Source organism: Echinicola pacifica DSM 19836 (genome assembly GCF_000373245.1).
GTDB classification, from domain to species: domain Bacteria; phylum Bacteroidota; class Bacteroidia; order Cytophagales; family Cyclobacteriaceae; genus Echinicola; species Echinicola pacifica.
Genome location: NZ_KB890750.1, coordinates 115,344 through 346,029, shown reverse-complemented (window position 1 = coordinate 346,029; position 230,686 = coordinate 115,344). Strand labels below are relative to the sequence as shown.

At 42.8% G+C, this 230,686-nt stretch carries 143 protein-coding genes, 2 pseudogenes and 1 riboswitch; of the genes and pseudogenes, 95 read left to right on the top strand and 50 right to left on the bottom strand.

Features of this window, described 5'->3' with window-relative positions; translation table 11 throughout:
- Positions 1 to 106 precede the first annotated feature (106 nt).
- From B050_RS0112050 to B050_RS0112020, 6 genes are all read left to right on the top strand, one after another.
- A complete protein-coding gene (locus B050_RS0112050) occupies positions 107 to 319 on the top strand; it encodes a hypothetical protein (protein WP_018474176.1) in 213 nt (70 codons plus the stop codon).
- A 425-nt stretch (positions 320 to 744) separates the two neighbouring features.
- Entirely contained in the window at positions 745 to 1,539 is a 795-nt protein-coding gene (locus B050_RS0112040) for a DUF5675 family protein (RefSeq protein ID WP_157492769.1), read from the top strand.
- Positions 1,536 to 3,266 (top strand): N-acetylmuramidase family protein, encoded by a 1,731-nt coding sequence (locus B050_RS0112035; protein ID WP_018474173.1) that lies wholly within the window; start codon positions 1,536 to 1,538, stop codon positions 3,264 to 3,266. The genes B050_RS0112040 and B050_RS0112035 overlap by 4 nt, the downstream gene beginning before the upstream one ends.
- A gap of 53 nt (positions 3,267 to 3,319) precedes the next feature.
- Positions 3,320 to 3,895: a DUF4230 domain-containing protein gene (locus tag B050_RS0112030; protein ID WP_018474172.1), complete on the top strand. Its 576-nt coding sequence runs from the start codon at positions 3,320 to 3,322 to the stop codon at positions 3,893 to 3,895.
- Positions 3,892 to 6,021, top strand: a complete 2,130-nt coding sequence (locus B050_RS0112025; RefSeq protein ID WP_018474171.1) for a DUF4230 domain-containing protein — start codon at positions 3,892 to 3,894, stop codon at positions 6,019 to 6,021. Before B050_RS0112030 ends, B050_RS0112025 begins: the two co-directional genes overlap by 4 nt.
- A gap of 83 nt (positions 6,022 to 6,104) precedes the next feature.
- Entirely contained in the window at positions 6,105 to 6,527 is a 423-nt protein-coding gene (locus B050_RS0112020; RefSeq protein ID WP_018474170.1) for an NUDIX hydrolase, read from the top strand.
- Positions 6,528 to 6,908: 381 nt separating this feature from the next.
- On the opposite strand, the gene B050_RS0112015 is transcribed toward B050_RS0112020, so the two are convergent.
- From B050_RS0112015 to aceK, 11 genes are all read right to left on the bottom strand, one after another.
- Positions 6,909 to 7,949: an LA_2272 family surface repeat-containing protein gene (locus B050_RS0112015; RefSeq protein WP_018474169.1), complete on the bottom strand. Its 1,041-nt coding sequence runs from the start codon at positions 7,947 to 7,949 to the stop codon at positions 6,909 to 6,911.
- A 238-nt stretch (positions 7,950 to 8,187) separates the two neighbouring features.
- Positions 8,188 to 9,864: a peptidase associated/transthyretin-like domain-containing protein gene (locus tag B050_RS0112010; RefSeq protein WP_018474168.1), complete on the bottom strand. Its 1,677-nt coding sequence runs from the start codon at positions 9,862 to 9,864 to the stop codon at positions 8,188 to 8,190.
- A gap of 15 nt (positions 9,865 to 9,879) precedes the next feature.
- On the bottom strand, positions 9,880 to 10,845 hold the full coding sequence (locus B050_RS0112005) for a FecR family protein (protein ID WP_157492767.1): 966 nt from the start codon (positions 10,843 to 10,845) through the stop codon (positions 9,880 to 9,882).
- Positions 10,827 to 11,411: an RNA polymerase sigma-70 factor gene (locus B050_RS0112000; RefSeq protein ID WP_018474166.1), complete on the bottom strand. Its 585-nt coding sequence runs from the start codon at positions 11,409 to 11,411 to the stop codon at positions 10,827 to 10,829. Before B050_RS0112000 ends, B050_RS0112005 begins: the two co-directional genes overlap by 19 nt.
- Before the next feature lie 381 nt (positions 11,412 to 11,792).
- Positions 11,793 to 12,845, bottom strand: a complete 1,053-nt coding sequence (locus tag B050_RS0111995; RefSeq protein ID WP_018474165.1) for an MBL fold metallo-hydrolase — start codon at positions 12,843 to 12,845, stop codon at positions 11,793 to 11,795.
- A 525-nt stretch (positions 12,846 to 13,370) separates the two neighbouring features.
- Positions 13,371 to 14,198: an ATP-binding cassette domain-containing protein gene (locus B050_RS22415; protein WP_018474164.1), complete on the bottom strand. Its 828-nt coding sequence runs from the start codon at positions 14,196 to 14,198 to the stop codon at positions 13,371 to 13,373.
- Positions 14,195 to 14,866 (bottom strand): molybdate ABC transporter permease subunit, encoded by a 672-nt coding sequence (gene modB, locus B050_RS0111985; RefSeq protein WP_018474163.1) that lies wholly within the window; start codon positions 14,864 to 14,866, stop codon positions 14,195 to 14,197. The genes B050_RS22415 and modB overlap by 4 nt, the downstream gene beginning before the upstream one ends.
- Before the next feature lie 27 nt (positions 14,867 to 14,893).
- A complete protein-coding gene (gene modA, locus B050_RS0111980) occupies positions 14,894 to 15,622 on the bottom strand; it encodes a molybdate ABC transporter substrate-binding protein (protein WP_044202464.1) in 729 nt (242 codons plus the stop codon).
- 294 nt (positions 15,623 to 15,916) lie between these two features.
- Entirely contained in the window at positions 15,917 to 19,864 is a 3,948-nt protein-coding gene (locus B050_RS0111975; protein ID WP_229802406.1) for a PAS domain S-box protein, read from the bottom strand.
- 559 nt (positions 19,865 to 20,423) lie between these two features.
- Complete coding sequence (locus B050_RS0111970; RefSeq protein ID WP_018474160.1) at positions 20,424 to 21,041, bottom strand: DUF4136 domain-containing protein; 618 nt, start codon at positions 21,039 to 21,041, stop codon at positions 20,424 to 20,426.
- Positions 21,042 to 21,347: 306 nt separating this feature from the next.
- Entirely contained in the window at positions 21,348 to 23,075 is a 1,728-nt protein-coding gene (gene aceK / locus B050_RS0111965) for a bifunctional isocitrate dehydrogenase kinase/phosphatase (RefSeq protein WP_018474159.1), read from the bottom strand.
- Positions 23,076 to 23,763: 688 nt separating this feature from the next.
- On the opposite strand from aceK, the gene B050_RS0111960 reads away from it, so the two are divergent.
- From B050_RS0111960 to B050_RS0111950, 3 genes are all read left to right on the top strand, one after another.
- Complete coding sequence (locus B050_RS0111960) at positions 23,764 to 24,396, top strand: NUDIX hydrolase (protein ID WP_018474158.1); 633 nt, start codon at positions 23,764 to 23,766, stop codon at positions 24,394 to 24,396.
- Positions 24,397 to 24,642: 246 nt separating this feature from the next.
- Positions 24,643 to 25,899: a DUF819 family protein gene (locus tag B050_RS0111955; RefSeq protein WP_018474157.1), complete on the top strand. Its 1,257-nt coding sequence runs from the start codon at positions 24,643 to 24,645 to the stop codon at positions 25,897 to 25,899.
- Between the two features lie 3 nt (positions 25,900 to 25,902).
- Entirely contained in the window at positions 25,903 to 26,154 is a 252-nt protein-coding gene (locus B050_RS0111950; protein ID WP_018474156.1) for a (2Fe-2S) ferredoxin domain-containing protein, read from the top strand.
- Positions 26,155 to 26,202: 48 nt separating this feature from the next.
- Here B050_RS0111950 and B050_RS0111945 read toward each other — a convergent pair whose 3' ends face one another.
- A complete protein-coding gene (locus tag B050_RS0111945; protein WP_018474155.1) occupies positions 26,203 to 26,523 on the bottom strand; it encodes a YbjQ family protein in 321 nt (106 codons plus the stop codon).
- Between the two features lie 310 nt (positions 26,524 to 26,833).
- Between B050_RS0111945 and B050_RS0111940 the strand changes: the two genes are divergently transcribed.
- The 11 genes from B050_RS0111940 to B050_RS0111890 all read left to right on the top strand — a co-directional run bounded on the left by B050_RS0111940 (position 26,834) and on the right by B050_RS0111890 (position 46,032).
- Entirely contained in the window at positions 26,834 to 28,144 is a 1,311-nt protein-coding gene (locus B050_RS0111940) for a hypothetical protein (protein ID WP_044202336.1), read from the top strand.
- Between the two features lie 92 nt (positions 28,145 to 28,236).
- Positions 28,237 to 28,339, top strand: a riboswitch (SAM riboswitch).
- 62 nt (positions 28,340 to 28,401) lie between these two features.
- On the top strand, positions 28,402 to 29,445 hold the full coding sequence (locus B050_RS0111935; RefSeq protein WP_018474153.1) for a homocysteine S-methyltransferase family protein: 1,044 nt from the start codon (positions 28,402 to 28,404) through the stop codon (positions 29,443 to 29,445).
- Between the two features lie 5 nt (positions 29,446 to 29,450).
- Entirely contained in the window at positions 29,451 to 32,156 is a 2,706-nt protein-coding gene (gene metH / locus B050_RS0111930) for a methionine synthase (protein ID WP_018474152.1), read from the top strand.
- A gap of 75 nt (positions 32,157 to 32,231) precedes the next feature.
- Positions 32,232 to 33,185, top strand: a complete 954-nt coding sequence (metF, locus tag B050_RS0111925) for a methylenetetrahydrofolate reductase [NAD(P)H] (protein ID WP_018474151.1) — start codon at positions 32,232 to 32,234, stop codon at positions 33,183 to 33,185.
- 374 nt (positions 33,186 to 33,559) lie between these two features.
- Positions 33,560 to 34,180 (top strand): RNA polymerase sigma factor, encoded by a 621-nt coding sequence (locus tag B050_RS0111920; protein ID WP_018474150.1) that lies wholly within the window; start codon positions 33,560 to 33,562, stop codon positions 34,178 to 34,180.
- Between the two features lie 223 nt (positions 34,181 to 34,403).
- Positions 34,404 to 35,471, top strand: coding sequence for a FecR family protein (locus B050_RS22925; protein WP_018474149.1), 1,068 nt, complete (start codon positions 34,404 to 34,406; stop codon positions 35,469 to 35,471).
- Between the two features lie 15 nt (positions 35,472 to 35,486).
- Positions 35,487 to 38,819 carry a TonB-dependent receptor gene (locus tag B050_RS22405; protein WP_018474148.1) on the top strand — a complete coding sequence of 1,111 codons (3,333 nt, stop codon included), beginning with the start codon at positions 35,487 to 35,489 and terminating at the stop codon, positions 38,817 to 38,819.
- Between the two features lie 10 nt (positions 38,820 to 38,829).
- A complete protein-coding gene (locus B050_RS0111905) occupies positions 38,830 to 40,485 on the top strand; it encodes a RagB/SusD family nutrient uptake outer membrane protein (RefSeq protein ID WP_018474147.1) in 1,656 nt (551 codons plus the stop codon).
- A gap of 95 nt (positions 40,486 to 40,580) precedes the next feature.
- The gene (locus B050_RS0111900; protein ID WP_018474146.1) at positions 40,581 to 43,211 is read left to right on the top strand and encodes a glycoside hydrolase family 95 protein; all 2,631 of its coding nucleotides are present in this window, start codon (positions 40,581 to 40,583) and stop codon (positions 43,209 to 43,211) included.
- A gap of 492 nt (positions 43,212 to 43,703) precedes the next feature.
- Entirely contained in the window at positions 43,704 to 44,693 is a 990-nt protein-coding gene (locus B050_RS0111895) for a formylglycine-generating enzyme family protein (protein WP_018474145.1), read from the top strand.
- Between the two features lie 19 nt (positions 44,694 to 44,712).
- Positions 44,713 to 46,032, top strand: a complete 1,320-nt coding sequence (locus B050_RS0111890) for a Gfo/Idh/MocA family protein (RefSeq protein WP_018474144.1) — start codon at positions 44,713 to 44,715, stop codon at positions 46,030 to 46,032.
- A gap of 168 nt (positions 46,033 to 46,200) precedes the next feature.
- Here the strand turns inward: B050_RS0111890 and B050_RS0111885 are convergent, their stop codons facing one another.
- From B050_RS0111885 to B050_RS0111875, 3 genes are all read right to left on the bottom strand, one after another.
- The gene (locus tag B050_RS0111885) at positions 46,201 to 47,550 is read right to left on the bottom strand and encodes a Gfo/Idh/MocA family protein (RefSeq protein ID WP_018474143.1); all 1,350 of its coding nucleotides are present in this window, start codon (positions 47,548 to 47,550) and stop codon (positions 46,201 to 46,203) included.
- A gap of 202 nt (positions 47,551 to 47,752) precedes the next feature.
- Entirely contained in the window at positions 47,753 to 49,138 is a 1,386-nt protein-coding gene (locus B050_RS0111880; protein WP_018474142.1) for a 3-keto-disaccharide hydrolase, read from the bottom strand.
- 509 nt (positions 49,139 to 49,647) lie between these two features.
- A complete protein-coding gene (locus tag B050_RS0111875; RefSeq protein ID WP_018474141.1) occupies positions 49,648 to 51,294 on the bottom strand; it encodes a UxaA family hydrolase in 1,647 nt (548 codons plus the stop codon).
- Between the two features lie 138 nt (positions 51,295 to 51,432).
- Here B050_RS0111875 and B050_RS0111870 point away from each other — a divergent pair, with 138 nt between their 5' ends.
- From B050_RS0111870 to B050_RS0111840, 7 genes are all read left to right on the top strand, one after another.
- Positions 51,433 to 52,428, top strand: a complete 996-nt coding sequence (locus tag B050_RS0111870) for a sugar kinase (protein ID WP_026235835.1) — start codon at positions 51,433 to 51,435, stop codon at positions 52,426 to 52,428.
- A 10-nt stretch (positions 52,429 to 52,438) separates the two neighbouring features.
- Positions 52,439 to 53,098: a bifunctional 4-hydroxy-2-oxoglutarate aldolase/2-dehydro-3-deoxy-phosphogluconate aldolase gene (locus B050_RS0111865; RefSeq protein WP_018474139.1), complete on the top strand. Its 660-nt coding sequence runs from the start codon at positions 52,439 to 52,441 to the stop codon at positions 53,096 to 53,098.
- A 5-nt stretch (positions 53,099 to 53,103) separates the two neighbouring features.
- Entirely contained in the window at positions 53,104 to 54,105 is a 1,002-nt protein-coding gene (locus B050_RS0111860; RefSeq protein ID WP_018474138.1) for a TRAP transporter substrate-binding protein, read from the top strand.
- Positions 54,098 to 54,592, top strand: coding sequence for a TRAP transporter small permease (locus tag B050_RS0111855; protein ID WP_018474137.1), 495 nt, complete (start codon positions 54,098 to 54,100; stop codon positions 54,590 to 54,592). Before B050_RS0111860 ends, B050_RS0111855 begins: the two co-directional genes overlap by 8 nt.
- Positions 54,593 to 54,594: 2 nt before the next feature.
- Positions 54,595 to 55,890 carry a TRAP transporter large permease gene (locus tag B050_RS0111850; RefSeq protein WP_018474136.1) on the top strand — a complete coding sequence of 432 codons (1,296 nt, stop codon included), beginning with the start codon at positions 54,595 to 54,597 and terminating at the stop codon, positions 55,888 to 55,890.
- A gap of 580 nt (positions 55,891 to 56,470) precedes the next feature.
- Positions 56,471 to 58,186: an acyl-CoA dehydrogenase family protein gene (locus tag B050_RS0111845; protein WP_018474135.1), complete on the top strand. Its 1,716-nt coding sequence runs from the start codon at positions 56,471 to 56,473 to the stop codon at positions 58,184 to 58,186.
- Between the two features lie 247 nt (positions 58,187 to 58,433).
- Positions 58,434 to 59,573 carry a BamA/TamA family outer membrane protein gene (locus B050_RS0111840; protein WP_026235834.1) on the top strand — a complete coding sequence of 380 codons (1,140 nt, stop codon included), beginning with the start codon at positions 58,434 to 58,436 and terminating at the stop codon, positions 59,571 to 59,573.
- Between the two features lie 138 nt (positions 59,574 to 59,711).
- On the opposite strand, the gene B050_RS0111835 is transcribed toward B050_RS0111840, so the two are convergent.
- A complete protein-coding gene (locus B050_RS0111835; protein WP_018474133.1) occupies positions 59,712 to 60,443 on the bottom strand; it encodes a glycerophosphodiester phosphodiesterase in 732 nt (243 codons plus the stop codon).
- Positions 60,444 to 60,747: 304 nt separating this feature from the next.
- On the opposite strand from B050_RS0111835, the gene B050_RS23455 reads away from it, so the two are divergent.
- The 4 genes from B050_RS23455 to B050_RS0111815 all read left to right on the top strand — a co-directional run bounded on the left by B050_RS23455 (position 60,748) and on the right by B050_RS0111815 (position 67,213).
- Positions 60,748 to 60,888, top strand: a complete 141-nt coding sequence (locus B050_RS23455; RefSeq protein WP_157492765.1) for a hypothetical protein — start codon at positions 60,748 to 60,750, stop codon at positions 60,886 to 60,888.
- Positions 60,889 to 61,026: 138 nt separating this feature from the next.
- Positions 61,027 to 61,332 (top strand): DUF6660 family protein, encoded by a 306-nt coding sequence (locus B050_RS22920; RefSeq protein WP_157492763.1) that lies wholly within the window; start codon positions 61,027 to 61,029, stop codon positions 61,330 to 61,332.
- A 359-nt stretch (positions 61,333 to 61,691) separates the two neighbouring features.
- Positions 61,692 to 66,041 (top strand): CusA/CzcA family heavy metal efflux RND transporter, encoded by a 4,350-nt coding sequence (locus B050_RS0111820; RefSeq protein ID WP_018474130.1) that lies wholly within the window; start codon positions 61,692 to 61,694, stop codon positions 66,039 to 66,041.
- A gap of 2 nt (positions 66,042 to 66,043) precedes the next feature.
- The gene (locus B050_RS0111815) at positions 66,044 to 67,213 is read left to right on the top strand and encodes an efflux RND transporter periplasmic adaptor subunit (protein WP_018474129.1); all 1,170 of its coding nucleotides are present in this window, start codon (positions 66,044 to 66,046) and stop codon (positions 67,211 to 67,213) included.
- Between the two features lie 322 nt (positions 67,214 to 67,535).
- On the opposite strand, the gene B050_RS0111805 is transcribed toward B050_RS0111815, so the two are convergent.
- The 3 genes from B050_RS0111805 to B050_RS0111790 all read right to left on the bottom strand — a co-directional run bounded on the left by B050_RS0111805 (position 67,536) and on the right by B050_RS0111790 (position 73,719).
- Positions 67,536 to 68,708, bottom strand: coding sequence for an HYR domain-containing protein (locus B050_RS0111805; RefSeq protein WP_018474127.1), 1,173 nt, complete (start codon positions 68,706 to 68,708; stop codon positions 67,536 to 67,538).
- 333 nt (positions 68,709 to 69,041) lie between these two features.
- Complete coding sequence (locus tag B050_RS0111795) at positions 69,042 to 71,891, bottom strand: glycosyl hydrolase (protein ID WP_157492761.1); 2,850 nt, start codon at positions 71,889 to 71,891, stop codon at positions 69,042 to 69,044.
- Between the two features lie 97 nt (positions 71,892 to 71,988).
- On the bottom strand, positions 71,989 to 73,719 hold the full coding sequence (locus tag B050_RS0111790) for a glycoside hydrolase family 43 protein (RefSeq protein WP_018474124.1): 1,731 nt from the start codon (positions 73,717 to 73,719) through the stop codon (positions 71,989 to 71,991).
- Between the two features lie 592 nt (positions 73,720 to 74,311).
- Between B050_RS0111790 and B050_RS0111785 the strand changes: the two genes are divergently transcribed.
- The 11 genes from B050_RS0111785 to B050_RS22395 all read left to right on the top strand — a co-directional run bounded on the left by B050_RS0111785 (position 74,312) and on the right by B050_RS22395 (position 94,582).
- Complete coding sequence (locus B050_RS0111785) at positions 74,312 to 75,223, top strand: DUF4861 family protein (RefSeq protein WP_018474123.1); 912 nt, start codon at positions 74,312 to 74,314, stop codon at positions 75,221 to 75,223.
- Positions 75,224 to 75,229: 6 nt separating this feature from the next.
- A complete protein-coding gene (locus tag B050_RS0111780) occupies positions 75,230 to 76,330 on the top strand; it encodes a glycoside hydrolase family 88/105 protein (RefSeq protein WP_026235832.1) in 1,101 nt (366 codons plus the stop codon).
- A 541-nt stretch (positions 76,331 to 76,871) separates the two neighbouring features.
- On the top strand, positions 76,872 to 77,915 hold the full coding sequence (locus B050_RS0111775; protein ID WP_018474121.1) for a GntR family transcriptional regulator: 1,044 nt from the start codon (positions 76,872 to 76,874) through the stop codon (positions 77,913 to 77,915).
- A 191-nt stretch (positions 77,916 to 78,106) separates the two neighbouring features.
- Positions 78,107 to 79,732: an arylsulfatase gene (locus B050_RS0111770; protein WP_018474120.1), complete on the top strand. Its 1,626-nt coding sequence runs from the start codon at positions 78,107 to 78,109 to the stop codon at positions 79,730 to 79,732.
- Positions 79,733 to 79,822: 90 nt separating this feature from the next.
- The gene (locus tag B050_RS0111765) at positions 79,823 to 80,947 is read left to right on the top strand and encodes a PKD domain-containing protein (protein ID WP_229802407.1); all 1,125 of its coding nucleotides are present in this window, start codon (positions 79,823 to 79,825) and stop codon (positions 80,945 to 80,947) included.
- Positions 80,948 to 81,060: 113 nt separating this feature from the next.
- On the top strand, positions 81,061 to 82,545 hold the full coding sequence (locus B050_RS0111760) for a sulfatase family protein (RefSeq protein WP_018474118.1): 1,485 nt from the start codon (positions 81,061 to 81,063) through the stop codon (positions 82,543 to 82,545).
- A gap of 399 nt (positions 82,546 to 82,944) precedes the next feature.
- Complete coding sequence (locus B050_RS0111755; RefSeq protein WP_083923279.1) at positions 82,945 to 86,061, top strand: SusC/RagA family TonB-linked outer membrane protein; 3,117 nt, start codon at positions 82,945 to 82,947, stop codon at positions 86,059 to 86,061.
- A 35-nt stretch (positions 86,062 to 86,096) separates the two neighbouring features.
- Positions 86,097 to 87,962 (top strand): RagB/SusD family nutrient uptake outer membrane protein, encoded by a 1,866-nt coding sequence (locus B050_RS0111750; RefSeq protein WP_169336257.1) that lies wholly within the window; start codon positions 86,097 to 86,099, stop codon positions 87,960 to 87,962.
- A gap of 29 nt (positions 87,963 to 87,991) precedes the next feature.
- Positions 87,992 to 90,910 (top strand): SusC/RagA family TonB-linked outer membrane protein, encoded by a 2,919-nt coding sequence (locus B050_RS0111745; RefSeq protein ID WP_018474115.1) that lies wholly within the window; start codon positions 87,992 to 87,994, stop codon positions 90,908 to 90,910.
- Positions 90,911 to 90,937: 27 nt separating this feature from the next.
- On the top strand, positions 90,938 to 92,728 hold the full coding sequence (locus tag B050_RS0111740) for a RagB/SusD family nutrient uptake outer membrane protein (protein ID WP_018474114.1): 1,791 nt from the start codon (positions 90,938 to 90,940) through the stop codon (positions 92,726 to 92,728).
- 84 nt (positions 92,729 to 92,812) lie between these two features.
- Positions 92,813 to 94,582, top strand: coding sequence for a hypothetical protein (locus B050_RS22395; RefSeq protein WP_157492759.1), 1,770 nt, complete (start codon positions 92,813 to 92,815; stop codon positions 94,580 to 94,582).
- A gap of 412 nt (positions 94,583 to 94,994) precedes the next feature.
- On the opposite strand, the gene B050_RS0111730 is transcribed toward B050_RS22395, so the two are convergent.
- The 8 genes from B050_RS0111730 to B050_RS22915 all read right to left on the bottom strand — a co-directional run bounded on the left by B050_RS0111730 (position 94,995) and on the right by B050_RS22915 (position 114,004).
- Complete coding sequence (locus tag B050_RS0111730) at positions 94,995 to 96,473, bottom strand: sulfatase family protein (RefSeq protein ID WP_018474112.1); 1,479 nt, start codon at positions 96,471 to 96,473, stop codon at positions 94,995 to 94,997.
- Between the two features lie 482 nt (positions 96,474 to 96,955).
- On the bottom strand, positions 96,956 to 98,692 hold the full coding sequence (locus tag B050_RS0111725) for an alpha-L-rhamnosidase-related protein (protein WP_205744993.1): 1,737 nt from the start codon (positions 98,690 to 98,692) through the stop codon (positions 96,956 to 96,958).
- Positions 98,693 to 98,701: 9 nt separating this feature from the next.
- Positions 98,702 to 101,404 (bottom strand): alpha-L-rhamnosidase, encoded by a 2,703-nt coding sequence (locus B050_RS0111720; protein ID WP_018474110.1) that lies wholly within the window; start codon positions 101,402 to 101,404, stop codon positions 98,702 to 98,704.
- 15 nt (positions 101,405 to 101,419) lie between these two features.
- A complete protein-coding gene (locus tag B050_RS0111715; RefSeq protein WP_157492757.1) occupies positions 101,420 to 104,698 on the bottom strand; it encodes a glycosyl hydrolase in 3,279 nt (1,092 codons plus the stop codon).
- Between the two features lie 611 nt (positions 104,699 to 105,309).
- Positions 105,310 to 106,866, bottom strand: coding sequence for a sulfatase (locus tag B050_RS0111710; protein ID WP_157492755.1), 1,557 nt, complete (start codon positions 106,864 to 106,866; stop codon positions 105,310 to 105,312).
- Between the two features lie 4 nt (positions 106,867 to 106,870).
- Entirely contained in the window at positions 106,871 to 108,589 is a 1,719-nt protein-coding gene (locus tag B050_RS0111705) for a sulfatase (protein ID WP_018474107.1), read from the bottom strand.
- A 2-nt stretch (positions 108,590 to 108,591) separates the two neighbouring features.
- The gene (locus B050_RS0111700; RefSeq protein ID WP_018474106.1) at positions 108,592 to 110,124 is read right to left on the bottom strand and encodes a sulfatase; all 1,533 of its coding nucleotides are present in this window, start codon (positions 110,122 to 110,124) and stop codon (positions 108,592 to 108,594) included.
- A 13-nt stretch (positions 110,125 to 110,137) separates the two neighbouring features.
- A complete protein-coding gene (locus B050_RS22915; RefSeq protein ID WP_018474105.1) occupies positions 110,138 to 114,004 on the bottom strand; it encodes a DUF5722 domain-containing protein in 3,867 nt (1,288 codons plus the stop codon).
- Positions 114,005 to 114,178: 174 nt separating this feature from the next.
- On the opposite strand from B050_RS22915, the gene B050_RS0111690 reads away from it, so the two are divergent.
- The 13 genes from B050_RS0111690 (at position 114,179) to B050_RS0111630 (ending at position 136,919) form a co-directional block, all read left to right on the top strand.
- A complete protein-coding gene (locus tag B050_RS0111690) occupies positions 114,179 to 115,654 on the top strand; it encodes a sulfatase family protein (protein WP_018474104.1) in 1,476 nt (491 codons plus the stop codon).
- A 13-nt stretch (positions 115,655 to 115,667) separates the two neighbouring features.
- Positions 115,668 to 117,344: a TIM barrel protein gene (locus tag B050_RS0111685; RefSeq protein WP_018474103.1), complete on the top strand. Its 1,677-nt coding sequence runs from the start codon at positions 115,668 to 115,670 to the stop codon at positions 117,342 to 117,344.
- A gap of 130 nt (positions 117,345 to 117,474) precedes the next feature.
- Positions 117,475 to 118,572, top strand: a complete 1,098-nt coding sequence (locus B050_RS0111680) for a hypothetical protein (RefSeq protein WP_018474102.1) — start codon at positions 117,475 to 117,477, stop codon at positions 118,570 to 118,572.
- Positions 118,573 to 118,812: 240 nt separating this feature from the next.
- The gene (locus B050_RS0111675; protein WP_018474101.1) at positions 118,813 to 121,638 is read left to right on the top strand and encodes a family 78 glycoside hydrolase catalytic domain; all 2,826 of its coding nucleotides are present in this window, start codon (positions 118,813 to 118,815) and stop codon (positions 121,636 to 121,638) included.
- A gap of 238 nt (positions 121,639 to 121,876) precedes the next feature.
- Complete coding sequence (locus B050_RS0111670) at positions 121,877 to 123,247, top strand: sulfatase family protein (protein ID WP_018474100.1); 1,371 nt, start codon at positions 121,877 to 121,879, stop codon at positions 123,245 to 123,247.
- Positions 123,248 to 123,415: 168 nt separating this feature from the next.
- Positions 123,416 to 126,316, top strand: coding sequence for a hypothetical protein (locus B050_RS0111665; protein WP_018474099.1), 2,901 nt, complete (start codon positions 123,416 to 123,418; stop codon positions 126,314 to 126,316).
- Between the two features lie 806 nt (positions 126,317 to 127,122).
- Entirely contained in the window at positions 127,123 to 127,716 is a 594-nt protein-coding gene (locus tag B050_RS0111660; protein ID WP_018474098.1) for an RNA polymerase sigma factor, read from the top strand.
- Between the two features lie 134 nt (positions 127,717 to 127,850).
- The gene (locus tag B050_RS0111655) at positions 127,851 to 128,048 is read left to right on the top strand and encodes a hypothetical protein (protein WP_018474097.1); all 198 of its coding nucleotides are present in this window, start codon (positions 127,851 to 127,853) and stop codon (positions 128,046 to 128,048) included.
- 24 nt (positions 128,049 to 128,072) lie between these two features.
- Positions 128,073 to 128,774 (top strand): FecR family protein, encoded by a 702-nt coding sequence (locus tag B050_RS0111650; RefSeq protein ID WP_018474096.1) that lies wholly within the window; start codon positions 128,073 to 128,075, stop codon positions 128,772 to 128,774.
- A gap of 48 nt (positions 128,775 to 128,822) precedes the next feature.
- The gene (locus B050_RS0111645) at positions 128,823 to 132,230 is read left to right on the top strand and encodes a SusC/RagA family TonB-linked outer membrane protein (protein WP_018474095.1); all 3,408 of its coding nucleotides are present in this window, start codon (positions 128,823 to 128,825) and stop codon (positions 132,228 to 132,230) included.
- A 14-nt stretch (positions 132,231 to 132,244) separates the two neighbouring features.
- A complete protein-coding gene (locus B050_RS0111640; protein ID WP_157492753.1) occupies positions 132,245 to 133,735 on the top strand; it encodes a RagB/SusD family nutrient uptake outer membrane protein in 1,491 nt (496 codons plus the stop codon).
- Positions 133,736 to 133,804: 69 nt separating this feature from the next.
- Positions 133,805 to 135,271: a sulfatase family protein gene (locus tag B050_RS0111635; protein WP_018474093.1), complete on the top strand. Its 1,467-nt coding sequence runs from the start codon at positions 133,805 to 133,807 to the stop codon at positions 135,269 to 135,271.
- Between the two features lie 13 nt (positions 135,272 to 135,284).
- Positions 135,285 to 136,919 (top strand): sulfatase family protein, encoded by a 1,635-nt coding sequence (locus B050_RS0111630; protein ID WP_018474092.1) that lies wholly within the window; start codon positions 135,285 to 135,287, stop codon positions 136,917 to 136,919.
- A 337-nt stretch (positions 136,920 to 137,256) separates the two neighbouring features.
- On the opposite strand, the gene B050_RS0111625 is transcribed toward B050_RS0111630, so the two are convergent.
- The 3 genes from B050_RS0111625 to B050_RS0111610 all read right to left on the bottom strand — a co-directional run bounded on the left by B050_RS0111625 (position 137,257) and on the right by B050_RS0111610 (position 141,062).
- On the bottom strand, positions 137,257 to 139,620 hold the full coding sequence (locus B050_RS0111625; protein WP_044202434.1) for a multicopper oxidase domain-containing protein: 2,364 nt from the start codon (positions 139,618 to 139,620) through the stop codon (positions 137,257 to 137,259).
- 364 nt (positions 139,621 to 139,984) lie between these two features.
- The gene (locus tag B050_RS0111620; protein WP_157492751.1) at positions 139,985 to 140,401 is read right to left on the bottom strand and encodes an HYC_CC_PP family protein; all 417 of its coding nucleotides are present in this window, start codon (positions 140,399 to 140,401) and stop codon (positions 139,985 to 139,987) included.
- 97 nt (positions 140,402 to 140,498) lie between these two features.
- Positions 140,499 to 141,062: a dihydrofolate reductase family protein gene (locus B050_RS0111610; protein WP_018474088.1), complete on the bottom strand. Its 564-nt coding sequence runs from the start codon at positions 141,060 to 141,062 to the stop codon at positions 140,499 to 140,501.
- Between the two features lie 462 nt (positions 141,063 to 141,524).
- On the opposite strand from B050_RS0111610, the gene B050_RS0111595 reads away from it, so the two are divergent.
- The 3 genes from B050_RS0111595 (at position 141,525) to B050_RS0111585 (ending at position 144,140) form a co-directional block, all read left to right on the top strand.
- Complete coding sequence (locus tag B050_RS0111595) at positions 141,525 to 142,388, top strand: AraC family transcriptional regulator (RefSeq protein ID WP_018474086.1); 864 nt, start codon at positions 141,525 to 141,527, stop codon at positions 142,386 to 142,388.
- A 310-nt stretch (positions 142,389 to 142,698) separates the two neighbouring features.
- Positions 142,699 to 143,328, top strand: coding sequence for a ferric reductase-like transmembrane domain-containing protein (locus tag B050_RS0111590; RefSeq protein ID WP_018474083.1), 630 nt, complete (start codon positions 142,699 to 142,701; stop codon positions 143,326 to 143,328).
- 83 nt (positions 143,329 to 143,411) lie between these two features.
- Entirely contained in the window at positions 143,412 to 144,140 is a 729-nt protein-coding gene (locus B050_RS0111585; RefSeq protein WP_018474082.1) for a siderophore-interacting protein, read from the top strand.
- Positions 144,141 to 144,227: 87 nt separating this feature from the next.
- Here B050_RS0111585 and B050_RS0111580 read toward each other — a convergent pair.
- Positions 144,228 to 144,653 (bottom strand): annotated as a pseudogene (locus B050_RS0111580) (RloB domain-containing protein); the annotation flags it as partial.
- Positions 144,654 to 145,116: 463 nt separating this feature from the next.
- A complete protein-coding gene (locus B050_RS0111570; protein ID WP_018474080.1) occupies positions 145,117 to 145,656 on the bottom strand; it encodes an RNA polymerase sigma factor in 540 nt (179 codons plus the stop codon).
- A gap of 147 nt (positions 145,657 to 145,803) precedes the next feature.
- Here B050_RS0111570 and B050_RS0111565 point away from each other — a divergent pair, with 147 nt between their 5' ends.
- From B050_RS0111565 to B050_RS0111520, 10 genes are all read left to right on the top strand, one after another.
- Entirely contained in the window at positions 145,804 to 146,931 is a 1,128-nt protein-coding gene (locus B050_RS0111565; RefSeq protein ID WP_018474079.1) for a FecR family protein, read from the top strand.
- 137 nt (positions 146,932 to 147,068) lie between these two features.
- Complete coding sequence (locus B050_RS22385; RefSeq protein WP_169336256.1) at positions 147,069 to 150,452, top strand: TonB-dependent receptor; 3,384 nt, start codon at positions 147,069 to 147,071, stop codon at positions 150,450 to 150,452.
- Positions 150,453 to 150,469: 17 nt separating this feature from the next.
- A complete protein-coding gene (locus B050_RS0111555) occupies positions 150,470 to 152,032 on the top strand; it encodes a RagB/SusD family nutrient uptake outer membrane protein (protein ID WP_018474077.1) in 1,563 nt (520 codons plus the stop codon).
- A gap of 628 nt (positions 152,033 to 152,660) precedes the next feature.
- The gene (locus tag B050_RS22380) at positions 152,661 to 153,719 is read left to right on the top strand and encodes a family 43 glycosylhydrolase (RefSeq protein ID WP_018474076.1); all 1,059 of its coding nucleotides are present in this window, start codon (positions 152,661 to 152,663) and stop codon (positions 153,717 to 153,719) included.
- Between the two features lie 286 nt (positions 153,720 to 154,005).
- Positions 154,006 to 155,574 carry a sulfatase family protein gene (locus tag B050_RS0111545; protein WP_026235824.1) on the top strand — a complete coding sequence of 523 codons (1,569 nt, stop codon included), beginning with the start codon at positions 154,006 to 154,008 and terminating at the stop codon, positions 155,572 to 155,574.
- A 33-nt stretch (positions 155,575 to 155,607) separates the two neighbouring features.
- The gene (locus B050_RS0111540; protein WP_205744992.1) at positions 155,608 to 156,831 is read left to right on the top strand and encodes a DUF6786 family protein; all 1,224 of its coding nucleotides are present in this window, start codon (positions 155,608 to 155,610) and stop codon (positions 156,829 to 156,831) included.
- 14 nt (positions 156,832 to 156,845) lie between these two features.
- Positions 156,846 to 158,249: a sulfatase gene (locus B050_RS22375; protein ID WP_018474073.1), complete on the top strand. Its 1,404-nt coding sequence runs from the start codon at positions 156,846 to 156,848 to the stop codon at positions 158,247 to 158,249.
- A gap of 31 nt (positions 158,250 to 158,280) precedes the next feature.
- Positions 158,281 to 160,194 carry a glycoside hydrolase family 97 protein gene (locus tag B050_RS0111530; RefSeq protein ID WP_052308751.1) on the top strand — a complete coding sequence of 638 codons (1,914 nt, stop codon included), beginning with the start codon at positions 158,281 to 158,283 and terminating at the stop codon, positions 160,192 to 160,194.
- A gap of 265 nt (positions 160,195 to 160,459) precedes the next feature.
- Complete coding sequence (locus B050_RS22370; protein WP_083923277.1) at positions 160,460 to 161,875, top strand: sulfatase; 1,416 nt, start codon at positions 160,460 to 160,462, stop codon at positions 161,873 to 161,875.
- Positions 161,876 to 162,139: 264 nt separating this feature from the next.
- On the top strand, positions 162,140 to 163,771 hold the full coding sequence (locus B050_RS0111520; protein WP_018474070.1) for a glycoside hydrolase family 172 protein: 1,632 nt from the start codon (positions 162,140 to 162,142) through the stop codon (positions 163,769 to 163,771).
- 937 nt (positions 163,772 to 164,708) lie between these two features.
- Here the strand turns inward: B050_RS0111520 and B050_RS0111515 are convergent.
- A complete protein-coding gene (locus B050_RS0111515) occupies positions 164,709 to 165,752 on the bottom strand; it encodes a LacI family DNA-binding transcriptional regulator (protein WP_018474069.1) in 1,044 nt (347 codons plus the stop codon).
- 666 nt (positions 165,753 to 166,418) lie between these two features.
- Between B050_RS0111515 and B050_RS22365 the strand changes: the two genes are divergently transcribed.
- The 22 genes from B050_RS22365 (at position 166,419) to B050_RS0111410 (ending at position 205,137) form a co-directional block, all read left to right on the top strand.
- Entirely contained in the window at positions 166,419 to 169,385 is a 2,967-nt protein-coding gene (locus B050_RS22365) for a SusC/RagA family TonB-linked outer membrane protein (protein ID WP_083923276.1), read from the top strand.
- 29 nt (positions 169,386 to 169,414) lie between these two features.
- Complete coding sequence (locus B050_RS0111505) at positions 169,415 to 170,965, top strand: RagB/SusD family nutrient uptake outer membrane protein (RefSeq protein WP_083923275.1); 1,551 nt, start codon at positions 169,415 to 169,417, stop codon at positions 170,963 to 170,965.
- 213 nt (positions 170,966 to 171,178) lie between these two features.
- Positions 171,179 to 173,413: a right-handed parallel beta-helix repeat-containing protein gene (locus tag B050_RS0111500; protein WP_018474066.1), complete on the top strand. Its 2,235-nt coding sequence runs from the start codon at positions 171,179 to 171,181 to the stop codon at positions 173,411 to 173,413.
- 9 nt (positions 173,414 to 173,422) lie between these two features.
- Positions 173,423 to 176,248 carry a glycoside hydrolase family 95 protein gene (locus tag B050_RS0111495; protein WP_205744991.1) on the top strand — a complete coding sequence of 942 codons (2,826 nt, stop codon included), beginning with the start codon at positions 173,423 to 173,425 and terminating at the stop codon, positions 176,246 to 176,248.
- Between the two features lie 15 nt (positions 176,249 to 176,263).
- Positions 176,264 to 177,385: an alpha-L-fucosidase gene (locus B050_RS0111490; RefSeq protein WP_044202327.1), complete on the top strand. Its 1,122-nt coding sequence runs from the start codon at positions 176,264 to 176,266 to the stop codon at positions 177,383 to 177,385.
- Positions 177,386 to 177,392: 7 nt separating this feature from the next.
- A complete protein-coding gene (locus B050_RS0111485) occupies positions 177,393 to 178,952 on the top strand; it encodes an arylsulfatase (protein WP_083923274.1) in 1,560 nt (519 codons plus the stop codon).
- Positions 178,953 to 179,037: 85 nt separating this feature from the next.
- Positions 179,038 to 180,522: an arylsulfatase gene (locus B050_RS0111480; protein WP_018474062.1), complete on the top strand. Its 1,485-nt coding sequence runs from the start codon at positions 179,038 to 179,040 to the stop codon at positions 180,520 to 180,522.
- 70 nt (positions 180,523 to 180,592) lie between these two features.
- Positions 180,593 to 182,380 carry an arylsulfatase gene (locus B050_RS0111475; protein WP_018474061.1) on the top strand — a complete coding sequence of 596 codons (1,788 nt, stop codon included), beginning with the start codon at positions 180,593 to 180,595 and terminating at the stop codon, positions 182,378 to 182,380.
- A gap of 81 nt (positions 182,381 to 182,461) precedes the next feature.
- Positions 182,462 to 184,030: a sulfatase family protein gene (locus B050_RS0111470; protein WP_018474060.1), complete on the top strand. Its 1,569-nt coding sequence runs from the start codon at positions 182,462 to 182,464 to the stop codon at positions 184,028 to 184,030.
- Positions 184,031 to 184,148: 118 nt separating this feature from the next.
- Positions 184,149 to 186,254: a right-handed parallel beta-helix repeat-containing protein gene (locus tag B050_RS0111465; protein WP_205744990.1), complete on the top strand. Its 2,106-nt coding sequence runs from the start codon at positions 184,149 to 184,151 to the stop codon at positions 186,252 to 186,254.
- A gap of 182 nt (positions 186,255 to 186,436) precedes the next feature.
- Positions 186,437 to 188,308 (top strand): alpha-L-fucosidase, encoded by a 1,872-nt coding sequence (locus B050_RS22360; protein WP_018474058.1) that lies wholly within the window; start codon positions 186,437 to 186,439, stop codon positions 188,306 to 188,308.
- A gap of 159 nt (positions 188,309 to 188,467) precedes the next feature.
- On the top strand, positions 188,468 to 189,481 hold the full coding sequence (locus tag B050_RS0111455) for an alpha/beta hydrolase (protein WP_018474057.1): 1,014 nt from the start codon (positions 188,468 to 188,470) through the stop codon (positions 189,479 to 189,481).
- Positions 189,478 to 190,875, top strand: coding sequence for a sulfatase family protein (locus tag B050_RS0111450; RefSeq protein ID WP_018474056.1), 1,398 nt, complete (start codon positions 189,478 to 189,480; stop codon positions 190,873 to 190,875). The genes B050_RS0111455 and B050_RS0111450 overlap by 4 nt, the downstream gene beginning before the upstream one ends.
- Positions 190,876 to 190,887: 12 nt before the next feature.
- Entirely contained in the window at positions 190,888 to 191,892 is a 1,005-nt protein-coding gene (locus tag B050_RS22355; RefSeq protein WP_018474055.1) for an SGNH/GDSL hydrolase family protein, read from the top strand.
- 38 nt (positions 191,893 to 191,930) lie between these two features.
- Complete coding sequence (locus tag B050_RS0111440; RefSeq protein ID WP_157492747.1) at positions 191,931 to 193,571, top strand: sulfatase-like hydrolase/transferase; 1,641 nt, start codon at positions 191,931 to 191,933, stop codon at positions 193,569 to 193,571.
- Between the two features lie 147 nt (positions 193,572 to 193,718).
- A complete protein-coding gene (locus B050_RS0111435) occupies positions 193,719 to 195,509 on the top strand; it encodes an alpha-L-fucosidase (protein WP_229802408.1) in 1,791 nt (596 codons plus the stop codon).
- 52 nt (positions 195,510 to 195,561) lie between these two features.
- A complete protein-coding gene (locus B050_RS23750; protein WP_083923272.1) occupies positions 195,562 to 196,404 on the top strand; it encodes a sulfatase family protein in 843 nt (280 codons plus the stop codon).
- A complete protein-coding gene (locus B050_RS23745; protein ID WP_169336255.1) occupies positions 196,347 to 196,988 on the top strand; it encodes a sulfatase family protein in 642 nt (213 codons plus the stop codon). Before B050_RS23750 ends, B050_RS23745 begins: the two co-directional genes overlap by 58 nt.
- Positions 196,989 to 197,096: 108 nt before the next feature.
- Positions 197,097 to 198,611 (top strand): sialate O-acetylesterase, encoded by a 1,515-nt coding sequence (locus B050_RS0111425; RefSeq protein WP_083923270.1) that lies wholly within the window; start codon positions 197,097 to 197,099, stop codon positions 198,609 to 198,611.
- The gene (locus B050_RS0111420) at positions 198,611 to 200,098 is read left to right on the top strand and encodes a sulfatase family protein (RefSeq protein WP_018474051.1); all 1,488 of its coding nucleotides are present in this window, start codon (positions 198,611 to 198,613) and stop codon (positions 200,096 to 200,098) included. The genes B050_RS0111425 and B050_RS0111420 overlap by 1 nt, the downstream gene beginning before the upstream one ends.
- A gap of 447 nt (positions 200,099 to 200,545) precedes the next feature.
- Entirely contained in the window at positions 200,546 to 203,605 is a 3,060-nt protein-coding gene (locus B050_RS0111415) for a SusC/RagA family TonB-linked outer membrane protein (RefSeq protein WP_018474050.1), read from the top strand.
- Positions 203,606 to 203,622: 17 nt separating this feature from the next.
- On the top strand, positions 203,623 to 205,137 hold the full coding sequence (locus tag B050_RS0111410) for a RagB/SusD family nutrient uptake outer membrane protein (protein ID WP_018474049.1): 1,515 nt from the start codon (positions 203,623 to 203,625) through the stop codon (positions 205,135 to 205,137).
- A gap of 520 nt (positions 205,138 to 205,657) precedes the next feature.
- Here B050_RS0111410 and B050_RS0111405 read toward each other — a convergent pair.
- From B050_RS0111405 to B050_RS0111370, 8 genes are all read right to left on the bottom strand, one after another.
- A complete protein-coding gene (locus B050_RS0111405; protein WP_018474048.1) occupies positions 205,658 to 205,858 on the bottom strand; it encodes a hypothetical protein in 201 nt (66 codons plus the stop codon).
- 24 nt (positions 205,859 to 205,882) lie between these two features.
- Positions 205,883 to 206,218, bottom strand: coding sequence for a HigA family addiction module antitoxin (locus B050_RS0111400; RefSeq protein WP_018474047.1), 336 nt, complete (start codon positions 206,216 to 206,218; stop codon positions 205,883 to 205,885).
- 13 nt (positions 206,219 to 206,231) lie between these two features.
- On the bottom strand, positions 206,232 to 206,522 hold the full coding sequence (locus B050_RS0111395; protein ID WP_018474046.1) for a type II toxin-antitoxin system RelE/ParE family toxin: 291 nt from the start codon (positions 206,520 to 206,522) through the stop codon (positions 206,232 to 206,234).
- Positions 206,523 to 206,858: 336 nt separating this feature from the next.
- The gene (locus tag B050_RS0111390; protein ID WP_018474045.1) at positions 206,859 to 208,412 is read right to left on the bottom strand and encodes a Fic family protein; all 1,554 of its coding nucleotides are present in this window, start codon (positions 208,410 to 208,412) and stop codon (positions 206,859 to 206,861) included.
- A gap of 130 nt (positions 208,413 to 208,542) precedes the next feature.
- A complete protein-coding gene (locus B050_RS22345; RefSeq protein WP_018474044.1) occupies positions 208,543 to 208,812 on the bottom strand; it encodes a hypothetical protein in 270 nt (89 codons plus the stop codon).
- A gap of 3 nt (positions 208,813 to 208,815) precedes the next feature.
- Positions 208,816 to 209,646 (bottom strand): alpha/beta hydrolase, encoded by an 831-nt coding sequence (locus B050_RS0111380; protein WP_018474043.1) that lies wholly within the window; start codon positions 209,644 to 209,646, stop codon positions 208,816 to 208,818.
- 549 nt (positions 209,647 to 210,195) lie between these two features.
- Positions 210,196 to 210,537, bottom strand: coding sequence for a hypothetical protein (locus B050_RS0111375; protein ID WP_018474042.1), 342 nt, complete (start codon positions 210,535 to 210,537; stop codon positions 210,196 to 210,198).
- Between the two features lie 160 nt (positions 210,538 to 210,697).
- Complete coding sequence (locus B050_RS0111370; RefSeq protein WP_018474041.1) at positions 210,698 to 210,913, bottom strand: helix-turn-helix transcriptional regulator; 216 nt, start codon at positions 210,911 to 210,913, stop codon at positions 210,698 to 210,700.
- A gap of 331 nt (positions 210,914 to 211,244) precedes the next feature.
- Between B050_RS0111370 and B050_RS0111365 the strand changes: the two genes are divergently transcribed.
- Positions 211,245 to 212,339 carry a Fic family protein gene (locus B050_RS0111365; RefSeq protein ID WP_018474040.1) on the top strand — a complete coding sequence of 365 codons (1,095 nt, stop codon included), beginning with the start codon at positions 211,245 to 211,247 and terminating at the stop codon, positions 212,337 to 212,339.
- A gap of 194 nt (positions 212,340 to 212,533) precedes the next feature.
- On the opposite strand, the gene B050_RS0111360 is transcribed toward B050_RS0111365, so the two are convergent.
- Positions 212,534 to 214,369 (bottom strand): alpha/beta hydrolase-fold protein, encoded by a 1,836-nt coding sequence (locus B050_RS0111360; protein ID WP_018474039.1) that lies wholly within the window; start codon positions 214,367 to 214,369, stop codon positions 212,534 to 212,536.
- A 210-nt stretch (positions 214,370 to 214,579) separates the two neighbouring features.
- Between B050_RS0111360 and B050_RS22340 the strand changes: the two genes are divergently transcribed.
- The 4 genes from B050_RS22340 to B050_RS0111340 all read left to right on the top strand — a co-directional run bounded on the left by B050_RS22340 (position 214,580) and on the right by B050_RS0111340 (position 217,004).
- A complete protein-coding gene (locus B050_RS22340; protein WP_018474038.1) occupies positions 214,580 to 215,080 on the top strand; it encodes a YihY/virulence factor BrkB family protein in 501 nt (166 codons plus the stop codon).
- Entirely contained in the window at positions 215,070 to 215,660 is a 591-nt protein-coding gene (locus B050_RS0111350; RefSeq protein WP_018474037.1) for a hypothetical protein, read from the top strand. Before B050_RS22340 ends, B050_RS0111350 begins: the two co-directional genes overlap by 11 nt.
- A 144-nt stretch (positions 215,661 to 215,804) precedes the next feature.
- A complete protein-coding gene (locus B050_RS23450) occupies positions 215,805 to 215,996 on the top strand; it encodes a hypothetical protein (protein WP_018474036.1) in 192 nt (63 codons plus the stop codon).
- Positions 215,997 to 216,116: 120 nt separating this feature from the next.
- Positions 216,117 to 217,004 carry a hypothetical protein gene (locus tag B050_RS0111340; RefSeq protein WP_157492743.1) on the top strand — a complete coding sequence of 296 codons (888 nt, stop codon included), beginning with the start codon at positions 216,117 to 216,119 and terminating at the stop codon, positions 217,002 to 217,004.
- A 475-nt stretch (positions 217,005 to 217,479) separates the two neighbouring features.
- Here B050_RS0111340 and B050_RS0111335 read toward each other — a convergent pair whose 3' ends face one another.
- The 8 genes and pseudogenes from B050_RS0111335 to B050_RS0111295 form a co-directional block, all read right to left on the bottom strand.
- A complete protein-coding gene (locus B050_RS0111335) occupies positions 217,480 to 221,358 on the bottom strand; it encodes an ATP-binding protein (RefSeq protein WP_157492741.1) in 3,879 nt (1,292 codons plus the stop codon).
- A gap of 142 nt (positions 221,359 to 221,500) precedes the next feature.
- Positions 221,501 to 223,324, bottom strand: a complete 1,824-nt coding sequence (locus tag B050_RS0111330; RefSeq protein WP_018474033.1) for a Xaa-Pro dipeptidyl-peptidase — start codon at positions 223,322 to 223,324, stop codon at positions 221,501 to 221,503.
- Positions 223,325 to 223,634: 310 nt separating this feature from the next.
- Positions 223,635 to 224,195 (bottom strand): annotated as a pseudogene (locus B050_RS0111325) (type I restriction endonuclease); the annotation flags it as partial.
- 698 nt (positions 224,196 to 224,893) lie between these two features.
- The gene (mnmE, locus tag B050_RS0111315) at positions 224,894 to 226,276 is read right to left on the bottom strand and encodes a tRNA uridine-5-carboxymethylaminomethyl(34) synthesis GTPase MnmE (protein ID WP_018474030.1); all 1,383 of its coding nucleotides are present in this window, start codon (positions 226,274 to 226,276) and stop codon (positions 224,894 to 224,896) included.
- Positions 226,277 to 226,355: 79 nt separating this feature from the next.
- Positions 226,356 to 226,805: a thioredoxin family protein gene (locus B050_RS0111310; protein ID WP_026235821.1), complete on the bottom strand. Its 450-nt coding sequence runs from the start codon at positions 226,803 to 226,805 to the stop codon at positions 226,356 to 226,358.
- Between the two features lie 515 nt (positions 226,806 to 227,320).
- A complete protein-coding gene (locus tag B050_RS0111305; protein WP_205744989.1) occupies positions 227,321 to 228,397 on the bottom strand; it encodes an ABC transporter permease in 1,077 nt (358 codons plus the stop codon).
- The gene (locus tag B050_RS0111300; RefSeq protein ID WP_018474027.1) at positions 228,345 to 229,313 is read right to left on the bottom strand and encodes an ABC transporter ATP-binding protein; all 969 of its coding nucleotides are present in this window, start codon (positions 229,311 to 229,313) and stop codon (positions 228,345 to 228,347) included. Before B050_RS0111300 ends, B050_RS0111305 begins: the two co-directional genes overlap by 53 nt.
- Before the next feature lie 3 nt (positions 229,314 to 229,316).
- Positions 229,317 to 230,477, bottom strand: coding sequence for a COG1470 family protein (locus B050_RS0111295; RefSeq protein ID WP_018474026.1), 1,161 nt, complete (start codon positions 230,475 to 230,477; stop codon positions 229,317 to 229,319).
- Between the last annotated feature and the right edge of the window lie 209 nt (positions 230,478 to 230,686).

The window sequence follows — 230,686 nt, the reverse complement described above, 5'->3', positions numbered from 1 at the left end:
ATAGTATATTATAAGATTCAAAGAATGAGGCTTGGATGGCTAATTCCAACGATCATTCCCCGGATTCCCTGATCAATACGCTAAGTAGAAATGCCTACGAGAAAAAATGAATAGCCTAAACTATCACCTTACCCTTGATATAAATACCCTTAACCGGAAATTGGCAATTGACTTTGATTATTTTAAGTATAATTTTTCCATTCGGCATTTTGATGACAGCAGGTATTATAGACTGGCCATCATTTATAATTTCGGTAAAAAATCAACTATGAATAGCCGGGAAGATGAAAACCAGGAGGAACAAAACGCTACCGATTAATGGGGGTGATTTACGTAAGAAACTGATTGTCAAAGTAATACAATGGCGCTAAGTCTAGCTAGGAGGAACTGGGTATTCTTAATAGGGGTTTGGACTAAAAGCAAAGCCTTTTATTTGAAATAGCAACGGAGCTATCGAGACCAGTTGGTGTTTCTGATTATTCAGCATGCGAATAATATAGATATAGGGAAGGGCTATAGAAAAGGCCAGGCTTTCAAAGCTTGTATTTTGAGCTATGGGAAAGGAAGGAGTGAAGGTCAATTGAAACTCTGAATTTTCATAAACGGATTAAGTTTTTTGGCCTTGGGGATAATTAAAAGGCCTTATTGTTTGATAAGAGAACATAAATTCTTAAATTTTACATAGTTATTTACTTTTTAGACTAAGCCAACTGTCGTTAAAATTCACTTCTGGAGATTTTTATTATGCGACGTTTTATAGGCCTATTTATTATAGGTATTGTGTTGGTTATGCTCTTGGTGTTTTTCACCAATCCTGACTTACTGTCCAAAATATGGTTATACCTCATCGGCTTTGTGGGATATATTATCACCCTGGGTCAAAAGGGCTTTAGCGCGGTCAAAAAGATGTTTGAGCGCTCACCAAAGCCTATAGAGAGCATCATCAGCCCCTCACCAAAAGCAGATGAACCAGCCAATTTTGAAATCGACCATCTCCAGAGCAGAATACGCAAACTTGAAAGCGACTTAGCCTTAGCTCAGCAGGGCACTGTGGCGGAGAAAACTGCCACCATTTCACTTCTTAGGTATTATGATGATGGGGAGACCACGCTTGGACTGATGTTTATGAGGACAAAATTCTTCTGTTATACGCTCGAGGATACGCACAGGGAGCTGAAAGTAAAACATCAAACTCGCATTCCAGCTGGTCAATATGCTATCAATTTCAATAAGAATATTACGCCTATGACCCAAAAGTACAGGGATAAGAATTCCTGGTTTGACTTTCACTTACAATTGCAGGACGTACCGGAATTTGAGGGGATCTATATCCATATAGGTAATAATCATGAGCATACCAGTGGATGTATCTTAATCGCCGATGGGGTAAGTGCAGGAATGCCGCGCTCCATTCTCTCCTCCAGCAAGACTTATGAGCAGTTTTATAAGAAAATCAGTAGCCTTCTTCATACGCATGAAAATGTTTCAATAGCCATTTACAATGAAGATTGGTTTGGCAAATCCCCCATTAGATCATGATAAAACGACTTTTTACCCGATACAAAAAGCTGATCCTGCAGCTAGGCAGCATTATTATAGGCCTGATCATAGTTCTCGCCATCTTAGGGTTTTCTCTGAAAAGTGGGGGAGAGCTTTATTATGGTATGGCCCTGCTAATTGCCTTGGCGATGGGCTATGCCGTGTCTATTCGCCATCTGAGGTCAGAGGCGGATCGGCGAAGGATCTATAGGAATAAGTACCATGATGTGTTTTTTAAAGGCACCGTAATTTTTGCAGTCTTGCTAAGTCTGATGGGGATTGGATATGGGGTGTTGTCCTATTTCGAAGGAGGAAATCCCTACCGTATTGTGGGGCTGATGGTGACGGTGGTATGGGTATCGGTCTTTATGATCTATTTTGTATGGGCGGTATATTTTTATAATATCAACTATGGCATCACCGATGAGGAGTGGGCCAAAATAGAAAAGGGGAAGGAAATGCAGCAGTATGGCATGCAAAATGCCTCTACAGGCCAGGAAGAACCACTATTTAACCCTTACCGCAGCCAGACATTTGGCCTTCCTCCAGGGACTGTAAGAGGCATGATCGCATTTACCCTTTTGGTGGGAGGCATTTCCCTCTTGATAAGTAGCTATGGTATGGACTATGTGTCTAATGCGGAAATGGCACTGCGCACTCAGCAATTTGAGTTTTTTGAAACGGCATTTTTGATGATGATAGCCTTTTATTTTGGGGATCGCTCCCTGAAATACCTGCGGGATCGCTGGACAGTAGAAAATAAAACCAAGGAAAGAGGTCCTGACCCAGGTCCAGATCCTGCCAACTTTAACCGCGCAGACTCCGCACCTTCCCCCATAGAGGAGCAGGGTGATTTCCCAAATACAGATCCTGTTGCTATGGACGATTTGGAATTTCTGGAAGAAGATTTGGCCTTTAGAATGATCAATGATATTCCTAGTCCACCAAATATCAGTTCCCTAAAGAAAGGGCTGATCACAGCGCCAATGATAGACACCTCCTCCATAGGAAAGGTGCCTACCTCGGCCTTCGTACAGATCAGAGATAATGCAAATGATAAGGTGCTCATCGATGAGGAGATAATGGAGGCCTTAGATGAATTGAGGAATAATAAGGGAATAGACCTCTCTTTGGCCGTGGTCAAGGCCCTTATTAGTGTGGAATCCTCTGGCAGAGGCCATTTGCCGGATGGAAGAGCCAAAATACTCTTCGAGGGACATAAATTCTGGTACTGGATGAGCAAGGTGGGGAAATCCACCGAGGAGCTGGAGGATCTCCAAAAGCAGCATCCTACGATTATCTATCCCAAATGGACCACCTCACACTATAAAATGGGAGCAGATGAATACCAGAGACTGAATAAAGCTAAGGAAATTGCCGAGGGAATCAGTAACAGCGCTCCTATCTATGCCTCATCCTGGGGATTATTCCAGATTTTGGGCGAAAATATCACCCATAATATTCAATCTAGGCATTATAAGGATGCAGAGGACTTTGAGGCTAAGCAGCATGAGGCGGAATATTACCATTTCTTAGATTTCATGGCTTTCATCCAACATAAAAAGGTCAAAGATAAAGCCCTAATTCATTATATCTCCGAGGAGAATCAGGGGCAGTATGACTGGGCATCTTTTGCCTATGGCTATAATGGTAGAGGCTATAAAGTGAGCCAATATGATATTAGGCTGGCCAAAGCTTATCAAAGTTTTAAGGCTAAACTGAAATGATGATGTATAGACCGCTACTCAGATATTGCATTTTCGTTGTATTAGCGCTGCTAATGACTTTATCCTGCAAAAAGGACGAGAGGGCCATGGTAGTGGGCAAAATTAAGGAGGCCTCTGACCTGGCCACCACAGAATTTGTGATCGACAAGGTGGTATTTGGAAGTAAGTCCAAGAAAATATTCTTTGTGGATATAAGCCAGACCCAATTTATGGCTTATTCTAAAGTGTATGTAAAGACGGGAATCGACCTGAGCAAAATCCAACCTGAGGATATAGAGGTGGAAGGGGAGAAGATTATCCTTGTTCTTCCGGCCATCGAAGTGGTAAATTTCTCGTATCCAGCGCCAGATTTTGTGGTGGATTCGGTCATTACTGATACCAAGGCATTTCTAAATAAACTTTCCTTAAGGGATCAAGAGCGCTTTTTCCAGGAAGCTGAGCTGGACGTTCGTAGCAATTTACAGTATATGGGTCTGGTAAAGACCTCCCAGCAGCACACCCGGCAGTTATTTGAAGTGCTGCTGAGTGCACTTGGCTATAAGGAAATCTATATCAGTTATAAATCAAATGAGCTGCTGCTGCCACAGGTAAATTTACTGGACGCTGAAGATATGAGGATCTTAGAATGATAAACGCTGTACTCAAATATTGGAAGATTATAGTCGATGTTCTGCTGGTAATGGTGCTGGTGGGCTTGGTTTTTTGGTGGAATCCCTGGAAGATTTTTGGCGGGGGATTAAAATTGGAGGATACGGGGAATTTGCTCACGGAGATACATAAAATTGGCGAATTGGTGACTGCCGAATACTATGGGGAAGTGGTCAGCTCCATCGAAGAAGCTCGCTTACGGCCGATCGATGAGGGCTGGCTGATGGATCAGGCAGATAGCTTGTACATGGCCTTGGACCTTTCTATTGATAACCTTAGGGACTTCCAGGAACTTCCTGAGGAGGTCCGCGTGCAGGAATATCAATTGCAATCAAAAATCCCTAATTGGAGGTCTATTATAAAATATAAGGTCCGCAAAAATAATATTAGCAGAAAACTCGATTATCTAGGGTCTATGCCCCTCATGGAGTCCCACCCAATGTTTACTGAGTTATTGATCTTATTATATAACAAAACCTTCAGAGAGAATAACACCGGATTGAAAAACGGGGAAAAAGAAGCGCTATTTTTGGAGTTTTATGAGAAGGATGTGCCACAGTGGACCGTTCAGGATGGTCAATCATTGGTAAAGCAACTTTCCAATCGGGAGCGTGAAACCTGGACCAAGAGTGAAGCCAAAAAGAAACTTACCATGATTGGCAGAGGATGGGTAAAGGCTGGATTTGACTTTTCCGATTTGGATGAGGAATCTATTATTTGGAACAAAGAACGTAGTGTAATCCATATAATGGGCGCTTATCCAAAAATCCTTAATACGGATATCAACCCCTGGTTTATTCCCGAAAAGGGGATTCCTGGTTTTCAGATTTTGGAAGAAAAGGGAAAGGTGGAATTTAAAGACGCTCAATTAGTTAAATCTTATTGCCTGGATAAGCTGACGCTGCAAGCCCACCGTGCTGCATTGCTTCAAAATGCGCAAGCTCAAGGGGAACTGGCTTTAAAGAACCTATTTTCTATTCTTACTAATACCGAGATCAAACAGGTGTTTTTTCACCATAATCCCTTCTTCGATTATGTAAAAGAGGCTCAAAAAGATGAACATATAACCTATAATGAGGCCTTCCTTCTGGATTCCTTAATGGTCATGGAGGCAACTCTAATTGACTCCCTCAATCGGACGGTCAAAAATCAATCGATCAATCAATCCTTGGCGAAAGAGAAAGCCCTAATCCTGCGGGAAATCCTGACCGAATTAAGGCGATATCCATACGATATGGATGGAGAATCATTCACGATGCTTTCATTAACCGGCAGTCAAATCCTGAAGGATAGCCTGCTTAGCGAAGAGGAAACTCTGCTTTTAAGTTCGATCAGAGAAAATTTCTCCAAGCCAGGAAGTTCTAAAGCAAAAGCTATGAAAAGGCTGAATTCCTCCTATGCCTATTGGTATATGGATTCCATGGTTTTTGCGAAGGAATACAATGACTTCATCCGAAAACTCTCCCATAAAAAGCCCAATATAGAAGCCTTGAATATCAAATACTGCATGCTAGAGGAGGATTTTAATATGGCGGAGATATTTAACCTGGAGAAAGTAGTAGGATATAATCTTCTGGAAGGAGAAGATGTGGTGGAGTTATTAATTCAAAATGCCACTGCGGAGGCCGAATTTTGGAAAGATTTGCTGTTTCCTTTTTACTCTTCCTCGCCTCCATCGGAGAATGTTTTGGTCATCACGAAGGAGGTGGATCCCGAGTCCAACAATCCAAAAGCGAATGTCTATTGGCATATCCATAACGCTCAAATGGATACGGTATATCATCTAACCAGCAAGATCAATGAAATCCTTGATCCCCAGTTTTTAACTGTTTTGAGCCAGGAGGCCTCACTATTAATAGATCAGGGCCAATGGCTGAGTACTTCATTGAGCAATAATCCTTTAAATCCTACTGACACCTTGACTTCTGGTCAAGGCGAAGAGTTGGTTGATTATATGGTGAGTGTGCATCATGAGGAAATTGCCTTTGCAGATAGAAATATCTTCGAGAAAGCATCGGACTGGTTGGCTTCCAGGTCCAAAGATAAAGGGAGTCAACAGGTCGTTTTGGGTCCAAAAGGGGTATCCTTAAAAGCCGAAGGTAACTGAGGTTTACACCTGAAAAATTATCGTTTGGAAGAATCACTATTTATTGATTCCTTATTATTTTTAGGGAAATAAAAATCCCAATTATGAAAGAGTCCGCTTTTATTAAAGAGTGTTTTTATCGGATAAGTGTAAAAGCCCTGATCAAAAATGAAACAGGAAAAGTCTTATTGATTCAGGAGGATAATGGATTGTGGGATCTGCCTGGAGGAGGATTGGATCATGGGGAATCCGTCAAAGAGGGATTGGTCCGTGAGGTGAGAGAGGAAATGGGCCTTCAGCTAAGCTTGAAAAATGAGGTACCCCGCTATTTCTTTACCTGCAACAATCCAAAAGGGGAGCCCATCGCCAATATTATTTACGATGCGTATTTAGAAAGTTTTGATTTTGTGGCTTCCGGGGAATGTATGGCATTGGGATTTTTTGATTTTGACGAAGTCAATAACATACAAACTTATGAGAATGTGAGTATCCTAATGAATCTGATCTATCCTGTGGGCGGAAGCTAATTTAAAGCTCTATTGGGTTTGACTTTAAGTCAGTGTTTTTAATCTCACTATTTCGATATTAAAAAGCCAGCCTATCCTAAGCAGGAAATGGCTGGCTTATACCAATTACGGATAAGGACTTCATTGGAATTAATTCATTTCACTGGTATCCCAAAAATCCAGTCCCCAGTCCACAGTCCATCTAAGAATCTACGAACCGAAATAAACAAGTAGGGACAGTAGCGGCTTCTCATAAAACTCTTACGATATGGTAGTTAAGATCAAAATAGTACTTCCTAACAAGACCATAGACTGGGTGAAAGTCCAGGCTCTTTTGTTGAGCAGTCTACTGCATGGATAATCCTATTTATTATTGATATGAGTGGATGAGGTGGAATATTTTTAATTGGACAATTTGATTCTTAAGGCTGCATTGAAACCTACTAGCAGTTCGTCGTCCCAGTCAAAGGATTCTCTATGGAAGTAAAATTGAGGATCAAGGAATTGCTCTCCACTTTCTATCCTAGTCCAGGTGGCGGAAGGTCCAGCGACAAGTTGGAAACGCCTACCTATATTAACACCAAAGTTAAAATTGAACCTGACCAGGTAATTTTCGCTTTTAAGTTGATGCAGGTAGTAGGCCTCTGGATTTACGAAAAATATTGGGCCTACCGCGATATTACTTCCGAAACCTGCCCCAAGGGCCCAGGAATCCTGAAAATCTGGATTATAGGCTGCGTTTAAAGTGGTGTATAGGGCTGGAATACCTATTTTCGCCGCTAGGTTATAGGTAAATAACTCAGTATATCCCATTTCGATTGCCTGATAACCTCCATGGCGGATGATCGATAAGAAGCCGATAGGAACCCCACTATCATCTAAGGAATCCGCATAATTAAGGAAACCCAGCTGAATGGTACTTAGCTTACCCGTGCTATTCACAAATCCTATCTGGGCTCCAGTGACTTCCTCCGGACTGGTATTGACAAAACCTATTTGGGCCCCATCCAGTTTTTTGGCGGAGGTATTGATAAACCCTACCTGGAGGCCATTGCTTTCCTTTACCGCCGTATTTATAAAACCCAGCTGGCTGCCTCTGAGGGATTCTGCCGTGGTATTAATAAATCCCGTTTGTAGCCCGGTAACATTTCCCACTACGGTGTTTACAAAGCCGGCTTGCAGGCCATTCAAATCCCCTCCGCTAGTATTTAAAAATCCCAACTGTGCACCCAAAAAGTCCTGACGGTTCATATTGATCAGGCCGATTTGTGCACCTTTATGGGATCCTATACCATGATTAATCAATCCAATAAGAGGGTAGTCAAAACCCTCAGGCGCTTGATTATAGAGAACCGTGTACAGTGGAATCGAATCGTTTTGTGAGAATGCTTGCTGACTATAGGTCAGAATTAAAGCCGCGGCCAATATTAATATCTTCTTCATTTGTGGTAATAATTTGTTGTTCTTATTACCAAGACACCTTTCTTAACCATTACCCTTATTTCCATGGCAATAAAGTATAGATATATCCAAAAATCTAAAAAACTCCACGATGGTTTACCCTTAAAAACTAGCTGAATTATCCATGAAGGGCAATTTTAAACTTATCAAAAGGACTCTGAGAAATAATGCTTGTATGACTGAGAAAGTATTCACAGCTGTCAGAAAGCGATCTATTGACCTAAAAAATATACGAAAGACCGGTGGACCAGCCTATATACCAAGCCTTAATGGATCTATCATCAGAGAAATCCTCAATCACCCATCCTGGAATATGAGTTTCGCTGAGATCCTGGCGTGAAATGAAATTAAGGGATGGCCCCACAAATAGCTTAAAATGTGGCTTGGGTTTCAATCCAGGAATTATTTTAAGAGAGCCCGTATTCAGGGTGCTAGTCACCGGCCCCAGACTAGTGCGGGACATCAGTTCTGTATCGAGAGAAAATAGACGGGAATTGGATAGGTGGAGCCCTAAGCCCACGTCCAGGGCATAATTATAGGTTCTGTCCTCCAATGCATAAGCGATTCCCAAGAGGCCGTAGCTGAAAGTCCCCCCAGTCCTCAGCGTCATGGAAAGGTAGTCCAGTTCGTCATAAGCGAAACTAAGACTTTTTTCTCCTGACCTTATAATATTCACGAGCCCGATGGGGTAGGCGCTGGAATCGGCAATATTGATTAGGCCTAATTGCATATCAGTGGAAATCTCCGCTTTATTTAGAATACCCGCTACTTGGACATTGGATAGACCCTCGGCTTGGTTAAACAGGCCAGCGACTTGTAAGCCTTTTGCCTGTTTGGATTTATTATATAATCCTGCCACCTGCATGCCATGGAAATCCCCGGTAATATTAAAGGCGCCGGCTGCCTGAAACCCATCGACAGCGCCCAATACTCGATTGGATATACCAGCGATTTGGATGCCCTCTACATTTCCTCCCACCAAATTAAAGATTCCTGCGACTTGAAAATATTTGGTGTTTTGGCGGTTAATATTAAATATACCACCGATTTCCATTCCGCTGGTGCCTGCCGTATATCCGCCTATAATATTCAGCGAGGCATGGTTTACGACCTGCCCGTTCATCAAACCATGGGTGCCTACTCGTGGGAGTAAGGAAACCTGAGCAGGCATTTCAGTGATGAAATCTCCTATATTCAGCGATTGCATTCGCTGCTTGAAGCCAATCATCATCTGGCCAAAGAAGGTACTTTGGAGTGCCTCATCATTATTGCTCTCCGTAGAGTAGCGGAAAGGTGTACTTTTCCTGTCGGCCTGAATATCCACTGGCGGAAGTAGCATAAAAGTGGTGTCGCGATAATTTTCCTTGCTAATAGTGAGGAGTATGGACTCATTAGGATTTTTGACTTTTAGCTCAAAATAACCCCGCTTATCGGTCAGGGAGGACTGCAAGGTGCTGCGGTCATATACACTGGCATAGGCTATCAGATTGTCACTCCGGAGGTCTTTGATCTTTCCGGTGATCAGCCAGCTTTTGCCTTCTTTAATCTCTTCATTTTCATCCAAGAATAGACGATTGGGAGCATATCTGATAATAATATAGCCTGGAGTCTCCACAAATTCATAATCATTACCCAATAGCCCTAACATAAAATGCCGCACGGAGCCCTTAAATCTTGCTACCGATACCAGGCTGTCCACGGGGATAATATTGCTATTGTAGGAAAAATAAAATCCTTGATCCCTCTCCACCGTTTTTAACACCTCCTGGATGCTTACCGACTCCATGGATTTCACAGAAAGTGACTGATCCAATGCATTCTGAGCCTTAAGCTGTGGACTATAATAGGCGAAAAGTGCAAAAAATAATGAGATCCTGAACAGGGAAAGGCTTTTCATACGATGTCTAAACCATTATTTGATAATGATCCTATTGGGCTCTCGGATGATATTCAGACCAAAAGTAGCCTGCAATACCTGAAGATTGCTTTCTAAAGAATCATTTTTGAAGGTCGTTGTCAATGGTAAATTACGTAAATCTTCTTTTAGGATTATAATATTTGCCGAATAAGCCTCATTTAAAATTTCCACCACTCTCCATAATGGGGTCTGCTGAGCTTGGAAATAGTCGCCTACATAATAGTTATATAGATTATCATCTATTGTGCTGAGTGCGACATTGGGATTATTACTAGAAAGCAGGATTTTTTCGCCTGGCTTTAACAAGGTGGTTTTATCCATCCATTCCACTTCCACACTTCCTTCGGTAAGGATCACCTCGATCTTGTCCTCACTTTTCTTAATATTAAAGGAGGTTCCTAAAACCTTTACAGAAGCATCGCCCACTTTTACTATAAAGGGCTTTTCTTTGTTTTTGGCAACTTTAAAATAGGCTTCTCCTTCCTGAAGTTCGGCATGACGGCTCTGAGACAGGAAGTTTTGTTTGAACGTCAGTTGACTATTTCTATTCGCGGTGATGATGCTCCCATCAAAGAGCTCTTCCGTATGAGTTTCCTGACCGCTGGAAACCTGTATATTACTAATTAGAAAATTGTCGGGTTCCATAAAACTGGAATATAGTATGCCTGCGGCAATGAAGAATACCATAAATACAGCGGCTATTTGAATCCAGGAATTTAGAAATCGCTGTTTTCCCTTCCGAGACGTTTGCTGATCTCTAAGCTGCTGAAATTTTTCCCACGCATCATCCACTTCTATTTTATAAGAAGGCTGTATGCGTTGACTTTTTTGCCATATCCATTCGATTTGATCATAAAACTCCCGATTCGAGGGATGATCATTGATCCATCGTTCTATTTCTTCCCGCTCCTGAGCACTGGTTTCCTTGATAATATTCTTAATTAATTTGCTCTCATCCATATTTCCAACCATTCTAAACACATAATAATTACTAGGGGTAGAAAATCCGCCAACTCACTTCTCAAATGCCTCAATGCTTTACCCATATGGGTCTCCACCGTTTTGACAGATATCCCCATACGATCTGCGATCTCCTGATATTTCAGGGATTCATATCGGCTGAGAAGAAAAACCTTACGGCATTTTTCGGGTAATTTTGCTAAGGCTTTTTTCAGCTGCTCCATAAGCTCTTCGTCATGACCAGGGTCTTCACCCATTCCATGCCTCTGGATTTCATACTGCTGATATTGCTGATGTTTCATCTTTACCTTTTCATGCCTAATATGATTCATGCAGTCACGATAAACCATCTGATAGAGATAAGCCTTTAGCGAAATGCTGATGGTGATTTGCTCCCGTTTCTCCCATAATTTTAAGAATACTCCTTGCACCACTTCCTCAGCCTCCTCCTCTTGCTTCAATAACATGCAGGCATACGCATACAAGGGCTGAAAATAGTCCCTGAAACTTTGCTCAAATAGTAAGTCGTCGATATAGGTCTGACTTTCCTGCTGTATTATTTCCACTGTCTATGGATTATCGTATTCTTTTACCCTTATTTTTGGTTCAATATCGAAATTTTTCCTCTATGAAATCATCTTTTTCCTACAAAACATAGGTAAAAAACCCTCAGGGAAGATGAAGCGTAGCTCTGATAAAGAAAGTGCTTTGCTTACCATTCTTAAATAGGACACCCAAGTGCGGACTTACCCTTAGTGAGATCTAAATAATATCATAATAATAGGGTAGTAGGAATAAAATTCCATCCTTGCTTCCTATAGGCGTGAAGAATTAGAGTAAAAATCTTATGGAAGTAGCAAGCATATAATACGCCGACCTGCAGCAAGTTTGATTTTTGATTGGAAACGTTTCAGTTGCCTATGATAATAGGAATGTTATGCTCTTATTTATTTGATGTTTTCCCACCATCGTTTGGCCTCTGGTGGATTTGAGAGGTTGACGATCTGCCCAATTTCAGGGTGAAGAGCCATTAGATTTTCTTCTATTGCCGCTTTTAGGAAGCGCTCTATAGGATCGGTCCAGGTATGTGGGGCTAGAGAAAACCCTCCCCAATGGATAGGAAAAGCCATTTTGGCTTTAGCATCCAGTGCCGCTTGGACACTCTCTTCCGGGTACATATGGATATTAGCCCATTGTTCATAATATTGGCCACATTCTACAAACATCAAGTCAAATGGACCATACTCTTCACCGATTTCTTTAAAATGTGGGCCATAGCCACCATCACCACTATGATAGATGGAAACCTCCTCCCATTGAAAAATAAATCCACCCCAAAGGGATTTTGCCCGGTCCAGCAGTCCCCGACCAGAGAAGTGACGACTGGGAGTGAAGGTGATCTTGATATCAAAATAACGTGTGCTGTCCCACCAATCCACCTCCTCGATATTATCTGCCGGCAATCCCCAGTTCTCCAGATGCCGACCAACCCCTAGGGGCACTAACCAATGCTTCACTGTTCCAAAAAAATACCTGATGCTATCATAATCAAGATGATCATAATGGTCATGCGTTAAGCATATCAAGTCAATTTCCGGCAAATTATGCATAGCTTCCCTCATGCCTGCGCTGAAGCGACTCGTGGTAATGGGAGCTATGGGGGAGGCATCCTGCCCAAACATGGGATCAACTAGGATGTTTTTGCCCGCAAGTTGGATTAATAATACCGAATGGCCATACCAAATAAATTTAGCACGCTGGTCGACGTCTGCCTCCCATGCTTCCTTATCAAAAGCCAGAACAGGAATATTTTCCTTGGGACCTTTCGTAGTCTTTACCAAGCGATTGTCCTTCATTAATTTATACATTCCTGAAAAGGAAAAATCCATTGTCGTTTCAATGAGATTCTGAAAACTCTTACCCTTCCAGTGCTTGCTTTTCTTGGCCCTTTCTAAATCATCCTTGCGAAATGACCCCCCAAACTGTGCTTTAAATGACATTTACTTATGTTAATTCTTAAATAATCCCCCAAATAGGTAATTTGATTCCCAGGAATAGCTCCTATATTTTCCATAGGCATAACGTGGAATATGCTTATAGGTTAGTTTATAAGACTATTTCATAAACTTAAAAGGTGAACCAGGCACTAATTTATGGAAATAATAGCCCTTTAGAAGATAATATCAAGGAATTTCTCGGCCTATTATAAATAGAGGTTTTTAGTAAACGACCCCTTTATCAGATGGATAAGCTGTAGCCCTTGCCTGATCTGCCAGATTGTATCATGAGGATGTGGGATCGCAAAATGGATTTTGGGGAATAGGTGAAGATGCATACCCATTATTTATTATGACCTACCAGAATTACACATTAGTGATGTGAATTTTAGTAGGTTATAGTGGGTAGTGTAGGTGAAAAATACCCAAATCTGGCCGTCTTTTTTCATGCTTTTAGCTGGCATAAAATGAAAAGGACCCTGAGCAAACTGCTTCAATAAAGGCTATAAATACCAAAAAGGGTAAATATCATCCATAAGGAAGCTCGATATTATCTCCAATCTGCCATTTTATGGGAAGGTTAGCTGGCAATTTTAGTTCTATTCTTTCTCCTTCAAATTCAAATACAAAAGCACTATGATCCTCAGACGCATTGATCTTTATCAATTTTGCTAAACATCTCTTCGTTTTTATTGGGGTAAATGGACTGTTCTGCTGGGATGTAACTTTTCCATTATCCAAGAATAAAAGTTGGTCCGAAACCTTGGTTAAGGAATCTAGGTCATGGCTTACCAAGAAAATGGTCATCCTGTATTTTTGGTGAAGCATCTTAAGGTATCCCAACAGTCTATCTCTTAGTGCAGGATCTAAAGCCGAAAATGGCTCATCCAGCAGTAATAGGTCGGGTTTCATAGCAATAGCTCTGGCTAAAGCTACTCGTTGCTGCTGGCCTCCAGAGAGTAATTGTGGCTTGATATCTCTCCACGCTTCCATCTCCATCACCTCTATAAGCTCGTTGACCAGTCTTATATCCTTCACTTTTTGAGCGAAAAGGAGATTCTGCTGCACGGTCATATTGGGAAATAAGGCATAATCCTGAAATACAAAGCCTATATTTCTCTTGCCTGCAGGAGTATTGATGCTGGAGGTGCTGTCATACCAGACTTGATTATCTATCATTATATGGCCCTGGTCAGGCTGCTCCAGTCCCGCAATGATTCTCAATAAGGTGGATTTCCCGGCTCCTGAGGGGCCACTTATTCCGATGATCCTCCCCAAATCCCAATTGCAGCTTAGGGCCATTTCCCATAGGGAAGAGGTGCCTTTAAAGGATTTTTCTATATCAAGTTTAATCATCTTGACTGTTGTTTAAAATACCCACCATTGAAGGTGTAAACGACCAATAGAGTAACAAATGATAGGGCCACTAAGATCATAGCGTATTGATTGGCTAGGGCATAATTGAGGCTTTCTACCTCGTCATATATTGCGATGGAGGCCACCTTAGTTTGATTCGGGATATTTCCACCGATCATGAGGACCACGCCAAATTCACCCATGGTATGCGCAAAGGTGAGTATTAATCCGCTCAATACTGCTGACTTCATATTGGGCAATAACACCCTAAATAACACAGTGAAAAAATCCTTATCCATCAGGCGCGCAGCTTCCATGAGGCTTTTTGGAATGGAGAGGAAACCCGATTGTAAAGGCTGTACCATGAAGGGTAGGCTATATAGACATGAACCGATGACCAGCCCTGGAAATGAAAATAACAGGTCCATTCCAAACCAGCTATGCACCCAGGTACCAAGACTACTCTGTGGACTGAAGGCGAGCAACAAATAAAATCCTAATACGGTCGGGGGAAGCACCAGCGGCAAGGCAATGATGGCTTCTAAGATGGGCTTGAGTTTACTGCTGCTTTTCGATAGCCAATAGGATAGGGGGATCGAAATAGCAAATAATATAATGGTGGTAATTAATGCTAATTTTAAACTTAGAAGAATTGGATTCCAAAGCATTGTATAAAGCAAAGTGAGCGTAGTGTATTATTGAGGTACCTGATAGCCATTTTTTTCCAAAATCGCCTTAACAGTTTCCGAAAATAAAAAATCATAAAATATTTTAGCCTCTTTTGAAGGAGTTTTTTTGTCTGACCGTATCAATACCGCCCCTTGGTGTATGGGAGAATAGCTAGTGGAATCTATAATTTTCCAGTTTCCTTTCCCTTCCATTTTAGGTGCTTTGACCACCGACAATGAGGTGATGCCAAGGTCCACTACTGCGGATTCTATATATTGATTGGTCTGGCCAATGCTCTCTGCAAATACTAATTTTGCCTGGATGCTGTCCCATAATTGTGTGTTGGTTAACATTTCTTTGGCGGCCTGCCCGTAAGGGGCGGTTTTGGGATTTGCTATAGCTATATTTTTTACTTGTTTTAGGCTATTTTTATTAATTGAATCCAATTCAACTCCTGTCATGCTCCACCATATTAGCTGACCCGAAGCATATATTCTGGGGTGGGTGGTGGTCAGGTTACCGAGGAATAAGGTTTCCGGGTATTTCATATCGGCGGAGACAAATACATCAAATGGCGCTCCTTCGCGGATTTGGGCGGTAAGCTTTCCCGAAGAACCCAAAATTAGGTCGCAGTCTATTGTGGTGTTATTCTCAAATTCTGCGATGATCTCCTTCATAGCATACTCCATATTAGCGGCAGTAGCGATTTTTAGGCTTGTGCTGGGTCTAGGAGAACATCCGTACCCTCCAACCATTATTATAAGAAAAATAAAGGCTCTCAAAAATACCCCCGAACAAAATTTCTGAATAATCATAACCGAAATAAAGGGGAAATATTCCATTCTATCAATTTTTACCAAGATTATCCACTAATTAACTTGCCAACATCTATTCTTTACTATTGAAATCGAAGGGTTTTGAGACGGAGTTAATGGTATTTATTAAAAAAAAAACTCACTCTCCTGAATAAATCAGAAAAGTGAGTTGAATTTGGAGTCGATGAATAAGCCTATTCCTAAGCAATGAATTTCTAATAGAAAGTAAGCCCCTTAGTCCAGTATATAATTGACCATATCATCAAGTCTGTGGGCGAGTTCATTGATGGTTTGCGTAATCAATTTCTGATAATTTATCCTATTGTCTTTCTTCGTGGCAGCTCTTTCCAGATCTGCCGACAGCTGGGAGAGACGACCAAGTTGAAGCGTGCTGGAAGAGCTATATAGCTTATGTGCCACTTGAGCCAGGTCCTGGCTAGCTTTTGGCGGTAGTTTTTTTAATTCCCTCATGGAGTTGCTGAGCTCTTTTTGACTTAGTTTCAACAAATGCTGCAGGACAGGATCACTATGATCCGTAAAGCCCAGCATGGCTTGCAGCTTAGCAGGGTCAAATGTATCCACGGAATCGGATGCAGCCTTAAATTTATTGACTTTTTCTATCCCAAAGTTCCCATCCCATTTTTCGAGTAATTTGATAAGGTCATCTTCTACAAATGGCTTGGAAATAAAATCATCCATACCTGCATTCAAGCATTTTTCTTTTTCTCCTTTCACATTCCCTGCTGTCAGGGCAATGATCATAATATCTCTATCCTTATAGAGGTTTCGAATGATTTTGGTGGCTTCCAGTCCATTCATTACCGGCATCTGCACATCCATCAAAACAATATTAGGAACTTCCTCCTCAAATTTATCCAAGGCTTCCTGACCGTTGGTGGCCTCTCTGATTTTTACCCCTGGAGCCAGATTATTCAATACCGTCCTAGCCAAAAGCATATTGATGGAATTATCCTCTACAATCAGGATGGAAGCATCATTGGCAATGACCTCCAGCGTGTCTTGTTCGGGTTTAGGCTCCTGATGTACCTTGCTGGGATTGTTTTGCTTTATCTTCAATAGCGTCTCAAACATCTCCTGCATCTTGATCGGCTTCACCAGTCTGTGCTGAATATTAAGTTCTTTACAGGCCTGAATGATACCCTTATCTTCCGAAGAACTATGTAGGAAGATGATGGGCTGCTTGTCAAAATTCTCTCGGATCTGTCGGGCGGTTTCAATGCCATTAAGATAAGGCATATGATAATCCATCAAGACTACATCGAACTGTTCGCCATCGATTAACTTCTGGATGGCTTCATAGCCATTTTTTGCGAGAGAGGTTTTTATTCCTTTTAGTGCGAGCATACGCTCAAGGATCATTCTGTTGTTTTCATTATCATCCACTATTAGGGCATGATGGATGTCCACCAATTCATATTTCTCAGCAATGATATCGCTATTTTCAAATTTTACCTTGAGGTCAAAATAAAAGGTACTGCCATTTCCAGGGCTGCTTTCCAGTTGCATCCTGCTTCCCATAAGTGCCAGTAGGCTATTAGAGATGGTAAGCCCTAATCCCGTCCCTCCATATTTTTTGGTGGTGCTGATATCTTCCTGAGAGAAGGCCTCAAAGATTTTCGCTTGTTTTTCAGGTTTTATGCCCACGCCAGTATCTCGCACGGCAAAGCGGATACATACTTCTTCCTCGTTACTTTCGGCAGGGAGCAAGGATAATTTGAGTTCAATTTCTCCTTTTTCAGTAAATTTAGAGGCATTTCCTAATAGATTGATCAATACCTGCTTCAGTCGCACCTGATCCACCCAGATTAATCGTGGGATCTCCGGGGAAATATTAAGAAGCATTTCCAAACCTTTCTTATGTACCTCATAAGTTATAATATCGCTAGACTGTTCCGCCAGTTCGTAGATATCGGATTGATCTATATCTAAGTCTAATTTTCCCGCTTCGATTTTGGAGAAGTCCAGGATATCATTGATGATATTCAGTAGAGAATTGGCAGACTGATTGACGATGGACAGGTACTGGGTCTGCACATCAGACAGTTCTGTTTTGAGGACTAGGTCGGTGAAGCCGATGATTCCATTCAGTGGGGTACGGATTTCATGGCTCATATTGGCTAAGAATTCCGATTTGGCCACACTTGCTTCCTCCGCTAGATTTTTTGCGTTTTTGAGCTCTTGTCTTTGTTGTACCGCTTCTGTGATATCCTGGATTAGCATGAGTATGCCGCCAATTTTATTCTCGCCATAATACCATGGCCGTACTTCCCAGCGGATATATTGGTCCTTATCCCATCCCGGAGGTCTCCATACATCTTCCTCACATTTGATGACCTCACCTGCAAGTCCACGTTGATGAATGGCTTTCCATTCCTCTGGTAGGGTGGGGAATACCGTATAATGGCTCAGGTTATATAGGGATTTTCCCTCTAGAGCATAGGTTTTTAGCCATTGGTTACTGTAAGCCTGGTACCGCAGCTTGGTGTCCAGCATCGCCACTGCCACAGGTACGTGCGTGACGAAGGCATCCAGGCGAGCTTTCTCTATGGTCAATTGCTTTTCAGCTTTCTTTCTTTCAGTAATGTCCGTGGCCATACCCAGGTATCCGGTGACCAGTCCCTCTTCATTTCTGATGGAGGTGACGGTGAGGTTTACATTGAGTCGCTGACCATCTTTACGGAGGTAGGTCCATTCGCGCTCATCCACGCCATCGACCTCAGACTTATGGACGAACACCCGGAATCCTTTTATCTTCTCACCATATTCCTCCTTCAGCTCGGCCTCTCTGCGTTTCACCTCTTTTTTATCATGGATGATTTCAGGACTGAGTTTTCCTACTACCTCCGCAGAAGTATAGCCTAGCATTTTTTCTGCTCCTCGGTTAAATACCTGTATGATTCCTGAAGTATCTGTGGCTATGATGGATACTTCGGAGCTGGAATTAATTACCTCTTCTATTAGCTTTTTTGAGCGTACCAGCTCCTGTTCGGCTAGTTTCTCGGTGGTGATATCCTGGAAGGTTCCAAATAAACGAATGCATTTACCATTTTTAAATTCTGGTTTTCCTAAAGATCGGACCCATACTTGATTGCCTTTGGCGGTAATCAGCTCCAGATCGACATTAAAAGGCTCATTTTTGGTAACCGCAATTTCGACTACCTTATTGATGACCTCTACAGAACGCCCTTCTTTATAGAAACCCATAGCGCTGGCCAAGTCAGGCTCAAAATCTTCCTCTACCTCATGGATCTTGCGGGTTACGCTCGACCAAAATATAGTATTCTTAATAAAATTGACCTCCCAACCGCCAACTTTGGCCACATGGTTGGTTTGCTCCAGCATTTCCTTAAGACGGTTATATTCCACTTCCAGCTCCTGCTTGACCGTGACATCAAGGGCATTGCCTAGCACGTAAGGGCCAGTAGGAGAGTCTTTTTGAAGTACATTAGAATATAACCAATAGCGACTCTGCCCATTTTTATGGATTACCTCCATCATTCCATTAGCGGACCCTTTGCTGCGGATAGCGCTCATATAGGCTTCTAGTCGGTGAGCATTTCGGCTAGGCAGTAGATCAGAGAGTTTCTTTCCGATCAGGTCTTCCACTTCATATCCGATACTCTCAGCACTAGCTTTGTTGATGCTAAGTAATTTGCCTTCCAAATCATGTGTGCACATCATTCCTAAGGACTTTTCGAAAAAGTTTTTGAACTGGCTGTCTTGAGAAATGGATTTCTGAAGTTCCAACTCCTTCTCAAATTCCTCCTCAATAGAAGTACTGATTAAAGCCAGCTTCTCCTGAGCTGCTTTGCTTAGAGTTTTATTTTCTTCACCTAAAAATAGAAGGGTATAAGCCTCTTCATTATTGGCGAAAACTCTGCGGCTAGCCATAGATCGTCCCTCGTCAGCATGGCCAATGGTAAAATACTCGGATTCGGCTAGACGCTCAGGATTATTTGATAAGAAATCTTGGGGAAGTTTTGCTAATAATTTTTCAAAATGCTTATCCTCCCCTTCATTTCCAGAATGGGCTATAATACTGGCTTCATTAGCAGCATTATAATGAAATAGGAGACTGCTTTCACAGGGTTTTATTAGACAGGATAATTCAAGCCAATTGCGAATAGCTTTTAATGTATTTGGCTTGGCTTGAAGGTTCATAATAGGATGTGGCATTGTTGGTGACTAAAGTATTAGGGTGTGGATATAATCCAATTTACCATACAATTAAGCGCAATTTATTAATATAATAAAACATTCAGATATAATAATTATTAGAATCTAAAAGCTGTATATATAATACAAAATTTAAGCGCCAAAATTAGTGCCAAATACCTATTATATGATAAAAATTAAAGGTATGTGAGACTTTTATTGTTTTTATTCCCCATTTAACGAAAATTACAAATTAAGATTGTTAAATTTTTTATTAAAGTTATATGAATATACCAATAATAATTTGAATATAAAAATTGCGCCTATTAGGTGTAAAAAATGGGCTGATTTATAGATTAATGGAATGTCCTTTTCATTTTTACCCAATAGCTTTTGCCGACTCTTATAGGTAGGGATGAATAGGGGATTTCCTTAATAGTTAGTTAAAAAATACTGTAATATTGCCAAGTTATCTAGGGGAATTTGGGCGCACTTTTCCCTTCTCATTTAGGAGCTTATTTAAATAAAGGAGAGGGCTAAAAATAATGCCCAAAAAGTATCAAAATTAGAAGGTATAATTGTCCGTCACGAGGCGAAACTGATTCATGACCTTATAAGTAGCTCTGGTGAGATCTAGGTTGATGCTTGGAGAGTTGACGTCAAAGCTAGCAGAAGTGTAACCCTGCCAGATAGTTTTATTTTTCTTATAGTCGATCACATAGATGATGAGCATTCCATCGTTTTCAAAGTATTTAATATTCTCATAATCCTCCCCTTTTTTCCGATCTTCTTCCTCTTCGGAGGCCAGTTCTTCTTTCAACTTATCTTTACGCTCTTCTTCCTTCAGGATCTCCATCCCGCGGGCCGACAGCCAATTGTTAAATTCTGGTTGGATATAGCCTCTGTAACGTACCTGACTTACAAATAGCTTATAATAAATAAGGATATCAGGTTTACTTTCCTGATGCTTGAAGCCTTGAGAGTGCAGGCGGGAAACTATGGTCTTATCTATTACAGGAATCTGCTTTATCGAGTCGGTACCTGTATCCTCCATAAAGGCGAAAGTTTGGTATTTTTTGAAATTTCCACGGTAATCATAATCATATTCAGCTACAAAATCTTTTGATGAAAAACAGCCACTACTGAATAAAATCAATAAGGATAATAAAATGAGATTTTTCATAAATCAGGAATATTCATTGTGATACGAAAGGTTGATATAGAAAATTAGAAGCAGTATGAGAGCTGCTTCAATACCAAAATCCTCAGCTTGAAGAGGATGGCGAAATATATTCGCCGCTAAAACTGTATTACCTATTGAATATTAGTGATTTATAAGGATTAATCAAAGTTATAACTTGCAAAAAATCATATGATTTATTAAAATTTTGCAAGACTATTATAAGTGTTTATTGGGCTTATCTACCAATTTTATGTTAAAAATAAAGTATAAACGGCATGAAAACGAGTATAAGAATTTGGCCGGCGGCTATACTTCCTCCTCAGGTCTGAAGCGCATATATTCGGGATAGGGGAAAGCGTGTAATAATTCACCCTGCTCGATCCTCCCTTGGATTTCCTTCCAATATTCAGGATCAAATATACGCTCATGGAAATCAATGAAATATTCCTTCACGTCAGTTCTCCCGATCATAAATCTCTTGAAATCTTCAGGGAACACATCGTTTTTGGCAATATCGTACCATGGCTGAGAAGCGTAGATTTGCTCAAAACCCACAGGTTTAGGCTTAAGACGGAAATTCATCTTGGTCAAAAATTCAATTTCATCATAGTCATAAAAAATCACCCGCTTCTGCCTCGTGACTCCAAAGTTTTTGGTCATCATGTCTCCAGGGAAAATATTGGCCTTGGCTAGCTGAATGATGGCATTTCCATATTCCTCCACAGCGGTCTGAGCATCCTCTTCCGAGCAGCTTTCCAGATACATATTGAGCGGAGTAAGCTTTCTTTCGGTATAGAGATGCTTAATAATGAGGTCCTCGCCCTTGATCTCTAATTGGGAATTTACGGTTTTCCTCAGCTCTTCCATCAGCTCAGGAGCTATACGAGCTAGGGGAAGTTTGAAATATTCAAATTCATGTGTATCAGCCATCCTGCCCACCCGGTCATGGAGAGAGACCAGTTTGTACTTATCCTTGACCTCCTGGCGCGTCATATTCTTAGGCGGGTCAAAATTGTCCTTTATAATTTTGAATACTGTATTGAAAGAGGGAAGGGTGAATACCGTCATTACCATGCCCTTGATGCCTGGTGCCACCACAAAATCATCCTTGCTGCCCTTGCAATGGGCAAGAAAATCCCTGTAAAACTCTGTCTTCCCATGCTTATTGAATCCAATGGCATTGTATAATTCATATACCGCCTTATGTCGAATGACGCTATTGAGGAAGGCCACGATCTGACTGGGGATCTCTGTTTCCACCATGAAATAGGAGCGGGTATAGCTGAAGATAGCACTCATTAGATTCGGGTCAAAAATCAAGGTATCTACATAGATGCCCTTTGGGCCGTTTAGAAAAGGGATAATAAAAGGCATCCATTTACCTCCTAAGTAAGTTCTGCCGATTAGGTAAGCCGCTTTGTTTCGATAAAAAACCTGCTTTAAGACCTGCGTGGTGGTGTCCTCATCCACCTGATACCTGGTGAGTATCACTTCTCTTATACTTCTTACAAGGAATTGCACATCCCTTTCCTTTTGTAAATAGGGGACCTGAAAGTCAAAATCATCCAAGATGGCCCGGATTATCCTTTGTACTCCCCATTTGGAGGGATAATTATGGAATAAAGGCTCCTGAGAATGCACCTCACAGGAATCATAGCCTTCCAGGACAAACATCAGCTCCTCATCAATAGACAGGTCCACCACGGCTTTACGGATGAACGAATTATAAAATGACTCGGCCAGCTCCCGATCCTTACGATCTTTGATGGTTTCAGAAAAACTAAATTTCACCTCAAACCAAAATTGACGGTCTTTAAGCGAACTGGGGTATTCTTTCCTGCAATACTGCACCACCTTATTGACGCAATCTTTATAGAGCCTCAAGCGCTGGCGGTGGTTCAGCCGGACCCCATCCCAATCACGATCACGGAAATACTGTGGAGCTCTTTTCGTATGCTCGTTGAAGGCCGTTATATAGGTGATATAACCGGAAACAATTTGCTGGACTATCTGTGGGCGAGTAGCTGGCATCATCGTGGGGATTGATATTGGGTAAAGAAAATCCAATATAACTATAAAATCCCTTTTGAGGATTACAAAAATGACTGGTTTATGCCCCTCCTTAATACTCAGCGGATTAAAAGTAGGCAGCATTAGTGAATAGCATCCCACAAGTTTAAAATAGGGGGGGGATTGGTGAAAACAACCTATTCTAAGTTATTCTAATTCATATTAATAATTTACCGCATTTTGGCTTGATGATAAGGGACTTACTAAAATAGATGGGTGGAAATATAATTTTTTTTATAAATTTTGACTAAAAATTTTTTTCCGTATAATGTTGATTTTGATAATTTTTAGAAAATAATATTCTGAAACTTAACTATTTATTAACAATAAAATATTGAATACTGCGCAATATGATGGTTTTTCTAGTATTTAGTTCTGTATATTGTAATGCAATCGTTTGTTTGTAGTATAAGATTTATTTTTTACCTTTCGATTGAGTTATTCAACTATTTGAATACTTCAACAATAGGTTTAATAGGTTTGATAGTAAAAAAAAGGCCCGCACTTTGTTTGGGCCTTTTTTATGCACTATTATTTAGGGGTGGATATCACCAGTATTTTTTGGGTAAATGCTTTATTTGCCAGCTTTACCATTCCCTAAAACTTATTGGATCTATCACCGTCTGTGTTAATTCATAATCTTAATTTTCATATGGATTTTTCTCAATTTATTAATATACTGAAAGTCAAACTCTCTGGCCCATTGCCCGGCCGGGAGGGCCAGCTTGTCATGGCTCCAAAACCAGTGGATGAAGCGAGATTTGGAGGAGAAGAGCAAGTCAATGCGCGCAAAGGAGCGGTGATGATTTTGTTTTATGAAGACCAGAATAAGTTTTTCTTTCCCTTGATCAAGCGACCGGAATATGATGGCACTCATGCCGGACAGATGGCGCTGCCAGGTGGAAAAGTGGAGCCAGAAGATGGCTCACTATCCCAAACCGCCCTTCGGGAAACGGAAGAAGAGATAGGGGTGAAGGCCAGCGATATTGAAGTAATCGGCGCCTTATCACAGTTATATATACCTCCAAGTAACTTTCTCGTAAGTCCTTTTATAGGTCTGATTAGGCATAAACCACTATTTATTCCCGACCCTCGGGAAGTAGCAGCTGTGGTGCCTTGTGATTTTGATGTACTGATAGACCAGGATTATCATAAGTCCACGATGATCAAGGTCAACCCGGGGTTTAGCCTAAAGGCTCCTTATTTTGATATCAATAAAGAGGTGGTATGGGGTGCCACTGCCATGATGCTTGGGGAACTGGTATCGATATGGAATAGGAAATAAATTATTCTTCCAGTCCAGGACAGCATTCATTGAGAGAATGCAGTGGACCTCTTTTTTTGAATATTATTTTTGGTAAAAACCCTTAATCCATCATAAAAAGATAAAACACTCTATGATGACCAAATAAGCTTAAAGTTTATATTTTATTGCCGAAGGCCCGTACCAAAGAACAAGCAGGAAAAACTGGTTGAAGACCTTAAATTTTGAAATAAAATATAGTATTTTGGTCGATTAATATTAGAATTTATGGAAGAACAAATACCTCTAATCACAAATGATGCGGTAGTTTTGGGAATTTTGATGGGGATTCTGGCCTTGGTATTTGGCACTGCCTCTATTGACAAGCCCTTCTGGAAAAAGTTTTATAGCGTGGTTCCCACGGTATTATTATGTTATTTTTTGCCTTCTATATTGAACTCCTTTGGGGTGATATCCGGGGAGCAATCCAGTTTATATAAGGTAGCTTCCCGCTTCTTGCTGCCTGCCTCTTTGGTATTATTTACATTGAGTATTGACTTCAAATCCATCATAAAACTCGGTCCTAAGGCGCTAATCATGTTTCTTTCAGGAACGGTGGGTATCATCCTTGGAGGGCCTTTGGCATTGCTGGTGGTATCGGCTATAGATCCCTCAGTGATGGGAGGAGCGGGCCCTGATGAGGTGTGGAGAGGACTGGCGACCATCGCTGGCAGCTGGATAGGCGGCGGGGCCAATCAGACAGCGATGTATAAGACCTTTGGCGCCAGCCCGGTACTATTTAGCCAGATGATTGCAGTGGATGTTTTGATTGCCAATTTATGGCTGGCAGTGCTTTTATTTTGGGCGGGCAAGCCTGACAGGATCGACAAATTATTCAAGGCAGACACCAGTGCCATTACGGCTCTGGAAGCCAAGGTGGCAGCCTATCGGGGGAGTATCATGAAGATCCCGAGCATGGCAGATACGCTTATGGTTCTGGGAGTAGGTTTTGGGATCACGGGTATTGCTCACTGGATGGCCGATGGCATTGCGCCTTGGTTTGCTGAAAACCACCCTGATTTGGAAAAATATTCATTGGATTCAGCCTTTTTTTGGATTGTGGTGATCGCCACCACGGCCGGGCTAGCCCTGTCATTTACCCGGGCGAGGAATCTCGAGGGTGTGGGAGCCAGCCGTATGGGCAGTGTTTTATTATATGTATTGGTGGCCACGGTGGGGATGCAGATGGATTTATTTGCAATTATGGAGAACCCCTTATTGTTTTTGGTAGGTAGTTTGTGGATGTTGTTCCATATTACCATTATGTTGGTGGTGGCATTTATTATCAAAGCGCCCTTCTTCTATGTGGCTGTGGGATCGCAGGCCAATGTGGGCGGTGCAGCTTCGGCACCGATTGTGGCGAGTGCTTTTAGCCCTTCGCTGGCGCCAGTGGGAGTTTTACTTGCGGTATTTGGATATGCTGCGGGGACCTATGGGGCGTATATCTGTGGACTGCTGCTACAGTGGGTATCCAATACGAACTAAAATATGGCAAAATATAGGAAATTTATATTCATCTGCACGGGAGGAGACTGCAAAAAGAACGGTTGCAAAAGCCTAATAAAGTCCGCTAAGGATATGGTCAACCTGGATGATCATAAGGGACAATATAAAATCGTGAAAACCAAATGCATGGATTTCTGCAAAAGTGGCCCAATCGTAGTGGTCAATAATGAGGTCCAAAAAGCCTCTACTCCCGATAAGCTGCGGGAATTACTGGAAAGAAAAATAGGACATTAAAAAAAGGCCCTTTGAGAAAAATCATCCTTCCCAAAGGGCCTATATTATTTATTTCTGCTCCAAAAACACCGCCGTACCGCTAGCCGTCACCATCAGCATGCCGTCACGGATGGTTTCATAATCTAGATCCACGCCTACTACAGCATTGCCGCCCATCGCTTTGGCTTGCATTTCCATCTCCATAAGTGAAGTGGACTTCGCTTCTCTTAGCACCTTTTCGTAGGTCCCTGAGCGCCCACCGACAATATCTGTGATGCTGGCAAAAAAGTCCCTGAATACATTGGCTCCGATGATGGTTTCGCCTGTGACGATGCCATAATATTTTTTGATTTCGTAGCCCTCTACATTTGGAGTGGTTGTAGTAATCATAAATTCTATTCTTGGTTTTTGTTAAAATAATTTTACCCTACCAATATAATAAATTTTAATGAGCTAATATTTCATTCTTCTCAGCGCTTTTGATCCATCCTACTAAATGCCTTTATGCCAAAGGGAAAATTTGTATACCCTTCCAGCTTTCAGGACTGATTACGGCGCTTCGCTAAAAAAAGCATTTGAGGGGGCTTAGGAAGGAATAACACTGGTATGAACTTTGATTCACTGGCATTTTTAGAACTCTGGTCGATTCCTGATGCATATTCCAGGTTAAAGTTATATTTTTGGAGAGAAATCAAGAAAAATGAGGCGATATATTGTTTTTATTAGTTTATGCCTGATGGCTAATATTGCCAAGGGACAGCAGTCGCATGGATATCAAAGAACCAGCTTTAATGCTTTTTATGGCACTTCCGGAGCCAATCTTCAGGGAGTTGATGAATTATTGGAAAATAACGGAGGCATGCCCATGCCCAACAGCTATAGAAGCTATGGAATCAGCTATCAGACCCGCTTCAATGACTTCATTGTCGGGGCAGAAATATATCAAAACAATGGCCTAAACTCCACTTTTGGCCAGTATGAATTGGATTTTAGGACTACCCGGGCTTTCCTGAATTTCGGCTATAGTTTTACTGAAGAAGGAAAATTCCATTTGATACATTATATGTCCATAGGGATGGGTTATCTGAGTTTTGAGATGATGAATCAGCCCGAGGATATGAGCTTAGATGCTTTCCTTCAGGATCCCGCGCATGGCTTTATCCTCAGAAAAAACGATATCAATAAAGGCAGCCAGTATATGGGAGGCTTCCTGACGGAAATTGGCTTTGAACTGGGCTATGATTTTGACCTGTTTCCCAACGAAGAAGTATTCAGCCTAATTGCCAAAGTAGGCTACTCCTTCAACCCCTTTGAGGATTCCTGGAATATCAATGGAATGACCTTTGACGATCTCCAAAGTGGGGCTTTCGTCCGTCTGGGGGCAGGGATAAGCTTGCCGGAAAGCAATTACTTCTACCGTGATGCCTCCTTAGGCTTTCATATACTATATGGAGGAAATTTCTCTAAACCTAATGCCCTAAATAAAGCCCTGAGTGAAAATGGCTATGAAGAGCTCACCGGCTTTCCGAAGAATCTGGGCTTAAAGATTCTGGGTGAAAATAGGGGATTTCTCTACGGCTTGGACGTCTATAATTCCAGCCAAAGCGGCAGAGCCAATCAGGATTATAACCAAAGTCTCAATAGCCTAAGGCTCTATGGAAACCTTGGAACCAAGCTCATTGATATCAATGACTGGGAAGTGGGGGCGACGGGCGGCCTAGGTTATGCGACGCTAAGGTATAATCTCATTCATACCCGAAAACTACCTTTTGAGGATTTGATCAATTTGCCGGATTATGATGGTGAGCTGCGTAGGGCCGGGATGATGGCCAAGCCAGAAGTGTACCTGGCCAAGGCCATATCACTCTCACGCCATCATAAGATAGATCTGATCGCATCGGTATATGGAGGGGTCGAAATGCCCCTGGGAAGCTATATACTGGGAGATGTATCGATGTCCAAATACCTCAGGGCTCCTTACCTGCAGGTGGGCTTGGGGATCAGACCCTGATGGATTTTGTTCCTATTATTTCATTAGGAAGTTTTGAAAATTTTATATAGGGAATATGCATGAAATTCACATATTCCTATTACCTTTGAGATTGCTTATCGAGAAAGACTGAGGGAAGGGCCCTATGACGTCTTAGCAACCTGAAACTAACAAGGTGCTAACTCCCATCCTGAGAATGTCAGGAAAAGATGAGCGATAGATTATTACCTTTTTTCTATCGGTTCTTTGCTCGATTAAGCTTTTATACAAATGAGCACATGGATATACGAACTGATATTTTACTTCAAAGACTGAATCAAAAAATTTTAATACTGGATGGTGCCATGGGTACGATGATTCAGCGCTATAAGCTGGAGGAAAAAGACTTCCGGACTCCTGCACTAGCGTCTCATCCCAAGGCCCTAAAAGGCAATAATGACTTGCTGTCACTAAGTCGGCCAGATGTGATCCGGGAGATTCATGAAACCTACCTGGAAGCTGGGGCGGATATATTGGAAACGAATACCTTTAGTAGTACTTCCATCGCCCAGGACGATTATGACTTGTCCCACCTTGCCTATGAACTCAATGTGGCCTCGGCGACACTGGCGAAGGAAGCTACAGACAAATACAATAAGATCACCCCGGATCAGCCTAGATTCGTCGCTGGTGCTATTGGCCCGACCAACCGGACGGCCAGTTTATCGCCAGATGTCAATGATCCGGGCTATCGGGCGGTTAATTTTGACCAGCTAGCAGAAGCCTATTCCGAGCAGGTAAGAGGCCTTCTCGATGGAGGGGTGGATATCATATTAGTAGAAACCATCTTCGACACTCTCAATGCGAAGGCGGCGCTCTATGCTATCCAGGAAGTGTATGAAGAAAAGGGCATTCCTCTAGACCCAAAAGAAGGGGGAATCCCCATCATGATCTCTGGAACGATCACCGATGCTTCGGGGCGTACCTTAAGTGGTCAGACTACCGAGGCCTTTTTGATCTCTCTTTCTCACGTGCCACTGATAAGTATTGGGCTTAACTGTGCCCTGGGGGCAAAAGAACTTAGACCTTACCTTAAAGTATTGTCTGAGAAAGCACCTTTTTATATCAGCGCCTATCCTAATGCAGGCTTGCCAAATGAATTTGGTCTCTATGACCAAACTGCGCAGGAAATGGCTGATCAGGTGGAAGAGTTCCTTAAAGACGGCTTGATCAATATCCTTGGGGGCTGCTGCGGGACGACTCCTGAGCACATCAGCGTGATCGCCTCGGTAAGTAAGAAATATAAACCTCGTCAATTAGATTTTAATACTGTAGAAGAATAGTGGGAATGGATACGAACAATAACAAATACCTCAAACTCTCCGGGCTTGAACCCTTGGTGTTTACCCCTGAATTGAATTTTGTAAATATCGGGGAGCGAACCAACGTCACAGGGTCCAAGAAATTTGCACGGTTAATCCTAAATGGTCAATATGACGAGGCCTTGGAGGTCGCTCTGGATCAGGTAAGAGGCGGCGCTCAGGTATTGGACGTGTGTATGGATGAGGGGATGCTGGACGGTGAAGCGGCCATGGTGAAGTACCTGAACTTGCTGGCTTCTGAGCCCGAGATCAGCCGTATTCCTATCGTAGTGGATAGCTCCAAATGGAATATTATTGTGGCGGGCCTGAAGTGTATTCAAGGCAAAGGAATTGTGAATTCCATCAGTTTAAAGAACGGTGAAGAGGAGTTTATCCACCAGGCGAAGACCATCAAGAAATTTGGTGCCGCGGTGGTGGTAATGGCATTTGATCAGGATGGGCAGGCTGATTCGTACCAGCGGAGAGTGGATATCTGTAAGCGGAGCTATGATATACTCGTGGAGCAGGTGAAATTCAACCCTAATGATATTATTTTTGATCCTAATATTTTTCCAGTGGCCACAGGCATGGACGAGCATCGCTCCAATGCCATTGATTTCTTCAAAGCCACCAAATGGATCAAAGAAAACCTGCCTGGCGCCAAAGTCAGTGGCGGGGTAAGTAATGTAAGTTTCTCCTTTAGGGGAAATAATCCGGTAAGGGAAGCCATGCATGCCGCCTTCCTGTATCACGCGATTCAGCATGGTATGGATATGGGCATTGTAAATCCTTCCATGCTTGAGATCTATGATGATATTCCTAAGGACCTTCTGGAGCATGTGGAAGATGTACTGTGGGATAGGAGAGAGGATGCTACCGAGCGCTTATTGGATTTTGCGGAGACGGTAAAGTCCACAGGAAAGAAGGAAGTGGCGAATGAAGCCTGGAGATCTGATCCGGTATCGAAGCGGATCGAGCACTCTTTGGTCAAAGGAATAATAGACCATATTGAAGGAGATGCAGAGGAAGCCCGGCAGGAGCTCAAAAGCCCTCTTAAGGTGATAGAAGGCCCACTTATGGACGGCATGAATGTGGTGGGAGATCTATTCGGATCAGGAAAAATGTTCTTGCCCCAAGTCGTAAAATCCGCCCGGGTGATGAAAAAGGCCGTGGCCTATTTAGAACCTTTTATGCCTAAAGCCGGGGACGCAGACTTTAACGAGCAAAAGAGTAGCATCAAAAAAGTACTATTGGCCACCGTAAAAGGGGATGTGCATGATATTGGGAAGAATATTGTAGGGGTGGTATTAGCTTGCAATAGCTACCAAATTATAGATTTGGGAGTAATGGTGGATGCTCAGAAGATAATCGATGAGGCTATCAAAAATGACGTGGACATCATTGGCCTTAGTGGCCTGATCACCCCCTCCCTGGATGAGATGGTGAATGTAGCCTCCGAAATGGAGCGACAAGGGCTCAAAATCCCCTTACTTGTGGGAGGAGCAACTACCAGCAGAATCCATACTGCAGTGAAGATCGACCCGGTATATAGTGGTACTGTGGTGCATGTGCTCGATGCTTCCAAGTCTGTGCCTGTGGCAGGAGAGGCGATTTATGAGGAGACTAAAGAAGAATATCGACTTAAAATCAAGGAATTATACGCCGAATTGAGGGTGGCCCACCAGGCCAAGCAAGAGGCCAAGCAATTAGCAAAATTTGAAGAGGCTATCGCCAATCCTGTAGTAATAGATTGGTCGGATTACCAGCCGGTAAAACCGAGGAAACTAGGCAAGACCGTCCTGGATCTCGATATAGCGACCCTCCGCAGCTATATAGATTGGACGCCATTCTTCAGCACCTGGATGCTGTCTGGAAAATACCCTAAGATCCTCAAGGATGAAGTGGTAGGCGAGCAGGCTCAAAAGCTATTTGAGGAGGCTAACCAGATGTTGGACCAGATTATCGCTGAGAAATGGCTGGAAGCCAAAGCAGTTATCGGCTTATTTCCAATCAAGAGACAAGGGGAGGATATAGTCATCTTGGATGAGGAAGAAAAGGAGACGAACATCAAGTTTCACTTCTTGCGTCAGCAAGGCAAAAAAGGCAAGGGGGTCCCAAATCGCTCCCTGGTGGATTATCTGCACCCTGATAAGGTAGATTATTTTGGAGGCTTTGCCGTCACCGCTGGGCTGAAGATGGATGATAGAGTCGAGCAATATAAGGCGGAAGGAGATGATTATAATGAGATCATGTTCAAAGCTCTTGGCGACCGACTCGCGGAGGCAGCCGCGGAATATATGCATGAGATGGTGCGGAAAGAATATTGGGGCTATGCGGATTCTGAGCAGCTAGACAATGACCTGCTGATCAGGGAAGCTTATGCCGGTATCCGACCAGCACCAGGCTATCCTGCCTGCCCGGAACACTCCGAAAAAACCACCTTATTCGACTGGTTACAGATCGAGGAAAGCATAGGTATTAGCCTTACCGATAGCTTTGCTATGTTCCCTACCTCCTCGGTAAGTGGCTTTTATTTTGGCCATCCGGAAAGTAAATATTTTGGCTTGGGCAAAATAGGTGAGGACCAGGTCCAAAGCTATGCTGAGCGTAAAGGGGTGAGCAAGGAGCAGGCTGAGAAATGGCTTTCGCCAAATCTGGCCTATACACCAAGGCTGAAACCCGTAGAAAGTTAATCAATTTAAAAGCAGAAATATTACCCATTATCTAAACCTTAGATTAAAACTAATGGGTTCTAATACCATAAATTCATGAAAGTAATCGATCACATCAATCAAGCGAAGAAACCGCTTTTTTCCTTTGAAATCCTTCCTCCCCTAAAAGGGGAAAGCTTAAATGATATGCTGGAGGGCATTTCCCCACTGATGGATTTCAACCCGCCATTTATCGATGTCACCTATCACCGTGAGGAATATATCTATAAGAAGCACTCCACCGGCCTACTCGAAAAAGTAAGCACCCGGAAACGTCCCGGTACCGTAGGGATCTGCGCTGCGCTGATGAACAGGTTTAAGGTCGATGCAGTTCCTCACATTCTTTGCGGAGGCTTTACAAAGGAGGATACCGAAAATGTATTGATCGATTTGAATTTTATAGGCGTGGAAAATGTCCTGGCCTTACGGGGTGATGCGCCCAAATCTGATGGGCGATTTATCCCAGATGAAAATGGACATAACTATACCAATGAATTGGTAAGTCAAATAGTAGGGATGAATAATGGGAAATACCTGCACGAAGAAACAGAAACGGGATTCCAAACGGATTTTTGTGTTGGTGTGGCAGGATATCCTGAAAAGCATTTTGAGGCGCCTTCTTTTAAGTTTGACCTCAAAAACCTGAAAGCAAAAGTCGATGCAGGTGCTGAATACATCGTGACGCAAATGTTTTTTGATAATCAAAAATATTTTGAGTTTGTCAAAAATGTGCGGGCAGCGGGAATTACCGTTCCCATCATTCCAGGGTTAAAACCAATCACGACCTTAAAACAAATGACCGTACTGCCAAGTATATTCTTCCTAGATATGCCAGATGCTCTGATGGACGAGTTGGAGAAGTGTAAAACCAATGCCGACGTGCGTCAGGTGGGGATAGAGTGGTCCATCCAACAAAGTAAAGAATTGATAGAATTTGGTGTTCCTTGCCTTCATTATTATACTATGAGCAAGGCCAGCACCGTTCATAAAGTCGCCAGTCAGGTGTTCTAAACCAGCAACCTACTAATTTAAGTTCAAAGCCAATCTAAGTTTTTTAGATTGGCTTTTTCTGTTTTAGCTTATTTCTAAAATACCTTTTTTAGCCGTTCTAATTGAGTGGAAATTTTGAATAGGTTTTTCCATATTTCAGGCCTTATCTCTTATGATTTTTTTACTGTACAAGCATTCTATTGATCTTTATAATAGGCCTTTAGGCCTTGTTTTCATGTGTTAGGATGGAAAATTAATAGTGTTTCAAAACCTAATAACCTTACGAATACTAACTAATTAGTTTACTTTAATTGAAAATATTATATGTAACAATTACAGGTTATTATAATAAAATGCGTATAATAGTGTGTATTTAAGTATTCTATATAGATCTAATGGAAAAATACGATTCATATACAGACATTGATTTGTGGATCAAAGTGAAAGAAAACGGTAATAGTGCTTTCACTTTTATTTACGAAAGCAATATTGATGATCTGTATAGATTTGGGCAAAAAATAACACCTGATCTTGAAATAATAGAGGATGCACTTCAGGATATTTTCACCAGTTTGTGGTTAAAAAGATCAAGTATTGAGATATCAAGTTCAATAAAATTCTACCTTCTTAAATCCTTAAAAAGGGAGCTTATTCATAAACTGAAAAAGGCCAATAAATTGATTGCTTACGAAAGTATTCATGAGGACTTTTCGATGGAGGAGAGCTGTCAGGAAAAGATAATTGCCGCCGAAAAGAGTGATGGGAAGCTAGAGGTTCTTAAATTCTCTATGGGGGGATTATCCAGGCGACAAAAAGAGGCACTTCACCTTCGGTATATAGAAAACTTATCCTATGAGGATATCTCAGCGATTATGGGTATTCAGGTTCCCACACTTTATAATATGATTTTTCGATCCATAAAGCTCCTTAAGCAGGATTTTCAGAAATATAATTACAAATTCAAAGTCTTAGTATTTTACGGCATTGCACACTATATTTTTCATTATTGCCGCTAATGCCGTAGTCCTACGCTTGAGATTAATAATCTTGGCCTACAGCCAAAAAAAGATATCCAGCAGCAGAATTTACCTCTAAATCACCAGCGATTTACCTTCCCACCCTATCACAGACTGCTTCAATATACCATTAAGGGTGGTATAGGAGGGCTTGAGAAAAAATTAACATTTTTTTTTGTTAGATCTCCTTAAGCGCTTCCTCTATATAATAAAGAGGCAAGAATTGAAAGATCATATAAATACCCTTTCCGACTTATTTGAGGATGCAGACTTCAGAGCATGGGTGCTGGAGGATGATCCTGCGCATTTGAATATTTTTTGGAGCCAGTGGCAAAAAGAGCATCCTGAAAAACAGGATTTAGTAATAGAAGCCAAGGCCATCCTGGAACAGTTGAAGCACGATACTCAGCCGATTGCTCCTATCAGAAAGGATGCTATTCTTGCAAGGATTAATGAAACCATTGCCACTGAAAGCAAGCCTGATTCCGCAAAGCCTCAAGCAAAGCGGAGAAGATTCCCCCTACGTATCTACCTAAAAATAGCAGCAGTCCTCGCCTTATTTCTAGCATCGATTTCCTTCTGGAAAGTGAATGAAAAAATCGACAGCCCTAATCCTGTCCCACCGGTTGCGGATTGGGTAATCAGAAAAAACGCTAAGGGGCAGAAATCGAAGTTGTATCTGCCAGATGGCAGTACGGTAATCCTAAATGCGGATAGCGAATTACGGTATGATAGAAATGGTTTTGGCAAGGATCAGCGGGCGTTGATTCTGAGTGGAGAGGCGTTTTTTGAGGTGGAGAAGGATCCATATTGCCCCTTTACGGTACAGACAGGTAGCCTAAGTACCACCGCCCTGGGAACCTCATTCAATATAAATGCCTATCCCAATAGCCCTATGACCGTATTCCTGGCCACAGGATCCGTGCTTGTAGCGAAGGAAAACGAGGGTCAGGAGAATGATTCGGTTCAGCTCGTACCTGGTCAGGTGGCTTATTTGAGTAAGAAGGAGAGGCTAACCTCTAAGAAAGAGAAGAACCTGAAACAATATGAATGGACTCGAGGGACACTATTTTTTGATAAAACGCCCTTTGATAAAGTGATCATAGAGCTCGAGAGATGGTACGGAGTACAAATTAAGGTACTGGGCAAGGGGAAGTCCTCACCGGTAATCAATGGAGAATTCAAGCAAGAAAGTTTAAAGAATGTCCTGGAAACGATGAAGTATTCTCTGGACTTCACCTTTTCGATAGACGACCATGAGATAGTCATAAAATTTAACAATTCACCATAACCAAAATAACCGAATATGAAAACAATAATACCCATTCCCAAAATAATAGGAAGACTACTCCTATTGATCCTGATGATTCAGGTGGCGGGCAGTATGCCGCTAAGAGCCGAGGTCCTTGAAGTACAAAGGCAATATGATATATCCAAAGTGCTGGTAAGTTTGGATCTTAGGAATAGCCAATTGACACAGGTTTTTGATAAGATTGGCGAGCAGTCATCCTTTAGCTTTTTCTATGAAGAGGAGCTACTCCGAGATTTTCCGACGGTGGAGATCAAGGCGAATGATCAGACCTTAGAGAAAGTTCTCTATGAATTAGCCGCTACCTATCATCTACGCTTCCGGCAGGTAAACGACCGGATAAGCGTACGCAAGTCATCAATAGGTGACAGAAGCAAGGAGGTGGATATTGCCTTGACGGTGGAAGGCATCGTGAAAGACTCCAATAATGATCCTATTCCAGGGGTAAGTATTTTGGTAAAAGGATCCACTCTTGGGACGGTCACGGACCTCAATGGCAATTTTACCATCGACGGGGTTCCTGAGGATGCGGTTTTAGTATTCTCATATATTGGCTACAGCCGTCAGGAGATCAGTCTAGACGGAAAGGCCACACTGGAAGTTATCATGGCCTTGGATACCCAATCCTTACAGGAAGTGGTGGTGATCGGCTATGGAGCGGTGGAGAAGAGAGATCTTACCGGCGCGGTGGTGAGTGTAGGAGTGGAGCAGCAAGAGGAACTATCTAATGTAAACCTTATGCAATCTTTGCAAGGCAGAGTACCTGGACTTAGTATAGGTGCGACTACCAGCTCTGGTGCCAACCCAAGAATAGACATTAGAGGTCAAAACACCCTGTCTGGTACCTCAGCCGACAATTCTCCGCTGATCGTGCTGGACGGTATCATCTACCGTGGCAGTATGGTCGATATCAATCCTTCGAATGTGGAATCCATAGAGATATTGAAGGATGGAAGTGCGGCGGCGGTGTATGGCTCTCAAGCCTCCAATGGCGTCATACTGATCTCCACCAAGAAAGGTCAGCAGGAAGGAAAACCTATTATCAGCTATTCAGGTCAATATTCGGTGCAGGTGCCGGCCAACACCTTGGAGCCTTTTAATACCGCCGATAGTAAGGCCTTTTTGAATGATGTGTATTGGACAGATAGTCGTATCGGCCCGGATTACCTCGAGGATAACCCTGCATTTTCGGTTACTCCGTTTCTAAAAACCCTTCAAATCACCGAGGGTTATCAAAATAATCTGGACAATGACTGGTGGGGAATGCTCACTGGAAATGGAAGTATCAATAAACAGGATATAAGTATCAGAGGAAGGTCGGAAAATTCCGGATACTTTGTTTCAGCAGGCATTTTGGATCAAAAGGGCTTCGTGAAAAATGATGATTATAAACGCCTGAGTTTAAATTTCAATATGGATACGAAGATCACCGATTGGTTGAAGTTTGGAATGGAGACCTTCCTTACCACGAGTGATTATTCGGGTGTTTCGCCTACGGTAAACACCGCTTTTCACCTGCAGCCATTTGCGCCAATATATGATGAAAATGGAGATTATATTTTGGAGCCAAATGGATTAAGTCTCAACCCATTCCTGCAATATCAGATAGATGATGAGGAAAAAAGACTAAACCTATTCGGCAATTTCCACTTTGATGTGCAGCTGCCATTTGTGGAAGGGTTTAATTACCGGTTGAATTTCGGTAATAATTATATTCAAAACAACCATAACCAATTTAACCCCTGGGGAGCCAATTATACTGGAAGCGCTTATAAGAACACTGATAATCTGTACAGTTATATCGTGGATAATATTTTCACTTATAAGAAATCCTTTAATAGTGACCACCGGATTAACCTGACCTTCTTATATGGAGTGGAGAGTATCCGGACGAGCAACACCAAGTCCTCTGCGCAGGATTTTGTAAACCCCACGCTAGGATTTAATAAGATGGATGCGGGAAATCCAACGCTTAACGCCATCTCTTCAGGAGCGGAGAAAGAAACCAGTTTATATACCATGGGGAGAGCCATCTATACACTGAAAGATAAGTATATGATTACCGCTACGGTGCGTAGGGATGGATTCTCGGGTTTTGGTTCGAATAGTAAGATTGGGGTTTTCCCTTCGGTAGCGCTGGGATGGGTAATGAGTGAGGAGGATTTTATGAGTAATAGCGGTGTAGATTTCCTTAAGCTTAGAGGCTCTTATGGCAAGACAGGTAGAAGAGGACTATCAAGGTATCAAACACTCGCAAGAATGGGTTCTGAGCAGAGTGTGGTCTTTGGTGATGGGGGCAATGCGACCATCGGCCAGTGGATCTCATCTATGGCAAACGACGATTTGAAATGGGAAACCACAATAGGCCTTAACCTTGGGGTGGATTTTGAACTTATTGGCTCCAGGCTTTATGGTAATGTGGAATACTATCGAAATAATACAGAGAATATTCTGTACAATATCCAAATCCCTGAGCTTACCGGTTTCTCCAGTATTGCGACCAATATCGGTAAAGTGAAGAATCACGGAGTGGAATTATCCCTAAATGGAAGAATCATCCAAACTACAGACCTCAGCTTAGAGACAGGGTTTAATTTCTCCCGAAATAGAAACGAAATCGTCTCTATCCTTGGCGCTGATAATAATGACGATGGGAAGGAAGATGATATTGTAACCAATAAATTATTCATTGGCCATCCTCAAAGCGTCATTTATGACTATGAAGTGACGGGAATGTGGCAATTAGAAGATGAAGTGCCTACAGGCTTCTTCCCGGGAACCTATAAGCTAGATGATGCCAATGGCGACGGGATAATCTCTCCTGATGATCGGAAAATCATTGGAAATACAGATCCTTCTTACCTGTTTGGTATCAGCAATACCCTCAGGTATAAGAACTTTTCACTGTATGTATTTGTGAATTCCATTCAGGGAGGAAGAGACTTCTATTATGCAGATGGAAGCCCTTATCAGGATGGGGATTTGTTTAAGAAGGATCAACTTTCTTACTCCAATGCCATGGCCTTTGATTATTGGATGCCCGAAAATCCAAATGCAAAATACCGAAGACTTGATACTCCATCGAGTTTTGTGGGAAGACCTTATGACCAAAGGAATTTTGTGAGACTTCAAGATTTGTCTATCGCTTATACCTTCTCCTCCGCCTTATTGGAGCGACTCAAAATAGCCAATCTGAAAGTCAACTTGAGTGGCAAAAACCTCGCGACTCTGACCAAATGGGAAGGTTGGGATCCAGAAACTGGACTTGGCCTGGAATCAGGTGTTCCTCTAATGAGAAGTTATACTGTTGGTTTAAATATTGAATTTTAATCCGAAAATCATGAAAAATATATATAAAATAGTATTGTCAGTCTGCTTACTGAGCTGCCTATCATGTAATGAAAATGACTGGTTGCAGGAAGAGCCGCTGGATTTTTATACACCAGGTAATTCATTTTCGAAGCCCTCTGACTTCAATTCGGCGATAGCCAGAATTTATAAAAATGTATTCCCCACGCTACTAAATATCAATAGCAATGCGGGAAGGGCAATGCATTACCCTTCAGATATGGTTTGGGATGCGATTGACGTCACCCATGACTTGAATCTTTATGAGGATAAGATGACGCCAACTACTAACGTGGTTCAGGACTTATGGACCAATCTCTATCGGATGATATTCGACGCCAATGTAGTTTTGGGAAGAATTGACGACCCTTCATTGGTATTTGACTCCGAAGAGCAGAGAAATGGCTTTAAGGCTGAAGCGATGTTTTTTAGAGCCCTAGCTTACCGTACACTGGCCGTGTTTTATGGTGGGGTACCGATAGTGCTGGAGGAAACCACCACCCCTAGGAGAGATTTTGAAAGAGCCTCTAAGGATGCGGTGATCGATCAGGCGCTCTCTGATTTACAATTTGCTGTGGAAAACCTTCCAGAAGTCACCGAGCTTAAAGAAGACGGTCGGTTGACCAAAGCGGTGGCAAACCACCTTCTCACCGAGGTTTATATCATTAAAGGGGACTATAGCTCCGCTATTTCTGCAGCAAATGAAGTGATTAATAATCCAAATTATGAGCTGATGAAAAATAGATTTGGATCCCGCATGACAGAGCAAGGTGACGTCTATTGGGATCTGTTTCGCCGCAACAATCAAAATCGAAGCAGTGGAAATAGAGAGTCTTTATGGGTGAGACAATTCGAATACCTGGTAGATGGGGGAGGCGCTGACAATCCCTGGCCGAGATTCCTGATTCCAATGTACTGGCAGCTGAAAGGTGCTGATGATGAAAACCTCTTCATTGGCCCAAGTAATGCGTACGGTGGCCGGGGTATCGGCTGGTATGCACCCACGCTATATGCCAGAGACGTCATCTGGGAGAATGCCGAAAATGACATTCGAACCTCAGACAATAATATTTTGAGGGATATCGTAGCCAATAACCCGAACTCAGCATTCTATGGTCAAAAGATAGTTGAAAGTGGTGCCATTGATGATTTTCCTAATATTTTGGATCGCTGGTGGAACGTGATTTTTACCAAGATTGCTCCAGTCAATAATTTCCCAGACGAATTTGTCCTCAATCCAGAAACGGGTTTGCTAAATAATTCTTCCAATAATATGCTTACTGACCAATACATCTTTAGATTAGCGGAGACATATCTATTGAGGGCAGAAGCCCATTTCCTTAATGGAGATCCGGGAAGTGCGGCCGCAGATATTAATGTGGTCAGAGATCGCTCCAGTGCCCCCCTAATTTCTGCCGCCGAGGTGGATATGGATTATATTTTGGATGAGCGGTCCAGAGAATTGGCCTGGGAGGAATTGCGGGTATTTACTTTAATGAGAACTGGGAAGTTTATCGAGAGGGTAAAGCAGTACAATCCGGTGACGGGAGATAGAATTGCCGATCACCAAAGTGTATGGCCTATTCCTTTTAGGGAGATAGAAACGAATACGGAGGTGAAGCTTGTTCAGAACCCCGGATATTTTTAGCATAAAATTATAAAACCTTAAAGGGAAAAGCTGAGATTTAACGATTTGTATCCTACTCAGCTTTTCTCCTTTAGGTGAATCATAAATTCCTAAAAATGAAAATTAAAAGAAAGATAATTAGGACGGCAGCCTTTATAGGTGCCTGTCTGATGGTTAGCCCGGCTTTTTCGCAGGATCAGTTGAATATCGCCTTAGAGGACCAAGACTTGAAGGTCTGGTATGATAAGCCCGCGGTGGAGTGGACGGAGGCGATTCCCATTGGCAATGGCTATATGGGAGCAATGGTATTTGGCGATCCTAAGCATGAGCGTATCCAGCTAAATGAAGGCACCTTATATTCCGGGGACCCTGATCACACCTTCAAAAGTATCAATATCCGTAAGCAGTATCCTCAGGTCCTAGCACTTCTGGAAGCTGGAGAGTATGGAGATGCTCAGAAAATGATCCAAAAAGACTGGCTCGGCAGAGCTCAGCAGTGCTTCCAACCTATGGGTGATGTATGGCTGGATTTTGACCATAAAGAGCCTGTCGAAGATTATGAGAGGACACTTGATCTAAGTAAGTCCCTGGTGACTATTAGCTATAAGGTGGGCAAGGTAAGGTATAAGAGAGAGTACTTTGCGAGTTATCCCGATCATATCATGGTGGTAAGAGTAACTGCCGACCAGCCTGGGGCGATCAATTGTAATTTGCATCTTTCCACCATCCACGAGCCTACACAGCAGTTGCTGGCAGATCAGGACCAACTGGTGCTAAAGGGTAAGGCGCCAGGAATAGCCTTGAGACGGACTCTAAACCAGGTCACTGCGGCTGGTGATCAGTATAAGTATCCGGAGATTTTTGACTTGGAAGGAAATGTACTCCCAGGAGCTAGCCAGGTAATGTATGATGAGGATGTGTTTGGTTTGGGGATGGCATTTGATACTCGGGTGGTAACTCGGAATAAGGGCGGCCAAACTGATATTTCCGACGAAATGGTGAAAGTAAAAGAGGCTGATGAGGTGATTTTTGTATTGTCAGCAGCGACGAGCTATAATGGTTTCGATAAGTCTCCGGCCTTTGAAGGGGCAGATCAGGTGGCCAAGGTGAAGCAGCAGCTTATGAAAGTGGCCAATAAGTCTTATGATGAATTACTCAATACGCATGTTGATGATTATCAGGCCTTATTTTCTAGGGCCAAGTTAATAATCGATGAGCCTACTAAGCAATCATCCCTTCCTACCGATCAAAGGATAAAATTCTTTGAAAATGGAAAAGACCAGTCTTTGGTCGGCTTATATTTCCAGTTTGGGAGATACCTAATGATCTCCGGGTCACGTCCGGGAGGGCAGCCACTGAATCTTCAGGGAATCTGGAATGATAAGGTTATTCCACCTTGGGCCAGTGCCTATACGATGAATATTAATTTACAGATGAACTATTGGCCTACGGAGCTGACGAACCTATCGGAATGCCATGAGCCTTTATTTACGGCCATCAAGGAGTTGGCGGTGAATGGGGAAGAGAGTTCTCGACAGCTATTTGGTCAGCAGGGCTGGATGGCCAATCATAATATGACGATTTGGAGACATGCAGAACCGGTAGATTTTTGTGCCTGCTCATTTTGGCCTATGGTGGCAGGTTGGCTGATGAGTCATATGTGGGAGCGGTATTTATTTACTGGTGATGAGGAATTTCTGAGAACAGAAATCTTCCCATTATTGGAGGGAGCGGTACTGTTTTATAAGGATTGGCTCATTCCCAATGCCGAGGGCTATCTCGTGACGCCTGTGGGACATAGTCCCGAAAACACCTTTATCTATAGAGATAATGAATTTTCTACGCAGAGCCCTGGCCCAACCATGGATATGGCCATTATAAAGGAGTCTTTCACCAGGTACCTGGAAGCCACCGAATTATTAGGATATAATACGGATATCAAGGAGGAGATTAGCCAAAAGTTATCACAATTATTACCCTATCAAATCGGGAAATATGGGCAGCTGCAAGAGTGGCAAATGGATTTTGAGGAGAATGAGCCGTCTCACCGACATATCTCTCATCTCTATCCCTTACATCCGGGCAATCAGATGAATATCACTAGTAATCCAGAATTGGCTGCCTCCGTAAAGAGGACCATGGAGCGAAGAGGAAATCAAGCTACTGGCTGGTCCATGGGATGGAAAGTAAATGTATGGGCGCGGTTAAATGAAGGAGATATGTCCTTAGAGCTGTTAACCAACCTACTGCATCTGGTGCGAAAAGGGGAGAAGGGAACCCAAACTAGTGGGACCTATGCCAATCTTTTTGATGCGCACCCACCTTTCCAGATTGACGGCAATTTTGGCGCTACCGCTGGCATCGGGGAGATGCTGCTGCAAAGTCATGATGGATTCCTGACCTTATTGCCAGCCTTACCGAAGGTATGGAAAGACGGTAAGTTCTCTGGTCTAAAAGGCCGTGGTGGCTTTGAGGTGAGCCTTGCTTGGGACGGAAACAAGCTGGAAAAAGGAACGGTAATCTCCTCTAAAGGCGGGATACTCCCACTGCGCTCCCTTACGGAATTGACCTTTGAGGGAGAGGTGAAACTGCTGACGGATGGCGAAAATGAGCTAATGATGCCTATTCAACCAGGTGAGCACCTTAGCCATTTTGATGGGGAATTCCCGAAACTGGTAAATCCTGACTATTTTGTCTATTATATCGAAACCAGTCCCGGGCAGGAGGTTGTATTTACTAAGAAATAATGAAATAGAAACGGAGATAGCTATAGCCTGAAATAGGGGATTCCCTTAGCTCGGCAAAGTGAAAGATTTAGGGTGGATCCTGACTTTAAAAGTCGGGATCCACCTTTATTTTTTCTAGTTCAGTAGAATATTATGGTGTTAGAAATGAATTTTATAGTCAGGAAAAAGAAAAAAATAGGATGAATAGTGCTGAGCAAATTTTCTTTGAATAGAACAGATCACTTCTCTATTACCTTCGGATAGAGCCTTCACCGCAACCGATTTAAATTCTGCTTAAAGGTCGATTTCCCAAATTCATTCCCTGAACCCAAAGCTTGGATATAAGGAAGCGATTATAGAGTGAATACTTTCAATAACTTTCATTGAGTGGACAAATTTAGTTTTATGAAAGAAAAGTGAAGCTATTTTTTTTCATAATTTACATAATCGGCTAAAGACTTGTTGAAATAGTTGCTATATTGGGTCGAAATAAATTATAACCCAAAGTAGAGTATGTTTATAAATAAGTTGGTGATCGCAACAGTTTTCCTAACTGGTGCCATGACCTCAGCCCCACAACCCCGCAATGATACTGTCGATTTTAAGGCTTATGACCAGAAGATTCCTGATACTGATTTATACTTTGGCTTAAGTCCGATTCCCGCAGGAAGTTTTAAGATGGGAAGCGCTGAGAGCAGTCCCTCACACCGATCCGATGAAGGACCTGTTAGGGAGGTGAAATTGGATGCTTTTTGGATGGGCACACATGAAATTACCTGGGATATATTTGAATTGTTTTTGAATAAGAATTTTGAAGCTTCGGTGATGGAGAAGCCCCTTCCGCCAGAGGTGGATGGTCTCACCCGACCAAGCACGCCGTATTTGGATATGACCTTTGGCATGGGTAAGGAAGAGATGCCGGCTGTAGGCATGACCCAATATGGTGCCATACAGTTTTGCAAATGGCTTTACACCAAAACAGGTGTATTCTATCGCCTTCCTACGGAAGCGGAATGGGAATACGCTGCCCGTGCAGGATCTGAGGCCGCTTATTTTTTCGGAGATGATGCAGCGCAGCTGGAGGAATACGCTTGGTATGCAGATAATAGTGAAAAAACCACCCATAAGATAGGAGAGAAGAAAGCCAATCCCTGGGGTTTATATGATATTTATGGAAATGTAATTGAGTGGACCAATGATGCCTATTTGGCCAATTACCCTTCTGCGAAGGGTACACTTGATAATCCAGAAGAGAAAACAGAGGAGCTATATCCACGCGTATTGAGAGGAGGAAGCTTCAAGAGTGATGCGGAGGATTTGCGTAGTGCAACGCGATTTGCCTCTACTCCTAATTGGAAACAAATAGATCCTCAAATACCCAAAAGCCGATGGTGGTTCCCTGAGGCTCCATTTCTGGGAATTAGGGTGGTAAGACCATTGGAGACTCCCTCAGAAGAGGAGATCATGGCTTACTATAATCAAGAACCTATTGACGATTATTAACTAATAAAACCTATTTACAATGAACCTAAAAAAGAACAACCGACGTGACTTTCTGAAAACCACCGCTTTGGTTACTGGTGGAGCCATGGTAAGTCCATTTACACTTCCTGGCGCCTATGCTGCTGGAAGTGATGAGATCAAGGTAGCTTTGATTGGCTGTGGCGGAAGAGGTACTGGAGCCGCTTTTCAGGCTTTTGGCACTGATAAGAATATTAAGCTGGTCGCAATGGCAGATGCCTTTCGCGATCGTTTAGATAGTAGCTATGAGGCGCTATCCAAGAAGATAGGCACCGAAAAGGTGGTCGTAAGTGAAGATAAGAAGTTTGTAGGTTTTGACGCTTATAAAGATGCCATCAAAGAGGCTGATGTGGTATTATTGGCCACTCCTCCGGGTTTCAGACCGATGCACTTTGAGGAAGCAGTAAGACAAGGAAAGCATGTATTTATGGAAAAACCCGTGGCCACAGATGCCAATGGGATCCGTAAGGTCATCGCTGCAGCAGAAATGGCCAAAGCCAAGAAATTAAATGTGGTCGTTGGGCTGCAAAGAAGATATCAGGATAATTATATAGACACCATTCAGCGTATCCATGATGGGGCTATTGGCGAAATCGTAGGTGGCCACGTTTATTGGAATGGTGGGGGAGTGTGGACTAAACCACGTACTCCAGACCAAACAGAAATGGAATACCAAATGCGTAACTGGTATTATTTCAACTGGCTATGTGGTGATCATATTACCGAACAGCACGTTCACAACCTTGATATTGCCAACTGGGTAAAAGGTGGCTATCCTGTGAAAGCAGAAGGCACTGGTGGCAGAATGGTAAGGACTGGCCTGGACACCGGAGAGATCTTTGATCACCATACCGTACGACTTACTTATGCTGATGGTACTGTGATCGATAGCGAATGCCGTCACTTCCCCGGAGCTTTCAATAAGGTGGATGAATCTTTCATCGGGACCAAAGGTCGGGCCTATATGAATGCCAGTAATGTGGGAAAACTAACTAGCCTCAATGGAAGCTCGCTCTATGAGCACAATGGCGAAGGAGATATCAATCCTTACCAGCAGGAACATAATATGCTGTTTGATGCCATCGTGAAAGGGGAGTACAAATACGAAGATGCTACCCGCTCGGCGATGAGTACTATGACGGCGATTCTAGGTAGAGATGCTACCTATTCCGGTAAGGAAATAAGCTGGGATGATGCCTTCCACTCTGAAGTGGACCTTATGCCGGAGACCTTAGCTTGGGATGCTATGCCGAAGTTATTGCCAAATGCAGATGGATTATATCCTCATGCTGTACCTGGAAAAACAAAAGTTCTTTCTTAAGTAAATTCCTACAGTGACTAGATCTTATCACCCACTGTCAGTGGTGATAAAGGCTCTAGTTACCAGACTATAGAATAATTTTATATTTAATATTGGTTTAATAAAAAAAAGGTCACCATTTCTGGTGACCTTTTTACTTATCATTAAGTAGATCAGAAAGCCGAAACCTTAGATGGTAGGCTCATATCCTTTTTCATATTCTCTGGACCATAGTTTTTTGGCGGCCTTAGAATTAGTGATATGCCCATCCGCTGGATTACATTCCAATACTTCTCCTGTACGGGAGGCGATATTGGCCAAGTGACAAAGAAGGGTGGATTTTGCTCCTTCGTCTATAGGAGAATTTTGCTTCTCTATTCCACGGATGGCCTGAAAGAAATTATAGACGTGTGTGGTGGACACATCACCGCCGCCACCAAGGGCAGTACCTGCCTCATTTCCACCGCCATAATTTTCTCTTACTAATTTTCCATCACGGTCATATTGCTTATAGCCACTACGATCGATGAAAGCCGAACCCTCTGTACCATAGATGATCGTTCCTCTTCCGCCACCGTAGGTATTATAGCTATTTCTGCTTTTGCCATCCCACTGAATGGTTTTATTATCTTCAAATTTGAATACTGCATCCATCGTATCATACATGGTCCATCCATCATCGGCGAAGTGGTATTTGCCAGAATCGACCATTACACGATTTGGGAAATCTACCTGTAAGGCCCAGCGTGCGATATCTAGTTCATGGGTAGCATTATTTCCGGTCTCTGCCGTACCAAAATCCCATCCATACCAGTGCCAGTTATAATCCCAGGTATCGTGCATATACTCCTTACGTGGAGAAGGACCCTGGTACAGATCCCAATCCAATCCTTCAGGGACAGCTGCTTTTACTGGCTGAGGCACCTGGCCTCTACTATTGGAATAGAATGCGGTGGCTTTATAAGGTTTGCCGATGGCTCCAGCGTGAATAGCATTTACAATCTCCTGAGACGGAGTAGAGGAACGCTGCTGGTTTCCCATTTGCACCACTTTATTGTATTTCTTTTGGTACTCAACGAGCAATTCGCCTTCGCGAGGATTATGGCTACATGGTTTTTCTACATACACATGCTTGCCAGCTTCCACGGCCATCCAGGTACCTGGTGCATGCCAGTGATCAGGAGTGGCATTGATGATGGCATCCACATCCTTGTCCTCCAGCACTTTAAAGATGCTATTCTCCAGTTTCGGTACATTATCGATGCGGGTGGAGAAGCTCTTGGCGGCTTTTTCACGCTGAGATTTCATCACATCGCACAGATAGACTAAGTTTACATTGGACTGAGGAAGGGAGATGGGATCGTAATAAGCGCCCAATCTTCTTCCCAGGCCACATATCGCTACATTGATACGCTCATTTGCACCAATGATATTGGCATAGCTTTTAGCAGAAAACCCCAAAGATCCCAAACTTGAAATCCCGGCAGTTGCCAAAGCTGATTTTTTTAAAAACTCTCTACGGTTATTATTCTTTTTCATGGTCTTTTATAAATAATATTCGACTAGTAAAACAGCCCGCCTCATTACCTGCATCTCAGAGAAAATTCATTAACCCAATTCCAAAGGGTATGCTTAGTAATGGAAAGCGGGTTAGGGCTTATTGTTTAAAAAAAGACCCTGCCAACTCTTAGGAGAAACAGGGTCAGTTTTATGTGATCAGGATCTATTTAAGAAGCGGATTTTATTTCAGCTCCTTAATTTTAATATTTTTATAACTTACGTTATTACCGTGGTCCTGAAGGAGAATATGTCCTTCTTCAGCCTCACCGAAATTTTTCCATTTGGCATATTTACTTTTAGCCACCAGCTCTCTAAAAGCCTCAGAGCCTCTGTCATATTCCAAAACTTTCACACCGTTTAGGTAGTGTTCCACATGATTGTTAGGATATACCACCACACGGCCAAGGTTCCACTCACCGATTGGTTTCACGAATCTAGGCTGCTTATCAGCAGTAATAAGGTCATACAGAGAGGACATGGTTCTATTGCCATCGCGACCTTTTTTAGCATCCGGGTGACGCTCATCATCCAATACCTGATATTCCAATCCAATAGCAGAACCAGAAGTTTCTTCGTCAAGGGTGACAAAATATTTCACACCACTGTTTGCACCTTCAGTTAGCTTAAAGTTGAAAGACAAATCAAATGCACTATACTTATCCTTAGTGACGATATCACCATAAGACTGAGATTCGCTTCCGTCAGACTCAGCGATGCTTAATACACCGTCATTGATAGACCAACCAGCGGTAGGAAATTCATCCTTATAAGCACCGATCCAGCCATCACTGTCTTTACCATTGAATAATAACTTCCATCCGTCTTGTTTTTCGTAATCCGTAAGGGTGTTATCAATGGTGCTAACTACATATATGCCAGCAGGAAATTCCTTAGACTGAAGGTCTTCAGTTTGGATTTTGATGTCTTTGAAAGAGGTTTTTCTTCCAGCATGCTCTGGGTTACTTCCCACGCTATGCACCTGAAGACCGATAAATCCTTTGCTATCCATATCATCTACCACGTAGGCAACAGGGACGTCATTCACCCAGGTCTTGATCACATTGCCGATCGCTTCGATACGGTAATGATTAAATTCGCCAAGCTTAAAGGCTTTTCTAGCCTCTGGATTTAGCGTCAATGGATATAACCATCCACGTCTCGCCTCATCATATAGTCCGCCAGACCATGCTCTTTCTTTTGGGTCAGCTTCAATTTGGTAGCCGAAAACCCTGTTTTTCTCAGCATCATATTGGCCTCTGGTCATTACACCAGAATTACTAGTAATATCCTCTATTTTGAGGTCCAGTTCCAAAATATAATCGGTGTACTCTTTCTCTGTAGATAGGAAGGTATTTGGAGTGTTTATTTTTGAGTAACCGACGATCACGCCGTCCTCAATCTTAAATTCTGCCTCTCCACCTAATGGCTTCCAACCCTCTAAGGATTCACCATCAAATAAGGAGGTCCAGCCATCCTGTGTAGCAGCAGTCTCGGTGCTCTGTGAGCACGAAAAGCAAACCAATCCACTTAGTATCAACGCAAATGGAAAAGATAATTTCTTAAACATGTTAATATTGGTTTTATTGAATTTTGTAAGTTAAAAATGAGGATTTAATCTTTCGTTTTCAACTATTGGTCTTAGTTTAATTACGAAATCGATTCCGAGAACGGCCTCTACATGCCGCCCACGCCAAATCCCGGCATTCTTTCCAATATACCTGATTAGCCGCGACTTACCTTAATCCCCTCAGCGCTATTTTACGCTTTGTTTAGGACAGAGCTCATGAAATACCTTCGGAATATCGTATTCATGATCATTTATTATTTTTGCCGGAGGCAATCCTAAAGCTTCTATAAGGTAAATCACCGATACCCATGAAATATGCATATGCCTATCATTTTTTCATAAAGATCTTCGCCTACTCAGGAGCGCATAAAAAAATGCCATGACGGTAGGTCATGGCATTGAAGTGGTAATGAGTGAAAAATCCGTTGGTTTATTAGTTGGTTGGTTTTATTTATTTAAAGCAACTTTAGCGCGATTGTTTTCATCCTATCGCATTCACCAAAGCTGAATTATAAAGACACGCCTCTTTTCCAAGGGATAAAATCATCCTGATTTAGCAGGATGGCCTTCGCTTTCTTTTCTCCACTGGCTATTTGGATGATATGCTCAAGAATTTCCTCGCCCATCTCATCAATGGTCTTTTCACCAGAGATCACGCCGCCGGTATTGATATCGATGATATCATCCATTTTATTGGCAAGGATATGATTGGAAGATACTTTGAGCACGGGAGTGACTGGATTGCCAGTTGGGGTGCCAAGTCCAGTGGTGAATAGGATAATATTTGCCCCTGAACCAGCCATAGCCGTGGTACTTTCCACGTCGTTTCCTGGTGTACACAGCAGGTTTAGGCCTGGTTTGGTGACATATTCTGCATAGTCGAGCACATCCACGATGGGGGAGGTTCCACCTTTTTTGGCCGCTCCGGCAGATTTCATAGCATCAGTAATCAAGCCATCTTTGATATTGCCAGGGCTAGGGTTCATATCAAATCCAGAACCCACGGCTTCTGCGGAGGCTGCATAAGAGCGCATAAGCGAAACGAATTTCTCCGCTGACTCATCGCTCGTGCAGCGGTTGATGAGTTCTTGCTCAACACCACATAATTCCGGAAATTCTGATAAAATGGTTTTGCCACCTAGTGCCACCACCAGATCTGAGGCATGACCCACAGATGGGTTGGCTGAGATGCCAGAGAATCCATCTGATCCGCCACATTCTAGTCCCACAGTAAGTTTGCTCAGAGGAGCAGCTTGTCTTTCATATTGGTCAGCATCGGTAAGCGCTAGGAAAGTCTGCTGAATAGCAGTAGTCAGAAGTTGATTTTCAGTGCCTTCCTTTTGTTGCTCCAGGACGATTACTGGTTTTTGCAGATCCGAATTGATCTTATCCAGTTTTTCCTTGAGTATAGCAGGTTGGGCATTTTGGCATCCTAAGCTCAAGATGGTGGCTCCAGCCACATTTGGATTGTTGATATAGCCTGCTATAAGAGCACAGAGCATTTCGGAATCCTGGCGAATTCCTCCGCAGCCCCCTTGGTGAGTGAGGAATTTGATGCCATCAATATTTTTAAAAACTTTATGTTCGCCATCTTGCTCGATGGTTTCGACGCTAAGGGTTTCGATTTCAGATTTTTTGCCCTGGGTATATAGGTCTTTCATTTGTTTTACGAAGCTCTTATACCTATTGGGTTTTGCGAAGCCTAGTTCTTCCACAAAGGCCTGCTTCATTATTTCGATATTCCGATTTTCACAGAAAACCAATGGGATTACCAACCAATAATTGGCGGTACCTACCTGGCCATCCTGTCTGTGAAAGCCTTGGAAGGTACGATTTTGCCATTTGGAGACGTTGGGAGGCGTCCAAGGTTTAAAATCACGCAGTCCGGTAAATTCGGAAGTTTTGTGGGCTACATTTTGGGTGGTGAGTACTTCGCCTTCGGCAATGGGGCTCATGGCGGCACCACAGATGATGCCATACATGAATATTTCTTCCTTTGCAGCAAAAGCTTGTTGTGCAAATTTATGTTTGGCTTTCACATCATGTGTCAAAGTGATGCTTTTACCCTCATAATTAACCACTTCACCTGCTTTGAGGTCTGTAAGAGCCACCAAGACATTGTCATTGGGGTGAATCTTTAAAATATTATTTAGCATGTTCGATAAATTTTTTATTATATTGCGCAATCGATTGCACAATTTAGGTAAAAAAAAATTAATGTGAATAAATTTCCCGATTTTTTTCAAAAGGAAATTATTTTCAAGTTAATTCGGGAAATAAAAACACACAAATCCATGAATAAACGAGTAATTACCCTAGGAGAAATCATGATGCGACTTTCTACTCCAGGGCACGAGAGGTTTATCAATGCAGACCAGTATAATGTGGTCTATGGTGGAGCAGAAGCAAATGTTGGTATATCACTTGCCAATTGGGGAGTGTCAACAGCACATGTGACGGCCTTCCCAAGCCATGATATCGGCAAGGCCGCCATGCAATATTTACGTTTTGCGGGCATCGACACTCAGTATGTATTTTTTGATGAGGGAAGAATGGGCCTTTACTTTCTGGAGAACGGAGCGATGCAGCGTTCTTCAAAAATTGTGTATGATCGATTCGATTCGGTATTTGCCAATTTTGACCCTGCCAAAATCAATTGGGAGGAGATTTTTGATGGAGCGGATTGGTTTCACTGGACCGGTATCACGCCAGCCATCTCTGCCTCAGCGGCACAGATTTGCAAAGACGCCGTGGAAGCCGCCAGCAGACTAGGCGTGAAGATCAGCGGGGATATCAATTACAGAAGAAATCTCTGGCAGTACGGCAAAGGTCCTCTGGATATCATGCCCGAACTTATCGCCAAAACCAATTTGGTGATCGCTGGACTCACAGACTTCGAAAATTGCATGGATATCCATGAAAAAGACTATATCAGTGCCTGTAAAAAAGCACAACAAAAATGCCCTTCCATCCAGTATATTTCCACCACTTATAGAGATAGTGTGAGTGCTTCGCACAATGGTCTATCGGGAATCCTGTGGAATGGTGAGCAGCTCCTGGAATCAAAATCTTATGATATGACCCATATCGTTGACCGCGTGGGTGGGGGAGATGCTTATATGGCTGGATTGATTTACGGCTTATTATTTTTGGAAGATCAGCAAGCCCTGGAATATGCGGTAGCGGCTTCTGTGCTGAAACACTCCATTCCTGGCGATGCCAATTTCGTATCGGTAGAGGAAGTAAGCCAGCTGGTAAAAGGAGAAAATGTAGGAAAATTATTACGATAAAATAGCCAAAATGAAGATTAACGAAATTATCGATGCCATGGAGCAGACGGGTATGATCCCTGTCTTTAACCATGCAGATGTAGAAGTGGCAAAACACGTGCTCGATGCCGCCTATAATGGTGGTGTCCGCGTTTTTGAATTTACCAACCGGGGAGAAAATGCCCTCGAAGTATTTACAGCCCTTAAGGCTTATGCTTCCAGACATACTGATTTGGTATTGGGAATAGGTACCATCTTTACTCCAAAAGAAGTAGAGGATTTTATCGCTGCAGGAGCAGATTTTATTGTTTCTCCTGCTCTGATCCCTAATGTAGCTGTCACATCCAACAGAAATAATGTGCTGTGGATCCCTGGCTGTGGAACAGTTACTGAGATTTTTAACGCTAAAGAAATGGGGGCCAAAGTCGTGAAAGCTTTCCCGGGTAATGTCCTCGGCTCCTCCTTTGTCTCGGCAGTGAAAGCCGTGATGCCAGAACTCAAGATCATGCCCACCGGCGGAGTGGAACCTACAGAAGACAATCTGAAGGAATGGTTTGGCGCTGGCGTAACCTGCGTAGGCATGGGCTCACAATTATTCAAAAAAGAGTGGATCAGCCAGCAGAAGTTTGATGAACTGGAAAAGCAAATCTCAGAAACGCTGAACATCATTCAAGCTATTAGAAACAAATAATTGCTATGATAACAATTAACAATAAACCTAAAATTACTTTTAAACCTCTATTACTGATTGCATTATTGATTTTGTCCTCCTGCGGTGGTGGAGATGGTGTCCGGGTGATCAAGCTCGGTCATGGTCTCGATACCAAACACCCTGTCCATGATGCCATGGTCTATATGGCAGAGCGATTGGAAGAGAAATCCAATGGCAAGATGATCATGAAAGTCTATCCCAATGCCCAGCTGGGCAACGAGAGAGAGCTAGTGGAATTATTGCAGATCGGCAGCCTTGGCATGACCAAAGTTTCCTCGGCAGTGATGGAGAGTTTTGCCCCAAAAATACAAGTCTTAAGCCAGCCCTATCTTTTTAGAGATGATGAGCATCGCGATCGTATCCTGAAAGGGGACATTGGTAAAATGCTGCTCAATGAAGGGACGCAGTTTTGGCTCAAAGGCTTATGCTATTATGATGCAGGCTCCAGAAGTTTTTATACCAAAGATAAGCCCGTGGAAACTCCCGAGGACCTTGTCGGCAAGAAAATCCGTGTGATGGAAAGTAATACGGCCATCAATATGGTCAATAGTTTTGGAGGCTCGCCGACTCCCGTATCCTGGGGAGAACTGTACACCGCCCTACAGCAGGGAATCGTGGATGGAGCGGAAAATAATCCTCCGAGTGTGATCAGTTCTCGACACTATGAAATCTGCAAATTCTATTCTTTGGATGAGCATACAGCTGTTCCGGATATGCTGATCGTAAGTACCAAAGTCTGGGATTTACTAAACGATCAGGAAAAACAATGGGTGCAGGAAGCGGCGGATGAATCAGCTACTTTTCAGTACAAGTTATGGGCAGAAGCCGAGGCAGAAAGCATGCGCCTCCTGGAAGAAGCGGGAGTGACCATCACCAAGCCAGACAAGGAGCTCTTCAGAAAAGCCGTGGAGCCTATGTACGAGCAGATCAAACAGTCCGAGCCTGAAATGTATGAAATTATAGATAAAATCAGAAAACATGATTAACCCAAGCCACTCAGTCAAAAACAGAATCAATCATTCGGTGGGTTATGTCCTTATGGTCATCATGGCCCTTATGGTAATCAATGTGACCTGGCAGGTATTATCACGCTATATCCTTATGTCCCCGAGTAGTTTTACGGACGAACTAGCCCGATTCTTACTCATCTGGCTCGGGATGTTAGGAGCAGCCTATGTTGCGGGACATAATGAGCACCTGGCCATCGATATACTACCCTCCAAGCTAAGCGGAAAACCAAAAATGAGGTTGATGGTATTTATTCACCTGATCATCATCTGCTTTGCCGTACCGGTGATGATCTTTGGAGGATGTAACCTGGTATATATTACCTATATGCTTGGGCAGAAATCCACGACCTTACAGATCCCTTTGGCCTATGTATATACTGTCATACCTATAAGTGGGATATTAATTTTTGCTTATCAAATAGCAGATATAAAACTTTTGCTATCACGTAACCCAAAATCGTAACCATGGAATACATCACTATAATAATATTAGTACTCAGCTTCATCACGCTGATGAGTCTTGGGGTGCCAGTCGCCTGGAGCTTAGGCTTTTCGAGCTTGCTGACGCTGATGGTGACGGTCTCCGCCGTCCCATCCATGACCACCATTGCCCAGCGGATGGGAGCAGGGCTCAACAGTTTTTCTCTCTTAGCCATCCCCTTCTTTATATTGGCAGGGGAGATCATGAATAAAGGTGGGATCGCCAATCGGCTGATCAACCTCGCCAAAGCCATGAGTGGAAGGCTCCCCGGTGGATTGCTCTATGTCAATGTCATCGCAGCCATGCTTTTTGGTGCTATCGCCGGTTCGGCTGTAGCAGCAGCTTCCGCACTGGGAGGTATACTTGGGAAGAGAATGGAAGACGAAGGCTATCCTAAGGAATTGGGAGTGGCTGTAAACGTCACCTCCTCCACCACCGGATTGATCATCCCTCCCTCCAATGTGCTCATCGTATATTCCCTCGCCAGTGGGGGAGTTTCCATCGCTGCGCTTTTTGTGGCAGGGTATATTCCGGGCCTATTTATGGGCCTTTTGCTGATGCTTACCGCGGCGTACTTTATCCGTAAGGAGAAATTGCCTCCAGGAGAAGCTACCTCCATGAGCGAACTTGGAAGAGTTTTTATCGATGCCGCTCCTAGTTTGACACTTCTGATCATTGTGATCGGAGGGATCGTCATAGGCGTATTTACCGCAACGGAGGCCTCAGCTATCGCCGTACTTTATACCTTAGCCCTTTCGTTGTATTATAAAGAGTTGAAGATTAAGGATATACCAGCGATTCTCTTGAAGTCCTCCGCTACCACCTCCGTAGTGGCGATGTTGATCGCGACGTCCATGGCCATGTCATGGGTGATGTCCAGTGAGGATATCCCGCAGTCTATAAGCGCAGTTTTACTGTCCCTGAGTGATAATAAATTCGTAATCCTTATCATCATAAATCTCATATTGCTATTTGTGGGGATCTTTATGGATATGACTCCGGCAGTATTGATCTTTACGCCGATTTTCCTTCCTGTGGTTACCGAATTGGGCATAGACCCAGTCCACTTTGGGATCATCATGGTGCTCAATCTATGTATTGGATTATGTACCCCTCCTGTGGGATCAGTGCTGTTCATAGGCGTCGGGGTGGCAAACACCTCCATCGCCAAGGTCGTCAAACCCCTATTGCCCTTCTTTGTGGCCATGATTATTGGCTTGATCGTCATCACGATCTTCCCACAACTTACCCTTTGGCTGCCAGGTTTATTTGGATTATAATCTAAAAATGATTTTGCCCTGATAAGAGCTTTGATCATACTATTGCAATAATTTGAAAAAAGGCCTCCATTCATTTGGAGGCCTTTTTTTTAGGTATGAATTTATAAATGCAAAGTTTACTTCCTATTGCCCCCCAACGATCAGCCTATCTGAAGCCCTATAAAGGTCTATTCTATGGCTATACTCTCTACAGCAAGAGGCATTCCTAAGGACTAAGCCCAGCTTAAATGCTTTTTTAGAAAATCAGACTGAATGAAAATTCAGTGTTTATTGTATTTTTTTAATATTATCTTACAAAAACTACCAGTTATTAGGGATTTTTATAAAGTACCTTGGTAAAAATTAATTATTTTATTTATTTTTAACATAAGACACGTTAACAGTTAGAGGTAAGGATAGTTATCATAGAGAGAATGGTACTCCGGGTAGGAGTCCGCATCCTCTCTCATCATTTACCTATTAGAGAAGGGTTACTTTCCCTTTTTGTTTTCATTAAGGTTTTGAGGGAAATGAAAGGCTGCCAAATCAGTACTGAGCCAGTGATTATGAAAACTATTGTTAGGTAATTAAAAAAGGAACTATGCAGGATTTTGTGGATTATTCTATGGAAAGTTTAGGGGATTCTGGTCAGCACATATGGGACGATTACGAACCCAGCAAGAACTTTTTTGTCAGTGATAAGATATTTGTTCATTTCTTACAGAAAGAACTTAGCCCGGATGCCTGGTCGTTTTTGCAGCCCAAGCTGGTAAAACTAGGTAAATTGGCTGCCAGCACACTAAATGAGCTCTCCATAAGTGCTCATATGCATAGTCCAAAATTTGTCAAAAGGGACCTTTTTGGTAGAGATATTGACAATATCATCTTTCATCCTTCGCGGCATGAGCTGATGAAAGCCGCCAACCAAACTCGCATGATGGGCTCCAGTGCCATCACCTTTTTGTCGCCGGAGTTTGAGGGACAGCAATACCGAATGGGTTATGCCTTGCCCTATATTTTGGCCCTTTCGGACTCCTCAGTGACCAATATTATCGGGATGAAAGATGCCTTTGGGCAGATCATGAAAAGATATGCCAACCCCGAGCTGCAAGCCAAATTTATAGAAAATGACTATTTGCTAGGTCCTGAAAATGCTTCCGAAGTCTGCTTTTGCTTCAGAGAAAATGCTGCTGGGCTGAAATTTGATGCGATCAGCACCAAGGCCATCCCCTTAAGAGATGGAGTCTATAAGATATCAGGAGAGAAGAGCCATTGTGAAAATATACATGCTCATCTAAAGCTGGTGCTCGCTGCCGTGCCATCAGAAAACAACGAAAAGCCGAAGCTTTCTATATTCTTAATCGAAGGCAATAATAAACCAGGTGTCTCCAAGGAATTTGAAATCAAAAACCTGGATCAAAAGCTCGGCATGCATAGCTTACCCGTCGGAGACCTGCTGTTTAAGGATTGTACCGCATTTCTGCTAGGCGAGGAAGGCCAGGGAATGGAAATATTGGAAGAGCTCATGAAGGTCACCAATATCTGGTCAAGCATCTCCGCCGTGGCTGGCTTCAGAAGATCACTGGTCGAGGCCTATCAGTATGCCTGCTACCAAACGTATGATGGCAATCGCCGACTTCTGGATCATCCCAGCACCTTGGCCAAATTAGAGGCTTTGAATAATCAATTCGTAGCCGACTTCTATTTGCTCTGGAAAACCATCCGTATGATGGACAAAACCGGCCCTGAAAAGCCACATCTGGAATCTAACCTCAATCACCTGATCCCTCTGATCAAAAATCACTGTGTGAATTCCGCTATTTCGGGCATCGGTCAGAGCATGAAGATCATGGAATCCCATGGCTATATGGAGCAAGGTGTCATCCCTAAGTTCATAAAGGATTGCCTCGCCCTTCCGCTCCTGCATCAATCCTCCATCCACACCGTCTCCGTCATCGTAAAAAACTGGGCAGAGGTACAGGATATTTCTTCCTTCTTTGAGCCGCTGACAAGCTCACTAGAGCATTTTCCTGACTTAGAGCTCCTGAAGGTGGAGTTGAAGAAACTGCTCAGCCATATCGAAGAAAGCAGATATGATGATCCGGACTTTTTGGATTTTAATGCTGACAAAATCATGAAAAACCTGATCATGTATATCCAGTTATCCATGCTCTTGCATCAGGAGGATCATGAAAGCGCCGCATGGATTCATCCCGCCATCAATCAGATAAAAGCTAATTTCCTAGGTCAAAATTCCCTTCTGGCCCTTCCCGTGGGTGCACAAAAGATTATTGGCCAGCTCGCCTGGGGATTCTGATTTTATTTCACAGTAATTATCAGATAATGAATTAGTTAAACTAGTCCTAAATACACATTATTCGAAAAGCGCTGGCGGGTACGGGAAAGGGGAGTACCTATTATATTTTGATTATTTTTCGCGGTATTTGCCAGGGAAGGCTGAATAAAGGTAGAATAAAGTATATTTTTGCTCCTGCATAGTGTTTTTCCTCAGCCTGAGGTATCTGGCTTTGGGGAATATCAAGGAATGCTCTTATCGAAACTCAATGAAAAAAATCATACCTGTCTTCCTTCTTTTTATGTTTTGCTTTAGCCTATCGGGCTTCGCCCAAAAGGAAGGGTTCATCAAGCGATATATCAATGGCATTATCAATGATACCAGTGCAGTCTATAAACCCCAGTTTCTGGTTTATCCGACCGTAGCCTATGCTCCCGAGACCAGCTGGGAACTAGGCTTCAGCTCTTTATATGTCTATTATGCCAAGATGGACACGGCCAATCGCCTCAGTGAGATCAATGGTTTTACCTTTTTTACCCTTGCAGGGCAATATGGATTATGGTTTGACCATGCGATCTATAGCGATAAGGAGGAGTGGTTTTTCCTTGGTAAGTTAAGGATTCAGCGCTTTCCCATGTATTATTATGGCCTCGGGCCAGACAGCCCATCAGACTATCAGGCACTGGTGGATTCTCACCAAATCCTGCTTAAAGAACGGGTCTTAAAAAAGCTTAGAAAGGATTTTTACCTTGGGGTCGAACTTGATTATAACCAATTCGGATCAGTAGAATTTGAGCCTCATCATGAGGGTCAGGTTATCGACTATCCTGTGGGCTATGAAGGCTCTACCAATATCGGTATGGGGCTGGGTTTTGTATATGACAACCGCCATAATGTGCTGAATGTGAGGGATGGATTATTCTCAGAACTAGCCTATATCAAATACGCTCCATTCTGGGCGGGCGAATATGAATTTTCCACCATCATCTCAGACAGTAGGATTTATCGCCCTGTGGGCAAGAATAATATTATCGCTGGTCAGCTTTTTGGGCAGTTTAATACAGGAAATGTTCCTTTTAATATGATGAGCGCCTTGGGTGGAGAAAGCCTCATGAGGGGCTATTATATGGGCCGATACAGAGATAAGGATTATATGGCCACACAGGTGGAAATGCGTTTTTTGCCACTTCCACTCGGCTTTTCGAAGCGCTTTGGCGCAGCGGTTTTTGCATCAGCAGGTACCGTATTTGATGATTTCTCCAATTTGGCCTTAAATAAGGTCGTCTATTCAGGAGGAGCAGGGCTGCGCTTCCTTCTCTTTCCAAAAAAGGACATCTACACCCGCGTGGATGCCGCTTTTACCAGAGAAGGACATGGCTTTTATATCTATATTGGGGAAGCCTTTTAGCCTGATTCCCATAGTGTTCCTTCATATAATTTGATGGAGAGAAAACCTTATGAGCTGAGGCTAAAAAAAACAAGCCTGCGAAAAAAGAGTTAACCCTTATGTTTCGCAGGCTTTAGCACTTATATGGCTGTGAAATTCCTATTTGGAGTCTCTGGTTTCTATTACCTTCAATAGTAACTCTGGCTCATCAGTGGTGATGAAGTCTATTCCCAAATCCAGTAACCATTCCATATCTTCCTGGCTATTAACCGTCCAGGAGTTGGTGGTTAAACCCAGAGATTGTGCTTCCTTGATCCATTCTGGATTTTCCTTCAGAACTTTGATATTATAATCAAAACCAAAGAATCCTTTTTCGGACAATTCCTTAGGGCTTTTATTGCCAGTAAGGTAGGCTATATTCGCATTAGGATCTGTGGCAATAGCTTCCAGACCTCCCTCATAGCTGAAGGTGATATAATCTACCCAGTCCTGAGCCTCTAGCTCGATCACTTTTTCCACGGATTTTCTGGCAATAATTTCACTTCTTTCTACCCCGATTTTTGATGGCTTAATTTCAAATATCAGCTTGGTGCTGCTTTGCTTCATGCCTTCTATCAGGTATTCTTCCACCGTAGGAAGTTTCTCTCCATTGGGATGCGTTTTGGTGAGCAGCTGCTCATAGGTGCTGTGCTCTATTTCCATTCCTTCAAAATCAGCATCGTGATTTACCACCAACACGCTATCCTGAGTCATCCAAACATCAAACTCACTTCCTTCGCAGCCCAATTTGACCGCTTCCCGAAGAGAAGCCAGGGAGTTTTGAGGAAAGCTATGGTTCTTCCACGCCCCCCGATGAGCGATCACCTTATTGGTGTTAAATTGATTATTCATATTGCAACTTATGGTCACTAAGGCTAATAAAATGACTGAAATACTACCCAAAAATTTCATATTGGACTTACAATTTAGGAATGCTGATAAATATTAGTTCTATTATACTGATAATTCTTATAATCCACCAAAGTTAACGCATTTCCAGAGAGGAACTATTTCAGCGTTTAGGTTTAATGATTTGTTAATACCAAGGAACCTTTCCTCCCAAATCACTACTTCTCGCCTCGGTTTATTCTATATATCGATTATTTGCTTTCACATCCTTTTTACTCCACATCCATGATAGCATGCCTTGGAGCTTATGCAGAAGATAGGGGAAACAAGGGAGATGCCCGTGGTTTTCATCAATGATGCTTTCTCCGACCTGGAGTTTGGAGGTTTATTGTCTCAAGTCACCAATTTCAGGGTCATTTATAAGCCCTTCCGGGCCAAAGACCTATAGTCCTCGGTCAGGGATTTATTAGATAATCCAGCCATGGTGTCCACCTTTTAGAAGATTTTCTATTATTATTCCCAATAAAAAATTCAGTAAATCCCTAGTTGCAAAACAATTGCATGCTTATGTTATTATCTTAGCAACGTGAAATGGTTTACCATCATACTAAGTATTTATCTATTGGGCATCGTAGCCGTGCCTTGCGGGGACGTGCTATCTGACAGTGAAGGGGACGCTGCCCAGCAATACCTAATGGTGGACCATGACGATTGTACAGGAGATGATTGTTCTCCGCTATGCGTATGCCATTGTTGTCATATCCATATTGTAGAAGCCAAATTGATGGAACTTGATTTTAGCATTACTTATCCCAGTCCAAAGACCGAGGTCGGTATATTATTTTATGGAGAGGAGCTATTTGAATTTTTGAAACCTCCCAGGATTGCCTAAGAGCAGGTTGATTTTTTATTCGCTTTAGCTATTCTAAAGCAGATATCACCGGGCTCATTTTCCCACTATTTTCTTGATACCTATTCCACTGGCCATGTATGCGAGGGCTGTATTGTCAATCATTCTCAGACCTTAGCAAACATTTTCAATGAGTCATTAATAGGTTTTGGATCATTGATTTTCCACCAAATGGAGCGGAAAATCGATCGGCTGTACTTTCATTTTAAGCAGCCAAGTCCCTATCAAGAATCATAGTCCATTCATCAATTTTCATTTAACTATTATAATTTTATCTATTGTAAATCAATTGATTATGAATTGCAATAAAAGAAAGTGTTTGATCATAAAAGACAAGAAGCATGATAAATAAGCTTATTACATTTTCCATTCACAATAAGCTCATCATCGGACTATTTACCCTGGTGATCATAGGCCTGGGGATATGGAGCATGCTAAAGGTACCCGTGGATGCTGTGCCAGATATCACCAATAATCAGGTGCAGGTGATCACGCAAGCTCCCAACCTTGGTACAGAGGATATTGAGCAGTTTGTGACTTATCCAGTGGAGCTGGCAATGGCGAATCTCCCTGGAGTGATAGAAGTGCGTTCCGTTTCTCGTTTTGGCTTATCGGTGGTCACCATCGTTTTTGACAACGAAATGGATACTTACCTGCCAAGGCAGCTGGTATCTGAGAAGCTAACAGAAGTGAAAGAAAGTATCCCTGAGAATATAGGAAAGCCCGGCTTAGGGCCGATTTCCACTGGACTTGGAGAGATATATCAGTATTCCATCGAGGTGGATAGCGCCTATCAGGACCAATACAGCCTCATGGACCTTCGGACGATCCAGGATTGGATCATTCGCCGGCAGATGGCTATGGTGCCCGGTGTGGTCGAGGTGAATGCCTTTGGCGGAGAGGTGAAGCAGTATGAGGTGGCCGTATCGCCGGACAAGCTTAAGTCCATGAATATCAGTATGGCTGAGATCATGAGCGCCTTGCAGGCAAATAATCAGAATACCGGAGGGGCATATATTGAGAAAAACCACCAGGCCAATTTTATTCGTGGTGAAGGGATCGCCAGAAGCATCTCCGATATAGAATCTATTGTGGTCAAGCAGTCTCAGGGCATTCCCTTGACAATCAAAGACATCGGGGAAGTCCGATTTGGCGCTGCAATCCGCTATGGCGCATTTACCAAAAACGGACAGGGTGAAGCCGTAGGGGGGATGATCCTTATGCTAAAGGGAGAAAACTCCGCCGAGGTCATCTCCGCAGTAAAAGCACGAATGGAGCAGATCGAAAAAAGCCTACCTGAAGGTGTGCATATCGAACCCTTTTTGGATAGAAGTAACCTCGTCGAAAAGACCACCAGCACCATCAAATCCAATTTGCTCGAAGGGGGCCTGATTGTGATATTGGTCTTGGTGATTCTGCTTGGTAACTGGAGAGGTGGCCTTATCGTGGCCTCTACCATTCCCCTTAGTTTGCTTTTTGCCTTTATCCTCATGAATATCTTCGATGTATGGGCCAACCTGATGAGTCTGGGGGCGATAGATTTTGGGATTATTGTGGATGGTGCCGTGATCATCGTGGAGAGCACCGTTTTCTACCTTCATCAGCATTTGAAAAAAGGCAAGCTGATCAGTGCCAAGTCGAGAAACAAAATCGCCTTGTCCTCCAGCAAAAGGATGATGAATTCTGCCTTCTTTGGTCAGCTGATCATCCTTATTGTATTCTTACCAGTACTAGCCCTGGAAGGGGTGGAAGGTAAGATGTTTAAGCCAATGGCCTTGACCTTTATTTTTGCCATGCTTGGCGCCATGATTCTTTGTCTGACCTATGTTCCCATGATGTCCGCCTTATTCCTTCGTGTCAAGGAAAGTACTAAGGCCAGCTGGAGCGACAAAATTCTGGCGAAGACAGAGAAATTCTACCTTCCTCTACTTACCTGGTCATTGCAGAAAGGCAAGCTGATACTGCTATTTATGCTTGGATTGGTGATTGCGACCGTATTCTTATTTCGCGATATGGGAGCAGAATTTATCCCTCAGCTGGATGAAGGGGATATTGCCTTTCATATCGTCCTTGCTCCAGGGAGTTCTTTGACCGAGTCGGTAGCTGTATCCACCAAAATAGAGAAGATCCTTTTGGAAAATTTCCCCGAAGTAGATCAGGTATTAAGTAGGTTTGGGGTGGCAGATGTGCCCACCGATCCCATGCCCATGGACATAGGTGATTCCTTTATTATCCTCAAACCCAAGTCGGAATGGGTGTCTGCCTCGACCAAAGAGGAGCTGATAGAGAAAATAAAAGCGAAAATCAGCCAGGTGCCAGGGGTTAATTTTGAGTTCACCCAGCCTATAGAAATGCGGTTCAACGAACTGCTGACAGGGGTTCGTGAGGACATCGCCATCAAGCTCTTTGGTGAGGATCTGGAGATATTGGCTGATAAGGCCAATGAGATCGCAAGCATAATCGGTGATACGCCAGGGATCGGCGATCTAAAGGTGGAAGCGACCACCGGTCTGCCGCAGATGACGGTGAAATATGACCGCGAGAAAATCGCCCAATATGGCTTGAATATAGAAAAGCTAAACACCACCATTGCCACGGCCTTTGCAGGACAGAGTGCTGGTCTGATATTCGAGGGAGAAAAAAGATTCGACCTGGTTTTGAGGCTTGACTCAGCGGACAGAAGTGGCATAGACGATGTGGAAAATCTATTTATAGACCTTCCAAGCGGGCAGCAGGTGCCGATGGGCCAGGTGGCTAAAATCAGCTACCAACCCGGTCCCATGCAGATCAGCCGTGACAATACCAACCGAAGAACCTATGTGGGCATCAATGTGCGTGGTCGGGATGTACAAACGCTCATGGAGGAGATAAAATCTAAGTTAGATGAAAACCTAAGCTTGCCTCCAGGCTACTATATCCGCTATGGAGGAGCCTTTGAAAACCTGGAACGCGCATCCTCACGCTTGCAGATCGTGGTTCCTGTGGCATTATTATCCATTTTTGTTTTGATTTATTTTGCTTTGGGAAGTTTGCCACAGACCCTGATGATATATATCGCCATACCACTCGCGGCAGTGGGAGGGGTATTTTCACTATGGCTCAGAGGGATGCCTTTTAGTATTTCAGCTGGCGTCGGCTTTATCGTATTATTTGGTGTAGCGGTCCTCAATGGGCTGGTGCTGATCAATGGCCTAAATGAACTCAAGGAAAATGAGAATTTGGGTTTAAGGGAAAGAATAATATTGGCTACCAAACGAAGGCTCAGACCTATTATGCTAACCGCGCTTACCGATATCCTGGGTTTCCTTCCCATGGCTCTGTCCAGCTCGGCAGGTGCAGAAGTGCAGCGTCCACTGGCCACAGTGGTCATCGGTGGCCTACTGACTTCCACCATCCTGACCTTATTTATCTTACCGATTCTCTATCAGTGGATGGAATCCAGACCTTCAAATGGACGATCTATGAATACGCTCACCAAAGCCATGGGAATAATTACCTTTTTCGCCCTGACAATTCCTTTTGCCGCCGAGGCACAGGATACCAATGCCATTAGCATTAGTCAGGAGAAAGCCATTCAAAAAGCTCAGCGCAACTATCCTGAACTGCAGCGAGCACGGCTGGAAATAGAAAAGGAGAAGTTTATGAAGAAGTCCGCCTGGGATTTTGGGAATACGCAGGTCTTCACGGGCGGGGAGGAGCTCAAGGATGGCAATGGGATCTATACCATCATAGGGTTGCAGCAACAGCAGATGGATATCTTTGGGATTCCCGCCAAAACCAAATACCATGAGGCTAGGATAGGACTGGCAGAGGCCGCCTTAAACCTTAGCATGGCCGAGCTCACACAGGAAGTTCGCAAAGCCTATGCTGAGGTGTATATTCAGAAAAGAAAATTGGACTTATTCCAAAAAATAGATTCTACCTATGCTAGGGTGGAGAGAGCCGCCGAGGTACGTTTTAAGTCTCAGGCGAGCAGCAAACTGGAATGGCTGGCAGTGGCAAATCGTCATCGACGCTCCTCCATAGATCTTCAGAAAAGCCAGCAGGACTTATTGATGGCCGAAGGGCGGTTTAATCTATGGATGTTTAGTGATACGCTCTATACCGTGGAGTCTCTTACTGTGGATGATTGGATAGCTTCAAATCCAGAAACCAACCTCTCCCAGGAGCCGCATCCCCTGGTGCTGATCAGAGAGTCACAACTGGAAGCTTCCAAAACGGCTGTTAAATCAGCGACCGCCAGCTATCTGCCCAAAATATCTGGTCAATATGGTATTCAGGAAGTGGGCGGGCAGACTGGTTACTCTACTTTCCAACTGGGGATCAGCCTACCGCTTTTTTTCAACCAAAGCCAAGCTCAAGTACAGCGCGCCAAGGTGGAATCTAAACAGGCCTATTCGGACCTAATCTGGATGGAGGAGAAGTTGTCTTTGGAAAAATCAAATGCCTTTCTGGACTATAAAAAATGGCAGAATACCTACCAGTATTTCCAAACAGAAGCCTTTCCACTCGCTGAACAGCAGCTCCGAGGTGCCCGACTTGCCTATGAGGCAGGACAAATCGATTACCTGGAGCTCATGCAAAATGTCAATGATGCCTTACAATTAGAGTTGGAAGGCCTGGAAGCGCTGGAGTATCTACTGACTGCCAGGATCAAATTGGATTATCTTAACCAAAATTATAGCAAGTAATCATGAACTATTCCTATATATTATCCTTAATTCTGCTTTTAAGTTTTTCAGGTTGTGGCAACAGCTCGGAGACGGAATCCTCCCATGAAGAGGACCCACATGAGGAGCACCATGATGATGGGGTGCACCTGAACCAAAGTCAAGTAGATGCACTCGGTCTGAAATGGGGTCCGGTAGAAGAGCGCAACTTAACCAGTTATGTAGAAGCCAATGGGATGCTGGAAGTGCCGCCTCAGAATGAAGCCGCCATCACCAGTATGATTGGGGCCAATGTGGTAAGTATCACCATCATTGAAGGTGATAAGGTCAGCAAAGGGCAGGTGTTGGCATATATATCGCATCCGGAAATCGTCCAAATCCAAAGTGATTATATCGAGAAATTCTACGAAAGGGACTTTCTGCAACAAGAATATGAGCGCCAGCAAACCCTCCTCGATGAGGAAGTAGGCGCCGGTAGAGACCTGCAGCGTACCCATGCCTCACTCAAGGCCATGGATGCACGAGTGCTGGGCTTGGAAAAGCAACTTGAGCTTCTCGGCCTTCAGGTTTCTAAAATCAAAGAGGGGGATATTCAAAATAAAATCCCTATTAGAAGCCCGCTAGACGGCTATGTGAAGAAGGTACATATCAAGATGGGACAATATGTACAACCGGAATTTGAGATGTTTGAGATAGAAAATATAGATCATATCCATGCCGATCTGATGGTGTACGAAAAGGATATTCACAAAATCCATGAAGGTCAGAAGGTCCGATTTAAGGTGCAATCAGTCCCGGAGCAGGATCTTATCGCAGAGGTATATGCTGTCGGAAAATCCTTTGAGGACAATCCAAAAGCCATACATTTGCATGCGGAAATTGAGAATAAACGAGGGGTGCTCATCCCGGGCATGTATGTCCGAGGGCAGGTTTTGGTAGGGGATACCTTGCAGCTGGCGGTGCCCGAGACAGCTATCGTTTCCGAAAATGAGCGAAACTATGTCTTCTCGGCAGAAAAAGAGGGAGAAGAATGGGTATTTAAACCCATTGAGGTCATCACCCAAAATCAAAGTAATGACTGGGTTGGGATTTCCTTTATGTCAAAAGTCGATTCCACCCTCAATATCGTCCAAAACCAAGCTTATTATTTGAAAGCCGAGAAAAATAAAAGTGAGGCAGGACATTCTCATTAAGAGATTTTGCTAGTGGGGATGGAGGAATATAATTGTCCCAAAAAACCCTTATATGATACCTTCTAAGATCAACCTTTCCGAAATTTAACTTTTGGTCAACAGATTTTGAACCAATGCGTATAGCCCAGATTTGGATGGTAATGGATGATTTGCGGTTATTTTCTTTGGCTCAAAAGGATCTTAAGTCTAATCCTAATCCCCCTTATCAAAGGGAATTTATATTTAATCAAAGAAAAGGCCTTCTCATTATTGTGAGAAGGCCTTTTACTATTCAACTCCTAAATTAGTTACCCATATAATTGGTCTTTAAAGCACGACTGATTTAATCAATAATTAGTTTTTGATCGTACTTATCAACGAATTGGTCAATGGGGGTGATTATATACACACCACTGCGGAAGGAATTTCCTTTGGAGAGCTGAAGGATGGATTCTGATACGGTTTTTTCATAAACCAAGGCTCCAAGTCTGTTATGAATTAACACCTGAACAGTCCCCAATTCCCCAAAATCGATCGTGAAATTTTGCGTCACCGGATTTGGGAAAACCCCTAATTTATTCTGATAATCATTGGATGTTCCTTCGGATTCATTGATAGACATTTTACCTGCAGGAATTGCAGTGCAGTGGCTTCCTACCGAATACATCAGCCCATTGTCAGCTGCGGGGCTATTATTATTTTTGGGGACGGTGACCCTTACTTGCTCTAGACTTATATTGTGATTTTCCTCATAGAAAGCAAGCTCTATCGTATAGACTTTGCCATCCCCGGAACCTGCTCTTTCTTTTCTCAAGTCAACAAATTTACAATTTGCACCGATGACGATATCCTCGGTGGTATTGTCATCTCTCTGACCATTATCGGCCTCATCAGAGCTTACCGATAGGGTCAGGATATTGTCTATAGATAGGTCTAAGCAATTATCACTTACCGAACCTACAAAATCTGATACATCAAAATTCTGGTACTCATGGTTTGGTGGCCACATGGAAATCGACTCAGTGGTCAGATGTATGACTGGAACTTCGCCATCTATCCCGATTACCTCAAAGGATAATGCCGTTTTATTCCCACTGTGGTCGGTTACCAGTATATTGACAGTGGTATTTCCATTTGTAAATTCACTTCCAGAGGCGGGGGTACTTTGGATGAAAGAAATGCCACAGTTGTCCGAGGCTTCGATATCAAAATTAACAATTGCACCGCAAACACCCGTGTTATTTCCCACAGTAATGGTACTCAATGGCGCAACTGTGGGTGGGATGCTGTCAAGTACGGTCACGGTGCTGGTACCTGAAACTGCATTTTCATAAGCATCTGTTACGGTCAATACCACTTCATTATCTCCAATATCCTCACAACTATAGGCAGTTCTGGAAGCTGTATAAGAGCTGATTCCACTCAGATCAGTACTGCCTCCATCCATATCCTGTGGACTGATATTGGCATTTCCTGTTTCATCCAGATATACCGTCAGGTTTTTGCTCAAAATCATCGGTGGATAGCAATCTTGCCAGGTGCAATAATTAGGTCATATTATCCATGCTTATTTCTGGGCTTTCTATGAAGTCTGGCAATACTGGTTGGGCGGGATCATTGGTGATCACCCCTATAGCCATGGCGAACTATTCGTATTAAAATAATAGGATAGGTAGCATAAACTAGAAGATTACCATTCCATAGAATTATCTATTATAAACTACCAATTACTTAATGGCTAAAGAGTATTCTGCTTCGTTATGGTGTATATAGTTCAGGTAAGAGAGAATGAATGAAATTTATTTAGGTATATAAGGGCTAAACGGCATATAATTAGACTAAATCGATTTTAGTGTTTTTTTTCCTGGCGAATAAGCTTGACGGGACCTTGCAGGCCAGATGGCAATAATGGTGCATCTGCCTTCCAATGTTCGTAAGGGGTAAAGGTTTTTCTATTGCTGCTGGATGGAATTTCACCGTTTTGGGTCCAATCAGGGAAAGCCTGATAAGTTTTTCCTTTTATCTCTGCTAATTCAGGTTCCTTAGCATCTCCGATCAGGCGATTAGGCCATAGATTAGTGACTTTTATGACCAGATCATTTTTACCTTTATTGAGGTGATCCGAAATATCAACTTGGAAGGGAGGCTTCCACAAAGTGGCGAGAGCAGTCCCATTGAGGAATACCTCCGCAATAACATCCACTCTGCCTAAGTCCAAAATCACGGAGCTAGGCTGTGCATCAAAATCAAACTGCGTTATATAGCTGGCTGTGCCCGAATAGTATTTTACCTCCTCATCCGAATGCTCGTTCCAAGGAATCAATTTGCGGAAAATAAGGGATGCTTTGGGGCCAAAGTTAGGGTCAAATATAACTTCCCAATCTTGGTTGAGCGCTAAAATCTCCTCATATACAGGGCTGGGAGTGGAGACTTCCTGAAGATCTGTATCCTTCCTGAATACCACAAATACTGCGCCTGCCGGACTCATTTCCAGACCTACCTCAGTACTTCCATTCTCTGACTGCTTCCAATTTGTTGCTACGGAAATTTCACCTGTTTCAGGGTTCCAAATTTCAGGTTGTCTTCCTGAAACCCTAAATTTGGCCGTTAGTGTCTTAGCTTCATAGGATTGATTTGAAATAAAATAATAGTCTCCATCATTCAATTTATGATGGGAATACTCGAATTTTTTTGGCAAAATGCAATCAGGCATTATTTCCCTGACCGACTTCTCGTAGGTCTCAGGCAATTGGATAATACCTGTATCCCAATACTTCTCAATTATCTTAGCAAGCTTCCGATCATTCACTATATAATCGGTGAGCCCCGGAGTACGTTGAGGTTTCGGGGCTATTATCAATGCCCCTTGATCTGCTAAATCAGCTAATTTCTCTATGGTCTCTAGCCGCATGAAGGAACTTCTTTTTAGGTATAATAATTTATACTTATTATCGATCAATTTGCCTTCATGGCTAGCACGGATATTCCCCTGCTCATCCACTGATAAATGGTCTAAGGTCCCTATACCTGCTAAATCAAATTTATATCCATCGATATATTCCATATCCACAGGTTCCTTATTACCAATAAAACTATTGAAACCACGCTCATCACCATACATCACAAGGATATCGGTCATATATCGGCTGGATTGCATGATATACTGACACCGTGCGATATAATCCATCCATGCTTTTGACTGATAAAACCAGGTATTATTGCGGTGTATATTAGAACCAAACCTGCCCATGGTCATCCCCGGCTTTATGGCATCACTCCATGGCTGATGGGCGGAGGTGTGAAAATAAAAGCGATTTACGCCCATCGTGAAAGCACGGTCTCCCCATACCTTCATTATGTACGGGTGTACAGTCCAGTCCCCTGCCATGCGAGTAAAGGCTTCTGCCCCCACCACAGCCCGACCTGTAAGATGAGCTGCCGAGGCCGCGATATGACTCGTCCATTCCCAAAGATTTCTCTTTGGCCAAGGCTTATCAGTATGCCAAAACTCGGTCATCGGTAAGTCCACTAGGGCGGCCACCTGAGCCGCATCAAAGGAACCTGTGCCATATGGCTCGGAAGCGAGCTTAATACCATTTTCGTGACATTTTTCTGCAAAAAACTTAAAGTAATTTTCAAACATCTCATCGGCTACGGTTTTTCTCAAATCCCATAGTACACGTTCAGTATATTCACTATTTTCCACGATCCTACCGGTAAGACATACCAAACGAGGAAGCAAGTCATAGCCATTTCTCTGTTGAAAAGTATTTTCAAATCCATCGGTCCAGTTTTGGCAACCTACTTCATAGCTATCTATAAGCAGGGTCGTAAAGGCCTCCCTTTGGTCAGCATCAGCGATAACTTTATCCAATAGGGCTTCCCAATGAAGGATAGCAGCCTCTTTGCTCAACTTATCCAATTCTAAGCCTATCCCCCCTCGGGAAGCTGGCCGAGTCACTGCAGCAGTCGTGGTATAGCCAAGTCTAAGTACCGTCCAGTCCCCAGACTCAGGTTTCCAATTTAGCAGGCCCGTGGCTTCCATCTGGTCGGTAAGCAGGAGGATATCATCCATCCTAATAATGGCCGCCAACGGGGCCGTTTCCTGACTAGGGACAAATCCATCCGGTCTGGTTTGTATATCTGTCATGGATTTTGCCTCCCAGTTGGGAAGACGATAGCGGGTATTTTGGGGTGTGGGAAAGGCAATTATCGCCACATCCTCATAGAAATCATATTTCTGTTGCTTTTCATTCAATGCTGGTCGTGCAAGGTGCAGGGGATGCTGCGTACTGGCATTGATGGACTGCTCGCTCCACACGATAGTTTTCATCGAATGCTCTGGCTCTATCCAGGGGCCTCCTGTGCTTGACCAACCAGAAGCACTATTGATGCCCATTTCCAGCCCTAAGCGCTCTGCTTCAGAGATGGTATGAGTAATATTTTCATGAAAGGTGGGGGAATTAAAGACTGCCGTACCATTTGGAAAGCCCAGGCCAAGATCGAAGAGCTGGAATCCATCGATCCCAACTGCACGGAAGGATTCGAGGTCTTTGGTGATGCCTTCTTTGGAAACATTCCCATCCACCCAGTGCCACCAGGTATGCGCTCGTGCAGAGTCTGGTGGGTTCATAAAAGCCCTTTCTATTTCCAGCTCCTGCACATCAATGCTTGAGCAGGCAAAAAAATGGCTAGTCAAAAAAACTACTATATAAATTAATGGCATAGTCTTACCAAATTGAGAATATAATCCAGGAACCATAATGAGGAATTAAAAATTTTGTGTCGCTAATGATTTAATGGGTATCGGCAGCTTTTGGGCCGTCATAGTCGTAGCTGAAATAATCTATATCGATATAACCCTGCTCGTCTTTTTCATTCCAGCAGAAGAACCCCAGCCTATCACCAGTCCAATTTCCAAACTTCAAGGTGAAGTTTGGTCCGAAATTGCTGAAAGAATCTCCATCCAGGCTGTATTCGTAATGGGCTTGGTTTCCCTTATTCGAAGTCTTGATATATATAGTATTGGCTTTGATTTCCGGTCCTTTTGTTTTATTTCCCTCAGAATTGACAAAGTAAAGGTAGCGCTTACCCCTATCATCCATATGTACGGCGAGGAGATGATAGACACCTCCAAATCTCACAAAGCCTGCCCATTGCCCTTCAGCCATGGTTGAAATATCGATTTTGGCTACAGCGGTGCCAGTACTGTTGCCCATGATACGCTGGCTCAGGGTATTGGATGCTCGCCAGAAGGGGAAACTACTTGCTTTGGAATCAGACCACCTATTATTACCGGGGCCTTTGGCACCATCCTCAGATATTGGGTTGCTGGCTTTTAGCCGTAGCCATCCTGGTCTTTCGCTAAGGGACCAATGGGATTCCCGTGGATTATGATTCCACTCCCATTGTGGGTTAAGCTGCTCTGCGGAGAAGTCATCGTCGGTCTGTGGAGCGGTAATAGGAAAACCTTGGATGGGCTTTTTATACTGATGCACAGGTTCTCCAATTCCATCCTGATCCTCATCCACACCAATTACTGGCCAGCCATCGACCCAGCTTACAGGCTCAAGCATTTGGGGCCTTCCCTGAAAAGGCGTGGCGGTATTTTGGATAAGTTGATGACTATACCACCAGGAGCTATCAGGAGCTTGCATCAGGGCGCCCTGGCTCGCACTACGTTCCTGTCCTTCACCGCGCTCCATTACGATTTTCTTTTCATATGGTCCATAGATGCTTTCGCTAGTCGAACGAAGGACGAGTTGCTTTCGGTCATTGGCCGGAATATCTATCCTTCTAGGAGTCTGAGGCTCCCCAAAAAACCATTCTGCCATAAATATATACCAGCGGCCATCTATTTGGTATATTTTGGCAGCTTCTGCTCCAGGGCCAGTATAGATGAGTGTGCCAGTATCAAGTATTTCTCTGCCATCCCAACTCATTTTATAAAGCCTATTTTCATTTCCCTTGATCTTATTTTCGGGGGATTTGTGAATGCCTCCGGTATTACAGATTAGATAGGCCTGATGGTTATCCTCATCCCAAAATACTGCGGGATCATCAATTACAGTCTCTGGGGGAAGCATTTGATGGGGCTTAGTCCATGGTCCCCGTATATCTGTGGCGCTGCTCATCAGTAAGCCCTTATTCCGATCTATTACATAGCAATACCAAAGACCATCATGATAGGCCAGATCACCCGCCCATACACCCAAAGCATAGCCATTCATCTGATCCCAGTCATACGTATCATCCCATGATAGATGGTCCCATACATGACCTATAGTCTCCCAATTTACCATGTCTTTAGACGCTAGGATTACCATCCCCGGGGACATATGCTGCTTGGAAGAAATCATATAATAGGTGTCGCCAACTTTCTCTATGTCAACATCAGGATAATCTGCATTGAGGATTGGATTGATATAGGTGCCGTCTCCTTGATCTCCCCAACTGCCTGTTTGCTGAGCATGCAGAGTGGATATCAGGCAAAAGGAAATCATTAGGATGTTTATCGTAATTTTCATAGTGGTTTTTTTGGGGGGAGGTAACAGCTAGTGCTGATTCATAATAGAATAATTAATGAGTGGTCTTATGAAAATAAGGTGTTATATGGGCTGGTTATTAATGAAATGTTATTTAAAAACGAATAATTTTTTCTAATAAAAAACCAAGCTTATTATAAACTTGGACGCTTAGAAACCTTGCCAAATACTATTTATATAATGCTCAATTCCGATAATTAGACGAGAGGGCAATTTGATTTTATAAAAGTAGCCCCACTTTCATTCTTCTTCTCTGACTGAGGTTTTGAGATAATAGCAATTCTAATTCACTCTAATGTAGGCATAAGGTGGGGCTAAAGTATCCTGTTTTGTATTGGCATCACGCAGCAGGATAAATAGGTTTGCTTTTGTCGATAAATTTAAAAACCGAGCTAGATAGACGGCAATCATTGATATATACAGGGTCTTAAAGATCTTGGGGCTACGGCTGAGAATAAAGGATAGAGAAGTCGATTGGTATTGGCATCATATATAAGCTTCAAGGCTCCTGCAAGGATAGGCTCTTATATAATTAAATATAAAATTTCACTAGTGAAAAATTTAAAAGTATAGAATGAAAAAAATAACCATGAGGAGAGCTCTTACTGGAAAGGGATTATATATAGCACTAATTAGCTTATTTATACTAGCTTCTTGTCATAGCCATAAGCAAACCAGGGAGAGCAGCTATGCCCGATATATTCCTGAACGTGCGGATGATTTTGCATGGGAAAATGATTTGGTGGCCTTCAGGGCATACGGTCCTGCTATGCGCGATCGGCCCGAAGATAGTGGGATTGACTGCTGGTTGAAGCGAGTACACTATCCCATCATTGATAAATGGTATAAGCAAAATGTAGAGAAGAAATCCTACCATCGTGATCATGGAGAGGGCTACGATCCCTATCACGTGGGTTCCTCCCGAGGCTGCGGAGGTTTGGGGTTGTGGGCCAGAGACTCGCTAATTAGCTCTGACACCTATACAGAATGGAAGATTATTAAACAAAAAACAAAGGACACCAAATTTGTACTAAGCTACGAATGGCAGTATGCTGGTGATCACTATAAGGAAGAAAAGCAGATCAGCATTCGTCTGGGAAACCGATATTATGAGGCGGTTTCTACTTTCTGGAAGAATGGGAAGATAGCAGTAAACCTCCCAATCGCAATAGGAATTACGACCCATGATGGAAAGGCGGAGGTCAGCAGGGAGCTGTCTTCTGGGTGGCTGGCCTGCTGGGAAAATATAGATGGCTATGGACTGGGGACTGGAATAATGATGAATCCTAAGCACATCCGAGAATTCAAGTTGGTCGATGCGCAGCGTAAAGATGAGGGGAATGCCTTATTCATTACCGAAACAGACAAGGAAGGGCAGGTCCACTACCAGGCTGGATATGGCTGGGAAAAGGCGGGAGAAATCAAATCATTTGCGGAATGGCAATCTTATCTGTCAGAACATTCACTTTTTCATACGACTAAATAATTAGATATGTATAGCATCAATTTACTTTCGTTTTTATGGATCATGCTGAGCTATCAGGCTCATGAAGATGTATTTGATGAGGAGGTGATCCTCACCCGAATGGAAAAGGCGGCAGAGTGGCAAATTTCAAATCCCAGCCCTTTTGGGCCTCTGGAATGGCACTGTGCACCCTTCTATATGGGATTGACGGATCTTTACGAGGTCTCCGGAAATGATAAATACCTCGTGGAAGTACAGGATATTGGGACTGAAAATGCCTGGAATATCGGTGATCGAAAATATCATGCTGATGATCATGCAGTAGGCCTGTCTTATCTAAAGCTTTCAGAGCATTTTAAAGACCCTTCCATGATCGCAAAGGTAAGGGCCGAATTTGATTGGATATTAGCCAATCCACCAAAGAAAACCATAGTGGGAGCTGATGGGCTGATAAGGCTTAGGTATAATCGGGAGCGCTGGAACTGGTGTGATGCCCTCTATATGGCTGCTCCGGTATGGACCGGCCTGGGAGCGGTGACAGGGGAGAAGAAGTATATAGACTATATGGTTCAGGAATGGAAGCAAGCGCAAGACTGGTATTGGTCCGAGGCGGATAGTTTATATTTCCATGACCGTCGTGATATTACTAAAATTTCTCCGGGTGGCCAGAAAGTATTTTGGGCTAGGGGAGATGGCTGGGTAATGGCGGCTTTGGTAGAAGTGCTGCAATATCTCCCAGACGATCATGCTGATCGTTCCTATTTTGAAGGGATTTATAAAATGATGAGTACCAAATTACTTAGTATTCAAAAGGAAAATGGAACTTGGGCGCCTAGTTTATTAGATGAAAATCACCCAGCTCAAGATGATATTAGCGGTTCTGTATTTTTTGTTTATGCTTTGGCCTGGGGTATAAATAATGGTCTTTTGGATCGTAAGGTTTATGAGCCAGCAGTCCGTGATGGCTGGAAGGCGCTATGTCTTAGACAGCTGGAAAATGGGAGGCTAACCAATATCCAGCCCGTGGGTGGCTTTCCTGTGGCTTTTGACCCCGACACCACTGCGATATTTGGAGTAGGAGGATTCCTTAATGCTGGTTCTGAGGTATATAAGTTGGTGAAAAAATAATTTTCCTACTGGAAATTCTTTCCATCACAAATTTGATCCATTCTTAATAGCATAGCCAAAAGGTATAAGTGTAGGATTTAATCCTAATAAATGGTTATTTGTACTTATTAGACTTTCGAAATCTTTGGAATTATAAAGGAAATACTCCAGTTTTCTATCACCCTGGACTGAGGTATTCTTACTAATAGTGAAGTGTTGTCAGCGAATCGTTACGCACTTAGCCCCTAATTACCCAAAAAAGATTCTATTCATCTGCTTAGTATAAAGTGTTTATCATACAGTTGCAGTAGGAAGCAGGTTACTATTCAGCCTATGGTTTAGTATATTTAACCATTGCACTAGTAATAAGCCCCAATTACATTAAAGTTTGCTGCGACTATGGGTTATTTTTATTCCGAAGGGAATCGAAAAAAAACCTATGATTTATAGTGAGATGTACGTGTATAAAGTTGCTTTCTTATCCAAGAAAACCCACCAGTGTGGAACTTGTCATTAGCCTCTCACTGAGTGAAAATAACATTAACCCAAAACCCAATATATTATGATTACAGAAGTCGATATTTTTGATGGAAGAATTAATGATAACTCAAGTGTTCCCAAATATAGACAGTTATCCGACTTGATCCTTCAGGCCATAGAGCGTAAAGACATTGAAGTAGGGGAGAAATTACCCTCCATTACCGAAATACGTGAGAATACAGGGCTTTCGAGAGACACTATTGTAAAGGCACTGAATTTTTTGAGAAAAAAACGAGTGATAGCTTCAGAGATGAGTAAGGGGTTTTATGTCACTAGAAATGTGAATTTGACCAAAACCAAGGTGATGATCATCTTGAATAAGTTGAGCAATTATAAGCTTAAGATTTTTAACTCTTTTGTGGACGCACTGGGGGCAGACTATCAGGTGGACGTCCGTGTGCACCATTGTAATGCACCTTATCTATTGGAGATTCTTACTGAAAATCAGCTTGTGTATGATCATTTTGTAGTCATGCCACACTTCAATGATGAGCAGGAGATCGTGGATACAGCGATTGATTATTTTAGGAAGATGCCTACCGGCAAACTCCTATTGATGGATAAGCACCTTCCAGCCTTAGAGGAAACGGTACCTTGTATCTATCAGGATTTCAAAATGGATATCTATAATGCATTGACTTCCGGGGCTGAAAAAATTAGTATGTACAAAAAAATCATCTTAGTATTTCCAGAAAACCATATTTACCCATATCCCACAGAAATCAAAGATGGCTTTGAGATGTTTTGTGAGGACATGAATTGTAATTCTGAGATTATTGATAAAATATATCCAGATATGGAATTTGAACCTGGTGATGCCTATATCATCATTGATGAGGAAGATTTGATCAATTTTCTGCAACAGACCCGAAATACCGAGCTTAGCTTAGGCCATGATGTAGGCGTAATTTCCTATAATGACACCCCACTTAAGAAGGTTCTGGATATCTCCGTGCTCAGTACTGACTTTGAGGTGATGGCAGATTCTGTCGCCTATATGTTGAAAAAGAACAAGTGCGAAACTGTGCAAAATTACTTTGACTTCATCGACAGAGGCAGTCTATAATAGTAAAGTTCACTGAAAACGATAGATCAAAATTGCGCTAACGAAATTCCACACTTCACTAGCTGCAAAGGTCGGTCTTACAGAAGGTTACTAATCTTCCCTTATGATCTATCCTATAGGATATTTATTTCCCCCATAAGGATACATACCATTATTTCACACAGAAATGCACCAAGATACAAGCACAAAAAATGAATAAAATCGTAATCGTTCAGCGCTTATTCCTGCTGCTTGTAGGAGCAGCATTATTTTTTGCTTGTGCACCGCAGGCGCCATCCTCCCCCGGGAAGCCCAATATCATCCTTATTGTGGCCGACGATCTTGGTTACAGTGATTTGGGGAGTTTTGGTGGGGAGATAGAGAGTCCCGTGCTGGATAAGCTGGCGGAGGAGGGACTTCGCTTACCAAACATGCATAATGCAGGCATGTGCGTCATTTCAAGAAGTTCTATGCTGACCGGTAAATGGTGGCCAGCGGTGGGATATGGCATAGAAAACGGGGAAAATCTAGCGCAAAAGTTACAGCATGAAGGATATAGAACAGGCTTGATAGGAAAATGGCACTTAAAGGGCAAACCCAATGATAAGGGGTTTGATTACTTCTTTGGTTTTCTAGGTGGATATTCGACTTATTTTAATGGAAGCGCCGATTATCGTATAAATGACCAAGAGTTTAATGATTTCGACCCCGGATTCTATAGCACTGATGCCTTTAGCGATAGGGCGGTAGAATTTGTGAAGGCGGACACCTCGGCACAGAAAGAGCCCTTTTTTCTTTATCTCAGTTATCAATCACCACATAATCCCTTACAAGCACCTAAAGAGGATATCATGAAATACCGTGGGTCTTATCTATCAGGATGGCAGGCCAGCCGCGATAGGAGGATCCAAAGACAAATTGAATTAGGTATAATCACTAAAGACACTCCCTTGCCTGCTTATCCGCAAAATCTACCCGATTGGGAAACACTGACAGATGCTCAGAAGGATCTGGAGGATCTGAGGATGTCAGTATATGCGGCCATGGTGGAGCGCATGGACCGTGGCATTGGCAAATTAATGGCGAGTCTTCGAGAGACGGGCCAGGATGAAAACACCTTGATTGTCTTTTTGAGTGATAATGGTACGGATTCCTTTTCGGTAATGGACGCGCAGTTGCTGCAAAAAGGGCTCCTTCCTGGGGATATAGGCTCAAATTATCAACCGGGAACTGGCTGGGCCTATGCAAGTGGCACCCCACAGCGACTATATAAAATAAGCCAACATGGTGGTGGTGTGAAAACCGGAGCGATTGCCTGGTGGCCAAGCACTATTAAAAAGATGGGGGAGATTTCCTTTGCACCGCTACATGTGGTGGACATCCTGCCGACATTCATGGATATTGCCAGCCCTTCCGATCAGAATATGGCTCAGCAAAAATCGGATAAATCACTCGCTGGAGAATCATTTGCCCCCTTGCTAAAAGGCCAAAACTGGTCCCGACAAGAACCTATGTTTTTTCAATTTATGGACAATAGAGCCATCAGAACCGCAGATTGGAGTCTGGTGGAAGTGGATGGTAGCGGATGGGAGCTCTATAATACTCAGGAAGATCCTCTAGAAACCAAAGATCTCTCTAGTCAAAATAAAAGCAAACTCCGTGAACTCAATCAGCAGTGGCTAAGTTGGTGGAAGGCCGAAAGTGGTGAGTCCAATTATGAACCGACTAGCACGCAGAATAGCCCGCATTATAAGCCCCAAGGTGACCGTGGAACTGGTAATAACTATATTCCTTCCGCTATGCCCACCAAACTTCAAAGCAAGTATCCCTTAAATTAAGATCCTCCTATTATGTCCTTTTTATGATAAAAAACCTTGGCTTTGCTTAAGTAGCCAGGGGAAAGTGTAGCGTTTAATAAAAAGAAATATATGAAAGCATTTGTTCAAATAAATAGCTGGAATACACTTGAGGTCATTGCCCTTCCGCTTCATAGCGGAATCGTCGTATTATTAGGAATACTCTTAATGTCCTTTTCGAATCCAGATGTAGAATATAAAGTATTTCAATTTCCACAGGACAGGATACCTCGGATTGATGGGGAATTTGAGGATTGGGATATGGTGCCTGATTCCTATAATATCGGCTTGGATCAACTGCTGCAAACAGAAGGTGAGCCCTTAGAGACCTTGGATTCTGCAGATTATGATATTACCGTAAAAGTGGCCTGGGTTAAGGATCTAAACCGCCTATATTTCTACCTAGAGGCCTATGATGATTTTTGGAGTTTTGAAGATAAGGCATTAAGTCAGGATATTTTTGAGCTGGTGGTGGATGCGGACCTTTCCGGGGGACCTTTCATCAAGAGGCATAATGGCAATACGACAAAGTTTCCGCAGGAAGCGCTTCATTTTAATGGGCACGGTGCTCACGCACAGAATTATCATGTATTTACTCCAGTGAAAAATAAAGATGCTGTTATGATTTGGGGAAATACTCCATGGATCAAGGACTTTCCCTATTTCAATGTGGCCTACGACTATGATTTTGTCCATGGCGAGAGTGGAAGGCTACAAATGGAATTTTATATTACCCCCTTTGATTATGCGGCAGTAGAGGGAATTGAGTCCTCCAAAATCTCAGAGTTGAAGGAAAATCAAGCCATTGGACTTTCCTGGTGTGTCATCGATTATGATACAAACCATGGGAAATTTGAGGGGTTTATGAATCTCGCGCATGATACCAGGATGATCTATGACGCTTCATACCTCAATGTTTTTCGTCTTATGCCTTTGGAGGAGGAGTACCAAAAAGCCCTTGAGGCCAATTGGTCTTTCGTGGAATTGGATCGGCAGAAGCGATGGATCCAATTTATGGATAAGTCTATTGGACAGGTGACGGCCTGGCATTGGGATTTCGGAGATGGGCAAATTTCTACAGAGCAGAACCCCAGCCATACCTACTCCAAAGCAGGGGAGTGGACCGTGGTGCTTACGGCGACAGGAGCAGCAGGGCAGTCCGTCCGGTCCAAAGTATGGGATGTCGTGACCGAATAGCATATGCCGGATCACTGAAATTATATATTCCTAAAACTTCATGAGAGGTATGAAATCCCCCTGATATAGGGCTGGATTAATAAAAATCTGGCATAAATAAAATTATTCTACTTATGGAAAGAGCAATTTGGATTGGCTATATATGGATTAGTCTAGGATTGATTTCCTGCGGAAAAGCGAAGGAGGAAGTCCAGAAAAAGCCCAATTTGTTGATTGTATTATCTGACCAGCATTCCTATGATATGCTTGGCGCCTACGGCAATAGTCAGGTAAAAACACCAAATCTGGACCAGTTTGCAAGAGAGGGCTTGTTATTCGAAAATTGCTTTTCCAACCAGTCTGCCTGTACGCCTTTTCGAGGGATGTTATTTTCCGGGATGCATCCATTGAAGAATGGGGCTTTTGTCAATGATGCACCACTGCTTCCCAATCAGTCAAAACTCCTGGGAGAGATACTCCAGAAACAGGGGTACCAAACCGCATATATAGGAAAATGGCATTTGCTCGGTGGCGATCGGGATCGGCCTATACCGCAGGGGGAGATGCGCTATGGGTTTGACCGCCTTTTGACGAATAATTGTCATGTGGATTTCCGGCCAGGGAAGGCTTTTTATTGGAATGATGAAGGAGAAAAGGATTTTTTTGATGAATGGGAGGTTTATGGGCAAACGGATCAAGCGATAGCCTATTTGGATCAAATAGATAAAGATAAGCCCTTTGCACTAATAGTTAGCTGGCATCCACCTCATGATTGGGGGAAGTTTAAGGGTGAGGACGGGAAAATGCATTATCGTTATGACACCATGGACGAGTTAATGGAGCTATACGAAAGGGATTCGATCCGGCTGCGGCCAGGGCTGGCAGCAAGTGCGGACAGGATGAGGATGTATCATGGATATATGTCCATGGTTTCTGGAGTGGACAAAGCTTTTGGCTTATTGATGGACAAGCTGGAAGAAATAGGGGAGGAGGATAATACCCTGACCCTTTTTTCTGCTGATCATGGAGATATGCTGGAATCCCATAATGCTCTGCTACCAAAGCAATATCCGCATGATTATTCCAGTCATATTCCATTTATAATGAAGTATCCAAAAAAATTGAAGGAGGGATCACGGACTTCACTGCTATTTGGTGCCTTGGACATTATGCCCACCCTGCTGGGTTTATTAGAGTTGGAGGACGAGCAGGATTATGATGGGCGGGACCTTTCCGATGCTATTCTTCAGGGAGATAATGAAGCGGTGAATTCGGTCCCTATATGGGTGCTTAAGCAAGGAAAGGGAAACAATAATAGTTGGCGGGGAGTGATCACCAAGGACTTTACCTTCTCCATGAGCAAGGATTCTCTGGAGCTAAGCAATGTGCTTTTTGACCGTCAGGAGGATCCTTATCAATTGAATAATTTGTTTTATCACCCCGATTACCATGATACCAAAGCGGCCCTTCGCACCCTTACTTATAGCTGGATGGAGCAGTTTGGTGATGCATTTTATGGGCCAGAGGATTTTGCCAAAGTCATGCCTGAGGAGACCTGGCAATACAACTATACCTCGAGGCCTTATGATCTTTTACATGAATTAAATACGGTTAAATAAACCAATCTAAAACACTACTCAGTTTTAATTAAATAACCTCATAAGGTGGTCGCTATCATGATAGAGAGCACCTTTTTTATTTTATATATGGAAAATGATTTGTAGCCTATACGGCAGCCCCGAAAATGCATGTATAATTTACCTAAGAATAGAGCTTGATATTTACTATTTCCTGAAAAACATTCAATTTTTATTATAAATTATTGAATTACCTTATGATTTCACTTCGAATTATTGAAAATGCCTAGGTGTAGGCAGTAGGAGGCAGGATGCTTTCTGCGCCTTATATTTCTAATATTGGTACTGTTGACAACTGCTTAATCGAAGCAGTTTATAATAAAACAAATGATTTTCATTCAATTAAAAACAAATTAATTAACCCATATAATCAATTAATATATGAAAAGGAAGATTTACTGGATACTGCTCTTTACATGCGTTGTTTGTATGCAGGGCTATGCACAACAGGCAACAGTGAGAGGGACCGTACTTGGTCCGGATGAAGAGCCTCTGATAGGGGTAAATGTAATACTCGAAAACACCAGCGGCGGGCCCATGGTAGGGACTATCACCGACCTGGATGGAACATACGAGATTAAAGCCAAAAAGGGAGATGTGATTGTATTCACCTTTATCGGTTTTAAGCCTCAGCGAATGGAGGTAGGAAACAGCTCCATTATTGATTTGACCTTAGAAGAGGATTCTATGGAATTGGGTAAGGTGGTCGTGGTAGGTTATGGTTCCCAAAAGAAGGAAAGTGTAGTTGGGGCTATATCTACCATCGGCTCCGCAGACATCGTCCGCAGCCCTACGGCCAATTTGACTACCGGTCTGGCGGGTAAGCTTCCCGGACTTACCGTGATGCTCAAAGATGGCGAGCTAGGAAGCGAAAATGTACAAACCCTCATCCGTGGACAAGCGACCATAAATAATTCCAGTCCATTGATCTTGGTGGATGGCGTGGAGCGTGAGATCTCTACTCTCGACCCCTATGATGTGGAATCAGTTTCCGTACTGAAGGATGCATCTGCAACAGCTGTATTTGGGGTACGAGGTGCCAACGGTGTGATCCTTATCACCACCAAAAAAGGCCTGGCCGGTGAAGCTCAGATTACTGGAAACTTAAATTATTCCTTACAGTCTATCACCCGTGTGCCTCAGCCTATGGGAGCCGTGGACTATATGAATACTCGTAATGCGGTCATTGAGCAACACAATCAGTTTACTGGTGGGAATACTCCTCCTGCTTTTTCGGAAGAGGTATTTGATGCTTATGCCAATGGATACCTGCCGGACTATTATGTGGATAGAAACTTCTACGAGGAACTCATGTATGATTACGTCCCGATGATGAAAGCCAATGTCAATGTGCGTGGGGGTACCGAAAAAACCAAGTACTTCACCAGTGTCGGCTATATGCGTCAAGGTGGGCCCTTCAAAACAGAACGTTGGGATGAATATAACTATGATAATGAGCAGCGTCTTGACCGATTTAATTACCGGGCAAATATTGATATGCAAATCAATAAGGGCCTTAGAGGCTGGTTAAATTTGTCAGGTTATCTGCAAGATAAGAATGACCCCATCATTTTTGGCGCCAGCAATGATGCTGCCACCACAGGGTCCTTTTATTACCTTCAGATGGCAGCATATGCTGATATTCCAGCTATCTCTTATCCAGATTTGAACTCAGATGGTGAGGTGGTAAGTGTGCCTGGGGCTGACCGTACACCTTATGGCAACTTAAATAGAACGGGTTACCGAACTTCCACGGACAATACCCTTAATACCACCTTAGGCTTAGAGCAAGATCTTGATTTCATCACCAAAGGTCTATCGGCAAGGGTGATGGCATCTTACGATTCCAGAGCCTCCCATATTAGGGGATTTAATAGGACTTATCAGACCTATATTGGCGAGCTGGATACTTCTGGCGCACAGGATTCCCTGTATTATTTGCCTGGAGCTGGTAATGACACCGAGTTAAACTCCATCTTAACTCAGAGTTTCTATACCAATTTTGACCTTCAGGCTTCATTAAACTATCAGCGGAAGTTTAACGACCATAATGTCACTGGCCAGTTTCTTTATCTGCAAAGCCAAAAAGTGATCAATATCCAAGTGCCTTATAATTATGTAGGCCTGGTCGGTAGGGTGACTTATGCTTATCGTAACCGATATCTATCCGAGTTTAACTTCGGTATGAATGGTTCAGAGCAGTTTGCTCCTGGCAATAGATTTGGCTTTTTCCCCTCCTTCTCCTTAGGATGGGTGGCCAGTGAGGAGGATTTCCTAAAAGACTCTCAATTTATCGATTTCCTGAAGTTTAGAGGTTCATTTGGCCTGGTAGGAAATGATAAGATATCCAATACCCGATTTATCTATGTAGATGACTGGACGCAAGGATCAGGAGGGTATTTTGCCGGCCTTGGAGGGATGCCAGGTCTTCCTGCTCCAGTATATCAAAACTCAGTACCCAATGCCAATGTATCTTGGGAAGTAAGTAATAAGGCCAATTTGGGAGTGGAAGTTAATTTCCTGGATGGCTTTGAATTGGATATGGATGTCTTTTATGAAAAAAGAAGCTCGATCCTTATTACGAATAGTAATATTCCAACCTATGTCTTTGGTCAGCTGAGCCTAGCTCCGACTAATAATGGGGTGATGACCAACAAAGGCATTGAAGCCTCCCTGGGCTATACCAATCATTTCCCTTCAGGATTTACCCTATCCTCAAGGCTGAGTACCTCCTTTGCGAGAAATAAGGTGATCAGCATCAATGAGGCATCTTTAGGAGATGATTACGCTTATCCTATCCGCCAGGAAGGGTTTCGCCGAGGCACGATGTGGGGTTATAATGCCCTGGGTTATTTCCAAGATCAGACGGAGATCGATGAGTGGGCAGATCAAACCACCTTGGGTGGAGAAGTATTCCCCGGAGATCTTAAATATGAGGATGTAAACGGTGATGGTCTTGTGGATCCAAGAGATCAGGTCCCTATGCAGTCTCCCAATGTACCGGAATTTAACTATTCAGCATCGATGAATGCGTCCTATAAGGGAGTGGACTTTAGCGTCCTATTTCACGGCGTGAGCAATTATGGTTTTAATGTCACTGGCAGGGGCGTAGAAGATTGGAATGGCAATGCCTTCAATAGTTATAAAAATTACTTTGAACATCATAAGGGCGCCTGGACAGAGGAGAAAGTCGCCAATGGGGAAGAGATCATTTACCCTCGTATGCATGTGGACGGCGTATCGGTCAGTAAGCAGCCAAGCAATTACTGGATACAGGATCTGTGGTATATCAGACTGAGAAATGTGGAGCTGGGATACACCTTACCAGAATCCCTGCTAAGCCGACTGCGGATAGACAATCTTAGGGTTTATTTCAATGGTGCCAATGTGGGCCTTTGGGATAATATGAAATATAAAGTGATGGATCCGGAAGTATCTAACTCCCTCAGCCATCCCATATTTGCCACCTATAATTTGGGGTTGAACATCACCCTTTGATCGCGACCTAGATGATAGATTTAAAGAATAAAGAGATGAAAAAATATAAATATATAAGCAGACATATCCTTTTGATAGGCTTAGCGGCACTTTTCGTTCTGCCTTCATGCGAGGGAATCTTTGAGAAAGCTTTGGACCGGGCGGATGATTCTAGAGAAGATCTGGCGGGGATGCTAAGTGATCCAGACAAAATCCGCGGCATGCTTACCGCTTCCTATTTGGGATTACCGATGGATCGATCTTACCTGTATTTTTGGACCACTGAGGAATCCTTGACAGATAATGCCTTTGACTCACAAGGTCAAAGTATGGAAAACTGGAGGTCAGGACTTTTGTCACCTTCATTTGCTGCAATCTGGGCAGACCGTAATACAGGAAATCAATATATGGGCCCACAGGTGGGCTGGTGGGGTCGCTATTGGGGCGCCATACGTCAGTGCAATACCCTAATCAATAATGTGGACAATATCACCGTCTCCGAAGAAGAACTCCCGATGGCCGATAGGAGACTGATGGTGGACGAAGCGCGGGTTCTCAGGGCCTTTTATTATATCAGATTGATCAGTATGTATGGCCCACTGCCATTCATGTATGAAACTCCAGATCTGGGATATGATGGTTGGGATGATGTGTCCAGACCTACCTTTCAGGAGATTACTGATCAGATCGTTGCTGAACTCGATGAGGTGATAGCCAATGGCAATATTCCTATGAAAAGGGAGCCCTTTAATACCAATGATAAATACAGGGTACCACTGTCCTTTGCCTATGGACTGAGATCCCGTGTGCTTCTATATAATGCCAGCCCGCTCAATAATCCTTCTGGAGATCAAGCTAAGTATGCCGCTGCGGCGGCTGCCGCAAAATCATTCCTGGATCTAAATCAGTATTCTTTAGAGTCATTTGAAAATACTAAGAAAATGTATATCTCCAATATGGGAGAGAATGTGGAAGCCACCGAGGTAATCTGGAGATATAGAGGCCAACTAGGACAATTCTCCAATGTTCATGGAATGGACTTGGCCACAGCCAGACCTAAGAAAAGTAATTTTCCAAACCATAAGGCAGGGGAAACTCCCTCTCAGGAGATGGTGGATTCTTATGAGCTGAAAAATGGAGCACTGATCGTCGAAAATTATGATGCCAGCCATGCCAACCCAACCTTCACGGCTGAGGCTCTTGCCGCAGGATATGATGATGAAAATAACCCTTATGCCAATCGTGATGATCGGTTTTACAGAGATATACTCTATAACGGTAGCACTTTTGGACAGTCTTATCAGCTAGGCCCCATCACCGTATGGACCTTCCTGAATGCACCAGGCACTGGATCCAATGGCAATGCTTCCTCAGGAGATGATAAAAAAACCTTTACAGGCTACTACTACGGCAAAGATAGAGATCCTCTCTGGTATGGTGCCGGAACAAAGGGCCAGGCTAATGCTCGGGTAAATCAAAACCTTATCCTGATGAGATATGCAGAGATCTACCTGAACTATGCAGAGGCGCTCTGTGGCGCTGGGAGATTTGATGAGGCCTGTGATGCCCTGGATATGACCAGACTGAGAGCTAATCAACCTTCCATCCGTCAGGTGCCAGATTATATGGCAGGCAATAACGAATGGCTCATGAAGAGAATCCATAATGAAAGAAGAGTAGAATTGGTGCTGGAGGATCATAGGTTCTATGATATCCGAAGATGGGATATTATTAGTGATCAAAATTACAATACCATCAGCGGAATGGAAGTCGAGCAGGTAGGACCGGGAGAATTTAAGCACTCGCGGTATCAAATGCCATTTACTTGGGAATGTCACAACGAAAAGTATAAGGTGCTGCCTATCCCTATCGTGGATAAAAAGTTGCTCCCTAATCTGGATCAACCTGAAGCTTGGCAATAATCATTCAAAGACCTTAAAGGATATTTAAAATGAAGATAAAAGTAAAAGTTAACTATATATATTCCCTGGCTCTTCTGACGCTGTTATTCATAAGCAAGGACGGCTATACTGCTGGGCTATCCAAAAGCGTCCTTCAGGACAGTACGATCGTAGAGGGAAAGGTAGAAAATGAATCGGTAGATGTGGCTTTTGGTACCATGCGAAGGCCTTATGTAAATGGCTCCGTGGTGACCATAAGTGGAGAAGAGCTGGTAAAAAGCCGCTCCTCTAATATCATGATCGCTCTTCAAGGCCGTCTTCCTGGCTTGAATATCATTCAAACCGGCGGTGAGCCTAGCTTGGAGACATTCTCCGCTCAGGTAAGAGGCCAGGATTCTCCAAATGCCAATACTATTTTGTTTTTGGTGGATGGAATAGAGCGTGATCCGCAAGGAATAGACCCCCACGAAATTAAGCGTGTTACCGTCCTAAGAGATGGGGCAGCACGTGCGATGTATGGCATGCGTGCCGGTGCAGGGGCTATTCTTATTGAAACTAAAAGAGGGTTTAACGGTAAGTCCAAAATCAATATCTCTTTTGATCAGGCATTCCAGAGTCCTACTCGCTTGCCTAGCCTGGTCTCAGCATACGACTATACCAGAATGTATAACCAAAGAGTGGCCAACGATACCCTATACGCAGATGCTCAGGATATCGCTTCTGGGGGCAATGGCCTTGACCAAAGTGGAACTCAGTTTTACACTCCTTATGAGATGGAAAGATACCGCTTGGCGGATTCCACGGAGTTTTATCCAGTAAGGGATATGGTAGGGGACTTTATGAAAGACTATTCCCTGATGAGCCGGTTAAATATAAATTTTAGAGGTGGTAATGATGCAATGAAATTCTTCACCTCCGTAAGTTATATGAATCAAAGCGGTCTTTTTGAAAACGTTCCTTTTGATGAATATAGCTATAATTCCAAATCAAAATCCAACCGCTTTAATTTCAGAACCAATTTAGATATCACCCTTTCCCCAACCACAGAGGTATGGGTGAATGTTGGGGGCTATCTGGAGCGCAATAATTCCCCGTATATTGGTCCGGGACAAGGCTGGGACTATGCAATATCCAAGCTCTATGAAACTCCAAACAATGCTTATAATGACCTTACCCCAGATGGAGAAGTGCTAGTAAAGCGTGATAAAATCGAATTTAGAAATACCCAATCCATCTTCGGATACCTTAATAGAACAGGCTCTCAAGCCGAAACCGTCACCCGTCTGGGTAATACATTCGGGATACGCCAGGAGCTGAATGCCATCAAAGGCCTGTCTGTCTCTGGTCAGGTTTCCTTTGATGTACTTTCAAGGAGCTCTCAGCAAAGGAGTCGCTCCTATGAATCGTATGAGGTGACCACCTTCTCCGATATCAGCGGCGCAGATTCATTAGGATATGCCCTGATTCCGGGGACCTCCAATTCCACCTTGTCCGACAGCCAAACGAAGTACTTCTACTATATGTATAACCTCCGTGCACGAGTGGACTATAACCGTGTTTTTAATCAAAAACATGAGGTAATGGCCACCCTTTTAGGGGAGCAAAACCGCGCACAAAAGCAAATTTTATTGCCTAATAATTATTTAGGCTTCTCCGGGAGATTCTTATACGCCTATGATAGTAAATATATAGCTGAGGCCAATTTTGCTTATCAAGGTTCGGAGCAATTCTTTAAGGACAATAGATATGGGGTATTTCCTTCCCTAGGCTTAGGATGGGTACTTTCCAATGAGGATTTTATGAAAAATTCCACAGTGGTAAACTATATGAAGCTGAAAGCTACGGTGGGTGTCACTGGAAATGCAGCCTTTAATTATGATGGGAATAATCAATTTCTATACATCACCAGCTGGAATCCAAATGGAACGGAAGACCAGCTAGGCAATGAGAATTTCCAATGGGAAACCTTTACCAATTATAATATTGGGGTAGAGGCAAACTTGCTCAATTCGCTCTATTTAAGTGCTGATTTCTTCTATAATGACAACTCAAACTTGGTCGTCCAAAACATCGATATTATTCCTAATGGGATGATGGGACTGGGTGGAGCTTCACTGCCACCTGCCAATATAGGTTCTTCCTTCAATAGAGGCTTTGAGCTGGCTGCAGGATATGCCAAAAACCTTTCCAAAGACTGGTATATCAATTTGAGAGCGAATATGAGCTATTCTAAAAATGAAATTACCGATCTAGCCGAGGTGCCTTATGATGATACTTTTGCTTATCCTTATAGAAGTAAGGGCTATCCGATTAGTCAATACTGGGGATATCGCTCAGCAGGACTGTTTAACTCCCAGTCAGAAATTGACAATTGGGCAGATCAGTCCGCATTAGGTGGAGTTCCCATCCCTGGGGATATCAAGTTTGAAGACCTCAATGGAGATGGTCTAGTGGATCAAAAGGATATTGCTCCTTTGGCCAGTGGAAGTGTGCCTCAAACCTTCTTTGGTCTCAATATACAGACCACCTATAAGTGGTTTGACCTCAACATCTTCCTTAATGGTGCCACTGGCAGGAATGTACTGCTTTCAGGATTTGGTAGATGGGCAAATAGAGATAACTTCACCGAGTATATGCAAAATGCCTGGACTCCTGAAAAGGCGGCCAGCGGCGAAGATATTGTATATCCTCGATTGGGAAATAATACTACCAACTACCGTACTACTAATTATTGGATCGAAGATGGCTCATTTTTACGACTCAAAAATATCGAGCTCGGTTATACCATGCCTACCCAGGTTTCAGATCGGTTGAATGCTCAGTCCATTCGATTTTATATAAGTGGTCTCAACCTGCTCACCTTCGACAATCTTCCGAATCAGGATTTTGACCCAGAAGTGGCAGCAGGAAGTAATATCAATTATCCACTGATCAAATCCTATAATCTTGGTGTCAGTGTACAATTTTAATGCTATTCCATTTAAACAGAACTGAAGATGAAACTATTTAATATATATACCAAAGCACTGCTAGTGATTTCATTGCTAGGAACTAGCAGTTGCTTAAGTGAAATAAATGAAGAGCCTGTCAATAAACTGACGGTAGATCGCCTGCTAAACAAAAGCACCATCGTCAATTTTCGGGATAGAAGTTATGATAAACTAAACAGCACCTTTCAGAGCTATCATAATGGTGAAATTCTGGACGCCTATACCGATGACGCCTTCAGGGCAGGTACAGGTACTCCCTTTGATTGGAACAGTGGCTTATTATCGCCGGATCGAAATATGTTTTCCTCTACCTTATGGGACTCCTATTGGGAGGGAATCCGAAAATCTAACCTGGCGATGGAATATCTGCCACAGTCACAGGTGCCAGAGGATTTGATTACCAGACAAAATATCGAAATGTGGGTGGATGAGGCTAAGTTATTGAGGGCCTGGTATCATTTCATGCTAATCAAAAACTTTGGACCTATTCCATTTACTGACCAGGCTTATAGCCCGGACTTTACAGGTTGGGCAGACCTGGTTCGTCCTAGCTATCAGGAGATCACAGACCGTATAGTACTGGAAATAGATGAGGTGATCGCGGCGGGAAGAATCCCACTTAGACAAGCCGCCAATAATGAATTTGACAAGGTAAATATGGCTGTGGCCTATGCCTTGAAGTCCAGGGTGCTTTTATTCAATGCCAGCCCGCTCAATAACCCCAATGGGGACAGTCAAAAATGGCAACGTGCCGCAGATGCGACAAGGGAGGCCATTGATAAGGTGGCGGGAACCTATTCTTTATTGCCTATGGCGGACTATGATAAACTATTCAGTCAGGATGCGACAGTGTTAAACTCGGAGATCATCATGAGATCCGCTATCAATGGTGCACCAGAAATGAATGCCCAAAACGGGGTAGATCTAGCATCTTATGGCTCCGCTACACAAAGTAACAATGCTGGGGTGGTACCAAGTCAGGAATTGGTAGATAGCTTTGAGCTGACCAACGGAAGCCTGCCAGTGCAGTCATATACCAATGAAAGCCATACTGCAGTGGAATTGGCACCTAATTATAGCGAGGCGACAGGAGCTGACCCCTACGAAGATAGAGATGCACGTTTTTACCATGCTATAGTTTATAATGGAGCCATTTATGGTCGTTTTAAAGGCATGGCCGCAGCTGTTCCAGATATACAAATATTCACGTTCCAGGGTTTTCCTGGCTCAGGATTTAATGAAACTCCAACCTCTGATACCGAGGTGGACAAGAGAAGAAGTACCACAGGCTATTATGCTAAAAAATTTAGAAGTGCCAACTATTGGGGTTCTACCACAGGGGGGGTCGATGCCAACAAAATTTTCTTTAGGTTGGCAGAGCTTTACCTCAACCTCGCAGAAGCAGAATGTGCCTTGGGTAACCTGGGAGCAGCAGCCGAAGCACTCAACATCGTAAGAGAAAGAGCCGGTCAGCCACAAATCCAGTCCGTTTTGGGCTATTCAAATGATCAGAATTGGTTGATGAATCGCGTTCGCAATGAAAGACGTGTGGAGCTGTGCTTTGAAGATCATCGCTTTTATGATCAGAGAAGATGGGATATCCTTGAGACAAACGGAGCCTTGACAGGAATGAAAATTACCAGTTCTGACGGAACCGCAGAAGGAGAGTTTTCTTACGAAAGAGTGAAAATCGACGTGCCTAGAAGTGCGACTTCCGATCATTACCTGATCTTGCCTCTGGCTACAGAAGAGGTGAGAAGGTTACCAGGTATCGGACAGCCTTCTGTGTGGCAATAGAATTACCCTTTGAAAACTGGGGACGGAATATTGGTGAAAGCCTTTTTCGTCCCTTTTTTTATTATTCAATTAAAACTACAAATTGTGTTTAACATAATAAAAATTATTGGTTTTGGGCTAGCAGTATTGGGGATAGGGCTGGGGGCAGAGAGCATGGCGCAGACAAGGATGATTGCGGATGATTGGGTGGCCACGGATGCACTAGGCCGAGAGCTGCCTTCCTTTGCCGAGGTGGGGGAGCTCAGGAAAGACAAACTCGTGGGCGTATTCTATTATATATGGCATGGTGCCCATAATGAGGAAGTGTATGATATCACCCAAATCCTTGCGGATGATTCGGCCACAAAAAAATGGGGTCCAGAGGGCGCTTTCCACTTTTGGTCGGAGCCAGAATATGGGTATTATAGGTCTGAGGATCCTTGGGTGATCCGCCATGATCTGCAGATGCTAAGCAATGCCAAGGTGGATTTTATCTTCTTTGACGTCACCAATGGATTCAGCTATCTGAATACCGTAAGGAAACTCTGTGAGGTGTCTCTGGAAATGAGAAACCAGGGAATTCCAACACCAGAAATTTGTTTCCTTACCAACTCGAAAAGTGGGAAGGTGATGAATGAGCTTTATGATGAGTTTTACAGTAAAAATGATTTCAAGGAGTTGTGGTTCTATTGGGATGGAAAGCCCTTGGCCATGGCTGAGCCAAACGACCCTATCCTTCGGCCTGAGGTAAAGGAATTTTTTACCCTCAAAAAAAGCTGGGCATGGACAAAATCCAGGACAGAGCCTAACCACTGGCAATGGCTGGATACCTATCCACAGGACTATGGATGGAGCGATACCCGCTCCAGACCTGAGCAAATTACCGTTTCTACGGCTTCTCACCCTCATCCAAATATTGGCAAAAGCTTCCATGATGGTGCCCAACCAGCGGTAAATGAACAGTATATCACAGAGGTAACAGACGAAGGAAAGCAATTTGCAGAGCAATGGAACCAAGCACATCGTATAGACCCCAGCATAGTGATGATTACCCAATGGAATGAATGGGTGGCGCAGCGATTTATTTGGAATGAAAAAATGGACAAAAGCTATGATGGAATGTATGCAGGTCGGCCCATCGCTATCGGCGATAGCTGGTTTGTGGATGCTTTCACCAAAGAGTATAATCGCGATATCGCTCCCATGAAAGGTGGATATTCGGATAGTTATTACTACCAAATGGTGGCTAATATCAGGAAATTTAAAGGTATGGAAGCACCACAGCCTTATCAGTCCAGCCCCATAAGCGTGGAAGGAAAATTTGAAGATTGGAAGACCGTAAGCCCAGTGTATCGCGATCCTAAAGGGGATATTGGACACCGAAATTTTGAGGGCTATGATCCCACCATGAACTACACGAATACCTCAGGGAGAAATGATATAATAGCCTCAAAGGTAAGCTATGACCGTGAATCCATCTTTTTTTATGCCCAAACAGCTGCTCCTTTGACCTCTCCAGATGAGGAAGGTTGGATGCTCTTGTTTATTGATGCGGACCAGGATAAATCCACAGGCTGGGAAGGCTATGATTTTGTGGTCAACCATGGAAAAATTGATAATAATAATAGCACTTTGAAGAAATGGAATGGGGAATCCTGGGAGCTAGTAACTCAGCTGAACCTGAAAGTGAAAGGATCGGAATTAGAGCTGGCCGTACAAAAAAAACTCCTTGGTTATGGGGCTAATAAACCGGAATTTAACTTCCATTGGATGGACAATCCTCAGCAGTTGAAGGACATTTCGGCATTCTTCCTAGAGGGTGACTCTGCCCCAGACCGGCGATTTGACTATTCCTTCCAGCCTAAGACAAAATAAATCAAGTGTAAATCCCTGAGATTAGTGCAGTCAAAGGTAAAGTTGCTTTGGTCTAACTGAAATAAATTATATCATAATCAAAAAAGGCTAGTACTTCTCATTAGGTTGAGAAGTACCAGCCTTTTTACATTTCCAAGTACCCTGCTGAACCACGCTATTCCTTGCATTTTTCACTGTATAAGGTAACACTCAGTCTTTGGCAAACACCAAAACTCAGGCAGGAAGAGTCAAAAATTGAAGAAAAATTGAGGAGATAAGAAGAATAACAAAGCTCCATCAGACCTCGTAAAAAAGCAATTCATCCATAATAATTTAATCTCCAGGATTTCCTGGCCGGCAATAACAGGACTATTAAGAAGAATTTTCTAATGGTTTGTAGACCGGATTATCTGATCATCCAGCCAGCTTTGTTTTAGGGATTCCCTAGGCGTGTTGGGATATCCAGAGGATCATCAAAGTCATCCCCAGAATTCTTCCTCCATTCCTTCATGGCGCTCCTGAGTTCCTCTAGCTTGCTTTCATAGTCCTTATCCTGAGCGAGATTATTTAGCTGCCCGGGATCAGTATTCATATTATATAATTCCTCAGCAGGTCGCCCTGATTCCAGCATTCGTAAGGCAGCATACTGCTCAGGAAATAACTCTTCCGCATGCTCAGTAGCCGTATAGCTCTGGTTTCCCCAGACTTTTTGCTCCTGGAGATCTGCAGGAAGAAGGTAGTCCTTATCGGGCATCAGGTTTAGGATATAATAAAATTGCCCATCAAAAACAGCGCGACTGGGATAATGCTCCGCTCGTGGTGGCCCATGGGAATTGTGCTCTGCAAATATATACTGCCGCTGAGGACCAGTATTTACCTTATTCTCCAATATTCCTAGCAAAGAACTGCCCTGTACAGTACTTGGAATAGGCAGTCCTGCATAATCTAAAATAGTGGGCATAATATCTATATGTGATATTAGCTCGTCCTGGACGATATTTTGAAGAATCTCAGGACCTCTTGCGATAAGGGGCACATGCATCCCGGCATAATAAGGAGAGGCCTTGGCACGGTGGTAAGGCTCCCCCTGATCACTCGTATAGATGATTAGGGTTTCTTCATAAATGCCCTTTTCTTGTAATAGCTCCACGATGGCCCCCACGCAAGCATCCGCTAATTGGATACAGCCAAAATACTTACTGAGATCCTTCCGCATCTCCGGTGTATCAGGAAGGTACGCAGGAACTTCTATATCATCAGGATCTGCCATATATTGAGGGAACTTGCTCATATGATGATCAAAATTCCTATGAGGTGGACTGATATTCGCCTGAATAAAGAAAGGCTGATTACCTGTTTCTGAATCTTCAATAAATTGCGCTATTACCTTCCGGAATTCCTCAGGATCATTGCTCACGGGATTTCTGTCGGAATAGGGAAATTTCCATGGGGGGCTCATATGAAATTTCTGGGTGATTGCCGTATAATAATTATTGGCCTTTAGCACCTCAGGAAGCGTCTGAACGTATTCATGCACGCCCACCTTGTCCACGGTGGACGACTGCCTGCCAAATTCCTGATCAGCATCCGAAAGTCTTGGCGTGACAGTATTCCGCCAATGGCCATTGGCATGGGGATACATACCCGTCATGATCGAACTTCTACTCGGGGAGCACGAGGCCACCGAGGCAAAGGAATTAGTAAATAATACCCCCTCATGAGCAAGCTGGTCCAGATTGGGGGTTTGGAGACCCTTGGTGCCCAAAGCCGATAAATGCGCACCTTGATCATCCGTCAATATAAAAATAATATTGGGGCTTTTACCCTTGCTCACTTGCTGAGCATTTCCCTCACTTCTCCATCCACATAAGCATAGTAATCCGATGAATGCCCAAATGCTAAATTTCCTCATAGTTGTATATCCGTTAAAGAGATAATGGAGGCTTTTGCTTAAGAAAATCTCTGCCACATCCTCTCATTTCTTGCTTATAAAGTATTTCATCCTTTAGTAAATAATATCACTGGTCAAAACCCCTTCTACCTTCCCTTATAAATTGACGATTATAAGTCCGTTTTATTTATATACATACGTTGAAATAGTATTTAAATCCCCTTAATACTAAATTATCTGACCTTCGGTCAAAATTATTTATTCATTGCCATAGGACTATTATTTAGCAAAAGGTCCCATATTGAAAAAAAACATCAATTTGACTAATAGTCAATCCGGACTGAAACTAAATGACCACACCAGAATCTATTCATGGTGTGGTCTTCTTATTAATAGTACATAAGGGTAAAGCAACTTTTAGCGAACTCATTATCATTATGAAATTTGACAAGTAGAGGAGCCCAATGATAATCAGGACTCCTCAATTAGTAGTCAAAATAGCTTTAATCATTGAGGATGGTAAGTCCCTCAGGTGCCTGTATTTCTGTGGAGATTTCACCTTCGGAGTTTTTGGTATGCTTTACGGATAGGACGCCAAACTTGGTAGGGTAGCTTCCTTCCACCCATTCGAGATCACCGAGGTGCGGGTCGATTTTGACGGCATTTCCTCCTTCATGGATAGATATGCCCAGCACATGTTGGGATAGCCAAGAGGTGGGGCCTGAAGCCCAGCCATGACAAAGGGAGTGACGGAAGCCGATATAGCAATAATCGCCATATTCTCCATGCACATCCACTTTACCCGGCTCGGGTAATTCATCGATACGGCCAGCATTTTCTGCCCAATCGAGGTTAAAATCTTCCCAAAATGTCGTGGCTCCAAGGTCTAGCATGCCACCCCAATAGTCGCGGATCACATCCATTGCTCCAGTATAGTCGCCCGCCATTGCTCTCGCCTGCAGGACATAATAACCGTAGAAGGTGGATACACCGGCGTTAGGGTCTTTAGATAGCCACTTTCTATTCACCTTCTTCGCCTTCTCCAGTCCTGAGATAGCCAGCAGGGCTGCAGCAGATTTATTATCATTTGGGTCGGGAACATGCGATTTCAGCAGGTCAATACTTTTTTGATAGGAGTCGATATGCTGAGGCTGCTCCAGTATTTCCGCCAATTCTATACCCGTCTGGAACACCATCACCATGAGGCTTTGCAGGCCTGCATGTACCGCTTCAGTATTTGGACTAGTGGGCCAGTCAAGAAACCTTCCTTCCAGTGTTTCCTTGCCGTTTTCATCAATATTTTCCTGCAATAAACTCAACAGTTTAAAGATATAGTCTTCGTGTTTTTTGAGATACTCAATATTGCCGAAGGACTTATACCATTCATGTTGGATCAAGATCCACCAGATGGAGTAGGAACTGATTCCATTCATCCAGGCAGGCAGATCTGTGATGTCCTGGATGAGATCAAGGCTCTTAGGAACCACCTCATTGGGACCAAATACGGAAGTAATCGTCATTACCTCAGGATGCATATCTCCCACCCATACCAGACGGTCTCGTTTGATCCCGTCCCATAAGTATTCTTGCATATTTAGGTGTACTGTATAGGCACCCACTTCCCAAATTTTATTCAGGCGTTCATCATTTGACTTGAAACTACCTAGATAAGGGATGTCCCTATATATGGATATGGCATTGACCTCTTTGAGTTTTAGCGTCCTATCTTTGTCCAATAGTTCGATGCGCGCAAAGCGGAAACCACTATTGCCAATCTCGATTTTTCCTAACCATGGAACCGTCACGTCCATCTGTCGGATCGCATGCTCGTTGGTGGCGGAGGATCCCACGACATCGGACATGGCCTCTGCCACAGATTCTCCCAAAGTCACTTTGACATTGATGGGAATCTTTCCCTCAAACATCCCCGTGACAATCTGCAAACCACCGTGCAATTCTTTCCCAAAATCAAGTAGAAAAGCAGGATTTTCACCTAGCGAACCGCTGAGGGTACAGATATTTTTTCCGACCAAATCAGCCTGACCATTTCCTGGGAGTAAGAGCCCCTCACTATTCTGTATAAGAGTGGAATCAGACAGCCACATGATACGCTGAGGCGTGATATATTCCCGCACACGGGTATCTTTATAGCTGTTGCTGCTGGCTTGTGGTCCTTGTCCTATTACCTGCATACTGTATAAGAGCATAGACATCAATAGGAAGGGCTTTAGAATAGACATAGTTATAATTTACTTTGAAGTAGTAGAAACATTAATTGTATAGGATCCAGCCTCATAGGATCCGATGAAGGAAAATTTCTCATCAGATTCTTCCCTTGCGATGACCGCTTCACGATTGAGGGTGATTTTCTGGTCTTTGGCGTGGATAGGCACATAGATATCGGCAGTGGTATTTTCGGGTATGGTGATGTTCCATGTAAATTCCCCCTGCTCATTATGCCATTCACTGGTGATCTGTCCATGGCGGGAGCGGTGGGAGGCTTTTGTGTTTTGGATATACTGGCTGAGGTAGGGCTTGAAGATTATTTTTTCAAATCCCGGAGTCTCCACGCTGGGGTTTATTCCGCCTAATCCAGAGTAAAACCAGGCATCAAAGCCTCCTTGCATGGGATGACTATGAGAGCGGCCATTATATAATTCGGCCAGGTCTTTTACTGGCAGCACTTCCCAGAGAGTGGTGGCATCATATTTTTCCCACATATAATCGAAACTATTCACCCCCGTTTTGGTCAGAAGCCGATAAACCTCTGCTTCCTGGCCGTTTTCACTGAGCACTTTAAATAGCCTGCTAATGCCAAAGATCCCAGTGGTCAGGAAGCCATCTCCATTTCCATGGATATCTTTCACTATGGATCGGGCCACGCCTTTCTTAAATTCATCGGGTACGATGCCGATTTCCAAGGCCAAAACATCAGCCGTCTGGCTTCCATAGGTGCTGTCCTGAGGATTTAGAAATTCCCTATTAAAGCTGCTAATGAGTTGCTTCAGCTGTTCTTCATACCTCCCTTGATCCTGACTCCTGCCTAATACTTTGGCCGCTTCGATCATTAGTTTTACATCCAGAATATGAAAGGCACTGGAGCTGATTGGCACTGGGCACTCGATCGTCTGATTTCCCGAAGGAGGGCACCAATCGCCAAGTCCATGGGTGATGATGCCATCCACGTTTTTGGCTTGGATATAATCTGTCCATACTTTCATGTCTGGGTAGAAGGTCTCCAAAATTTCCTCTTGTCCATAGTACAGGTAAAGATACCAAGGCACCTGAACCTGCGCCGTACCCCAGTCCGGAGAGGCAATACCGCTGGTTCTTCTGCCGGGCACAATCATAGTGGGTATCCCAGCAGGTTTTTTGATCACACTTCGATCATGAAAGCTCTCCCCAAAATACAGTTCATTAGTGGTATTACGCCCGGAAGAGCGCATGTCAAACATATATTTGGTCAGAAACAGTCGCGAATCCATATTATAGATCAGCGCATGGATGACAGCATGTGCATCGCCTGTCCAGCCACATTTTTCACGATGTGGACAGTCTGTAGGGATGCCTTGCATATTTCCTTTGATGGTCCACACAGTCAGATCATGGAGTTTATTGATAGTTGGCTCTGAGCTGGTAAATGTTCCCGCTTGCTCCATGGAAGAGTATAGGACTTTACCGGTTAGAAAATCCAAGCCAGGTTTTTCCTTCAGGCCACTGACCTCTATATATCGGAAGCCATGATAGGTAAATTGTGGCTGCCAATATTCCATCTCGTCCCCTTTGCAGATATACTTACAGGTTTGCACATGTTTGGTGGCCTTCACCCCTGTGGAAGTGGGGTCGATATTTCCACTGTTGTCTATTTCTTCGGCAAATCGCATTGTTATTTCTTGTCCGGCAGTACCTTTCACTTGAATTGACGGCCAGCCGGTAATATTTTGCCCCAGGTCAAAGACATATAACCCTGGCTCAGGCTCAGTGATTTTCACCGTTTTCACCTCTTCCATCTCCCGGATAGGAGGCAGGTATTGCTCCTTTAGCTGCTTAGGATGTAGCTTGGCTGGGGATGCAGCCTTCCATCTGTCCTCCCTAGTCTCATCTAGCTCCCTGCGGGCATCATAATATTCGCCAGCATAGATATTGGAGAAGGTGATGGGGCCCGTTTGCCACTGCCAGGACTCATCCGTCCCGATGACCTCTCGTGTCCCATCACCATAGTTGATTATTATTTGTGCGATGAATACAGGCTGCCCATAGATCATGGATTTATTCCATACCACATTTTGATTGTACCAGCCATTGCCTAGCATGACCTCCAGCAAGCTATTTTGAAGCTCCTCCGGATCAAGGTCATAAGCAGTATAGAAGGTATAGTCTTCGAAGTTGGTCTGAGCAGGGTCTAATACATTCTCGCCGATCTTTTCTCCATTGAGGAAAGCCTCATAGAACCCTGGTGCTGAGATGTATAATCGTGCATTCTCCACCTCCTTGGACTTGTTAAGCGCTATTTCCTTTCTGAATACTGGCAGCGCGGAGTCCGCATGATAGTCGAAACTTATCCAACGGGCCTTATTCCAGTCTCCAGGATAGCTGAGAGGAGGGAAGAAGGTACTGGCATATTCTTCCAGTGCATTCTCCTGGGCATCCCAGGTGCTTACAGTAACATGATATTCTTCCCCTGCGCTTAGAAGGTCTCCGCTATACTTGATATCAGTATGCTCAGAGGTGGCTTGTTTTTCCCCTTTCCATATTTCTTTGCCAGATTGGTGAAGACTTATTTGGTAGTAAGCCTGGCTGGATCCTGCCCAACTAAATCTAGGCACATCGTCAATATTGGTAATGAAGTTGACCTCCATACTTTCCCTATCCTCCTGTGGGAGGCTGGGGCTGCATCGGACACTTAGGCCTATCAGCAGAATAATGAGTACGGTATTAAGGAGCGATTTCATAGGAGTACGTTGCGGTTAATCAATTTTATTTATCGTCACTGGACCCAATAGTCCAGAGCTGCGCGGCGCCTCGTCCACTTTTACATCATTGACCGAAGTCCAAGTGTATCTTTCTGCCTCCGGCAATTGCAAGTCTCTGATTAATCGATTTCTCCACAAATTGGCAATTTTGATTTCCAGGGTATTTTCCCCCTTCTTTATAGCCTGGCTAATGTCCAATCGGAACGGCTTGATCCAAGAGGTACCCACTTCCTGACCATTCAGGATCACTGTAGCCATCACGCTAATATCTCCTAAATCTATCTGATAGCTTGCACCTTCTTCGATCTCTGTCACTTGGAAGGTCGTATTATAATCTGCGGTTCCTGAGTAGAATTTAATTGAATCGGTGTCAAAACTCGTCCAATCCACCAGCTTATCTAATTTGATAGGGGCTTGTGGGCCGATATCCTTATTATTGAAGTCCAGTGACCATGCAGAACTGATAGTCTGTACCTGATGGCTTTTAGGGAAGTTCTCCTTATAGCTTTTAGCCTCTCCGTGCTCATCCTCAGTAAATACCACAAACCAGCTTTCGGATGCTTCAAACTTCAGGGGAACACGCAGACCCTCTGGCAGCACCTCGTATTCGGATAGTTTTCTGATTTCTCCTGTTACCGCATTCCATAGTTCGGGAGTCTTGTCCTTCACCCTGAATACGGCCTTGGTAGAGACCTTATCATCGCTCTGATTGCTAAGGAAATAAATGTCCATATTCGGAGCTTCACGGTGTGTCCATAGGATAGGGTCATCTTCTGAGAGGATCACATCTTTGCGAAGGTTTAGGTGGTCGAGAGCCTTCTGAAGCGGCATATTATCCAAGATCAGACCTTTACCAAAGGGTTTTATGAATTCAGTATCACCATAGTCATTTTCGCCCCACATCTTTCGGGCATGGCTAGCCACTATTTCATCTGATTCCGGAAAATTTTGCAGGCTAGGGGAGGTGCTAGGTTTTGAACCATAAATAGCCAATCCCTGACTTACCATTTCCTCTATCTTTGTCAATAACTCCGGAGTCATGGTATTTAATGGTGGCAATACCAGCAGGCCATAATTCATCCCATCGGGAAGAGTGAGCTTGCCATCCTTCACCTCGGCTCTTTCCAGCAGTACCTCCGCATTCATATAATCGTAAGAATATCCCTTCGGAATTTCCGGGTCTTTCACCCCAGTCATCACCGGTGCATCTTCTCCAATGAAATAAGCGATATCGGCAGCATATCTACCTTTGGTCAGCATATGCTGGCTTCTTCGGATATAGTCCATCCATGATTTTGACTGCTCAAACCAAGTATTATGACGATTAAATTCGGTGCTGAACCAGGCATTGACACCTGGCTTACGGCTATCATCGGGCTGCTGAATATATAAGTGGAGCACGAAATGGTTTATACCTTCCGTAAAACTCCAGTCACCACGCTTCTTAAGCAAGGCAGGATGTCTCAAATAACTGCTGTTGGCGGCGGTAAAAGCCTCCGCAGAGGTCACCGGTTTGCCGTAAATATGGGCAGCAGAGGAGGAGGCCTTACACTCTATATTTCCCAGAGCACCTTCATTCCAAAATTCCCCACTCACCAGATTGGACTGCCCTCCATACATGAGGAATTCGGATGGGAATCCCCAATGTCCATAATTCTCTAACCAAAGTTTTAACCCATGCTCATTACTGACTTTTCGGAGTCCACCCACGTATTCATAGGCGACCTGGTCGGCCACCAGCCTACGCATATCCCAGAGGAATCGCTCGGAATGGGTCAGGCTTTTCACCACTTTTCCTGTATATACTGGAAGGAAGGGTACGGGATCATAGCCGTATTTATCCTCGAATTTCTCTGCAAAGCCATCCGTCCAGTTTTGAGATCCCATCTCATAGCTATCGGCGATCACATACTTGAATGCGGATTTACTTTCTTCCGGAAGCCTCTCCAGTAGTTTACCTACAAATTGGTCAAAGTGGAATCGGATAAGTTCCTCACTCATCTTGTCAATTTCATAGCCTTTGCCTTGCGGCGCAGATGGGGAGTTTTCGGTTCCCGTGGGAGCCATCCCGAATCTATATACGGTCCAATTTCCCTCAGGAGCGGACCAGTTTAAGTTCCCATTCTCATCCATTTTGTCACTTAGGTCGATGATTTCGTCCACCTGAGTGACCAATTTTGGATCCACCTCCTGCTGATTGGATGCCCATTGGTAACTCGACCAGGTGGGCGTCGGGGTAGGGTGCATTTTGGCCATCTGCTTCTCCACATAATGGTCTAGCGTAGCCTGCTCGGAGAGGGAGATTTCTGCAAAGCCTACATTCCTGGCACCTTTGAAATTATTGCAAGTCAGACGAAATTCATTCGTCTCTGGAGCGTCGATGGACAGCGCCACAGCTCCTTGGATATTTGCGCCCACATTGGGCTCCATTTTACTTCGGTCAAAGGTAAATTCCCGAACCATCTGATATTCACCATCCACCTTGGCCTCCAGGCTACAGTCGCACTTTAGCGGCTTATCCCCTGGGCTGATAGATATACTCCTGGCCTGAATAGGCTTATCAGTCTGTATTGATAGGCTATATTCTTTATGCTTTGCCAGATCAAAAGATGGCGTGGTCGTTAGTTTCCGGTCAGCCCAAAATTGACCATCAGTTACGGATGGAGAACTGGAAAATCGGGTATTTTCGGAGGAAACAGTAAATAGATCTCCGTTATTCTTAACTCCTAGCACATAGGTATCCTGAAATTCACTGGTAGGCTGTGGAAGGGGTATTTCAATATTTTTACCTCCAAGAATGACCGTTTCGGAGAAAACAGTATAGCGCATCGCCATATCAGATTTTACCCAAGGCCCGCCGGATTGGCTCCAGCCAGGACAGTTGAATAATCCAATATCTACACCGAGTCTCTTGCCTTCATTTACGGTGTGCACCAATATCTCCCACCATTCCTCACTGAATAGCGGGACAGGTCCATCCTCGCCATTCGGGTTGATATTCCCAATAAGCGCCGCTCCGATGCCCACTTCTTTCATAGCTTCTAAATCCTTAGTAACCCCTTCTTTCGAAATATCATCATTAATCCAATACCAATAACACCAGGGCTTTACGCTGTCTGGCGGTATCTGAAATCCATCTACCAAGGTCTCGTAATCTATTCTTCCTATCTCAGGCGTTTGAGGGGTGGATTGACAGGCTATGTTTAGCATGGGCAATAAGCCTAAAAGGAAAAAGTAGAAATTGTTCTTTCTAGATAATATATCCAGTTTCATAGAATTTTTATTTTTGATGAGATGATGGCTTGCGGGCCGACTACTAATTATTTTCAAATCACTTATCTTGAAGAGGTGATATAGATATATTCTAATTGGAGATCATTATCCTTATTTTTAGCTATTTGTTGTGATCTAAGCGTTCTGCCTTTATAAGAAAAATAGGGATTGGCCGAGCCAAATAATATTATCGATAGTGACTTAATAGATGAATGGAGAAGGTCTATCCACTCATTAGAAATTCTTATTGACGGAAAAAATTGGCTCTTGGAAGGATGAGAATTTTTCATAGTGTTTGGGCTTTTGAGAATTGGACTTAAGGTTTAATATAAATTAAGGGAATTATCCATTTGAAATTATCCTGCCTTGTACTGTCCCCATTGGCAGGCATATTAAATGTATCTGCCCCCATACCGAAGATTGGAGACCTGTATATAAATAATAAAGTATAGGATTAAGATAATCTTCTCTTTATTGACCTAATGTAATCAGAAAGATCTGCTTTATCGATTTATGATTGCTTAGCATCTAGCTGCTATTACAGACAAAAAAAATGCAACTCCCTGAGGATATCCAGGAAGTTGCAGGGTAGGAAGGGCTAAGAAAGAACCTTATTTTTTGATAGCATCGGCATTATGAAGTCCTATAGGAGGCACTCCAATATCCTGTGGACGGTATTTTGAAGGGTCAAAGCTTGGGTTAGGAATAGGCGTCACCGTATTGGCGTCCTGCAGATGAGCCTCTATAAGCGCATCCAGCTCAATTACTTTCTCAGGGAATAAGGAGCTAAGATTATTAGACTCGCTGATATCCCATTTGATATTATATAGTCTATAATCATGTTTTTCATTTTCTCCCTCATAAAACAAGCGTATAAGCTTCCAGTCACCGGAATGGACGGCCATAGAGGCAGGCAGCCAATCAGGTACTTTTGGAGTATGAGGGAAGTAGGTAAAGATCGGCTGACTTTCGTATTCCTCACCTTTAAGTACAGGGCTGATATCATGACCATCTATGGCATAGTTAGAAGGTAAAGAAATACCAAGCTGTTTCAGGATGGTTGGATAAAAATCTGTGGATTGGATCGTGACATCAGTTCTGGTTCCTGGCTGTGTAAGCCCGGGCCATACCACGATGCAGGGCACACGAATTCCCCCTTCATACATAGTGGCTTTTCCACCTCTAAGTGGAGCATTGCTAGTGGGAGGGTTGAGGATCTTCTCCCCCGAAGGCAGCTCATCGACCAGACCATTATACATATTTCCTCCATTGTCACTGAAGAATATGATAGCGGTCTCATCGGCAATACCCAGACGCTCCACCTCATCCAAAAGACGCCCAACCGCCTGATCCATAGAGTGCACCATGGCAGCATAGGTTGGAGAATGTTGGGGGTCGTTAAGGTCCATTTTTGTTTGGTAATACTCAATAAGTCCCTGCTTGGCATCAAATGGGGCATGAACCGAAAACTGCCAATAGTTCATATAAAAAGGCTTGTCTTTCTGCTGCTCCCTTAGCCACAGAATGGCTTCGTCGGTCATTCGGTCTTCGATATGCTCCTGCGGATAGTTTTCTGTGAAATTCGGGAATTTCCATGGAGCGACAAAACTCCCTGCAGGCCCTGGTCCGGGCCAATGAGGGATATCCACCTCATAGCCATGCTCCAGGGGAGAATAAGGCTCTTTTCCAAGGTGCCATTTGCCAAAGTGAGCCGTGGAATAGCCGGCAGACTTGATCAACTTTCCCAAAGTAGGAAGCTGCGTATCCAGCCTTGAGACCGATTGGGTGATGATAGCCTTACTTGAAGGACTGGCATTTGGCGCTACCTGTGCCTTGAGGATCAACTGATCTGTATGTGCTGTGGGTGCCGTAATACCATTTCTAGAGGGATTTTGCCCTGTCAGGATACTAGCTCTAGTGGGCGAGCATAATGGACTCGCAGCATAGGCATGAGTGAATGTAAGACCTTTAGCCGCAAGCCTTTCGAGATTTGGCGTCTCATAGAAGTCTGTATTTCCATATAAGGTCACATCGCTCCAGCCTAGATCATCCGCAAGGATGAAAATGATGTTTTTAGGTTGTTTGTTTCCTTGGGCCTGAGCTTTGAATAATATCAGAAGGAAAACCACCGCTAATGCAAAGCGATTCCGGGTATAATTTAAAGCCATTTTATTATTTTTTATTAGTGATAACATATCCTTGAGATTGATATTGACCAAGTAGGTCGATGTATTTTTCATCCCGAACATCCTTTTGAGGGTCGTATTCAGGATTTGGAATGGGCCAGTAGCGGGCCTCAATATTACTTTCCATCCAGCTCATCAGCTTGCCGAAAAGCTCATTAGTAAGTTCGGGATCACTGCCGGACAAATTGTTTTTCTCATATGGATCTTTCTCAATATTATATAAAGCCAGTCTCCCATGCCAATCGAAAATCAACTTATAATCTCCTGATCGTATGGCCGAATGGGGAGTAAGTGGATATCCATCTGTCGGATTATTATAGATTACATTGAAGGGATAGTGCCAGAAGTGATCGGTTTTGGTATAGCTCTTTTTCTTATTCTGTGGATCAGTAAGCAAGGGTAAAAGGCTTTGGCCATCTAGGTTTTTGCTTTTCACGATTTGCTCCGCAGGATATCCCGCAGCATCCAGCAGGCTAGGGAAGATGTCCGTGCAGTCAACAGGGATGTCCACCCATTTCTTCTCGGGTAAAGTCCCTTTCCATCTGAAGATCAGCGGTACTCTGATACCACCTTCTGTGAGGCAAGCTTTGCCCCCTAGAAAGGGACTGTTATCTGTGCCATCACCTTTTGGAGTGATCTTGGAATCTATGCCGCCATTGTCGGACATAAATACCACCAAGGTGTTTTCTTCAATGCCCAGCTCTTCCAATTTATCCAATATAGCCCCGACAGATTCATCGAGATTTTTGACCATCGTGGCATATACTGGATCATGGTGCCCATTCCAGCCTTTACTGTCTTTTCCTTCATAATAGTTTATTTCTTCCTCAGGTCCTTGGTAAGGGCTGTGCACCGCAAAATGAGAGAAATAGAGAAAGAAGGGTTTGTCCTTATTCTTGGCCTCCCGCTCGATAAAACTCAAAGCCTGTTCCGTCAGGTCATCGGTAAGGTATTCTTCCCCGGTTTCCATTCCAGCATCTCCCATTTCCCACTTGCTTTGTGGCATATTTGGATAAGGACCTTTGGTATTGATATTCCAGGCATTTTTCCAATTATAATAGGCTGATCCACCAGCGTCATACCAAGCGAGGGCCTCAAAGCCCTGATTTTCGGGTTGGTACCCCTTGGCGCCAAAGCCTCCAACATGCCACTTGCCGATGAAAGCAGAATGGTAATCTTCCATGGCCTCGGCAATGGACAATTCATCCTTTCCCTTATCCCAATCAGCACCAGAAGGGATAGCTGAATTGGAGGTGCTATTGAGCATGGCCTGTTCGATTTTGATATTATCGGCATGACTTAGCACATCATGAGCATAATAGCCCTCAGGTACTTCTAAGTTTTGGTTATAGTAGGTTTCGCGAGGAGGCATAGCCGTGGTAAAGCCCAGCCTTCCTGCGTACTTTCCTGTTAATATACTGGCTCGGGTGGGGGAGCATAGCTGATTGGCATAGGCTTGGGAGAAAGAAATTCCCTCACTCATCATTCGATCCAAATTGGGGGTTTCATAATACATCAGCTCCGGGTCGATGCCGAGAATCTTTTGTGCATATCCTTGAGTATCCATGATGCCATAATCATCCGCAAGGATGAAGATGACATTGGGGCGTTTGGCTGTGCTGTTGCTTACTTTGGTATGGGCGCTATTGCAGCTGAAGAGCTGTGATACTGCCAGGAGTAAGCATAGGGTATTAATAGTCTTCATATTTATTGAGGTATGATTTCTTTGAAATTATCTAAGCCTTGGAGCATATCATCAAAATGAGGATGACGGACCCAAAGATGCCTTTTTTCGGAGTCAAAATCTGGATTTGGGATTGGCATCGCCGCAGACACCTCCTCGCGCCAATTCTGAAGGCTAGTGTATAATTCTGCTGCTAGCTCTGGCTGCTGAGCCTTCAGGTCAATGCTCTCACCTATATCCTCTTCCAGATTATACAGCTCCACATGATCGTCCTGCATAAAGTGGATCAACTTCCAGTCGCCCTTTCGAATTGCGCTAGCTGGCTCTGCATGGTGGTAAACAGGATAATGCCAATAGAGGCTACGCTCAGGCTGCGGTTCTTCCCCTTCAAAAATCTCCTCTAGGTTTTGGCCATCTATCTGTTGGCCGTGCGATACCCTTCCTTTGCCGATATTCATGAAGGTGGGAAAGAAGTCTATGCTGCTGATCAGGGCATCGGATTTCGTACCCGCCTTGATTTTCCCTGGCCATCGGACGACCATGGGTTCGCGAATTCCCCCTTCGAATATCGTCCCTTTCTCCGCCCGCAGAGGAGCATTGGAGGACGCTATATATTGCAAGGAGTCGTTCTCGTAATAGGATAAGCTATGTTTGTCAAGAAGTGGGATTTCATCGAAGCGCTTCACCAGTCCTCCATTATCAGAAAAGAATACTACCAATGTATTTTCTGCGAGTCCTTCTTTTTCCAGTTTATCCATGATCCTCCCCACGCTTGTATCTAAATGCTCAATCATGGCGGCATAGATGGCATTGGAAGGATAATTTTTAGCTTTGGGCTTCCTGAGGTATTTCTCTATCAGCTCAGCATCTGCATCCAACTGCACATGCACATCATAGTGTGCCAAAAACAGGAAGAACGCCTGCTCCTTATTACTTTCGATAAAGTCTATACTCAGATCGGTCAGGGCCTCAGAGAGCACCTTATCTTTGGGGAATTCCTGCGGTGGATGCAGCTTAGCCCCAAAATTAAAATATCCCCCACCATTATAAACCACACTTTCATCATACCCCTGATTTTCGGGAAGATGGTTTGGCTTTATTCCTAAATGCCATTTACCAAAGTAACCGGTTTTATAACCTGCCTCCTTGAGATTTTCGCCAATCGTTTGGTATTCCTCCGGTAGGTATTGGGTTTTGTTGGCCGGAACTCTTAGTTTTTCGTAGGGGCGCCAGTGTCCGGGAAGAAAATCATTGATACCTATTCGAGCGGGGTATTGGCCCGTCTGAATACTAGCCCGCGTCGGGGAGCATACTGGATTGGCAGCATAAGCATTCGTGAAAAGCATGCCCTCACTGGCCAGTTTACTTAAATTCGGCGCCTCATTGAATGCATTTCCATAAAGCGGCAGATCCGCCCAGCCTAAATCATCCGCTAAGATAAAAACGATATTGGGCGGGGGTGCTTCTGTAGCCGGCGAACAAGAATAGGCAATCGCTCCCAGCAATAGAGCTGTGCTGGCTTTGATATATCGACGTATGAATTTTTTGAATATCATAAGTGCATTCTATTTAATTTAAGGTAAAAAGATAATTCGCTCGCCTGGAAGGTGCATTGTCCCCTGCGGAGAGAATGTCCTCTAAGCAGTCCAGTTTTTCGATAGCATCCACCCAGTGAAATTCAAAGTCCAGCCCACCAGACGTTCTCAGGTATTTTATAGGAATAGCGAGCATCAATTGATTTCCCTTAAGCTGAACCTCCAGGCTATTCAGTTTTTTCCAGCCTTTATCTTTTTGGAAGGCTTGCAGAGTGCTGGTGTTTTTTCCATAATGGTCCAGATCGACCGCCAAATCATATCCAGCAAGACCTGTATCGCTATCTCTGTCTATATTGATTAGTAAGCTTAATTTGCCTCCTTTGCTGACCTTAATGGGCTGTAGTGTTTGGACAAGGAAATAGACCTTATCCTTATCATAGCATATTTTTGAGGACTCGAAATCATTCCGTCCAGATTCATCAATATAAGGACCTACAGTACCTGATGCAATGCTATTTCTATGCATAGTATCGCCTATATGGTCATAGTATTCTGTACTTACAGCATCCCACTGGTCAAAATCACCAAGGATATTGATGGAGTAGGAGGTAGCAGAAGGAACTTTTCGGCTGCCTTTATACTTTCTGATATTCGCCATAAGCTGGTAATAGTAATTGTCTCCATGCCCTCCTTTCATGGGTTCGATATCACGGCTAAACTCCTGATTATACTGGTCAATGAAATAGGCTTCACCGGGCTGAATGGGCTTTCCTCCTTTACCCAAATGGGCTCCTGGGTAGAAATTCCATTGTTGAAGCTCTTCGGAAACATTTTCTTCCATTACTTTTTTGCCGGCCGACCACTCATTCCAGCCGGTCACAAACACGAATTTAGGTTCCACTTCAATGGCCCGGTTCCACTGCTCCTGAAAATACAAGCCTTCATCAGTAAAAGCCGTAAGGTCTTGATCATCCAATTCGGGCTGGTGAAAATTATGATAACTTCGGCCTATATTGGATAGGGGGTGCTGGGCTGCCGATACCGGGATCATTTCCGCCTCCGAGGGATCCTTGCTCCATGATATGGCCTGTGGAAAATGGTCCACCCAAGGCCATTCATCCTGACCTTCCTCATACCATGGGAGCGTGGTCCAGGCCCAGCTTTGTTTCAAGGTGAAGAATTCCCGGATAGTAGATGAAAATACTATATCATTCACCTTATTTCGGGAGGGGATTTCATGTTGCCCATAAAGCAGTAGTGGCTTATCATTCCAATAAAACCATAGATCCTGATAAAGTCCCTGTGAATAAAAATCTTCCCAAAGTTTATTCACTGATTTTTCACTTGCCAGAAACGCTATATCGGGAGTTTTTTCGCCAATAGCACGCATTTCTGTATAGACTTTACAGAGGGTCAGGTAAGTTTCCCGATAGGTACGGTCGTTGGTGACATCCATGATGATGACATCCACTCCAGCATCCATAAGTTGATAGGCATGCTTTCGGATGGCCCATTCCTCATTATTGAGATAATATCCTATCTCAGGCTCGCCCCAGAAATGTGCCCCTGGGCCCCAGTTGGGGTTTTTGGGGTTTTCCTGGAGGATCTCAGTAACATTATATGGGCCTGTTTTGGCTGGAGTATCATGATTGATAAAGTAAAACATCCCCACCGTACGATCCTGCTTTAGGGGTCCTGTCTGACTGGCAGAGGGGAGAGTCCGTCCCAGGTGGTCCGTAGCGACCCATGTATCACTCATGACCTCTCGTTTGGATTTTAGACTTAGGTTTTTGCCATAAATGGGCTCTTTATAGCGCACCTCATCCCAGGACTCTATGCCGATGGTCTTTAGGTAAGGGTCATACACTAGGTCTTCATCCTCTTGGCCAAAGGCCCGGTACACTTCCCACACAGGTTTCTTGCCTGAGGGATCTTCTTCATCATCAGGAAATCTCCGTAGGCCTATACGCAGGCCTCCCTCACGGCGGTTGTCCTGCCAGTTATGATATTGAAAGCCATCGATTCCCTCCAAATATTTGATTTTTTTCATGGCATAAGCCATTCCTGCGGCTTGTTCATGGAGGTCCTTTTCGCTATAAGTGGGAGAGTTCGTCCCATTTTCGGATAGATATAGCAGCCTTTTTTCCGTACCCTTATAGCGTACCTCAGGCAGCTGTACCCACGCATTCAATACTTCGATATTTTTGAAAGTTATCAATGGGGTTTCATAGTTGAAACTTACTTTATTGTCCAGCCAGGTTTTGGGCTCGCGTAAGGATTCGGGGTAAGGGTGTTGGGCGATGCCCCAATCGAAATCACCTTCCGCCCTGGAGAATTGCAATAGGTATTCGAGTAAGTCCTTGGACAGGTAGAAGTGAGGATTGGAGGTCCAGTTCCAATAGTGGGTCAGTGTGATGAATACTTTAGAATTGGGGTTATAGCTTTTCGCGATATTATTGATGATCCTCATGGATTTATGATAGAGATCCAGAAATACAAGGGCCGATTTGTCCCCAGCATTGGTCCATACCCAGCCAGCATCCACCTCATTGTGCACTATCCAATGGTTGATACGGCCATATTTCTTGTCCTGGCGCATATACCGATCTGCCAGGAAATCGATCACTGCTGCATAATATTGTACCCCCTCAGCGCTGGTGACATTTGGCATGCTGTATATGCCCGCTGGATCACAGTCCGGATGCTGCAAGATCTCGCCTATGGTTTTGTCTGGGGAGCCAGAGGCCTTGTCCACCAGTATTATAGCAGAAACCTCTATATTTCTGTCAGCCGCTTCTTTAAATGATCGGTCATATCCTTCAATGGATTTCTGGTCTATATAATAGGTTTTGCCCATATATTCATGCTCCAAATGTCCTGGAGCAGCGGAGGAGCGATAGAATTTATTCAACCATATATTGATGGTCACACTGGTGATCCCCAGATCATCCAAATCGGAGGTAGGAGCTTCGCGGCCAGCACTGTATCCACCTATTCCCTTAATAGTCGAGGGCCGCACAAAATCGTAATCGTACTTGGAAACTATAGCGTCAGGATGACGAGCATGGGAGGCTGGACGGAAACCTTCCTCCGTTTTCTTCACCACCAGCCACTTGGACAAAAGACGGTCATACCTGTATCCATCACGCTCTATGAACCGATCAATAGAGCTTGAGAAAGTCCCTTTATTTTTTGTATTGAATTCCTGGACAATTACCAGTTCCTGTGCTTCAGTGGCATTGGCATAAACAGGTACTTCGGCAAGGGCATATTGACCTTGGCTCTGCCCAAGATCTCCCTCTATATCTACGCTGCTTTCACCTACGCTGACCTGATGGATGCCCGCCTCATAATCCCTCCCAAGGTATTCCTGTAATCCTTTTTCATATATAGCCTCCTGCTGTTTTATGGCTTCTTTATTTGAGAGGATTTCCTTTTCCCGGGCTGTCATCGCTCGTATCTCCATGGCTCTGACTTGGATATTCAAGCCAGCAGCTCCACCAAAATCCATTCGTAAGATGTCCCCAGATTTCCCCCAGTAGGATCGGACTGCGGAGATATCGATAGTAAACTTTACCCAGCCCTCTGTAGATCCGATGTCCTTGATGATAATAGGATGAGGATCTTCTTTTAGGGGATAAAAATAGAGCTCGAAAAAATCCAATCCTGTGGGACAGAAATATTCAAAGGAAACCATGCTGGCATTTTCATCCAGGTCTGCTGTGAGTGGCTGAGCGAATATATATGGGTCTGCACCTGTCGTGGTAATGTCATAGGTGTGTAAGTCAGTCGAGCTGACCTCCATATCATGTGCCTTGCTAAGATCAAAAATCAATGGATCAGGCTCAGCAGGGAATAGTATAGGCAGAAAAACTATAAATAAGGAAAGCAGATTACTCATGTCTTCGGATATAATATGGGTTAATGTTAATTCCGACTAAACTAGCAGAACTAGATCAGAAAGGTATCCTGTTTTGTATTGGGCATCACGCGGCAGGATATAAGATCCTAAGACTAAGGGTATTTTTATAAAACAGAGTACTAAAATCTCGATCACGCAATAAACCGATGACCTATGATAAGAGCTATCCAGAATCGCTACTATATATATAAGGTGTCTTTCGCTTTCCTTACTTATATAGCCCTGGTAATACCGCTATATAGTCAAGACAAACCGAATATCATCGTGATCTATACCGATGATCAAGGCTATGCAGATCTGGGAGTCCAGGGACTGGTGGACGATATCAAAACACCACATATCGATCAGCTGGCAGGAAGAGGGGTGAGAATGACCTCTGGCTATGTGACTGCCCCACAGTGTATTCCCTCCCGTTCGGGCTTGCTGTCGGGAGTGTACCAGCAGCGATATGGGCTGGATCATAATGGAACCATCCCCATGCCTTTGGATCAGGAACTGCTTCCTCAGATGATGCAAAAAGCAGGATATATCACGGGTATGACCGGAAAATGGCACTTGGAGCCCAATCACCAGCAAATCACCTGGATCGAAGAAAACTTACCCCAACTCAAAGATAAAGAGGTGCAGCCCAGTGATATATCCTTGGAGGAAAAGATGCCCTATTACCCATCTTCGAGGGGCTTTGATGAGTATTTTTATGGCCCTATGAATCGCTATTGGATCAATTATGATTTGCAAGGAAATAAGGTGGAGCCGCAATGGAAAGAAGAAGAAGGATATCGACTCGACTTACAAACTGAGGCTACCACGGCCTTTATCAAACGTAATAAAGACCAAGCTTTCTTCTATTACCTTTCGTATTTTGCCCCACATGTACCGCTGGAAGCTACCGAAAAATACCTGAAGAGATTTCCTGGAGATATGCCTGAGCGTAGAAGGTATTGTCTAGCCATGATGTCTGCAATCGATGATGGCGTGGGGCAGATCAAAGAGACGCTAGAGGAGCTGGGTTTATTAGAGAATACCCTCATATTTTTTATCAGCGATAACGGAGCACCCCTGAAAATCGATAAAAAAGATATTCCCATTTCCTTCAAAGGAGGCGCTTGGGACGGATCCTTGAATGGACCCCTGGTGGGCGAAAAGGGAATGATCACCGAAGGAGGAATTCGTGTCCCCTATATCATATCCTGGCCAAAAGTGCTGCCTAAAGGCAAGGTTTATCACCGTCCTGTTATTAGCCTTGATGTGGCCGCCACCGCCTTGGCAGTGGCAGGCCTGGATCCTAATCCTAATTTAGATGGTGTAAACCTAATCCCCTTTCTTAAGGAATCCTTACGGACTGATCCCCATGAAAACTTATACTGGAGATTTTGGAATCAAACCGCAATCCGTTCCGGGGACTTCAAGTACTTGGTGGCGGGCAATAAAGAATACCTCTTCGATCTGAGTGAGAGTCCTGTAGAAGACGAAAATATCATAAGTCAATATCCTCAACTCGCCGCGGTCATGCGCAAAAAGCTGGAACGATGGACAGATGAACTGAAAAACCCCGGCATATCTCAATTATCTCTTACCTCTGCCGAGGAGGCCTGGTATGAATTTTACCTACCCAAAACCATAAAATAAGCTGTAAAACATTATGCAACCAAGACCAATAAAATACCTTATTATAAACTTTCTTCTCCTCATTGGACCCCTTGCTCAGGGGCAATCCTTACAGGAAAATCTATACGCTTTTGATTTTGGTATGGACGCCCTAACGATAGATCAAAGCGTGGAACTTTTCTCTGATCTAGGATTAAAAGGCTTTACCTTTGCCGCCAAAACAGAGGGACAGAGAAACAAATACCTGGAATACCAAAATAGTGAAGCATTCAAAAATGGCGAAATGGCCATCCCTGTAGTGTATTTTCCCTATAATTTTAGCAATGCATCAGAAGATGACTTATGGAAAAAGACCTTGGCACTTCCAGAGCTTAAAGCATTATGGGTGATCATTCTGGATACTGACGCTACCACCGCAGGAACCACTGATTTATTAACAAAGATGAGCCAGGAAGCCCAAACTCTTGGCAAGGATATCGTCATTTACCCCCATGACAATACCTTTATCGAGTCTGTGGAAGATGCTATTCCCTATATCAAGGCCATTCAGGCACCTAACCTATACCTCAGCATGCATTCATGCCATGAGCTTAGGGCTGGAAATGGAGATCGAATGCTGGAGGTTGCTATAAAAGCAAAACCTTATTTGAAGTTCGTCTCCATCGCCGGAGCGGATATTACCCTTAACCCAAATACGGATGCAAACTGGACGGATGCCATCAAACCGCTGGATCAGGGCGACTATGATATTAGCAAATTCCTCATCGCCTTAAATAAAATCGAGTATCAGGGGGAGATATTTCTGCATACGTTTGGCATACGGGAAGGCGCAAAAGACCATATTGGTCGTTCAGTGGAAGCTTTTGAGGAAGAGGTTAAGATCATTAACGCACCCATTTCCAGTATCTCCGAGGCGCTGGATGCTCCCGAAAGTGCCTATTATGATGAGGGATCCGAGGCCTGGTATATTTCTAACCTTGGTGGTGGAAAAGTCACCTTAGAAAAAGATCAATATGGCTGGATTACTAAATTGGATAAGCAGGGGGAGCTGGTCGAGGCTCGATGGGTACAAGGGCTGGATGCCCCCACAGGCATGTCCTCCTGGAAGGGCCACCTGTATGTGGGAGATCGAGGCGTTTTGGTGGATATTGACCTAAAGTCAGGAGAGGTCATCCAGAAAATCAAACTTCCCGGTTCAGAGTTTATAAATGATGTTGCCATTTCGTCCGAAGGACAAATCTATATCTCAGACACCTTTACTAATAGAATCTATAAAGTAAGCCCTGCTGGTGAAGTGGAGATATGGCTAGAAAGCGAAAAACTGGAATTTCCCAATGGTCTTTTGATATCAGAAGATGAGCTGATAGTGGCCACCTGGGGTCCTATGACAAATCTGGCTACTTTCGAAACAAGCAAAAAAGGAAGCCTATTAAAGATTAACCTTAAGGATAAGTCTATAAAGCCCGTGGGCATAGGAGCTCCAATCGCCAACTTAGATGGCGTGCTACTGTATGATGGACATTATTATGCCACCGACTGGACAGGAGGTAAACTCCTGAAAATCGATGCAAAGGGCAATGTAGAAGAAATTGTTACTGGCTTTAATCAATTTGCGGATTTAGGAATTAACCCACAATCAGGAGAAATCATGATTCCAGAAATGAGCAAAAACCGCGTCATAAAAGTAAATATCAAGGCCATTAAAGACTAAAAGTTAGGTCAAATAGATTTTCACAGGGAATCTATAATCAACTTTCCCGCCTTAGATAGGCTTATAAGTAGGATCTTCTTGAGAAAAAAATATAAAGGGAAAAGATAAATCAAGACTAAAAAAAACTCAGATGATACGAATCAATACACTTAAAAAAGTTTTTCACCTGGTCCTGATATTGGTCATGACTTCAGGGGAACTATTAGCTCAAGAAATGGCTAAAACCAAAGTGTCTATCAAGGATGGGCAGTTTTATATCAATGATACATTGACCTATGAAGGGAGGTATTGGGAAGGCAACAAAATAGAGGGCCTGCTGATGAACTCAAGAATGGTCCAGGGTATCTTTGATGATCAAAACCCTAATACAGTGGGCGAGTTTGTATATCCCGACACCCAAAAATGGGATGCAGATAGGAATACGGATGAATTTGTTGCTGCAATGCCGGAATGGCGAGCCCATGGCTTGCTGGCCTTTTCCCTCAACCTCCAAGGAGGCAGCCCTGTGGGGTACAGTGGTCACAATTGTCGTAATTCAGCTTTTGACGCACAGGGAGAATTGGTCCCGGCATATATAGATCGTCTGGAACGGCTGCTGAATAAAGCCGACGACCTGGGCATGGTCGTCATCTTCGGATATTTTTACTTTGGGCAGGACCAATACCTCAAGGATGAAAATGCAGTGCTGAATGCCACCGACAATATCACAGAATGGATACTGGACAAAGGATATAAAAACCTGCTTATAGAGATCAATAATGAATGCAATGGCCCTTATGATCATCCGATACTGACCCAAAAGAGAATACAGGAATTGATCGTAAGAGTTCGCGAAAAAAGCAAGGGATCCTTATTAGTAAGTACCAGCTATGGTGGTAAGCTTATACCCTCAGCCGAGGTGGTAGAAGTGTCGGACTTTATTTTGCTTCATGGAAATGGCGTGAGTAAGCCGACTGGCATCACCGATATGGTTATCAAAACTAAAAACCTTCCCAGCTACAGAGGCCAGCCAATACTGTTTAATGAAGACGACCACTTTAACTACGACGATGAAAATTACAATTTTAAAGCGGCTATAAAATCCTATGCTTCCTGGGGATATTTTGATTTCAGAATGCAAGGTGAAGGATTCACAGAGGGTTATCAAAGTGTTCCTATCGACTGGGGAATAAGCTCTGCTCGTAAAAAAGCCTTCTTTTCCAAATTAAAAGAGATTACAGGCCAGTAGATAATCCTATATCATGTTGACTCCCAAAAGGATCTGAAAATATCCTATAGCTGCTTGTGTAATTTTATAAAAAAAATAAAGCTATCGAACTGGATAAGGGAAAGTAACTCTTAATGCCTCCGGAATATTATTTAGTAATTAACCAGGATTCAATTTAGGGGAGAATATATCCCTTTGGCAAGGTCAATAAAGAAAGGGATCAGGAACTGCCTGAGTAGTAAAGATTAACGAATCGATATCATGCGACATATTATAATTTCTATAAGCTTACTCATTGGCCTTTTCTCATGGGGATGTTCACGAATTTCTACCGTAGAGAAGGCCGGTCTCGGGGAGCACAGCAAAATTATAAACTTAAAGGTGGAAGGTTTTGCCAATTGGGTAGTCACTGATGAAGCAAAGCCCAGATTATCCTGGCAGGCTCCTAAGGATATCCCCGGCAAACCGCTTATCGGCTACGAGCTAATGGCCTCTGACCAAGAGTCAAAGCTCATTCAAAACCAAGGAAATCTCCTTCCTGTCACTCTAAGGCCCATTGGCAAAGGAGCATGGATGATTTTCGATGCCTCATCCTTAGCTTCACGCTCCTCCGTCTGGTGGAAAGTACGCAGTGTCTATGAAGATAAAGAAAGGGGAGTGTGGAGTGATAATTTTCATTTTGAGGTCGGCCTAAAACATGATAGTGACTGGACGGCGGAGTGGATAGGAATGACCAGTAGTCAAAGGGAAAAGTCAGCGCCATGGTTACGCCGGAGCTTTGAGATCAGCAAGGAGATCTCCAAAGCGAGACTATATGTTTGCGGTTTGGGACTGCATGAGAGCTGGCTCAATGGCCAGAAAATAGGGGAGGAGGTCTTACAGCCAGCGCAGACGGATTACAATATACGAAGTTTCTATATCGCGCATGACCTCAGCCAGCAGCTTCGGCAGGGGCTCAATACCTTGGGATTTTGGCTTGGAGATGGCTTTTATAATCAGGATAGAGTTTGGGGGCCCAATGGCCTGAGCTATGGCCAGCCCAAGGTCATTGCCCAACTGGAAATCGAATATAAAGATGGCAGCACAGAGCTCATCGGGACCGATGAATCATGGCAGACTAAACAAAGCGCTATCAAGGCCTCCAATATCTACGCTGGAGAAAGCTATGATGCCAGACTTTATACTGCGGACTGGGCTAAGGTTAACACTGCTCCAACAGGTTGGCAAGCCGCAAATAAATTACCTCCCGCCGGTGGAAAGCTGGTGGCTCAGCAATTGCCTCCAAGCATCCGCACTGGTCGAGTTCCTGTAAAGGATGTCCGTCAATTACATGCAAATACCTGGATACTTGACTTTGGGCAGAACCTCGTGGGCTGGGCAAAGATGAAGGTAAATGCTTCTCCGGGAACCAGGATTACCATTCGCTATGCAGAAGATAAACTGCCCTCGGGCGAACTGAATTATGCCACCAGTGGAGTAAAGGCCACCAAAGTGATCCAGACCGATGAATATATCTGCAAGGGAAATGGGGAGGAAATTTGGGAGCCAAGATTCAGTTACCATGGTTTCCGATATGCTGAGGTGAGCGTCGAAGATGGAGCGTTAAAGGAAAAATCTCCTGGTAGGGACTTCCTGGAGGGAATAGTTATCCATACTGATATGGCCATTACGGGACATTTCAGTTCTTCGGATTCCTTGATAAATAAGCTCTTTGATATGGCCCATTGGACCCAAGTGGGCAGCGTGCTAGGGGTACCGGTGGACTGTCCCGTACGGGAGAGATGCGGATGGACAGGAGATGCTCACCTGACCGTGCCTTATACCATGTTTCGATTTGATGCCGCAAGTATGTGGCGCAAATATACAGAGGACATCGCCAGCACGGCTTTGATCAGCTCGAGAATGCTATGTTTTGGAGATGAATTTGGAGAGCGCAGCGTCCAGCTCAAGGAAAGTGGAATACCCACGATGGTGGCACCCGGCAAGCGATTTATCGGTGAAGGTTCTCCGGATTGGGGCAGCGCCATCGCCTTTATCCCATGGGACATATATTTGCACACGGGCGACCTACGGCCGCTGGAAAAACACTATTCTTCCATTATACAATGGACTAGACATCTACAGGGAATCTCCACCAATGACCTGGTATATTCGGGAATGGGAGATTGGGTAAAGCCTATCATCGACAATCCTGAAGGAAAAACTGATAGAGAAATATATGGGGCCATATCTCCTATGCTTTCCACTGCCTGCTATTACCGCAGTGCGCGGATCACTGCAGAGGTGGCCAGGCTTCTGGGGAAGCAAGAGGATTATGAATATTTTGACCAACTGTCAAGGGAGATTCGAAAGGCATTCACAGAGGCATTCTATGGAGATAGCCCCGAATATACACCTGATCAGACTGTCAATGCTATAGCGATAGATTGGAATGTATTGGCTCCTGATCGGCATAAGGAAGTGGCGGCCAATCTAAACCGACAGGTAAAAGATGCTGGATATCACTTTGAGACAGGCGTGTTTGGCATGCCCTCATTATGGCGGGTACTAGGGAAGTACGGTTATTACCAAACTGCCTGGAAAGTCCTAAATCAAACAGATGCCCCAAGCTTCAATTATCTGATCCAAAGAGGAGCTACCACCTTTTGGGAGGTATGGCCCACTGAGCAGGATGAAGATATACCCTATATACAGTCCATGAGCCATCCTTTTCAGGGAGCCTTCGTCAGGTGGTTTTATGAAGGGCTTGCCGGAGTCCAGCCCGATGCGGAATTCCCCGGCTATGAGTTGATTCATTTTCAGCCCCAAATAATTGATGAGCTTGAATGGGTTACCTGCCGATTTGCTTCACCAATGGGAGAAATCGAAAGTTCATGGAAACAGGAAAATTCGCTGCTGTCCTGGACCGTAGAAGTACCTGCCGGAGCCACAGGCAAGCTAAGAGTTCCAGGGCGGCTAATTGAAATTACTAAGATGCAAGAAGTAATCAAGGTGGAGAAACAGGAAATTACCGATGGTCAAGGGTATGCTGAACTCATTCAATTGCCCGCAGGGAAATACCAGCTAAAATCAAAACTCGATAATTAGAACCTGAAGGGTGCTGGAAGATTTGCTCCTGTGTCCTAAAGTAAAACTCCATAACCTTTGACCATTAAAAGATAATTCAAGGGCGATTCTCTTCATCTATTTAATCTCACCTCCCTAATTATGGAGGTGATAGCCTTTTCCGGAGGACATACTCTATAAGGAATAGGGTTTGACCTAAGGTCAGATAGAGGCAGAGTAGGTAAAAAATGAAGCATATAACAAATAAAATGAGACACTTATGATAAATAAATTTATACTAGGCTGCATAGTTTTGGGGGGACTCAGCTATCAGACTTATGCCCAAAAGCCCAATATAATTGTGATCTATACGGATGATCACGGCTATGCTGACATCAATGCCCAAGGTGTATTGACGGATCTAAAGACGCCAAATATTGATGAACTTGCGCTCAACGGTGCGCGGATGACGGATGGTTATTCTACGGCTCCCCAGTGTGTCCCCTCCAGAGGTGGATTGCTAAGTGGCCAGTACCAAAATAAATTTGGTTTGGAGTCCAATGGAGATTATAAGACTGGTGGGCTTAATGGATTTAATAGTAGCCTGACGATAGCGGAGAGACTAAAGCCCGCGGGCTATGCAACGGGCATGGCTGGAAAATGGCATTTGGGAGAAGGGTCTGAAATTACAGACCATGGGTTCGACTGGGTATTTTATAAGAATAGCAATCGGCCTGGGCTTTCAAACTTCCGAATGGATGGCACAGAAAAAGACTTAGGACCAGAAAATACGAATGCTTATCACCTGGACGCCTGTAGCGATGCTGCGGTTACCTTTATTAATAAGTTTAAGGAGCAGCCATTTTTCTTTTATCTGGCCTACAGAGCACCTCATGTACCATTGGATGCACCCCAGCACTATCTGGACCGCTTTCCTGGGGAGATGCCAGAAAGAAGGAGGCAGGCTCTGGCCATGCTGTCTGCGGTGGATGATGGAGTCGGAAAAATTATGCAAACCTTAAGAGACCTCAAAATTGAAGAAAACACGCTGATATTTATCATTGGTGATAATGGTGCACCACTGAAAATCCACAAACTGGATGCACCCGGAGGAGGCCCAGGCTGGGATGGTTCGCTCAATACGCCCATGAATGGGGAAAAGGGAATGCTAACTGAGGGAGGCATTAGAGTACCATTTGTGGCTTATTGGAAGGGGAGGATCACAGGTGGTCAGGTGTATGCTCAGCCCGTGATTACGCTGGATGTGGCTGCCACAGCGGTGGCGATTGCTGGCCTACCGAAAGCGGAGGAGCTGGACGGAGTAAACCTTATTCCCTTCCTGAATGGTCAAAGTCATGGAGCGCCCCATGAGACATTATTTTGGCGCTGGGTGGGACAGTCTGCCATACGTACTGGTAAGTGGAAATACCTAAGGGGTGAATCGAGAGAATACCTTTTTGATCTGGAGGCAGATGTAGAAGAGTCCACAAATCTCCTATCTCAATACCCCACCAGAGCCCAAGAATTGCGAAAGCAACTCGATCAATGGGAAGCAAGTCTGATGGAGCCAGCAAATGGTGATGAGATGAGCTCCAATGGTCAGAAATACTTTGATTGGTATCTGGATGGGAAGCGTGAGGCTCAGGAATAGCGCCTTCGGCAAAAATAATCACTTTGCCGAAGGCCAATAAATACAATCAAAGTCTATATATATTCTCTCTATAAGTCTCCTCAGGACATCCCTGAGAAGCTCTCGGAATCGCTATGCCCTTAATATGAGAAAGCGTAAATTTTATCAAATATAAACACCCAATAAGCCATGAAAAAAAACCTTATAAACCATTTGAAATACCTGGTTATCTTTGGTTTGGCCACTCTTATCGTACCTAAGGAAGTGATCGCCAGCACGATCATCCTGACGAGTGACCAGCAGCTGGAGGACCTGACCGATCCAGATAAGAAAATAGATGTTTCCACAGGATTTACCAAGCGCTATGCTAGTCTTCGTGAGGTATGTGAAGCGGCACAGCGTAAGGGCGATCATACCTTAACGATCGCCTTTGATGAGTTTTTTCGTCAATATAGAAATCAGGAAATCACAGAGCGAAAGCTCACCCCTGATATGGACGAGTATGTAGATAAAATTAAAATCATTGCCGATTTTGCTAAAGACTATGGACTGAGCATGGGACTTAGCCTGCTGAGTCCACTGGAATTAGGGCCTTCTTTCAAAAACAAAACTGGTAAAAACGGCACATGGCTGCACTATAAGGTGGGCTTAAGAAATCCAGAGACCGGGGAGTTTCATGTATCTCTTTGGCAGCAACGTATTTGGTCTAATAATAAGGGTAATTTTGCTATTAAACTTAAGTCATACAAGGCTTATGCATTCAAGGAAAAGGCAATCAGGAATACACCTTATATTGCCGTGAATCGTGAGCAAATACTTCCTCTAGAGGATATCAGGATCGATATATGGGAGCCAGAAGCTAATGATAATAAGGACAAGGAAATGGATACCGACCTATGGAGTAATCCCTCCAAGCCCAGTCCTAACCGTGCCAATCGGGTGAGCATCTATTCTGAGGAAACTCATGAGATGGAGGGCTATGATAAGGTCCTGGTATTACTCGAATATGAAGTTCCTGAAATGGAGTATTTCAGCAGTGAGGCATTACCTTTTCTAAAGGACTTACTAAAAAAATATGCCGACGAGGGGATTAAAATCAACCATTTCTATTCCGATGAAATGCATATCCAGCAGGATTGGAAATACTTTCAACATCATGACAACGGTCAATTTGCCCTGCGCTATTATGCACCCACTCTAGGAGAAGTATATAAGGAAAAATTTGGACAACCATTTGAAGAGAAGGACATTTTATACTTTGCTTATGGCCCTAATATTACGAGCAATAATGCCACCGCCTCTGAGAATATACAGTATGTATTTGGCGAGACTGCCGAAGATATCCAGCGCAGTATCCTGTTTCGGGATCGGTATTATAAGTTACTAAATAGCCATATTGTGGATCTATTTTCTAAAGCCAAGAAATACGCCAGTGATCTATTTAATATTGATGATTTTGGTACTAGCGGTCATTCATCATGGGCAGAAAGCCCCACTGTGGACCTGTGGAATACCGAAGACCTAGATCGACATGCGTATAAGTATGAATACACTTCTAATTTTATTTGGGGAAACACCGTTCAGCAGGCTGCTGCAGCCTGTTATGATTATTTTAATTGGGGAGATTACTTGGAGCCTACCCGGAATGATTTTGCGGAACTGGGATGGAATGACCGCAATTACTATGGAGCAGCTATGTCGGCTAGTTTGGGCGTGTTGAATAAGAATCCCGCGTCTTATCCAGCATTCTGGGGAATGCCAGATGAAGTAAGGGAACGAAAAGGAGCTATCAATGATGCCTATGGTGGGCAGACCAAGTCCCGATCCATGCAGTTTATCACGGGCAAAGTCCACCGTGATGTGGATGTTTTAATTCTTTATCCTATGAATTTGGTGGCAGCAGAAGAGCGGTTTGGCAGCTGGATGGTACAGTATGGCTATGCCAATTTTATCACTGCCGAGAAACTGCTGGAACTAGGCACTATCAACGAAAATGGTAAACTTCAGGTCAAGGACAGGGAATATAGCAGTCTGGTGACCCTTTATGAGCCATTGCCACAAGCAGGGGTATTAGACCTGATGGCTGACCTGGTCGATGCTTCCGGGAAAGTGTTTTGGTTTGGACCGCCTCCATTAATCAATGGAGATGGAGAAGCTTGTTTGGAGAAATGGGAGAAGCTATTTGGCTTAAATTACCAGCCTTCATTATACCAAGGGCAGCTTGCAGTGGGTATGAAAATTGACTTTGCTGGCCACTTGTCGGATATTCCTTCCCAGCTGATCCTTACGGATTTTATTGTAGATAGAATTTATCCGGTAGAAGCAGCCCAGGGGACCGCGCCTTTAGCTTATTGCGACACGGATTTATTGGTAGGCACAGGGAATGACAATGCTTATTACTTCGGATTCCGACCTAGAGATGACCAATCTGCTAGTTTAGGCTACGAAACCCGCAGCCTATTTGAGATTTTGGATGGGCTGGGCGCCTATCCCTCCACGGGGACTTTTGTAGGTGTAAATGACAATACCGAACACCTCTCCCGAACCAGCGACTACCTAAGCACCCGTTTTCCAAATGGAACCACCGTGATCGTCAGGCATTATAAAAATCACCGGGAAACCTGGTCTGGGGGCTTCTCCAGAAATAAGTCTGAGGACCAAAGAGACCTTGAGCTTAACCCTATGCCGCCAGTTGAGATAGATTTGGTGGACTATAAGGTGAATGGCCATAAGCTGACCTATAATGGCCGCTTGACGATGGCCTTTAGAATGAACGCAGACCAGAAGCTGGAGGCCTTTGAAGGGGAATCCTGCAATAGTATCCAAATTGATGGGGTAAAGTACCAGTTTTCTGATCAGAAATTGGAAAAAATAGCCTTCGTTCCCTCTCCTGAAAGTCCTAATGAAACGCTGATCATGGTAAAAGGAAAAGGAGAGGTGAGTATTCCACTATCAAGCAATAGAAAAAGTTCCAACATTCACTTGTCCGACCCTCAAGGGAATGGTATTTATTATAAAACTAATAAGGGATCAATCAGATTCAATATTGACCCAAGCCTAAGCGGAAAATGGTTGACCTTGAAAAACTAAGGTACTCCCAAGCTAAGGCAGCTGGAGAAGTAATATAGATATATAATAATTATTACCAAATAAAAGGGTAGTGGGTAAAAAGTCCTATCGGAATTAGCTAGGCTAAATCGGTTAGGACTTTTTATTTTGACATATAACTAAAAGGTTTATTGCCTCAAGAAATGACTGGCAAAGGAGCTTTTATAAAGCATAGCTATCAGGAAACCATTTAAGCATGAAAGCATAAATATCAGAAATCTACACCCATTCCCCATTCCGCTCCGGTAACCAGGCCTAAATAGGGCTTCACCACTCCCAAAGGTGCTTATCGTTTTAGGGAGACTTGATAAACTTTTGGTCCCCTCAAAATCCTTCGGATCATAAGGTCAGTAGTGAACTGGAAAACAGCCTAGCGGGTGGAAACTTTTTAATTATTTTATAATTTATCGGGAGAATGAGGCTTCTTATAAGACTTTCATTTAAATTGACTTTACCCTATACAAATCACTATAAATAGTCCTAAAAAATAGGCAATCTAAAGATTAGCGCTTTTTGATCTGCATTAATTACAAATGCCTATTCCTAAAGTACTATCTCGATTGTTCTATACTCTTTGCCTAAAAAGAGGTGTTTATACTCTAAGATAACGAATTAGGACTCCTAAAAAGGGGGGGAACTTAGCTGCCTCAAAATCATTTTTAAGCAGAATAATTTAATTATACATTTGACCTAAAAGCGGAAGGGAGGACGGTATAATTAATAATAAAAACAGTAACTTCTAGTCTGGTAAAAGATTCGGAGGGAGTCTTTTAATTTGAGTGAGCATAATGAAAAAGGAACATGAACTTATAGAGGGTCTGAAGAGGGGAGATAGGCAAGCACTTGCTGGCATCTATGACTGCTATTATCAGGACCTGTATTTTTACCTCTTGAAATTCTATTCTCAGGAGGACCTGGTCCAAAATGCTATTCATGATCTATTTGTGGACCTATGGGAGGCAAGAAAAACCTTGGGAGAGATTCAGTCTCTCAAGGCCTACTTGCTGGTTTCATCAAGGAGGAAGCTCTTTAGAATGCTCCCCAAAAACCATTCTTTAAGTGCCCATCTCATTTCTAATGATGTGGAGCCACCCGAAATCCCCTTTGACTATTCCCACGAGGATTTTTTAATTGATCAAGAACTCGATGAGGACCGAAGGCATAAAATAATCGAGGCGATCAATCAGCTCTCTCCCAGGCAAAAAGAGGCGATCTACCTCAGATATTATGAGAAGTTGTCCGTCAATGAGATCTCCGAAGTCCAGGGTATCCATTATCAATCGGTCCTAAATAACCTCCAACGAGCCTACGAGGTGATGAGAAACAACCCACTGATAATGACCTTATTAAAACTGGTCTTTGTGGGGCTGATTCTATATTGAAAGGGCATCAAAAAAACTTTTTTTACATTTTTCAAAAATTCATGAGTAGCTAAACCATGAAAACTGCTCTCTATATAAAAGGGACATCAATTTTAAGAAGGACTTATTAATAAGACCCTGTGGCCATTCATCCTATGAAGAAATCAAAATCCATATTTACCGACCAAAAAGGCGATCAAGGTCTCTGGAAGTCAATAAAATTTGTAGAAAGAAGATTACCTGAAGCGATTGTGGAAAGTGAAAAGCTTCGCCTAATGGATAGGATACCGCAGGAAGAGGAGCCGCCAGTAATCCCTATTCGAAGCCGAAAGAAAAGTCCTTGGATCAGCTAAGCGGCGGCGTCTATAGTCCTCTTATTGAGCCTTGGGACTTTCTTAGTATTGAAGGAGGAAAGTTATGAAACGGCCTATGGCCAGCTCCTGCAGCTGGAACTACCCGACGGCAGTTCGGTAACCTTAAATGGTAATTCGTCCATCAGCTATTCGCCGATGGTATGGAAGCTATTTGACTCAAGAAAGTTAAAACTCACAGGGGAAGTGTTTTTTGATGTGGCAAAGAAGGAGAAAGAGGGGCAAAGTGTCAAGTTTCAGGTGCTAACTAGAAACTTAACTATAGAAGTACTAGGCACCCGTTTTAATGTGATCGATAGGGCTGGGAAGGAATCCGTCGTCTTGGAAGAAGGTATCGTTCAGCTATTCCTTCCGCAAGCAGAAAAGCCACTAGAGATGCTGCCTGGAGACTATATTTCTTATAACAGCCGCATTAGCGCAATGCTCAGAATGAAGGTGCAGCCAGAAGAATACACTTCATGGAAGGACAAATACATCGTGCTAAACAATAAAACACTGGGGGAACTCGCGCAGATTATTACCTCCGTATATGGGAAGAAGGTCATATTCCAAAATCCAGGTGACAAGGAAATTCCTCTGGAGGGGAAGGTACCCTCTGATGAAATCAAAATTCTAATTACAGCCCTTCACCTAGTGACCAAGCTTGATATAAAGCTCAAAGATGATATTGTGACGATCAGCAATTCGCAGGAAGAATTAACTAATTAACCCAATTCTAATCAAAATAACCCACTCATGAGAAAAATGTATTACTCAATGACCTTACTGATAGGATTATTGGTAATGGGGAATGGAGTGAATGGCTTTGGCCAATCCCTTCTTTCCTATAACCAAGATGATCCCACAGATCAGCAGCCCAATGAGACGAGAAAGGCGATGCCCTTCAAGTCGGCCATGGAGAAATTTGGCGCCCATTATGGAATTTCATTCCTATATAGGACGGACCTTTTAGATGGTAAGATGGTAGAGCTTCCCCCTCTTTCTGGTCAAATGGAGGAGGGACTACGAGCGCTTTTGGGACCTCTGGAAGCCGATTTTAAAGAGCTTAGGGATAAGTATATTGTTATTTATTCTAAAAGCCAGCAAGTCGAATATTTTCCTGTCAAGCAGGAGCCCCAGAAAGCCTATTCCATAAAAATGGATAAAAAAATCTCCGGAAAGGTGACCGAAGCCAATGGGGAGAGCCTGCCTGGAGCCACCATTATAGTGAAAGGAACCTCTATTGGGATTTCCACGGATTTGGATGGTTTCTATCAACTCACGATACCTGATGAAATCGATAATCCAGTGCTAGTGGTTTCATTCATAGGTTTCGACCCACAAGAGATACAGGTGGGCAATCAGACAGAGATCAATATAGTGCTCACCGACAACCTCTCTTCCCTGAATGAAGTGGTGGTAATCGGCTATGGAGCGGTAAAGAAGAGCGACCTTACCGGCGCAGTATCTTCTGTGAAAGCAGACGAGATTCAGCAAACCCCCATCACCTCTATTGACCAGGGACTGGTGGGGCGTGCATCTGGTGTGATGGTCACCCAAACCTCCGGTATGCCTGGCGCCGTAGCTTCGATTAGGATACGGGGATCTAGCTCTCTTCAAGGCGGAAATGAGCCCCTATATGTCATCGATGGCTTTCCTGTGTATAGTGGATCTGGATATGGAGAGACTGGCGGAAATGCTCAGGTAAGTGGACTATCGACCATCAACCCTGCCGATATAGAATCCATAGAAATTCTCAAAGATGCCTCAGCCACGGCGATTTACGGTGCTCGAGCAGCGAATGGAGTGGTGCTAATCACCACCAAAAGTGGTAAAGAAGGGAGAGATCAGATTTCCTTTGATGCATATTATGGGGTACAGTCTGTGGTCAAGAATATTGAGGTGATGAATGCCTACGATTATGCCAATCTGGTGAATGAAGCCTATACCAATGATGGCCTAAGTCCTGTGTATGATAGCAATAAGCTGGCTGACCTGAAGTCAAATCCTCAGGGTACTGACTGGCAGGATGAGCTATTCCGATCTGCCCCGATACAGAATTATCAATTATCCTTTTCTGGTGGGGACAAGAAGACCAATTATTCCATCTCTGGTAATTATTTCAATCAGGAAGGAGTCATTATCAATTCGGGCTTCAAAAGGTATTCTGGTAGAGTAAATCTATCCAGAAATATCAATACCAAATTCAAGGTAGGTACTAACTTAAATCTAAGTCAAACCAACTCAAATGCAGTGCCTACCGATGCAGGCGGAGCTGGAGGCGTGGTCACGGGGGCAATGAAGTTTAATCCTATTCTACCAGTTTATACCAATGAGGAATTAGGTGAATATACGCAGGTAAACAGTCCCGGAATCATCTACGCCAATCCTATAGCCTCCGCAAAGGAGCAGGTAAGGGTAAGCAAAATGCTCCGCGTACTAGGTAATATATATGGAGAATGGGAATTTGTTCCCAACCTGACCGCCAAGGTATCCTTTGGAACGGATTTGGTAAATACTAAATTTGACACCTTTATCCCCTCCAATATTTTTGAATCCGGTGGAGTGGCGCTAGCCCGTATTAATGGTGGATATACCACTAACTGGCTGAATGAAAACACCCTGAACTGGAATAAAAAGATCGATGATCAGCAATCACTTTCTGTGCTGGCCGGGATTACCTTTCAGAAGAATTTTTATGAGGCAGTTGGAGCTTCTTCACAGGTTTTTGTGAATAACGTGCTGAAGGAAAATTCATTAGGCTCAGGTTCTACCTATAACCAGCCCTCGTCTGCAAAAACCGAATGGAGCTTGGTATCTTATCTGGGAAGGGTCAATTATAACTTAAAAGAAAAGTATCTATTCTCCTTCAATGGAAGAATAGATGGTTCCTCCAGGTTTGGTGATAATAATAAATACGCTTTTTTCCCCTCTGGCGCTGTCGCATGGCGAGCGATTGAAGAGGACTTCATCAAGGATATGAATGCATTTTCTAACTTGAAGGCGAGACTAAGCTACGGAATCACAGGAAATCAGGAGATCGGATTATATAATTCCCTGCCCACACTGTCCAATACTACTTACACTATAGGAGGCGCATTGGTAACTGGATTTTATCCCAATTCCATCCCAAATCCTAATTTGCAATGGGAAAAAACCTCCCAATTTGATATAGGCTTGGACTTCGGTTTCTTTGAAGAAAGGCTGCGCTTCACCACGGATTATTACTTTAAGAAGACAACCGATCTGATCTATGATGTGGCAGTTCCTTATGTATCAGGTTTTGCTTCTTCCCTTCAGAATATCGGAAGTGTACAAAACCAAGGGGTAGAACTGATGGTTGAGGCGGATATAATCTCCAATGTGAATTTTCATTGGACCTCTTCCTTCAATATTTCCTTCAACAAAAATAAGGTAATAGAACTCGGAGGCGAAGACTATAAGGATGTAGGGTCTGATGATGGTCACCTCAAAACGGGATCGGTGCATCGCTTGATAGTAGGGCAGCCCATAGGTCTATTTTATGGCTATGCTGCGGATGGAATCATTCAAAGTTCCGAAGAGCTATCGGCAGGGCCGGTGGGGCCTACCAACTGGGTAGGAGGCAGAAGATACCTGGACATCAGCGGGCCAAATGGCGTGCCCGATGGATTGGTAAATGCCACGTATGATAGAACCATCGTGGGTGACCCAAACCCTGATTTCTTTGGGGGCTTCACCAATACCTTTTCCTATAAGGGATTTGAGGTAAACGTCTTTACGCAATTTTCCTATGGAGGAGATATCTTTAATTATAATGAAATGGAGCTGCTGCTGCCTTCTGGGGGACAAAATGTGTACACAAAATTATTGGATAGATGGACACCGACGAATCCCAGCAGCATCTATCCAAAAGCCACCACCAACAGGTCCTCGGTCTTCAGTGATGTATTTATCCAGGATGGCTCTTATCTCAAAGTCAAGACGCTGACCTTTGGCTACACCTTCCCTAAGATGGAATCGAAAGTATTGAGTGGCTTGAAATTATATATTACCAGGCAGAACCTCTTCACTTTTACCAACTATACGGGCTATGATCCTGAGGTAAGTTATAGAGGAGCCACCAACCTGCAGTTGGGTGAGGACTTCGGCGGATATCCGCAGTCGAGGACATTTATGGTAGGTGCAAAAGTGAATATTCAATAATGAACAGACTGATCATGAAAAATATAAATTATATCCTAATAGTTTTTATCACCCTGAGTCTGTCTTCCTGCATGGATGAATTCTTAAAAGAATCGCCCGAAGACCGATTTGTCATCAATAATTTCTATAGCAGCCAGTCCGATGCGGAAGCCGCTGTGGCCGCTGTGTATGAGAAATTATATAATCTGTATGAAAGGAATATGTTCATTCTAAATGAACTACCAGCAGATACCGAGAAAAATGGCCTGGGAATGCCCAATCAGTACCTCCAAAACCTGGAGTTCCTGAGGCATACTTCAGAAAATCAATTTACTCGGGAGATGTGGTTACAGTGTTATTCTGGTATTGCTAGGGCTAATACAGCCATAATCAATATCCCATCTATAGAAATGGATGATCAAATTAAGGCGCGCTTAATTGGCGAGGCCAAATTCCTCAGGGCCTTGTATTATTTTAATCTGGTGAGGTTTTATGGCGATGTACCTATGATACTGAAGTTAGAATCAGTAAAAGATGCCCTTGGAGGCAGAGTACCCGCAGCAGAGGTGTACGCCCAGATCATAACCGATCTTAGCGATGCAGAAGCTAGCCTGCCCGCAGTATATAGCAGCAATAATATCGGAAGAGTAACCAAAGGAGCCGCAAAAATTTTGCTTGGCAAGGTTTATCTCACCCAGCAGGAGTTTTCGAAATCAGCGGAGAAGCTGGCAGAGGTGATAAATAATGAGGCAGAATACGGCTATGGCCTACACGAGAATTTTAGGGACAATTGGAATCCAGCCACTGAAACCGGGAAGGAAATGGTGCTAAGTGTTGAATTTATGGATCCTCCAGGAAATGGGAATGGGGCAATGGTGCTTCAAGGTCCGAAATATTCCTTGCCGGGTGGATTTGCGGTACTTGGCCTGGTAAACTCCAATGAAGCTGATATCCCAACACGCGACCTATATGACAGGTACACCGAGGATGATGAAAGGAAGGCGGGAACCTTCAGGACAGACTTCGTAAGCCTTATCGATGGGTCCATCCATACTTCTACTATTCCTATCTATACCAAGTATTGGGAGGAAAATGAGCCAAATCCCAATAATAGCGATGCAAATATGCATGTGATCAGGTATGCTGATGCTCTATTGATGTATGCCGAAGCCCTAAATGAAATAGGGCAATCGGAACCTGCCGCAATGCAGCTAAATCGAATAATGGAAAGAGCCTATAACTCTTCCACGCATAATGTATCTGGAATGCCTGCTGATGAGCTGCGCGAGCTGATCTATGAAGAGCGTAATAAGGAGCTGGCGATGGAAGGCCATCGATGGTTTGACTTGGTGCGCACAGGACGATTTATTCAGCGGATGAAAGACCATGCCGCGTATGAAGCGAGTGTGGCGGAAACTAATAAGGTGGAAATAGCCCAAAATATCAAAGACTATATGGTGCTGATGCCTATTCCTCAACGTGAAATTGACCTAAATCCCGCTTTAACCCAAAATCCAGGGTATTAAGTGACTTCTTTATTACCATTTCGGAAAGGTGATTTACCTCCCTTTCCGAAATGGCTTATCCCACGACCTATGTACCTTCATTATAAAATTATTTTCTTAGCAATTTGCAGCTTATTGGCGGTCAGCCTTCGAGTCAATGCTCAGCAGCATAGCAGGCCAAATATAGTCCTCATCTATGCGGATGACCTTGGCTACGGTGATTTGGCATCTTATGGTGCGCTGGATTTAGAGACACCTCACCTGGATCAGCTTGCCGCCCGAGGCATGCGGTTCACAAATTTTGAGGTCGCTCAGGCAGTGTGCAGCGCATCGAGAGCAGGGATCCTAACGGGCTGCTATCCGAATCGACTAGGCTTAAGTGGCGCCCTTAGCCCCCTTGACAGCATAGGTCTTAATCCTGAGGAGGAAACCATCGCTGAAGTGGTGAAGAGAGCGGGAAATTATAAAACAGCCTTATTTGGCAAGTGGCATTTAGGCCATTTGAAGCCTTTCTTGCCCTTGCAGCAAGGCTTCGACGAGTTCGTAGGCTTACCCTACTCAAATGATATGTGGAAATGGACCTATGAGATGACCTTAGCCACTCAGGAAACTCACGCTAGAAAAGCTAGCTTTCCCGAACTGCCGCTGATGGCTGGTGACACCATATATAGTGTCATCGAGAATCTCGATGACCAGGCGGAGCTGACCACTCGATACACCGAGGAAGCGGTCCGGTTTATCTCTGAGAATAGCGATTCTCCGTTTTTGCTCGTCATTCCCCATTCTATGCCCCATGTGCCATTGGCGGTTTCGGACAAATTTAAGGGCAAAAGTAAACAAGGACTCTACGGTGATGTGGTGATGGAAATAGATTGGTCTGTGGGGCAGGTAATGAAAGCCCTGGAGGACCAGGGATTGGTGGACAATACCCTCGTGATCTTCACCTCTGACAATGGCCCTTGGTTAAATTTCGGGACTCATGCAGGCTCAGCTGGCGGACTGCGAGAGGGTAAAGGTACGAGCTATGAAGGAGGGCAGCGCGTACCCTGCATTATGAGCTGGCCGGGGCAAATTCCTTATGGGACTGTAAACAATAAACTGGCTTCTACCATCGATTTTCTTCCTACCTTTGCAGAGATTCTTGGTATTTCTCTTCCGGAAGAGAAGATTGATGGAGTAAGTATTTTGAGCTTGCTGCGCAATGAAGAAAATGCTAATCCTCGGGAAACATTCAATTATTATTATCAAAAAAATGCACTCGAGGCGGTTCGGAAAGGCAACTGGAAGTTAGTATTTCCCCATAGCCACAGAACCTATGAAGGCTCCTCACCGGGCACCGACGGGCTGCCTGGCAAGACGCAGCAGCTTCGCGCAGAGATGGCTTTATATGACCTTCGCCGCGACCCTGGAGAAAGGTACGATGTACTATCGGAGAATCCGGAAATAGTGAATGAATTGATAGAATTGGCTAATCATGTTCGTGAGGATCTAGGCGATGAGCTCACTGACCAGCCCGGTAAAAATCGCCGTGAAGCAGGAAAAATAATTAACTTTTAAACATTATAAAGATATGAAACTAACTAAGCTCAAGCTTCCCGTATTGGCGGCGCTCATTGCTTTTATGGCAATGGCTTGCCAGGACAAAACTGAGGAAAAAACGGAAAAAGGTCCACCGAATATTTTATTCATCATGGCAGATGATCATGCCTATCAGGCGATCAGCGCCTACGGCCATGGCCTTAACGAAACCCCAAACATTGACCGAATTGCCAATGAAGGGGCGATTTTTACACGCGCTACCGTCACCAATTCCATATGCGCCCCAAGCCGAGCAGTGCTCTTGACAGGTAAGCATAGTTTTGTGAATGGGAAGGTGGATAATGTCCAGCCTTTCGATTGGGAGCAAGACAATTTCCCCAAACTACTCCAGAAAAACGGCTACCAAACTGCGCTGATAGGAAAGATTCACCTCGATGGATTGCCGACTGGTTTTGACTATTCTATGGTCCTGCCTGGCCAAGGTCATTATTACAATCCTGACTTTTTGGTGAATGGCGAAACGAAAAGATTCGAAGGCTATGTAACGGATATTACCACGGAAGAGACCTTGAAATGGCTGGATCAGGGACGTGATAAGGACAAACCATTTGTCCTTATGTACCACCAGAAAGCACCACATAGAAACTGGAAACCAGCTCCGGAGTACCTGACTTTATATGATGATCAGGAATTTACTCCACCTTCCAATTTCTATGACCAGGAAACAGGATATGCAGGTAGAGGCACTGCCGCACGTACTCAGGAGATGGAAATCGACGGTGAGGCTATGTGGGGACATGATTTCAAAATGGTGATTGACCCTTATGGGGATAGCACGGGCTTCGATAGGGAGCTTGCCAGATTTACTCCAGAGCAGCTGGCGCAATGGAATGCAGCCTATGATCCGAAAAATGAAGCATTCAAAAAAGCATTTGGACAAGGTGATGAGGCCACCTTCAGCCCTGAGAAAAGACGTGAAATCGCCAATTGGAAGTTCAATAGGTATATCAAGGATTATCTCCGCACCATAAAATCCGTGGATGATGGAGTAGGAGAAGTCCTGGACTATCTGGAAGCTAATGGCTTGGCCGAAAATACAATCGTCGTATATACCTCTGACCAAGGTTTTTACCTTGGCGAGCATGGCTGGTTTGATAAGCGATTTATGTATGAACAATCCTTCCGTACACCGCTCCTAATACGCTATCCTAAGGAAATAGAGCCTGGCACTTCCATTGATAAATTGGTGCAAAACCTGGATTTTGCCCCCACTTTCCTTGATTATGCTGGCGTGGACGTCCCTAAAGAGATGCAAGGTGAATCTTTCAGACAGCTCGTCAGTGGAGAAAGTAGCGAATGGAGGGATGCCGTATATTATACCTATTACGAATACCCATCCGTCCATATGGTCAAAAGACACTATGGGGTCGCCACTGATCGCTATAAACTGATGCATTTCTATTATGATATCGATGAATGGGAAATGTATGACCTGGAAAAAGATCCTCAGGAAATGAATAATATCTATGAAGATCCACAATACGCAGAGGTAAGAGCGACAATGCATGAGCGGCTAAAAGAACTCCGTGAAAAATATGGGGATAGCGATGCAAATGATAAGAAATTCCTGGATGCCTATCTTGAAGCATATAATAAAAATAAATAGGATTGGGAAAATAGGTTTAAAGCTATTTGTCTTTAATTCATACCAATAAAAAAGGGCTAAGATTCAGGAAATTCTGAATCTTAGCCCTTTTTTTATACCTATCAGCTGTTGGCTTGCCGAGAATTTTTCCAGGGCTAGCAAGCCAGGGATAGCGGTTATAAAATAGTTTTCATAATAGGATTAAATAATTAATATTCAACGGTATATGAATTATTTACACCTTCCACATCCTTAAAGATATCACCTTAAAACTTCCAATTTTTTTGCTGTATTTAGGACTTATTTAGTATAAATCCAAGGACATGAAGCCAACCACGATAGGCTGCGGGCAGCTAGCCTAGAACCTAAGCGATAAGCCACCGCCTGCACCAAATCGATTGTCATAGCTTCCCATAATGGAGAAGTTTCGCGAGATCATATAGCTAGCTCCTGCGGACCAGGTGGTCTCTCCTTTATAGCTGGAGTCTTCACCTGTCTCCGGAAGGCTATTGGTCCATCCAAAATCCATCTGGTACTCATAACTTCCAAAGATGCTCGTACGAGGAAAAATCATGATTTCACGGTCAATGCGCAACTCTGTTCGCAATTTATGATCCAGGCGCACATCTAAATTGAATAAGAATGGCGTAAGGAATCGGATCCCTACCACCGCTGAAGCACCGATATCATCCATACTTTCTGGGATTTCATTCTCCATATTAAGTCCGGCAAAGACTCGGAAATAATCATAGATATATCGCTCATAACTCAGCTCTGCTTCAAAATTTTTATTGAAACCATATTCAACATTCACATTAAATTGATTTCTGATATTGGAAGAAACTAGGTTGAGCCCCACAAAATGGGAAGCTATTTCTGCCGTTCCCCAGCTGAAATATTCATCACTTTCATTAATGAGCTTTTTCAATGGGAAACCTTTTAATCTAGGGTCACGCGGACTATTATAAGAGAACACGCGAGCCATTCCTCCCATCATATGATAGAGAACGTGGCAGTGGAAAAACCAATCACCTTCTTCTGTGCCCTCAAATTCTATAGTGATCTTTTGCATTGGCGGTACATTTACTGTATGCTTCAGCGGGGAGTAGTCCCCATTTTCGTTGATTACCCTGAAGAAATGGCCGTGTAAGTGCATAGGATGATGCATCATCGTAAGGTTATTCAGGGTGATACGGGTTACCTTTCCACCTTCGACTTTTATTTTATCCGCCTCTGAAAGTGGGACACCATTCATGCTCCAGATATAGCGCCACATATTGCCGGTTAGATTCAGGAGTACCTCATTTACCGGCTCATCAGCTGGAAAGTTTGTTTTCTCAGGCGATTTTAGATAATCATAATTATACTCAGAAAACATCTCCATTCCGGGCATTTTATGGCCTTTACCCTCCATCGTATTCTGCTGGTCCATAGCCTGTGATTTTCCATGATCCATAGCTGAGTGGTCCATCTTCGAGTGATCCATAGGTTTATCACGAGAGTCATTCATTTCAGAATCCATCGCGGAGGACTGTCCCTTCTGCTTCATGTCCATTTTCTGCATTCCTTCTTTATCCATCTGCATACCCCACTTATCCATCATGGCTTTGGGATTTTCTTCTGAGGGTTTAGCTTTCATTGCAGGAGCCCCCATTTTCATATCCATTTTGGCCATCTTCATCATCATCCCAATCTTGTCCGGACGCGGAAGCTCCGGAGCAGCGAGTATATCTCCTTCTCCTAAATACACATTGGTCTTCCCAGACCCATCTTGAGCCATGGCGCTGATTTCTATCTTGCCGGATTCAGGGAGTGTGACAATAAAATCATAAGTCTCCGCTATCGCAATAAAGGTTTTATTGCGGCTGATAGGCTCTATATCCAAACCATCCGCCGAAACCAATAAAGGATCCTCACCCCCGAAAGTCAACCAAAACTGGGAGGAGGCAGAGCCATTAATAAAGCGCAAACGAACCTTCTCTCCAGGAGCAAAATCAGGGTAATGACTCGTTTCCTGACCATTGTTCAGGAAGGCATCATAATAGATATCAGCGATATCCGCTCCTTCCATCCGCTGCTTCCAGAAGTTCAGCTGCGCACCTAAGGCCCCACGACCAATCACCTGATTTAGAGGAGTGGACGTACCCTTTTTGATGGTGTACCACTCATTTCCACGTTTTAAGTTTCGCATGACATTCCCGGGTTTTTGATTGGTCCAGTCAGAGAGTAGGATGACTAATTCCGAATCATAGTCCAAGGTCTTTTCCTTGGGCTCAATGACAAAAGACCCATAAACTCCACTTTGCTCCTGGAGCATAGTATGCGAATGATACCAATAAGTACCCGCCTGCTTTAGTGGAAATTCATATTTTTGAGTTTCCCCGGGTAGGATAGGTGGAGTGGTCAAATAGGGCACTCCATCAAAAAAATTGGGAAGGAGGATGCCATGCCAGTGCACGGAGGTTTCCACATCCATCTCATTGGTCACATAGATGACCGCATAGCCACCTTCCTGGAATGTCAAGGTAGGCCCGGGAATTCCTCCATTCACCGTCATGGCGGGCACTGACTTCCCAGCTTTTGAGACCATATCCTTACGGATGGTAAGAGAAAAGGTGGCCGTATCCGATGGAAGTTCCTGCGCCGAAGCATTATACATTCCTATCACCAAAAGGCTGACTATTGCCATTGGTAGTATAAGGGGATTAATTATTCGTTTCATTTCTTCTAATTTATAAATTGCTATAAAAATCATTAAATGCTGCTAGGGGAGTCCTTATGCCTGGACTAAAGGGGCTCTTATGGAAATCCGGAGTTCCTTTGGTCTTTTTCATTCGCTGGCGCAATGGAATAGATTCTATTAGGAATGCAATGAGCCTTTACGATTTTAAGGATTCCAAAGGAATGGCTCTATGGGTCTTATCTTAGAATAGCTATTCCCAAAAGGGAGCTAATATTAAGATTTGAATGTAATCGCCCATAAATGAGAGGCTCATGAATACTATTCAGAGGCAAACCACAAGCGATTCAGCTACTCCAATGGGTAGCGAGGAAAAGAGTTCTAGCCCTCCAGTGATGGGGGTAAACTATAGAAGGAAAGATTGGAATAGGACAGTATAATCCCGCCAAATAGGAGGTGGGGAGATAAAGATTGGAGAAGCGATGCTTTCCGATAGTGTATCCCGTCCAAAAACAAAAACAGCTGTAAATGCCGCAATAAAAATCAATTGAGGCGAATAGGTGGAGATCAACTTCAGATTCTGATCGGTCTCAGAATGCATCAGTTCAAATTGATTCTTGCAGCAATCACTAGCCTCCTCGAATTCGCCAAAAGGGGAAGAGGAGCTTTTTGGGGAATGCTCCATTCCACAGTCCAAATCCTGGGCGGATAGCCCTACCGCTTTCAACATTTCAGATCCCATGCATATATGACTGCTCTTGACCACACCGATGTTGGCGAAAAGCAATAAAATAGCTAATAATATGGAAACTGAATTTCTCATTAATGTAAATCTAGAAAATTATGGGCAAAGCCAAAAGGGAGAATTTTGATTAGTTAGAAATAATAATAGAAAAAGATATTACTGCCATTTGATTCTTTTATTTATAATTGACCTTATACTTCACCTGCACAAAATCATTGGCAAAGGCAGTGGACTCAGCTTGTTGCAGATGAATATCCTTTCCTGTTTTACCAAATAAAGGTATTCCTTCTCCAAGTAAAATAGGCGCTAAGGTGATGGTCATTTCATTAATGAGTTGTAAGCTAAGGAAGGATTGAATCGTGGCACCACCATCAATATAGGCGTGGTGGAAGCCTTCCGCTTCCAAAGAGGCAAGGAGGTCTTGTAGATCTCCATGATAGAGTTCCACCTTATCCCGGAGGTTTTCTGGAGCTTCCTTTAGACTTTGGCTTAAGACGATGATCCTAAGATCACCATATATCCATTGGTCGGGAGATAGATCCATGCTGGAGATCGTCTGCATAGTTTTTCTTCCCATGATCATACAATCCACCGAAGAGATATAATGCTGAAAACCCATATCGGCTTTATCCCCTTCAATCGTCTGACCATTTCCAGCACTGTGCAACCAATCCACAGCTCCATCAGGCCTGGCAATATACCCATCTGTACTCGTGGCTATAAAAACCGAACATTTCATATTTGTAATTTTTTATTTTGCTTTACCCAAAAATCAAATCCCCTGTGCCAAATCTATATCGCTGGCCCCAGCATCAAGAGTACTCCAAAAATCGAATTGGAAACCTTGCCCGTACATAATTAAGACCTTCCATAGGCTAAAATCTCTACGGCATAATAGCTATTTGGGTTCCTTGGCAGACACCATTTCCCCATTAATCATTATCCATTCATTTTTGCTTAGAATATTCATTCTTCCTCCAAATAGTTCTTTTCCAGACCATAAGGAATACAAAAGAGGGATTTATACTGGGTCAAGTCCATTGTAAAAATTACAGAAAGGGTAGAGGAGATGTATTAATACCAGGCGAAATTAGTAATTTGGTCCTTCCACAGCCAACATCCTGCTACTGAGCTAAGCCTCAATCGACAGGCTGGGCTGGGTTTTTTAACCAATTAATATAGGCAATAAAAGAAATTCTCCTTGGATCCCATTCCTGATATATCTTTCAAAAGCGCTGAAGGAGCCACAGATATAGAGTTTTTGCATCTGGCAGAACTATTCTCCCGAATAGAAAATGACCCTAATCATAATCCTAAGCTGCCGCATAGAATATCGTTTTTTGCACTTCTGGTAGTGACCGAAGGAGCGGGGCTTCACCATGTGGACCTGAAGGAATATGAGATAACTGCTGGGACTGTGCTGAAAATCGCCAAAGGGCAGGTGCATGCTTTTCAGGAGAATTCCAACTATGATGGTTACCTACTCGTGTTTACCGAGGATTTTGTGCTTCGGTATTTCTCGAAGTCGTCGATTGATTTTATTTCCCATTTATATAACTATCATATTTCAGAACCCTTGGTGAAGAACATCACTTTCAGCGACTCCTTCCTGGAACAAATCACCAGTGAGCTTCAACAGCAAAATGGCTATGCCCAAAAGGAAATAGTTGCAAAAATCCTGGAATTATACCTGTTGCGATTGGAACGGCAAGCGCATGGGGAACTGTCGGTAAAGTTAAACCAAAAGCATCAGGCCCTTTTTATAAAATTCAAAAATTTGGTGGAGCAAAATTTCTCTGAAACGAGAAATGTTAAGGATTATGCAAATCTATTGAGCATCTCTCCAAAACATCTCAACCAGGTGGTGAGGGAAATAACGCTAAATACTGCCAAGCATTTTATTGATCAATACGTGACCTTGGAAATCAAACGTAGCATCTTCAGCAGCCGAAAGAGCCTAAAGGAAGTAGCCTTTCAAACTGGCTTCGATGAAGTCACCAATTTCACCAAGTTTTTCAAAAAACAAACCGGGCAATCCCCCAAAGAATTCAAATCCTCACTTTAGAGTCTTGCCTGTATAAAGGTTTTATTTCCTATACTTTATTATCAGCCTTTCTTTTTTTGTGGTTTACCCTATTGGTTTCATATTTACCATTTTTATGAAGGGATTTACCTTTTTTAGGCCAGCAGCATTGGGGAACTTTGTAGCAAAATATGCCAGTAACATTCAGAATTTACTCCCCAAATTTTAATGACCAATAATCCTTTGAAAGAAATTATTGCTAAAAATGCCCATTGCAGCAGTTGGACAAAGCTGATGTTCAATATGTGCTGGGACTTAGCGCTGGAGAGGCAGAACATTTAAGAAATAATATATGCATTTTATTAGAAGAAATTACGGCTGGATCATTGTCACCATTTTAGCGATCTTACCTTTATTTATCATCATAAAAATGATAAGCGAATTGCCAGGTGAACTCATGCAGGTACCGCTGGACGAGGCAGGAGAGGAAAGCCGATCTTCAGTGGCGATGTTATATCATATATCCGGGGAATTTGCGATCAGATGGATGACAGCAGTACTTACCTGCACTCCTTTCTTTATCCTCTTTGGCTCCAACAACTTATTCGTGCGGCAGGCTATGGGCATTGCCACAGCAGTATGGAGTATTTTGCATCTAATTATTTTCATTTGGGCAGAGGGATTTTTGGAGACTTTTACTCAAGTGAACTATATCGCAGGCTTTGTGGCCGTAGTGATCTTAGTCCCCTTACTCCTGACCTCCAATAGGAAGTCCATGAAAAGGCTAAAAAGCAAATGGAAAAAACTACAAAGCCTGGCCTATATCGCTGCTGCACTAAGCTTATTCCATATCATACTTATCGAAAAAACATGGTTGATCTACGGGATAATAATTGGCCTGGGCTTTATCATAAGAATCCCAGCTATCAAGGACAAAATTATTGGCTTCCGTACGCGGAATAAACATCAAAAAGTCAGCTAATTAGCACTATTCTTTGGGCACATTTTTAAGCCGAAAAGTGGTGCTAAACTATTGCATTAGCCTCTAATAAATTTACAGTAGAAATGAGTTTCATAGAAAATATTATAAAGAAAATCGTACTTGAGGAGGGCCTAATCATAGAAAAGGCGGCACTTTCACAGTCCGCCATTAGAGTCCGCATTCAAAGTGATCGCATTCGGGAAACCGATTTTATAGCAGGTTCATTCCTAAGACTGGGCATAGGTATAGGCAAGGAAGAATTGTCAATGAAGGACAAGATCAGAAGCTACAGCGTATGGGGTATCAATAAGGACGAAGGCTATGTGGACCTGGCCATTGCGACTCATAGTAATGGAATAGGTTCCGTATGGGCGAAGGAATGCCAGGTGGGGGATACGGTTTATTTCAAATGGAAAAAAGGCAAGTTCCTGGCCGACGCCAGCGCCGACAGTTACCTGATGATAGGCGACCTGTCTGCACTTTCTCACCTATATATGATCCATCGGAACATCGGGCAAGGGAAGCAAGTCGAAAGCTTCATTTATAGTCCTGATAAAAGTGACTTATTTCCTGATCTTGATGGGAGCAGCCCCTTGGCTTTCCACGAGCTGCCAGCCAATGCCAGCAAGGAAATAATATCTAAATTGAAGGAAATCGTGCCTCAGCTATCAGTAAATTCCATAGTCTATATTGCGGGAGACAGCAGGATATGCATAGATTTGACCCATTATTTCAGAAAAGAGCTCCATTGGCTCCCAAACCAAATAAAGACCAAACCCTTCTGGAATCCCGAAAAGAAAGGGCTGGAATAGATTAACGGTGGTCACCGATTGGATATCCTTTTCCATCATAGCTCTGATAGGATTCTGAAAGAAGTAATATTCTGTAGCTATCTCCTATTAAACTAAGCCCAAAATTTCAAATAATTTATTCATCCCTGAAAAGGCCCGATCTGGATTTTTCATGTCAAAGGTTCTAAACTTTTGGGAATTCGGTATGGCAATAAGGAGAAATTCCTTCAGTTTGATATAGATATCATCACCCTCTCTGGTATAGTATTTTTGAGATTTGGAATAATCCTCCATATGGTTTAAAAGACGACGTGTTGCGCTTGCACAATTGGCAAAAGGAGCACCTGTATATTCAAAATGAAGCAATAACCAAATCTCTATACAGGGCTGATTGATAATGACCGTGACATTTGACTTTAGTGTAAGTTTATCCTTATACCTAATGAACCTGTGTAGGGCTGTTTCCTGACCTTTCTTTGTTTCACTAGTCTCTTTCAAGATCACGTCCATATCCGTAATCCAAATTACCTCATCATAGTCATTATAGAGGGTTAAATTCTATCGTATTGGTAGGATAGCTCCTTCTTTTGTGGGATTTCAGCTTTTATATGAAATTTGGCATCAGATTGATTTATAATGATTCAATTCCTCTTTTAAGGCTGCATTTCTATTGAATTCTACTGTGTAGGAATATTTAATTTCATTCTGTAGAAATTCAATGGACAGTATAGTAGGATTTTTAGGCGTTTCTTGATCAAAAAGAAACGGAGAAAATTTAAGAGGATTAGTTTTCTTTTCTTCCGGCTCAAGTATCAAATCTCTAAGAAAATAGGGCCTGAAGAATTGTAGTTTTTTCCGAAGCATTAGCACCATAGATTAGGCCTAGTTTCAAAATCCTAAAACCACTTTTGGTGGTGATCACAAAATAATCTTCAAGATGACTGAAATTTTCTGCCTCAAATGAAAGGGTTTGTTTTTCCTTGACCGCTCCGAAAGTTCAGATATGAATTTCGGTTTTTATCCTGTCTTTTATCTTAAGGAAGGCGATACGCATCTGAGACTCCACGGTCTTCACCGATATTCCTAGCGTCTTTGCGATATCCTTATATTTAAGCCCCTGCATTTTATTCATTTGATAAATCGTTTTACATTTTGAAGGAAGAGAATCTATGATATCTCGTACTTGATTGAGACGCTCTTCTTCCAAAAGGGGATCTTCCTGAGCTTGTTCGGAGAGGGCTTGTTGCCATATTTCGTATAATAATTCATTACGACGACTCTCTTTTTTGAGGGTATCTATATAGAGATGATAGGCAATGGTAAAAAGATAGTTTTTGGGACTGGTCTTATCATCCAGCCTATGTTTTTCCTCCCATAACTTGATGAAAGCCTGCTGAGCAAGGTCATCTGCCTGCATTTTGTCATGATTATAAGTCATTAAAAATGCCACCAAATGCTTATAGTATTTGGTAAATAAGTACTGAAAAGCCTGGGTTTTACCGTTTTTCAATTCCTTCACTGCAGAAATGTCATTCATTCTGTTTTGGTTATGGGTGGGTGTATTATCAAATGCAGTACTACAAATATTGAAAATAAAATTATTTTTTTTAAGGGTTTTCTAAAATTTATCAGTAGAAGACTTGAAAGGCAGTGTAAGCTCCAGAGAATTTCTAGAATAATAGTAATGGAAGAAAAGATAACTAAATTTTTATTGGGGACGATAACTGATTCCGAGCTCGAAGAACTGAAGGACTGGATGAAGGATCCAGCAAACCAGGCATTGGTTCAGCAGCGATTATTGGAGCATAATGATGTGAATTTGGCCTCCCTGGAGGATGAGGTGGAGCAGGCATTTCAGAAGACTCTCACCAAAATCCAGGAACCTAAAAAGCCAGTTGCAAGGAAAATAACACCATGGTTACGATACAGTGCTGCGGCGGTACTCCTGATCGGTTTCTTTTTTACCGTTAAGCAGTATATCGGAGCCGAGGACGAGCTTGCTGCACTTCCGGCTGACACCATTACCCTAGACATGGGAGATGGCAGAGTCCAGATCATCCATTCTGGTGAGTCCAAAGTACTTACCGATAATGCAGGTGGCCTTATCCTAAAGCAAGAAGGGGATGGCCTGGACTATTCAGAGGCGCATGCTGGTAAAGAATTGGTATATAATAAATTGAATATTCCGAATGGTAAAACCTTCCAGATTACCTTATCAGATGGATCAAAGGTCAATATGAATGCGGGCAGCTCGCTACGCTATCCAATAGACTTTTCGTCTGCGGAAACCAGGGAAGTTTTTCTTACTGGAGAGGCTTATTTTTCGGTGGCCAAGGATAAGACCAAACCTTTTTTGGTCAATGTAAATGGGCTTCAGGTAGAAGTATATGGGACGGCCTTCAATGTATCTTCTTATGAGGAGGATCAGGATATAGAAGTGGTATTGGTGGAAGGGGCGGTAGGCCTTCATCGAGAGCATGCAAAAGAGGAACATGCCGTCCAACTGCTACCTGGCCAGAGGGGTACATTTGAAATAAACGGAAAGGAAATCCAGGTGGACAAGGTAAATACGGGCCTATATACCGCCTGGCTGGACGGTGGACTCGTATTTCGTGACCAAAGCTTCAACCAAATCCTCACAAAGCTCGAGCGGCATTTCAATGTGAAAATCGAAAACCGCGATGAGCAACTAGGCAAAGAGCTGTTTAATGCCAGTTTTGGCAAAGTGGGAATTGCCGAAGTTCTGGAATTCTTTAATGAAGTCCATGCGATAGATTATACCATTAAAAATGATAAAATAATTATCAATTAAATACGCTCATATGAAATATAATGTACAGACACGAGGCTCCTAAGAGTTATAAAAAAAACCGGAAAATGCGCCAACATTTTCCGGAGAAATGAATGATCATGAAATTTGTTACAACGCATAATCAAACCATTAAAGGTATGAAAAAAAGCCCAAAGGAAGGAAGGATAAATAGGCCTTTATTCCGCATTAACCTAAAAATCAGGCTAACATTATTGCTCGTTTTTGCAAGCAGCCTTAGTTTATTTGCCAATGATAATTACGCCCAAAAAGTCCAGATAACACTGGAAGCAAAGAATATCACAGTCAGTGAAATAATAGACAAAATAGAGACAGAGACAGATTTTCATTTTGTCTATAAGACCAAGGATGTTGATTTGGAGCGCAAAACTTCCCTCAAATCCAATAAGGAAAGTATTGATACCGTATTGGATCGCTTATTTCAAAACAGCAACACAAGCTATAAGATCAATGGCACACATATTATATTAAGAAAAGCCGAGGCCAAAAAAGTCCTCCCCGCTAAGGAAATCTCCACCAGCGAAATGGATACCGTGAAGATAAAGGGAAAGGTGATCGACCAGAATGGAGATCCACTTCCACTTACTAATATCATGGAAAAAGGGACTTCCAATGGTACTCAAGCGGACTTTGATGGTAACTTTTCCCTGACCGTAAGTCAGGAAAATGCCGTATTAGTCCTGTCCTTTATAGGATATACCTCCAAGGAAGTCAATATAAATGGGCAATCCTCCCTCTCCGTCCAGCTGGAAGAAAGTGAAGCGGGGCTGGATGAGGTCGTGGTCGTGGGATATGGCACCACCAAAAAATCCGATATGACCGGTGCGGTATCTTCGATCAAAAGTCAGGCTATCTCAGAAAGACCTATTTCCAATTTTGGTCAGGTCTTACAAGGGAATGTCTCAGGTGTGGCCGTAAATTCCTCCAGTGGAGAACCGGGAAGTGATGTGCAGGTCCGGATCAGAGGCCTGGGCAGTATCAATAGTAGTGTAGATCCATTATACGTGGTGGACGGATTACCTTATACTGGCAATCTCAACTCCATCAATGCGTATGATATAGCCTCCATCGAAATCTTAAAAGACGCCTCTTCCACGGCTATCTATGGGTCCAGGGGAGCGAATGGCGTAATCCTCATTACCACCAAAAAAGGCCTGGGAAAAGGATTTAACATCAGTTATAATGGCAATTATGGCGTGCAGAACCTCAGGAAAAAAATCGACCTATTGAATGCCAGTCAGTACGCAGACCTGGCCAACGAAGCGGAAGCAGCCATTGGAAATCCGGCAAGGTACTCTGCTGCCGATATAAGTGCTTTTCATAATAATGGGGAAGGCACAGATTGGCAGGATGAGATCTACCGCTCAGCTATCACCCAAACCCATCAATTATCTGCTACCGGTGGCAATGAGAAATTAAGCTTTTACCTATCTGGCAATTACCTAAACCAGGATGGAATAATCAAAACATCCGCCTTCAGGAAATACAGCCTTAGGGTCAATTTGGATGCGAAGATTACGGACAAACTATCGATTGGAAATACCCTATCTGTAAGTCGCCAAGCCACTAGCGGAGTGACTGCCGGAGGCTCCACCCGAAGCAATACTGGTAATTCTAATGTCGTATGGTCGGCATTGGTGGCCAATCCTACGCTGGATATTATGGATGAGGATGGGAATTTCATTCCCAATGGTCCCGAACCCATTTTTGATAATCCTGTGGCCCTGCTAAATGGCGTAGTAAATGATGCCCAGTCCACTGAGATGATAGGAAGTATTTACCTAAACTACGATATCAAGGATTGGCTGAGCTTCAAATCCACCTTTGGTTTTGGTCTACAGAGCAACCTGAACGGCTTCTATACGAAGAAATTTATAATAGGCAGTAATGATGGATTTGCATCCAGAAGTACTTCTCAAAACACCAACTGGGTGAGTACAAATCAATTCAACTTCAATAAGAATTTTGGGACTGATCATAAGCTGCAAGGTAACCTGATCTCCGAGGTGCAGGAAGTGATCAATGAAAGTTTTTCGGCTAGTTCGCAGGGGTATGTACTGGACAATCTTACCTATAATGACCTAAGTTCCGGCTCCAATGCCCTTATTCCTAATAGTGGTGCAACCCGATGGGCGCTTGCTTCCTTTGCCCTTCGGGCCAATTATAGCTTAAAGGACAAGTACCTGATGACCTTCACCGGCAGGTATGATGGAGCCTCCCGATTAGCGGAGGGGAATAAGTGGAATCTATTTCCTTCGGGAGCGGTATCATGGAAGATCAGTGAAGAACCATTTATGGCTTCTATGGACGCTGTTTCAAGCTTAAAATTAAGAGCAAGTTATGGAGAGTCTGGAAATCAAAGTGTTAATGTATATTCTACCCTAAGTATCCTGGGTCCGGATCGTGCCATCATTGGCGCTAACGAGGACATAAGAACTGGATTTTCACCCCTGAATCTACCCAATCAGGCCTTGACCTGGGAGATTTCTAAGCAAACGGATATTGGGATTGACGGAATGTTCTTCAATGGCAAGGTAGGCTTGGTAGTGGATTATTTTAACCGCAAGACCCAAGGATTATTTTTCAACAGAGCCCTACCTTCTGTGGTCGGCACCACCAACCTCACGGCTACCACCAATATCGGTAGTGTAAGGAATTCAGGCATGGAAGTAGAAGTGGACATCAATGTACTGGATGCCAAGGATTTTCAGTGGAACGTAACGGGTAATTTTACTTATACCAAAAATGAAGTGCTGGCGCTAGCAGAAAATGACACGATATACACTGGTTATGGTGGTGAATTTGGTCAAACTGCTGGAAGCCAAATTCTGGCAGTAGGCGGTCAATTAGGCGTATTTAGAGGCTGGCTGTCGGATGGACTTTATGGCTCTGATGTAAGTCTCACGATAGATGGGGCCACTCAGGCTCCCGGTGATCTGAAATATGTGGACATCAATGGTGACGGAAATATCAGCCCGGACGATCGGGTGGTCATAGGAAATGCTATCCCTACGCACTTTTGGGGTCTGACTAATTCCTTTACCTATAAAGGAGTGAATTTAAGTGTGTTTTTTCAGGGAAGCCATGGCAACCAAATTGTAAACCTAAACCGTAACACTTATCTATTGTCTCTGGATGGGAAGTCGAATAATGATATATCGACGCTGGATAGATGGACGCCCACTAATACTGATACCGATATCCCAAGGGCTACCGGGGTAAGGGCGCCAATGCGATTTTCGGATAAATGGCTGGAAGATGGATCCTATATCAGGCTGAAGACCATCACTTTGGGGTACCAATTTCCTATGAGTCTTTTAGAGAGATTAAATGTCAGTTCTCTAGGTCTATTCGTCACCGGTACCAATTTGCTCACCTTCTCGGATTATTCTGGTTATGATCCAGATGTCGCCAGATCAGCCTCCGTGACCCAACAGGGCTACGATCAGGGGATTTATCCCCAATCAAAATCCTTCATTGTGGGATTAAACATAGGCTTTTAATATTAATGAAAACAAAGATGAAAAATATAGATAGGGTTTATTCAAGCATATCCAAAGGGCTGGTAATCATCAGTGGAACTGCTTTATTATCATGCTCAAGTTTCCTGGAAGAAACTCCCAGTGCAATATTGACTGAGGCCAATTTCTACCAATCCACCACTGATGCTATCTCGGCGGTGGATGCCATCTATGCCTCCGTCCAAAGTGGTAATGGTGGCTGGTATTTCGGTGATTTCTATTCCACCACGGATGTAAATACCGATGATATGTTTACCGATCCAAGTGTCGGCAATGCTACCTGGCAGGCGTGGAGTCAACTTAATATTAACGCTGAAATCGGTCAAATTGATAATGTATGGAACCAGCACTATATAACTATAGGAAGGTCAAATGCCGTAATAGACCTGGTTTCTGATGATATCGATATCAAAGATCGCTTGGTAGGTGAGGCCAAATTCTTTAGAGCCCTGGCCTATTTTAATCTGGTAAGGTATTTTGGAGATGTTCCTGTGACCACCTCCATCATCAAAAACCTCGACGATGCCTTCTTGATTGCGGCAAAGCGCAGCCCTTCGGTGGAGGTCTATGAACTGATAGAGCAAGACCTGATGGATGCCGCAGCAGCACTTCCTGATCAATGGTCTGGGGGAGATCTGGGACGGGTCACTTCAGGCAGCGCCTACGGACTATTGGCCAAGGTGTACCTGACATGGGCGGGCTATCCCTTACAGGATGCCTCCAAATATGCGCTGGCAGCCGATATGGCTAGCGAGCTGGTAAACAACCGCTCCACTTACGGCTATGGATTAGAGGAGAATTACCTGGATGCTTTCAGGACCAATGTCGGTAAGGAGTCCTTATTTGAGGCTCAGATGAAAAGCGGAATTGGGGTATCCCAGGGAGGGTCATTGGCTGGAATTGCCACTTTCCCGAGGAATCTTACAGGGATATTAGGTGCAAACTACCGGGGAAATGCACTTTTTAGACCTACGCCTGACTTGGTAAATTCCTTTGATCCGCAGGATCTGCGCTACCAAACGGGGATGTTCACCAGCTTATCTAATCCTGATGGGGCCACCGCCAGTTTTGATCCGCATGTATTTAAGTATATCGAGGTCGAGGACATCCTTGAGCAGGGATTGGTGCTGAATGATGGAGGCGTAAATACAAAAGTCCTGCGCTTTGCAGATATCCTTTTGATATACGCTGAGGCGCTGAATGAGGTGAATAATGGCCCTACAGCCCCTGCATTTAGCGCTATCAATGAAGTGAGGAGTAGAGCGGGTCTGGAGGCTCTTTCTGGACTGAGCTATGCCGACTTTCAGGAAGCGGTATATAGAGAGAGAAGATGGGAATTATTTGGCGAAGGCCACAGATGGTTTGATCTGGTAAGGCAAAACCGATATGTCAGCACCATGGAGGATTTTAAAAGTACATTTCAGGATTTTCCTAATCCAGCGACCACCTCCACCTTTGAAATCAAAAAGAATATTCAGCCTTATTATATTCTAATGCCGATCCCTCAGAGCCAAATTAATATTTTGGAATCTGATGGAGATCTTCAAAATCCCGGGTATTAAACCCAGCAAATAAATGATGAAACTATAGGAATTAGCGGCTGTGTTTTCCCTTGGAAATACAAGCCGCTAATTTTACCGGGCTTCTTCAAATCCTGAAATATCAAACTAGGGAAACCCTACTAATCTGGAAAAGGAGACTCTTGGTAGCGGAACTATGTTGAAGCTTAAAGGACCAATAGATTGGGTCAATTTATGGCAAGGAAAACCTGTGAATTTCTCAGAACAAAGAGCAAAGAATTAGTAGATGATAGGAACCAATAACAGCTGATTGGAAGGAATGAAGAGTGAATGAAAAAGTAAAGTCGGACAAAATTTAATAGCTTTCCATAATTAATAATCCATAGGAGTAAGTGGCAGCCAGAGAAAGGGAAATGGGGTTTAGTGTGATTAAAGAAGTCTTTTTAAGGCCTGGATAAGTGAAATATCATACTATTTGAATAAATACTGATAATCATTCCACTTTGCTCTATCTATATTTGACTCACTCATAGGATTACTCTATAAGACTGGAAAAGGATCTAGGTAGAAGTAATACGATTAGCAGTGATTAATAATTGGTAATTGAAATAAAGTGGATAAAGCCTCATTATTTCTCTTAAATAATCAGTGACTTTTTTTAAAGAAACAAATGAAAATGCATCAAAATAACCTATTAAAAATTCACCCACGAAGCTATATAAAAGCAATCATTGGCCTGACTGTGATTATGCTTGCAAGTTGTAGCTCCGGAAATACTCAAAAAGCAGCAGATCCGGTAGAGGAGCAGGCCGTCGAGGACAATACTGTGACCTTCTCCTATCAGGAGGTCAATGGAATTGGGAAAGATCCGCTGTACAATCGGAGAGATCCCAGCGATGTGATCAAGGTGGGCGACACCTATTATGTCTGGTACACCCGTATGGACGCACCTATTCGCTCAGGCTATTGGGGGACGATCTGGTATGCCACTTCCGAGGATGAAGGCCATACCTGGAAAGAGCAAGGCATGGCCCTTGGCCTTGGGGAAAAGGGGACTTTTGATAGTCATTCAGTTTTCACTCCTAATATCCTCGCTTATGAGGGCAAATATTATATGTATTATACCGGGGTAATGCCTACACCGGGGAATTCAAATAATGAATTTGAGAATAATTCGGTGAATGATATCACTGCATTGGGCCTAGCGGTGGCAGATAGTCCGGCGGGACCCTTTAAGCGCATCAGTAAGTCTCCTATCCTGGAAATAAGCAGTGTGGCGGAAGATTTTGATAGTTACCGCATAGACGATGCAAGTATGCTGGTCAAGGAAGATAAAATCTGGCTGTACTATAAAGGACGCTCATTTGCTGATGGCAAGGAAGGACCTCAGCGGACCAAAATGGGAGTTGCGATGGCGGAGCATCCGACGGGGCCATTCACTAAACATGCGGAGCCCATTCTGGATAAAAGTCACGAGGTCTTGATATGGCAGGAAGAAGGTGGTGTGGCCTCCTTAGCCTCCATAAGTGAGTCCATAAATCTTGCTCCCGATGGACTGCATTTCTCAAACCTATATACCAATCTTCAGAACCTTCCTAAAGCACCTGGTCTCTATCGTCCCCATCTGGAAGACGGCAATGTGGCCACCAAAATTCCCGGATGGGGCATAAGCATGATCCAGGGACAGAAGGAAGCTTACCTGCTTCGATATGAAATTAATAAGGAGTAGCCAAGGTAGAAAGCATTTTCACCTTCCAAAACGATAATATAAGGCCTGAACTGTGCCAAATGATAGATTAATTGATTATAAGCAGCTATTGGATAGCTACTGAAAATTGTCAAATTATGGATAAATCACCTTTGCGTCAGCAAAATAATATATCGATTTATCCCTGCGTACCACTTAAAAATTACCGAATAGGGTGCTGATTTTAGCGCTTTACCTTGGTAACTATCAATGATTAGTAATTAACTAATGGCTACCTAAAAGGAAACCACATTAACCCAAAAGATAAATGAACCATCGATTAGTAATTCCCATCGTCTTTTTACTCATGGCCTTACAGCCATTGGCCGTAAAAGCCCAGCAAGATAAAACCGCTAGCTCACCTAATATTATCTATATCCTGGCAGATGATTTGGGATACGGAGATCTAAGAACATTCAATGAAAATGGAAAAATCCCAAGCCCAAATCTGGATGATATGGCCGAAAATGGGGTGAAATTCACCGATGCTCATACTTCCTCAGCAGTGTGTACGCCGACCAGATACGGTATCCTTACGGGAAGGTATAATTGGAGATCCAGGCTGAAGAGCTCAGTGCTAAGTGGCTATTCTACTTCCCTTATCGATCAGGAAAGGGTAACGGTGGCTGATATGCTGAGGGAGCAAGGCTACAAAACGGCATTTGTGGGAAAATGGCATCTTGGCTGGGACTGGGCCATCCAGAAAGAAGATCCTAAGGCCAATAAGGACAATCTCGGCGCTATTCCCCAGGTAAACTATGCTGCACCCATTCAAAACGGTCCATCCACACATGGCTTTGATTATTCTTTTGGCTTCTGTGGTTCTTTAGATATGGCGCCTTATGTCTATGTGGAAAATGATATGCCCACCATGGTCCCTACTAAATCCACGATTTCGGTGGATGAAAAGGGGATATGGAGACGTGGACCTACCTCGGACGATTTTGTTCATGCCAATGTGCTTCAAGACCTGACCGACAAGGCGATCGATTTTATCGATCAAAATGCCCGACAAGAAGCCCCGTTCTTTTTGTATTTCCCGCTACCGGCACCACATACCCCCATCTTACCAACCACCGAATTTTTGGGTAAAAGTAATACCAATATGTATGGAGACTTTGTGATGCAGGTAGATGATGTGGTAAGGCAGATCAGAGAAACGCTAAAGCGTCAGGGTATAGATGAAAACACGCTACTGGTGTTCACCAGTGACAATGGCTGCTCTCCAAAGGCTGATTTTGAGGAATTGGCCAAGGTGGACCATGATCCAAGCTATACCTTCCGAGGCACCAAAGCAGATATATTCGAGGGCGGCCACCGTGTGCCATTTATTGTAGAATGGCCTGCTGGCGCAAAGAAAAATTCCATCTCCGACAAGGTCATCTGTACGACTGATTTTTTTGCTACCTGCGCAGCTATCACGGGATACCAAATAAAGGACACTGAAGCAGAAGACAGTTTTAGCATGTTGCCGCTGATCAGCGGAGAGAAGGATGAAGAAATCCGGGAATATACCGTCCACCACTCCATTAATGGGTCCTTTGCTATCCGACAGGGAGATTGGAAATTGAGTATATGCCCTGATTCGGGGGGATGGAGCTACCCAAGACCACAGGACATTAAAAATGACAACCTAGACCTGCCAGACCTGCAATTGTACAATCTGAAGGAAGATATAGGTGAAACGAATAATTTGATTGCGAGCTATCCTGAGAAAGCCGCAGCAATGAAAGCCGCGCTCAAAAAAATCATTTTGGATGGAAGAAGTACCTCCGGGGCCATTCAAACAAATGAAGGCATGGACAACTGGAAGCAGATAAAAACGATAATTAATTAAGTCATTTTTAGGCAATAAAAGCCCTTGTCAGTTATGAAATCGAAACTTGCAATTACAATAACACTACTAATAATGGGATCCTGCACCGCTCAGAAGCCCGCTTCAAAAGGGACCTATGGCTATGACGTAGAATTCTTTGAGAAGGAAAGCATAGAAATGATTCAGCTGAAGGCAAATGATAATGGTGCTGCGGTTCTCATTTCCCCGGGCTATCAAGGCAGAATCATGACCAGTACTTCTCGTGGCATGCAGGGGCAAAGCTTTGGCTGGATCAATCATGACTATATCAGCTCAGGAAAAATCAATGACCAATTTAACCCATTTGGCGGCGAGGAACGGATTTGGTTGGGACCAGAAGGAGGGCCATTTTCCATCTATTTTGACCAGGATGAGGAGCAAAATTTCGGCAACTGGCGAGTGCCTAAGGAGCTGGATACTAGCCCCTTTGAGCTTGTCCAGAAAAGTGATCGCAGCGTTCAGTTTCAGAAATCAATGCAAATCTCCAATGCTTCGGGTCATCCATTAAAATTATCCATCGACCGGACCATCACTTTATTAGACCTTAAGGAAACTGAAGCAACGCTCAGTACTTCCTTGCACCGATCACTCGACTGGGTGGCCTATGAATCAGAAAATATTCTGAGCAATAAGGGTGATGATAGCTGGGATGAAAATTCCGGATTTCTATCCATCTGGCTGCTATCCATGTTTAATCCTTCTGAAGAAGGGCTGGTATTTTTGCCCTTTCAGGAAGGCAGTGAAGAGGAGCTAGGGAAAATTGTAGAGGACAATTATTTCGGGAAGGTACCCGAAGAACGATTAATCATAAAAGGGAATATGGTTTATTTTAAAGTAGATGGAAAACATCGCAGCAAAATAGGTCTTTCTCCGGAGCGGTCCACCCCCTACAGTGGAAGTTATGATCCGACATCAAAAACCTTAACCATCCTATGGTATTCCAAACCGAAGGATCCCACACCCTATGTCAATTCTAAATGGGGAGAACAAGAGGATCCTTTAAAAGGAGACGCTTTGAACTCCTATAATGATGGTCCGGTGGCGGATGGCTCCATTCTGGGACCTTTTTATGAAATCGAAAGTTCCTCACCCGCCGCCCTTCTTCAACCTGGAGAGAGCATAAAGCATTCCCAACGTATCATTCATATCACTGGGGAGGAAAAATACTTGAACGAAGTGGTCAATAACCTATTTCAGGTATCTCTGACAGAGATGGTATCTGTTTTTGAAGAAGATTAAAATTAAGCTTAGAAATGAATACGATACACCCATGGATCTTAGCTATCAGTCTGATAGGTATGGCTGCTTGCAGCACTTCTGCCATAAAGCAAGATAAGGATCTGGCCCCTGAAAAAAACAATATTGTCCTCATCATGGTGGACGATCTTGGCTATTCTGATGTGGCCTATATGCATAATAAACAGGGCATCAACACGCCGAATATTGATAAATTGGCACAGAGCGGAATGGTATTTACCGATGCTTATGCTGCCGCACCCGTTTGCTCACCCACTCGAGCCAGCCTGATGACTGGCAAGTACCCCGCCACCTTGAAGTTGACCTGCCATATCCCGGGAATGGGGATGGAAAAGTATTTAGAAAAGCTCAGCGAGGGTCACTCACTAAAGGAGGCCTATTTTAGGGATCATTTACCAATGGATGAGTTCACCATAGCCGAGGCCTTAAAAGAACAGGGGTATTCTACTGGCTATATTGGCAAATGGCATCTTGGTGGTGCGGGCTCTATCTATACAGAAGATGGCACTATAAATACCGCTTACCATCCAGATAATCAAGGTTTTGACATCAATATCGGAGGAAATGCTTATGGTCAGCCTAAAAGCTATTTTGATCCTTACTTTAATGGTACGATCCAGGATCGGAAAGAAGGGGAATACCTAACCGATCGCCTCGGAGATGAAGCGGTACAGTTTATAGAACAGAATCAAAATCAACCGTTTTTCCTAAATCTCGCTACTTATACCGTACATACTCCCTTGGATGCGCCGGAGGAGATAGTAGAGAAATATGAGGGGAATAAATACTTTGCGATGATAGAGAAGCTGGACCAGAATGTGGGCAAGGTGATGGATAAATTAGAAGCGCTAAACCTATTGGAGAATACCCTAGTGGTTTTTTATTCTGACAATGGAGGACTTTGGGGCAATGCGCCGCTCAAAGGTATAAAAGGCACGCTGAATGAAGGAGGGATAAGGGTTCCTATGATTGTTAGCTTTCATGGTAAAATAAAGGCAGGCAGCCAGTCCGCAACACCGGTTACTACCGTTGATTTTTTTCCTACTTTCTTGGAATTGGCTGGTGGCAATCCTTCCCTGTACCCGGAAGTGGAGGGGAAGAGTCTATTACCATTAGTTTATGGCAAGGCTGATTTTCCTGAGCGTCCGATTTATTGGCATTTTCCACATCATCGTAAAGAAGGACTTTCCATGGGAGCAGCGATTCGAGAAGGCGACTGGAAATTGATCACAAGTTTTGAGACGGAGGAGGTCTTTCTATATAATTTGAAAGATGACCTGGGAGAAGTAAATAACCTTTCCGATAGCTTTCCAGATAAAAAGCTAGCGCTACTGGCTAAGCTGGAGGCCTGGCAAGAGGAAATAGATGCGGAGATGCCTTTGAAGAATGATAATGAATAAAGTAATGATAAACACTAAAATTCGACCTAAAATGTCTCTAAGACTCTTACTAATCATAGCCTTCCTAGGTAGCCTTTCTTCCTGCAAAGAACCTATGGATAATTTCCAAATCAGTTCCCCGGATGCAAGTATCATCCTAGATATCAATCTGATAGACCATAAGCTGAGCTATAGTGTAAAGCAGGATGGCCAGGAAAAGCTTGGACATTCTACTTTGGAGATTTTTGAGAATGGAAAAGTGACCATTTTAGGAGCTAAGGAAACGGAGAGTGACAGTACCTGGAAACCCGTTTGGGGACAGCATAGCAGCATTCGGGATCATTTTAGGGAATTGCAGTTGGATATCGATTTTGATGGGGTGGCAGGCAAATTACTAGCACGGGTTTACGATGAAGGCCTGGGTTTCCGAATAGTCCTGAATGAAGGTGAAAAGCCAAAAGAAGGGAATTTCAAATTGACCTATAAGCTACCTGACGGCAGCAATTATTATTTCCCGAAGGGAGAAACGGAGCCAGTGGGACCAGTAAATTATAATGGTTTGCAGGAGGTCTTAAAACAGGGAAACGGCAAAAAACCAAAAATAAGCGTTCCTCTTCTCGTCGAATTGAAGGACAAATCCTATCTGTCCTTACTAGAGTCTGATTTATTTGCATCCACTGGAATTGGCTCTATGCTCCTTGGCGGGACCGATCAGACAGATATTGTAAGCTCGGACAATAAGGTAAGTATGACAAAGGAGGAGTGGAAGAGTCCTTGGAGGGTAATTCTTCTAGGTAAATCCGCTGGAGACCTGGTGGTAAATACCATTCCTGTCAATCTTGCGACGCCTAGCCAATTGGAGAATACTGATTGGATAAAACCGGGGAAGACCTTATGGGATTGGCGAGTACATGGCTATACGGCGCCTGATGGTTTCGTATATGGCATCAATACAGAGAGTTATTTTAGATTTATTGATTTTGCCGCAGAAAAAGATATCAGGTACTTCCTCATCGATGATTCCTGGTATAAGCATGCGACTGAGGGGCATTTTGAATTGTCAGAAAAATTGGATTTACAGAAGGTCATTGATTATGCTGCTCAGAAGGGTGTAGAATTAATTTTGTATTATGATCGGAAGCATGGTGAATATGGTGATGAGAAGCTATTTCATTACTATAATTCATTGGGGATGAAAGGGATCAAGTATGGATTCATGGGCAACGATGTGGAGTTTACAAAATCGGCCATTCAAAAAAGTGCAGAAAGCCATTTATTAATAGATTTTCATGATGGTCCCGTGCCTTTCACAGGCATCAGCAGGACCTTCCCCAATGCGATCACTCGGGAATATTGTCATGCTCAGCAAGACTCCAGAAGGGCCTTTACCCCCGAATCATTTATCAAAATGGCATTGATAAATGCCATCACCGGACCACTGGATATGAATAATGGTAATTTTGACCTGACAGGAATCAATAGCGGTTTACGTCAAAAAGGCCCGAAAGAAACCAATTCTTATGTCTCCACTGTGGTATCGGAAGCAGCAAGGACGGTGGTGATTTTCAGTGGTTTGGTATGTATTCCTGATGCTCCAGAGGCCTATGCCGCCAAAGCCGATCTCTTTGAATTTATCCAAAAGCTCCCCGTTGGAAAATGGGATGAAAGTCATGTCCTCCATTCCAATATCAGTGAGTATATCAGCACCGCCAGACGGCATGGAGAAGAGTGGTTTGTAGGTAGTGTGTATAGTCAAAAAGGCGGTACTTTGGATATTTCGCTTGACTTTTTGGAAGAAGGTAAGCAATACGAGGTGACCTTATATGAAGATACAGCAGAAACTCATGGGAAAACTAATCCTGAAGCCTACCAGATCAGAACCCAGAATGCAAAAAAAGGAGATCTCATCAAAGCGGTTATGGCCCCAGGAGGGGGACATTGTATGTGGATAAAGCCAGTGGAGTAAAATCCAGTGGTTCAGAGCGAAGCCGTCCGATTTCTAGCTATTTAGGCTAGTTTTAGGAGTGCCAAATGCATGAATTATTAGAGAGAGCATCAATCTTCTTCCTAAATGATCGTAGCAAAATATGGGAAATAACAGTTAGCAAAAAGTGCATCAATGACCTATCAAAGCTAGATGGAAATCGATGGGCTGTGAAGGAAAGTTGTAGGTATTTCGATTCTCAATTTTGGCCGTCAAGGCCTAGTTTACTAATAAATAACGTGAAGCCATGAACCTCAGTAAATCAATTCTGTTAGTTTTATTCTGCGGAATGATATTGACGCTTAGCCAATCTTTTGGGCAACAATCAGCTCAATCTTTACCCAATATAGTCTTCGTATTAGCAGATGATATGGCCTGGGCAGACGTAGGGTATAATGGTCAGCAATATTTTGAAACGCCTAATATTGACGCGCTGACAGTCGATGGGATGCGCTTTGATCAGGCCTATTCCGGAGCTTCGGTATGCTCGCCCTCCAGGGCTTGCTTGATTTCCGGAATGTATTCCCCAAGGCATCATATCTATCACCCCGGCAATCGAGCCCGTGGAAAAGTAGAATATATGAAGCTAGCGGTTCCAAATAGGGAGGTCAAAAATGATACTTATGACTGGTTCCAGGCCATAGGAGAATTGGATCCTGGAGTCAATTCCCTAGCAAAGGTGCTAAAACCAGCAGGATATACCACCGCAAGGATAGGTAAGTGGCATGTTGGGGAGGATGAGCAGGGCTTTGATTATAGCATGGATATTCATAAAGGGTGGAATGATAAAGCTTCTGCGAAGAAACTTACAGATGCTGGAATTGCCTTTATCCGGGAACATACAGAACAACCATTTTTTTTGTATTTGGCACATCATGAGGTTCACAAACCTTTGGTGGCAGATTCTGCACTTATCGAAAAATACAAGGAGAAAAAACGTACTACCGGAGGAGATTTTAACCCTATTTATGCCGCCATGGTGGAAGCTACTGATACCTCCGTCGGCCGATTGAGAGAGGAGCTGCGTAAGCTTGGCCTTGAGGATAATACCCTATTCATCTTCGCCTCAGACAATGGAGGCTTTCCTGACGCCACCAGCAATCTCCCTTTGTATGGATATAAAGGGACATTATTTGAGGGTGGAATCCGAATTCCTACCAGCATGGTGTGGCCAGGACATATCAGTCCAGGCTCCAGCTGTGATACCCCCATCACCTTTGTGGATTACCTACCCACCTTTGCCGAGATCGCCGGCACCTCCTTAGATCAAAGTGCTCATCCTGTGGATGGCCTATCCATTCTTCCTTTAATGCAGGGGAATGCGCTTCCTGAACGCGCCATATTCTGGCATTTTCCACTGTATGCAGATCTCGATCATGGGGTGTATCCAGGAACATTCCCGGTATTGGGAACGGACCATATGTACTGGCGTGGAGTTCCCGCGACGGTCATCCGGAGAGGAAACTATAAGTTGATTTATTACTATGAAGATCAGTCAGTCAAATTATTTGATGTATTGAATGATATGGGGGAGTCCAGGGACCTATCGATGGAGCAACCGGAAATTACTAAGAAATTACTTGCTGAGCTCAAGGCCTGGACCAGCACCGTGGAAGCCCCAGTCCCCGATAGGGTCAATCCACTATTTAACCCAAATGAATAGTTGGTATGCTAAATAAAAGCAGAAACGGTTTCAATGGACCGAAAATCGCTAAACTTTAATATAGAATAGCTTTGAAGCAGGCTTACTTTATAAGAGCAAAAAGCAGATTCTCTTTTCCAAAAAAATTGACCTTACCTAATCAAGAAAGGGGAGGACTAATAAATAAGAATACTTATTGAACAAGATTCAATCTACTGGAAAGTCTATAATTCGAAAAATACATTTAATTACAATAGTCAGGTACAATCACAAATCAATAACCTAATGAACCATATTAACTCGCTCAAAGCCATCTATTTGGTAGCCATTCTAAGTATAGGCTTGCTATCCTTTAATGATCCTAAGCAAGAAATCACCATCCAAAGCCTATTGACTGAGATGGTGGATAGGGATAGCCAAACCCGCTTTCCAGAAAGTAATTTTAGGCTAAAGCAACAAAGTAGCTATAATCGGGCATCCACTCATCCCGAGGATAGTGCAGGCTGGTTTATCAATCATGATTTCAATGCCAATGACAAGGACCGTAACTTTATCCGAATAGAAGAAAACGATGGGCAGCAGGAGTGGGTGCTTATGGAGGTGGACAAGCCCGGGGTAATTGTCCGTACCTGGATGCCTTTTTCCAGCCCGGATACTCCCGATACTGATATCCAAATAAAGATCTATTTGGACGGCGCGGAACAGCCGGCATTGGAGGGAAATATGCTGGAATTGTTTAATGGCGATGGATTGATACCTTTTCCTTTTGCCCATAAATCCCTGCGATCAGCGGTTTCCTTTTATCCCATTCCCTATGCGAAAAGCTGCAAGATCACAACCACCGGAAGGCCTTTCTTTTACCAGTTTACCTATCGGGAATTTCCGAAAGAAACAAAGGTAAAAACCTTCACCCTTGAGGATTTTCATGCCGCAGAGAAGCTGGCTAGCCAGGTGGGAGAACAGCTATTGCAACCTTCGGTTTCTTCTGAAGGAAAGCTTGTAGAAATGACCGGGTCTATTTCTCCCAAAGGGGAAGAAACAATTGCTTTGCCTAAAGGTGATAATGCCATTAATTCGCTGATAATCCAATTGGGAGATTATACGAAAGAAGAGGTAATGCGTAGCACGGTAATAAAGATGAGTTTTGATGGAAAAGAGACCGTTTGGTGTCCTATAGGTGATTTCTTTGGGTCTGGCATAGGCTTAAATCCTTATAAAGGCTGGAGTCAAACCGTCTCCGAAACAGGAGAACTCACTACACAATGGATAATGCCCTATCAGGAATCAGGGAGTATCAGTATAGAAAATTTAGGAGACCAGTCCATCGATATAAGGGTAAAGGTAAGGGTAGAGGATTATGAATGGGATGATAGAAGCATGTATTTTCACGCTGCGTGGAGAGGTGAATACCCCATATCCACCCGTCCATTTTCCGATTGGAACTATGTATCCGTTGAGGGGAGAGGGGTATATATCGGCGATGCACTTACGGTAATGAACCCTGTGGAGAAATGGTGGGGTGAAGGTGACGAGAAAATCTGGGTAGATGGGGAGGACTTTCCATCCATTTTTGGTACAGGCACAGAAGATTATTATGGCTACAGCTGGGGAGGCCGGAGCACGGACTTTTACGAACACCCCTTTCATGCGCAGCCATATAGCTATAAATACAATAAGCTAAATAGAAAAACCACCAAAGAGCGGAACACCAAGGGATATAGCACTGAGACCCGCACCCGAGCATTGGATGGAATCCCATTTGCCAACTCCCTCCAGCTCGATATGGAGATATGGAGCTGGACAGATTGTGAAATGGGCTATGGTGTAGCGACGATGTGGTACGCTGATCATCTATCCACCTCCAACAGAACCCCCGACCCATCAGAAGCGCTCAACATCCCCAAGATTCCAGAGTAAGCTTCTTTGCTTAAAGGGATTTGTATTTGAATCATTCCGGTAAGCCAATTAACAATCAATCCAATATGATCTGTGTCAATCCGAGGTGAAAAGACGACCACGGATTGGCACAGATTAGTTTTTTAGATTATTGGGATTGGGATCCTAGTTATCAGTCTAGGTAAAGACAATTATAGATTAAAAAATGGGCTGTTTAGACGTATGGAAGATTAGGTTTGATACGAATAAAAAGGATAGGTGCGACCCCGTCCGGGTCGAAATAAACCATACCATTATCTTTTTTCTATAAACATATGACCTCTTCGAGGTCTATAATTCGTTCCATTAAATCATAAGTATCCATAACAAAGCTCTTTTTGATTCCATTAGGATCATACTTTTATACCATTCGGAGAAGATCAATTATGCCCCCATGGATCCATATAAATGAAACCAAAAGATCTCGCGGAAATGGACTTTTTGATCCCAAAGGGATCATATGTCTATAGTATTCGGAAAAGGCCATTCTTGATCCCCACGGGATCATATATTTATAGCATTCCGGTAAGCCAATTAACAATCAATCCAATATGATCTGTGTCAATCCGAGGTAAAAAGACGACCACGGATTGGCACAGATTAGTTTTTTAGATTATTGGAATCGGGATCCTAGTTATCAGTCCAGGTAAAAACAATCATAGATTAAAAAATGGGCTGTATAGACGTATGGAAGATTAGGTTTGATACGAATAAAAAGGATAGGTGCGACCCCATCGGGGTCGAAATAAACCATATCATTATCTTTTTTCTATAAACATATGACCTCTTCGAGGTCTAAAATTCAGTCCATTTAATCATAAATATTCTGGAGATTGACTGAAAGGGGCTTCATCGGTGATTGCCATTTTACGCAGGCATTAGAGCCTGGATTCAATAATTAAGGGGGGATTAGTTGTATCTATTTCGGACTGAAATCAGCAGTGTCGCACAGACTTTTGGTAGTTTCTCTAAGTATAAGTTCAGGATTAATGATAATTTTTTCTGAAACCATAGGTTCCTTTTTACTTAAAATGGAAATAATTTTCTGAGCTGCCAATTCACCCATTTTGGCTGCAGTTTGCTGTACTGTAGAGAGCTTGGGACTCATATAAGTAGCTACAGGTTCGTCAGAAAAGCCTATAACAGAGATATCATCAGGCACTCGCTTGCCCAGCTTGTTCAGTACATTGACTGCGTAATGGGCTACATAGTCATTGAAAACAAATAGGCCATCGAGATTGGGGTATTTTTTCAATGTTTTTTCAAGAAATTCATCAATTGAGGAAAGCTCAAATTCATAATAATGTATCAAGGACTCTCTGGTTTTTATTTCATGGGAGGTGAGCGCATCCAAATAACCATAGAGCCGATTATTGCTATTATTTAAATTAATACTGCCCGTTATGTGTGCGATGTATTTGCAGCCGGTTTTCAATAAGTGATCGGTGGCATCGAAAGAAGCTTGATAATCATTAGTGATTACTTTAGGAACAGGAAGGAAATTCGCTACTCGGTCAAAAAACACCATGGGCACCTCATGTTTGAGTAGCTGCTTGAAATGGTCAAACGTTTTAGTTTCTCTAGAAATGGCAACAAGCACTCCGTCAACACGATGTTTAATGCACGTCTTTACTGCTTCAATTTCTTCTTCCAATGACTCATCCGTACTGAATAGAAGAAGAGAATATTCAGTTTCTTTTAAGACTTTTTGAATTCCCTCCACCACTTTTGAGAAAAAATGTAGAGAAAGCTGAGGTACGATTATGGCAATGATCTGACTTTCTCCCTTGCTCAAATGATGGGCTGTGGAGTTTGCCTGATACCCTAATTCATTTGCAAGCTTTTGCACTATATCACAGGTCTTTTTACTAATGCGTGGGTGATTGCTCAGCGCACGTGATACGGTGGAGTGCGATAAATTAAGTTGTTTGGCTATTTCGGTGATGGTGACATACTTTCCCATAGGAGCAATATAATATGCACTTCATTGCATAGCAACTATTTTTATTTATGATCGAAATCAACAACAAATCCAGCTTGTATGCAAGCATAATGATTTACTAGCTAGACCCAAAATGCATAAAAACCAGTTACTGAAAAATGATTATTTAGACAATATTCTACTGGCACAAGAAGACCCTTATCCAGAAAGGCTTATCTGGCCAAGGGTAGAGGAATAATATTATGTCCGGGCCTGACGGTTTTAAGAAATCCTCAGCTAATTTTAGTTAAAAAAATAAGGCTAGTTATTTCCTGTTCACCAAATTTTAATTAAAGTAATTACTGATAATTTATTTTTTATACAAAAGATCTGCTTTGCATTTGATTAATCTTATTTCGTTTAATTGGTCAATAGCTAGTTGGAATTTTTTATTGGCTATATAATCATCAGACACTTTAGTATAAAAATTATAGGGCTTAAGTAATAAGTACCTATTGAAAATGAAATAAATGTGGGCAATTATTTTTTGAACTGATCCGACTAATAAGTATTAAAATTGAGTTTGTGCACAGGTGTGTGCACGTTAAAACAGTTGTTTTTATTTGTAGTTAATGCTCGTTTGCTAGCTTAGCAATCGATTGCGAAAGTGATTTAGTACCCTAACACATTAACCCAAAAACAAACCAAATGAAAAAGTTCTTTACCACGACTATGTTTTTCATGCTCGTTGGTCTTGGTTTATCTGTTGCCCAAAGCAAGACCGTGAGTGGAAAAATTATTGATGATACAGGTGAAACATTACCTGGAGTAAATATCATAGAAAAGGGTACTTCCAATGGTACAACAACCGATTTGGAAGGAAATTTTAGTCTATCAGTTTCAGAAGGAGCAATTATTGTATTTTCCTATATTGGATATGATCCTGTAGAAAGAACGGTAGGCAATGCCAGTGTAATGGATATAACGCTTACGGCAGATTTTTCACAACTTTCGGAAGTCATCGTGGTAGGATATGGAACGGTAAAGAAAAGTGACCTTACAGGTTCGGTATCCACAATTGACACCAAAGAGACATTTAAGGCGCCTACAGCCAATTTGGGCAACTCCTTGCAAGGAAGAGCCTCAGGGGTTCAGGTGACCTCCACCAACGGCACCCCGGGAGCTGGAGCATCAATTAGGATTCGTGGTGGTAATTCTATTACCGCAGGAAACGAACCGTTGTATGTAATAGATGGCTTTGTGGGTGCTGGTAATATTTCCTCAATCAACCCCAATGATATTGAATCCATGCAGGTCCTGAAGGATGCCTCTTCGACTGCAATATATGGAGCGCGAGGTGCAAACGGCGTAATATTAATCACTACTAAGCAAGGTCGCGCCGGCACTATGGAAGTCAATCTTTCCTCTTCTTACGGCATACAGCAATTGCCACGAAAAGTGGATGTCCTATCCGGTAGAGAGTTTGCAGAATGGATAAATGGTCAGGATACTAATCCTAGTGATGGATTACCTTTTGATTTGGACAACCTGCCGGGCGAGGAAACAGACTGGCAAGATGTGATGATTTCTCCGGCGCCGATTACAGATAATCAGATATCAATCTCCGGGGGTACAGAAAAAACCAAATATTTCGTGTCTGCCGGGTTTTTCGGGCAAGATGGGATTATAGAGAGCACCTCCTTTAAGAGATATAGTCTTCGCTCTAATATCGATAGTAAGCTATCTAAAGTCTTCAGCACAGGACTTAATCTATCTCTTTCAAGTACTTATAGCGACAACAATAATGTGGACTTAACATTTTTGATAAGAGCCGATCCTTTGATGCCGGTTTATAACGACGATGGCACTTATAATGGGCAGGTCTATGGCGTGGCAAACCAACAAAGTAATATCCTTGCAGATAACGTATTAAACGAAAATGACACGTTTCAGAAGAGAGCTTTGATCAATACTTACATTCAGGCCGTATTATTTGAAAAATTGACGATTAAATCCACGTTTGGTGGGGACTTTCTTTTCAGTAAGCAGCATCAGTTTATTCCTTCCATCAATCCCACCAGTATTCGTTCCGGACTTTTAGGGCAGGCTGATATCAACCGATTAAATGATACTGAATTCCTAAATGAAAATACGATTGACTATAGAGAGGCTTGGGGAAAGCATTCATTGAGCGTGCTGGGCGGAGTCACTTTCCAGACACAAAGTAGAGAGACGGTTATCATCTCAGCAAACCAAATACCAAGTGATGGGGTAGGCGTAAATGCCATTGAACTCGCTCCTAATGAAAACACAAGCCTCAACTCTAACTATTCCGAATATTCCTTATTCTCTTTATTGGGGAGAGTGAATTATTCTTATGACGGTAAATATCTTGCAACGGCTACCATCCGACGAGATGGTTCTTCACGATTGGGAGCAATCAATAGATTTGCATTATTTCCTTCTGTGGCCCTGGCGTGGAACGTGGCAGAGGAGTCATTCTTTGATGAAATAAAAGCAATAAATGTCCTTAAAGTCAGAACTAGCTATGGCCTTACGGGTAATCAGGGAGTGAACCCATTCAGCACGCTTCCTACTTATGCTGTCCTAGGGACGAGCACGATTTTAGGTGGTGCCGCAGTGGCCGGGGTTACCCAAGGGACATTGAATAATCCAGACTTAAGGTGGGAAACTACCGCCCAGCTTGATTTTGGGATAGAAATCGGAATGTTCCAAAGTAGATTGACTGCTGAGCTAGATTTCTACTATAAGAAAACAGAGGATTTGCTGCTTGCCGCTGAGGTGCCAACTCACACTGGCTATTCCACGACCATTCAGAACGTGGGTTCATTGGAAAATAAAGGGCTGGACTTTAGCCTTCACGGAGTGATAGTGGAGAAGGAGAATTTTGCATGGTCAGCCTCTCTTAACCTCTCCACCTTTAAAAACAAAGTACTTGATCTGGGTAGTAAAACTTTTATCACCACCGTCAATATGACTGGAAACCAGCCTGCAGGTCAATTAATTGTAGGTGAACCCGTGGGTACTTTCGTAGGGTATCTGTATGAAAGCATCGATCCAGCCACAGGAGATGCTATTTTCACCGATATCAGTGGTCCGGAGGGTATTCCCGATGGTGAAATCAGCACTGAATATGACCGAACAGTTATAGGCAACGCCAATCCGGACTTCTATGGCGGTTTCGGTACAAATATAAGGTTCAAAAACTTTGATATGAATGCCTTCTTCCCATTCACTTATGGAAATCAAATCTATAATACTGAGGCGTTTTGGGCTAATGAAATCAATATAAATGGCTTGGCTTCATTAAGAAAAAACATGTGGACGCCTGAGAATACCGAAAACGCTTCATTCGCTAGTGTGGGCAGTACCTCTATGAGTAATTCAAGTAATTTCTACCTTCAGGATGGGAGTTTTCTAAGACTCGGGACACTACAAATAGGCTATACCTTGCCTGCTGATTTGATTAAAGGAGTAAAGAATTTCCGTTTTTATTTTACCGGGACAAACCTGTTTTTGGTTAAATCCAAAGATTACTGGGGCTTTGATCCAGATGTAAGCACTTTTGGCGACAACCCTGTAAACAGAGGGTTTGATAACTATGAGTACCCGCAAAACAGGTCCTTAATGTTAGGGTTAAATATTACTTTCTAATTCCTTTTTAAGAATTAAAATCTAAAAAAATGAAAACGAGATATTTTATTATAGCTATAGTTACTTTGTTTAGCACGGCGATGATCAGTTGCGACGATTTCCTAGAGGAAGATCCAAGAGGTCTATTGACGCCAGATAATTTTTTCAAGAATGAAGATGAAGCCAAGTTAGCCTTGAACGGTTTGCAAGGCAAAATGCCAGCATCGGCAGGGATGGATGCCATCCTGGGTACGGATCAGGGGGTATGTGGTCGCTTTGCCATTGCACCAGGATGGGTAGCGGCTGTATATGATGCAGAGGCAAATCATTCATCCTTCGCCAACACCTGGGCAGGCTTGTACGCAGGAGTAAGAGATGCCAATTTATTATTGGCGCGAATAGGTGACTCCCCATTAACACAGGAGATAAAAGGAAGTGTCAGAGCACAGGCATTATTTTATCGTGCCACCTTCTATTTTGAGCTTACTACGCTTTTTGGGGATGTGCCTTATTGGAGGGATGAGATTAATATGGCAGAAGTAAGTCTTTTAGGGCAAACTGCCGCTAATACTATTCAGAATGAGATGATTAGTGATTTGGATGAGGCGATTACCTCTGGCTATCTGTCCTCAGATCGATGGAACCAAAATAACGGGAGGCCTACAGAATGGTCCGTTCGCATGTTGAAAGCACACTTTCACATTTGGCAAGAACAATGGTCGGAAGCACGTTCGGAGTTGATTGAGATTACTCAAAATTCGCCGCATAAGGACTTGTCACCTTATGGAGAAATGTACAAGGAAGGAAATGAAGCACATCATGAACTGATTTTTGGTAGAGAATACCTGGCGAATGTTCAAAATAATGGCTCAACCCAGAATATAGCACACTATAACTCTAATGCTGAAAATGCTAGCACAAGAACCGCTATGAATCAGTTGGGGCTTTATGCTTCATCTGCTGCTACTACTTTTAGGAAGAGTTATGCTGATTCCTACGATGAAAATGATGCCAGAAAACCATACAATATTTTTGGAAGTCATACCCTTGCAAATGGCCAGGTGGCTGAGTTTAATTGGATTTATATCACCAAGTTCCAAAATGGACCAGTTCCAGTAAGTGACCCATTATTTACCACTGCAAATCCCGTTCATACGACCAGCATGCCCTCAAGAATTTTCAAACTTTCGGATGCTTTATTGCTTCTTGCTGAAGCGGAATTTATGATGGAAGGTTCATCGGCAGCAGCCCTTGACCCACTCAATAGGGTAAGGAGGAGAGCCAACCTTCCAGAATTAACCGAGCTGACCATGCAAGACATCATGAGTGAACGCGGCTGGGAACTGGCAGCAGAAGGCTACTTTGGTCATAAAAGGGACTTGATCAGATGGGGGATTTTGGAGGAAACGGTGATGGCCACACCGGCAGCTGAAAGAGCGGCGGGGGCTTATACTCTTGCGATTTCCCGTGCAATGGATGATTCCACCAAAATAGCAAATGCCCCAATGGGTAAATTTCGTGTGTTTCCAGTGCCAAGCCAGGAACTTCTGAAAAGCCAAGACTTGGGTGGAGGACTGGTTCAAAATCCACTTTGGCAGTAGAAAACAGGTTTCAAAACATAGCTGTCAGTCTTATTGATTGACAGCTAGAATTTTGCCTATAAAGACAATTTGAGGAGGAGCTCATTCACTGGCTATTGAATGAAGGAGCGGTTAAGATTTTAATAGGTAAGCATTTGACTAAATAAATTGGATAGACAAACCAACTTTTAATCAGCGATTTAATTCCACTTATTACACATTAACCCTTAACCAATGAAAACCCAAAACCTCTATTTCAACATTCTTCTATGTGTATTTATCTTCTACGGATGTAGTCCCAAGGAACCTATTCAAGTCTATGTTTCTGTAGAAGGAAACGATGAGGCTGATGGAAGTATTGAAGCACCTTTTGCATCACTTCCACAGGCAATAGATGCTATTCGATCTTTGCGGGATGCTGGGAATGAAAATCCAGCTATTGTTTTTCTCAGAGAGGGCAGGCATCAGCTCAAGGAAACTTTGGTTTTGGGAATAGAGGATGGTGATCCGTCTCCGATACAAAATAATAAACCTGATAAGCCAGGAGCCGGTACCTTAGAGGGGCCGGCATATTTGACAATTCAGGGCTATCCCGGGGAAAATCCGATTCTCAGTTCGGGTATTCCTGTGGAAGGCTGGCAATTGGCAACTGATGATTTGTCTGACCTTACAGAAGCAGCCAAAGGAAAAGTATGGGTTGCGGACATTCCGGCAAGTCTGGATAAATTCTACACCTTATATGATGGCTCTGGTCGGCTAAATCGTGCCAGAGCAGATGGCTTTGTTCCATTAAAATCAGGCGATAAAAAGACCTTGTACTTCCCCAAAGGAAAATTAAAGAACTGGGACAACCTTCAGGATGTGGAACTGAATATAAGACCCAGCCGCGCATGGATGATCAATATGCTTCCGCTTGAATCTGTGGATGAGGAAAATGGCATTGCAAAAACAAGTGTTTCGGCAACCTATGAAATAGGGCCTTTAGCCGGATGGGTCCATACTAAAGATGGGAACTCCGCTTGGATTGAGAATACGATGGATGCACTGGATGAAGCAGGAGAGTGGGTGATAAATTCCAAAACTCGCAAGATTTATTTATGGCCAGCCAATCCCGCAGAAGATGGTTCTCCGTATGGAATCCTTGCACCTGCTACCAGTGAGCTTATCCGCGTAGAAGGTAAAATAGACTATGATGGTCTTACTGATCGGCCAGTACAGGGTATCACTTTCAAGGGCATCACTTTTTCACATGCTGATCGCCGAGCATGGACCAATGATGAAGATCAAATTGGCTGGGGAATGCAGCACGATTGGGATATGTTTGATAGACCTACGGCCCTGCTTCGCTTCCGGGGAGCTGAAAACTGCCAGGTGATCGAATGTACCTTTACTCAGTCTGGAGGTTCCGGTGTTCGCTTTGATTTATTTGCGCAGCGAAACAGAGTGGAAGACAGTGAATTTGCCTATCTGGGGGAAGCGGGTATTCTATTGTCAGGCTACGGCCCTGGCACTAAAGACGTCAATCATCATAACGATATCATCAATAATCACATTCACCATTTTAGCCAGATCACATGGCATTCTCCCGGGATATGGGCTTGGCAGAGTGGCCATAATCATATCGCCAATAATTTCCTTCATCACAGTGGTTATGCTGGAATCTTGATCACTAACCGTGTGACTCCAAACAGGAAGCCAGGTGGTGAGGGAGGAAAAACGGTGAGACATCAGGAAATCACTCAGGAAGACAAGAATGAGGGTGATGAGCATTATGAAGATTGGAAGAAACGCGAGAAGTACAACCACTCCAGACACAACCTGGTAGAATATAATGAGATCACAGATGCCGTCCAATTGCTTTCTGATGGCAATTGCATCTATGTATCCGGTGCTGGTACCGGTAATATAATCCGCTATAATTATTTGCATGATAATCTGGAAGAATCCATGCCAGCCCCCATCAGATGTGATGATGATCAGCATGAAACCTTCATATATGGCAATGTGCTATACAACAATTTCGGCTTCAGTGCTGGTATTGCTTCGAAGGGGGTCAATGATATCATTAACAATTTCATCGTCGCTCCACGAGTTGCCCCCTTCTCCGGCTATTTGAGTTTCGAGTGGGTTCCGGTGCCGGGATCAAAAATTTACCATAATATAATTATTGCACATCCAGATGGTGGAAACGCCAATAATGAAAGACCTCGAAGAGATCAAATCACAGGTCTTCCAAATCTGGAAGACACAAAAATGGATTCCAATCTTTATTTCCATCCTACTGATCCGAATTGGATGGTAGCGCATTTTGAGCGGATGAGAGCGGTAGGAAATGAGAAGGCAAGTCTATTTGGAGATCCTAAATTCATTGATCCTGCGAAAGGGGATTTTGGTTTCCAGGACGGTAGTCCTGCCTTAAAGCTAGGGATAGAACAATTGGATGTTTCCAAAATGGGTTTGAAAGATTAATCGATGGGTATGAAAAATGAAGAAATGCTGGCTGCCTATAGGGGTATCTATTTTCAGGCTTTTAGGCACCAATCCAAGGGTGCCAGGGCTGCAAAAACTAAATGGGATTTTCATTTTCCCTCTGATAAGAATAAGGAAATCATGAAGAATAATAGTAATCAATTAAGTAAGATGGTTTTAATGGTGTCAAAAAAAATGAAGGCAAATGTACTGGTAATACTGCTATCCTGCATGATTTTCTCAGGATGCCAAAATACTCTTTTATTAACTTCTGATAAGGCCGACAGACCGAACAAGACACTTCGCCTATGGTACAAGGAATCAGCGCCAAATAATAATGAAGGCTGGATCAATCGTTCGATTCCAATGGGAAATGGCTATATGGGGGTCAACATCTTTGGTGGTACGGAAACGGAACGAATTCAAATCACCGAAAATAGCTTATACGATTGGGGTGAGGATCGTGGCCTTAACCGAAGAGGCTTAAACAATTTTGCAGAGGTTTATATTGATTTCGATCACCCTAATACCCAGAATTATAAGCAGGAATTGAACCTAAATAAAGGGGTATCTTCTGTGGGCTATGAGCAAGATAGTATAAAGTACTCTAGGGATTATTTTACCAGTTACCCTGATAAAGTCATGGTAATCCGCTTGGCTGCCTCGGAAGAAGGAAAATTGTCATTTACACTACGTCCTACTATTCCCTACCTGGGAGAAGGGAAGTCAGGTTCTGTATCGGCATCGGGTGATTTAATTACGCTTTCGGGGGTAATGAATTACTATGAAGTGAAGTATGAGGGACAATTTAAAGTTATCCCGGAAGGGGGCACAATGGAGGCATCAAATGAAGGTACTATCAGCGTTTCGGATGCTAATAGTGCTGTGATTCTGATAGCCGTAGGGACCAACTATGAGCTTGACCCTCAGGTATTTTTAGTTGACAATCCGACCGGGAAACTGGAGGGGTTCCCAGATCCTCATCAGAAGGTCAATGCCTATATGAAAAATGCGGCAGGGAAATCATATGAGGAATTATTAGAAAGACATCAAGCTGATTATCAAGAGTTATATGGTCGGGTAAATTTTGATCTTGGAGCTACTGAACCGACTATTCCCACCAACGAGTTGGTAGATGCCTATCCCAATGGTGCCTCGAGTACTTACCTTGAGGAGCTTGCATTCCAATTTGGGCGCTATATGTTGATTTGCTCTTCCAGGAAAGGCACCCTTCCACCACATCTTCAAGGCATCTGGAACGTGTATGAAAGACCACCATGGTCGTCTCAGTACTTGCATGATACAAACCTGCAAATGGCTTATGCACCGGTCTTCTCTACTAATTTGTCTGAGTTATTTCAGTCCTACTTGGACTATTTTAGCACTTTTGAGCCTCGACAAAGGCTATATGCTACCGAATACATCAAGCAGTATAACAGTTCGCAGCTTGACCCTAATGGAGAAAATGGGTGGTCTGGCCCATTTTGGAGCAACCCCTATAATGTCCCGGGCAAGTCACCCGTTGCTGGCTTTGGTACAGGTTCCTGGATCGGACTTCTGTTTTGGGATTATTACGACTTTTTGCGGGATGAGTCACTGCTAGCCGATGAAATATATCCAGTAATCTATGATCAGGCCAATTTTGTATCCAGATTTGTCACGAATACCAATGGATTCCTTCTCGCGAATCCATCTTCCAGCCCGGAACAAAAGCTAAGAAATACAGTTGGCACCACCTTCGACCAGCAGATGTTTTATGAAAATCATCACAACACCCTGAAGGCCGCAGAGATTCTGGGCCGTTCTGATCCACGCTTGCCAACATTTGAATCACAGCTCCCTTTACTAGACCCAATTCAGGTCGGAAAATCAGGACAAATTAAAGAATTCCGTCAGGAAGAATACTTTGACGATATCGGTGACACCCTACATCGCCATACCTCCATGCTTCTAGGCTTATATCCAGGGCAGTTGATCAATGATAATACTCCTGCATGGCTTGATGCTGCGAGAGTTAGTTTGATAAAACGTTCTCACGAAACCAAAATTGGATGGGCACGAGCCGAACGGATAGCCATGTGGGCTCGACTTCACAATGGGGAAGAGGCCTATTTATATTATAAAGAATTATTGAGTGAAAATTACTTACATAACTTGTTCAATGATCATCGAGGAGACCCATTGTTTCAGGCGGATGCGAATTATGGTTCCACTGCCGGACTTGCTGAGATGCTCTTGCAGAGTCAGGACTATATACTTGCTCCATTGACCGCACTACCAGAAGCCTGGTCAGAGGGGAGCTACAGTGGATTATTGGCACGCGGAAACTTTGAGGTTTCTGCGAAATGGTCCGTTGGAATGGCTGAAAAGCTTGAAATTCTCTCAAAATCAGGAGGAATCTTAACCTTAAAGTATCCCAATATCGCAAAGGCAACTATTAAAACAGCTAAAAATCAGCCGGTGGAATTTACGGCTAATGGTACAGACCAAATAAGTATCCCTACGGAAATGGGTCAGACCTATGTATTTACTTCCATTCCCCAATACCTTGCCGTGAATGCTCCCTCAAAGCTAACAATGGATAGGTCTGCTGAAGGTGGGGCTATCAAACTCTCATGGAAGGCTAGCCCGGACGCTGCATCATATACTATTTATCGTGCTGTGGGCAATGCGCCAGATTATGAGCTACTAGCTTCAAAAATCACAGAAACCAATTATGAATATATAATCCCTGATCTGAATAGGGTAAGCCAGATGACTCTAAAGGTCACCGCAGTAGGGGAGAACGGTCGCGAAAGTAAGGAAGGTGCCACCGTGATTTGGCTTATGCGTTAAGTGAAATTTTAGAATATGAAAAGACTAAATAATGTTAGTTGTGCGCTCATGGGTATAGTAATATTCTGTATCACTATCTCCGCATGCAGCACACGCGATCAAGTCCCTACCTACCTCAAAGGTTATGAAAACACCTATGCAGAGGATCCACGAGAGGCTGCACTGGCCTGGTTTAGGAAGGCTGAATTTGGGATGTTTATCCACTATGGATTATACAGCTTAGCAGAAGGCTATTGGGGTGATATCCACTCCACTCCAGCCGAATGGGTGCAATTGCGCGCCAAAATCAGACCTGATGAATATGCTAAGCTGGCCGATCAGTTCACTGCCAAAAATTTTGATGCAGACTTTATCACCGATTTAGCCGTGGAAGCAGGCATGAAATATATAAATATTACGACGCGTCACCATGATGGATTTAGTTTGTTTGACACCAAATACAGTGATTTCAAAAGTACAAATAGTGCTGCCAAGCGTGACCTAATTGCCGAATTGGCTGAGCAATGTCAGGAAAAAGGCTTGGGCTTATTTTTCTATTACTCTCATGGTCGCGACTGGAAACACCCTCATTCCCCTGATAGGGATGAGTGGGGTGGAAATCCCAAACCCGACTATGATCCTCGAGAGGAATCCTATAAATATGGTGAGGAGAAAGATTTACAACTTTATGTGGAATTTATGAAAAATCAAATCACTGAATTATTGACCCAATATGGTCCTGTGGCTGGTATTTGGTTGGATGGAAGGGCAGTGCCAAACTCCCGTCCCGACTTGCTTCCAGAATTGAAACTACAGGAATTGTACGATCATATTCATTCTCTGCAGCCTCAAGTGCTCGTTTCTTATAAGCAAGGTATTTTGGGAACAGAGGATTTCAAAGCGCCAGAGCGGGATTACGAAGGGGACTCTGACATTCCGCTGGAAATCAGCAATACGATGCAGCCTTACGCCTGGGGCTATGATAGGGACAATGATGTCGGGCACAAAACAGCCGATGAGGTAATGCAAATGCTAAGTGATACCAAAAAAGTGAAGGCAAATTTATTACTGAATATTGGCCCACTACCGGATGGGACGGTCTTTCCTGATGATATAAAAACGCTCAAAGAGGTCGGTAAACGTCGAAGATTAAATTAGCAAAACAATGAAACAAACGATAAGATTTAAGTCCTTTCCAACTGCAATACTGCTGGTTATTTTTGGTTGGTTGATATCGGCACAGTGTACTTCATTGGCTCATGCGCAATCTGCCCAGCCAAATATCATAATAATTATGCCTGATGATGCAGGTTATGGGGATTATGCAAGTTTGGGAAGTCCGATTATCCATACCCCTATGGTAGATGCTTTCAAAGAGGAAAGTCTGCTCTTCACCCAATTCCATGTAAGTCCGAAGTGTTCTCCCACCAGGGCAGCGCTGATGAGTGGTCGCCATGAGTTTAAGAATGGTGTAACACATACCGTTTTTGAGCGGGAGCGCTTAAGTCTGGAGACCGTCACTATTTCCCAGATGCTTCAGGAGGCAGGGTATGCCACTGGAATTTTCGGCAAATGGCATTTAGGTGATGAAGCGCCTTACCGTCCAGAAAACCGTGGGTTTGATGAAGTGTATATTCACGCCGGAGGCGGTATCGGACAAACTTTCCCGGGATCCTGTGGTGATGCACCAGGAAACAGCAATATCAATCCTGCACTTTGGCATAATGGAATCTGGGAGAAAAAGATAGGATACAGTACTGATCTGTTTTTCGAGCAAGCCCTCCAATGGATGAATGAAAAAAGGGAAAAGAATGAACCCTTCTTCACTTACCTACCGCTAAATGCTGCCCATGGCCCATACATAGTGCCTGAGAAATATTACCAACATTATCTTGGCCTCCCAGGTGTAGATGAGGAAACGGCAAAGTTTTATGGAATGCTGGAAAATGTAGATACAAATTTTGGAGAGCTCCTTCTTAAGCTTGAGGACTGGGGTATTTCCGATAATACACTTGTAATCTTTATGGGATCTGACAATGGAGGTACCAAAGGTGTACCCATCTTCAATGCTGGTATGCGTGAGGGAAAGGGTTCTCCTTATCAGGGTGGAACTCGCGTGCCAATGTTTGTTAGGTGGCCAAAGGGCGGCATTCTACCCAATACCGAGACCGATGCCCTGACCGCACATATCGATATTTTTCCAACACTTGCTGAGGTGGCCGGAGCGAAATTGCCTACAAACACACAAAATCAACTTGATGGGATAAGCCTAGTGCCCTTACTTAAAAACCCAGAATCCGCATGGGAAGATCGCACACTGGTGCATCATTTCGGAAACTGGGCTCAAGGCAAAGCATCCGAGTCCAAGTATAGGAGGTCCGCAATCCAGAATTCCAGATTTACACTTGTAAATAATACCGAATTGTATGATTTAAAAGCGGACCGTGGGGAAAATAAAAATGTCATCTCTGAGCATCCTGAAGTGGTGGCAGAGCTTCGCGCCATTTATGAACTCTGGTGGATGGAAGTACAACCATTATTGATAAATGAAGATAAGATTGGCCCCAAAATAAATCCAATGAAGGAGCTTTACTGGAAACAGTTTGGCGGAGAACCTGACGAGGAACTTCTAAACCGCATGGATCCGAATAATGCTGTTAAGATGAGTCAGGAAATCGCTGAGCGAAACGAAAAAAACTGGGCCAATAAGGCAAAAAAGGAGTGATCCGATATAGGGGTCTTGCTTCCCTAAAATCAAGAGATAATTCCTTCAATTCTAAACAATTACCACATTAACCTAAACCCAATAAATGAAAACCACTCGAACCATCGTTCTTTTTTCTTTCCTCACATTCTATGTGACGGTCGGAATGGCGCAAACCAAATCCCTAAAAAATAGCCGTCCTAATATCATCCTGGTGTTGACAGATGATCAAGGAATGGGTGATCTGTCCTGCATGGGTAATACTGTGCTGAGAACCCCTAATATGGATAAGCTCTATAGCCAATCAACCCGCTTCACTGATTATCATGTGAGCCCTACTTGCGCCCCGACACGTTCGGCAATTATGAGTGGTGCACGACCTTTTGAAGTTGGGGTGACGCATACCATCTTCCAACGGGAGCGAATGGCCCTGGAGGTCTTTACCCTGCCTCAGGCTTTACAGTCGGCGGGTTATACCACGGGTATATTCGGCAAATGGCACTTGGGAGATGAGGAAGAGTATCTACCTGGAAATCGGGGATTTGATGAGGTCCTGATACATGGAGCTGGTGGGATAGGGCAGAGCAGGTTTGGCGATTTCCCTGCCAATAAAGAGAATTTATATTTTGATAATGTGCTTTTACATAACGATACCATTGTCCAAACAGAGGGCTATTGTACGGATCTATTTTTTGACGCAGCAAAAGCCTGGATCAGAAAGCAGCATGAGAGAAAACAGCCATTTTTCGCTTATATCTCCTTAAATGCTCCGCATGCTCCTTTGGTGGCGCCAGAGCAATATACAGAGCGCTTTTTGGAAATGGGTTACGACCAGGGGACTGCCGGAAGGTATGGAATGGTGGAGAATATTGACGATAATATCGGCGAACTCATGCAAAAACTGGAAGCATGGGATGCCTTGGAAAACACGCTGGTCATCTTCATGACGGATAATGGCGCAACACATTTGAAAGGTTCCTTGAATGGTGAAGAGGTCAGCCACTTTAATGCGAATATGCGTGGAGCTAAAAATTCACCTTTTGAAGGAGGTACTCACGTTCCTGCATTTTGGTATTGGAAAGGTCAGCTGGGAGAAGGAGTGGACATTGATGGACTTACTGCTCACATTGATTTATATCAGACTTTTAGTGAGCTGGCTGGCGCAAAATTACCTGATACTATGCAGGACTTAAGTGGAAAATCACTCATACCACTATTGGAGAATCCTCAGGCATCCTGGGCCGACCGGGAATTATTTATTCATTGTGGAAGGTGGGCTGCTGGAGAAATGGAAAATGCAAAATATAAAAGCATGGCGGTAAGAACGCAGCAATGGCGGTTTGTCAACAATACTATGTTGTTTGATATTTCTAAAGACCCATCCGAAAATAATGATGTTGCAGCCAAATATCCAGAGGTGGTCTCCCAACTACGAGCAGCATACGATAGCTGGTGGGTAGCCACAAAGCCTCTGATGGTAAATGAAGGCCTGCCCTTGGTCAAATCCGAAGATCAACCTTTGGCTATACGATATACGGAACAGCTAGAAGAGATGGGCATACCCAAATGGGCTCCAGAGAAAATTGACTAAGGCAGTGTAAAAGGAGACTGTTCTCTCTAGATTACTTACAAAGAATTACTTAAACTTAAATATAAAATAGATGAAAAACCTGTTTAAACCGCTAATCACCTTGCTCGGGCTTGCAATGGTATTTCAGAGCGAACTTATTGCTCAGCAAAAACCTAATATCATTTTTGTAATCACCGATGACCAGGGGACTGGAGACTTAGGATCTATGGGGAACCCCATTATTAAGACTCCAACCCTCGATGCCTTCCATGATGATGCTGTAAATTTCACCAATTACCATGTTTCCACTACCTGCGCTCCTTCCAGAGGAGCAATCATGACGGGCAGATATACTAACCGATTGAATGTTTTTCATACGATTAGCGGACGTTCTATATTATTTGAAGACGAGGTGATCCTCCCTCAGATTTTTGCCCAAAATGGCTACACCAACGGGATGTTTGGCAAGTGGCATTTGGGAGACAATTATCCCTATCGACCAGAAGATAGAGGTTTTCATGAGGTAGTTCGTCATGGTGGCGGCGGTATTACCCAGGGTCCCGACTATTGGGGCAATGATTACTTCGACGATACTTATTGGCATAATGGGGAGCTTGAAAAATACGAAGGATATTGTACCGATGTATTCTTCTCAGAGGCAATAAACTTTATTGAAGAAAACAAGGATAAGCCTTTTTTCGCCTATATCTCCACCAACGCTCCACATGGCCCGCTTAACGTGCCTGAGGAATATTACAATAGGTATAAGGACTTAAGCGAAGAGGAATTACCGGAGAAATTCAAGAGATTTTACGGGATGATTACCAATATTGACGACAATTTCAAACTCCTTCAAGAGAAGTTGGATGAGCTGGATTTGACCGATAATACTATCCTGATATTCACGACAGATAATGGTACAGCGGGCGGAAACAGCGTTTACGATGGAGGTTTGAGGGGATCAAAAGGAAGTATGTATGAAGGTGGCCACCGTGTCCCTTTATTTATCCGCTGGCCTGATGGACAGCTGACAGGGGGCAAGGACATTGATAAGCTAGTAGCTCATTATGACTTGTTGCCCACCTTTGTGGATTTGCTAGGACTTGAATTCAATCCGATAAAACCTCTTGACGGAACAAGTCTAAAGCCTTTGCTTTCCAACAGCAATGCTCCATGGCCAAATAGAATTCTCTATGTGGATACTCAAAGACTCCAAAACCTAAATAAATACAAGGATTATTCAGTGATGGATGATCGGTGGAGACTCGTCAATGGGACTGAGCTGTATGACATGGAGAATGATAAAATCCAATCCAAAAATGTAATTGATGAACACCCCTTGGAGGCCGAGAAACTGGCTGTGGGTTATGAGAAATGGTGGGAATCCATCATGGCCGAAGGTCCAAACGAGCGCTATGCTTATATCAAAGTTGGGTCTGGCAAAGAGAATCCAAGTCGGATTTCTGCCCACGATATGTTAACCGGGAAATTCCTTTCTATGTGGCATCAAAACGGGGCAATTACTGCCTCTCAGGTGACAGGCCGATGGAAGATTGAATTTGTGGAAGATGGTGAGTATTCCATTAGTTTACGCAGATTCCCAAGAGAAAGTGGATTAGGTATCAATGCTACTTTCCCTCTGCAAGAGAAGACCATAGAAATAGAAAGTGATAGACCAGCAAGTGTAAAGGATGATTTCAAGGAGGCTTACCTATATGTAGCAGACCTGAATAAATCCCAAGTTATAAAGGAAGGGCAGGAAGAAGTGACTTTCACAGGGAAGATTTCAGCAGGAAAATATGACATGGAAGCTCAACTGATCGATGTGGATAAAAGAGTCTATCCAGCATACTATGTCTATATCGAAAAATTAAAATAAGAAAGACCTAGGCTTAGGTATCGTGAATACCTAAGCCTGTATTTCTAAAAATTCTATTTTCCCATACAATTAAAAAAGGTAATGAAAAATCTATTGTGTTTGTTATTAGTGTTGATTGCTTTCTCTGCGACAGGCCAGCAGGCTACCGCTCCACAAAGGAAACCTAATATCATCTATATTTTAGCAGATGATTTGGGGATAGGGGACTTGAGCATTTATAACGAGCACAGCAAGATTATCACCCCAAACCTGGATAAGATGGGGGCGGAGGGAATGAAGTTTAATGATTTCCATACCTCTTCTTCCGTCTGTACTCCGACGAGATACGGTATTATTACTGGCAGATACAATTGGAGAACGCCCCTTAAAAATTTTGTGCTTTGGGGAAATTCCCCAATGCTTATAAGAGAGGATAGACTAACGGTAGCCGATTTATTAAAAGAAAAAGGCTACAAAACTGCAAGTATAGGCAAATGGCACTTGGGACTCAATTGGTCAATGAAGGAAGGTAGTCAGGAGTATGAATATTACTCGAAAATAACCGACAGATTTGATGCCTCAGCAATTGATTATTCTCAGCCCTTAAAGAAAGGTGCTTTGGACTTAGGCTTTGATTATTCTTATATGATTTCGGCTTCCCTGAATATGCCTCCCTATGTGTATCTGGAGAATGACCGGGTGGTGATGCAGCCTTCAGGTATATCCGAGCAGAAAAGTTCGGTAAACAAATATAGTCATTGGATCAAAGGAGATATATCTGAGGATTTTGTCCATGAGGAGGTTTTACCTGTTTTGGTGGATAAGACCAATGACTTCATCCGGAAAAATGCCTCCGCAGTGGATCCATTTTTTATTTACCTGCCTTTACCTGCTCCACATAATCCAATAGTGCCTATTACCCCATGGAAGGGTTCAAGTAACATCAATCCCTATGCAGATTTTGTGGTGATGATAGATGATTTGATGGGGGAAATATTCAAAACGATTCAGGAAGCTGGAATAGAAGACAATACTATGGTCATTTTCACCAGTGATAATGGCTGTGCCTCCACTGCGGATTTTGCGGTATTAAAATCCAAGGGGCATAATCCCAGCTATATCTATAGCGGAGCAAAAGGCAGTTATCTGGAAGGTGGTCATCGAGTCCCGTTTTTGGTCAAATGGCCAGAAGTAATTCAAGCTAATTCCATCTCTGATGCTACGGTTTGTACCACAGATTTCATGGCTACGGTGGCTGAGATAGTAGGGTATGAATTGCTTGACAATGAAGCGGAGGACAGTTTCAGTATGCTGCCTTTGCTTACCCAGGAGGGAGACTTCGAGAGAAAATCCACCATACATCATTCCAAGACGGGGATTTTTGCCATCAGAAAGGGTGACTGGAAACTGATAGTAGCTCCCAATTCCGGGGTCAATGCAGCTGGAAAACCTGAGCCGGCGAACCCTGAGCTTCCAGACCTGATCTTATATAATCTAAAAACGGATATTGCCGAAAAATCAAATGTGGCTGGAGAATACCCGGAAGTAGTAGCGGAATTGAAACAGGTGCTCATCAGGGAAATTAAAGCGGGTAGAAGTACTCCTGGCGAAGAGCAAAGTAATGACCCAATCACTACCCCTTGGGTACAAGCGGCTTTTACAAACGAATAAAGATCTATTTAAAAGGACTTAGAATACTATGAAAGCAATGATGATGATGAAGCTTCTTTGGCTAATAATGTTCACCACCATATTGGGATGCGGTGGAAATACGCCATTGACTTCTACTATGACAAAAAAAGCTGATTTCTACGTCTCTCCGTTGGGTTCAGATCATTGGTCTGGTACGTTGGATGAACCGAATACTCAAGGTACAGACGGTCCCTTTGCAAGCTTGCAAGCTGCCAAAAATGCGGTAAGAACTTTAAAGAAGGGTAAATCCCAGGATATTAAAGTTCAGATACGGGAAGGGGTCTATAAATTAAGGGAGACGGTGGTTTTCGGCCTGGAGGATTCCGGAGGGGATAATTTTACCATTATATATGAGGCTTATCCTGGCGAAAATCCAGTATTCAGTTCGGGGCAGGAGATTTTGGCTTGGCAAAAAGTAAGTGCTTCGCTCCCAGGTTTGCCAGAGAAGGCAAAGGCTAATATTTGGGTAGCCGATATAGATACACGATTTTTCACCTTATATGACAATGAAGGAATGCTACCTCGGGCACGATCTGCAGGATTCTTTTCCGAAAAAGGTGGTAATGGAAGGAATAAGCTTCATTTTCCTAAGGGAAAGTTAAAGAATTGGTCCAATATCACCGATGTGGAAATAGTGGTGCGTCCACATCATGCCTGGATTACCAATATACTACCACTTGAATCGGTCAATGAAGAAACTTCTATCGCCACTACTTCTATCGATGCTACTTATGCGATGAATACACTTCATTTTTTGCCCGAAACTGAAAATGTATGGGTAGAGAATGTATTAGAGGAACTGGACGAAGCCGGGGAATGGGTTTTAAATACTAAAGAAGGAAAACTCTATCTGTGGAAGCGAAATGATTCCCCGGTCCTGGCGCCCACCTTAAACGAGTTGATTCGAATAGAAGGAAAAATTGATTTTGATGGAGCCACAGACATTCCAGTTCGCAATCTGCTATTTAGAGGATTGACCTTCAAGCATGGAGACCGCTATCAATTGACAGCGGAGGACAAAGGACTGCAGCACGACTGGGATATGCTGGATAAAGATAATGCACTGCTGCGTCTTCGTGGTGCGGAAAATTGTGTGGTGGAAGAGTGTCACTTTTTACACAGCGGCAGCGGAGCTATCAGGATGGATTTGCATGCGATAGGAAACACCCTAGCCAACAATCATATAGAGCATTTGGGTGGCGCAGGAATTGTACTGGCTGGCTATGGCCCTGGTACAAAAGATGTCAATAAAAAGAACACGGTCTATAATAACCATATTCATCATATCGGGGAGGTTTACTGGCATTCCCCTGGCATTTTCCTTTGGCAAAGTGGTGAAAATCAAGTCTCCAATAATCTAATTCATCACACCAATTATACAGGTTTGATTTTGTCTGGGGTGATGACTGATTTTTTCATGAAAAATGGGAGAGAATTGACAAGGACCATTCGCAAACAAGATTTGAGTCATCTTCCAAAGCAGGTTAGCTATGAAGAGGTGCTTCCTTATCTGCATACACATGATAATAAAATCGAGTACAACGAGATTCACCATGCTATGATGCGGATGGGGGATGGGAATGCGATATATATCCGAGGAGCTGGAGAAAATAACCTCATCAGGCGAAACTATATTCATGATATGGTAGCCGATATGATCATGCAGGCTGCCATTCGTACTGATGGGGGACAAACGGGTACGACCATTTCCGAAAATATAATATATAAGGCTACCTCGCAAGGCATCCTCACCAAGCTCGACAATAGGATAGAAAATAACATTGTCGTAAATGTGATTGCCCCACCTAGAGGCTATTATCTTTCTTTACGTGAAGGACCCTTAACAGGTGTGATTCAGCGGAATATATTTTATTCTTTGAGTGCCACAGACAAGTTTATCGACGAATTGGCCCCAGGAAAAGAAAGTAGTACGGAGGATGCTAGGGGACGACCTCTAGCACGTGCAAAAGACGCCGAATTGGACTATAATATTTATTACTGCCTGCCTGATCCAGAAAAAGGAAAAGAGTTAATTGAAAAAAATCATAAAGATGGAATAGACCAGCACAGTCGGGCTGTGGATCCTCTTTTTGTGGATGCTGAAAATGGGGACTTCAGGTTTAAGCCTGGCTCACCGGCTCTGGAAATGGGTATTATTCCTATTGACCTTTCGGAGATAGGACTCAGAAATCTTAAGAAATAAGGTTTAGGCTTCCTAAAAATCATGAAAAGGAAAAGTACAGAACTCTATTGCACCTTAGGCCAGCTATTCTTCCATATAGGTAATTCTCTGCTATCCGCCAATAGAGGGTATGGTATGGGGATTATCAGTGGGAAATCAGAAAGAAATTGGAAAATGACAAAAGTGTTTATGATATGCTAACTATGAAAAATATAGGTACCAGAATGCTGGTGTTATTAATAATCCTGTTTATAAAACCAGCTATGGCTCAGGAGACACCTATCACAAAACTCTCCGATGAGAAACTAATGCAATGGTTTCGTGAGGCTAAGTTTGGTATGTTTATACATTTCGGAGCAGAAATCCCTGAGCGATTGGAAGACAGTGATTTGACGAGAACTGAAAAGTATGAAATAGGGGTAAGGGAATTCAATCCAGTGGATTTTGAGGCAAAGGAATGGGTTCGAATTGCCAAAGAAGGTGGGATGAAATACATCGTCTTTACCACCAAACATCATGATGGATTTTGCAAATGGGATTCTGATCTCACGGATTGGGATGTAATCGACCAAACGGAATTCAAACGGGACATCGTCGCCGAATTGGCCGAGGCATGTAAAGAGGCCGACATCAAACTGGGCTTTTATTATTCTATTGCGGACTGGCACCATCCCGAGTACGATACCAGCTATAGCAACAGAAATGGATTCCATTTCCACCCAAACCCAAAAGCAGATATCACTAAATACATGGATTATATGTATGGACAATTGCGGGAATTGAATGAGAAATACCAGCCTAGCCTATTCTGGTTTGACGGTTCGGCAGGATTCAGAAATCCCAATCGTAAACGCTTACTCGGGCAACAGGAAATGGTGGATATGCTGAATGGCTATGGCGCTATTTCCAACAGTCGTTTAGGTGATGATGACGCACTTAGGTATGTGAATTACTTATCCATGGGGGACAATATGATTCCGACAGGAAATATAGGTATGGACTTCGAGTCAGCCCAAACTATGAATGATTCCTGGCATTATAATGCTGCGGATGAAGACTGGAAATCACCTGAACAGCTGCTTGCTAATTTGATCGATATAGTGGGAAAAGGAGGGAATTACCTTCTAAATGTGGGGCCTAATAGCAGAGGACTCATACCTGAAGCTTCGGTTTCCCGACTTAAAATAATGGGGGATTGGCTTAAGCAAAACGGCGATGCCATTTATGGAGTGGAAGCAGGGCCGCATCCGCATGATTTAGGCTGGGGGACCATCACCCAACGGAAGGAAGGGGAGAATACCCTATTGTATCTAAATATAGTGGACTGGCCCAAAGATGGGAATTTCCAACTGTATGGATTGAATAATAAAGTAGTCAGCGCCAGACTGTTGGCGAGCGGTAAGTCACTTTCAGTTGAATCCACTTATAATTCGGCCGCAGGACTAAATACACTAACTATTCAAGTGCCAGAAAGTGCCCCTGATCCCTACGTATCGGTAATTGCATTGGAGGTGGAAGGTGATGCTTTGATGGATCAGGCCATCCTGCAGCAAAGGGATGGTACCGTATACCTTGATGGATTTCAGGCGATAATTAGAGATAAGGAAATTGTGCCTAACAAACTTTTGAAGCCTTTAGACCATAAAACGTTCACTGTTCCTAAAAAAGGAGAAGGAATCATGCCTGCGCATGGAATGACATTAAATGGGTTTACCGAAATCGGTCAAGCTTTGACCTGGGACTTTAGGTTGGTGCAAACTGGTACCTACAAAGTGTTTGTAGTGAACAGCATTCGCGAAGGTCAGCCATTAAATGCCGACGGCAGATTGAAAGCTACTATAGCAGGTAAGTCTGTAGAAAATGAACTAGTGGAACTGGAGCGTGTATTGAACCCTCGCATGGCAACGCAAGTGATGAATTCATTTGCTGAGCTAGGAACTCTTACCCTACAGAATGCTGGGATGACCACAGTCAGCTTGGAAGTGACTTCTGAGTTTACCGATTCCAATCCCGCTTTTAGAAGTTTAATGCTCATTCCAATTGAAAAAATAAAGGACGATAAATTCCCAAAATAGGATCTACCAACCAATGAGGGCAAATCGGATGGTAAATAGGCGGCTGCTGAATGGATCTGGCGGAGAGGATATAGTTCCAAAGTGGATTCCGAAAGTGAAGAAGCTACAAGTTTAAAAATTTAGAATTAGAGTGTCAGGTATCAAATAAATAAGATCAGTATGAAAATAGTTCTTTTCCACCTTTTATTCTTGATCTGGAGGCCTATCTCTCCAGACTTGGAATTGAAAATCGCTCCTAAACTGGAAAATAAAAAAGTCGAAGCACTTCCTGATTTGGAGGAAGTTGCCACCGGAAAACTATTGGATTCCATAGGGGTGGGCTTATTGAATATTAAGTATAAGACTAGTCCTGAGAAGGATTTATTGCTAGATATTTATTACCCAGCGGATCGGGATAAAAGTAAAAAGCTACCTGTGATTTTTTATACGCATGGCGGTGGATGGGCGGCAGGCACTAAGGATAATATCCAAAAGGGTTTCATCAAAGACACTTTCCGGCAATTGGTGAATAAGGGATTTGCCGTGGTATCGGTCAGCTATCGACTGACCAAGCTTAAGACCGTCGTCATGAAAGATTGTGTAGTGGATGTCATGGATGCCGTTCGCTTTATTTCCAAAAACAGTGAGACCTATGGATTGGACCCAAACAGGGTGTTCGTCATAGGTGATTCTGCTGGAGGACAGCTGGCTCAAATGATAGTACTTGCTGATCCTTCTCTATTCCCTGGTGATCCTGCCTTGCTGGATTACCGATACAAGGTGATTGCCGGAGTCTCCTGGTATGGGCCCAGTGATTTCACTGAAATAGAATTATTTGAAACCGATGATCCCACGAAAAATCCAGATAGGTTTGGTCCAAGAATCATAGGCCCTAATACTGATCCTTCCTCGAAGCAGACGCTATATCAGGAAATGAGTCCCGTATTTTATCTCACCAATGAAAGTCCGCCACTTTATATGATGGCAGCAGATAAGGATACGACTATTCCAGTGGCCCATGCCTATCATATGAAGGAGAAGGCAGATGAAATCGGTGCCAATGTGGAGCTTTTTGTAGTCAAAAATGCAGGTCATAATTGGCGTAAGGCAGGAGGTGAAATCGATCCTCCTTTAGAAGTAATAGTCGAAAAGACAATCGATTTTATCCTACAATACAAAGATGATAAGCAATGAATAAGGCATACTATATACTACTTGCGTCCCTTTGGTGGTTAGGGCTAAGTCCACCAAGGGCTGAAGCTCAAAGTAAAAACGAAAAGCCCAACGTCATTTTCATATTTGCAGATGATTGGGGATATGGAGATTTGAGTGCTCATGGAAGTTCATGGATCAAAACTCCACATATAGACAAAATGATAAGTGAAGGCATGGATTTCACCAACTTCACTGTAAACAGTCCTGTTTGCTCGCCGAGTAGAGTGGCGGTAATGACTGGCCAGTTTCCAGCCAGACAGTCTATTCATCAGCATTTTCAAGCATTGAAAGCCCATCAAAATAGAGGAATGCCTGATTGGATGGATATAGAAGACATGTCTATGCCAAGAGAATTTCAAAGAGCCGGATATGTCACCGCGCATTTCGGGAAATGGCACCTGGGCTCAGCGCCGGATATGCCAAACGAAACAGCCTATGGCTATGACGAATATGCTACTTTCAATGGATCTAATACTATTGATATACCTAAGGCTGCTTCGCTAGGAGTGGAATATGTAGAAAGCTTCATTAAGAGAAATAAAGACAAACCGTTTTTTATAAACCTTTGGCTGCACGAAGCTCATTTGGCCCATTTCCCATTGGAGAAATTCATGGATGAATTCGGTAATCTGGATGAGCAAAAGCAGGTTTACGCATCTGTAATAGCAGAAGGGGATGAAGCTGTGGGGAGAATCATGGGATTACTGGAAGAACTGGGTATTGAGGATAATACGCTATTGGTATTTTCTACAGACAATGGGCCGGAATGGGAAGGAAATGAAGATGAAAAGAAGCATACTGGAGACCTTGGGTATGGCAAATACTATTCTGTGGGTGAAACAGGAGGATTGAAGGGGCAGAAAAGATCTCTTTTTGCAGGTGGTGTTCGTGTGCCTTTTGTGGCAAAATGGCCAGGAGTTATTCCTGAGGGAATAGTAAATGAAACAGCCGTGGTTACCGCAGTAGACCTATTGCCGACCTTCTTTGAGGCGGCGGGTATTCCCCTTCCGGACAATTATCAGCCAGATGGGCAGAGTATGATGATGGCCTTAAAGGGAGAGCAATTTACCAGACAAAAACCAATATTTTGGGAATGGAGAGGAGGCGAAAATAATGACTATACCTGGCCATCTTTAGGGGTAAGAGATGGTGACTGGAAGTTGGTCGTGGATGTAGAAATGGATCGGTATGAGCTATATAATATCACCGAGGATTGGAAAGAAGAGGTAGATCAGGCAGAGAATAATCCAGAAAAAGTGGAGGAGCTACTGATATTAATTGAGGAATGGAAGGAGACATTACCGACCGAACCTAGAGAAAATGCTCTTTCCTCAGCAAGGAATAGGGAAATTAAAAAAGTGGAACAATACTAAAATTCAAAACATATGAAGGGTACAAAATATTTGGTACTGATCTTTTACTTACTAAGCACTTTGGCTGTGCTGGCTCAAAGCAATGCACCAGTCATCAATAAACTAGTCGTCTCGACTGAAAAGCAGGGAGAGCAGGGGGTAGAACAAAAGATCGTGAAAGGATTCGTCGAGAATGAGAGTGAAAATCTTATTTATACCTACCTAATCAAATCAGGTGATGCTACTTTAGCCCCCCTAGGCAAGACGGCTATTTTAACTGTAAATGATACCAAAGAGGTGGAAATAGAACTGGTAATTACCAACGAAAATGGTATTACCTCTTCCAAATCGATCACTTATGCAGAGGATCAGGTGGACGTCGGAAGCCTTTATACAGATGAGGACAATTGGCTGAAAGCAATTGGAAACTTCAAAAATCATCCTTCCTTCCAATTTCAGGAACGCAATGAGGATTTGCCAAACGTGCTTATTATCGGAAACTCCATTTCAATAGGCTATACACCCTATGTTCAACGGATTCTTGCAGGAAAATGTAATGTTTATAGAATTCCAGAAAATGCGGGTGAGACCGACAGGGGACTTGCAAAACTGAACCTTTGGCTAGGCGATGGCGACTGGGATGTTATCCACTTCAACTTTGGACTACATGACCTTAAGCGATTGACTAATAACAAATTAGATGTATCTGGTGAGATCGTAAACAGGCCGGAGGAATACGCTGTCAAATTGGAAGAAATAGTGGAGCAATTGAAATCTCAAACGGATGCAGCACTAATCTGGGCCACAACTTCTGTGGTACCTGAAGGAGCTCAGGGCAGAATAAAAGGAGATGAGGTAAAATATAATAAGGTGGCGTCTAAGATCATGAGAGCTAATCATATTAGGATTGATGACCAGTATAAATTGACACGCAAACACCCCAAGGATCAAAAACCAAAGGATGTTCACTTTACTCCAGAAGGCATGGAAAGACAGGCAGAGCAGGTGGTATTTTATATTAATAAGGCATTACAATAGAGTTTCACTTAGCGCAGGAAGTAATTATGATAGTAGTTATGATAAAAATTAAGACTAATAAATCTTTCCTTTTCCTATTATTAGCGGGGGCAATGCTGATTTTCTTTGCTGGCCAAGTAGCCGCACAGCAGACAGAAAAACCAAATATTGTGGTGGTTTTGGCTGATGATATGCGCTGGGATTACCTGGGAGCAGCGGGATTGAATGATATCATAGAAACCCCAAATTTGGATATGCTTGCAGCAAAGGGAACACTTTTCAGCAATGCCTTTGTGACCTCCGCCATCTGCACACCCAGCAGAACCTCCATACTTACGGGCATGTATGAGCGCAAACATGGGGTCACCTTCGGGTCAAACTCTGTGATGACCGAAGAGGCCTGGGACAATACCTATCCGATGCTACTTCGTAAAAGTGGCTACTATACCGGCTGGGTAGGGAAAAATCACACGCCAATTGGTAAGAGTGATAAGGGTCTGGGGTACAAAAGCGGCGTAATGGAGGAGTCTTTCGATTATTGGAGAGCAGGTCATGGACACCTGACCTTTTACCCAAAAGATCAACATGAGATTTTTAGTGATGCCAAAGCTGATAATCAGATTGATATAATTCAGGAAGCTGTAGATGAATTTTTGAGTGTGGATGAAGCATTAGAAACGTCTAAAAGTTTCCTCAGAACCCGTCCTCAGGATCAGCCATTTTGCCTGCTGATAAACTTCAACGTTCCTCATAGTAATAGCACCAACAGCATGAAGCAGCGGTCTGATGATCCGGCACTCTATCGGACTGGCTATAGAGATCAAATTGATCAATTGACCCTTCCGGAAACATATATTCCGTTTGATTCTGTCCAAACACCAAAGCTTCCCGTCGAGGTGTATAGCGGAGAATACCTTAGCAGCTACGATTGGGTGAAGTCAAAAGAATCACTGCATGAAAATCAGATAAGAACCTTAGAGACCGTCACGGGAATGGATCAGGTGGTCGGAAATCTTGTGCAGGAACTAGATTCTCAAGGACTGCTTGATAATACCATCCTAGTCTTCACCTCTGATCACGGTATTTTGCATGGAGAATATGGACTTGGTGGCAAAACCTTGCTTTATGATGTGGATTTGAAAATCCCGCTGGTAATCTATGCTCCAGGCTTGGAGCAGCAGCAAGTAGTGGATGACTTATGTTTGAATATTGACCTTGGTCCAACTTTGCTAGATATGGCGGGAGTAGCCATTCCTGAGGAGATGCAGGGGAAAAGCATGAAGCCACTGATCGAAAATAAACAGGTAGCCTGGAGAACAGATTTTTTTAGTGAAAACATGTTCATGGGCCAAAATTATCCACGCACCGAGGCCGTCCGGACCCCAGACTGGAAATACATTCGGTACTTCAGCAAGGAAAAAGATCAGCATCATATACTTTCTCTGATAGCTCCATTCCTAGGCGAGGAGCCTATATACGAAGAGCTGTATGATCTGAAAAATGATCCGAACGAAGAAAACAACCTGGCCTTTGAAGCAAGCTCGCAAGCCCTTTTGCAAATGCTGAGAAGGAGAGCTACGGAACTGCTAAAAGAAGCCAAAGGAGACAATGAATTGCCTGAAACATATATCAGCAGTTTTGATGATGAAGAATTTAAAACAAGTGTGGAGAAAACTTATAAAGATCTTAAGCTAGATTAAAACCTACCTCCTTGGAGTCTATTTCAAGGCAGGTAATTCACGATCTTATTCAGCAAGGTTTATGATCCAATGCTGAGATCATTTGAGACGGCCTAAGAGGTTAGTGATTTAAAAATTAAAATTATTAGTTCAAATAATATGAAATATATGATTAATCTAAAATACCTGCTGACAGTCCTCAGCTTCACCGCAGCACTGCACCTCGCTGCCCAGGATAAGACATCTGAAAGTATGGATGAGATGTGGGGTGAGCAAAATAGGGTAACTCGTGCTGACAAAGGAGATATGGCAGCCTTATTTGATGATGGCAACTATTCCATGTTTATCCATTGGGGGCTCTATTCTAATATCGCTAATAAGTGGAATGATACCACCTATTATGGCATCAGTGAGTGGATTATGAGTCCTCGTCGAGCGGGTATTTCGGTGGATCAGTACATGGCCGAAGCCAAAAACTTCGATCCCGTAAATTTTGATGCAATGGCTATTGCGAAACTCGCCAGTGATGCTGGAATGAAATACATCGTAGTCACCAGCAAACACCATGACGGATTTGCGATGTACGACTCTAAAAGCAACGATTTCAATATTGTAAAAGCTACCCCTTTTGGCCGTGATCCGATGAAGGAACTGGCTCAGGCCTGCGAGGAACTAGGTTTAGGGTTTGGCTTTTATTATTCGCATAACCAGGATTGGACTTTCCCAGGAGGAAATGGCGGGCCCAAAGTCAGTGAAAAAGGCGAGGAGGTAGGCTTTGATTATTATTTCAGAGAAAAATGCCTTCCTCAGGTAGAGGAGATTACCACTCAGTATGGAGATATCGCTATGGTGTGGTTTGATACGCCGGGCAATATGGAAAAGAAATATGTGGAGGAACTGGTAAATGTGGTAAGAAAAAATCAGCCAAATGCCATGATCTCTGGCCGTGCAGGCCATAATCTGGGAGATTACCTTTCTCTTGGTGATATGAATATTCCGGTAAAAAATGTCCCTGGACTTTGGGAAACAGTGGATGTTACCAATGATTCCTGGGGATATGCATGGTATGATGAGAATTGGAAAAGTCCTAAGCGCATCCTGAAATCCGCGATTTCTACGGTGGCACGAGGTGGCACCTATATGCTTAACGTAGGCCCAAAGCCTGACGGAACAATTCCTGATGAAGCCCAATATAGCCTTCGAGCTGCTGGAGAATGGATCAAATCTTATCCCCAAATGATATATGCGGCGAATCCTTCCCCATGGGGTCGTGCCCTTCCCTGGGGAGATGCTACGGTGTCCAATGGAAAATTAAACCTCGCTATTTATGAGTGGCCTTTGGATGGGGAGATTGTGATGCCAGGCCTGAATAATATAATCAAATCTGCAGGTCTTTGGGTAAATGGTACATTGCATCCTGTCAAAACGGTAAAAAATGGAACATGGACTTCCATCACACTTCCTGCGAAGCGGCCAGAGAAACTGATTTCAATAGTAGAAATTGAAGTAGAAGGGAAGCTTTCCGTAGATCAATCTCCAAGCTTAGATCCATTTTATCCTACTGCTTTGTCTGCAGCCTTTGCTTCAGGTGATGGAGCAATAATTAAAGAAACGAGATGGATGGAGAAATTTGGGGAATGGAAGCATATCTCCCAGGCTCAGGATTTTGCGGATGGTGGCAAGGTACTCTGGGAAGTAGAGGTCCTGGAGCCTGGATATTATCAGGTGGACTTAAATTATGCTGGAGACAGCCGATTGGTTTGGCGCGTGAGCAACTCTGAAGGCGATTTTATTCAGAATGAACAAAATGCTTCTCATGTTTACCATTATTACGAAATGGGTTTACTCAATTTTGAGAAAGCCGGAAAGCATACGGTATCAGTAGAAGTGAAAGAAGGAGACATCAAAAGTGCAAGTCTTAAAGAAATCAGGTTCACACCATTATCGATCTTAGAGTAGTCTTTGAATAAGGCTCCATAATCATTTTGTATCCAAACAATAATTTATCATCATGAAAAAATTTCGTCTTCCTCCATACGCTTTGCCTTACTTTTCGAGTCTTTCGATAGCTCTAATTGTAGATTTGTTCTTCCTAGGCTTTTCTTGCCAAACGTCAAAAACTGAAGATAGCAAAGCGGTGTCAGCTGATCGTCCTAATATCATTTTCATTTTTGCGGATGACTGGGGTTATGGGGATTTGGGCGCTTACGGAGCTTCTGAAGTAAAGACACCCAATCTTGACAAATTAGCTGAAGAAGGAACCAAATATACTCAGTTTCATGTGACTAGTGGGGTATGTTCACCAAGCCGGACTTCAGTAATTACGGGGCATTTTCCAGCGAGACACCGGGTACATGGGCATTTTGCAGGGAATAAGCCTAATGCTAGGCGTAATATGCCAAATTGGTTGGACGAAAATCTGCCCGTTTACATGCCTCAACTTATGCAGGATGCCGGCTATACTACTGCACATTTTGGCAAATGGCATTTGGGAGGAGGCGGATTACCTCATGGTGATCTATCTGCTCCAGAACCTAAGGAGTATGGCTATGATGAGACCCGGGTTTGGAATGGCAATGGGCCGACCTGGAAAGGCGACCAATTATGGCCAACTACCCGATATATGGATGATGACAGCACCTGGGTGCATAGCTCTAGCAGAATTGTAGTGGATGAGACCATAGATTTTCTTGAGAGAAATAAGGATAAGGGAGCACCCCTATTCGTGAACCTATGGCTGAAGATCCCCACACACCACTCTGGCCGACAGAGGAGCAAAAAGCACCTTACTCAGGAATGGGGCCAGATAAGGAAGTATATTACGGAGTGCTTACGGATGCTGACAGACATATAGGTCGCCTGATGGCGGCATTGGAAAAGATGGGAATGGATGAAAATACCCTCGTGATATTCAGTAGCGATAATGGTCCTGCTATCGCAATGCCAGCCCTGACCGTGGGATCCACAGGTGGACTGAGAGGTAGAAAGGTAGATATATTTCAGGGAGGAGTGAATGTTCCTTTTATTGTGAGATGGCCAGGGAAAGTTGAGGCTGGCAAGGTGGATAGTACAAGTGTGCTTTCCACAGTGGATCTACTTCCTACATTCGCTGCTTTGGCTAAAAAAGACTTGCCGGCTGACTATTATCCTGATGGAGAAAATATTATATCAATTTTCGATAATAAGACCTTCAATAGAACAAAACCACTTTTCTGGGAATGGCGATTTGCTGCTGCCGAGCGTCCAAATGGATGGGTAAACTCAGCAGTTCGAGAAGGAGAATGGAAGCTTATGGCTGATGAAAAACGCGAGAGGGTGGAGCTTTATAATATTGAAAATGATCGCGCTGAATCCAAAGATAGGGCTGCTTCTAATCCAGAAAAAGTAAAAGAGCTCTTAGCAATGTGGGATCAATGGAAGGCTGGTTTGCCTGAGTAGTGCGGATTGACGATTCATGGAGGAAGGCTGGGGCTTCTCTCACTGTAGAATATCAGAAATAAGCGCAGGACCAGCCACTGCCTTGGTTAGAAATCCACAAATAGTAATATGAAAACTCGAAAACTCTTTGCCTTAAGTGCGCTACTTTTTAGCATGCTACTGATAAGCACTGGCTATGCCCAAGAATTGACTTTTACGGAGGCTCCAGAAAATTACCGTCTGTATGCGAGAAACCAGAATGACAGTGCAGCTGTGCGCTTCACAGGGAAGGTAAAAAAAGGGGAGATGGTGAGGAGCCTTGTTCTAAAAGTATATAAAGACGATGTGCTCTACGATCAGCAGGTGGTAAACCTTGAAGATCAGGCATTTTCTCTTTCTTCACAAATTCATGCTGGCTTACATCAATTTCGATTTGAACTATTCACCCTACAGGATGAGAAGGAATCCTTGAACCTGGTAGCCGACCAAGTGGTCTGTGGCGATGCTTATATCATTACCGGCCAGTCAAATTCCCACCCCAGCAGCACCTTGTCCACCTATAGCAGTCCCTTTGCTAGGAGTTTTGGAGTCAAAACTGGATATGAGACGTATAATGAGGAAGACAAGGCAGTGCGCTGGGGGAGTGCCACCGGGAATTGTCCCGGACTGGAAAATGAAGTTGGGGGATGGTTCATCAAAAATCCATATGGAGTAGGAGTATGGGGAATGGACTTGGCGAGACTAATCATAGAAAAACATCAAATCCCCGTATGCATCATCAATGGTGGTAGCGGCTCTTCTTCTATAGAGCAAAATATGCTTTACCCGGAACAGCCCTCCCTGGAGACCAGTTTTGGACGGCTTGCTTATAGAGTAAATCAGGCAGGGCTGAAAGATCAGGTCAAGGCTATATTTTGGCATCAGGGCGAGTCAAATTCCAATACTGAAGAAGGATATCAATCCTATTCTGCCAATTTCAATATCCTTAAAAAAGACTGGGAGCGAGTATATACAGGACTCAAAAAAATCTATTTGTTCCAATTACATCCTGGATGTGGGAGACAAAGGGAGGGATATTATAATGAGCTTCGAGAGATCCAATCTCAACTGGCCGACTCCTACGAGAAGGTTGAGATCATGTCCACGATGGGAGTTTCTGGACACGATGGTTGTCACTTTTCTTATCAGGGCTATTTGGAATTTGCTAAACGAATCTTCCCTTTGGTTTCTCGGGATTTTTATGGTATACAAGCTACGACCGTAATCACTCCACCCAAACTGCTTAGCGCTAATTATGTGAGTACGAATGAGGTAGAACTCACATTTGATCAAGCTATTAGGATCGAAGAAAAAAGAGAAGTTCATGAAGAAACATACTTTCTGAAGGATCAATTTTTCTTCAAAAATGAAATGGACAGCGCTTTCATCCCGGCAAAGGTTAGCAGTATTAAAGCTCAGCAAAACAAGCTCATAATTACCTTGGAACAAGCAACCACATTTTCATTGGTTACCTATTTGCCAGGCAAACTTTATGAAGGAACAGAGGTGATATATAATGGACCATGGCTGACAGGAAGTGATAATGATATTGGAGCGCTTAGTTTTCATCAGCGCCGGATTTACCCATTAAAAGCTTGGCAATAATGAAAAATACACTGATCTTATTAGGGATTTTTACCCTTGCTATTGGAGGATATGCACAGTCTAAGAAGGATGTTCAACCCGATAAGCGGCCAAATATTATATACCTCATGGCTGATGACCAAAGTACTTATTCGGTAGGTATATATGGAAATAAAGAGGTTATGACTCCCAATATGGATAAGCTGGGGATGGATGGGCTTATTTTTGACCGGCATTATAATACCACTGCAATCTGTATGGCAAGTAGAGCAACTGTCCTCACCGGAATGTATGAATACAAGACAGGGACAAATTTTTTCCATGGAGATATGCATCCGGAAGTATGGGAAAAATCTTATCCGGTTCTATTAAGAGAAGCGGGCTATCTCACGGCTTTTGCTGGGAAATTTGGGATAAAAGTGGATAGCAAGGGGATTTGTGAGGAGGATTTTGATATTTGGGGAGGAGCACCAGGCCAAAGCAGTTATACTACATTGGAAAATGAATCCATGGCCGGCTATGCTGAGAAATACCCACATTCCACACTTTCCTATGGAGCCTTTGGACAGGATGTAATCAGAGCAGCTGCGAAACAAAACAAGCCCTTTAGCCTTTCTATTAGCTTTAAAGCTCCTCATAAGCCGGCAGATCCTGATCCTATGTTTGATGCGATCTATCAGGATAAGGTTTTTACAAAACCTGGGAATTTTGGGAGGGAATATGCAAAGTATCTTTCCGAACAGAGCAAGGGAGGAAGGCAGTATCCACGCTTTACCGAATGGCATTACGACACAGATTATGACAGAGAGATGCGTAAGTATCACCAGCAGGTCTATGCAATAGATGTGGCTATAGGAATGATCAGGGAAGAACTTGAACGTCAGGGAATGGATAAAAATACAGTCATTATCTATACCAGTGACAATGGCTATATCAGTGGTTCCCATGGGTATGCATCAAAGGTGCTACCGATGGAGGAATCTTCCCGAGTCCCCTTGATGATTTATGACCCGCGCAGCAAATCAGCTGGAAAGAAGTTCAGAAGCCAATCGCTTACTGGTAATATAGATTTTGCTCCTACCATTTTGGACCTGGCAGGATTGCCTGTGCCCAAAAACATGGACGGGGCCAGTTTGGTGCCACTTATAGAGAACCCAAAGAAAGAAGTACACGACCAAATGGCATTTATGAATGTATTCGGACCTATAATGACGCACAGTCTAACTTGCCTGACAAGTCAGTGGAAATATACCTATTGGTGGTATAAAGATGAGAAAATGGATCCTGTGGAAGAATTGTTTGATGTTAAGAATGATCCCTTAGAACTGAAAAACTATGCGAGCGATCCTCAGTTTAAATCAGAACTTGAGATGATGCGGAAAAAGTATGCTAAGGAGGTGGAGCAATGGAAAAAAGAAAGCGTTTCCTACAATGATTACACCCGGTATGGAGTGCTTTTTGACAGATCTGTGCCCTGGGAGGCAAAGGAAAAACTTCTGGAAAAGTAGTAAGCACTATTATGCCTTGGCACTTATCATTTTCAGTGATTATGTCTTTGGGTTTTGAAATTAATCCTGGACTAAAGAAGGTATTTTTTACAACTGTGAGCTTTCTATTCTCCTAGGAATAAGATTATATCTGAATAATAAATGAAGATAATAGATTCAATCATGATAAATGATGTATATCGGTGCATTCATTTTAAGCCAATTAAATCTATAACCTGTTAGGATTTTTAATTATTTAGAGGAATTAATAATACTTAATAGATTTTTTATTCATAATAGATTGATTATTAGTGCTTAAGAATTTTGCTAAAATCGACTGTGCACAGGTGTGTCTTATAAAAACCTACCTATAAGCACAGTAGGTTAATTTAAAAATTATATCTTTTGCGGAAGATAGATAAAGTCTTTTGACTAAATCCATTAATAATTAACCCAAAACTATACCTTATGAAAAATTACTTTACCCTGCTTACGTTTTTCATGCTTTTTACAGTCTTTAGCCTCCAGGCCCAAGACAAAGTAATTAGCGGAAAAATAATTGATACGTCCGGTAATACCTTGCCTGGCGTGACCATAATCCAAAAGGGCACTGCCAATGGCATTGCCTCAGATATGGATGGGAAATATTCCATATCAGTTCCTGAGGGAGCTACTCTGGTATTTTCATTCATCGGTTATTCTTCGATTGAAAAAACTGTAGGTGCTAGCAACATCTTAGATGTCACCCTGCAGATGGATGAAGAAGAACTCGAAGAAGTAGTAGTAATTGGATACGGAAGCCAAAAGAAGAGCGATCTGACTGGAGCTGTAGGTTCTGCATCAGGAAAAGAGCTTCAAGAGCGACCCACCTCCTCATTACCTCAAGCGCTTTCCGGGAAGATCGCCGGTGCAAATGTCTCTCAAAATTCAGGAAAACCAGGAGGGAAAACCCAGATCAGGATTCGAGGAAATACCTCTGTGAGTCTTGATAATAGTCCTCTGTACGTAGTAGATGGAGTAATTCTAGTCTCCACTTCTTTAAGCGATAACTCTAGCCCCATTGATTATATCAATTCGAATGATATTCAATCTGTAGAGGTCCTCAAGGACGCTTCTGCAACTGCCATTTATGGGTCAAGAGGTGCCAATGGCGTAGTATTGGTCACCACCAAAAGAGGCAGTACCTCTGGCGTGAAAATAGGCTATGACACCTATTACGGAGTAGGTAAAATAGCCAAAAAAGTGGGAGTCCTTAATTCAGAGGAGTTTTTAATGATTGAAGATGTAGCTTATCAAAATGCAGAGAAATACGATGCTGTAGGATGGGCTAACGGGAAATATACAGATCCGACCTTAAAAAGAACCGATCCCTTATTATTTGATGCAAATGGCAATCCCTTATATGACACAGATTGGCAGGATCAGGTAACTCAAAATGCCTTTTCCCAAAATCACCAATTGTCTTTCACCGGCGGCACCGAGGCGGGTAGTTTTGGAGCCTTTCTAGGATATACAGGTGAGGAAGGAATTATGAAAGAATCCTCGCTCAATCGCTATTCTTCGAGAATTGTTTTTGATACAAGTTATAAAAAGTGGTTTAAAGTAGGAGGGGGACTTGGATATAACCAGCAGAATGAAAGGCTGATCCATGATTCTTGGGTCGGTAGAAATATGATTGAGGCTATTCCTATCATCCCGGTGAAGTATGCAGATGGTACATGGGCCAGTAACTTAGATTACCCGGGAATGGAAGGCGGGCCAAATCCAGTTCAGGTGGGAGAAGAATATCAGAAATACCTGAAGACTAATACGGTCTTGGGAAATGTCTTCGTCAATTTCACTTTAGCTGATGGATTAGAAATGAGATCATCTGTAGGTGTCAATTATATTCATCAAAAGACACAGGAATATGCAGGAAGAAATCTTAATTTCATTGGTACACCCACAAATGGCTATGCGCAAATTTTCACCAATGAATTCTTTTCATGGCAATTTGAGAATTACCTGACTTATAATAAGATTTTCGGCGATATCCACTCTTTTACAGGTTTGCTGGGTATATCCTGGCAGCAGACGGATAGGTCAAATTATAATGTCCGTGTAAACGATTTTTCGGATGATTTTTTCAGTTTTAATAATTTAGCGGCGGGAGCTGTACCTGTACCACCCACTTCCAATGCATCTGTTGAGGGCATTAATTCCTATTTTGGAAGGATTAATTATGGCCTAAAAAACAAATATTTATTGACAGTTACTGGTAGAGTTGATGGTTCTTCCAAGTTCGGAGAGAACAACAGGTATGCGTTTTTCCCTTCGGCTGCCTTAGCATGGAGAGTTTCCGATGAGGATTTTCTATCCACATCCTCCCTAATCTCCAATCTTAAATTACGTTCAAGTTATGGTGAAACCGGCAACTCCGGAATACCCGCATATGGTGCATTAGCAGGCTTAAGTAGTGCGTATTCCTATGTGTACGGAGGCTCCGTAGTTAAGGGAATAGGCAAAGGTTCACTGGCTAACCCTGAGCTGAAATGGGAGAGAACCAAGCAAATAGATGCGGGAGTGGAGCTTGGTTTTTTTAATCAAAGAATATCCCTGGAAGCCGATATCTATATGAAAGTAACCACTGATATGCTATTAAATGCGCCCGTGCCCTTGAGTAGTGGATATGCCACCGTATTCAGAAATATTGGTAGCATGGAAAATAAAGGGATAGAACTATCCATAAACACGGTTAATATAGAGAAAGGCGATTTCAATTGGGAAACAATGTTTAATATCTCCATGAATAAAAATGAGGTAACGGCATTATCAGGCGGCAGTGATATTTTCTCTGGCAATACCATTATCCGCGTAGGCGAGCCGGTAGGGTCATTTTGGGGATGGCAACACCTTGGTACCTGGGGAAGTGATGAAGAAGACGAAGCAGCCGTTTATAATTGGCTGCCGGGTGATATCAAGCTAAACGATATTAATAATGACGGTTCCATCAATGATGCCGACAAGGCCATCATCGGAAATGGGATGCCTAAGGGATACGGAAGTTTTATCAATACCATCAACTATAAAAATTTCGAGTTTTCCCTGGATTTACAATTTACCTATGGAAATGATATCATGTATCTGACCACCCGTCCGCAAGAAAACCGCCAGGGAATTGCCAATAGCCTTAGAACAGTATTGGATGCCTGGACGCCTGACCATCAGGATACCGAGATAGCGCAGTGGAGACCTGTCTCAGCAGGATATGACAATAGGGATACAGATCATATGATCCAGGATGGCTCATTCATCAGAGGCAGGAATATGCTGTTGGCGTATAATTTCGCTCCTGATCTATTGGAAAAGATCCACTTGCAGCGATTACGAGTATATACGTCATTGCAGAATTTCTTTTTGATAACGAAATACCAGGGGTATGATCCGGAAGCTCAAACTTCTAACACGCCATTTGGACAAGGAGAAGTGAATTTTAATCAATACCCAAGGCCAAAAGTATTTATGGTCGGATTGAATGTTTCGTTCTAAGTTAAAATAAGATACAAATGAAGACTCATATAAAAAATAAGATACAAGTCATCCTTACAGGAAGCCTGTTATTCCTTGCTGCCAGTTGTTCTGATTTCCTGGGAGAAGTGGATCCTTCGAATATCACCGCAGATAGTTATTATAAGACGGCAGAACAGGCTCAAGCCGCTATTAATGCCGTCTATTCCAATTTGAAGGACATAAGAGGTGGAGCATACGGGGGAGGGCCCTGGTTGATGGCAGAGTTTGCTACTGGCCTGGCTGATTCAGATTTGGGCCAGGCTGACAATAGTAATATCATTAGAAATTTGAATAATAACTCTGACAACGAATATGGTTTGGCTCACTGGAAATCGAATTATGAAGGTATCGCCAATGCAAACTTAGCGATTACTAAAATCCCGGGAATACAGATGAATGAAGAACTCAAGAAAAGGCATTTAGGAGAAGCTAAATTCCTGCGAGCTCATTATTATTACCAGCTGGTAAGGTTGTTTGGAAAGGTACCCCTAATCCTGGAGCCAATCGATTTAGCCTCTGAAGATCTTTACCCTTCACAGGCATCAGAAGATCAGATCTATGCGCAGATTGTAAGCGATTTGATGGATGCGGAGGGGGCTGGCCTGCCAGTAAAGGATCCTGATGGTAAAGTAACTTTAGGTGCTGTAAAAACCCTTTTGTCGAGCGTTTATCTCACCATGGCTGGATATCCATTGGAAAAAGGGGCAACACACTATAAATTGGCTGCAGATAAGGCCAAGGAGGTCATCGACAATGCCGCAACATATGGATATAGTTTGTTTCCAAGCTATGATGATCTTCATAATCCGGCAAAGAAGAATATAGGTGAAAACATATTTATGGTGCAGTATAAAACCCTTACCGCGCCATCAAATTGGCAGCCACTCATCATACCTTATAATATGAACATCTCGGCCTATTCAGCCCAGACCGGAGCTATTTACGCTAATCTTGACTTCATCAAATCGTATGAAGCAGGCGATAAAAGGGTAGAAGAAAAAGCATTTTATTATACCGAATATACCTTGAAAACCGACAGAACCAAAACAGTTAATTTAGGAGGTTATTTTCTGTATAAGCATTTTGATATTCAGGCCAATCTCCTCTCTGCAAGTGCCGATCTCAACTGGTCTCTATATCGGTATGCTGAGCTATTATTAATATATTCTGAAGCATCAAATGAAGTATCAGGACCGACGGCCCTGGGGTATGAGGGATTGAATGCAATTAGAAGCAGAGCGGGATTAACCGCCCATGCAGGGCTTTCTCAAAATGAATTTCGGGAAGCAGTGTGGAGAGAAAAGTGGCATGAGCTAAGTTACGAATCGGTAACTTGGTTTGATATGGTTAGGGTAAGAAAAGGGTACAATGTAAGCGATGGCACATTTGATGAATTTGTAGGACATCAGTTTGCATATGGTCCTATATTGACGGCACGAGAATTATTATTCCCTATTCCTACTAGTGAGGTTCGGAATAATACAAATCTGGTTCAGAATCCAGGGTATTAAGAATCAAGACCAATTTTAAGCCCTGAAAAAGTAGTACCTCCATATAGGCTAAGAAAGGCTGAAGAATAAAATTTTAGTTTAGGTTTATAATTTGAAAGGTAGTCGAATGCTGCTAAACCCAGCAGCGCTCGACTACCTTTTTGAATTATAGCTTAATATAGCTATCAGGTTTGGCCCAAAACCTAAGGGGAAGGAGTCCATCGTTTACGTTGATAGGGTCTCAATAATTCCGGCCATCAGTGCTTCAAAAATCCGGGAGATTCCAAAGTACAAAGGCGATCAGCGCTCAGTCAGATTATTCGCGTAGAAGTAACCGTCAAATAGGAAGGCATTTACTCTAAAATATTAAAAGTAATAAAATCTTAATGACTAGTAAGGGAAAGAGATGAGGCTTGGAAAGAATTGATGCTTTATCGATACAGAAAGTACAGCTATTTGTTAGTCAGTAGGTTCGGGTTGTATCGGTGCAAATTCGGTACAAAAAATCCTTTCAGCTTCATTTTATGAGATTATTTAAATATTAAATTGAATTATTAGAAGTATGGTTTTTAACTTCAATTTCAGAAAGTGGGTAGTGTGTTTTTTCGTATTCGGATATTAGATTGACCAAGTGCCCAGCTTCTTTTCCTTCAGTGCTTTCAGGATCTGCATCGAATATTGGGCTTAACTTTTTCAAAGCAGCTTCATATTCATGGTCATTTGTGATTGAGTCATAGTTCATGAGTCCAATATCGTAAGTCGATTTTTATTTCTTCTTAATAATTGTCTCACAAGACTTTTTCTTACCTCTTTCAAATTTTTTCAAGTTTGGACTGTTTCTGTTGAATTCTTTGACGGCAAGAGCCATGTCATATTTATTTTGCATTCTAGTCCATATATCTGCACTCCCGCCAAAAACGGTCTGAATTCGAAGCGCAATATTTGGTGAAATCCCACTCTTTTCATTTACAATTTTTGAAACAGTTAACCTCGAAACTTGTAAGAGATCAGCAACCTCTCCAAGTTTAAGCTTATTAGGTTTTACTACTTCCTCAAAGAAAATTCTTCCTGGGTGAATGTAAGTTTCTACGTGTCTTTCCATTTCAATTGAATTTTTAATGATAATCTTCTAAGTCTAAATCGTATGCAGATGCAGTATGATTGTCATAGTTAAATGTAATACGCCAATTGCCTGAAATTTCAAGGGACCAGTCGCCTTTTCTATTTCCTTTTAGTGGGTGCGGTTTCAAATCGGGGAAGGGGTATAGATCATCAGGCGCTTTTTCAATACTATCTATGATATCCATTACCATTTCAATTTTCCGAATCATAGTAGATGGAAGTTTGCTTCTGTCACCCTTTATCCAATAGTTTTTTAAGGCTTTATGCTTGATACTCTTTATCATCAGATTTTGTATAGTGTAAATATACAGTATTCATTACTCAAATTCAAATATGCTTCGAAAAACAAATTTTTGTCGCAATGCTTCAGTATCATATTTATTAGATTCAAAAGAATTAGGTTATTCCTATGAAAAATAGGTGAAAAGATACAGTTCTTACTAAAAACGGGTAGAAACCCTCATCAAAAAAACTCTTACGAACGAGGTTCAAGTTTAAAATGGTCTGCTGAAGATTCTGATTTCAATACTCTTTAAACTTTGAGACTGAGACTGTTCAATTAAGTGTGTCTGCTAATTTTCAAAGTTGACACCCAAATCTCGCTTATCTTAGTTATTAATTTACTTGAAGTTTCTATTCCCAAATATCAAACTATATTCTTTCTCAATCTCTAAGACCTCGTTAGAGGAGAGGTCTTTAAACTCTTTAGTTTTTGCCCGACTTGAAAGTTTTCCGTTGTTCTGCTCCAAAAACCTTAATAAGAGCGCAACCATATCGTCGGGCATTTCGAAAGTCTCGTCGACAAAATTTTTAAACTCCTCAAATTTTGTCAGATAGTCAACCTCCTCAGGCAAGATGTTTTCGATGGTATCTTTCACACATTTATATAAAAACTCCACCTGTCTTGTTGCGTCAAAGTAACGGTAATAGTCTATGGTTTCATTAAGTACTTCTAGATTATGATCTTTGGTTTCTTTCCACTCGATCAAATCCAATAGTGGAATAGAGTAGGATTCCAACACTGATCGATAATCTGATATGCTATCAAGAATAGCTGCAGAAATTGGAAAAATAAGACCTTGTTTAGAAAATTGTTTCTTTGCCAATACATGATGGATCAAGTATCGGTGGATACGACCATTTCCATCGACAAATGGGTGAATAAATACAAATCCAAAAGCTATTACTGCAGCTGCCATAATAGGGTCGGTATCATCCAATAGTAAAAGGCGGTTTGATTCCATGAGTCCAGTCATCAAAGATTCAATGTCTTGAGGCTTTGCAGAAATGTGATCGGGTAGTGGAGAGAATGTATCCTTATCTCGTTCTCCCACAAATCCACCTTTTTTACGGTAGCCCATCTCAATAAACCGTGTATTCTCGATGACTAGTTGCTGTAATCGGCAAAGCTCTTCATGACTAAGGTCTTTTACTCCCGCCTGACCAATCGCCTGACTCCATCGTGCTGCCCTTTTACTTTTAGGGCTTTCACCTTCAATCGTGAAAGATGCCTTGGAATCCTTTAACAAAAGAAAGGCAGCAGCTCTTTGTAAGATACTCTTCCGGATTCCTTTTAAATACTGATCGTTTAATCTAACAAAATCCTGAGAGGCGTACTCTTTGATTTTTTTGGTTTTACGCACCAAAGGACAAAAGTTGATTGTACCAGGCAGGTTATTGACAATACGATGTCTGGGTGACTTTTCTCCTTTTGACAAAGTGAATTGTAGCTTATTATCAAGAAGGGTCACATAGTTTTTAATGATTAAGTCAGGTATAGGGAGCTTTTTTTCCATTAACCATTCATATAGAAACCAAATTCTGCGGGAATATTGCCCGGTTACCTCAATGGAAAGTAGCTCGAGAATTTCTCTTTCACTTAGTTTTTCAAATAGTTTTTTGAGTACCAACAAATTGATTCCTTCATATTTTAAAGCAAATACGAGATGGTGGTAGCAGCTTTCCTCTGGTTGGTATCGGGGAGTGAAAACCATCCAGGCTTCAGTTTGATAAGTTTTATGTTTTATGTTTATCAGTGCGATCACTTCAGGAATCGGAGTCTCCAATCCATAGTGTTCAATGATAGCTGGATAGCCGACGATATATCCACTTTCAGGGAGATTTCGGCCATGAAATGTGGGTGTATTAATTGAAAAGGAGGTATTATGATTCATTCTTCATGAAAAACAGGTTATTCAAAAATACTAGAAAAACAGGTTATTCACATGAAAAATGGGTAAAAAGAAATACTTTTTATGAAAAACAGGTAAATTTTATTGTTGAAAAAATTTTTATGAACCAGATTCAAATTATAACTGCCTTCAAGTTTGTTTGAGCGCGTCTTTTGGCTTCTGCTAAAATTTCAGCCACGGATTTGTTGGATAGTCCGCTTTCCTCACCTTTGATCAATTCATCTTTGAGTAAGATTTTCTCTTCAAAGTCAGCAACTAAATCCGAAAGCCTATTCAGCTCCTCAAATCCTTCTAATTCTGAATTCTCTATGTTCTCAGGCTTTACAAGCAATTCTTCTATTCTCGAAAGAGTTGCTTCATATTCTTTTTCAGTACTTATCATGACTCAGATATTTCCTAAGAATGAATTGATTTGCTCTACATACCACGTACCAAAACCTATGTTTTCGGCATCAAGCTGAAAACCTGATAGGTGATCACCTTCATATTCTACGACTTTACAATTTTGCCCAAGTGTTTCTTGAAGTTTTAGAGCATCTTGGTTCGTAGTGATTTTATCGTTGGAAGCTGTCAAAATTAAAACTGGAAGTTTAATGGATTGAATTGCTTTTTCGTAAACACTGGATTTTTCGGGAAGCAGTAACTCTTTGTCAAGCGCTATATACCGATCTATTATGGTTGAAGTGTCTGTCACGAAACCTTCTCCGATAATAAAATCAATTTTTCCTTTTATAGCTGGGTAGGCACGGGAAGCTATTGTAGTCCCCATCGACATTCCCCAAATGCCAATTTGTTTATCCTTGAATTTCTTTGAAATGTTATCGACTACAGCTTCAAGGTCTAACGCAAACTCAGTGTAGTAGAGATATTCACGTTGAATTTCAAAATCGTCACTTTTGCCAAATCCCCTATAATCAAACGTAACTACTGTATAACCTTCATTGGCTAGAATTGCGGCATAGTATACAAAATATGACATATTACCGGCATCGGGATAGGCTAGAATAATGACGGTGTCTTTTTTGTTTTCACTGTTCGCCTCATAGATCCAAGTGTTCAATTTGTAATTATCCTTAGTCGTAATTTTTAACTGTTCGTAGTTCCACGACACTGAATCCGGGGTCATTAAGTATTCCCGATCTGGATTTATAGCAATGACATTATTGAATGCTAATAAGAAAATTACTGAAATTAGGACTAGCGCTGTTTTTTTCATGTATCCATTCAGTTAAGTTTGCGATTTCTCTTTTAAGAACACACTTTTAACTGGTTGTCGCAAATTTTGCGATAACCAGTTATTTGATCAATCACCTTGACAATCGTCTTACAATTTTTCTTTTTCCCTCAAGTTGAACTATCCGGAAATTCAGGATAGTTGAATCCTTCGAAACTTTACCTCAATTCGAGTCTAGCCATCACTTCCTTGATATATTTCGATTTGGTTTTCCATTGGTGGGTACTCTTTTTCAGATTTAAAAATGACTCTCTTTTCTATCTAGATCCAAAAGTTACAATTATTAGCCTTTGACTGATTAGTGAAAAGTTAAAATTTGAAAGTTTCTGAAATCTAAAAGTGTTGAACTACCGAGAAATATTCGGTGGTTGAAAAATAGTTGAATTTAGGTCAAGTGAATGGGGGGGGGGGCGTAATACTCTTTTTATCAACTTGTTCCGAATTGGAACAGGTTGGGTCAGATTAGTATTCTTATGTTTGATGAACTATTGCATTTTTTGCAACACTTGCCATTTCAATTCATTCAATAAATTAATTGTAGTTCTCCTTTAATAAACTAGCCACCTCCTTTTCCAGTTTTCGAAAACGCGAAGGGGATGCACCAGTGAGCCAAAAAATAGGTAGAATTACAATAGCTAATTCCGTCATTGCTAATCCCGACAGTAAACCGCCTCCATAAGAGGGGGGAGATGCAAGTATCGAAATCTCATTCTCTCTAACCGTAAGTTGAACCCCTAGAAAAGTGGGTTTTTGTACAATAATACTTTTATCACCTAGTCCAAATAACTTTGACTTATAATTGCTAGGCAATTCACTTTGTAGAAAACTTAAAAGCTCAGTATTAGTAGGAGCATTTGTTACTTTGATTGTCATAGTTACAAATCGGTTGAGAGATCAAGTTGAATTTACGATGGTTCATGCTAAGATGTTGGCTTCAATCACATTCATCACCCATAAATAATTCGATTTTTGAAGATCTACTGTGTTTTACTACAAGTGGTATGTCGGAATTCCCGACCCACCATCATCTTTTTTATTTAACCAACTTACTATCTTTTTCACTAATGGGTGTCAGAACATGGCCAAACATGCTCAATACCTGATTTATCTTTGATAGGTTTAGATTTTCTTTTCCTTGCTCGATCTTTCTGACCACAGTAAGTGCTACTCCAGCTTTGTCCGAAAATTCTTCTTGAGTTAAGCCTAGTTGCTTCCTTCTTGCTTTTACAAATTCAGATATATGATTCATATTGTATGCATTTACATATAAATATATGAAAATAAGCTTACTTATATGCTTTTACGTATAAAATGTGTGATTAATAGGCTTTTTTCATACTTACTACTCAATTGAAATTGGAAATGATTTTTTTCAAATATTGTGGAAGAATCGAAATGTGAGCTATAGAAAGTTATTCTATACCTCATATTTTTTGTATTATTGAGCTATAGAAATAATTTAATACCTCATGAAATGCTTTTGAGAAAGTCTACACGCACTGGAAGATGATTTTTCAAGGCATTCTCCCGATGAATAATCGGGACAGGCTATATATCCTTTAAAAAAAGAATATAATTATATGAAATGGATTTGGGAGAAACCAGATTGGCCAAATTTCACATTTGACGCATCGGCATTCATACATTTTGAACGCGAATTTCATCGGAATACGGGTTTGATTTTAGGTGCACTTAGTTCTGTCTCTTTAGAAGATGCAGATGAACTAAGAGTGACACTTTTGAGTAATGAAGCGCTGGATACATCAAAAATTGAAGGGGAAATACTGGACAGAGATTCTGTTCAGTCATCCATCCGGGGTCAGCTAGGATTGCAGATTGATGGAAGGAGGTCAGGCCCCAAAGAAACAGGTGCTTCCCGAATGATGGTGGATCTTTATAAAAGTTACGATGAACCTCTTAATAAGGAGCGTCTTTTCAGCTGGCATCAGATGATTTTGAACGGAAGGATTGATTTAGAAATTGTAGGAGGCTATCGAGTTCATGAGGATCCGATGCAGATTGTATCTGGAAGATTGGATTTGTCTCAAGTTTTCTATGAGGCTCCGCCTTCTCACCGGGTGCCAAAAGAAATGGAAAATTTTCTTCTATGGTTCAACAGATCTTTCAGCGAAGGAATGCCCACCCTGGTTCATGCTGGATTGGCACATTTGTTTATTGAATTGATCCACCCTTTTGAGGACGGAAATGGGAGAATTGGTCGTGCTATTGCGGAAAAAGCTCTGGCGATGGGAGCCAAACACCCCTTGATTACTTCACTGTCCAGTACAATCGAGGGGAATAAAAAGGCGTATTATAAGGCCTTGGAGCGTGCAAATGGCTCGTTGGAGGTAACGGACTGGTTAGTATATTTTTCTGAAGAAGTATTGAAAGCCCAAGCCCATGTGCAAAAACTGATTTTATTTATCGTGGAAAAGTCTCGATATTTCGAGGAATTCCGGGATAGGCTGAATGAGCGTCAGTCAAAGGTAGCACTACGATTATTTCAAGAAGGACCAGAGGGTTTCAAAGGGGGGGTGAGTGCCCAGAACTACATTCGAATTAGCAAAACTTCTGCCGCTACTGCAACCAGAGATCTAGCGGAAATGGTAGCCATTGGAGCCTTAAAAAAGACTGGAAAACTGAGGCATACGCGCTACTATCTCCCGATGGGGTAAACCTCAGATTGATTTTTTCATAATCTGTTTAGGTCAAAAAATGCATGGGTTTATCTAAAACAGCAATATGCATATTTTGCATATTACTGTTTGGGCTAGCTCACCTTCATTAATTTTTTGCTAATGTGACTTGATATAACTGATTAATCTTAATAAACGAGTTTAACAAATAGCTCTTGGTACAGCCAAAAAGCTTAATCCATATTTTTATTCTCCACAACCCAACCTTCTGATTTCCCCAATGCAGGAGAATCTCCGGTGAAAAGCTTTCCTGCTTCCTCATCTCCTTTAAGCTGCCACTGATACCAGTTCAGAGCTACTCGGGCAAATTCTCCACCATATGGCTGTGCATAGGTGCCACCATGTCCGACATCCAGATTCCCCACAAATACAGGAATATGATTGATACGGCTGAAATCGTCCATTCCATTTCCATAAGCAATGTCAGATTCTCCACCCAGCAAGTAGAGGGTAGGAACTTTGATTCTTTGCAATTGTTCCTTGGTGACCTGTGGCAAGCCAGACATTCCACCTCCAGGATTCCCCAATACCCCGCTATTGAATACGCCAACAGTGCTTATTCTAGGATCATCGGCAACTTCAATAGTCTGCAGGCCTCCGCAGGACATACCGCTCACTGCAATATGCTTGGTGTCGATCTTTTGATAATAGGGGCTATTGGGATCATTATTTTGTGCAATGGCCCAATCTATGGCATCCAATAGTTTCTGCGACTTGGAACGAACATCGGTCTGCTTGGGCATGGTACCGATCGCGACGACCAGAAAACCATGGGAAGCTATTTCATTCAGGAAATTGACATGCTCCCAAGGAGAATCGTAGCAGGCTCCATTTCCCCAAGCGATCAAAGGAAGCTTGTCTGTTCCGCCAAATGCCTCGATGTTCTGGGGTCTAAATAACGTATGTGTGGGCAAACTGCTTTCTGAAGTCATTATGGCAGGATATTGACCTGTACCTCCATTTTCAATGATTTCGCTTACAGTATGTTCCTGAAAAGTAAGATGTTCTGAAAAGAAAGGCAAGGCTTTGGTTTCTATGCGTTCTGCAATGCGGTTGAGATGGTCACCTTCGTAGCTTTCATAAAGGTGCTCGATTTGGTAAGATTCCAATACCTCATGCAGCTTTTTGGTGGCCGCGCTGATACTTCTATCTTCTGTGCCGGCATCCATGCCTATGGCTTTTAGCCTTTTCAAGTTTGGGATATATTGATCAATAATGGTGAGTGTTCGGTTGGCGGTAATCTTATTGATAATTTCCTGACTGGGCGATCCGTCCTTTGCGGGTAAGTCCAGATAGAAGGGAGGATTTTGTGGGTTTGGGGCAAAAGCAGCAGAAGTAGCGAGGGCAGCTATCTCGCCAAACGATGCATTGTCAAGTTGATCAGGAGTCATGTTTTCCAACTTTGAGATCATCTCAGGATTGGTAGATGCTCCGCCGTCCATACAGCAGGGGCTCAGGGCATAGATGGCAGAATATACTTGCGGGTATTTCATCCCTAGCCGAAGTGTACCATAGCCGCCCATAGAATGTCCGGCAAGTCCTCTACTATTCTTATTGGCAAGGGTTCTGTACTTGGAATCTATGTAACTCACTAGCTCTTGGGTGACAAAAGTTTCCCAATCGCCAATGGTGGCCGAACTTGCATACATGCTCCCTTTGAACTTGTTATAAGCATTGGGCATCACCACAATCATCTCTTTGGAAGTTCCAGCGGAGAGTGACTGCTCGATCACTTTCTGAAGGTTGATCCAATGATCTTCCCATCCAAACCACTGGGAATCGGTGTCGGTAAATCCATGAAGCATGTAAAGAACAGGGAAGTTTCTCTCAGGATCAGTTTGATAAGTAGGAGGAAGATAGACGGTCACGTCTCGGTCTGCAGGATCACCAATCAGGTTTCCCTCCAGTGCGCGGCTATGTACTTTGACTCGTTCTTTGGTTCCTTGTTGTGCCTTGGTGACAGTGAATCCAAGGCATAGGAGTAGGGTTAATAGGAAAGTTTTTTTCATAGGTTAATGGGTTTAGGTTATATGTGAAAATAGGTCAAAATGAGTAGTTGTACAACTTCTCTTGGTAAGCTTAAGGAGCTATTGGCATGAAAGAATATCGAATAAGTCGGATTGAAAATACTACAATAGTTGGTTCGAGATTGAAAACTAAGTTTAGAGAGGAAAAAAGCATCCTTTATCTTGCTTGACGATTTCACCTAAGCTAGAATTATGAACAAAACGGTTCAATCCATTTCTAAATTATCATTCTCTGAATGGAAGAGCATTTTGATAAAAGTAAAAGAACGCATTGTCGAAAATAATGTAATAATTATTTCGGCTGGAGTGGGCTTTTTTGGTTTTTTAGCCATTTTTCCTGCTCTTATGGCACTCATTTCCATCTATGGGTTTGTGATGGACCCACAGCAAATTGAGGAACAGGTTTCCAAAATCAGTTCTATGATCCCGGAGCAGATGCATGAAATCCTTCAATACCGGGTGGATAATTTTATCAAACCCGAAGGAGAATCCCTAGGCTGGGGCACTTTTTTAGGAATTCTGCTGGGTATTTGGATAGGCAATCTTGCGACAAAATTCTTGTTTAGGGGAATAAATATTTCCTATGAGACCGACAGTCAAAGAGGGATCATAAAAAACAATGGACTTACATTATTATTCACTTTTGGTGCTATCATCCTAATCATTCTAAGTGCCGCCTTGATTGTGTTTTGACCAACTGAAAGACCTGCATGTCCTAGAGGATTCAAGCCGGGATTTGCTGCACCATGCAAGTCTGATCTATGATATAGGCCAATTTGTGAATTTTAAGGATTTCCATAAGCATTCTAGGTATTTGATTTTGAAGGGAAGGCTGAGGGGCTTCAACAAGAGTGAACTAACAATACTAGCCAATCTGTCCAGATACCACAGAAAATCCGGTCCAAAAAAACGTCACAAAAAGTTCAAAAAGCTGGATAAGAATTTACGTACATTGGTCAAAGGACTTTCAGGGATTTTGAGGGTCGAAGTAGGATTGGATAAAACCAAAAATCAATGGATGGAAAACGTCTATTGCATCCCTTCGGAGGATAAGCTGACCATCAAGCTATTGTGGAAAGAGAGCCTGGATCTGGAGATCTGGGAAGCACAGGCGTTTTTCGGATACCTTGGGAGAATTTTTAGGCTTGGAAGTAGAAATTGTCAAAGGTTGAGTCAATTACCTGAACGGAAGGGAAGGGGGGTAACTCTACAATTAAATAATGGTTCTACCCTTAAGTTAGTGGAGAATAGTATTGGATATGGCCCAATATAGAACGGGAACTCTGTCAGGATAGAGCCTTGAGCTGTTTATCAGTACTTTACATGGTATAATCGGCACATGGCGTACTTAATTCTGGGAGATCTCCACTAAATTCGTGGTAGAACCTAAATAATAATAATAACTACATCCCTTATTATGGAACAAATTAACGGAATGATACTTCACGACAAGCCTGTTTCTGAAGCGACCTTAAAAAAACTTTTATTAATATTTGATCGGATATATTTTTTAGATCCTATTGAAAACGATTATTTTATCCCAGGCGAAGTCGCTAAATACAAGAACGGTAGAGATATGATTATTAATGCTCCACTTCTTCCTTTATAAAATAAAGATAAACACTTCGATTTAGAATGTGATTTAATAGACAAATTTGATTATGCAATTGATAAAGGTTATTTACGTATCATTGATTTAAGAGTTAGAAAATTTTACGAAAAAAATTGGTTGCCACTTCGTCTTTCTTACGAATTTGATACTGGAAATGCCGAAATTCTAAATGTTTTGACTCGTAGAATTCAGCGAAGAGAGATTATGGAACCATATAGTGGTTTGATTCGAGCAGGATGGATATCTATAGGCAATAGTGAACCAATGAATGTTCCAAAAGCTCCTCCTATGATTAAATTATTTGATGAAGAAGAAAATAAAAAATATCAATTAGATATTCAATTATATTCAACTGTTGCAAAAATAAATCGAGGGTTATCAGTATGCGCTGAGTTTGAATTAACCCCTATTTTTATAAATAAACATATTGCCAGCGCATTTAATGAAAAATTTAATTCAGCAAAAAATAATGACGAAATTAAATTAAATAATAGATTTAATTCCTTTAATGGTGTTGATTTAAGTAATATTCAATATCTATTATATTCTATTACTGATTCTATGATTCCTGATCATGTTATAAATGAAATTCCAATTAAACAACTCATGATTGCGAGGAATAACACATTTCATGAACTGTACAAATTGAGAAGTGAATTAATAAAAGACATATCTTTTTTAACATCTACAAATTTTAGTGATGAATTCTTAAACGAAGCCTCCAATTATATCAAAAAAAGTTTAGAACCCAAACTCTCAAAGTATAAGAATTCTTTTTGGGAAGTGTTTTATAAGTTTTTGTCAATTTCAAGTGGTACTGCATTGACTTCACTTTCTGGGTATTATTTAACTCATCAGGGATTATCCCCTGAAATGATAGCATATTTAACTGGTGGCTCAGCAGTTTTTGGAGGAATATCAAACGAGTTGGTATCTCTTGTTGGTAATAAAAAAAACAAAGAATTTAGAAATACATTTTCATACTTACTCAATTTCACCGAATAATTAATATCACAAATTGTTTTTGGGTGTTCGAGATTTGTAATTATGAACCTAGATTTAGTGATTTCTAATCGTAAGAAAACCACTATGACTGCGAGTAGAATGTTTGTCTAATAATATTTTTGCATTCCAACATCCATTCTAGGTTTAGAGTGTTTAATTTGATTAGGTGTAGATTGCTTGGCCAAGCGTTTGCAACTACACCTATATATCTAATAGAGTCCCGCAAAACAATCTGGAGGAATTCGGTTAATCGAAGTTTTAACTGTTGGATGAGAAAAGGAAATACAAATTCCTCAAAATATAAAAGCGTAGTTACAAACTACGCTTAGTCCTAATCAACATTCTACACCTAGAAGGGGTACCTACGCTTAGTCAAATCCTCAACGCCTAGCAGGGTACATCTTCTTTTTTCATAGCTTTAAATGTGTAAAGTTACCCCGAAAAATCATAGAATAACTTTTCTTCACTTACACACTTAATGGGATGCTACCATATCTTCTCTTTTTAGCTTTACAAATTCTATAGTAGGATCAGTGATTACATTATACACTCTGGCAATCAAATACATTTCTGCTCTTTCCATTAATTCAAGTTCTGCCCCTGATATATACAAAGCAATTTTATCCATATTTTTCCCAACTTTTGTAGCTTTACTATCTATATAAATTTCCTTGCCTGATTCTATAATTTTGAAATCATGATTTGCAGTAGTGTTCTCCGAAATATTTCGCCAGAAAACTTCTAATTGATTACCTATATTAAATCCTGTTTTAGTATCTGTTACAGTTAGACCGTATTTTCTTGAATAAATTTTTTTAAGCTCATCAAATACCGCTAGTTCTCCTTTTCTCCCAATTGTACGTAAAAATTCTTCATTCGATTGTGAAGTATCTCCGGTTGAAATATTTGGCGCAGGAATAAATGTTGGATTGAGCAATATTTCAGGAATAACATTAACAATATCTTCTCCAAATTTCTCCTTTAAATATTCAATGCCTCCTGAAAATGATTCTAACAGTAATACTGTAAGTATGCGTTCTGCGTAACGAATTTTTAAAAATGAGCCTAATGGTTCAACCAATCCATCTAAGATTCTTGGAGAGTACCAATTTCCTACATAATAAAAGTTATCTTCCTTTGCCCATGAACTCTTCTTCTGTCGGTCGTCTTCATTTCCATACGACAAGTAAATTTCTGTTGTCTCAAAAAATTGGATTTTGGATAGTTGATGTTGTATTCTTCCATACTCATTTTCCCATTCTTTTTTGTTTTTAGATTTTTCTACAGAAACCAATGCAATCAATGGTGATATATGCTTTAGTTTAATTTTTAAGTCGTTTATTTCAACTTTACTGCTTGAAATTGTAGGAATAACCTTGTCAATTATTTTAACCCCAAGCAATCCTAGCAAATCTAATGTCTCATTACTTTGGTTGTCTATAAATATTAAATTGGAAGCCTTAAATCCTTCAATGGTCACAACTGATAGCTCATTTGGGTAGTAAAAATCTTTTCCGTTTGCTGCTAATAATTTATTTGTCTTACTCCAATTCTGAATTTTTTCCTTCTCAGAATGATGCAAATCCATTTGTGCTATTTTCTCATAAATTAATCCAATACGCTGTCGATTATCAGTCACTTCATCATCAGAAGAATTTTCACTTCCTTTCCATATCTTTGAAAGAACTTCTAAATAATCTGCAAGACTTAAGATTTCCTTAAATTTTAAAACTTCTTTCCATTCTGGAGAAAGAGTTCCACTATAGTCTAATACATCCAAATAATCACCACCAATAGATCTGTTTTCTACTGTATTTATTAAAACGTCTGATGATCTTTTAACTGTTTTGTTAGATACTGGAAATATGGATTGATTTTCCAAAATCCATTTGAAGTAATTTGATGGGCAATCGCGACTATTTAACTCTTGCGAATTAACATGTCTTCTTACGAAGCCTGTGGATCCATTAACATAAAAATCTTTGTTAACTTCGAGGCTTTCAGGAGATATGTTTTCGAATATTCGTTCAAAAAATACTTTAGAAAAATTATAATCTGTTGCTAAATCGAAAAAGGGCAAACTTTTAATATCGATTGACTCAGGATAAAAATACCATGTTCCACTTGGTGCTGTATAAGAAACCTTCGAAGAAGCCTCCCTAATTTTTTCAAGCAAAACAAAATCAAACCTTTCTTTCCAGTTCCCGCTATGATCAAATTCAATTTTCTCGTTAATTACTTCAATGTCTTGTTTTATTCCGATTTTTATTAAAAAACTCCCCCAATCTCTTTTGTTGTTTGTATTGTCGACATATTCTTCAGAAATGAAAAAATCATTGTTATACAAATTTTCTATTTTAAAAGCTGGTTCGTAATAATCAGATAAGTAACAGGATGAAGCTTTCTTTAATGAGCCTTCTTGCGTTAATACTGGCAAATTAAATAAGCCTTTGTAATGACTGTCTTTAAGCAAGCCTTCTTGATATATTTTGAACAAAAATCTTCCAACATTTATAGCATTATCTTGGGTTACGAAAGTATCGCCTTGCCTAATAATAGTTTTTTCGATAAATATCAATGCGGAGGGTTCTACAATACCTAAATTATCTCGCAACCATTTTTTAATATTCGAATTATAATTTACCCTCGACATAGTATTTCCATGAACAATGTTCAATTCGTTCGAAAACTCCGATGAAAATTCATTTGCCGGGAAATAGATATCTTCGGGTGATTTAAGCTCCTCATTTTCGTCAAATATGAATGTCATTCTTCCTAACTTATCGTTCCAATTATTTTCAACAAGTTCTTCTTTATGATTTAAGGTTTGGTTGTACAGAAAAGAAATTAGATTGTAGTTTTCATCTAAATGATGTTCAGCGTTAAAAATTTCGGAAGCAAAGAAACCTTCTAAATCGTTAATATCAAGTGTTCTTATTCCTAACCTGCGTAATGTACTGTGTGGTTCAAGGGATGGGATTAGTGAAGAAATCGAAAAATCGCTATCATGTTTTTCATTGATATGATTAATAAGAACTTGAGGGGAAATAAACTCTGAAATTTTCGTTTGGTCAAAGATTGCTTCTTTTACTTTCAATAAATCCCCATTTATGTTTGGCATAAAAGCAATTGTTTTGAGAGCTATTTCAAAGCCTTCATTAAAACTATTTCCAAGCTTTGTACCATTATGTTTATGGGGTAAAACTGATAAAATTTGTGTGTTGTATTCACTATCTTTTTTGGCAAGATCGGCAATCAAAGAAAAATAGCTTATCGGAATTTGCTTGAAAAGCCAGTTATTCCAATAAATATCTTGGTGCAAATGCTGCCTTCCCGCATCAGTCAAAAAACTTGCATTTACGAGAAATGGTAAGTCAAAATTTATAGAAGTAGGCAAATAAGTAAAAATCAGTCTGCTCTCTTTTTCTACAGATTTTAACTTATTATTTTCTAATTGTATAGCAAAAGAAATTTCTGTTAATTGGGCTTCTTTAAGCTTTTTAGGAGATTTATCATCGCGATTAATTTCATTCTGGACATCTATTGGGATTTTAAACTGCTCGGTGTTGATAAGCCAATCACTCAACACAATGCCATTTCGTTTCAAAGAAGTGATTTTTTCGCTTAATTTCTTTTCGAGAATAATCTGTTCACTTAAGTTAATAGATATTTTGATTTGCTTACAACGTAAGAAAAGAACAATTTGACTTTTGGAAAATAATTCATTTAAAACTTCTTTCAGTTGATCTACATTGTCGTAACGAATTATCGTTGATACATTGTAATTTTCAAAGACAGAAATGCCTTTGAGCTCTGTAGGAAGTATGGTCCATATTGGAATAATCTGCCAAGGCATTTTAAGGTTCTCGTCCTTATTCTTTAATTTTCTACTTAGCTTCCAATCACTTTGAGATCCCCAAGCATCGTTCCAATGATCTGACCAATGTTGCTTATCAAACTTGAAGCAAAAATCACCACTCTTAATTATAACCGATTTTGAATGCGAAAAAACAGATTTGAAGCCAATACCTTTAAATCCAGTTTTGTTGGTATCACCTGATTTAGTGCCATCGCCAGCACTTGAAATGCTTTCAATGTCTAACTCAGAAAATGCTTCTCCATTGTGAGAAAAAATAACGTAATCTCCAACAAAATCTATACTGACATTTAGGGTTCCAGTTTGATTACTTGCATCATCCGCATTTTGCAACAATTCATATATAAATCTCTGACTGTCAGTATTTATGTCCCTTGAAATCGTATCACATAGATTTGCTGTTGTTATAGCTTGTTCGGGATTGTTGTAATTTGCATTAGTATACGATAAGTATTCGATAATTTTTTTTGATTTCATACTTTTTGTCAATTTCTTAATAGTGGCATCTGAGTAAATTTCCATTCTCTTAATTCAGGATTCCCCAACCGTAAGAACCCAACTTTCCCATTCCCCCGCAATACCCTATACAGGGTAATTTTCAGGAATTCAGCGCCTAATCTTACTTCACCGCCTTCTCTACCGCTTCTTTTCCTTCCACTACCGGAAGGGTCAGCACCGTTCCATCCAGATCTATCGTCAGTTCGGTGCCGGGCTTGGGTAAAATTGTAAACTCGGCATCGGAGGAGAAGATCATTAGCCCGATTTGCTGACCTGCTGCTATGATCTGATCGTCCGGCTGCAAGTCGAAGGTGACCTCGTAGAACTTCCCAGGGATTAAGGGCTCTCCTTTACGGATGGAGGTATGGTTTTGTGGATCTGCCCAGCCTCGGGTGATGATATTGTCGGTGATTTTTGAATTTCTTCCTTCTGTCCAAGGCAAGGAAACCAACCATACCGAAAGATTGGCCGCAGGTTTATTTGATGCCAGCTTCACGGTAATCTTTGGGATTCCAGAGATATGAAGTGGCTCGGTGAGTACCGGACTGAGATAGATCAATCTATGCTCGGTGTAATCTGCCTGCGCCAGTGCTGATCCATGAAAGGAATAGTTGTCTACCAGCGTTTCTTGTTTGCCGGTATTTCTCTTCTCAAGTCCTAATCCACCTGCTGCAGGAGCGCCTGCACTTAGGTAAAAATTCACTTTGGTAGCTTCCGGATTTGGGAAGTCCGCATAAGGGGTTGGATTATTTTGCTCATCTCGCTCTCGGACAATATATGCTTTAGGTCCCTCTTCCACACCATTTTCCACCCCGTGTAGGTACTTGGTGAACCATTGATTCATCATAGCAAATGGGAGAGGGCCGCCATGACCGTTTTGATGATAATAGATTTTGGCAGGAATACCTTTGGCGCGAGCCGCATCATAAATTCTATAGCTATGCTCTGGCATCACGTTCCAGTCATTGAAGCCATGCGACATAAGAAGCGCAGCTTTCATTGGCTCCATGTCATTGAGGTAGTCACGGCCAGCCCAGAAGTCATTGTAGTCGCCGGTGATTCTATCCATGCCTTGCGCCATTTCGGTGTCACGGACAGTTTTGTTGTTATAGGGTCTTTTGGACTCTTCGCCGCTATGGATGAAATCATACAAGACATCGATGTCTTCGCCCAGATATCCGCCCGGTGATCGCACAAGTCCGTTGGATCGGTAATAGTGATAATAGGATGTGTTGGGAGCGATAGGGATGATAGCTTCAAGGCCATCCACTCCGGTAGTTGCAGCTGCTAGTGGGAGGGTACCATTGTAGGAAGTTCCGGTCATGCCCACTTTTCCAGTGGACCAAAATGCGCTCACTTTTTCATTCCCATCCGGTGTAGTGTAGCCATTGTCTTTTCCAGTCAGCCATTCGATCACGGCTTTTGGTGCCAAAGATTCATTATCTCCACCGACGGTGGGCGAGCCCTGCGAAAGTCCGGTGCCAGGAGAGGAGGAGTGCACCACGATGTATCCTCGAGGAACCCAATTCATAATTTCGGAATTGGAAATAATCGGTCGCTTACCTGTGCGTACGATTTCGGTTTTATTTCTCGGAGGAGCTGACTCGCCTAGTTCATGCTTTACCTCCCAAAAGATCGGAGCATTTCCTGCAGTGCCTGCATAATATGGGCTGCTGGCATAGACCACAGGAAGCTTGAGTCCTTCCGTTTCGGTTTGCTGCGGACGGGTCACATCCACATGCATTCGATCCTTTTTCCCATCACCATCTGTATCAAATTCAGTTTCCACCCAAAGATCAGTTCGGATCCAGTTGGCAGAATCTGCCAGTTCCGGGACGATTTGGGCTTCCCCATTTTCAAAAATAGGTTTGACTTGGGCGAGGAGATTGTGTGTTCCGATTACAAGTAAAAGGAGAAAAAGTAGGGAGGGTTTGATGGATTTCATGAAGCGGGAGTTACTGTCGTTTTAATGGAATTCTTAAGATAAGGAAAAATGGGTTATTTGAAGGGATTTCTTAATTGATTTTATGTTGTTTTCGTCATTGCGAAAACTAGGGATCAAATCTATTGCTGGTTGAATCACTAAAATTCATTGTCTTTATCTCTGAGAATAAGTCGAAGAAAACTTCCTGTGATTTCTGCTCTCTTGATAAAGGCATTAATTAACAGAAAATACCGATCGTGCCGCTGGCACTCGCGTGATCTACCTGCCCAACCTTACCCCGAATTTCGCTACGCTGTATTCGGGGCTGATACCGATCTTGTCCTTTTGCAATTGCTTCAACGGTTCGGTTGACAGCATTAGCTTGGTAATAGCGGGGACTCATGCCACTTTCATCAAGATGATATTCTTGCTCGACGATTTTACGCTTTTCGGGATCTTCTAAGCCTTTGTGATTTAAATACTTTATCCAAAGGTCCTCAGGTGAGGGAAAGGAGTCAAGACTAATTTCCTGCTCTCTAACCTGCTCATTGGTTTTGTCATGAAATACAAAAGAATCACCATTGGAAGTAAAGACAAATGGAAGTTGAAGGATTTCAGAATATTCTATCGCTTGCTGCATTCCAGATCCAACAGGTTTTTTATTGTCCTTTGCTTCAATGATAGCAATCGGGACATTATTCTTATAATAAAGAATGTAATCAGCTCTTTTGCGCTTACCTCTGGTGAGTAGACTGCCTTGAACAATCACCCGTCCATCAGTAAAAGAGACCTCTTCACGAACTTGTTTTTTAATATTCCAGCCAGCTTTCTCAATAGCCACTGTAATCAATTTCGTGCAAACGTCACGTTCAGATAATTTCTTTTTGTCCATTGAAAAAAATCAAAATAAAAATTTCACGACTAAAGATATTAAATTGAGACCAAAAGGAAAAACCATTTTGTACAATGAGAGGTGCATTTATTATAAAAGAACTGGTATTTCCTGCATCATGGTTAAGGTTTCCTTGACAATTAAGTCTGACCGAGTTCCTCCTCTTGTAAACCATTGTTGATATGTTAGCTGAGGTTTGGTTGATTAAGTGTTTAATTATAAAATACTTATTAAGGAATTTTTTACACCAATAGAATACCTAAAAAAATTCCAGAATAACTTTTGAGTTTGACTTTCATTAAATGCTCTTTTACTTTTATATTTTGAGGCTTTTCTTAAAATTTCCAGAAGCAGAAAGATTCCTAAGCATTATGCCTAAGTCCGCAAAGAATTAATAAAGGTAGAACGATAATTATATGCATCCATTCGGCCATCTACTGTAATCCTTTAAAATTTGGAGGTAATGGCCCTTTAAAACATTATAGTTATTTACCATACTGTTTTGCTTGGCATACTTCCTTTAGCCAATCTTATCTATTGATTTTATATTTATTACAGTTGGCCAAAAATGAGTACACAGCAGTGGTCAGTTCCGCTGATAAGTAGCCCCCACCAAACAGCCTAATGCTCCCTAAAAAAACCATAAAAATCTGATATTCAATTAAATATATAGGTAGAAAATGCCCATAAGAGTTTTTTTACTTCCCGATACAAAACTTACTAAAAATATTGGCGAGAAGGTCGTCTGTGGTGATTTCGCCGGTGATCTCGCCGAGGAAATATAGGCTGCGGCGGATGTCCATGGCCATAAAATCGTTGGTGATTTCGTTATCTATTCCTGATAATACGTCGAGCAAAGAATCCCTAGTTTTTACTAAGGAATCGTAGTGGCGGATATTCGTGACTACCGTATTGCCGGTCTTGAATTTATCTAAATTTACCAGCTCCAAAATCTTATGACTTAGCTCGTCGAGGTTTTCTTTTTTTCCCGCAGAAATAAAAATAGTGTCAGGATGATTTCTCTTTAAATCACTGATAAACTGATCATTAGCCCTGTCAATCTTATTCGCTACTTTCACGAAGGGGACACCCAGATTTTCTAGCTTATTGATGTCTCGATTGATTTCGATAAGGTCGGTATCGCTGAGGTCAAAGAGATAAAGAATGAGGCTGGCCGTCTTCATTTTTTCCTGTGTCCGCGATACACCGATGGCCTCGATCGTGTCGGTGGTTTCCCGCAGGCCGGCAGTATCGATAAACCTGAAGATGACGCCTCCGATGTTGATTTCATCCTCTATCAGATCGCGGGTTGTTCCTGCTATATCCGATACTATGGCTTTTTCTTCGTTAAGTAGGGCATTGAGAAGGGTGGATTTTCCTGCATTGGGCTTGCCTGCAATGACGGTGGGCACCCCGTTTTTGATGACATTGCCCAGGTCAAAACTACCAATTAACTGCTCTACCACACGTAGAAGCTTTTCTACTAGGAGATGTAGATCCTGACGACTTGCAAACTCTACGTCTTCCTCACCAAAGTCAAGCTCTAGCTCTATCATGGAGGCAAAATGCACCAGCTGATCACGCAAATTCTTAATCTCACCGCTGAATCCACCGCGCATCTGATGGAGCGCAGCCTGGTGGGCCGCTTCTGAGTCAGAGTGGATCAGATCAGCGACTGCCTCCGCCTGAGCAAGGTCAAACTGCCCGTTGAGGAAGGCGCGCTGGGTAAATTCTCCAGCTTTTGCTGGGCGGGCTCCCTTGCTGATAAATAGCTTCAGGACCCTGTTGATAATATAGGAACTTCCATGGGTAGATATCTCCACCACATTCTCTTTGGTGAAGGACTTGGGGGCAATAAATAGCGATACAAGAACCTCATCGATGATGGTATCCCCATCCCTGATGGTCCCAAAATGAATGGTATGGCTCTCTTGCTTTTCTAGGTCCTTGCCTCTGAAGACGGCATTGGTAAGCTGAATAGCGTCTTTGCCGGAAAGCCGGATGACCGCAATCGCGCCAACGCCCTGTGGGGTGGCCAATGCTATGATTGTATCTTCTTTTTCGCTGATAGAAAAAGCCATGGGTATAGTTTAAGAATGAGCTACAAAGATAAAGGAGCTTATGGAAAGCTCCTTATCATTTCATTATCATTTTTGATGTTTATTTAAACTGCTCAAGGGTCGTTTTTAGATCCTTGAGGAAGGTGTCTGCAGGACGGTATCCAGGAAGTTGGGTGATGTTTTCCATCGTCTCATTGATGATCACAAAGTTCGGGTAGGAGCGTACCTGCATCGATTGAGCCATGGTGGCCTGAGTATATTCCTCGCCTTTGAACTCAAAGGTTTCCTTAGTGTTTTCTGCATCTAATTTCACCGCATAGAAATTTTCATTTAGATATTCCACGACCGCCGCATCAGTAAAGGTTTCTTTGTCCATTTTCTTGCACCATCCACACCAATCGGTATAGACATCCACCAGGACCATCTTGGGCTCTTCTTCATTTAATGCTACGGCCTCCTCAAAAGAATACCATTTAATTTCGGCTTTATTCTGGGCTTGCGACGCCACCGTAACTAAAACCAAAGCTGCTAGGGCTAATAATCTCTTCATCATCATATTGTTTAATAAACTAAACTAAGCATTTTTATTCTTAGTTCCTTACGCAGTACCTACGTAAAAAGTTATCGAACCAGGATTCCAAGTCCTCCAATCTCCCAGATCCCTTTAGCGAGTATTTCTAAATCTCCCCAATCAACAAACCACCCCATACTTCCTAGGCTAGGAATTCCTATAGATAATCAGGTAGAATATAAAGTAGGGAACATTATAAACATCTGATAATGAATTATTTTGGCAAGGTAAAATTGATTTTGACCGAAGGTCAAAGAAAACTAAAAGAAGAGATCCAAGTCAAAAGAATATGCTCTTACATATAAGACCAATAGGATAATAAACCCTTAAGCTCACTGCTGATCCAAGAAGCTAGGCTAGGGGAGATTAGATAAACTTTGTACAGTCCATCGCTTTTGTTACACCACCATAATTAGTAGCCCAAAAACCAAATAACCTACTATTCCGAATGAGAACAGTAGGTATTCCTGGCCTAGCGGCAAAAGCAATATTTCTTATCTCGACCTGATTTCCCGGCGCATATAGATTCTATAAGAGATCGCAAAACACAGCAGGCATAGGGCAATGATGCCCGTGATCTGTGGCCAAACTAATAATACGCTTTGCCCAATGGGTAGCGGACTGGGGATGGCACCATAGGTTTGGGCAGTATTCAGGGGACCAAGACTCCGTATCTCTGGAATCAAAATCACACTTACCGCATCACTATACAGTTGACTGGGCAGCAAACTCATCAGCGATCTGGTCCACACCAGATAACCCCCGCGCATGCTGCTCACCATTTGGCCCATCATGGTGACTAGGATGCTGTAAAAGACCGTCACAAACAGCCATGCAGCCACTGAGGCTAAGGCAGAAGTCGCTGGCTGCTTGAATATAATAGAGAATAATAAGGCCAAGCTAATCCAAAAACCTATATAAAAGGTGCTGATCACCACAAAACCGAGGAGTCTCCAAAACTCCTCAATACTGGGAATGGCGCCTAATAAAATCATGCCGCTACCCATCACGCATAAGGTGATGGCCAATAATAGCACGCTCACCACTGCTAAAGCGGCTATCAATTTGGCATTGATCCAATAGTCCCGGGGAATGGGCTGCGCCAGCACGCGATAGCTAGTGCCCCGGATCTGCTCGGCATTGATCGCATCAAAGGCCAAACCAATCCCCAACAGGGGGCCCATGAGGCTAATCAACATGTGGAAGGAGGGGAGCCCATTTTCTGCAGCAGTAAATAATCGCAATGAGAAAAAAGGATCCTCCCATCGGCTAGCCTCCAGACTGGTGGAAATCGTTTGGTAGGCTGAAAGTACGGCGCCTATTCCCGTGAGAATTAGTATTCCGGCGAGAATTATAAATCGCCAGCTTTTGATATGATCACTAATTTCCTTCTCTACTACTACTCTAAATATTCCCCGAGGCAAATATCCAGGAGCATAGTTATGTGTAAGTGCCTTGAAGTTTTCTATCAAATCACTGCCTAGGGATCCAAAATCCAGAGGCTTCATCCTTGGCCATTTAGGCATATAATGGTTGGGGATGGTCTTGGAAATAACGTTGGTAAATTTCATCTAATCCTGGTTTTTTAGGTAGTAATTTTTCTAATCGGTAGCCTTGCTCTATCAGCAACTTTGCTATACCTGAAACATTCTCCTGACTCATAGTCAATAGGAGGCAGCCACTCTTCTCCAGCACTTTCAAAATCTCATACTGACCCTTAGTCAAACGCTTTATTTGTTCGGGTGTAATCAATTCATTATCAGAAGAATAAGCTTCCAATTCTAAGGTAAAGGATTGGGGACCAAATAGTTGATCAGCTAAAGAGTTAATTGTGCCTTCAGCCAATTTTTGGCCCTCTACGAAAATCCCCACCCGGTGACAAATCTTTTGAACCTCATGGAGATGATGGGAGGAAAGCAAAACTGTAATGCCCTCCTTTTCATTCAGGTCTTTGATCAATTCCAGCAGCTCAGCCACCCCAATGGGATCAAGGCCAAGGGTGGGCTCGTCCAGAATAATGACCCGTGGATCTTTTACCAGACAATCAGCAAGCCCAAGCCGCTGACGCATTCCTCTGGAGAAAGTACTTACTTTCTGTTGCCCTCGACCTTCTAAGCCTACTTTATTTAATAATGACTGGCTCACCTTCATGGCCTGATCTCTAGTTATTCCATTGAGCCTGCAGGTGAAAATGAGGTTTTCCAATGCGCTCATATCCTCATAAAAAGCCACATTTTCTGGCAGGAATCCCACCTTTTTCCTGATCAATAAGGGCTGACGCTTTGCATCGATCCCATCGATGGATATGCTTCCTGAATCTGGTTCAGATAGTCCCATTAGCATCAGGATTGTGGTGGATTTACCAGCTCCATTTGGCCCTAGGAGCCCATAAATTTCCCCCTGTTGGATGCTGAGATCCAATTGATTGACCGCCCTATGCTTTCCATAGTTTTTGCATAAGCGGCTGATTTCTATAATTGGCTTCATGGCTCAGCGTCTTCCGTATTTTTTGAATAAATAGCCCATGCCTGTAAGTATCGAAATGATGAGTCCCATTCCTAACCAACCGGACAATAGGGGAGTTTTGACTTGGGCTCTAAGGCTAACCTTGCTGTCTGCCTCAGGGGTTTTGGCATTTATATTTACAATATAATCGCCTGGAATCGACTTCGAAGAGGCTTTGATTATGGCTTTTACCTTTTTGCTTTCTCCAGGGGGAAGTTGAAGGATTTCCTCCTCAGCAAAGTCCACCTTCCAGTCCAAAGGGGTCTGAGCATTCAGTTTTATATTTTCGAGATTGGCAGTTCCAGTATTTTTTAGGAGCAATTCCATTTCCTGATCGCCACCTGCAGTGATCCGGGTATTCAATATTCCCGAAGGGGTACTAAGCTCCATATCATACGAACCAGATATAGCCACCTCCAGATCGAGGTCTTCATTCATCTGTGCATTGCCGACGGATACAGGAATAGTATAGGTGCCTGCGGCAATATCTGAGGGGGGCTTGACGGTTACGGAGATATCAGTAGTACTATTTGGCTCTGTGCTTACGGCTGAGACCTGCTTATAATTCGCCTTAAAAATAACCGACCATCCACGTGGCGCCTTATTTCGCAAGGAATACGACTGAGCCTCTGCAGTCAGATTTTTCAGCTGGGTGGTGAAGGTAAAGTCAGTATCAGTATGCCCCTCCAGGTTGGCCTGCTTGGTGGTAAACTCTGTTTTGAAGGTGCCTTCTTCATCTACCGCCACGGTGAGAGGTAGGCTGTGGTAGCCGGCGGCTTGTACGTTAAACCGGTATTTACCTTTCTTGATTTCCAGCGGTACCTGGAGGTTTAGGGTAAACTTCTCTTTTTCTTTGGGTAAAACCGAGAGCTCCTGGACTGCCCATCCTCCTGCACTCAGCGTATAGTCCCAGCCTTCTGGCAGGCCTGAAATTTTGATAGGGCAGGAGCCTTGACTTGCCCCATTATTGATCAATTGAAAATCGTATTTGATCGATTCTCCAGGGGGGACTTTGATGTGAGTGTAGGGGGTGTAAAGACTTAATTGCTGTCCGAAGGTTACGGAGCCTGTGGAGATGATTATTCCGACAAAGGCAATAAATAGGAAATGTACTCTTGTACAACGTAGCAATAAAAAACGTTTCATAATCTTTTAAGGTTAAATTGATACAGTACCAAAAATAAATATTGAAGAAAAAATGCAAAATACCTGCCTTGTTAAAATTTGTTAAAAAATGATTTTTTCCCCCAAAATGCGCTCTCAGTAGTTAGGGGTAAATTAAGAGGAACTTCATAAGCAGCATGCTCGTCCATTCCTTATATTTTGCGCCTTTGGCGAAAAGAGATTTTAACCCG

What these genes read in the sequence shown, in the direction of transcription:
- B050_RS0112050 (WP_018474176.1), top strand. Translation starts at nt 107, where the DNA reads ATGAATAGCCTAAACTATCACCTTACCCTTGATATAAATACCCTTAAC.
- B050_RS0112040 (WP_157492769.1), top strand. Translation starts at nt 745, where the DNA reads ATGCGACGTTTTATAGGCCTATTTATTATAGGTATTGTGTTGGTTATG.
- B050_RS0112035 (WP_018474173.1), top strand. Translation starts at nt 1,536, where the DNA reads ATGATAAAACGACTTTTTACCCGATACAAAAAGCTGATCCTGCAGCTA.
- B050_RS0112030 (WP_018474172.1), top strand. Translation starts at nt 3,320, where the DNA reads ATGACTTTATCCTGCAAAAAGGACGAGAGGGCCATGGTAGTGGGCAAA.
- B050_RS0112025 (WP_018474171.1), top strand. Translation starts at nt 3,892, where the DNA reads ATGATAAACGCTGTACTCAAATATTGGAAGATTATAGTCGATGTTCTG.
- B050_RS0112020 (WP_018474170.1), top strand. Translation starts at nt 6,105, where the DNA reads ATGAAAGAGTCCGCTTTTATTAAAGAGTGTTTTTATCGGATAAGTGTA.
- B050_RS0112015 (WP_018474169.1), bottom strand. Translation starts at nt 7,949, where the DNA reads ATGAAGAAGATATTAATATTGGCCGCGGCTTTAATTCTGACCTATAGT.
- B050_RS0112010 (WP_018474168.1), bottom strand. Translation starts at nt 9,864, where the DNA reads ATGAAAAGCCTTTCCCTGTTCAGGATCTCATTATTTTTTGCACTTTTC.
- B050_RS0112005 (WP_157492767.1), bottom strand. Translation starts at nt 10,845, where the DNA reads ATGGATGAGAGCAAATTAATTAAGAATATTATCAAGGAAACCAGTGCT.
- B050_RS0111995 (WP_018474165.1), bottom strand. Translation starts at nt 12,845, where the DNA reads ATGTCATTTAAAGCACAGTTTGGGGGGTCATTTCGCAAGGATGATTTA.
- B050_RS22415 (WP_018474164.1), bottom strand. Translation starts at nt 14,198, where the DNA reads ATGATTAAACTTGATATAGAAAAATCCTTTAAAGGCACCTCTTCCCTA.
- modB (WP_018474163.1), bottom strand. Translation starts at nt 14,866, where the DNA reads ATGCTTTGGAATCCAATTCTTCTAAGTTTAAAATTAGCATTAATTACC.
- modA (WP_044202464.1), bottom strand. Translation starts at nt 15,622, where the DNA reads ATGGTTGGAGGGTACGGATGTTCTCCTAGACCCAGCACAAGCCTAAAA.
- B050_RS0111975 (WP_229802406.1), bottom strand. Translation starts at nt 19,864, where the DNA reads ATGAACCTTCAAGCCAAGCCAAATACATTAAAAGCTATTCGCAATTGG.
- B050_RS0111970 (WP_018474160.1), bottom strand. Translation starts at nt 21,041, where the DNA reads ATGAAAAATCTCATTTTATTATCCTTATTGATTTTATTCAGTAGTGGC.
- aceK (WP_018474159.1), bottom strand. Translation starts at nt 23,075, where the DNA reads ATGATGCCAGCTACTCGCCCACAGATAGTCCAGCAAATTGTTTCCGGT.
- B050_RS0111960 (WP_018474158.1), top strand. Translation starts at nt 23,764, where the DNA reads ATGGATTTTTCTCAATTTATTAATATACTGAAAGTCAAACTCTCTGGC.
- B050_RS0111955 (WP_018474157.1), top strand. Translation starts at nt 24,643, where the DNA reads ATGGAAGAACAAATACCTCTAATCACAAATGATGCGGTAGTTTTGGGA.
- B050_RS0111950 (WP_018474156.1), top strand. Translation starts at nt 25,903, where the DNA reads ATGGCAAAATATAGGAAATTTATATTCATCTGCACGGGAGGAGACTGC.
- B050_RS0111945 (WP_018474155.1), bottom strand. Translation starts at nt 26,523, where the DNA reads ATGATTACTACAACCACTCCAAATGTAGAGGGCTACGAAATCAAAAAA.
- B050_RS0111940 (WP_044202336.1), top strand. Translation starts at nt 26,834, where the DNA reads ATGAGGCGATATATTGTTTTTATTAGTTTATGCCTGATGGCTAATATT.
- B050_RS0111935 (WP_018474153.1), top strand. Translation starts at nt 28,402, where the DNA reads ATGGATATACGAACTGATATTTTACTTCAAAGACTGAATCAAAAAATT.
- metH (WP_018474152.1), top strand. Translation starts at nt 29,451, where the DNA reads ATGGATACGAACAATAACAAATACCTCAAACTCTCCGGGCTTGAACCC.
- metF (WP_018474151.1), top strand. Translation starts at nt 32,232, where the DNA reads ATGAAAGTAATCGATCACATCAATCAAGCGAAGAAACCGCTTTTTTCC.
- B050_RS0111920 (WP_018474150.1), top strand. Translation starts at nt 33,560, where the DNA reads ATGGAAAAATACGATTCATATACAGACATTGATTTGTGGATCAAAGTG.
- B050_RS22405 (WP_018474148.1), top strand. Translation starts at nt 35,487, where the DNA reads ATGAAAACAATAATACCCATTCCCAAAATAATAGGAAGACTACTCCTA.
- B050_RS0111905 (WP_018474147.1), top strand. Translation starts at nt 38,830, where the DNA reads ATGAAAAATATATATAAAATAGTATTGTCAGTCTGCTTACTGAGCTGC.
- B050_RS0111900 (WP_018474146.1), top strand. Translation starts at nt 40,581, where the DNA reads ATGAAAATTAAAAGAAAGATAATTAGGACGGCAGCCTTTATAGGTGCC.
- B050_RS0111895 (WP_018474145.1), top strand. Translation starts at nt 43,704, where the DNA reads ATGTTTATAAATAAGTTGGTGATCGCAACAGTTTTCCTAACTGGTGCC.
- B050_RS0111890 (WP_018474144.1), top strand. Translation starts at nt 44,713, where the DNA reads ATGAACCTAAAAAAGAACAACCGACGTGACTTTCTGAAAACCACCGCT.
- B050_RS0111885 (WP_018474143.1), bottom strand. Translation starts at nt 47,550, where the DNA reads ATGAAAAAGAATAATAACCGTAGAGAGTTTTTAAAAAAATCAGCTTTG.
- B050_RS0111880 (WP_018474142.1), bottom strand. Translation starts at nt 49,138, where the DNA reads ATGTTTAAGAAATTATCTTTTCCATTTGCGTTGATACTAAGTGGATTG.
- B050_RS0111875 (WP_018474141.1), bottom strand. Translation starts at nt 51,294, where the DNA reads ATGCTAAATAATATTTTAAAGATTCACCCCAATGACAATGTCTTGGTG.
- B050_RS0111870 (WP_026235835.1), top strand. Translation starts at nt 51,433, where the DNA reads ATGAATAAACGAGTAATTACCCTAGGAGAAATCATGATGCGACTTTCT.
- B050_RS0111865 (WP_018474139.1), top strand. Translation starts at nt 52,439, where the DNA reads ATGAAGATTAACGAAATTATCGATGCCATGGAGCAGACGGGTATGATC.
- B050_RS0111860 (WP_018474138.1), top strand. Translation starts at nt 53,104, where the DNA reads ATGATAACAATTAACAATAAACCTAAAATTACTTTTAAACCTCTATTA.
- B050_RS0111855 (WP_018474137.1), top strand. Translation starts at nt 54,098, where the DNA reads ATGATTAACCCAAGCCACTCAGTCAAAAACAGAATCAATCATTCGGTG.
- B050_RS0111850 (WP_018474136.1), top strand. Translation starts at nt 54,595, where the DNA reads ATGGAATACATCACTATAATAATATTAGTACTCAGCTTCATCACGCTG.
- B050_RS0111845 (WP_018474135.1), top strand. Translation starts at nt 56,471, where the DNA reads ATGCAGGATTTTGTGGATTATTCTATGGAAAGTTTAGGGGATTCTGGT.
- B050_RS0111840 (WP_026235834.1), top strand. Translation starts at nt 58,434, where the DNA reads ATGAAAAAAATCATACCTGTCTTCCTTCTTTTTATGTTTTGCTTTAGC.
- B050_RS0111835 (WP_018474133.1), bottom strand. Translation starts at nt 60,443, where the DNA reads ATGAATAATCAATTTAACACCAATAAGGTGATCGCTCATCGGGGGGCG.
- B050_RS23455 (WP_157492765.1), top strand. Translation starts at nt 60,748, where the DNA reads ATGCAGAAGATAGGGGAAACAAGGGAGATGCCCGTGGTTTTCATCAAT.
- B050_RS0111820 (WP_018474130.1), top strand. Translation starts at nt 61,692, where the DNA reads ATGATAAATAAGCTTATTACATTTTCCATTCACAATAAGCTCATCATC.
- B050_RS0111815 (WP_018474129.1), top strand. Translation starts at nt 66,044, where the DNA reads ATGAACTATTCCTATATATTATCCTTAATTCTGCTTTTAAGTTTTTCA.
- B050_RS0111805 (WP_018474127.1), bottom strand. Translation starts at nt 68,708, where the DNA reads ATGATTTTGAGCAAAAACCTGACGGTATATCTGGATGAAACAGGAAAT.
- B050_RS0111790 (WP_018474124.1), bottom strand. Translation starts at nt 73,719, where the DNA reads ATGAAAATTACGATAAACATCCTAATGATTTCCTTTTGCCTGATATCC.
- B050_RS0111785 (WP_018474123.1), top strand. Translation starts at nt 74,312, where the DNA reads ATGAAAAAAATAACCATGAGGAGAGCTCTTACTGGAAAGGGATTATAT.
- B050_RS0111780 (WP_026235832.1), top strand. Translation starts at nt 75,230, where the DNA reads ATGTATAGCATCAATTTACTTTCGTTTTTATGGATCATGCTGAGCTAT.
- B050_RS0111775 (WP_018474121.1), top strand. Translation starts at nt 76,872, where the DNA reads ATGATTACAGAAGTCGATATTTTTGATGGAAGAATTAATGATAACTCA.
- B050_RS0111770 (WP_018474120.1), top strand. Translation starts at nt 78,107, where the DNA reads ATGAATAAAATCGTAATCGTTCAGCGCTTATTCCTGCTGCTTGTAGGA.
- B050_RS0111765 (WP_229802407.1), top strand. Translation starts at nt 79,823, where the DNA reads ATGAAAGCATTTGTTCAAATAAATAGCTGGAATACACTTGAGGTCATT.
- B050_RS0111760 (WP_018474118.1), top strand. Translation starts at nt 81,061, where the DNA reads ATGGAAAGAGCAATTTGGATTGGCTATATATGGATTAGTCTAGGATTG.
- B050_RS0111755 (WP_083923279.1), top strand. Translation starts at nt 82,945, where the DNA reads ATGAAAAGGAAGATTTACTGGATACTGCTCTTTACATGCGTTGTTTGT.
- B050_RS0111750 (WP_169336257.1), top strand. Translation starts at nt 86,097, where the DNA reads ATGAAAAAATATAAATATATAAGCAGACATATCCTTTTGATAGGCTTA.
- B050_RS0111745 (WP_018474115.1), top strand. Translation starts at nt 87,992, where the DNA reads ATGAAGATAAAAGTAAAAGTTAACTATATATATTCCCTGGCTCTTCTG.
- B050_RS0111740 (WP_018474114.1), top strand. Translation starts at nt 90,938, where the DNA reads ATGAAACTATTTAATATATATACCAAAGCACTGCTAGTGATTTCATTG.
- B050_RS0111730 (WP_018474112.1), bottom strand. Translation starts at nt 96,473, where the DNA reads ATGAGGAAATTTAGCATTTGGGCATTCATCGGATTACTATGCTTATGT.
- B050_RS0111725 (WP_205744993.1), bottom strand. Translation starts at nt 98,692, where the DNA reads ATGTCTATTCTAAAGCCCTTCCTATTGATGTCTATGCTCTTATACAGT.
- B050_RS0111720 (WP_018474110.1), bottom strand. Translation starts at nt 101,404, where the DNA reads ATGAAATCGCTCCTTAATACCGTACTCATTATTCTGCTGATAGGCCTA.
- B050_RS0111715 (WP_157492757.1), bottom strand. Translation starts at nt 104,698, where the DNA reads ATGAAACTGGATATATTATCTAGAAAGAACAATTTCTACTTTTTCCTT.
- B050_RS0111710 (WP_157492755.1), bottom strand. Translation starts at nt 106,866, where the DNA reads ATGGCTTTAAATTATACCCGGAATCGCTTTGCATTAGCGGTGGTTTTC.
- B050_RS0111705 (WP_018474107.1), bottom strand. Translation starts at nt 108,589, where the DNA reads ATGAAGACTATTAATACCCTATGCTTACTCCTGGCAGTATCACAGCTC.
- B050_RS0111700 (WP_018474106.1), bottom strand. Translation starts at nt 110,124, where the DNA reads ATGATATTCAAAAAATTCATACGTCGATATATCAAAGCCAGCACAGCT.
- B050_RS22915 (WP_018474105.1), bottom strand. Translation starts at nt 114,004, where the DNA reads ATGAGTAATCTGCTTTCCTTATTTATAGTTTTTCTGCCTATACTATTC.
- B050_RS0111690 (WP_018474104.1), top strand. Translation starts at nt 114,179, where the DNA reads ATGATAAGAGCTATCCAGAATCGCTACTATATATATAAGGTGTCTTTC.
- B050_RS0111685 (WP_018474103.1), top strand. Translation starts at nt 115,668, where the DNA reads ATGCAACCAAGACCAATAAAATACCTTATTATAAACTTTCTTCTCCTC.
- B050_RS0111680 (WP_018474102.1), top strand. Translation starts at nt 117,475, where the DNA reads ATGATACGAATCAATACACTTAAAAAAGTTTTTCACCTGGTCCTGATA.
- B050_RS0111675 (WP_018474101.1), top strand. Translation starts at nt 118,813, where the DNA reads ATGCGACATATTATAATTTCTATAAGCTTACTCATTGGCCTTTTCTCA.
- B050_RS0111670 (WP_018474100.1), top strand. Translation starts at nt 121,877, where the DNA reads ATGATAAATAAATTTATACTAGGCTGCATAGTTTTGGGGGGACTCAGC.
- B050_RS0111665 (WP_018474099.1), top strand. Translation starts at nt 123,416, where the DNA reads ATGAAAAAAAACCTTATAAACCATTTGAAATACCTGGTTATCTTTGGT.
- B050_RS0111660 (WP_018474098.1), top strand. Translation starts at nt 127,123, where the DNA reads ATGAAAAAGGAACATGAACTTATAGAGGGTCTGAAGAGGGGAGATAGG.
- B050_RS0111655 (WP_018474097.1), top strand. Translation starts at nt 127,851, where the DNA reads ATGAAGAAATCAAAATCCATATTTACCGACCAAAAAGGCGATCAAGGT.
- B050_RS0111645 (WP_018474095.1), top strand. Translation starts at nt 128,823, where the DNA reads ATGACCTTACTGATAGGATTATTGGTAATGGGGAATGGAGTGAATGGC.
- B050_RS0111640 (WP_157492753.1), top strand. Translation starts at nt 132,245, where the DNA reads ATGAAAAATATAAATTATATCCTAATAGTTTTTATCACCCTGAGTCTG.
- B050_RS0111635 (WP_018474093.1), top strand. Translation starts at nt 133,805, where the DNA reads ATGTACCTTCATTATAAAATTATTTTCTTAGCAATTTGCAGCTTATTG.
- B050_RS0111630 (WP_018474092.1), top strand. Translation starts at nt 135,285, where the DNA reads ATGAAACTAACTAAGCTCAAGCTTCCCGTATTGGCGGCGCTCATTGCT.
- B050_RS0111625 (WP_044202434.1), bottom strand. Translation starts at nt 139,620, where the DNA reads ATGAAACGAATAATTAATCCCCTTATACTACCAATGGCAATAGTCAGC.
- B050_RS0111620 (WP_157492751.1), bottom strand. Translation starts at nt 140,401, where the DNA reads ATGAGAAATTCAGTTTCCATATTATTAGCTATTTTATTGCTTTTCGCC.
- B050_RS0111610 (WP_018474088.1), bottom strand. Translation starts at nt 141,062, where the DNA reads ATGAAATGTTCGGTTTTTATAGCCACGAGTACAGATGGGTATATTGCC.
- B050_RS0111590 (WP_018474083.1), top strand. Translation starts at nt 142,699, where the DNA reads ATGCATTTTATTAGAAGAAATTACGGCTGGATCATTGTCACCATTTTA.
- B050_RS0111585 (WP_018474082.1), top strand. Translation starts at nt 143,412, where the DNA reads ATGAGTTTCATAGAAAATATTATAAAGAAAATCGTACTTGAGGAGGGC.
- B050_RS0111570 (WP_018474080.1), bottom strand. Translation starts at nt 145,656, where the DNA reads ATGAATGACATTTCTGCAGTGAAGGAATTGAAAAACGGTAAAACCCAG.
- B050_RS0111565 (WP_018474079.1), top strand. Translation starts at nt 145,804, where the DNA reads ATGGAAGAAAAGATAACTAAATTTTTATTGGGGACGATAACTGATTCC.
- B050_RS22385 (WP_169336256.1), top strand. Translation starts at nt 147,069, where the DNA reads ATGAAAAAAAGCCCAAAGGAAGGAAGGATAAATAGGCCTTTATTCCGC.
- B050_RS0111555 (WP_018474077.1), top strand. Translation starts at nt 150,470, where the DNA reads ATGAAAAATATAGATAGGGTTTATTCAAGCATATCCAAAGGGCTGGTA.
- B050_RS22380 (WP_018474076.1), top strand. Translation starts at nt 152,661, where the DNA reads ATGAAAATGCATCAAAATAACCTATTAAAAATTCACCCACGAAGCTAT.
- B050_RS0111545 (WP_026235824.1), top strand. Translation starts at nt 154,006, where the DNA reads ATGAACCATCGATTAGTAATTCCCATCGTCTTTTTACTCATGGCCTTA.
- B050_RS0111540 (WP_205744992.1), top strand. Translation starts at nt 155,608, where the DNA reads ATGAAATCGAAACTTGCAATTACAATAACACTACTAATAATGGGATCC.
- B050_RS22375 (WP_018474073.1), top strand. Translation starts at nt 156,846, where the DNA reads ATGAATACGATACACCCATGGATCTTAGCTATCAGTCTGATAGGTATG.
- B050_RS0111530 (WP_052308751.1), top strand. Translation starts at nt 158,281, where the DNA reads ATGTCTCTAAGACTCTTACTAATCATAGCCTTCCTAGGTAGCCTTTCT.
- B050_RS22370 (WP_083923277.1), top strand. Translation starts at nt 160,460, where the DNA reads ATGAACCTCAGTAAATCAATTCTGTTAGTTTTATTCTGCGGAATGATA.
- B050_RS0111520 (WP_018474070.1), top strand. Translation starts at nt 162,140, where the DNA reads ATGAACCATATTAACTCGCTCAAAGCCATCTATTTGGTAGCCATTCTA.
- B050_RS0111515 (WP_018474069.1), bottom strand. Translation starts at nt 165,752, where the DNA reads ATGGGAAAGTATGTCACCATCACCGAAATAGCCAAACAACTTAATTTA.
- B050_RS22365 (WP_083923276.1), top strand. Translation starts at nt 166,419, where the DNA reads ATGAAAAAGTTCTTTACCACGACTATGTTTTTCATGCTCGTTGGTCTT.
- B050_RS0111505 (WP_083923275.1), top strand. Translation starts at nt 169,415, where the DNA reads ATGAAAACGAGATATTTTATTATAGCTATAGTTACTTTGTTTAGCACG.
- B050_RS0111500 (WP_018474066.1), top strand. Translation starts at nt 171,179, where the DNA reads ATGAAAACCCAAAACCTCTATTTCAACATTCTTCTATGTGTATTTATC.
- B050_RS0111495 (WP_205744991.1), top strand. Translation starts at nt 173,423, where the DNA reads ATGAAAAATGAAGAAATGCTGGCTGCCTATAGGGGTATCTATTTTCAG.
- B050_RS0111490 (WP_044202327.1), top strand. Translation starts at nt 176,264, where the DNA reads ATGAAAAGACTAAATAATGTTAGTTGTGCGCTCATGGGTATAGTAATA.
- B050_RS0111485 (WP_083923274.1), top strand. Translation starts at nt 177,393, where the DNA reads ATGAAACAAACGATAAGATTTAAGTCCTTTCCAACTGCAATACTGCTG.
- B050_RS0111480 (WP_018474062.1), top strand. Translation starts at nt 179,038, where the DNA reads ATGAAAACCACTCGAACCATCGTTCTTTTTTCTTTCCTCACATTCTAT.
- B050_RS0111475 (WP_018474061.1), top strand. Translation starts at nt 180,593, where the DNA reads ATGAAAAACCTGTTTAAACCGCTAATCACCTTGCTCGGGCTTGCAATG.
- B050_RS0111470 (WP_018474060.1), top strand. Translation starts at nt 182,462, where the DNA reads ATGAAAAATCTATTGTGTTTGTTATTAGTGTTGATTGCTTTCTCTGCG.
- B050_RS0111465 (WP_205744990.1), top strand. Translation starts at nt 184,149, where the DNA reads ATGACAAAAAAAGCTGATTTCTACGTCTCTCCGTTGGGTTCAGATCAT.
- B050_RS22360 (WP_018474058.1), top strand. Translation starts at nt 186,437, where the DNA reads ATGAAAAATATAGGTACCAGAATGCTGGTGTTATTAATAATCCTGTTT.
- B050_RS0111455 (WP_018474057.1), top strand. Translation starts at nt 188,468, where the DNA reads ATGAAAATAGTTCTTTTCCACCTTTTATTCTTGATCTGGAGGCCTATC.
- B050_RS0111450 (WP_018474056.1), top strand. Translation starts at nt 189,478, where the DNA reads ATGAATAAGGCATACTATATACTACTTGCGTCCCTTTGGTGGTTAGGG.
- B050_RS22355 (WP_018474055.1), top strand. Translation starts at nt 190,888, where the DNA reads ATGAAGGGTACAAAATATTTGGTACTGATCTTTTACTTACTAAGCACT.
- B050_RS0111440 (WP_157492747.1), top strand. Translation starts at nt 191,931, where the DNA reads ATGATAAAAATTAAGACTAATAAATCTTTCCTTTTCCTATTATTAGCG.
- B050_RS0111435 (WP_229802408.1), top strand. Translation starts at nt 193,719, where the DNA reads ATGATTAATCTAAAATACCTGCTGACAGTCCTCAGCTTCACCGCAGCA.
- B050_RS23750 (WP_083923272.1), top strand. Translation starts at nt 195,562, where the DNA reads ATGAAAAAATTTCGTCTTCCTCCATACGCTTTGCCTTACTTTTCGAGT.
- B050_RS23745 (WP_169336255.1), top strand. Translation starts at nt 196,347, where the DNA reads ATGGGGCCAGATAAGGAAGTATATTACGGAGTGCTTACGGATGCTGAC.
- B050_RS0111425 (WP_083923270.1), top strand. Translation starts at nt 197,097, where the DNA reads ATGAAAACTCGAAAACTCTTTGCCTTAAGTGCGCTACTTTTTAGCATG.
- B050_RS0111420 (WP_018474051.1), top strand. Translation starts at nt 198,611, where the DNA reads ATGAAAAATACACTGATCTTATTAGGGATTTTTACCCTTGCTATTGGA.
- B050_RS0111415 (WP_018474050.1), top strand. Translation starts at nt 200,546, where the DNA reads ATGAAAAATTACTTTACCCTGCTTACGTTTTTCATGCTTTTTACAGTC.
- B050_RS0111410 (WP_018474049.1), top strand. Translation starts at nt 203,623, where the DNA reads ATGAAGACTCATATAAAAAATAAGATACAAGTCATCCTTACAGGAAGC.
- B050_RS0111405 (WP_018474048.1), bottom strand. Translation starts at nt 205,858, where the DNA reads ATGAACTATGACTCAATCACAAATGACCATGAATATGAAGCTGCTTTG.
- B050_RS0111400 (WP_018474047.1), bottom strand. Translation starts at nt 206,218, where the DNA reads ATGGAAAGACACGTAGAAACTTACATTCACCCAGGAAGAATTTTCTTT.
- B050_RS0111395 (WP_018474046.1), bottom strand. Translation starts at nt 206,522, where the DNA reads ATGATAAAGAGTATCAAGCATAAAGCCTTAAAAAACTATTGGATAAAG.
- B050_RS0111390 (WP_018474045.1), bottom strand. Translation starts at nt 208,412, where the DNA reads ATGAATCATAATACCTCCTTTTCAATTAATACACCCACATTTCATGGC.
- B050_RS22345 (WP_018474044.1), bottom strand. Translation starts at nt 208,812, where the DNA reads ATGATAAGTACTGAAAAAGAATATGAAGCAACTCTTTCGAGAATAGAA.
- B050_RS0111380 (WP_018474043.1), bottom strand. Translation starts at nt 209,646, where the DNA reads ATGAAAAAAACAGCGCTAGTCCTAATTTCAGTAATTTTCTTATTAGCA.
- B050_RS0111375 (WP_018474042.1), bottom strand. Translation starts at nt 210,537, where the DNA reads ATGACAATCAAAGTAACAAATGCTCCTACTAATACTGAGCTTTTAAGT.
- B050_RS0111370 (WP_018474041.1), bottom strand. Translation starts at nt 210,913, where the DNA reads ATGAATCATATATCTGAATTTGTAAAAGCAAGAAGGAAGCAACTAGGC.
- B050_RS0111365 (WP_018474040.1), top strand. Translation starts at nt 211,245, where the DNA reads ATGAAATGGATTTGGGAGAAACCAGATTGGCCAAATTTCACATTTGAC.
- B050_RS0111360 (WP_018474039.1), bottom strand. Translation starts at nt 214,369, where the DNA reads ATGAAAAAAACTTTCCTATTAACCCTACTCCTATGCCTTGGATTCACT.
- B050_RS22340 (WP_018474038.1), top strand. Translation starts at nt 214,580, where the DNA reads ATGAACAAAACGGTTCAATCCATTTCTAAATTATCATTCTCTGAATGG.
- B050_RS23450 (WP_018474036.1), top strand. Translation starts at nt 215,805, where the DNA reads ATGGAACAAATTAACGGAATGATACTTCACGACAAGCCTGTTTCTGAA.
- B050_RS0111335 (WP_157492741.1), bottom strand. Translation starts at nt 221,358, where the DNA reads ATGAAATCAAAAAAAATTATCGAATACTTATCGTATACTAATGCAAAT.
- B050_RS0111330 (WP_018474033.1), bottom strand. Translation starts at nt 223,324, where the DNA reads ATGAAATCCATCAAACCCTCCCTACTTTTTCTCCTTTTACTTGTAATC.
- mnmE (WP_018474030.1), bottom strand. Translation starts at nt 226,276, where the DNA reads ATGGCTTTTTCTATCAGCGAAAAAGAAGATACAATCATAGCATTGGCC.
- B050_RS0111310 (WP_026235821.1), bottom strand. Translation starts at nt 226,805, where the DNA reads ATGAAGAGATTATTAGCCCTAGCAGCTTTGGTTTTAGTTACGGTGGCG.
- B050_RS0111305 (WP_205744989.1), bottom strand. Translation starts at nt 228,397, where the DNA reads ATGAAATTTACCAACGTTATTTCCAAGACCATCCCCAACCATTATATG.
- B050_RS0111300 (WP_018474027.1), bottom strand. Translation starts at nt 229,313, where the DNA reads ATGAAGCCAATTATAGAAATCAGCCGCTTATGCAAAAACTATGGAAAG.
- B050_RS0111295 (WP_018474026.1), bottom strand. Translation starts at nt 230,477, where the DNA reads ATGAAACGTTTTTTATTGCTACGTTGTACAAGAGTACATTTCCTATTT.